Annotated in this window: 210 protein-coding genes, 3 tRNA genes and 2 CRISPR repeat arrays (2 of these 215 only partly in view); of the genes, 112 read left to right on the top strand and 101 right to left on the bottom strand. The window is 69.7% G+C overall.

All coding sequences use genetic code 11. The annotated features are described in order from the left end of the window. On the bottom strand, positions 1-741 hold the 5' portion of the coding sequence (locus tag PGN23_RS13115) for an acyl-CoA dehydrogenase family protein (RefSeq protein ID WP_335303367.1). It extends 327 nt beyond the left edge of the window; the window shows 741 of its 1068 coding nt (coding positions 1-741); the start codon lies at positions 739-741; its stop codon lies beyond the left edge, outside the window. Positions 742-855: 114 nt separating this feature from the next. Then, positions 856-2061, bottom strand: a complete 1206-nt coding sequence (locus tag PGN23_RS13120; RefSeq protein WP_335303368.1) for an acyl-CoA dehydrogenase family protein — start codon at positions 2059-2061, stop codon at positions 856-858. A 128-nt stretch (positions 2062-2189) separates the two neighbouring features. Between PGN23_RS13120 and PGN23_RS13125 the strand changes: the two genes are divergently transcribed. Further along, positions 2190-3410, top strand: a complete 1221-nt coding sequence (locus PGN23_RS13125) for an MFS transporter (RefSeq protein ID WP_335303369.1) — start codon at positions 2190-2192, stop codon at positions 3408-3410. An 8-nt stretch (positions 3411-3418) separates the two neighbouring features. Here the strand turns inward: PGN23_RS13125 and PGN23_RS13130 are convergent, their stop codons facing one another. Continuing rightward, positions 3419-4249, bottom strand: a complete 831-nt coding sequence (locus tag PGN23_RS13130; RefSeq protein ID WP_335303370.1) for an SDR family NAD(P)-dependent oxidoreductase — start codon at positions 4247-4249, stop codon at positions 3419-3421. Between the two features lie 31 nt (positions 4250-4280). Here PGN23_RS13130 and PGN23_RS13135 point away from each other — a divergent pair, with 31 nt between their 5' ends. The 5 genes from PGN23_RS13135 (at position 4281) to PGN23_RS13155 (ending at position 9798) form a co-directional block, all read left to right on the top strand. Next, a complete protein-coding gene (locus PGN23_RS13135; protein ID WP_335303371.1) occupies positions 4281-5816 on the top strand; it encodes a class I adenylate-forming enzyme family protein in 1536 nt (511 codons plus the stop codon). 112 nt (positions 5817-5928) lie between these two features. Further along, complete coding sequence (locus tag PGN23_RS13140; RefSeq protein WP_335303372.1) at positions 5929-6714, top strand: thioesterase family protein; 786 nt, start codon at positions 5929-5931, stop codon at positions 6712-6714. Positions 6715-6830: 116 nt separating this feature from the next. Further along, the gene (locus tag PGN23_RS13145) at positions 6831-7283 is read left to right on the top strand and encodes a ca2+ sensor protein (protein ID WP_335303373.1); all 453 of its coding nucleotides are present in this window, start codon (positions 6831-6833) and stop codon (positions 7281-7283) included. A 467-nt stretch (positions 7284-7750) separates the two neighbouring features. Beyond that, positions 7751-8473: a response regulator gene (locus tag PGN23_RS13150; protein ID WP_335304602.1), complete on the top strand. Its 723-nt coding sequence runs from the start codon at positions 7751-7753 to the stop codon at positions 8471-8473. Between the two features lie 2 nt (positions 8474-8475). After that, positions 8476-9798: a sensor histidine kinase gene (locus PGN23_RS13155; RefSeq protein ID WP_335303374.1), complete on the top strand. Its 1323-nt coding sequence runs from the start codon at positions 8476-8478 to the stop codon at positions 9796-9798. Positions 9799-9864: 66 nt separating this feature from the next. Here the strand turns inward: PGN23_RS13155 and PGN23_RS13160 are convergent, their stop codons facing one another. Beyond that, positions 9865-10335, bottom strand: a complete 471-nt coding sequence (locus PGN23_RS13160) for an NUDIX domain-containing protein (RefSeq protein ID WP_335303375.1) — start codon at positions 10333-10335, stop codon at positions 9865-9867. A gap of 74 nt (positions 10336-10409) precedes the next feature. On the opposite strand from PGN23_RS13160, the gene dcd reads away from it, so the two are divergent. Continuing rightward, positions 10410-10964 carry a dCTP deaminase gene (dcd, locus tag PGN23_RS13165; protein ID WP_335303377.1) on the top strand — a complete coding sequence of 185 codons (555 nt, stop codon included), beginning with the start codon at positions 10410-10412 and terminating at the stop codon, positions 10962-10964. An 812-nt stretch (positions 10965-11776) separates the two neighbouring features. Here dcd and PGN23_RS13170 read toward each other — a convergent pair. The 5 genes from PGN23_RS13170 to PGN23_RS13190 all read right to left on the bottom strand — a co-directional run bounded on the left by PGN23_RS13170 (position 11777) and on the right by PGN23_RS13190 (position 14933). Further along, entirely contained in the window at positions 11777-12124 is a 348-nt protein-coding gene (locus PGN23_RS13170; RefSeq protein WP_335303379.1) for a tetratricopeptide repeat protein, read from the bottom strand. 230 nt (positions 12125-12354) lie between these two features. Then, the gene (locus PGN23_RS13175) at positions 12355-12783 is read right to left on the bottom strand and encodes an ExbD/TolR family protein (protein ID WP_335299723.1); all 429 of its coding nucleotides are present in this window, start codon (positions 12781-12783) and stop codon (positions 12355-12357) included. Between the two features lie 23 nt (positions 12784-12806). Next, positions 12807-13292: an ExbD/TolR family protein gene (locus tag PGN23_RS13180; protein ID WP_335303380.1), complete on the bottom strand. Its 486-nt coding sequence runs from the start codon at positions 13290-13292 to the stop codon at positions 12807-12809. 108 nt (positions 13293-13400) lie between these two features. Beyond that, on the bottom strand, positions 13401-14201 hold the full coding sequence (locus tag PGN23_RS13185) for a MotA/TolQ/ExbB proton channel family protein (protein ID WP_335303381.1): 801 nt from the start codon (positions 14199-14201) through the stop codon (positions 13401-13403). Between the two features lie 63 nt (positions 14202-14264). Next, the gene (locus PGN23_RS13190; protein ID WP_335303382.1) at positions 14265-14933 is read right to left on the bottom strand and encodes an energy transducer TonB; all 669 of its coding nucleotides are present in this window, start codon (positions 14931-14933) and stop codon (positions 14265-14267) included. Between the two features lie 226 nt (positions 14934-15159). Between PGN23_RS13190 and PGN23_RS13195 the strand changes: the two genes are divergently transcribed. Next, a complete protein-coding gene (locus PGN23_RS13195; protein ID WP_335303383.1) occupies positions 15160-16080 on the top strand; it encodes a hypothetical protein in 921 nt (306 codons plus the stop codon). On the opposite strand, the gene PGN23_RS13200 is transcribed toward PGN23_RS13195, so the two are convergent. Together PGN23_RS13200 and PGN23_RS13205 are read right to left on the bottom strand one after the other, a co-directional pair. Then, entirely contained in the window at positions 16055-16429 is a 375-nt protein-coding gene (locus tag PGN23_RS13200) for a dihydroneopterin aldolase (RefSeq protein WP_335303384.1), read from the bottom strand. The two genes, PGN23_RS13195 and PGN23_RS13200, sit on opposite strands and share 26 nt — an antisense overlap. Next, a complete protein-coding gene (locus PGN23_RS13205; protein ID WP_335303385.1) occupies positions 16426-17058 on the bottom strand; it encodes a glutathione S-transferase family protein in 633 nt (210 codons plus the stop codon). Before PGN23_RS13205 ends, PGN23_RS13200 begins: the two co-directional genes overlap by 4 nt. A gap of 193 nt (positions 17059-17251) precedes the next feature. Between PGN23_RS13205 and PGN23_RS13210 the strand changes: the two genes are divergently transcribed. Genes PGN23_RS13210 through PGN23_RS13225 form a run of 4 tightly spaced genes read left to right on the top strand, consistent with a single transcriptional unit; the run spans position 17252 to position 20160 of the window. Continuing rightward, on the top strand, positions 17252-17758 hold the full coding sequence (locus tag PGN23_RS13210) for a GNAT family N-acetyltransferase (RefSeq protein ID WP_335304603.1): 507 nt from the start codon (positions 17252-17254) through the stop codon (positions 17756-17758). 49 nt (positions 17759-17807) lie between these two features. Then, a complete protein-coding gene (locus PGN23_RS13215; protein ID WP_335303387.1) occupies positions 17808-18386 on the top strand; it encodes a DUF1285 domain-containing protein in 579 nt (192 codons plus the stop codon). Continuing rightward, entirely contained in the window at positions 18383-18973 is a 591-nt protein-coding gene (locus tag PGN23_RS13220; protein ID WP_335303388.1) for a CoA pyrophosphatase, read from the top strand. The genes PGN23_RS13215 and PGN23_RS13220 overlap by 4 nt, the downstream gene beginning before the upstream one ends. Next, positions 18961-20160 carry a CCA tRNA nucleotidyltransferase gene (locus tag PGN23_RS13225; RefSeq protein WP_335303389.1) on the top strand — a complete coding sequence of 400 codons (1200 nt, stop codon included), beginning with the start codon at positions 18961-18963 and terminating at the stop codon, positions 20158-20160. The genes PGN23_RS13220 and PGN23_RS13225 overlap by 13 nt, the downstream gene beginning before the upstream one ends. On the opposite strand, the gene PGN23_RS13230 is transcribed toward PGN23_RS13225, so the two are convergent. After that, positions 20130-21803 carry a putative bifunctional diguanylate cyclase/phosphodiesterase gene (locus tag PGN23_RS13230; RefSeq protein ID WP_335303390.1) on the bottom strand — a complete coding sequence of 558 codons (1674 nt, stop codon included), beginning with the start codon at positions 21801-21803 and terminating at the stop codon, positions 20130-20132. The two genes, PGN23_RS13225 and PGN23_RS13230, sit on opposite strands and share 31 nt — an antisense overlap. A gap of 96 nt (positions 21804-21899) precedes the next feature. Continuing rightward, the gene (parC, locus tag PGN23_RS13235; RefSeq protein WP_335303392.1) at positions 21900-24146 is read right to left on the bottom strand and encodes a DNA topoisomerase IV subunit A; all 2247 of its coding nucleotides are present in this window, start codon (positions 24144-24146) and stop codon (positions 21900-21902) included. An 81-nt stretch (positions 24147-24227) separates the two neighbouring features. On the opposite strand from parC, the gene PGN23_RS13240 reads away from it, so the two are divergent. Beyond that, on the top strand, positions 24228-25121 hold the full coding sequence (locus tag PGN23_RS13240) for an alpha/beta hydrolase family protein (RefSeq protein ID WP_335303393.1): 894 nt from the start codon (positions 24228-24230) through the stop codon (positions 25119-25121). 3425 nt (positions 25122-28546) lie between these two features. On the opposite strand, the gene fliF is transcribed toward PGN23_RS13240, so the two are convergent. The 7 genes from fliF to PGN23_RS13280 are packed head-to-tail and all read right to left on the bottom strand — an operon-like array spanning position 28547 to position 32596. Then, positions 28547-29812: a flagellar basal-body MS-ring/collar protein FliF gene (gene fliF, locus PGN23_RS18440; protein ID WP_443019784.1), complete on the bottom strand. Its 1266-nt coding sequence runs from the start codon at positions 29810-29812 to the stop codon at positions 28547-28549. 4 nt (positions 29813-29816) lie between these two features. Further along, entirely contained in the window at positions 29817-30116 is a 300-nt protein-coding gene (locus PGN23_RS13255; RefSeq protein ID WP_335303397.1) for a flagellar hook-basal body complex protein FliE, read from the bottom strand. Then, complete coding sequence (locus PGN23_RS13260) at positions 30116-30544, bottom strand: flagellar basal body rod protein FlgC (RefSeq protein ID WP_335303399.1); 429 nt, start codon at positions 30542-30544, stop codon at positions 30116-30118. Before PGN23_RS13260 ends, PGN23_RS13255 begins: the two co-directional genes overlap by 1 nt. After that, positions 30541-30891, bottom strand: coding sequence for a flagellar basal body rod protein FlgB (locus tag PGN23_RS13265; RefSeq protein WP_335303400.1), 351 nt, complete (start codon positions 30889-30891; stop codon positions 30541-30543). Before PGN23_RS13265 ends, PGN23_RS13260 begins: the two co-directional genes overlap by 4 nt. Next, a complete protein-coding gene (locus tag PGN23_RS13270) occupies positions 30888-31289 on the bottom strand; it encodes a flagella basal body P-ring formation protein FlgA (protein ID WP_335303401.1) in 402 nt (133 codons plus the stop codon). Before PGN23_RS13270 ends, PGN23_RS13265 begins: the two co-directional genes overlap by 4 nt. Positions 31290-31292: 3 nt before the next feature. Further along, positions 31293-32063, bottom strand: coding sequence for a flagellar hook-basal body protein (locus PGN23_RS13275; protein WP_335303402.1), 771 nt, complete (start codon positions 32061-32063; stop codon positions 31293-31295). Continuing rightward, positions 32060-32596, bottom strand: coding sequence for a flagellar basal body rod C-terminal domain-containing protein (locus tag PGN23_RS13280; protein ID WP_335303403.1), 537 nt, complete (start codon positions 32594-32596; stop codon positions 32060-32062). Before PGN23_RS13280 ends, PGN23_RS13275 begins: the two co-directional genes overlap by 4 nt. 306 nt (positions 32597-32902) lie before the next feature. Here PGN23_RS13280 and PGN23_RS13285 point away from each other — a divergent pair, with 306 nt between their 5' ends. Together PGN23_RS13285 and PGN23_RS13290 are read left to right on the top strand one after the other, a co-directional pair. After that, positions 32903-33505, top strand: a complete 603-nt coding sequence (locus PGN23_RS13285) for a flagellar basal body L-ring protein FlgH (RefSeq protein WP_335303405.1) — start codon at positions 32903-32905, stop codon at positions 33503-33505. Continuing rightward, positions 33505-34611 (top strand): flagellar basal body P-ring protein FlgI, encoded by a 1107-nt coding sequence (locus PGN23_RS13290; RefSeq protein ID WP_335303406.1) that lies wholly within the window; start codon positions 33505-33507, stop codon positions 34609-34611. The genes PGN23_RS13285 and PGN23_RS13290 overlap by 1 nt, the downstream gene beginning before the upstream one ends. Positions 34612-34630: 19 nt before the next feature. Here PGN23_RS13290 and PGN23_RS13295 read toward each other — a convergent pair. After that, positions 34631-34707, bottom strand: a tRNA-Arg gene (locus tag PGN23_RS13295). A 59-nt stretch (positions 34708-34766) separates the two neighbouring features. Between PGN23_RS13295 and PGN23_RS13300 the strand changes: the two genes are divergently transcribed. Further along, positions 34767-35525 (top strand): queuosine precursor transporter, encoded by a 759-nt coding sequence (locus PGN23_RS13300; protein ID WP_335303407.1) that lies wholly within the window; start codon positions 34767-34769, stop codon positions 35523-35525. Positions 35526-36065: 540 nt separating this feature from the next. Here the strand turns inward: PGN23_RS13300 and purQ are convergent. From purQ to purC, 3 genes are all read right to left on the bottom strand, one after another. Continuing rightward, the gene (purQ, locus tag PGN23_RS13305) at positions 36066-36734 is read right to left on the bottom strand and encodes a phosphoribosylformylglycinamidine synthase subunit PurQ (protein ID WP_335303409.1); all 669 of its coding nucleotides are present in this window, start codon (positions 36732-36734) and stop codon (positions 36066-36068) included. Continuing rightward, positions 36731-36961: a phosphoribosylformylglycinamidine synthase subunit PurS gene (gene purS, locus PGN23_RS13310; RefSeq protein ID WP_335303410.1), complete on the bottom strand. Its 231-nt coding sequence runs from the start codon at positions 36959-36961 to the stop codon at positions 36731-36733. Before purS ends, purQ begins: the two co-directional genes overlap by 4 nt. 256 nt (positions 36962-37217) lie before the next feature. Beyond that, positions 37218-37997 carry a phosphoribosylaminoimidazolesuccinocarboxamide synthase gene (gene purC, locus PGN23_RS13315; RefSeq protein ID WP_335299746.1) on the bottom strand — a complete coding sequence of 260 codons (780 nt, stop codon included), beginning with the start codon at positions 37995-37997 and terminating at the stop codon, positions 37218-37220. 259 nt (positions 37998-38256) lie between these two features. Between purC and PGN23_RS13320 the strand changes: the two genes are divergently transcribed. From PGN23_RS13320 to PGN23_RS13370, 11 genes are all read left to right on the top strand, one after another. Next, entirely contained in the window at positions 38257-39699 is a 1443-nt protein-coding gene (locus PGN23_RS13320) for a methyl-accepting chemotaxis protein (protein ID WP_335303412.1), read from the top strand. 136 nt (positions 39700-39835) lie between these two features. Next, positions 39836-41353, top strand: coding sequence for a globin-coupled sensor protein (locus tag PGN23_RS13325; protein WP_335303413.1), 1518 nt, complete (start codon positions 39836-39838; stop codon positions 41351-41353). A gap of 127 nt (positions 41354-41480) precedes the next feature. Next, the gene (locus PGN23_RS13330) at positions 41481-41744 is read left to right on the top strand and encodes an STAS domain-containing protein (protein ID WP_335303414.1); all 264 of its coding nucleotides are present in this window, start codon (positions 41481-41483) and stop codon (positions 41742-41744) included. Positions 41745-41763: 19 nt separating this feature from the next. Continuing rightward, positions 41764-44004, top strand: coding sequence for a chemotaxis protein CheA (locus tag PGN23_RS13335; RefSeq protein WP_335303416.1), 2241 nt, complete (start codon positions 41764-41766; stop codon positions 44002-44004). After that, the gene (locus tag PGN23_RS13340) at positions 44001-44876 is read left to right on the top strand and encodes a CheR family methyltransferase (RefSeq protein WP_335303417.1); all 876 of its coding nucleotides are present in this window, start codon (positions 44001-44003) and stop codon (positions 44874-44876) included. Before PGN23_RS13335 ends, PGN23_RS13340 begins: the two co-directional genes overlap by 4 nt. Further along, positions 44873-45895 (top strand): protein-glutamate methylesterase/protein-glutamine glutaminase, encoded by a 1023-nt coding sequence (locus PGN23_RS13345; protein WP_335303418.1) that lies wholly within the window; start codon positions 44873-44875, stop codon positions 45893-45895. Before PGN23_RS13340 ends, PGN23_RS13345 begins: the two co-directional genes overlap by 4 nt. Beyond that, positions 45892-46449 (top strand): chemotaxis protein CheD, encoded by a 558-nt coding sequence (locus PGN23_RS13350; protein WP_335303420.1) that lies wholly within the window; start codon positions 45892-45894, stop codon positions 46447-46449. The genes PGN23_RS13345 and PGN23_RS13350 overlap by 4 nt, the downstream gene beginning before the upstream one ends. Positions 46450-46481: 32 nt before the next feature. Further along, positions 46482-46856 carry a response regulator gene (locus tag PGN23_RS13355; RefSeq protein WP_335303421.1) on the top strand — a complete coding sequence of 125 codons (375 nt, stop codon included), beginning with the start codon at positions 46482-46484 and terminating at the stop codon, positions 46854-46856. 11 nt (positions 46857-46867) lie between these two features. Further along, positions 46868-47323, top strand: a complete 456-nt coding sequence (locus PGN23_RS13360; protein WP_335303422.1) for a chemotaxis protein CheW — start codon at positions 46868-46870, stop codon at positions 47321-47323. A gap of 59 nt (positions 47324-47382) precedes the next feature. Continuing rightward, the gene (locus PGN23_RS13365) at positions 47383-48387 is read left to right on the top strand and encodes a chemotaxis protein CheB (protein WP_335303424.1); all 1005 of its coding nucleotides are present in this window, start codon (positions 47383-47385) and stop codon (positions 48385-48387) included. Beyond that, entirely contained in the window at positions 48384-48680 is a 297-nt protein-coding gene (locus PGN23_RS13370; RefSeq protein WP_335303425.1) for a hypothetical protein, read from the top strand. The genes PGN23_RS13365 and PGN23_RS13370 overlap by 4 nt, the downstream gene beginning before the upstream one ends. A 17-nt stretch (positions 48681-48697) precedes the next feature. Here the strand turns inward: PGN23_RS13370 and PGN23_RS13375 are convergent, their stop codons facing one another. From PGN23_RS13375 to lepA, 4 genes are all read right to left on the bottom strand, one after another. Further along, positions 48698-49312: an ATP-binding cassette domain-containing protein gene (locus PGN23_RS13375; RefSeq protein ID WP_335303426.1), complete on the bottom strand. Its 615-nt coding sequence runs from the start codon at positions 49310-49312 to the stop codon at positions 48698-48700. After that, positions 49302-49988 carry a molybdate ABC transporter permease subunit gene (gene modB / locus PGN23_RS13380; RefSeq protein WP_335303428.1) on the bottom strand — a complete coding sequence of 229 codons (687 nt, stop codon included), beginning with the start codon at positions 49986-49988 and terminating at the stop codon, positions 49302-49304. The genes PGN23_RS13375 and modB overlap by 11 nt, the downstream gene beginning before the upstream one ends. Continuing rightward, a complete protein-coding gene (modA, locus tag PGN23_RS13385; protein WP_335303429.1) occupies positions 49985-50740 on the bottom strand; it encodes a molybdate ABC transporter substrate-binding protein in 756 nt (251 codons plus the stop codon). The genes modB and modA overlap by 4 nt, the downstream gene beginning before the upstream one ends. Positions 50741-50941: 201 nt before the next feature. Continuing rightward, the gene (gene lepA / locus PGN23_RS13390) at positions 50942-52753 is read right to left on the bottom strand and encodes a translation elongation factor 4 (protein WP_335303430.1); all 1812 of its coding nucleotides are present in this window, start codon (positions 52751-52753) and stop codon (positions 50942-50944) included. Positions 52754-52857: 104 nt separating this feature from the next. On the opposite strand from lepA, the gene PGN23_RS13395 reads away from it, so the two are divergent. Continuing rightward, positions 52858-53814, top strand: coding sequence for a CsgG/HfaB family protein (locus tag PGN23_RS13395; protein ID WP_335303431.1), 957 nt, complete (start codon positions 52858-52860; stop codon positions 53812-53814). A 19-nt stretch (positions 53815-53833) separates the two neighbouring features. Here PGN23_RS13395 and PGN23_RS13400 read toward each other — a convergent pair whose 3' ends face one another. Both PGN23_RS13400 and pnuC read right to left on the bottom strand, forming a co-directional pair. Continuing rightward, positions 53834-54352, bottom strand: coding sequence for an ATP-binding protein (locus tag PGN23_RS13400; RefSeq protein WP_335303432.1), 519 nt, complete (start codon positions 54350-54352; stop codon positions 53834-53836). Next, positions 54349-54900 carry a nicotinamide riboside transporter PnuC gene (pnuC, locus tag PGN23_RS13405; protein ID WP_335303433.1) on the bottom strand — a complete coding sequence of 184 codons (552 nt, stop codon included), beginning with the start codon at positions 54898-54900 and terminating at the stop codon, positions 54349-54351. The genes PGN23_RS13400 and pnuC overlap by 4 nt, the downstream gene beginning before the upstream one ends. A gap of 151 nt (positions 54901-55051) precedes the next feature. Between pnuC and PGN23_RS13410 the strand changes: the two genes are divergently transcribed. Further along, a complete protein-coding gene (locus PGN23_RS13410) occupies positions 55052-56359 on the top strand; it encodes an FAD-dependent oxidoreductase (protein ID WP_335303434.1) in 1308 nt (435 codons plus the stop codon). Positions 56360-56443: 84 nt separating this feature from the next. Next, positions 56444-56520: transfer RNA gene (locus PGN23_RS13415), tRNA-Pro, on the top strand. A 418-nt stretch (positions 56521-56938) separates the two neighbouring features. Here PGN23_RS13415 and PGN23_RS13420 read toward each other — a convergent pair. Next, on the bottom strand, positions 56939-57700 hold the full coding sequence (locus PGN23_RS13420; protein ID WP_335303435.1) for a DUF3800 domain-containing protein: 762 nt from the start codon (positions 57698-57700) through the stop codon (positions 56939-56941). Between the two features lie 270 nt (positions 57701-57970). Here PGN23_RS13420 and PGN23_RS13425 point away from each other — a divergent pair, with 270 nt between their 5' ends. From PGN23_RS13425 to PGN23_RS13440, 4 genes are all read left to right on the top strand, one after another. Beyond that, entirely contained in the window at positions 57971-58513 is a 543-nt protein-coding gene (locus PGN23_RS13425) for a recombinase family protein (protein WP_335303437.1), read from the top strand. 1373 nt (positions 58514-59886) lie between these two features. Continuing rightward, a complete protein-coding gene (locus PGN23_RS13430) occupies positions 59887-60228 on the top strand; it encodes a hypothetical protein (protein ID WP_335303438.1) in 342 nt (113 codons plus the stop codon). Between the two features lie 358 nt (positions 60229-60586). Continuing rightward, entirely contained in the window at positions 60587-60796 is a 210-nt protein-coding gene (locus PGN23_RS13435) for a hypothetical protein (RefSeq protein ID WP_335303440.1), read from the top strand. Between the two features lie 60 nt (positions 60797-60856). Next, positions 60857-62137: a hypothetical protein gene (locus PGN23_RS13440; protein ID WP_335303441.1), complete on the top strand. Its 1281-nt coding sequence runs from the start codon at positions 60857-60859 to the stop codon at positions 62135-62137. Positions 62138-62496: 359 nt separating this feature from the next. Here PGN23_RS13440 and PGN23_RS13445 read toward each other — a convergent pair whose 3' ends face one another. From PGN23_RS13445 to PGN23_RS13455, 3 genes are all read right to left on the bottom strand, one after another. Continuing rightward, positions 62497-64290, bottom strand: coding sequence for a hypothetical protein (locus tag PGN23_RS13445; RefSeq protein ID WP_335303442.1), 1794 nt, complete (start codon positions 64288-64290; stop codon positions 62497-62499). 604 nt (positions 64291-64894) lie between these two features. Continuing rightward, on the bottom strand, positions 64895-66661 hold the full coding sequence (locus PGN23_RS13450; RefSeq protein ID WP_335303443.1) for a site-specific integrase: 1767 nt from the start codon (positions 66659-66661) through the stop codon (positions 64895-64897). Positions 66662-67170: 509 nt separating this feature from the next. Next, on the bottom strand, positions 67171-67845 hold the full coding sequence (locus tag PGN23_RS13455; protein ID WP_443019785.1) for an epoxyqueuosine reductase QueH: 675 nt from the start codon (positions 67843-67845) through the stop codon (positions 67171-67173). On the opposite strand from PGN23_RS13455, the gene dinB reads away from it, so the two are divergent. Both dinB and PGN23_RS13465 read left to right on the top strand, forming a co-directional pair. Further along, entirely contained in the window at positions 67844-68941 is a 1098-nt protein-coding gene (gene dinB / locus PGN23_RS13460; RefSeq protein WP_335303444.1) for a DNA polymerase IV, read from the top strand. The two genes, PGN23_RS13455 and dinB, sit on opposite strands and share 2 nt — an antisense overlap. An 11-nt stretch (positions 68942-68952) precedes the next feature. Next, positions 68953-69759, top strand: coding sequence for a shikimate 5-dehydrogenase (locus PGN23_RS13465; protein WP_335303445.1), 807 nt, complete (start codon positions 68953-68955; stop codon positions 69757-69759). Positions 69760-69761: 2 nt separating this feature from the next. Here PGN23_RS13465 and PGN23_RS13470 read toward each other — a convergent pair whose 3' ends face one another. From PGN23_RS13470 to PGN23_RS13485, 4 genes are all read right to left on the bottom strand, one after another. Continuing rightward, positions 69762-71393 carry a sensor histidine kinase gene (locus PGN23_RS13470; RefSeq protein ID WP_335303446.1) on the bottom strand — a complete coding sequence of 544 codons (1632 nt, stop codon included), beginning with the start codon at positions 71391-71393 and terminating at the stop codon, positions 69762-69764. A 2-nt stretch (positions 71394-71395) separates the two neighbouring features. Beyond that, on the bottom strand, positions 71396-73288 hold the full coding sequence (locus PGN23_RS13475) for a putative bifunctional diguanylate cyclase/phosphodiesterase (protein ID WP_335303447.1): 1893 nt from the start codon (positions 73286-73288) through the stop codon (positions 71396-71398). A gap of 67 nt (positions 73289-73355) precedes the next feature. Continuing rightward, positions 73356-74264 (bottom strand): ROK family protein, encoded by a 909-nt coding sequence (locus tag PGN23_RS13480; protein ID WP_335303448.1) that lies wholly within the window; start codon positions 74262-74264, stop codon positions 73356-73358. Next, the gene (locus tag PGN23_RS13485) at positions 74265-74708 is read right to left on the bottom strand and encodes a MarR family winged helix-turn-helix transcriptional regulator (protein ID WP_335303449.1); all 444 of its coding nucleotides are present in this window, start codon (positions 74706-74708) and stop codon (positions 74265-74267) included. 91 nt (positions 74709-74799) lie between these two features. Here PGN23_RS13485 and PGN23_RS13490 point away from each other — a divergent pair, with 91 nt between their 5' ends. The 8 genes from PGN23_RS13490 (at position 74800) to PGN23_RS13525 (ending at position 83174) form a co-directional block, all read left to right on the top strand. Continuing rightward, positions 74800-75702, top strand: coding sequence for an alpha/beta fold hydrolase (locus tag PGN23_RS13490; protein WP_335303450.1), 903 nt, complete (start codon positions 74800-74802; stop codon positions 75700-75702). After that, positions 75699-76361, top strand: a complete 663-nt coding sequence (locus PGN23_RS13495; RefSeq protein ID WP_335303451.1) for a DsbA family oxidoreductase — start codon at positions 75699-75701, stop codon at positions 76359-76361. The genes PGN23_RS13490 and PGN23_RS13495 overlap by 4 nt, the downstream gene beginning before the upstream one ends. A 164-nt stretch (positions 76362-76525) precedes the next feature. Further along, positions 76526-77398: a GNAT family N-acetyltransferase gene (locus tag PGN23_RS13500; protein WP_335303452.1), complete on the top strand. Its 873-nt coding sequence runs from the start codon at positions 76526-76528 to the stop codon at positions 77396-77398. After that, a complete protein-coding gene (locus PGN23_RS13505; protein WP_335303453.1) occupies positions 77395-78867 on the top strand; it encodes an NAD-dependent succinate-semialdehyde dehydrogenase in 1473 nt (490 codons plus the stop codon). The genes PGN23_RS13500 and PGN23_RS13505 overlap by 4 nt, the downstream gene beginning before the upstream one ends. Further along, positions 78864-79943 (top strand): tartrate dehydrogenase, encoded by a 1080-nt coding sequence (locus PGN23_RS13510; protein ID WP_335303454.1) that lies wholly within the window; start codon positions 78864-78866, stop codon positions 79941-79943. The genes PGN23_RS13505 and PGN23_RS13510 overlap by 4 nt, the downstream gene beginning before the upstream one ends. A 164-nt stretch (positions 79944-80107) precedes the next feature. Beyond that, the gene (locus PGN23_RS13515) at positions 80108-81517 is read left to right on the top strand and encodes an aspartate aminotransferase family protein (protein WP_335303455.1); all 1410 of its coding nucleotides are present in this window, start codon (positions 80108-80110) and stop codon (positions 81515-81517) included. A gap of 11 nt (positions 81518-81528) precedes the next feature. Then, positions 81529-82023, top strand: a complete 495-nt coding sequence (locus tag PGN23_RS13520; RefSeq protein WP_335303457.1) for an Lrp/AsnC family transcriptional regulator — start codon at positions 81529-81531, stop codon at positions 82021-82023. Next, on the top strand, positions 82020-83174 hold the full coding sequence (locus tag PGN23_RS13525; RefSeq protein ID WP_335303459.1) for a M20 aminoacylase family protein: 1155 nt from the start codon (positions 82020-82022) through the stop codon (positions 83172-83174). The genes PGN23_RS13520 and PGN23_RS13525 overlap by 4 nt, the downstream gene beginning before the upstream one ends. Positions 83175-83413: 239 nt before the next feature. Here PGN23_RS13525 and PGN23_RS13530 read toward each other — a convergent pair whose 3' ends face one another. From PGN23_RS13530 to PGN23_RS13540, 3 genes are read right to left on the bottom strand one after another with little or no spacing between them, the layout of a single operon-like run. After that, positions 83414-83818 carry a DoxX family protein gene (locus PGN23_RS13530; RefSeq protein ID WP_335303460.1) on the bottom strand — a complete coding sequence of 135 codons (405 nt, stop codon included), beginning with the start codon at positions 83816-83818 and terminating at the stop codon, positions 83414-83416. 2 nt (positions 83819-83820) lie between these two features. Next, a complete protein-coding gene (locus tag PGN23_RS13535; protein WP_335303461.1) occupies positions 83821-84159 on the bottom strand; it encodes a hypothetical protein in 339 nt (112 codons plus the stop codon). Positions 84160-84210: 51 nt separating this feature from the next. After that, positions 84211-86322 carry a prolyl oligopeptidase family serine peptidase gene (locus PGN23_RS13540; RefSeq protein WP_335303462.1) on the bottom strand — a complete coding sequence of 704 codons (2112 nt, stop codon included), beginning with the start codon at positions 86320-86322 and terminating at the stop codon, positions 84211-84213. 81 nt (positions 86323-86403) lie between these two features. Here PGN23_RS13540 and PGN23_RS13545 point away from each other — a divergent pair, with 81 nt between their 5' ends. Beyond that, positions 86404-87831 carry an MFS transporter gene (locus tag PGN23_RS13545; RefSeq protein ID WP_335303464.1) on the top strand — a complete coding sequence of 476 codons (1428 nt, stop codon included), beginning with the start codon at positions 86404-86406 and terminating at the stop codon, positions 87829-87831. Between the two features lie 87 nt (positions 87832-87918). Here PGN23_RS13545 and PGN23_RS13550 read toward each other — a convergent pair whose 3' ends face one another. Genes PGN23_RS13550 through PGN23_RS13565 form a run of 4 tightly spaced genes read right to left on the bottom strand, consistent with a single transcriptional unit; the run spans position 87919 to position 91014 of the window. Further along, the gene (locus PGN23_RS13550; RefSeq protein ID WP_443019812.1) at positions 87919-88245 is read right to left on the bottom strand and encodes a DUF423 domain-containing protein; all 327 of its coding nucleotides are present in this window, start codon (positions 88243-88245) and stop codon (positions 87919-87921) included. Between the two features lie 2 nt (positions 88246-88247). Continuing rightward, positions 88248-90017, bottom strand: coding sequence for a cation:proton antiporter domain-containing protein (locus PGN23_RS13555; protein WP_335303466.1), 1770 nt, complete (start codon positions 90015-90017; stop codon positions 88248-88250). Further along, the gene (locus PGN23_RS13560; protein ID WP_335303468.1) at positions 90017-90451 is read right to left on the bottom strand and encodes an iron-sulfur cluster assembly scaffold protein; all 435 of its coding nucleotides are present in this window, start codon (positions 90449-90451) and stop codon (positions 90017-90019) included. Before PGN23_RS13560 ends, PGN23_RS13555 begins: the two co-directional genes overlap by 1 nt. Further along, positions 90448-91014: a CvpA family protein gene (locus PGN23_RS13565; RefSeq protein WP_335303469.1), complete on the bottom strand. Its 567-nt coding sequence runs from the start codon at positions 91012-91014 to the stop codon at positions 90448-90450. Before PGN23_RS13565 ends, PGN23_RS13560 begins: the two co-directional genes overlap by 4 nt. A gap of 246 nt (positions 91015-91260) precedes the next feature. On the opposite strand from PGN23_RS13565, the gene PGN23_RS13570 reads away from it, so the two are divergent. The 4 genes from PGN23_RS13570 to PGN23_RS13585 all read left to right on the top strand — a co-directional run bounded on the left by PGN23_RS13570 (position 91261) and on the right by PGN23_RS13585 (position 94907). Then, a complete protein-coding gene (locus tag PGN23_RS13570; RefSeq protein ID WP_335303470.1) occupies positions 91261-92580 on the top strand; it encodes a replication-associated recombination protein A in 1320 nt (439 codons plus the stop codon). Then, positions 92564-93952, top strand: coding sequence for a serine hydrolase domain-containing protein (locus PGN23_RS13575; RefSeq protein ID WP_335303471.1), 1389 nt, complete (start codon positions 92564-92566; stop codon positions 93950-93952). Before PGN23_RS13570 ends, PGN23_RS13575 begins: the two co-directional genes overlap by 17 nt. A 5-nt stretch (positions 93953-93957) precedes the next feature. Next, positions 93958-94809 (top strand): hypothetical protein, encoded by an 852-nt coding sequence (locus PGN23_RS13580; protein WP_335303472.1) that lies wholly within the window; start codon positions 93958-93960, stop codon positions 94807-94809. 22 nt (positions 94810-94831) lie between these two features. Continuing rightward, a tRNA-Thr gene (locus PGN23_RS13585) sits at positions 94832-94907 on the top strand. A 9-nt stretch (positions 94908-94916) separates the two neighbouring features. Here the strand turns inward: PGN23_RS13585 and PGN23_RS13590 are convergent. Then, positions 94917-95534, bottom strand: a complete 618-nt coding sequence (locus PGN23_RS13590; RefSeq protein WP_335303474.1) for a YbhB/YbcL family Raf kinase inhibitor-like protein — start codon at positions 95532-95534, stop codon at positions 94917-94919. 203 nt (positions 95535-95737) lie between these two features. Between PGN23_RS13590 and PGN23_RS13595 the strand changes: the two genes are divergently transcribed. The 11 genes from PGN23_RS13595 to PGN23_RS13645 all read left to right on the top strand — a co-directional run bounded on the left by PGN23_RS13595 (position 95738) and on the right by PGN23_RS13645 (position 105920). Further along, positions 95738-95932 carry a hypothetical protein gene (locus PGN23_RS13595; protein ID WP_335303475.1) on the top strand — a complete coding sequence of 65 codons (195 nt, stop codon included), beginning with the start codon at positions 95738-95740 and terminating at the stop codon, positions 95930-95932. Positions 95933-95989: 57 nt separating this feature from the next. Then, positions 95990-96688 carry an endonuclease/exonuclease/phosphatase family protein gene (locus PGN23_RS13600; protein ID WP_335303476.1) on the top strand — a complete coding sequence of 233 codons (699 nt, stop codon included), beginning with the start codon at positions 95990-95992 and terminating at the stop codon, positions 96686-96688. Then, positions 96685-98994 (top strand): patatin-like protein, encoded by a 2310-nt coding sequence (locus PGN23_RS13605; RefSeq protein ID WP_335303477.1) that lies wholly within the window; start codon positions 96685-96687, stop codon positions 98992-98994. Before PGN23_RS13600 ends, PGN23_RS13605 begins: the two co-directional genes overlap by 4 nt. 64 nt (positions 98995-99058) lie before the next feature. Next, positions 99059-99400, top strand: a complete 342-nt coding sequence (locus PGN23_RS13610) for a hypothetical protein (protein WP_335303478.1) — start codon at positions 99059-99061, stop codon at positions 99398-99400. Further along, the gene (pyrF, locus tag PGN23_RS13615) at positions 99401-100075 is read left to right on the top strand and encodes an orotidine-5'-phosphate decarboxylase (RefSeq protein WP_335303479.1); all 675 of its coding nucleotides are present in this window, start codon (positions 99401-99403) and stop codon (positions 100073-100075) included. 178 nt (positions 100076-100253) lie between these two features. Next, complete coding sequence (locus PGN23_RS13620; protein ID WP_335303481.1) at positions 100254-100886, top strand: phosphoribosylanthranilate isomerase; 633 nt, start codon at positions 100254-100256, stop codon at positions 100884-100886. Further along, a complete protein-coding gene (gene trpB / locus PGN23_RS13625) occupies positions 100883-102112 on the top strand; it encodes a tryptophan synthase subunit beta (protein ID WP_335303483.1) in 1230 nt (409 codons plus the stop codon). The genes PGN23_RS13620 and trpB overlap by 4 nt, the downstream gene beginning before the upstream one ends. 124 nt (positions 102113-102236) lie before the next feature. Beyond that, positions 102237-103052 (top strand): tryptophan synthase subunit alpha, encoded by an 816-nt coding sequence (gene trpA, locus PGN23_RS13630; protein WP_335303484.1) that lies wholly within the window; start codon positions 102237-102239, stop codon positions 103050-103052. Continuing rightward, positions 103049-103915, top strand: coding sequence for an acetyl-CoA carboxylase, carboxyltransferase subunit beta (gene accD, locus PGN23_RS13635; protein WP_335303485.1), 867 nt, complete (start codon positions 103049-103051; stop codon positions 103913-103915). Before trpA ends, accD begins: the two co-directional genes overlap by 4 nt. 158 nt (positions 103916-104073) lie before the next feature. Beyond that, positions 104074-105387, top strand: a complete 1314-nt coding sequence (locus tag PGN23_RS13640) for a bifunctional folylpolyglutamate synthase/dihydrofolate synthase (protein ID WP_335303487.1) — start codon at positions 104074-104076, stop codon at positions 105385-105387. A gap of 71 nt (positions 105388-105458) precedes the next feature. Then, positions 105459-105920, top strand: coding sequence for a DUF6628 family protein (locus PGN23_RS13645; RefSeq protein WP_335303489.1), 462 nt, complete (start codon positions 105459-105461; stop codon positions 105918-105920). Here PGN23_RS13645 and PGN23_RS13650 read toward each other — a convergent pair. Together PGN23_RS13650 and PGN23_RS13655 are read right to left on the bottom strand one after the other, a co-directional pair. Beyond that, positions 105910-107247 (bottom strand): AmpG family muropeptide MFS transporter, encoded by a 1338-nt coding sequence (locus PGN23_RS13650; RefSeq protein WP_443019786.1) that lies wholly within the window; start codon positions 107245-107247, stop codon positions 105910-105912. The two genes, PGN23_RS13645 and PGN23_RS13650, sit on opposite strands and share 11 nt — an antisense overlap. A 63-nt stretch (positions 107248-107310) precedes the next feature. Further along, positions 107311-107739 carry a response regulator gene (locus PGN23_RS13655; protein WP_335303491.1) on the bottom strand — a complete coding sequence of 143 codons (429 nt, stop codon included), beginning with the start codon at positions 107737-107739 and terminating at the stop codon, positions 107311-107313. Positions 107740-107839: 100 nt separating this feature from the next. On the opposite strand from PGN23_RS13655, the gene PGN23_RS13660 reads away from it, so the two are divergent. Both PGN23_RS13660 and rsmD read left to right on the top strand, forming a co-directional pair. Then, the gene (locus tag PGN23_RS13660; RefSeq protein ID WP_335303492.1) at positions 107840-109048 is read left to right on the top strand and encodes a pseudouridine synthase; all 1209 of its coding nucleotides are present in this window, start codon (positions 107840-107842) and stop codon (positions 109046-109048) included. Continuing rightward, on the top strand, positions 109045-109587 hold the full coding sequence (gene rsmD / locus PGN23_RS13665) for a 16S rRNA (guanine(966)-N(2))-methyltransferase RsmD (protein WP_335303494.1): 543 nt from the start codon (positions 109045-109047) through the stop codon (positions 109585-109587). Before PGN23_RS13660 ends, rsmD begins: the two co-directional genes overlap by 4 nt. Before the next feature lie 135 nt (positions 109588-109722). On the opposite strand, the gene PGN23_RS13670 is transcribed toward rsmD, so the two are convergent. The 4 genes from PGN23_RS13670 to PGN23_RS13685 all read right to left on the bottom strand — a co-directional run bounded on the left by PGN23_RS13670 (position 109723) and on the right by PGN23_RS13685 (position 114237). Further along, positions 109723-111021: an MFS transporter gene (locus PGN23_RS13670; RefSeq protein ID WP_335303495.1), complete on the bottom strand. Its 1299-nt coding sequence runs from the start codon at positions 111019-111021 to the stop codon at positions 109723-109725. A gap of 515 nt (positions 111022-111536) precedes the next feature. Beyond that, positions 111537-113171 (bottom strand): inorganic phosphate transporter, encoded by a 1635-nt coding sequence (locus PGN23_RS13675; RefSeq protein ID WP_335303496.1) that lies wholly within the window; start codon positions 113169-113171, stop codon positions 111537-111539. A gap of 281 nt (positions 113172-113452) precedes the next feature. After that, the gene (locus PGN23_RS13680) at positions 113453-113836 is read right to left on the bottom strand and encodes a nuclear transport factor 2 family protein (RefSeq protein ID WP_335303497.1); all 384 of its coding nucleotides are present in this window, start codon (positions 113834-113836) and stop codon (positions 113453-113455) included. Next, positions 113833-114237: a GFA family protein gene (locus PGN23_RS13685; RefSeq protein ID WP_335303498.1), complete on the bottom strand. Its 405-nt coding sequence runs from the start codon at positions 114235-114237 to the stop codon at positions 113833-113835. Before PGN23_RS13685 ends, PGN23_RS13680 begins: the two co-directional genes overlap by 4 nt. A gap of 113 nt (positions 114238-114350) precedes the next feature. On the opposite strand from PGN23_RS13685, the gene PGN23_RS13690 reads away from it, so the two are divergent. Next, positions 114351-116660 (top strand): ATP-dependent helicase, encoded by a 2310-nt coding sequence (locus tag PGN23_RS13690; RefSeq protein ID WP_335303499.1) that lies wholly within the window; start codon positions 114351-114353, stop codon positions 116658-116660. Between the two features lie 31 nt (positions 116661-116691). After that, positions 116692-117183, top strand: coding sequence for a hypothetical protein (locus PGN23_RS13695; RefSeq protein ID WP_335303500.1), 492 nt, complete (start codon positions 116692-116694; stop codon positions 117181-117183). Positions 117184-117296: 113 nt separating this feature from the next. On the opposite strand, the gene PGN23_RS13700 is transcribed toward PGN23_RS13695, so the two are convergent. The 7 genes from PGN23_RS13700 to PGN23_RS13730 form a co-directional block, all read right to left on the bottom strand. Continuing rightward, the gene (locus PGN23_RS13700; RefSeq protein WP_335303501.1) at positions 117297-117950 is read right to left on the bottom strand and encodes an IS630 family transposase; all 654 of its coding nucleotides are present in this window, start codon (positions 117948-117950) and stop codon (positions 117297-117299) included. Beyond that, entirely contained in the window at positions 117880-118242 is a 363-nt protein-coding gene (locus PGN23_RS13705) for a helix-turn-helix domain-containing protein (protein WP_335303502.1), read from the bottom strand. The genes PGN23_RS13700 and PGN23_RS13705 overlap by 71 nt, the downstream gene beginning before the upstream one ends. Positions 118243-118570: 328 nt before the next feature. Beyond that, complete coding sequence (locus PGN23_RS13710; protein ID WP_335303504.1) at positions 118571-119452, bottom strand: copper resistance protein B; 882 nt, start codon at positions 119450-119452, stop codon at positions 118571-118573. Then, on the bottom strand, positions 119449-121230 hold the full coding sequence (locus tag PGN23_RS13715; protein ID WP_335303505.1) for a copper resistance system multicopper oxidase: 1782 nt from the start codon (positions 121228-121230) through the stop codon (positions 119449-119451). Before PGN23_RS13715 ends, PGN23_RS13710 begins: the two co-directional genes overlap by 4 nt. Positions 121231-121262: 32 nt before the next feature. Next, positions 121263-121835: an RNA polymerase sigma factor gene (locus tag PGN23_RS13720; protein ID WP_335303506.1), complete on the bottom strand. Its 573-nt coding sequence runs from the start codon at positions 121833-121835 to the stop codon at positions 121263-121265. Between the two features lie 133 nt (positions 121836-121968). Continuing rightward, on the bottom strand, positions 121969-122406 hold the full coding sequence (locus PGN23_RS13725; protein WP_335303507.1) for a periplasmic heavy metal sensor: 438 nt from the start codon (positions 122404-122406) through the stop codon (positions 121969-121971). A gap of 3 nt (positions 122407-122409) precedes the next feature. Further along, the gene (locus PGN23_RS13730) at positions 122410-122670 is read right to left on the bottom strand and encodes a hypothetical protein (protein WP_335303509.1); all 261 of its coding nucleotides are present in this window, start codon (positions 122668-122670) and stop codon (positions 122410-122412) included. A 144-nt stretch (positions 122671-122814) separates the two neighbouring features. On the opposite strand from PGN23_RS13730, the gene copC reads away from it, so the two are divergent. Next, on the top strand, positions 122815-123192 hold the full coding sequence (gene copC / locus PGN23_RS13735; RefSeq protein WP_335303510.1) for a copper homeostasis periplasmic binding protein CopC: 378 nt from the start codon (positions 122815-122817) through the stop codon (positions 123190-123192). Positions 123193-123222: 30 nt separating this feature from the next. Beyond that, a complete protein-coding gene (copD, locus tag PGN23_RS13740) occupies positions 123223-124089 on the top strand; it encodes a copper homeostasis membrane protein CopD (RefSeq protein WP_335303512.1) in 867 nt (288 codons plus the stop codon). A gap of 21 nt (positions 124090-124110) precedes the next feature. Here the strand turns inward: copD and PGN23_RS13745 are convergent, their stop codons facing one another. Both PGN23_RS13745 and PGN23_RS13750 read right to left on the bottom strand, forming a co-directional pair. Beyond that, complete coding sequence (locus PGN23_RS13745; protein WP_335303513.1) at positions 124111-124485, bottom strand: hypothetical protein; 375 nt, start codon at positions 124483-124485, stop codon at positions 124111-124113. Positions 124486-124490: 5 nt separating this feature from the next. After that, complete coding sequence (locus PGN23_RS13750) at positions 124491-125234, bottom strand: DUF4198 domain-containing protein (RefSeq protein WP_335303514.1); 744 nt, start codon at positions 125232-125234, stop codon at positions 124491-124493. A 246-nt stretch (positions 125235-125480) separates the two neighbouring features. Between PGN23_RS13750 and PGN23_RS13755 the strand changes: the two genes are divergently transcribed. From PGN23_RS13755 to mprF, 8 genes are all read left to right on the top strand, one after another. Then, positions 125481-126962, top strand: coding sequence for an ATPase domain-containing protein (locus tag PGN23_RS13755; protein WP_335303515.1), 1482 nt, complete (start codon positions 125481-125483; stop codon positions 126960-126962). Then, a complete protein-coding gene (locus PGN23_RS13760) occupies positions 126952-129021 on the top strand; it encodes a PAS domain-containing protein (RefSeq protein WP_335303516.1) in 2070 nt (689 codons plus the stop codon). The genes PGN23_RS13755 and PGN23_RS13760 overlap by 11 nt, the downstream gene beginning before the upstream one ends. Continuing rightward, entirely contained in the window at positions 129018-129962 is a 945-nt protein-coding gene (locus PGN23_RS13765; RefSeq protein WP_335303517.1) for a LysR family transcriptional regulator, read from the top strand. Before PGN23_RS13760 ends, PGN23_RS13765 begins: the two co-directional genes overlap by 4 nt. Before the next feature lie 89 nt (positions 129963-130051). Continuing rightward, on the top strand, positions 130052-131254 hold the full coding sequence (locus PGN23_RS13770; RefSeq protein WP_443019813.1) for an acyl-CoA dehydrogenase family protein: 1203 nt from the start codon (positions 130052-130054) through the stop codon (positions 131252-131254). A 505-nt stretch (positions 131255-131759) separates the two neighbouring features. Next, positions 131760-132107 (top strand): hypothetical protein, encoded by a 348-nt coding sequence (locus PGN23_RS13775; RefSeq protein WP_335303519.1) that lies wholly within the window; start codon positions 131760-131762, stop codon positions 132105-132107. A 3-nt stretch (positions 132108-132110) separates the two neighbouring features. Next, positions 132111-132830, top strand: coding sequence for an AcvB/VirJ family lysyl-phosphatidylglycerol hydrolase (locus PGN23_RS13780; RefSeq protein ID WP_335303520.1), 720 nt, complete (start codon positions 132111-132113; stop codon positions 132828-132830). A gap of 87 nt (positions 132831-132917) precedes the next feature. Further along, the gene (locus PGN23_RS13785) at positions 132918-133349 is read left to right on the top strand and encodes a DUF2147 domain-containing protein (protein ID WP_335303521.1); all 432 of its coding nucleotides are present in this window, start codon (positions 132918-132920) and stop codon (positions 133347-133349) included. Then, entirely contained in the window at positions 133342-135906 is a 2565-nt protein-coding gene (gene mprF, locus PGN23_RS13790) for a bifunctional lysylphosphatidylglycerol flippase/synthetase MprF (protein WP_335303522.1), read from the top strand. The genes PGN23_RS13785 and mprF overlap by 8 nt, the downstream gene beginning before the upstream one ends. Here mprF and PGN23_RS13795 read toward each other — a convergent pair. Continuing rightward, positions 135903-136676 carry a Crp/Fnr family transcriptional regulator gene (locus PGN23_RS13795; protein ID WP_335303523.1) on the bottom strand — a complete coding sequence of 258 codons (774 nt, stop codon included), beginning with the start codon at positions 136674-136676 and terminating at the stop codon, positions 135903-135905. The two genes, mprF and PGN23_RS13795, sit on opposite strands and share 4 nt — an antisense overlap. A gap of 119 nt (positions 136677-136795) precedes the next feature. On the opposite strand from PGN23_RS13795, the gene PGN23_RS13800 reads away from it, so the two are divergent. Continuing rightward, complete coding sequence (locus tag PGN23_RS13800) at positions 136796-137878, top strand: catalase family protein (RefSeq protein WP_335303524.1); 1083 nt, start codon at positions 136796-136798, stop codon at positions 137876-137878. Between the two features lie 3 nt (positions 137879-137881). On the opposite strand, the gene PGN23_RS13805 is transcribed toward PGN23_RS13800, so the two are convergent. Then, positions 137882-139183, bottom strand: a complete 1302-nt coding sequence (locus tag PGN23_RS13805; RefSeq protein ID WP_335303525.1) for a sensor histidine kinase — start codon at positions 139181-139183, stop codon at positions 137882-137884. Between the two features lie 4 nt (positions 139184-139187). Beyond that, positions 139188-139850: a response regulator transcription factor gene (locus PGN23_RS13810; RefSeq protein WP_335303526.1), complete on the bottom strand. Its 663-nt coding sequence runs from the start codon at positions 139848-139850 to the stop codon at positions 139188-139190. A 118-nt stretch (positions 139851-139968) separates the two neighbouring features. Between PGN23_RS13810 and PGN23_RS13815 the strand changes: the two genes are divergently transcribed. Beyond that, positions 139969-140538, top strand: coding sequence for a hypothetical protein (locus PGN23_RS13815; protein ID WP_335303527.1), 570 nt, complete (start codon positions 139969-139971; stop codon positions 140536-140538). Positions 140539-140619: 81 nt separating this feature from the next. Here the strand turns inward: PGN23_RS13815 and cas3 are convergent, their stop codons facing one another. After that, positions 140620-143139, bottom strand: a complete 2520-nt coding sequence (gene cas3, locus PGN23_RS13820; protein WP_335303528.1) for a CRISPR-associated helicase Cas3' — start codon at positions 143137-143139, stop codon at positions 140620-140622. 133 nt (positions 143140-143272) lie between these two features. Here cas3 and drmD point away from each other — a divergent pair, with 133 nt between their 5' ends. The 11 genes from drmD to cas2e all read left to right on the top strand — a co-directional run bounded on the left by drmD (position 143273) and on the right by cas2e (position 161676). Then, positions 143273-146467: a DISARM system SNF2-like helicase DrmD gene (drmD, locus tag PGN23_RS13825; protein WP_335303529.1), complete on the top strand. Its 3195-nt coding sequence runs from the start codon at positions 143273-143275 to the stop codon at positions 146465-146467. Continuing rightward, on the top strand, positions 146464-150300 hold the full coding sequence (locus PGN23_RS13830; RefSeq protein WP_335303531.1) for an Eco57I restriction-modification methylase domain-containing protein: 3837 nt from the start codon (positions 146464-146466) through the stop codon (positions 150298-150300). The genes drmD and PGN23_RS13830 overlap by 4 nt, the downstream gene beginning before the upstream one ends. After that, positions 150300-153758: a DISARM system helicase DrmA gene (gene drmA, locus PGN23_RS13835; RefSeq protein WP_335303532.1), complete on the top strand. Its 3459-nt coding sequence runs from the start codon at positions 150300-150302 to the stop codon at positions 153756-153758. Before PGN23_RS13830 ends, drmA begins: the two co-directional genes overlap by 1 nt. Continuing rightward, entirely contained in the window at positions 153755-155620 is a 1866-nt protein-coding gene (locus PGN23_RS13840) for a DUF1998 domain-containing protein (protein WP_335303534.1), read from the top strand. The genes drmA and PGN23_RS13840 overlap by 4 nt, the downstream gene beginning before the upstream one ends. Before the next feature lie 72 nt (positions 155621-155692). Beyond that, a complete protein-coding gene (locus PGN23_RS13845) occupies positions 155693-157192 on the top strand; it encodes a hypothetical protein (RefSeq protein WP_335303535.1) in 1500 nt (499 codons plus the stop codon). Further along, on the top strand, positions 157182-157745 hold the full coding sequence (gene casB, locus PGN23_RS13850; protein ID WP_335303537.1) for a type I-E CRISPR-associated protein Cse2/CasB: 564 nt from the start codon (positions 157182-157184) through the stop codon (positions 157743-157745). Before PGN23_RS13845 ends, casB begins: the two co-directional genes overlap by 11 nt. Continuing rightward, a complete protein-coding gene (gene cas7e / locus PGN23_RS13855) occupies positions 157735-158946 on the top strand; it encodes a type I-E CRISPR-associated protein Cas7/Cse4/CasC (protein ID WP_335303539.1) in 1212 nt (403 codons plus the stop codon). The genes casB and cas7e overlap by 11 nt, the downstream gene beginning before the upstream one ends. Further along, positions 158943-159674: a type I-E CRISPR-associated protein Cas5/CasD gene (cas5e, locus tag PGN23_RS13860; RefSeq protein WP_335303541.1), complete on the top strand. Its 732-nt coding sequence runs from the start codon at positions 158943-158945 to the stop codon at positions 159672-159674. Before cas7e ends, cas5e begins: the two co-directional genes overlap by 4 nt. Next, the gene (locus tag PGN23_RS13865; protein WP_335303543.1) at positions 159671-160444 is read left to right on the top strand and encodes a type I-E CRISPR-associated protein Cas6/Cse3/CasE; all 774 of its coding nucleotides are present in this window, start codon (positions 159671-159673) and stop codon (positions 160442-160444) included. The genes cas5e and PGN23_RS13865 overlap by 4 nt, the downstream gene beginning before the upstream one ends. Continuing rightward, entirely contained in the window at positions 160445-161350 is a 906-nt protein-coding gene (gene cas1e, locus PGN23_RS13870; RefSeq protein ID WP_335303545.1) for a type I-E CRISPR-associated endonuclease Cas1e, read from the top strand. After that, entirely contained in the window at positions 161350-161676 is a 327-nt protein-coding gene (cas2e, locus tag PGN23_RS13875) for a type I-E CRISPR-associated endoribonuclease Cas2e (protein WP_335303547.1), read from the top strand. Before cas1e ends, cas2e begins: the two co-directional genes overlap by 1 nt. Positions 161677-161736: 60 nt before the next feature. Next, positions 161737-162071: direct repeats of the CRISPR family, unit length 29 nt; unit sequence GGCTCCCCCGCACCCGCGGGGATCGACCC. 23 nt (positions 162072-162094) lie between these two features. On the opposite strand, the gene PGN23_RS13880 is transcribed toward cas2e, so the two are convergent. From PGN23_RS13880 to asd, 11 genes are all read right to left on the bottom strand, one after another. Further along, on the bottom strand, positions 162095-162748 hold the full coding sequence (locus PGN23_RS13880; protein WP_335303501.1) for an IS630 family transposase: 654 nt from the start codon (positions 162746-162748) through the stop codon (positions 162095-162097). Continuing rightward, positions 162678-163040 (bottom strand): helix-turn-helix domain-containing protein, encoded by a 363-nt coding sequence (locus PGN23_RS13885; RefSeq protein WP_335303502.1) that lies wholly within the window; start codon positions 163038-163040, stop codon positions 162678-162680. Before PGN23_RS13885 ends, PGN23_RS13880 begins: the two co-directional genes overlap by 71 nt. Positions 163041-163153: 113 nt before the next feature. Further along, positions 163154-163999: a CRISPR direct-repeat array (repeat unit 29 nt; unit sequence GGCTCCCCCGCACCCGCGGGGATCGACCC). Positions 164000-164331: 332 nt separating this feature from the next. Beyond that, positions 164332-164718: a 50S ribosomal protein L19 gene (gene rplS, locus PGN23_RS13890; RefSeq protein WP_335303549.1), complete on the bottom strand. Its 387-nt coding sequence runs from the start codon at positions 164716-164718 to the stop codon at positions 164332-164334. Continuing rightward, entirely contained in the window at positions 164715-165452 is a 738-nt protein-coding gene (gene trmD / locus PGN23_RS13895) for a tRNA (guanosine(37)-N1)-methyltransferase TrmD (RefSeq protein ID WP_335303550.1), read from the bottom strand. The genes rplS and trmD overlap by 4 nt, the downstream gene beginning before the upstream one ends. A 150-nt stretch (positions 165453-165602) precedes the next feature. Beyond that, positions 165603-166076, bottom strand: a complete 474-nt coding sequence (gene rimM / locus PGN23_RS13900; RefSeq protein ID WP_335303552.1) for a ribosome maturation factor RimM — start codon at positions 166074-166076, stop codon at positions 165603-165605. Positions 166077-166086: 10 nt separating this feature from the next. Next, a complete protein-coding gene (locus PGN23_RS13905) occupies positions 166087-166218 on the bottom strand; it encodes a hypothetical protein (RefSeq protein WP_335303554.1) in 132 nt (43 codons plus the stop codon). Positions 166219-166277: 59 nt separating this feature from the next. Beyond that, positions 166278-166691 (bottom strand): 30S ribosomal protein S16, encoded by a 414-nt coding sequence (rpsP, locus tag PGN23_RS13910; RefSeq protein ID WP_335303555.1) that lies wholly within the window; start codon positions 166689-166691, stop codon positions 166278-166280. A 51-nt stretch (positions 166692-166742) separates the two neighbouring features. Further along, positions 166743-168284, bottom strand: a complete 1542-nt coding sequence (gene ffh, locus PGN23_RS13915; protein ID WP_335303556.1) for a signal recognition particle protein — start codon at positions 168282-168284, stop codon at positions 166743-166745. A 404-nt stretch (positions 168285-168688) separates the two neighbouring features. After that, positions 168689-169726 (bottom strand): phytase, encoded by a 1038-nt coding sequence (locus PGN23_RS13920; protein ID WP_335303557.1) that lies wholly within the window; start codon positions 169724-169726, stop codon positions 168689-168691. Continuing rightward, a complete protein-coding gene (locus tag PGN23_RS13925) occupies positions 169723-172542 on the bottom strand; it encodes a TonB-dependent receptor (RefSeq protein WP_335303558.1) in 2820 nt (939 codons plus the stop codon). Before PGN23_RS13925 ends, PGN23_RS13920 begins: the two co-directional genes overlap by 4 nt. A gap of 306 nt (positions 172543-172848) precedes the next feature. Next, entirely contained in the window at positions 172849-173727 is an 879-nt protein-coding gene (gene asd / locus PGN23_RS13930; protein ID WP_335303559.1) for an archaetidylserine decarboxylase, read from the bottom strand. Here asd and PGN23_RS13935 point away from each other — a divergent pair. Beyond that, a complete protein-coding gene (locus tag PGN23_RS13935; RefSeq protein ID WP_335303560.1) occupies positions 173726-175411 on the top strand; it encodes an aminotransferase class III-fold pyridoxal phosphate-dependent enzyme in 1686 nt (561 codons plus the stop codon). The genes asd and PGN23_RS13935 overlap by 2 nt on opposite strands. Before the next feature lie 12 nt (positions 175412-175423). Here the strand turns inward: PGN23_RS13935 and PGN23_RS13940 are convergent, their stop codons facing one another. Beyond that, positions 175424-176062 (bottom strand): hypothetical protein, encoded by a 639-nt coding sequence (locus PGN23_RS13940; protein ID WP_335303561.1) that lies wholly within the window; start codon positions 176060-176062, stop codon positions 175424-175426. After that, complete coding sequence (locus PGN23_RS13945; RefSeq protein WP_335303562.1) at positions 176059-176709, bottom strand: class I SAM-dependent methyltransferase; 651 nt, start codon at positions 176707-176709, stop codon at positions 176059-176061. Before PGN23_RS13945 ends, PGN23_RS13940 begins: the two co-directional genes overlap by 4 nt. A 312-nt stretch (positions 176710-177021) precedes the next feature. On the opposite strand from PGN23_RS13945, the gene PGN23_RS13950 reads away from it, so the two are divergent. After that, a complete protein-coding gene (locus PGN23_RS13950; RefSeq protein WP_335303563.1) occupies positions 177022-178140 on the top strand; it encodes a glycosyltransferase in 1119 nt (372 codons plus the stop codon). Then, positions 178137-178790 (top strand): heparin lyase I family protein, encoded by a 654-nt coding sequence (locus tag PGN23_RS13955; protein WP_335303564.1) that lies wholly within the window; start codon positions 178137-178139, stop codon positions 178788-178790. Before PGN23_RS13950 ends, PGN23_RS13955 begins: the two co-directional genes overlap by 4 nt. Here the strand turns inward: PGN23_RS13955 and PGN23_RS13960 are convergent. The 3 genes from PGN23_RS13960 to PGN23_RS13970 are packed head-to-tail and all read right to left on the bottom strand — an operon-like array spanning position 178765 to position 181633. Next, positions 178765-179484 (bottom strand): sugar transferase, encoded by a 720-nt coding sequence (locus PGN23_RS13960; protein WP_335303565.1) that lies wholly within the window; start codon positions 179482-179484, stop codon positions 178765-178767. The genes PGN23_RS13955 and PGN23_RS13960 overlap by 26 nt on opposite strands. Next, positions 179481-180644, bottom strand: a complete 1164-nt coding sequence (locus PGN23_RS13965; protein WP_335303567.1) for a polysaccharide deacetylase family protein — start codon at positions 180642-180644, stop codon at positions 179481-179483. Before PGN23_RS13965 ends, PGN23_RS13960 begins: the two co-directional genes overlap by 4 nt. After that, positions 180641-181633: a GNAT family N-acetyltransferase gene (locus PGN23_RS13970; RefSeq protein WP_335303569.1), complete on the bottom strand. Its 993-nt coding sequence runs from the start codon at positions 181631-181633 to the stop codon at positions 180641-180643. The genes PGN23_RS13965 and PGN23_RS13970 overlap by 4 nt, the downstream gene beginning before the upstream one ends. An 84-nt stretch (positions 181634-181717) precedes the next feature. On the opposite strand from PGN23_RS13970, the gene PGN23_RS13975 reads away from it, so the two are divergent. Genes PGN23_RS13975 through PGN23_RS14005 form a run of 7 tightly spaced genes read left to right on the top strand, consistent with a single transcriptional unit; the run spans position 181718 to position 190476 of the window. After that, complete coding sequence (locus tag PGN23_RS13975) at positions 181718-182797, top strand: lipid II:glycine glycyltransferase FemX (protein ID WP_335303571.1); 1080 nt, start codon at positions 181718-181720, stop codon at positions 182795-182797. Continuing rightward, a complete protein-coding gene (locus tag PGN23_RS13980) occupies positions 182790-184397 on the top strand; it encodes a lipid II flippase MurJ (protein WP_335303572.1) in 1608 nt (535 codons plus the stop codon). Before PGN23_RS13975 ends, PGN23_RS13980 begins: the two co-directional genes overlap by 8 nt. Before the next feature lie 7 nt (positions 184398-184404). Continuing rightward, positions 184405-185439, top strand: coding sequence for a glycosyltransferase (locus tag PGN23_RS13985; RefSeq protein WP_335303574.1), 1035 nt, complete (start codon positions 184405-184407; stop codon positions 185437-185439). Positions 185440-185473: 34 nt separating this feature from the next. After that, entirely contained in the window at positions 185474-186229 is a 756-nt protein-coding gene (locus PGN23_RS13990) for a polysaccharide biosynthesis/export family protein (RefSeq protein ID WP_335303576.1), read from the top strand. Continuing rightward, the gene (locus PGN23_RS13995) at positions 186229-188004 is read left to right on the top strand and encodes a hypothetical protein (protein ID WP_335303577.1); all 1776 of its coding nucleotides are present in this window, start codon (positions 186229-186231) and stop codon (positions 188002-188004) included. Before PGN23_RS13990 ends, PGN23_RS13995 begins: the two co-directional genes overlap by 1 nt. After that, positions 187982-189289: an O-antigen ligase family protein gene (locus PGN23_RS14000; protein ID WP_335303579.1), complete on the top strand. Its 1308-nt coding sequence runs from the start codon at positions 187982-187984 to the stop codon at positions 189287-189289. Before PGN23_RS13995 ends, PGN23_RS14000 begins: the two co-directional genes overlap by 23 nt. Continuing rightward, positions 189286-190476 (top strand): glycosyltransferase family 4 protein, encoded by a 1191-nt coding sequence (locus tag PGN23_RS14005; protein WP_335303581.1) that lies wholly within the window; start codon positions 189286-189288, stop codon positions 190474-190476. Before PGN23_RS14000 ends, PGN23_RS14005 begins: the two co-directional genes overlap by 4 nt. 62 nt (positions 190477-190538) lie before the next feature. Here PGN23_RS14005 and PGN23_RS14010 read toward each other — a convergent pair whose 3' ends face one another. The 8 genes from PGN23_RS14010 to secG all read right to left on the bottom strand — a co-directional run bounded on the left by PGN23_RS14010 (position 190539) and on the right by secG (position 198175). After that, positions 190539-191432 (bottom strand): cupin-like domain-containing protein, encoded by an 894-nt coding sequence (locus tag PGN23_RS14010; RefSeq protein ID WP_335303583.1) that lies wholly within the window; start codon positions 191430-191432, stop codon positions 190539-190541. Continuing rightward, positions 191429-192502, bottom strand: a complete 1074-nt coding sequence (locus PGN23_RS14015) for a GNAT family N-acetyltransferase (protein WP_335303584.1) — start codon at positions 192500-192502, stop codon at positions 191429-191431. The genes PGN23_RS14010 and PGN23_RS14015 overlap by 4 nt, the downstream gene beginning before the upstream one ends. A 518-nt stretch (positions 192503-193020) precedes the next feature. Then, entirely contained in the window at positions 193021-193569 is a 549-nt protein-coding gene (rpsI, locus tag PGN23_RS14020; protein ID WP_335303585.1) for a 30S ribosomal protein S9, read from the bottom strand. Next, positions 193569-194048, bottom strand: coding sequence for a 50S ribosomal protein L13 (rplM, locus tag PGN23_RS14025; protein ID WP_335303587.1), 480 nt, complete (start codon positions 194046-194048; stop codon positions 193569-193571). The genes rpsI and rplM overlap by 1 nt, the downstream gene beginning before the upstream one ends. Positions 194049-194179: 131 nt before the next feature. Beyond that, on the bottom strand, positions 194180-194965 hold the full coding sequence (locus PGN23_RS14030; protein ID WP_335303589.1) for a hypothetical protein: 786 nt from the start codon (positions 194963-194965) through the stop codon (positions 194180-194182). A gap of 41 nt (positions 194966-195006) precedes the next feature. Then, positions 195007-196047 (bottom strand): COX15/CtaA family protein, encoded by a 1041-nt coding sequence (locus PGN23_RS14035; protein WP_335303591.1) that lies wholly within the window; start codon positions 196045-196047, stop codon positions 195007-195009. A gap of 45 nt (positions 196048-196092) precedes the next feature. Beyond that, entirely contained in the window at positions 196093-197727 is a 1635-nt protein-coding gene (locus tag PGN23_RS14040) for a CTP synthase (protein ID WP_335303592.1), read from the bottom strand. An 85-nt stretch (positions 197728-197812) separates the two neighbouring features. Continuing rightward, positions 197813-198175 (bottom strand): preprotein translocase subunit SecG, encoded by a 363-nt coding sequence (secG, locus tag PGN23_RS14045; RefSeq protein WP_335303594.1) that lies wholly within the window; start codon positions 198173-198175, stop codon positions 197813-197815. Positions 198176-198436: 261 nt separating this feature from the next. Here secG and PGN23_RS14050 point away from each other — a divergent pair, with 261 nt between their 5' ends. The 8 genes from PGN23_RS14050 (at position 198437) to eda (ending at position 205893) form a co-directional block, all read left to right on the top strand. After that, positions 198437-198760 carry a MarR family transcriptional regulator gene (locus tag PGN23_RS14050; RefSeq protein ID WP_335300611.1) on the top strand — a complete coding sequence of 108 codons (324 nt, stop codon included), beginning with the start codon at positions 198437-198439 and terminating at the stop codon, positions 198758-198760. Between the two features lie 73 nt (positions 198761-198833). After that, positions 198834-199064, top strand: coding sequence for an SH3 domain-containing protein (locus tag PGN23_RS14055; protein ID WP_335303595.1), 231 nt, complete (start codon positions 198834-198836; stop codon positions 199062-199064). Next, on the top strand, positions 199061-199990 hold the full coding sequence (gene argC, locus PGN23_RS14060) for an N-acetyl-gamma-glutamyl-phosphate reductase (RefSeq protein WP_335303596.1): 930 nt from the start codon (positions 199061-199063) through the stop codon (positions 199988-199990). Before PGN23_RS14055 ends, argC begins: the two co-directional genes overlap by 4 nt. A 37-nt stretch (positions 199991-200027) precedes the next feature. Next, entirely contained in the window at positions 200028-201491 is a 1464-nt protein-coding gene (zwf, locus tag PGN23_RS14065; protein ID WP_335303597.1) for a glucose-6-phosphate dehydrogenase, read from the top strand. A 114-nt stretch (positions 201492-201605) separates the two neighbouring features. Next, on the top strand, positions 201606-202310 hold the full coding sequence (gene pgl / locus PGN23_RS14070; protein ID WP_335303598.1) for a 6-phosphogluconolactonase: 705 nt from the start codon (positions 201606-201608) through the stop codon (positions 202308-202310). A gap of 70 nt (positions 202311-202380) precedes the next feature. Then, on the top strand, positions 202381-204195 hold the full coding sequence (edd, locus tag PGN23_RS14075; RefSeq protein ID WP_335303599.1) for a phosphogluconate dehydratase: 1815 nt from the start codon (positions 202381-202383) through the stop codon (positions 204193-204195). 112 nt (positions 204196-204307) lie between these two features. Next, on the top strand, positions 204308-205291 hold the full coding sequence (gene glk, locus PGN23_RS14080) for a glucokinase (RefSeq protein ID WP_335304606.1): 984 nt from the start codon (positions 204308-204310) through the stop codon (positions 205289-205291). Next, complete coding sequence (eda, locus tag PGN23_RS14085) at positions 205288-205893, top strand: bifunctional 4-hydroxy-2-oxoglutarate aldolase/2-dehydro-3-deoxy-phosphogluconate aldolase (RefSeq protein ID WP_335303600.1); 606 nt, start codon at positions 205288-205290, stop codon at positions 205891-205893. The genes glk and eda overlap by 4 nt, the downstream gene beginning before the upstream one ends. A gap of 262 nt (positions 205894-206155) precedes the next feature. Here the strand turns inward: eda and PGN23_RS14090 are convergent, their stop codons facing one another. Together PGN23_RS14090 and PGN23_RS14095 are read right to left on the bottom strand one after the other, a co-directional pair. Continuing rightward, a complete protein-coding gene (locus PGN23_RS14090; RefSeq protein ID WP_335303601.1) occupies positions 206156-206833 on the bottom strand; it encodes a hypothetical protein in 678 nt (225 codons plus the stop codon). 112 nt (positions 206834-206945) lie between these two features. Next, positions 206946-208241 (bottom strand): hemolysin family protein, encoded by a 1296-nt coding sequence (locus tag PGN23_RS14095; RefSeq protein ID WP_335303602.1) that lies wholly within the window; start codon positions 208239-208241, stop codon positions 206946-206948. A 158-nt stretch (positions 208242-208399) separates the two neighbouring features. Between PGN23_RS14095 and PGN23_RS14100 the strand changes: the two genes are divergently transcribed. Next, on the top strand, positions 208400-209083 hold the full coding sequence (locus PGN23_RS14100; protein ID WP_335303604.1) for an OmpA family protein: 684 nt from the start codon (positions 208400-208402) through the stop codon (positions 209081-209083). A 407-nt stretch (positions 209084-209490) separates the two neighbouring features. On the opposite strand, the gene PGN23_RS14105 is transcribed toward PGN23_RS14100, so the two are convergent. Together PGN23_RS14105 and PGN23_RS14110 are read right to left on the bottom strand one after the other, a co-directional pair. Then, the gene (locus tag PGN23_RS14105; RefSeq protein ID WP_335303605.1) at positions 209491-209919 is read right to left on the bottom strand and encodes a nucleoside deaminase; all 429 of its coding nucleotides are present in this window, start codon (positions 209917-209919) and stop codon (positions 209491-209493) included. Positions 209920-209977: 58 nt separating this feature from the next. Next, positions 209978-210199 carry a hypothetical protein gene (locus tag PGN23_RS14110; RefSeq protein ID WP_335303606.1) on the bottom strand — a complete coding sequence of 74 codons (222 nt, stop codon included), beginning with the start codon at positions 210197-210199 and terminating at the stop codon, positions 209978-209980. Positions 210200-210370: 171 nt separating this feature from the next. Here PGN23_RS14110 and rpmB point away from each other — a divergent pair, with 171 nt between their 5' ends. Then, positions 210371-210673, top strand: a complete 303-nt coding sequence (gene rpmB / locus PGN23_RS14115; protein ID WP_335303607.1) for a 50S ribosomal protein L28 — start codon at positions 210371-210373, stop codon at positions 210671-210673. Between the two features lie 69 nt (positions 210674-210742). Here rpmB and PGN23_RS14120 read toward each other — a convergent pair whose 3' ends face one another. Next, positions 210743-211699: an esterase-like activity of phytase family protein gene (locus PGN23_RS14120; RefSeq protein ID WP_335303608.1), complete on the bottom strand. Its 957-nt coding sequence runs from the start codon at positions 211697-211699 to the stop codon at positions 210743-210745. A 146-nt stretch (positions 211700-211845) separates the two neighbouring features. Between PGN23_RS14120 and PGN23_RS14125 the strand changes: the two genes are divergently transcribed. Further along, on the top strand, positions 211846-212199 hold the full coding sequence (locus tag PGN23_RS14125) for a glycine zipper 2TM domain-containing protein (protein WP_335303609.1): 354 nt from the start codon (positions 211846-211848) through the stop codon (positions 212197-212199). 111 nt (positions 212200-212310) lie between these two features. Here PGN23_RS14125 and PGN23_RS14130 read toward each other — a convergent pair whose 3' ends face one another. Next, on the bottom strand, positions 212311-213045 hold the full coding sequence (locus PGN23_RS14130) for a hypothetical protein (RefSeq protein ID WP_335303610.1): 735 nt from the start codon (positions 213043-213045) through the stop codon (positions 212311-212313). Between the two features lie 8 nt (positions 213046-213053). Continuing rightward, positions 213054-214310, bottom strand: coding sequence for a TIGR04063 family PEP-CTERM/XrtA system glycosyltransferase (locus PGN23_RS14135; RefSeq protein WP_335303611.1), 1257 nt, complete (start codon positions 214308-214310; stop codon positions 213054-213056). Between the two features lie 65 nt (positions 214311-214375). Here PGN23_RS14135 and PGN23_RS14140 point away from each other — a divergent pair, with 65 nt between their 5' ends. Next, on the top strand, positions 214376-214516 hold the full coding sequence (locus PGN23_RS14140; RefSeq protein WP_335303612.1) for a hypothetical protein: 141 nt from the start codon (positions 214376-214378) through the stop codon (positions 214514-214516). Beyond that, positions 214509-215867: a putative O-glycosylation ligase, exosortase A system-associated gene (locus PGN23_RS14145; RefSeq protein WP_335303613.1), complete on the top strand. Its 1359-nt coding sequence runs from the start codon at positions 214509-214511 to the stop codon at positions 215865-215867. The genes PGN23_RS14140 and PGN23_RS14145 overlap by 8 nt, the downstream gene beginning before the upstream one ends. A gap of 59 nt (positions 215868-215926) precedes the next feature. Here the strand turns inward: PGN23_RS14145 and PGN23_RS14150 are convergent, their stop codons facing one another. Beyond that, positions 215927-216850, bottom strand: a complete 924-nt coding sequence (locus PGN23_RS14150) for a right-handed parallel beta-helix repeat-containing protein (RefSeq protein ID WP_335303615.1) — start codon at positions 216848-216850, stop codon at positions 215927-215929. Between the two features lie 67 nt (positions 216851-216917). Further along, positions 216918-218153 carry a polyhydroxyalkanoate depolymerase gene (locus PGN23_RS14155; RefSeq protein WP_335304607.1) on the bottom strand — a complete coding sequence of 412 codons (1236 nt, stop codon included), beginning with the start codon at positions 218151-218153 and terminating at the stop codon, positions 216918-216920. A gap of 190 nt (positions 218154-218343) precedes the next feature. Here PGN23_RS14155 and PGN23_RS14160 point away from each other — a divergent pair, with 190 nt between their 5' ends. Both PGN23_RS14160 and PGN23_RS14165 read left to right on the top strand, forming a co-directional pair. Beyond that, complete coding sequence (locus PGN23_RS14160; protein WP_335303616.1) at positions 218344-220119, top strand: ABC transporter transmembrane domain-containing protein; 1776 nt, start codon at positions 218344-218346, stop codon at positions 220117-220119. Positions 220120-220212: 93 nt separating this feature from the next. Then, entirely contained in the window at positions 220213-221370 is a 1158-nt protein-coding gene (locus PGN23_RS14165; protein ID WP_335303617.1) for a saccharopine dehydrogenase family protein, read from the top strand. Between the two features lie 91 nt (positions 221371-221461). Here the strand turns inward: PGN23_RS14165 and PGN23_RS14170 are convergent, their stop codons facing one another. From PGN23_RS14170 to PGN23_RS14180, 3 genes are all read right to left on the bottom strand, one after another. After that, positions 221462-221767 (bottom strand): hypothetical protein, encoded by a 306-nt coding sequence (locus PGN23_RS14170; RefSeq protein WP_335303618.1) that lies wholly within the window; start codon positions 221765-221767, stop codon positions 221462-221464. A 10-nt stretch (positions 221768-221777) separates the two neighbouring features. Then, on the bottom strand, positions 221778-224051 hold the full coding sequence (locus tag PGN23_RS14175) for a ribonuclease R family protein (protein WP_335304608.1): 2274 nt from the start codon (positions 224049-224051) through the stop codon (positions 221778-221780). A gap of 140 nt (positions 224052-224191) precedes the next feature. Then, positions 224192-224498: the 3' portion of a metallophosphoesterase family protein gene (locus tag PGN23_RS14180; protein ID WP_335303619.1), read on the bottom strand. It continues 485 nt past the right edge of the window; 307 of the gene's 792 nt are visible here — the last part of the coding sequence; its start codon lies off the right edge, out of view — the gene reads right to left on this strand; its stop codon occupies positions 224192-224194.

Raw genomic sequence — 224498 nt, forward strand, 5'->3', positions numbered from 1 at the left:
CCCGAACTGCACGCGCTGCTTCAGATAGTCGTTGGTCTGCGCGAACGCGCTTTCCGCCATGCCCAGCATCTCGGCGCAGGTGATCGCCGCCGCGCGGTCCAGCACCGCCGCGGTCAGCTCCGGCCCGCCCAGCTTTTCTGCGGGAGCGTCCTGGAACGCGACATGCGCATGGCTGCGCTCGTCCGCCATCGATCGGTGGCTGACGGTGACGCCCTCGCCCCTGGCGACCAGATACAGCCCATCCTCCGCCGCGACGACGAACACGTCCGCCGAATCTCCCTCCGCGACGAACGGCTTGGTGCCGGTCAGCTTGCCGTTGCCGACCTTCGTGGTGGTGAAGTTACGGTCGTGGTTCGGCCCTTCGTCGACCGCCAGCGTCGCGATCGCCTCGCCGCCGGCCAGCTTCGCCAGCCAGTCCGTCTTGGCCTTGTCCGAAGACCCCATCACGATCGCGCTGGCCGCGACCGCGGTCGACGAAAGCGGCGATGCGGACAGGTTGCGGCCCAGCTGCTCGACCACCAGCCCCAGCGACAGATAGCCGAACGCCGATCCGCCGAATTCCTCCGGGATGACCACCCCGGCCCAGCCCATCTGACCGATCGCGCCCCATGCGTCGCGATCGAACCCTTCCGCCGGCGCCGCGGCGCGCAGCTTGCGAAAGGCGGCGACCGGGCTCTCGTTGTCGGCCCATTCGCGCGCCATGTCGCGCAGCATCACCTGTTCGTCGTTCAGTACCGCCATGACCGTCCCTCTCATGCTCGCAGGTTCGCCGGGGAGGAGGAGGACACGCCCCTTCTCGACCCGGCCCTCTCCTGACGCGGCGATCCGTCGCCGCCGCGCCTAGCCCTCAATCAATCACTGATGATCCAGCATCCCCAGGATGCGCTTGGCGATGACGTTGTTCTGGATCTCGGTCGAGCCGCCGTAGATCGACACCGCCTTGCCCCACAGCCAGCTGCGCGTCTGCGCCAGTTCGGCCTCGGTGAAGCCCTCGCCTTCCCAGCCCAGGCCCTGCATCCCCATGATCTCGATGTTCAGCTCGGCGCGATCCTGCGTGATGCGCGCGCCGACGTTCTTCATGATGCTGGTCGCCGCGGACGGCCCGGCATTGCCCTTCGCCTCCAGCGCCGCGCGACGCAGCGTCAGCGCGAAGGCGCGCTGGTCCATCTCGTGCTTGATGATCCGCGTGCGCAGGTCGGCATCGGCGATGCGACCCTCGGCATCGGTGCCGCGATACTTCTTCGCGATCTCCGGCACGGTCGTGCCCGCATTCATCCGCCCAGCGGAGCCGCCGCCGCCCGACAGCGAGTTGCGCTCGTGCTGGAGCAGGCGCGTGCCGATCTCCCAGCCCTGCCCCTCGCGCCCGACGAGATTCTCCTTGGGCACCTTCACGTTGGTGAAGAACGTCTCGCAGAACGGCGACTGGCCGCTGATGAGGCGGATCGGGCGCGTCTCGACGCCTTCGGCATCCATGTCGATCAGCAGGAAGCTGATGCCGGCGTGCTTCTGCGACTTGTCGGTGCGCACCAGCGCGAAACACTTGTCCGCCCACTGCCCGCCCGAGGTCCAGGTCTTCTGCCCGTTGACCAGATAGTGATCGCCCTTGTCCTCGGCGAAGGTCTGCAAGGAAGCGAGGTCGGACCCCGCGCCCGGCTCGGAATAGCCCTGGCACCAGCGCACCTCACCGCGGACGATGCCGGGGATATGCTGCTGCTTCTGCGCGTCGTTGCCATATTCCAGCAGCGTCGGGCCGAACATCATCACGCCCATGCCGCCGATCGGGTTCCACGCGCCGATCCGCGCCATCTCCTCCTGCAGGATGCGCGCCTGCGTGCGGTCGAGCCCGCCGCCGCCGAGCTCCTTGGGCCAGGTGGGAACGCCCCAGCCCTTCTCGCCCATCGCCTCGCGCCACTTCTTCTGCTCGGGCGTCTCCTCGGTCGGGCCGTCGACCGCGGACATCGCATTGTCCTTGCCGCGTAGCGAGGGATCGAAGTTCGCCTCCAGCCAGGTGCGGGCCTCCTGACGGAACGGGTGGTCGAGTTCTGCGGCGGCGGTCGCCATGCGCTATTCTCCGCGTAAATGTTTTTCCGAAGATCGGGTATGCCGGCATCTCATCGCACACCTTTCCCCCGATGCAAAGGGACAAGCGCGCGGCGATCCGCTAGATCGTGGTGGAAGGGGGAGTCATCATGCGGTTCGATCATCGCGCGGTGCCGATCGTGTTGGCGGCGGTGGTCGTCGACGTCATCGGCTTCGGCATCGTCATGCCGGTGCTGCCGGGGCTGATCGTCCAGCTCGGCGCGCCGGACCTGCCCGCGGCGACCCGCATCGCCGGGTGGATGCTCGCCGCCTTCGCGATCGCGCAATTCTTCGCTGGCCCGGTGCTGGGCAATCTGGGCGATCGCTTCGGGCGGCGTCCCGTCCTGGTCGTCGCGATGGTCGCCTATGCGATCGACTATGCGCTGATGGCGGGCGCGCCGACGCTCGCGTGGCTGTTCGTCGGGCGCATCGTCGCCGGCGTCGCGGGCGCCAGCTTCGGCCCCGCGGGCGCGGTGATCGCGGATGTCACCCCGCCCGACCGCCGCGCCGCCAGCTTCGGCCTGCTGGGTGCGGCGTTCGGCATCGGCTTCATCATCGGCCCCGCGATCGGCGGGCTGGTGGCCGGCTGGGGACCGCGCGCGCCCTTCGTCGTCGCCGCGGCACTGGCGGCGGGCAACGCGCTGGCGATGCTCCTTTTCCTGCCCGAGACGCTGAAACCGGAGAACCGCCGCGCCTTCCGCTGGCGCGACGCGCACGTCATCGGCGCGTTCAAGCCGCTGTTCGCCGCAGGCAACGCCAGCACGCTCCTGATCGCCTGGTTCCTGTGGCAGCTCGCAGGCGTGGTCTATCCCACCGTCTGGAGCTTCTGGGCGACGATCCGCTTCCACTGGTCCGCGCGCGAGATCGGGTTCAGCCTCGCCTGGGTGGGGCTGCTCCAGCTGCTGGTGCAGCTGTTCCTGACCGCGCGCACCGTCAGACGGCTGGGGGAGCGCGCGACCGCGGTCATCGGCCTGACGTGCGGCGCGGCCACGCTGATCGCCTATGCCTTCACGACGCAGCCGTGGCAGGTCTACGTCTTCTTCCTGGTCGGCGCGTTCGGCGCGCTGGCGTGGCCGGCGATGCAGGGACTGCTGACGCAGCTGGTCGACGCCACGCGACAGGGCGCGCTGCAGGGGGGACTGGGCAGCATGAACTCGGTGGCGGCCGTCATCGGCCCGCTGATCGCATCGCAGTCGCTGGCCTGGGGCGCGGCACGCGGCGTGGACGGCCTCGCCTTCGCGATCGCCGGCGCGCTGATGGCGACCGCTGCGCTGATCGTCGCGATCCTCGTCCCCCCGCTGGTCGCGCCGGGCGAGAGCGTCGCGGGCTAGACGGACGCCTACCCCTCGCGCCCCGGACGGCGGCTGAGGCCGATGTCGAGGTGCCCGCCCGCGTCGAGCAGCAGCACCTCGCCCGTCATCACGCGGCTGGCGGGGTCGAGCAGCATCTCGATCGGCCCGGCGATATCGTCCGGCCCCGCCGCCATCGCCATCGGCGTCGCGCCTGCGATCTTCGCATTCAGCTTTGCAAAACCCTCTTCGCCGAGGCGCTTTTCGAACCAGCCGGTGCCGACATAGCCCGGCGCCACCGCGTTGATGCGGATGGCGGGCGCCAGCACGCGCGCCAGGCTCTTGGTCATTGTGATGAGCGCACCCTTGGAGGCGGCATAGGCGACCGACGACCCGATCCCGAACACGCCCGCCACGCTGGCGACGTTCACCACCGCGCCCATGTCGCTGCGGCGCAGATGCGGCGCACAGGCGCGCACCATCTGGAAGGGCGCGATCGTGTTCAGGCGATAGATGTGGACGAAATCCTCCGCCTCCAGCGCCTCCAGGTCCTCGTGCGCGGCGAATTTGGTGCGGCCCGCATTGTTCACCAGAAAGTCGATCCGGCCGAACGCGTCCACCGCCGCCTGCGCCAGCGCGCGGCATTGCGAATCCTCGGCGATGTCCGCCTGCACCGCGATCGCGCCGCCGCCGACCTCCGCCGCCAGCGCCTCCGCATCGTCGCGGCTGGACGCGTAGTTGATGACGCAGCGCACCCCGCGCGCCGCCAGCCGCCGCACCACCGCCGCGCCGATCCCGGTGCCGCCGCCCGTGACGATCGCTACGCCGTCCTTCATCGTCCGCTCTCCCGATTTCACGTTTTCGAAGATCGCGTATGGCATTCGCGATCCGCTTCGCCTAGCCGTAGCCGCCATGACCACGACGACGTCACCGCACCCCAGCGACCCGTTCGGCACGCTGCCCGACCTCATCCGCGCGCATGCGGGGCGCGATCCGCGCGCACTGGCGGTGGCGGATGACGAGGTGCGGGTCGATTACGGCACGCTGAACCGCCTGATGGACCGCGTCGCAGCGGCGTTGCAGCGCGACGGAACGCGGCAAGGGCAGGCGGTGGCGTCGGTATCCTACCCCTGCGTGGCACAGGCGGTGACGTTTCTGGGCACGTTGCGCGCGGGATCGGTCGCCGCGCCGATCCAGCCGTCGGCCACCCCGGCGCAGATCGCGGGGATGATCGCGGACAGCGGCGCCGACATCGTCTTCCTGGATGCCGCCAATGCCGAGGCGCTGCGCGGGCAGGACATCGCCGCGCGCGTCATCATGCTGGAGGAGCTGGAGGCCTGGCTTGCCCCGGAGGACGCCACCCCCGCCCCGGTCGACATCGCGCCCGAGGACGGCTTCAACATCATCTATTCCTCCGGCACCACCGGCGTGCCCAAGGGGATCGTGCAGAGCCATGCGATGCGCTGGCAGCATCTGTCGCGCAATGCCGCCGCCGGGTTCGACACCGCCGTCACCCTGCTGGCGACGCCGCTCTATTCGAACACCACATTGGTCAGCTTCCTGCCCACGCTCGCCTGGGGCGGGGCGGTGGTGCTGATGAAGAAATTCGACGCGCGCCGCTATCTGGAGCTCGCCGAGAGGTACCGCGCCACCCACACCATGCTGGTCCCGGTACAATATCAGCGGATCATGGCGCTTCCCGATTTCGACCGCTTCGACCTGTCGGCGTTCCGCTTCAAGACCTGCACCTCCGCCCCGTTCAAGCCCGCGCTGAAGGCCGACGTGGTCGCGCGCTGGCCGGGGCTGCTGCTCGAATATTACGGCATGACCGAAGGCGGCGGCAGCTGCGCGCTCAATGCCACGGAATTCCCCGACAAGCTCCACACCGTCGGCCGTCCCCTGCCCGACCATGACATCCGCCTGATCGACGACGACGGCCACGAGGTGGCGCCCGGCGAGACCGGCGAGATCGTCGGGCGATCGGCGGCGATGATGAACGGCTATCACGGCCGCGCGCAGGCGACCGCGGACGCCACCTGGTATTCGCCCGCGGGCGAGCGCTTCATCCGCCACGGCGACGTCGGCCGCTTCGATGCGGACGGCTTCCTGATCCTGATGGATCGCAAGAAGGACATGATTATCTCCGGCGGGTTCAACATCTACCCGTCCGATCTGGAGGCGGTGCTGGCGCAGCACGCGGACGTCGCCGATTGCACCGTCGTGGGCGTCGCCAGCGAGGAATGGGGCGAGACGCCGGTCGGCTTCTACGTCCCGCGCGCCGGTGCCACCGCCGACGCGGAGGCGATCCGCGCGGAGACGAACGCGAAACTGGGCAAGACGCAGCGCCTGTCCGCGCTGTACCTCGCCGAGGAGCTGCCGCGCAGCGCGATCGGCAAGGTATTGAAGCGGGAATTGCGCGACCGGCTTGCAGCCGGGGAATTTGCGTAATTCCTCGCCCCCCCCGGACTTGATCCGGGGTCCCGCTCACTGTTCTCCCGCGCGATTCTAAGCGGGACCCCGGCTCAGGGCCGGGGTGACGATGACTATCAAAGGGGCCAAGATGACATCCAGCCTGAAGGACATACTCGACGGACTGACGCCGAACGACGGCGGCGAATGGTCCGGCCATATCCCCGACGACTGGCTGCAGGGGCGCACCTCCTACGGCGGGCTGTCTGCCGCGATCGCGCTCCATGCCGCCATGCACTCGGAGCCCGACCTGCCGCCGCTGCGCTCCGCCCAGGTCAGCTTCGTCGGACCGCTCGCCGGCCCGGTGACGGTACGGACCGAGCGGCTGCGGCGCGGCAAGAACGCCGCCTTCATCCACGCCGACGTCATCGGCGAGAACGGGCTGGGCACGCGCGCCACGTTCGTCTTCATGCGCGCGATCGACAGCGAGATCGACCGCGAGGACACACCCGCCCCCGACTTCGCGAAGCCCGGTCCGGACGACAAGACCTTCCTCGGCAACCCGCACGTCGCCTTCACGCAGCGGTTCGAATTCCTCGACCGGCGCGAGGGGCCGAACCTGAAACCGGCCGAGTGGCTGCGCTGGACCCGCCTCAACGAGCGCGACGGGCTGGACCCGATGGTCGAGCTGGTCGCGGTCGCCGATTGCCTGCCGCCTGCCGCGCTGCGCATCCTGGGGCGCAACGTGCCGATGAGTTCGCTGACGTGGATCCTCAACGTCCTCGGGCCGCAGCCCACGACGACGGACGGCTGGTGGCTGCTCCGCTCCGACGCGGACTATGCGCGCGCGGGCAGCTCGTCGCAGGTGATGGGGGTGTGGAACGCCGATGGCGTGAAGGTCGCCGAGCAGATGCAGTCGGTCGCGATCTTCGGCTGATACGTTTCGCGACAATTGCGCGCGCGGGCCGACACACGTCCGCGACAGGCGGTCCCTAGATGGCGGGTCATGCGGCGGGAACGCCCCGCCGCCCCCACCACGAAGGACCGTCGCCCATGAAGACCCCGATCATCCTCGCCTCGCTCGCCGCCACCTTGCTGTCGGGCGCGGCGGCCGCGCAGACCCCGCCCCCGTCACGTGACGACGCCGATCGCGTCGTCACGCGACAGGACGCCGCGGCGCAGGCCGACCGCCGCTTCGCCGCGATGGACACCAACCGCGACGGCAAGATCTCGCCCGACGAGCGCCGCGCCTTCCACGAGGCGCGCCGTGCCGAGCGTGAGGCGAAGCGCGGGGCCCACCGCGGCGGCAAGGATCGCGAGTGGACGCAGGCGCAGTTCCGCGAGCGGGCGCTGAAGCGCTTCGACCGGATCGACACCAACCACGACGGTCGCATCGACCCGCAGGAGCGCGAGGCCGCGCGGATGCTGATGCGCGCGCGCCGGGTCGGCCATAACGGCGACCGCCCGATGGCGCCGGTGCCCCCCGCCGCGGACGCGAATCGGTAAGGCGCCCCTCGTCACCCCGGCCTTGTTCGAGACCTCTATGAAACCCGGTTCCTCGTTCCCCGGCGGAGGCCGGGGCGCAGCTGGGGGACGGTGGTAACGAACGGAGAAGCCACGCCAACTGGACCCCGGCCTTCGCGGGACCTTTGCAAAAGGCTACACCGTGCTCCTGCGAAGGCAGGAGCCAGGAGTTGCAGGTCCCATAAGGCGTTGCTCTGCCTGGCCCTGGGCTCCTGCCTGCGCAGGAGCACGGCGTGGGCTGGGTGCCGTTGCACCTGTTTTGCAAAGGTCCCGCCTTCGCCGGGAAACGGCGAAATTATCGGGCGATCCACGACTTTCGCAGAGGACTCGACTTGTTCCGGGGTCCCGCTACCGTCGCAGCAAAGCGGGATCCCGGCGCAGGGTCGACATGCCGCTAGCGCGCCCCCGCCCCTTCACCACAGGTCGAAGCTATGCCAAGCCCCGACGATATGGGCGATATTCCGCATCTCCTGCTGGTCGACGACGAACGCTCGATCCGCGAACCGCTCGCCGCCTATCTCACGCGGCAGGGCTTCCGCGTGACGCAGGCCGCCGATGCCGAGTCGGCGCGTACCCGGATGGCGGCCTATGCCATCGACCTCGTCGTGCTCGACATCATGATGCCGGGCGAGGACGGCCTGTCGCTGTGCCGCCACATCCGCGCGCATGGCGACACGCCCGTCATCCTGCTCACCGCCCGGGCGGAGGAGACCGATCGCATCGTCGGGCTGGAAATGGGCGCGGACGATTATGTCGTGAAGCCCTTCTCCCCGCGCGAGCTGTCGGCGCGGATCAAGACCGTGCTCCGCCGCGTCGCCGGCCCCGGCGGGGTGCGTCAGCACGCACCGGAGGCAAGCGCCTACGCCTTCGCCGGCTGGGTGCTGAAGACCGGCGAACGCGCGCTGGTCGACCGCGAGGGCGTGTCCGTCGCGCTGTCGACCGGCGAATACAATCTGCTGCTCGCGCTGGTGCAGCGCCCGCGACAGGTGCTGACCCGCGACCAGTTGCTCGACCTGACGCAGGGGCGCGAGGCCGCGGCCTTCGACCGCGCGATCGACAATCAGGTCAGCCGCCTTCGCCGCAAGATCGAGGCCGATCCCAAGGCGCCCGAGATCATCAAGACCGTGTGGGGCGGCGGCTACGCCTTCTCCACCGACGTCACCCGGCTGTGAGGATGCCGCGGCCATGGCCGCGCAGCCTGGCCGGTCAGATGGCGTTGCTGGTCGCGCTGGCGCTGTTCGCGGCGCAGGCGATCAATCTCGCGCTGATCCTGCGCGACCGCGCCGCCTTTCGTCTGGCGCAGGCGACGCGCCCGGCCGCGGTGCGGATCGCCGATTCGCTCGATCGCGAGACCGCCGGACGACCGCTGCGGCCCGATCGCGGCCGCGTGCGTGCGATGGCGACCAGTCCGATCACGCCCGCCATGCAATCGCGCGACGATCTCGCCGCGGAACTCGTCACCCAACTGGCCGAGCAGAACGTACCGCAGCGCCGCGTCCAGGTGTCGATCGCCCGCATCGAGCAGCTCCGCCCCCATTTCTCCCGTGCGCGCACGCACGCGCACGGCGAAGTGATCGTCATCGCGGTGCAGCAGCCCGCGGGCCGCTGGCTCGTGATGACCGCGCCGTGGTCGCGCGGCGATGCGCGACTGTTCTGGCGTCTGCTGGCGCAAACGCTGATCCTCTACGTCGTCGTGCTGCTTCCCGTACTGTGGGTCGCGCGCCGCATCTCGCGCCCGTTGCGCGAACTGGCCACCGCCGCGCGCGACTATACGCCGGGTAGCAGCGCCGAACCGCTTCCCCTCCACGGTCCCCCCGACGTGCAGGACGTCACCGCCGCGTTCAACGCGCTGCGCCTGCGCGTCGGCGCGATGCTCGACGAAAAGGACCGGATGCTCGGCGCGATCGGCCACGACCTGCGCACGCCGCTTGCCGCCCTGCGCGTCCGCATCGAGTCGGTCGAGGACGAGCAGGACCGCGCGCGGATGGCCGACACGATCGGCGAGATGAACCGCACGCTCGACGACATCCTCTCGCTCGCGCGGTTGGGCCGCCCCAGTGAACCGGCGACCGAGGTCGACGTCGTCGCGCTGGTCGATGCGGTGGTGGAGGATTTCCGCGACCTTGGCGCGGACGTCCGCTTCGACGACGACGCGCGTGTCACGATGCGCCTGCGTCCGTCGCTGACCCGTCGCGCGGTCCGCAACCTCATCGAAAATGCGGTGAAATACGGCGGCACCGCCGAGGTCCGGATCGTTCCCCAACCCGCCGCGGTCGCGATCACCGTCGCCGATCACGGCCCCGGCATCCCGGCCGAGCGGCTGGAGGACGTCTTCGACCCGTTCACGCGGCTGGAAAGCTCGCGCAACCGCGACACCGGCGGGATCGGGCTGGGCCTCGCGCTCGCCCGCGCGATCGTGCGAGAGGCACGCGGCGACATCACGCTGGCGAACCGCGCGGAGGGCGGGCTGGAGGCGCGGATCCTCCTGCCGCGCTGACGCGACCGGGTCGCTCCGGGCGCCGACTGCGCGTGGAGGGCAGGAAGCGTGCACCGTCGATCGGCGCTACCAGTCGGCCGACCTCGCCCGCTCGCCCCGCCACTCGGCGATCCTCCGCCTGGTCGCCGCGGAAGTCGTCCCGGGCAGGGCGTCCAGCGCTACGAACCGCGCCTCGATGATCTCGCGCCCATCAGGCGTCGGCCGGTCGGCGGTCCGGGCCGAGAACAGATGGACCGTATCGCGCCGTCCCTCGGCGCGGGCGCGATAGGTGGCGATCGGAGTCGGGTCCGTGATCGCGCAGTCCAGTTCCTCCCGGATCTCGCGCACCGCCGCGGCCGCGGGCGATTCGCGCCGCGCCACCCCGCCACCCGGAAGCATGAACAGGTCGCTGCGCCCGTAGCCGTGACGCACCAGCAGCACCCGCCCGTCCGGATCGAATAGCAGCACCTTCACGCCGCGCGTCTTCCAGCGCAGCAGCGCCATCGCGCGGCGGCGCACCGGGTAGAGCAGCGACAGGATCGACCGGACGAGCGTCATGGCGGGCGATCCTATCGCTTGCGTCGCCGCGCGTCGCGGGCGAAAGCGACCGCTCAGTCCCAGAGGGTGTTGCCATGTCGATTCTGTCCGATCGCTGGATCCGCGACCGCGCGCGCGCCGACGGGATGATCGAACCCTTCGTCGAGGCGCAGCGGCGCGACGGCTGCATCAGCTACGGCCTGTCCAGCTACGGCTATGACGCGCGCGTGGCCGACGAGTTCAAGATCTTCACCAATGTCGACAATGCATTGGTCGACCCGAAGGACTTCGCCGCCAACAGCTTCGTCGACCGCAAGACCGACGTCTGCATCATCCCGCCCAACAGCTTCGCGCTGGCGCGGACGGTCGAATATTTCCGCGTGCCGCGTGACGTGCTGGTGATCTGCCTCGGAAAATCGACCTATGCGCGCTGCGGCATCATCGTGAACGTCACCCCGCTCGAACCCGGTTGGGAGGGGCACGTGACGCTCGAATTCTCGAACACCACGCCGCTTCCCGCCAAGATCTACGCGAACGAAGGCGCCTGCCAGTTCCTGTTCCTGCAAGGGAACGAGCCGTGCGAGATCAGCTATTCCGATCGCGCGGGGAAATACATGGGCCAGCGCGGCGTCACCCTGCCGCGGCTCTGACGCCGCGCGGGATCGTCGCGGATAAAGCGTCAGGCAGACGGCGTCCGACGACGACGCACGGGAGCCGCTGGGTCTTTCCCCGGCGGGTGGGAGCGCGCTCAGGCCACGCGCGCGTCGCCATTCGCCCGGCTCAGGGCAGATGCGGTCGTCGTGGCTTCGACAAAAGCCGCCTGGCCTGTCGTCGCACCCGACCTTCGGCGAATCTTGCGCTGTCGAGAGCACGAACCGCGGGTCGGAGCCGCCCCGGCCGGCGCGCATCACTGTACGCCAGGGCTTGAGCTCGATCCGTTTCCGGGGGGTTGTGACACCGGCTGCGTGGTTCCTGTCGCCATGCATCCGACATTTCATCGCCGTACCCGATCACTGCGACGTAACGATACCGTCGCGGGCGCGCCCGGCGAGGAACTAGCTCAGGACGAGCGCTTCGGCTGCCCTCAGGACGTTGATCTGAACGAAATTCAGCCCGAACGGCCTGCAAACGACAGTTCCGCGCGCTTCCGGCGCTCACCTCCCGGGAATACGGCGCACGCCCGGCTATGCGAAACCAGCGCTTTCTGCCCGTCATTTTCTGATGGTCGGCCCTGTCCGGTAGCGATCCGTTCGCCGCTGCCTCGACGACGACGGCGTGCCTCCGCTTCCGGACGACGCATCCGACATTCGCCGACCGTCACATTCCCGCGCCGTTGCGAGCACGCCCGCCCAGGGGTCGCGCACCCACCAGCTGGTACTAACCGGAAAACCCGATCGACCACCGGCATCTGGCTGAACATCGAGGCAACCCCGCCACAGGCGTTGCCTCGATGTCACATCCGTCAGCGCGCGGCGATGGCCGACGTCAGCCGCATGATGCCCCGTTCCGCTACCGCGTGGGACGACGCGACATTGCCATCGGGCAGGTCCAGCGCGACCGCATCGCGCGCCAGCACCTCGCCGTACAGCGCCCGGGCTTCCGCGATCCGGCCCGTCCGCGCGAACACCGCTGCCTGATTGAGCATCAGTTCCGGCCGATGGGGATAGATGGCGCGCTCCTGCGCGAGCGTGGCCTGTGCCTGCGACAGATTGCCCGCGGCGATTGCCTGATAGCCGGTCCGATCCTTTGCCAGCGCCGGCACCGCCACGACGGCGGCCGCTGCCATGGCCGCTCCGATCATCATCCGCATCCCAACCTCCTTGCGCTTCGACCTCCGCCCAACGCTTCGGTTACGCTTTTATGACATCAACGTGTCACTTTCGCGACGGCGGTACAAGCGGTTTCTCGTCATGGAAATGAAACATTCCCGACGGGGCAGCCGGTCGATCGCCGGACCGCACGCACGAAAAAGGGCGGCCCCAGGGGGACCGCCCGTTGTCGCTTCCCATCGGCCGCGCGTCGTGACGACGCGGCGGCGGATCAGAAATCGCGGTAGTATTGCTCGTTGCCGACGAAGCCCAGCTTGGTCACGTTGGACCGCTTGATCTCCGCCAGCGTCTGATCGACGACCTCGTACCGGGTCGCCGGATCGGGCTGGAACTGGAGCTCGGGCTCGGGGTTCATCGCCGCCGACTGGTCCAGATACTGGCGCAGCAGCGTCGGGTTCACCGGCGTGCCGTTCCAGGTCACGTTGCCCGCGACGTCGATCGCGATCTTGTTCTTGATCGGGTCGACCGGGGGCTTGACCGCATTGGGGTCGTTGACCGGCAGATCCACCTTCACCGCGTGCGTCTGGATCGGGATGGTGATGATGAACATGATGAGGAGCACGAGCATGACGTCGATCAACGGCGTCGTGTTCATGTCCATCATCGGCTCGCCGTCGTCGCGGCCTGCACTCATTGCCATGTCAGAATACTCCTAAATGGCCGTCAGAGGCGGACGGCTTCGCCGCCGGGAGGCGGTTCGGAGATGAAGCCCACCTTCGCGAAGCCTGCCATCTGCATGTTGTAGATCGCACCGGCCACGCAGCGCCACGGCACGTTCACGTCCGCACGCACATGCGCCTCGGGCAATTCCAGATCGGGATTGCCCACGCCGCCCTGGCGCTCGATCTCGGTCTTCAGCTTGGCCACCGCGCGGTCCAGCAGTTCCTGGTGCGTCACCTTGGTGAGACCCCAATAGACCTGGCAGGTGCCGTCCGAGGCTGCGTTGATCGAGAGCGAGACGTTCTCGGGCTTGGTCGTCGTGGGGTCGAACCGCACCTGGGGCAGCTTGAGCTGCACCGTCTGCACCACGACCGGCACCGCGATCAGGAAGATGATGAGGAGAACCAGCATGACGTCCACGAGGGGCGTCGTGTTGATGTCCGACATCGGTTTTTCGTCAGTGGCGTCGCCGCCAACGCTCATCGCCATGGATCAGGCTTTCCTATTCCTTCGTCCCGCCGCCGGAGCCCGCGAGGGGCAAGGCGGCGGCAGGTGATCGACGGGGCGGCCGCCGCGACCGCCCCGCATGACCCGGACTTACGAGCGGGTCTGGACGCCGCCCGTCTGGCCCGCGGTGGTGGTCGCCGCCGCCGGCTTCACCGGAGCCTTCGGCGCCGCGCCGCCCGCGATGGTCGGACGTACCTTGCCGTCCGACGCCAGGAAGCCCAGCACGTCGTTCGAGAAGGCCGACAGGTCCTCCGCGATCGCCTTGTTGCGGCGCTGCAGCCAGTTGTAGGCCAGCACCGCGGGAACCGCGACGACCAGGCCGAGCGCGGTCATGATGAGCGCCTCACCGACCGGACCGGCGACCGCGTCGATCGACGCCTGACCGGCCGCGCCGATCTTGATGAGCGCGCGGTAGATGCCGATAACCGTACCGAACAGACCGATGAACGGCGAGGTCGCGCCCACGGTCGCCAGGAAGGCGAGACCGCCGCCCAGCTTCGAGTTGATCGCGGCTTCCGAACGCGCCAGCGAGCCGTGCAGCCAGTCGTGCGCCTCGACCGGATCGGTCAGCTTCGAGTGCTGCTCCTGAGCGGCCAGGCCGTCGTCGACCAGCTGCTTGTAGGCCGAGTTCTTCTCCAGCTTCGCCGAGCCTTCGCGCAGCGAGGTGCTGTTCCAGAACTGGGCGCGGACGCGCTTCGCCTGGTTCATGATCTTCTGCTGCTCGAACAGCTTCGAGAACAGGATGTAGAAGCTGATGATCGACATCAGCACCAGGATCGCGAAGACGGTCTGCGAGATCAGGCCGCCCTCACGGAGCGCCGGGATCAGGCCGTACGGGTTTTCGCCCTTGGCCGCGGCCGGCGCCGCTGCGGCGAGAATGGTGGTGAGCATTACGGTTGAGTCCTCTGACTGGATATTTCGGTTCGTATCGTTCGATTCAGATCACGCAGCGCGTCAGTTCTGCGGCAGCTTCCACACGACACGGCGCGATTGCGTCGTGGCGATCGGATTGCCGGCCGCATCGACCGCCGGAGAGTAGCGCGCCCGGCGCTGGAGCGCCCGGCAGGCTGCCTGGTCGAGAGCGGACGAACCGCTCGACGCGGTCACGCGGCAGTTTTCGACACGACCCTGGGTGTTGATGGTCCAGGTGATCGCGGTGGTGCCTTCCTCCTCCGCACGGATCGAGCTGGGCGGATAATCGTCCTGCGTGATCCAGTCGGCGGGATTGCCCTTCGCACCGGCTGCCTTGCTCACGACCGGCGGGGCCGGAGGAGCCGGCGGCGGCGCGGGCGGTGCGACGACCGGCGACGGCACGAAGACCGGCGGCGGGGTCGGCACCGACTGGATCACGACCGGCGGCGGGTTGGGATTCTGCACGATCGGCGGCGGCGACACGACCGGCGGAGGCGTCATCGGGACGTCCGGCGGCGGGGGCGGCGGCTCATCGGGCGGCGGGGGTGGCGGCTCTTCCACGTCGAACGTGTTCAGCTTCTCGACCTGCTTCTTGACGAAGTTGGTCGCGAGGCCGGTCACGAAGGCATAGCCGAGAGCGACGTGGATCAGCGCGACGATCACCAGCGCGCCGATCTTGCCTCCGCTCATCTTCTGGTCAGAATAGGCCATTCAGCAACGAAACTCCCTCATCCTGCGGCCCTGTGGGTGGTCGGACGAAAAATCCGACCGGGTTGTTTACCTTTCCGCAGCACCCATCTGGGTTGGCCACAGACCGGCGAGTCCTATCGCGCACCCATTGGCGACGCAAACGCTTTGTCGGGCGCAACAAACGTACAATCGAACGGCGACAGATTTATTTCTGTATCGTTCATGTCGGTTGACGTAGGCCGTGACGATGTCCTCACCCGTCCGCCCGACCCCCTGCCGATTTTTCCTATCCGTCGCGGCGGCCGCGCTCGCCGCGCTGCCCGCGACGGCGCAGCAGCCCGCCGCGCAGGCCGCGGCAGCGGCCCCGGCTCCCGATTATGCGGAGACCGCCGATCTGGTGCTGCAAAGCCCGATGGTCGTCGACGCGACGATCCGCTCGGCCGCGAAGATCAAGGGGGCGGAGGCCGCCGGCGTCGCGCCGGGGCATACGCGCTTCTATGTCGAGGGCGACGTGATCGCGCTTGTGCGCGGTACGGGGGCGATCCCGCCGCGGGTGGGCTGGCTGGTCGATGTCGCGCCGGACTGGCGCGGTCGCACCCCGAACCTGAAGAAGCAGCGCGTGCTCGCCTTCGCCCGTCCGGTGGCGGGGCGTCCCGATCAGATACAGCTGGTCACCCCCGAGGCGCAGCGCAGCTGGTCGCCCGCGCTCGAATCGCTGGCGCGCCGCATCGCGCAGGAGGCGGCGGCGGCCGATGCGCCGCCGGTCGTCACGGGCGTCCGCAACGCCTTCCACGTCCCCGGCGCGCTGCCCGGCGAGGGCGAGACGCAGATCTTCCTGACGACGCAGGGCGACCGCCCCGCTGCCTTGTCGATCCTGCGGCGCCCCGGCGAGCAGCCGCGCTGGTCGGTGGCGTTGAGCGAGATCATCGACGATGCCGCCGCCGCGCCCACGCGCGACACGTTGCTATGGTATCGCCTGGCCTGCGCGCTGCCGCCCACGCTGCCCGATCGCAGCACCGCGGCGCTGTCCGACAGCGACGCGCAGGCCGCGCGCGAGGACTATGCGTTCGTCATCGCGGCGCTGGGACCGTGCCGGAATGGGACGATTCCATCCGCGGCGGGCACAATTTCCGGCAGCGCTGTCAGCGGCGGTGGCGGACCAGCGTGATCCCGATCGCCTCGCCCTCCTCGGCGATGGCGAGCTTGACGATCTTCACCTTCACCCGCTGCACGCGCCGGTCCTGCAGGAACAGCGTCTCGGCGATATGATCCGCGACCGCCTCGATCAGTGTGAAATGCCCCGCGGTCGCCAGCGCGGCGGTGGCGGCGTGCTTCAGGTCGAGGTAGTTCTTCGATGCCTCCAGCGGCGTGTCCGGCGCGAAGCGTGCGGGCGCATCGAGCCGCACGGTGAGCGAGATGCGCAGCGGCTGCGGCAGATGCGTCTCTTCGGAATAGATGCCGGTCAGCACCTGTACCACGAGGTCGTGGACCTCCAGCTCCAGCGTATCGGGCGTCATGCCTGCGCACTCGGGCGTGCGGCGGCGCGGTCGTACCAGCGGCGCAGATGCTCCGCCTCGTCGGGGATCGCCAGCCTGGCCCTCGCCGCGAAGTCGATCGTGGTCAGCGCCATGATGTCGGCGAAGGAGAAGGTCGCGCCCGCGATCCATTCGCCGTCCGCCAGCCGCTCGTCCAGCGTCGCCACGAACGAGGTCCAGCGAAGCTGCGCGCGCTCGGCCAGCGCCGGGATCTGCGGCACCGCCCCCGCGGCACCGGGCAGCGCGCGGCCCGCAAAGGCGGGATGGCCGTTGCGGAACGCCTCCACCGCGGCGACATAGCCGCTTTCCTCGACGCGCCGCGTCCACTCCTCGATCCGCGCGACCTCGATCGGGCGGGTGCCGAACAGCGCCGGCTCGGGATGCAGCGCCTCCAGGAAGCGGCAGATGGCGTGCGATTCGGTGACGACCTCGCCATCGTCGAGCACCAGCGCGGGCACGGTCCCGCGCGGGTTGATCGCCAGATATTCGGCGCCCAGCTGCTCGTTGCGACGCAGGTCGACGGCGACGCGGGGCACCTCGATCCGCTTCTCCGCGAGGAAGATGCGCACCCGTCGCGGGCTCGGCGCCCACCCGGCATCGTACAGCTTCATGACGATCGTCCCACCCAATTCCCTGCCGCCCCGGCCAGGCCGGCCTAGGCGACCGACGCTGCACTGGCAACCGCATCGCCGCCACCCGCCGATGCGGGCGTCGCGGGCAGCGCCCATTGTCACACCGCGAGGCTGCCCCTAAAGCGCGCCCGCCGCGGGGGACCGCGCCGGCGTGGAGCATGCGGGGGACGCGATGGACGGACTGGTGCCGATCGACACGGTAGCGCCGGATGCGGTGGAGCGATTGCTCGACCGCGCTTTCGGCCCCGGGCGGCACGCGCGCACCGCCTATCGGCTGCGCGCGGGAACGGCCGCGATCGCATCGCTCAGCTTCGCCGCGCTGGAGGGCGACACGCTGCTCGGCACCATCCAGTGCTGGCCGGTGCAGTTCGCGGGCGACGACGGGCGCCGCGTGCCGCTGGTCATGGTCGGCCCGGTCGCGGTGGAGCCGGAGCGGCAGCAGGGCGGGCTCGGCCGGCGGCTGACCGCGGCGGCGCTGGCGGCGGCGGATGCGCAGGGGCAGTCGCAGATGCTGATCGGCGACCACCAATATTACGGCCGCTTCTTCGGCTTCTCCGCGGCGGCGACCGCGCTGTGGCGGGTGCCCGGCCCGGTCGAGCGCGACCGCCTGCTGGCGCGCGGGCCCGATGTGCCGGCGGGCGCGGGGGACATCCAGCCGCGGGTCGTCGCTCCCGCCTGATCCGTTCGCCGACCTTTACCTGCCGCCCCCGCCTCCCTACCTCGCCGTCATGCCGATGACGCCGCCCCCCGATTTCGACACGCTCACCGTCGCGGACATCGCGCGGCTGGCGGACAGCGACCGACTGCCCCCGGTGGAGCGCTGGCACCCCGACCATTGCGGCGACAGCGAGATGCGGATCGCGCGCGACGGCACCTGGTTCCACCAGGGCTCGCCGATCGGCCGCGCGGCGATGGTGCGCGCGTTCAGCCGCATCCTGCGGCGCGAGCCGGACGGCGGCTATGTCCTGGTCACCCCGGTCGAGAAGCTGGACATCGCGGTGGAGGATGCCCCCTTCGTCGCGGTGGAGATGAAGGTCGAGGGCGAGGGGCGCGACGCCACCCTCGCCTTCCGGCTCAACACCGGGGAGATGGTGACCGCCTCGGCCGAGCACCCGCTCCGCTTCGAGGAGCATGACGACGGCCCGCATCCCTATGTCCATGTCCGCGGGCCGATCGGTGCCGGGCTGGAGGCGCTCATCACGCGCGCGCTCTACTACGAGCTGGCGGAGCGCGCGCTGACGGGCGGTGCCGAACCGCCGGGCGTGTGGAGCGCCGGGGCGTTCTTCCCGCTTGCGCCCGCCGAATGACGACGCTGGCCGAGCGGCTGGCCGCCGCCCTGGTTTCCGATCATGAGACCGCGCTGCTGACCGGCGACAACGACGACCTGCCCGCGCACGACACGCTCGCCGCGGCGGCGGTGCTGGTGCCGATCACCGACCGCGCGCGCCCCGGCGTCATCCTGACGCAGCGGACCGAGACGCTGCGCAAGCACGCCGGCCAGGTCGCCTTTCCCGGCGGTCGGGTCGATCCCGGGGAGGACGCCGTCGCCGCTGCGCTGCGCGAGGCGGACGAGGAGATCGCGCTCCCCCCCGCCGCGGTCGAGGTGATCGGCGCGTCGGATCGCTATCGCACCGGCACCGGGTTCAGCATCACGCCGATCATCGGCGTCGTGCCGCCCGACCTGGTCCTCCACCCCAGCGAGGCCGAGGTCGCGAGCGTGTTCGAGGTGCCGCTCGACTTCCTGCTCGACAGCGCCAATCACCGCCGCGCCTCCGGCATGTGGCAGGGGAAGGAGCGCTTCTGGTACGAGATGCTGTGGGAGGATCGCCGCATCTGGGGCGCGACCGCGGGCATGATCGTCAATCTGTCGCGGCGGCTGCGATGGGCGGCGTGACCATGTTGCCGATGGCCGCGTGGCGCACCCGCCCCGGGCTGGCGGAACTGGCCGGCGCGCTCGACGTCGCGGGCGGTCACGCGCGTTTTGTCGGCGGGGCGGTGCGCGATACGCTGCTCGGGCTCGACGTCGCCGATATCGACCTGGCCACCACGCACCGCCCCGACGAGGTGGTACGCCGGCTGGAGGCGGCCGGGATCAAGGCGATCCCAACCGGCATCGCGCACGGTACCGTCACCGCGGTGAGCGCGGGCACGGTCGTCGAGGTGACGACGCTGCGCCGCGATGTCGAAACCGACGGCCGCCACGCCACCGTCGCCTTCACCGATGAATGGCGCGAGGATGCGGCGCGGCGCGATTTCACGATGAACGCGCTCTATGCCGATCCGCTGACCGGCGAGGTCTTCGACTATTTCGACGGGCTGGCGGATCTGCACGCGGGCCGGGTCCGCTTCATCGGCGACCCGTATCGGCGGATCGCGGAGGATCACCTGCGGATCCTGCGCTTCTTCCGTTTCCACGCGCGCTTCGGCCATGCCATCGATGCCGCGGGGCTGGCCGCCTGCATCGCGCGCGCCAACGACCTGATGGCGCTCAGTCGCGAGCGGATCGCGGCCGAACTGCTCAAGCTGCTGGTGGCGCGGGATGCGGTGCCGGTCGTCCGGCTGATGCAGGAAAACGGCCTGTTCCGCCCCGTCCTGCCGGAGGTGGAGGCGGACGGTGTCGCCCGGCTGGCGACTCTCGCGACGCGCGAGGCCGCCGCGGGCGTCGCGCCCGACGCGATCCGCCGGCTCGCCGCTCTGGTCGCGCCCGGCACCGCGGAGGGGGTCGGCGCGCGGCTGAAGCTGTCCAATCACGACCGCAAGCGGCTGGTCCAGGCGGATGGCGGCGTCGGGGACGAGGGCGCGCGCGCGCTCGCCTACCGTGTCGGGACAAGCGTCGCGCTCGACCGGCTGTTGCTGGCGGGGGCGGACCCGGCCCCGATCATCGGCTGGACGCCGCCGTCACTCCCGCTCGGCGGCGGCGCGCTGGTCGCGCGCGGGATCGCCAGGGGTCCCGACGTCGCGCGCACCTTGCGCCGGGTCGAGGATCGCTGGATCGCGGAGGGCTTCCCCGATGCCACGCGTGTCGGGCAGATCGCCGACGAGCAAGCGGATCAGCTGTTGCGCTCGGCCAGGAACGCGTAGGCCGCCTCGGCATCGAGCGGGCGGGCATAGGCATAGCCCTGCCCGTAGTTGCAGCCCAGCGCCGCCAGCGTCTGCCCGATGTCGAGCGCCTCGATCCCCTCGGCGACCGTTTCCATGCCCAGCGCCTGCGCCAGGCTCAGGATCGCGCGCACGATCGCGACCTTGTCGCGGTCCTGGAGCAGCCCGGTCACGAAGCTGCGGTCGATCTTCAGGATATCGATCGGCAGCCGCTGCAACGACGCCATGTTGGAAAAGCCGGTGCCGAAATCGTCCATCGCGATGCTGGCGCCCAGCTCCTTCAGCCCCATCAGCACGCGGGTGACGCGGTCGGGATCGGCGATGATCGCGCTTTCGGTCAGCTCCAGCTTCAGCCGCTCGCCCGACAGCTTCGCCGCATCGAGCGAATGGCGCACCGCCTGCGGGATATTGTCGCGCTGCAACTGGATCGCGGACAGGTTGACGGCGACCGTTACCCCCGTCCCCTTGGCCCCGAAGCGGGCGTCCCACTGCGCCAGCGTGCGCGTCGCGGTATCGAGCGCCCAGCGCCCCAGCGGCACGATCAGCCCCGATTCCTCCGCCACCTGGATGAAGCGCGTCGGATCGTGGCGCTTGCCGTTCTCGTCGGTCCAGCGCGACAGCGCCTCGAACCCGCTGATCCGCCCGGTCGCCAGGTTGCAGATCGGTTGATAGACCAGGGTGAGCTGATCGTTCTCGATCGCGCGGCGCAGCGCCGTCTCCATCGCGAATTCCTCGCGCGCCGAATCGAGCGAATGGATGTGATACGCCTCCGCCACCTTGGAGGACTTGGACTTCTTCATCGCCACCTGGGCGTGGCGGATCACGTCCTCGCCGTCCTCGATCGTCTCGTCGCCGAAGGCGATGCCGATCGCGCAGGAGATGCGGATCTCGTAATCGCTGAGCCGGAACGGCGTCGACAGCACGTCGCGGATGCGGCGCGCGACATGGTCCGCCTCGTGCGACCCTTCGTCGATCGACAGCAGCACGCCGAATTCGTCGCCCCCGGTGCGCGCCAGCACGTCGCGGGTGCGCAATGCACCCTTGATCCGCCGCGCCACGGTGATGAGCAGTTCGTCCCCGGCCAGCGACCCCAGGCAGGCGTTGAAGCGGCTGAACCGCTCCAGATCGATCATCAGCACGGCCCAGCGATGCGCGCCCTGCGCGATCATCGCCTCCAGCGAATCGGTGAAGCCGCCGCGGTTGGGCAATCCGGTCAGGCTGTCGGTCGCCATCTCGCGGCGCAGCGTGTCCTCGGTGCGGACCTCCGCGGTCTGGTCGACGAACGCCACCATGCACGTCGGCAGGTCGCGTTGCGGCATCCGGGTGAAGACGATGCGGTAATGGCGTCGCTCGACCGCGGCACCCGTCTGCCAGTCACGCTCGCGTCGTGGTTCCCCCGACCGGAGGAACGCCAGCGCGGCATCGGCCAGCCCGGGCTCCCCCTGCAGCGCTGCGCGCGCGAAGGGGCGGTTGGACATCTCCCACACCAGCCGGTCGCCGACGCCGCACGCGACCGCGAGCGGGATCGGGACCAGCTCCAGCGCCCCTTCGCTGGCGGACAGCCCGGGCGCGACCACGATCGGTCGCACGGCGCGCTCCGCCCATATCGTGGATCCGGTCCTCATGCCCGATCCGTCCTAAGCGACAAGCGTTAAGACCGCCTTACGCAAACCTTTTCGGCAGGCTACGCGGCCGCATGCCCCGCAGCGCCGCGGCGGGCGTCAGAAACGGTTGTCGCGCGGGAAGCCGGTCGGCGGCATCCGCCCCGCCGCGCCGCGCGCGGTGCGCCACGGCGTCAGGTCGGCCTCCACCCGGGTCCGCCCGCTGCCGCCGCCCATCGCCCAGCTGATCCCCTCCGCGAAGACCAGGGTCCGCGCATCGGCCAGCCCGCCGTCGCGGTAGCGTTGCAGCTGCACCCCCTGCCCGCGCGTCATTTCCGGCAGTTCGTTCAGCGGGAAGATCGCCAGCTTGCGATTGTCGCCGATCACCGCGACGTAATCGTCGCCGGGCGCGACGGTGCGCACCACGGTCAGCTTCGCGCCGGTGCGCGGCGTCATCACCGTCTTGCCCTTGCGCGTCTCCGCGATCACCTCCGCGGTGGGCACGATGAAGCCGCGCCCGTCGCTCGCCGCGACCAGCAATTTCTCCGCCGCGCCCGCGCGCAACAGCGCGACGACGCCGGTGCCGCCGTCCAGATCGATCGTCGCCCCCACCGGCTCCCCGAAGCCGCGCCCGCCGGGCAGCTTGTCGGCCGCCAGCGTATAGAACCGCCCGTTGGCGGCGGCGAGCAGCAGCTTGTCGGTGGTATGCGCGTGGAATGCGAAGGCGGGGCCGTCGCCCTCCTTGAACTTCAGCGTCTCCGGCGCGGACAGGTCGACATGCCCCTTCATCGCGCGGATCCAGCCGCGCTGCGACAGGATCACGGTGACGGGCTCGCGCTCGATCATCGCCTCCAGCGGGATGTCGCGCGCCGCCGCGCGCTCCTCGATCCGCGTCCGCCGCGCGCCCAGCGCCGTCTCCGGGCCGTAGCGGTCGCGGACCTTGGCGAAATCCTTCTTCAGCCGCGTGCGCTGCTTCTGCTCGGAGGCCAGCAGCGCAGTCAGCGTCGCCTGTTCCTTCTCCAGCGCGTCGCGCTCGCGCGTCAGCTCCATCTCCTCCAGCTTTCGCAGGGAGCGCAGCCGCATGTTCAGGATCGCCTCCGCCTGGCGGTCGGTCAGCTGGAACTCGGCGATCATCACCGCCTTGGGCTCGTCCTCGGTCCGGATGATCTCGATCACGCGGTCCAGGTTCAGGAAGGCGATGATGTAGCCGCCGACCAGCTCCAGCCGGTCCGCGATCCTGCCCAGCCGGTGTCCGGTACGGCGGCGCAGCACCACGAACTGGTGCGCCACCCACGCCGACAGCGCCTCGTGCAGCGACATCACGCGCGGCGTGCGGTCCTTGTCGAGCACGTTGAGGTTCAGCGGCACGCGCGTTTCCAGGTCGGACAGTCGGAACAGCCCGTCCATCAGCACGCCGGCGTCGACCGTGCGGCTGCGCGGCTCCAGCACGATGCGGATATGCTCGTCCGATTCGTCGCGCACGTCGCCCAGGATCGGCAGCTTCTTGTCCTCGATCAGCGCGGCGAGCTGCTCGATCAGCTTGCCCTTGGCGACGCCGTACGGGATCTCGCTGACGATCAGGTGCCAGCCGCCACCTTTCTCGCTCACTTTCTCGATCGCGGCGCGCACCCGGAACGCCCCGCGCCCGGTCGCATAGGCCTCGCGAATGATCGCGGGCGCGTCCACCACCATGCCGCCGGTGGGGAAATCGGGGCCCTTCACATAGGCCAGCGGGTCCGCCTGCGCATCGTCGACCAGCGCGATCGCGGCGTCCAGCAGTTCGGCGGCGTTGTGCGGCGGCACGCTGGTCGCCATGCCGACCGCGATCCCGCTCGCGCCATTGGCCAGCAGGTTCGGGAAGGCGCCGGGGAACAGCTCCGGCTCCTGCTCCTCGCCGTTGTAGGTGGGGCGGAACTCGGTCGCATCCTCGTCCAGCCCGTCCATCAGGTCGATCGCGACCTGCGTCAGCCGCGCCTCGGTATAGCGGTAGGCAGCGGCGTTATCGCCGTCGATATTGCCGAAATTGCCCTGGCCGTCGACCAGCGGATACCGCAGCGAAAACGTCTGCGCCAGACGCACCATCGCATCATAGACCGACTGGTCGCCGTGCGGATGGTACTTGCCGATCACGTCGCCGACGACGCGCGCGCACTTCTTGTACCCCTGCGACGGGTCGAGCCGCAGCAGCCGCATCGCCCACAGCAGCCGGCGATGCACCGGCTTCAGCCCGTCGCGCACGTCCGGCAACGAACGCGCGGTGATCGTCGACAGCGCATAGACGAGGTATCGCTCGCTCAACGCACTGTCGAACGGGGCATCGAACACGCCCACGGGCGGGTTGTCGGGAAAGTCGGTCACGCTGGCCATGGTAATCCCCCCGCGTACCAGCCGCATCGCGGTTCGTTAAGGGGGTGTGGCGCGGATCGGGTCGCGGCTAGAGCGAACGGCATGACGCTACGTGTCCTGACGCTCTCGTTCGCGCTTGCGGCCCTGCTGCCCGCTGCACCATCGTGCGCGGCGATGACCGCCCCCACGCTGCTGACCTGGGCCGACCTGACCAGGCGGCCGCGCCCGCAACCCGACGCCACGCTGGATTACGGCGACGACCGGATGCAGAAGGTCGACCTGTGGCTGCCCCGCGGCAAGGGCCCGCACCGCGTCGTGGTGATGGTCCACGGCGGCTGCTGGCAGACGGAGATCGCCGACCGCCGCCTGATGGACTGGATCGCGGACGATCTGCGTCGCAGCGGCGTGGCGGTGTGGAATATCGACTATCGCGGCGTCGACCGCTCCGGCGGCGGCTATCCCGGCACCTTCGCGGATGTCGCCGCGGCGGCGGACCTGCTGACGGTCTCGGCGCAGCGATACGGGCTCGATCTGCGGCACGTCGCCGCCGTCGGCCATTCGGCGGGCGGGCATCTGGCGTTGTGGCTCGCCGCGCGCCCACGGCTCCCGGTGGACAGTCCGCTGCATACGCCCCGTCCCCTGCGCCTCGCCCGCGTGGTCAGCCTGGGCGGCCTCCCCGATCTGGAGGCCACCGCCGCCAGCCCCGACAACGGCTGCGGCACCGACGTCGTCGCGAAGCTCGTCGGCACCGGCCGCCGCGACCCTTATGCCGATACCTCGATCCCCCGCCTGCTGCCGCTCGGCGTGCCGCAGGCGCTGGTCAACGGGCGTGAGGATCGCATCATCCCCTACCGCATGGCGACCGACTATGTCGCCCGCGCCACCGCCGCCGGGGACCCGGTGACGCTCACCACCGTCCCCATGACCGGCCATGTCGAGCTGATCGCGCCGGAAACCGCGGCCTGGGCCGCCGCAAAGGCCCTTTTGGCGAAGTGACCGCGCCCGCGCCGCGAAAGTCCTAAACTTCTCCCGCGCCCGCCTGATGGTGGATCGAGGCGGGGGGTTCCGCCCCGTTTCAGACGGACAGGGTGGCGGGCATGGTGGGGATTTTCACGGGGGCGGACTTCGGGCTGGGTCGCGGATCGGCGTCGACGCTGGGGGCGCCGGGCCTGCTGGGGGACGCGAGCCAGGGCGGCGCGCGCGACCAGATTTCCGTCAACGCCGCGACCGGCAATCTGCTGATCCAGAAGCAGGACGAGTTCCTGGTCGGGCGCGGCCCCGACGCGTCGGTATCGCGGTCGTACAACAGCCTGACCACGCTTCAGGACGACAACAACGACCGCTGGCGGCAAAGCACCGATCGCCGCGTCACGAACCTGACCGGGACGGTCAATGCCGCGGGCAGCACGGTCGCGCGCGTCTCCGGCGACGGCAGCTATCTGACCTATGTCTGGGACGCGGGCCGGTCCGCCTACCTCAACCAGGATGGCGGCGGGGCGTACGACACGATCACCCGCAACGGGAACGAATGGGTCTGGACCGACGGCGACACGCGCACGGTCGAGCGGTACGCCGACGACGCCGCCGGCCGGATCAAGAGCGTCACCGACCATGTCGGCACGACGATGGCCTTCGCCTATGACGCCGGCGGGCGGCTATACACCGTCACCACCAGCGACGGCTCGTGGATCCGCTACGACTGGGTCGGCTCGACCCAGAACGTCGCGCAGATCGTCAACGGCTTCACCGACTTCTCGAACAATGTGGCGCGCACGATCACGCGCACCCGGTACGGTTACGACGCTGCGAACCGCCTGACCACGGTCACGGTCGACCTGTCGCCTCAGAACAACTCGATCAGCGACGGCAAGACCTATGTCACCACCTACGGCTACGACGCCGGCGGCCGGGTCAGCAGCATCGCCCAGTCCGACGGCTCGGCCATGTCGGTCGCCTACGATGCGTCGGGCCGGGTCGTCACGCTCGTGCAGACGGCGTCGTCGAGCATCACGCGGACCACCTCGCTCGCCTACAACAGCGGCTATACGCTGGTCACCGACGCCACTGGGCAGGTCACGCGGCTGGATTACAACGGCACCGGCGACCTGACGAAGATCACCGCTCCGCCCGCCGCCGGCGGCGTCGCGGCACAGGTCTGGCAATTCGCCTATAACGCGGCCGGCGACGTCACGAGCACGACCGATCCGCTGGGCCAGGCCACGACCTATGCCGACTTCACCGCCAACGGCGTCGCGCAGACCGTCACCGACCGTACCGGCGCGACGACGACGCGTACGTTCGATGCCGCCAACCATCTGTTGAGCGAGACGCGCAGCGGGATCGATGCGACGGGGGCGTCGGTGCAGCAGACGACGCGCTACGTCTACAACGCCGCCGGGGACCTCCGCTTCGTCATCACGCCCGCCGGGCTGGTCACCGAATATGTCCGCAACGGTTACGGCGCGATCACGTCGGAAATCCGGTACAGCGAGGGCGTCTACGACACCGCCGGCACCCCGACGGAGGCCGTGATGGCCGGCTGGGCGGCGGGCGCGTGGGACAAGTCCGGCGTCCAGCGCACCGACCATATGTACGACGCGCGGCTGCAGCGCATCAGGTCGACCAGCTATGCGACCGCCTCCGCCGACGGTGCGGGGCAGACCACCGACATCGCCGGCGAGGTCAACTACATCTACGACCAGGCCGGCAACCTGCTGTGGACGCAGGCCCCCGGTCGGGGGCAGACGACCTACGTCTACGACGGACTGGGCCGCATGACCGCGACCAGCGACGCCGCGGGCCAATGGACGTCGCTGTCCATCAACGATGCCGCCAATCGTACCGCGGTCATGGTCGCGGACGGCACGACCACGATCAGAACCTACAACAGGGCCGGCGACCTGCTTCAGGAGGCGGCGAGCGGCGCGAACGCGACGACGACGACCACCTATTACGCCGTCGACAAGCTCGGCCGGCGACGGATCACGTCCTTCTCCGCGGTTCCGCGCCCCAGCGTCAGCAGGCCGTCGATCGCCCGAATGCCCGTGGCAAAGGGGTGCGCGGGCGTCACCCGGTCGAGCACGCGCGGCGCCTCCACCGGCGCGCCGTCGTGCCCGGCAATGTCGCCACCGCCATCCAGCGGTCGCCCGAGCGCATCGATCGCGCGCCCCGCAAAGCCGTCGCCGACCATCGCATCGCGACCGGCCCCGCACGCCTCGACCCGATCCCCCACGCAGAGCCGCTCCACCGACGCGAACGGCGACAGCAGCACGCGACCCTCGGCGATACTCACCACCTGCGCGCGCACGCGCCGCGCCGGATCGTCGCCGATCCAGCAATGCGCCCCCACCGGCGCATCGGGACCGTCGGCCTCGACCTCGCCGGAGCGCAGGCGCCGCACCCGCCCGTGCACCGGAAACGGTTCGAAGCGCGCGATGACGGCGGGCAGGTCACGCATCGGCCGCCTCCCCGATCAGGAGCGCGCGCAACCGTGCGTATCCGGCGGCCGGGTCGATCGCGACACCCCCCAGCCGAAGCTGGACGAGCGCGGTCCCGGCCCGCATGGCGCCGTCCGCCACGATCCGCGTGCCCGGTGTCAGGCCGTCGAGCGCCGCCCCGGCCGCATCCTCGGGCGACACCCGCAGTTCCACGACAGCCTCGCGGTCGACGCCGGACAGCCGCCGCGCCACGACATCGGCCAGGAATCGCTCGTCCTCGGCGCGCACGGCGAACAGTTTCCCCATCGCCAGCGCCGCCATCTGCCGCGCGCATCGATCGACCTGCGCGCTCCACCCCGTCGCAAAGGCGGCGCAGGCAGCCTCCAGCGCATCCTTCAGCAGGGCATCGCGGCGCGCGTCATCGGCGACATGGTCGCGTGCGGCATCCTCGCGCGCGCGCCGCTCGGCCGTCGCCAGTTCCTCCCCCCAGCGCGCGCGCATCGCGTCGCGCTCGCCGCGCAAGGCGGCGACCTCCTGCATCAGCCGCGCGATGGTGCGCTCCTCCTCGCTCGGCGGCGCGGCGACGGGCGGCACCACGGCCGGCGGGACCACGGGGGGCGCCGGCACGGGAAAGCGCGCCTCCCGCGCTACGGCGGAGCCATGTTTGATGAGCATGGTCACGCGCGTCCCCACACCGCGCCCGTCAGGCGCTGCCACAGGGACATGCCGGGGGGCGCCGGATCGGGCACCACCGCCGTCTGCGACAGGGCCGCCGCGCGGATCGCCGCGGCGGCGCGCGGGGTCACGCCTTCGCCTCCCTCCGCCAGCACGGCGCGCAGCGGCTGCGACAGCTCGCCCGCGGTCAGCGCCCTGACCAGCCGGCCGACCTCCGTCGCCTCCGCGTCGTCCAGCGCCGCCAGCACGACCGCCCGATCACCCTCCGGCATCGCCGCGAGCTGTCGAACCATCTCCGCCAGGGTGGCGTCATCCGCCATGCGTCTCGCCCTCCTGTGCCGCCAGGCGGGCGCGCAGCGTGTCCGCGAAGCCGGAAAGCGCAACCCGACGCCGGCGATCGGCCCGGCGGCGATCACGCCACCACGCGCCCGCCAGCGCGATTCCGGCCACGGCGACCGCCAGCGGCCAGTACGGCGTCCACGATACCGGCGTCGCCGGCGTCATCGGCCGATCGGTCCGCGCGACCACCCGGTCGCGCGCGATCGGCGGGGGCGTCGGGCTCGCCGACCGCGGCAGAACCCCGACGAGGAAGACGATACGATCGCCACGCTCCGCGTCGAAGCCGATCACGTCGCGGATCAGCGCGAGCAATTCGGACCGAAGCTCGTCGTCCAGCGGCGTCGCCGTGACGAAGCGGACGTCGACCGCCATGTCCGGCCCGGCCCCCGGCGTCACCGGGGGCGATGCGTCGGTCATGTCGTCGGATGACGCCGCGATGGCGGCGGGGTTAAGGCTGACGACCAGCTGGTAGCGCAGCGTGGGGCGCCGCCGCCCGATCGCCGCGGCGATCCGACTGCGATAGCTCGCGATCAGGGCGTCGTTCGCCGCCGGTGCGCCCGCGTCGTCCGCCGGCGCGCCATCGCTGATGACCCGGCCCGCGCCGTCCAGCACCGCGACATTGCCGGTCGCCATGTCGGGCACCGCCCCCGCCACCAGCTGCTGGATGCCCGCGACCGTCCCCTCGGTCAGCGCCGCGCCCGGCTTCAGGATCAGCGTCACCGACGCCTTGGGCTGCGCCTGGAGATCGCGGAAGACGCCGCGCTCGGGCAGTCCCAGATGGACCCGCACCGCATCCATCCCCCTCATCAGCAGGATGGTGCGCGCCAACTCGCCCTGCAACGCGCGCTGGTAATTGATCTTCTGCGCGAATTCGGTGAGCCCCATGTCCGACTGGTTGAACAGCTCGAACCCGACCTGCCCGCGCATCGGCAGTTCGGAGCCGACCAGGTCGATCCGCGCGCCATCCGCCGCGTCCCGCGCGACGGTGATGGTGCGCCCCTCGTCCTGCAGCCGATAGTCGACCTTGCGCTCGTCGAGCACCTTCACGATCGCGGCGGCGTCCTGCGGCGCGACGTCGGTCAGCAGCGGCACGTAGCTGGTGCGGACGAAGAGCCAATAGACGGCGAACAGCGCCACCACGACGCCGCCCGCGATCAGCCACAGCGACCACCCCGTCGGGGCGAGCCGGCGCGGGACGACCACGTCGCGGTCGTGATCCTGAACGATCGAGGCCATCAGCTCAGACCTGCATCTTCATGAAATCGCGATACGCGTCCAGCATCCGCGTCCGCACCTCGGCCGCGATCTCGACCGAGAGACGGGCCTGTTCAAGCGCGAGCGCGACATCGTGCATCGGCACCGTCTCGCCCCGCGCCACCGCCGCGACCAGCGCGTCCGCCCGCGCCACCCGCGCGTCGACCGCCGCCAGCCCGGACGACAGCAACGCACCGAAGCCCTGCGCCGGCGCGCTGGCGGATGCCACCTGCACCGCGGGCCCCGGCGCCGGCGCGACCGGCGCCACCGGGACGATCACCGCCATCACCTCTTACCCAGATCGAGCGCGCGCATCGCCATCTGCTGCGCCAGCGCCATCACCGTCAGATTGGATTCGTAGACGCGCGCGGTCCTGACCAGCAGCGCCATCTCCCCCGCATGATCGATGTCGCCGTAGCTGACGAAGCCCGCGCCATCCGCGTCGGGATGCCCCGGCTCATACACCCGGCGCACGCCCCCGGAGGGCTCGACCCCCAGCACCGCGACACCGCGCGGCTGCGCGATGGCATTTCCACGATCGAGCATCGTCGCGAACCCGCCCCCCGGCCCGGACACCAGCCGCATGGGCCGATAGGGACCGCCCCCGGCCACGCGCGTGGTGTTCTCGTTCGCCAGATTCTGCGCGACCACCTGCATCCGCTGCCACTCGACATCCAGCGCGGAACGGCTGATCGCGACCGGATCGATCGTCATCGCCCACCTCCCAGGATCGCGCTGCGCAAGGCGAGCCGGCGGCCGAGCATGTCGACGAGCGCCGAGTAGCGCATCGCCGTCTGCGACGCGTCGGCGATCAACAGGTCGACGCGGCGATCGTCGTTGGGGCGCAGCGCTGCACCCGCGGTCGCATCGAAACGCAGTCGGTCGAGCGCGTCGCCGCCCCGCGCCTCCGCCGCGCGCAATCGTTCCTCGAAGCGGACCTCCAGCGGGCGAAAGCGCGGCGTGCTGACGTTCGCCATATTGTGCGCCAGCGCCGCCATCCGCATCGACAAGCCGTCGAGCGCCCGTGCGCCGAGCGTCACCACATGCGGCTCGCCGCTCATCGCCGCGCCCCCGCCGCCAGCCGGGGCGCCAGCACAACGCGCCCGTCCCCGTCACGAACGAAGAGGCGCTGGGTCGCCTCGGCGGGCTGGAGCGCCACCACCTCCTGCGACACCGCGACATGGCCGACCCGTGACACCATCGTGATCCGGTCGCCCGCCATCACCGCCGACCGCGCCGGGACGTACACCCGCCCCAACGCCTCGCCCCGGGTCATCGCCGCGCGCGCGACCGCCACATGCCGCCGCGCATCGTAGCGCAGCTTCGCCGGTACGGGCCGATCGGGACAGGCACCCCGCTCGACATCGTCCGCCGCCACGACGGCGCCCGCGTCGACCGCCGTGCGCAGGAAGACGCAATCACCCGCCGTGGCCAGCATCAGGAAAATCATCGCCACCATCGCTCACCGCCGCAGCCCGTTGGCGAGGCTCAGGAATTCGTCGATCGCGCGGACCACCTGCGCATTCGCGGCATAGGCGCGCTGCGTGACCAGCATCCCGACCATCTCGTCGTTCAGATCGACGTTCGACCGCTCCAGCGCGCCCTGGACCAGATGGCCCATGCCGCCTTCATCCGCCGCCGCGTCGCTCAGTTCGACGTCATCCCCCACGGCATAGACGCCGTCGTCCAGCCGCTCCACCGCGCTTCCACCATCGAGCGTCACCAGCGCGATCTGCCCGATCTCGCTCCCGCCCCGATCCTCACCCGTCAGGGCATGGACCTTGCCGTCGCGGTCGATCCGGATGCCCGCCGCATCACGCGGCACCGTGATCCCGGCCTTCAGCACCAGGCCGGAGGACGCCGCCAGCTGACCGTCGTCCAGGACGCGCAACGTTCCCCCGCGCCACAACAACGTCCGCCCCGCCGGCCCCATCAGTTCGATGAATCCGCGCCCGTCGATGGCGAGATCCAGGCTGCCGCCGGTGCGCTCCACCTGCCCCTGCTGATCGATCATCGGTTGCGCCCATTGCGCCACCCCCGATACCGCCGCGCCATCGACCGGATCGCCGCCGTGCGCCCGATCCACCGCCGACGCCCCCACCAGCGCCGCGAACCGCATTCCCGAACGCTTGAAGGCGGGGGTGTTGATGTTCGAGATATTGCCCGCGATCGCCTCCAGCGCGCGCTGCTGCGCACGCAGCCCGATCGCGGCGATCTCCATCGCGCCGCTCATCGCCCGATCTCCCCGAGCCGTGCAGCCACGCGCCCCGCCAGATCGTCGTAGATCTGGAACACCTTGGCCCCGGTTTCGGCCAGCCGTCCGGCCCTGGTCAGCTCGACCATCTCGGTCGCCGTGTCGACCTGCGACGGAACCACGTAGCCCTGACGCACGACGGGGTCGGCGATCTCGTCGGGAACGCCGCCCCGCATCACGCCCGCGGCATCGTCCGACGCCGCGAACACGCCGATCCGCCCGACCGCCTGCCCCGCGATCACGATGGTGCCGTCGCTCAGGATCGTCGGCGCGCCCGCGCCGATCACGATGTCGCCGCCGCCTGCCGCCTGGATCGCGCCGCCGCCCGCATCCACCAGCCGCCCGTCGCCATCGCGGCGCAGCTGCGCGGAGGTCGCCGCATGAAAGCCGTCGTCGGTCCGGAACATCAGGACGCCCGCGCCTCCGGTCGCGACGTCCCAGGCGTTGCCCGTCTGCGTCACCGCGCCCGCCGCCCGTGGCGATACCGGCTTCACCTGCTCCGACGGCATCATGTCACGCACCTCCACGACACGCGCAAATACCCGCATGGATCGGTACGACGGCGTTGAAATATTGCTCAGGTTTCCGGCAGTAACCGTCAGTCTTCGTTGAGCATTGACCATCATGCCCGATGCTATCTCTGCTATCCCGCTCATGTCCCGCCCCATCGATCGACTGGCTGATGCCTGTCGGTATTCGGGTCCGCAATGGTTCCCATCCGGAATGGACCAATCGACGGGAAGCGGTGAGGCGATCCTGCGCTATCGCCGGCCGGGGAATCGTCAACGAGCGGGATCGGCCGGGGGGCCGGTGGGGAGATGATCGACGTGGTGGGGAGAATATGGGGTCATGCCGCGTGGGCGTTGCTCGCGACCGGCGTCATCGTTCCGGTCGCGGCGGCGCGTGCGACCGATCTCTATCGCCCCGGCGTCACGCAATCGCTCGCCGGCGACCGACGCGCGATGATGCCCGGCGACCTCATCACCATCGTCATCGTCCAGGCGGCGGAGGCGAGTTCGACCGTGCAGAGCGGGACGCAGCGTTCATCCTCCGTCACGGGCCGGATCGACCTCGGCGGGGTGGACGAGTCGGGCGACCTGTCGCTCGGCGGCGCGTACAGGGGGCGCGGCGAAACCCGCCGGTCGGAGCGTTTCGTGACGCAGATGACCGCGACCATCGCGCAGGTGCTGCCCAATGGCGACCTCGTGATCGGCGGCGGTCAGCATTTCGACGTCAACGGCGAGGCGACGTTCGTCGCGGTCCGCGGCCGCGTCCGCGCCGCCGACATCGATGGCGAGAACCGCGTCCCCTCCAACCGCATCGCCGATGCGCGGATCGATTACGACGGCAAGGGCTTCGTCTCGCGCGGCGCACGGCCGGGGCTGATCCAGCGGCTATTCGCGCTGCTGGGGCTCGGCTGATGCGCCGGCTTCTGGGCGCGGTCGCGCTTCTGCTGCTGCCGTCCCCGCTGGTCGCGCAGACGGTGCCGATCAAGGCGCTGGGACGGTTCGACGGATGGCGCGACAATGCGCTGGTCGGATACGGGCTGGTGACGGGCCTGTCCGGCTCCGGCGACTCGCGCAACAGCGCGCTCACGCGACAGGCGCTGCGCAACGTCCTCTCGCGGCTGGGCAGCAACGTCGCGCCGGAGGACATCAGCAGCCGCAACGTCGCCGCGGTCGTCGTCACCGCGCGGCTGCCCGCCTCCGCCAATGTCGGCGACCAGATCGACGTCACCGTGTCCTCGATCGCCGATGCGCGCAGCATCGCGGGCGGCACGCTGCTGATGACCTCGCTCGTCGGCCCCGACCAGCATGTCTATGCGCTCGCGCAGGGGCCGCTGGTCGTCGGCGGCCACCAGTTCGAGGCGCAGCTGAACAGCCACCAGCGCAACTATCCCACGACCGGCCGCATCGCGATGGGGGCGACGATCGAACAGGCGGTCGACGCCCGCCTCGTCGGCCCGGGCGGCACGATGGCCTTTTTGCTGGCCGAGCCCGACTTCGAGACCGCGCGCAACGTCGCTGCGGCGATCGTCGCCCGCTTCGGCGTGGGCGCCGCGCGGGTCGACAATGCGGATCGCGTCACCATCGTCCCGCCGTCCGATCCCGCCGCCGTCGCCGATCGCATCGCCGCGATCGAGGCGCTGACGGTGCAGCCCGCGCGCCAGTTCCGCGTCGTCGTCAACGAGCGTACCGGCACCGTCGTCGCGGGCGCCGACGTCACCATCTCCCCCGCGGTCATTTCGCAGGGCGACATCCGCGTGCAGGTGGAGACGCGCAGCGACGCGTCGCAGCCCAGCTTCATCTCGGGCCTGTCGAACGACATCGCCAGCCTCGTCATCACCAACACCCGACTCGATGTCGACGACGGGGGCGACGATGCCGCGATCCGGCTGGGATCGACCACGGTCGGCGACCTGGTCCAGGGGCTGCACCAGCTCCACGTCGGGACCCGGCGGATGATCGGCATCCTCCAGGCGCTCCGCTCCGCCGGCGCGCTCCACGCCGAACTGGTCGTCGAATGATCGTGGAACAGCCAGGGGTTGGCGCGCCCGGAGGGAGTCGAACCCCCGACCGAGGAGGTAGAAGCTCCTTGCTCTATCCAACTGAGCTACGGGCGCGCGCCGGGGCGGCTTAGCGCGGATTGCCGCCGCGCGAAACAGGCGGCATGATCGTCGGCATGGGGGACCGACCGATCAATGCGACGCCCGCGGTCGAAGCGGTGGAGGCCGGCGCCATCGCCGGCGGGCAGCTGCGCTATTACGACATGGTCATGGCCGCGTTCGTCGCGATCCTGCTGCTCTCGAACGTGCTGGGCGCGGGCAAGGTGGCGCAGGTCGTGCTGCCCGGCATCGGCCCATGGCCGTTCGGTGCGGGCATCCTGTTCTTTCCCGTCAGCTACATCATCGGCGACGTCCTGACCGAGGTCTATGGCTATGCGCGCGCGCGCCGCGTCATCTGGGTCGGTTTCGCGGCGACCGTCTTCATGGCGCTGATGTCCTGGGTGGTGGTCGCGCTGCCGCCCGCGCCGGACTGGACCAACCAGGCCGCCTACGAGACGATCTTCGGCCAGGTGCCGCGCATCGTCTTCGCCAGCATGTGCGCCTTCTGGGCCGGCGAGTTCGTCAATTCCTACGTCCTCGCCCGGATGAAGGTCGCGACCGGCGGGCGGCATCTCTGGATGCGCACCATCGGCTCGACCATCGCGGGGCAGGCGGTCGACAGCGTGATCTTCTATCCGCTCGCCTTCTGGGGCGCGCAGGGCTGGACGCACGATCTGGTGATCCAGGTCCTCTTCACGCAATGGGCGCTGAAGGTCGGCTGGGAAGTGCTGCTGACGCCGCTGACCTATGTCGTCATCGGCGGCCTGAAGCGCGCCGAGGGGCTGGACGTCTACGACCGCGCGACGAATTTCACGCCGTTTCGCGCGAAGGTGTGACGCGTGGACGCTTTCGAGCAGCTCGTGGCCGAATTCTTCTGGCAGGAGGGATATTGGGTTCAGACGTCGGTTCGCGTGAAGCTGACCAAGGCTCAGAAGGTCGAGATTGGGCGTTTCAGCACCCCCGACTGGGAGGTCGACGTCGTGGCCTACCGCGGTGCAACCAATGAACTGCTCGCGATTGAATGCAAGAGCTTCTTCGACTCTACGGGGGTCCAGGCAGCCGAGATATGCAACTCGGAAGGTGCGACGAAGGGCAAGTATAAGCTTTTCTGCGAGCGAACGCTGCCCGGCGTCGTCCTGACGCGCCTGCGTGAACAAATGGTCGAGCAAGGCTTATGCCCGCCAGGCCCACCGGCACGACTGGGGATGGTCGCTGGAAAGATAAAGAAGGGCGATGAGGAGATTCTGGCTTCTGTCTTCGAACAGAATGGGTGGCTTCTGCTCGGCGGAACATGGCTGCGGGACGGGCTGCTTTCGCTGTCGAGGGGAGGCGATCGCGCCCGCCCCGCCGCCGTCGCCGAAGATTTTGCTTCGCGGCTAGGCCCCCACCAGCGCCATCAGCCCCTCGAACATCCGCCGCCCGTCGTCGCCGCCATGCGCCGCCTCGATCTTGCGCTCGGGGTGCGGCATCATGCCCAGCACGTTGCCGCCGTCGTTCAGCACGCCGGCGATGTCGCGCGCGCTGCCGTTGAGCGGCTCGGCGTAGCGGAACGCGACGCGCCCCTCCCCCTCCAGCCGGTCGAGCGTCTCGCCGTCGGCGACGTAATTGCCGTCATGATGCGCCACCGGGAAATGGACCCGCTCGCCCGCGCGGTACAGCCGCGTGAACGCGCTGTCGGCATTCTCGACGGTCAGCGCGACGTCGCGGCAGACGAAGTTCAGCCCGGCATTGCGCATCAGCGCGCCCGGCAGCAGCCCCGCCTCGGTCAATACCTGGAAGCCGTTGCAGACCCCCAGTACCGGCCGCCCCTCGCCCGCCGCCGCCGCCACCGCGGCCATGATCGGGGAGCGCGCCGCCATCGCACCCGCGCGCAGATAGTCGCCGTAGGAGAAGCCGCCGGGAACGGCGACCAGACCGACGCCGTCGGGCAGCGCCGTCTCGCGGTGCCACACCATCGCCGGCGCGGTCCCCGTCACCTGCTCCAGCGCGACCGCGATGTCGCGATCGCAATTGGAGCCGGGGAAGACGATGACCGCGGTCTTCACGCGCGTTCGACCCGGTAGTTCTCAATCACCGTGTTGGCGAGCAGCTGGCGGCACATCCGGTCGACGTCCGCGTCGCCGGTGCCGTCCGCCACGTCGAGCTCGATCAGCTTGCCGACGCGAGCCCCCTCCACCCCGGCGAAGCCGAGGCCGGCGAGAGCGTGTTCGATGGCCTTGCCCTGGGGGTCCAGGACGCCGGGCTTGAGCGTGACGTGGATGCGCAGTTTCATGGACGCGCGCTATGCCGCGGGAGCGGCGACGGGGCAATATCCTTCCCGCCCTTCGACGTCACCCCTTACGTGAGCGGGACCTTTGAAAAACGGCTGGAACGGCGCCGCATGCCGGCCGTGCTCCTGCGCAGGCAGGAGCCCAGTATTGCCGGTCGCATCAGGCGTTGTTCTGCCTGACCCCGGGCTCCTGCCTGCGCAGGAGCACGGTGGAAACCTTCTCCAAGGTCTCGACGTGATCCGAGACGACGCTCGGCGCTTACTTCCCCCGGCGCTTGCGATGGCTTTCCATGTCGAGCACCGCCGTCTCGCCGCCCTCGGGCAGCAGGCCCAGCCGGCGCGCGACCTCCTGATACGCCTCTACCTCGCCGCCCAGGTCCTGGCGGAAGCGGTCCTTGTCCAGCTTCTCGTTGGTGTCCATGTCCCACAGCCGGCAGCCGTCCGGGCTGATCTCGTCCGCCAGGATGATGCGGCCGTAGTCGTTGTCCCAGATGCGGCCGAATTCCAGCTTGAAGTCGACCAGCCTGATGCCGACGCCCGCGAACAGCCCCGACAGGAAATCGTTCACCCGGATCGCCAGATCGGCGATGTCGTGCATCTCCTCCTGGCTGGCCCAGCCGAAGGCGGCGATATGCTCGTCGGAGATCATCGGATCGCCGAGCGCATCGTCCTTGTAATAATATTCGATGATCGTCCGCGGCAGCTTCGTGCCTTCCTCGATTCCCAGCCGCTTCGACAGCGATCCCGCCGCGACGTTGCGGACCACCACCTCGATCGGCACGATCTCCACCTGGCGGATCAGCTGCTCGCGCATGTTCAGCCGTCGGATGAAGTGCGTCGGCACGCCGATATGGTCCAGCAGCGTGAAGACATGCTCGCTGATGCGGTTGTTCAGCACGCCCTTGCCGTTGATGGTGCCCTTCTTCTGCGCGTTGAAGGCAGTGGCGTCGTCCTTGAAATACTGGATCAGCGTGCCCGGTTCGGGCCCTTCGTACAGGATCTTCGCCTTGCCCTCGTAGATCTGCCGCCTGCGCGCCATGGATGTGCCTTTGTCAAAACGGAACGCCCCGGCAGCGGTGGACGCAGTGCCGGGGCGCGAGAATCGCGAAGCGCTATACGGGATGGGCGCAAACCGCGCAAACCCGACGACAGCGCAACAAGAAAGTGCTTCCGATTCAATATATTACCCATTCCGACAGCAAATTCCGCACCAGGTTAGCGGAGTTAACCGCCAATTAGGGGATAATCCCTATGGTGCCGTAGGTTAGCCGTCCCCCCCGGTGCCTTAGGAGATGACCATGATCCGGTGGTTCAAGGCGCATGCGCCGATCCGTCGCAAGTTCGACACCATGACCATCGTCTATGCGACGCTGGCCGCCATTCCCCTCGCGGCGACCGTGGCGACTTACGCCGGGGTGCTGACGGGGGTCGTGCCGGTGGCGATCGCCGGCGCAGCCTTCGCGCTGACGGTGGCCTTCGCGCTGGCGACGAAGAAGGCCGTCTGCGATCCCTATGTCACGACGGTCGTGCGGATGGAGGCGCTCGCGCGGGGCGACCTGGCCGCGCCGGTCCTGTTCACCGACCACCACGATTGCGTCGGCCGCATGACGAAGGCGATGAGCATCTTCCGCGAGAACGCCGTGAAGGTCGCCGCCGCTGGCGAGGCGCAGCAGACGGTGGTCGCCGCGCTGGGCACCGCGCTGGGCCGGGTCGCCGACCGCGACCTCAGCTTCCGGATCGAGACGCCGTTTCCGCCCGACTATGAGCAGCTTCGCGTCGACTATCACCGTGCGATGGACAGCGTCGGCAGCGCGCTCGACAACGTGTCGAACGTCAGCAGCGGCATCAACAGCGGCGCCAGCGACATCCGCCAGGCGTCCGACGAACTGTCGCAACGGACCGAGCAGCAGGCCGCCAGCCTGGAGGAAACCGCCGCCGCGATGGACGAGATCACCTCGATCGTGCGCGAATCCGCGGCCGGTGCGGCCCGCGCGGACGAGGCGGTCGGCGACGCCCGGCGCGAGGCCGAGCGGTCGGGCGAGGTGGTCCGCCGCGCCGTCGCCGCGATGGACGGGATCGAGCGGTCGTCGAACGAGATTTCCGAGATCATCAGCGTCATCGACGGCATCGCTTTCCAGACCAACCTGCTGGCGCTCAACGCTGGTGTCGAGGCGGCGCGCGCCGGTGACGCGGGCAAGGGCTTCGCGGTGGTGGCGAGCGAAGTGCGCGCGCTGGCGCAGCGCTCCGCCGACGCGGCAAAGGACGTGAAGGTCAAGATCATGGCCTCGTCCAGCCAGGTGCAGACCGGGGTCGAGATGGTCAGCGAAGCCGGCAAGGCGCTGGAGCGCATCATCTCGCGCATCGCGGAAATCAGCACGTTGGTCTCGACCATCGCCATCTCGGCGCAGCAGCAGGCGGGCAGCCTTCAGCAGGTCAATACCGCCGTGTCCGAAATGGACGGCGTGACGCAGCAGAATGCCGCCATGGTGGAGCAGGCGACCGCCGCCGCGCGCAGTCTGGCGGACGAGGCCGACTCGCTCGCCGTGGAGGTCGCGCGCTTCCAGATGCGCGGCGCCTCGGCACGCGCCGCCACCGTCGTCCACGAATTGCAGGCGCGCGCCGCCAGCGCCGGGCGCGCCATCGCCCGCTCACACCAGGCGCGCCGCGTGGCGGGCGGCGGCGGCGGCAGCGCCGCGGTGGCGGTCAGCACGGATGCGCAGGACGACTGGACCGAATTCTAAGCGCCCTCGCCGCGGCGGCCCCGGTGCCGTTTCCCCCCGGACACCGGGAGCCGCTGCGGTAACGACTTGGCTTAACTCGATATTCGCTGTTTCCGGCCCATTAAGGATCCCGTTCACGTACAGGGGGATCCTTTCCGTGCCGTCGACGTCCAAGAATCTCGCGCAGAAGCTTGCGCATTTCGGCTTTTCGACCGCCGATTACCGGCTGTTCCCGACGATTCGTCGCGCCATCCAGCGCTTCGCGCCGGACGCGCTGCGCCATCTCTACGACCATATCCGCAGCCAGCCGGACGCCAGCGCCTTCTTCGGCTCGTCGCAGGCGATGGATCACGCCCGCGACAAGCAGCTGGAGCATTGGCTCGCGCTGTTCGCCGGCACGCCCGACGACCGATATGAGGCGCGCGCGCAGCAGATCGGCAACGTCCATGCCCGCATCGGCCTTTCCCCCAGCTGGTATATCAGCAGCTACGCGCGCATCCTCTCCGACATCCTGCCGCGGATGCTGCGCTGGTCGCCGACGCGCCCCTTCGCGCGGCGCGAGGCGGCGGCGACCTTGCTGGTGCGCACCGCGCTGATGGACATGGAAATCGCGCTGTCCGCCTATTTCACCGCCGAGCAGGCCGCGCGCCGCGACGTGACCGACCGGCTCAGCCGCGCGCTGACCGCGCTGGCGCAGGGCGATTTCAGCCGTCCGCTGGAGGATGTGCCCGCCGATTACGCGCAGATCGCGACCGATTTCGAGGAAATGCGCACCCGCGTCTGCGCCACGCTCACCGAGGTGACGGGCGCCGCGACCCGAATCACCGCCTCGTCCGGCGAGATCAACCAGGCGTCGAGCGATCTGTCGATGCGCACCGAGCAGCAGGCCGCCACGCTGGAGCAGACCGCCGCGGCGATGCAGGAAATCACCGCCACGGTCGACGATACCGCCACCTCCAGCGCGCGCGCCAATCAGGCGGTCGCCACGATGCGCGGCCAGATCGAGGCATCGGGCGCGCTGGTCGGCGACGCGATCGGCGCGATGCGACGGATCGAGGCGTCGTCGGGCGAAATCTCGGAGATCATCGCGGTCATCGACGGCATCGCCTTCCAGACCAACCTGCTGGCGCTCAACGCGGGCGTCGAGGCGGCACGCGCAGGCGACGCGGGCAAGGGCTTTGCGGTGGTGGCGAGCGAAGTCCGCGCGCTCGCGCAACGCTCCGCGGACGCCGCCCGGGACGTGAAGGCGCGCATCACCGGCAGCGGCGAACAGGTGGAGGAAGGCGTCCGACTCGTCACCCGCACCGCCGACGCGCTGGGCCAGATCGTGACGCACATCACCGAGGTGAGCGGGCTGGTCTCCGGCATCGCGCAGGCGGCCGAGGCGCAGGCCGGCAGCCTGCGGCAGGTCAACACCGCGGTCGGCGAAATGGACGGCGTGACGCAGCAGAATGCCGCCATGGTGGAGGAAGCCACCGCCGCCGCGCGCAGCCTGGCCGGCGAAGCGCAGGAACTGTCGCAACGCGTCTCCACCTTCCGCCTGGGGACCGGCGGTTCGGCGGCGCGACGCGTCGCGCCCGCCCCGGCCCCCGCGCCGGCCGCCCCCGTCGTCCACCGCATGCGCGCCGCGATCGTCGGCAGCACCGCGGTGCAGGAGGACTGGTCCTCCTTCTGACGGAGCGGTCCGCCGCGCCCATGAAGACGACATCGACACGATTAACGGCATCTTAGCTGATGCCGGTCACTATGGGCCTCGCGGTGACATGGTTCCACCGCGGACGAACTCTTGCGGCAGGAATGCGATGGCCTTCGCTCTCTCGACCCGACTCGACACCAACGCGGCAGGACCGCTGCGCCAGTCGCTGCGCCAGCTGGTGGAGGCGGCGCAGCCGCTGACCATCGACGGCGGCGACGTGGAGCAGATCGGGCAGGCCTGCCTTCAGGTGCTGGTCGCCGCGCGCCGCGCCGCCACCGAGCAGGGCCTGGCCTATGCGGTCGAGCGCCCCAGCCCCGCGCTGACCGAGGCCGCGACGCTGGCCGCGCTCGACGTCCTCGACCCCGCCTGAGCGACAGGAGACATCGACCATGGACCTGGACGCCATTCAGCAGATCTTCTTCCAGGAATGCGAGGAAGGCCTGGCCGGCATGGAGGGCGCGTTCGCCGCGATCCGTGCAGAGGCCTATGATGCGGAGACGATCAACGGCATCTTCCGCGCGGTCCACTCGATCAAGGGGGGCGCGGGCGCCTTCGGGCACGAGCGGTTGCAGGCCTATACCCATCAGTACGAGACGCTGCTCGACCTGCTGCGCAACGGCTCGCTCGCGCTGACCCCGCCGCTGGTCGACGTCATCGTCGCCGCGTTCGACATGCTCTCCGACCACGTCACCGCCGCGCGCGACGGTGGCGCCGCCCCCGACGATGCGGCGATGCTCGCGCGCCTGATCGCGGCGGCGAGCGGCGAAGCGGCGGCGCCCGAGTCGGCCCCCGCCCCCGCCCCCGCCCCCGCCGACGCGGTGGTCGCGGATGCCGCGCCCGCGGGCGTCGCGGACGATTTCGACGACCTGATGGCGCTGCTCGACGACATGGGCGGCGCCGTGCCGCCGAGCGCCGACGATGCCGACGCCGATGCCGACCTGCCGGGGGCGGATCCGGCCACGCCCGACTGGCACGTCCACTTCCGCCCCACCGCCAGCGCCTTCGACAACGGTGCCGAACCGCTGCTGCTGCTGCGCGAACTGGCGCGGATGGGCGGACGGGTCATGTCCTGCGACACGTCTTCGGTGCCGTCGCTGGCGGCGATGGACCCCAACTCCGGCTATCTCGCGTGGAACGTGGCGCTGCCCGGCACGGTCGACGGCGAGGACATCCGCGCGGTCTTCGAGTTCAGCGACAGCGGCACGATCACGCTGACACAGGGCACCCCGGAGCCCGCGCCCGAGCCGATCACGATCGCAACTCCGGCGCCCGCGCCCGTCCCGGCACCCGTCGCTGCCGCCGCACCGGCACCTGAACCTGCGCCGGCACCGGCGCCGGTGGCCCCGCCCGCGCCTGCCGCCGCCGCCGCCGCGCCGGCTCCCCGCCCCGCCCCCGCGGCTACCCCGGCCCCCGCGCCGGTCGCGGCGCCCGCCGCGGTGGCATCGCAGACGATCCGCGTCGACCTCGACAAGCTCGACCGCCTCGTGAACCTGGTCGGCGAGCTGGTCATCACCCAGGCGATGCTGGCGCAGCGGCTGTCGGGCAACGACATGGGCGGCTGCCCCGAGCTGACCGACCTCGATCACCTGACGCGCGAGTTGCAGGAATCGACCATGGCGATCCGCGCGCAGCCGATGAAGACGGTCTTCAGCCGCGTACCCCGCATCATCCGCGAGCTGGAGGGCGAGACCGGCAAGCGCGTCCGCCTCGATATCGAGGGCGAGATGACCGAGGTCGACAAGACCGTCGTCGAGCGTATAGGCGAGCCGCTGACGCACCTGATCCGCAACGCGGTCGACCACGGTCTGGAGACGACCGAGGAGCGCATCGCCGCGGGCAAGTCCGCGGAAGGCGTCGTCCGCCTGTCGGCCGCGCACCAGTCGGGCCGGATCGTCATCACCGTCGCCGACGACGGCCGCGGCATCGATCGCACGCGCGTCCGCGCCAAGGCGGTCGAGCGCGGCATCATCCCCGCCGACGCGACGCTCAGCGACGAGGAGATCGACAACCTGATCTTCGCGCCCGGCTTCTCCACCGCAGCGACCGTGTCCAACATCTCCGGCCGCGGCGTCGGCATGGACGTGGTGCGCAAGAACGTGCAGGCGCTGGGCGGCCGCATCGGCATCCAGTCGCGCATGGGCCACGGCTCCAGCTTCTCGCTCAGCCTGCCGCTGACGCTTGCGGTGGTGGACGGCATGATCGTCACGGTCGGCGACCAGACCTACGTCATCCCGCTCAGCCATATCGTCGAGAGCCTGCGCCCCAGCGACCGCGCAGTCACCGCGATCGGCCCGGATGGCGCTGTCCTCGACGTGCGCGGCTCGTACGTGCCGATCTACCCCGTCGCCGAGCAGCTGAGCCTGCGCGGGGGCGAGCGCGATCCGGGCAAGGCGGTGCTGATCGTGGTCGAGGGCGCGAACGGCCAGGCCGCGCTGCTCGTCGACACGATCCAGGACCAGCGCCAGGTCGTCGTCAAGAGCCTGGAGGCGAACTATCAGGCGATCGAGGGGCTGGCCGGCGCCACCATCCTGGGCGACGGGCGCGTGGCGCTCATCATCGACGTCGACGCGCTCACCGCGCGCCGCATCCGCCCGACCCGCGGCATGCTCCAGCTGGCGCACGCCGCATGACCGCCGCCGCCCTCCCTCGCGCGCCCCTTTCGCGCGAACCCGCCCGCGAGTTCGGGTTCGAGCCGGCGGACCACCGCGCCATCTCGCGCATGGTCTACGAGGAGCTCGGCATCCTGCTGCCCGACGGCAAGGCGCAGCTGGTCTACGGCCGGGTCGCCCCGCGCGTGCGCGCCTGCGGGCTGACCAGCGTCGGCGACTACGTCAAGCTGATCGAGCGCGACGCGGAGGAGCGCGCCCGCGTCTTCGACGCTCTGACCACGAACCACACCAGCTTCTTTCGCGAAAGCCATCATTTCGACGACTTCTGCGAGCGGATGTGGCCGAAGCTGGCCGACCGCCTCAACCAGGGCGGGCGCGTGCGGCTGTGGTCCGCGGCCTGCTCCAGCGGCGAGGAGCCCTACACCTGGCTCATGGCCGCGCTCGGCACCGATCGCGCCGCGGCGCAGCGGCTGCTGAAGCGCGACATCAAGCTGCTGGCGACCGACGTGTCGCCCAGCGTGCTGACCACCGCGCGCGCCGGCCGGTATTCGGCACAGACGCTGCGCACCGTTCCGGCGCCGCTGCACAAGACGTGGGTCCAGGGTCAGGGCGACGATCTGTCGGTCGACCCGATGCTGCGCGAGGCGATCTCGTTCCTGCCGCTCAACCTGCTCGGCGACTGGCCGATCAAGACGCAGTTCGACACGATCTTCTGCCGCAACGTCATGATCTATTTCGATGAACCGACAAAGGCACGGCTGCAGGCACGGCTGGCCGATCGACTGGAGGTGGGGGGGATGTTCTACATCGGCCATTCAGAGCGGCTGGTCGCCGACGTGGCGAAACGGTTCGAGTGCGTCGGGCGCACCGCTTACCTGAAGGTGAGCGCATGAGCGTCCGTACCCTGATCGTCGACGATTCGATCACGATGCAGGCGCTGATCCGCCGCACGCTCGCCGCCGACCCCGCGATCGAGGTCGTCGGCACCGCGTGCAGCGCGGACGAGGCGCGCGCGCAGATCAAGGCGCTCGACCCCGACGTCGTCACGCTCGACATCGAGATGCCGGGCCTGTCGGGGCTGGAGTTCCTGGAGCGGCTGATGCGGCTGCGCCCCACCCCCGTCGTCATGCTGTCCACGCTGACGTCCGAGGGGGCCGAGGCGAGCATCACCGCGCTCGAGCTGGGCGCCTTCGACTGTTTCGACAAGCTGACGCTGCGCAACCCGGACGACGCGATCCGCCTCCCCGGGCTGGTCCGCGCCGCCTCCGCCACGCGCAACCGCATGGCGCCCACGCCCGTGCGCGCGCCGGTGCCGTCGCAGGACGATTACGTCCCGCGTGACGGCGCGATGATCGCGGTCGGCGCATCGACCGGCGGCGTGGAGGCGCTGATCGAGCTGCTGTCCGGCTTCCCGGCCACCTGCCCGCCGACCGTCATCGTTCAGCACATGCCCGCCAGCTTCACCGCCAGCTTCGCGGCGCGGCTGAACCGGCTGTGCCGTCCGACCGTGGAGGAGGCGCGCCCCGGTGCGCCGCTCGCCGTGGGCAAGGTCTATCTCGCGCCTGGCGGCGACCGCCATCTGGAGATCACCGGCAGCGGTACGAAGCGGATGTGCCGCCTGTCGCCCGGCCCGCGCGTCAGCGGGCACCAGCCCTCGGTCGACCAGCTGTTCCACTCGGTCGCGCGGGTCGCGGGCGCCGATGCGGTGGCCGCGATCCTGACCGGCATGGGCGGCGACGGCGCGGAGGGGATGCTCGCGATGCGCAAGGCCGGTTCGGTCACGATCGGTCAGGACGAGGCGACCAGCGTCGTCTACGGCATGCCCGCGGTCGCGTTCCGCACCGGCGCGGTCGTGCAGCAGCTGCCGCTGCGCAAGATCGCCGCGCGCCTGCTCCAGGAGTGTCGCGCATGAACGCGCTGACCAGACAGGACGGCTTTCGCCGTGTGACCGTGGCGCAAGGCGAGACGAAGGTCAGCCGCGAGGAGGACGTGGTGCTCACCACCGTTCTCGGCAGCTGCATCGCGGCCTGCTTCTACGATCCGATCGTGCGCGTCGGCGGGATCAACCATTATCTCCTCGCCGAGGGGCAGGCCGCCGATCCGGCCTCCATGCAGCGCTACGGCCTGTACGCGATGGAAGTCCTCATCAACGAAATGTTGAAGATGGGCGCGGTACGGCACCGCATGAAGGCACGCATTTTCGGAGGCGCCACGATGCACCGCGGGTTCCGCGACATCGGCGGTGCCAACATCGCCTTCGCCCGACGCTTCCTCCAGGACGAGCGGATTCCGCTCGTGGGCGAGGATGTGGGGGGTACGTGTGCGCGGCGGGTGGAGTTTCGTGCCGCGCTCGGACTGGCGCGATGCCGCAGCGTGACCGACGCCCCGCCGCCGGTGGTGCAGCGTCCGGTCAGGCCCGTGGCCGTCAAGCCGCCGGAGACGACCGGCGACGTCGAATTCTTCTGATGATTGCCCAGAGCCCCAGGGAGCCTCGCAAAGTGACAAAGACGATCATGACCGTCGACGACTCGCCCAGCATGCGGATGCTGCTGCGCGCGGCGCTGACCGACCTCGGCTACCACGTGGTGGAAGCGGAGGACGGCGTTCACGCGATCGAGACGCTGAACGACTTCGAACCGGGCGAGGAGCCCGACCTGCTCATCACCGACATCAACATGCCGCGGATGGACGGGTTCGGGTTGATCGAGCGCCTGCGCGACGAGGGCAATCGGCGCATGCCGATCCTGGTGCTGACCACCGAAAGCTCCGACGAGAAGAAGCAGCGCGCGCGCCTGGCCGGCGCCACCGGCTGGATCGTCAAGCCCTTCCACCCCGAAAAGCTCGCCGCCGCCATCCGGCGCGTGCTGCACTGAGGACCGTTGCGATGGACACCAACACCGGCTCGCGCCAGCTCATCACCTTCCAGCTCGGCGATCAGTATCTCGGCGTCGACATCATGGCGATCCGCGAGATCCGCGCCTGGTCGCCCGCGACCCCGCTGCCCAACGTGCCCGAATATGTGCGCGGCGTGGTGAACCTGCGCGGCGTGGTGCTGCCGGTGCTCGACCTGCGCTACCGCCTGGGCTGGGGCATGACCGAGCCGAGCGCGCGCCACGTCATCATCGTCGTGCGCATCGGCGACCAGTTGCAGGGCATCATCGTCGATGCGGTCAACGACATCGTATCGGTGTCGGCCGACAACATGCAGCCGCTGCCCGACATGGGCGATGCGGATGCGGCGCACTTCCTGGATGGCCTGGCCACGATCGACCAGCGGCTGATCCTGGTGCTGGCGCTGGATCGCCTGGTCGAGCGCGTCGCGATGGCCGACGCTGCCTGATCGTTAACCGTTCGAACGCTATAATTCTCGCATAACCCCTCTAGGAGCTTAGCCCCGTCATGGCCGGAACGAAGGTATTGGTGGTCGATGATTCGCTGACGATGCGAGCGCTGATCTCCGGCGCGCTGGAGCGGATTCCGGGCGTGGAGGTAGTCGGCATGGCCGATGGCGCGGCCGAGGCGCGCGAGCTGGTCGCCTCCGCCCGCCCCGACGTGATGACGCTGGACGTCGAGATGCCCGGGATGAGCGGGCTCGAATATCTGGCGGAGATCATGGAGACCAAGCCCATGCCCGTCATCATGTTCTCGACCCGGACGCAGGAGGGGGCGGCCGAGTCGATCGAGGCATTGCGGCTCGGCGCGATCGACTGTTTCCCGAAGCCGCGCGTGGCCGCGCCGGCGGAGCTGGACGTCATCATCAAGAAGCTGGCCAAGCGGCTGAAGGCGGCGAAGAAGGCCGAGCTGAAGGGGCCGAAGTCGGCGAAGTCGGGCGCGCAGCATCCGCCGATCGACTGGAACGGGCGCCTGCTGCTGGTCGGCGGCGACGCATCGAACACCAAGACGCTGTTCGACATGTTCGCCACCTTCCCCGCCAACTGCCCGCCGACCGTCGTCGTCCAGCACCTGGGCGTCGGCATGGTCGAAAGCATGGCGGAGAAGCTGGCCGAGCAGGTCGCGCCCAGGGTCGTGATCGCGGCGGACGGCATGAAGCTGGAACAGGGCACGATCTACCTGGCGCCCCCGGGCGACGCGCATGTCGTCGTCGATCAATGGCCGGAGGGCAGTCTGCGCCTCCTTCCGCGCGAGCCGGTGGCGGGCGAGCGCCCCTCGATCTCGCTGCTGTTCGCCTCCGCGGCGAAGGCGGCGGCCGCCAATGCGGTCGGCGTGCTGATGCTCGATGCGAACGAGGACGGCGCCGGCGGGCTGAAGGCGCTGTCCGCGGCCGGCGGCTATGCCTTCACCCCGGCGGAAGAGGGCGGCTTCACGCTCCAGCGCGGCATGGTGTCGCAGGCGGTGGCCACCGACGCGCTGACCGCGGGCGTCATGAAGCTGTGCGCGAAATGACCGCCCCGACCGGCCCCCTGACCGCAGAAGCCGCCGTGCCCCGCGCGCTCACGCAGGCGCTGGCGGCGGAGCTGGTCCAGGCGTCGAACATGCTGGCCGACCTCGCCTATGATCTGGGCAGCGACCAGGATACGCTGCGGCGCCATATGGCGAGCCTGCAACGCATCGACCACGTGACGCAGATGCAGCTCGCCATCGCCGACCTGCTCCGCGTCCCCGACGACATGGCCGCCAACGTCGCGCATGTGACGCTGGAGGACATGGCCGTCCGGCTGAAGGGCGCGCTGTCGTAATCCCCCGTCACCCCGGATCACGTCCGGGATGACGGCCCGATATCGATCACCCGGTCTCCCAGCCGCTCCGCCTCTGCGCGGTCGTGCGTCACCATCAGGATCGGGCGGCGCTCGCTGTCGCGCACCCGCTCGATCGCGCGCATCGCCTCCTCGCGTCGCGCCGGATCGAGCGACGACAGCGGCTCGTCGAGCAGCAGGAACGCCGGCTCGCTCAGCAGCGCCCGCGCGATCGCCACCCGCCGCGCCTCGCCGCCCGACAGCGTCCGCGGCCAGCGATCCAGCAGATGCGCGATGTCCAGCGTCGCCGCCACCTCCGCCAGCCGGCCTGCGTCGCGCGCGCCGTAGAGCATGTTCGCACGAACGCGGCGATGCGGGAACAAACGCGCATCCTGAAAGACATAGCCGGCGCTCCTGCGATCGGGCGGCACGTTGGTCGCCGCGTCGAACAGCGTCCGCCCCGCCACCCGCACATGCCCGCGATCGGGCGTCAGCAGCCCCGCGATCATATGCAGCAGCGTCGTCTTGCCGATCCCCGAGGGCCCCGCCAGCACCGTCAGCCCGTCGCCGGCGACGAACCGCGCCGCGACGGTCGCATCCCCCCGGCGCAGCGCGACATCGACGTCAAAGGACACGCACGCCCCTCCCCGCCCGCCGCACCAGCGCCTCCGACACGATCAGCGCGACCAGCGACAGCGCGACCGACATTCCCGCCAGCCGCCACACCTCCGCCTCGCCGCCGGGCCGCTGGAGCGCGGCGTAGATCGCGAGCGGCAGCGTCTGAGTCTCGCCCGGCACGTTCGAGACGAAGGTGATCGTCGCGCCGAACTCGCCGATCGACCGTGCGAAGCCCAGCACCGCGCCCGCCGCGACGCCGGGCGCGGCGAGCGGCAGCGTGATCGTCGCGAAGGTGCGCCAGCGCCCCGCCCCCAGCGTGCGCGCGGCTTCCTCCAGCCGCCGGTCGACCGCCTCGATCGACAGCCGCATCGCGCGCACCATCAGCGGCAGCGCCATGACCCCGGCGGCGATCGCCGCGCCGGTCCAGCGGAACAGCACGCTGACCCCGAACCAGCGCTCCAGCACCGATCCCACCGGCCCGTTCGGCGCAAAGGCCAGCAGCAGCAGCCAGCCGGTCACCACCGGCGGCACCACCAGCGGCAGATGGATCATCCCGTCGAGCAGGACCTTGCCGGGAAACCGCCCGCGCGCGAGCAGCCAGGCCAGTGCGAACGCGACCGGCAGCATCGCCAGCGTCGCGCTCCCCCCGATCAACAGGGTCAGCCGCACGATCGCGGCAAGATCGTCGCTCAAGGCCGCGCGAAGCCGTGGCGCGCCAGGATCGCCTGCCCCGCCGCCGACAGCAGGAAGCGGCGGAACGCCTCCGCCTCCGGTGTCGCCGCGGTGGTCAGCCGCGCGATCGGATAGACGATCGCCGGATGGCTGCGCGGCGGAAAGATACCCGCCACCCGCACACCGCTCGCCGCGCGCGCATCGGTGGCATAGACCACGCCGTAGGGTGCCGCCCCGCGCTCCACGAGCGCCAGCGCCGCACGAACATTCTCCGCGCGCACCACGCGCGGCGCGACCGCGTCCCACGCGCCCAGATGCCTGAGCGCCGCCTCGCCATATTTGCCCGCCGGCACCGACGCCGGATCCGCCATCGCCAGCGGCCCCGCGCCCAGCACCCGCGCCAGCGCCGCGCCGCGCATCGCCACCACCGATTTTCCCCCGGCCTGCGCGACGACGACCAGCCGGTTGCGCGCCAGCACCGCGCGCGTCCCCCGCACCACAAGACCGCGCCGCGCCACCGCGTCCATCCAGTCGCTGTCGGCGGAGACGAACAGGTCCGCCTTCGCCCCCGCCGTCACCTGCCGCGCCAGCGCCGACGACGCGGCGAACGACAGCACCGGACGCGGATGCCCCGCCCTCGCCCAGGCCGTCGCCGCATCGCTCAGCGCCTCCTGCATGCTCGCCGCCGCCAGCACCAGCGGGGCGCGCGGCTGTGCCGCGGCGGGTACGACGACGATCAGAAACAGGCAGAGCAGGCGAGCCAGAAAACGCATCCCCGCGTTCTCGCACCGTATCCGCCCGGATACAAGGAAGCGTCGCCTCCAAACAACCGTTCCCCGGCGCAGGCCGGGGTCCAGTTGGGTGACGTCTCCGCATCGTTCGAGCCGGACGTAGCTGGACCCCGGCCTGCGCCGGGGTACAGATAGAGGCGGAGGCTAGCCGAAGCCGTGGACACCCGGAACGACGGGACGGCCCTACCCCTCATCCCCCATCCTGAGCGCCGCGATGAACGCCTCCTGCGGGATGCTGACGCTGCCGTACTCGCGCATCTTCAGCTTCCCCTTCTTCTGCTTCTCCAGCAGCTTGCGCTTGCGCGTCGCGTCGCCGCCATAGCATTTGGCGGTCACGTCCTTGCGCATCGCGCTGATCGTCTCGCGCGCGATCACCTTGCCGCCGATCGCCGCCTGGATCGGGATCTTGAACAGATGGCGCGGGATCAGCTCCTTCAGCCGCTCGCACATCCCGCGGCCGCGCGTCTCCGCGGTGCCGCGGTGGACGATCATCGACAGCGCGTCGACCGGCTCCTCGTTGACCAGGATGCTCATCTTGACCAGGTCGCCCTCGCGGTAGCCGACCTGGTGGTAGTCGAAGCTGGCATAGCCCTTCGACAGCGACTTCAGCCGGTCGTAGAAGTCGAAGACGACCTCGTTGAGCGGCAGCTCGTAGGTCGCCTGCGCGCGCCCGCCGACATAGGTCAGGTTCTTCTGGATGCCGCGGCGGTCCTGACACAGCTTCAGGATGCTGCCGAGATATTCGTCGGGGACGTAGATCGTCGCCTCGATCCACGGCTCGGCGATGCTCTCGATCTTGTTGGGATCGGGCATGTCGGCGGGATTGTGCAGCTCGACATGCCCGCCGCCGTGCGTCAGCTCGATCTGATAGACCACCGACGGCGCGGTGGTGATGAGGTCGAGGTCGTATTCGCGCGTCAGCCGCTCCTGGATGATCTCCAGATGCAGCAGCCCCAGGAATCCGCAGCGGAAGCCGAAGCCGAGCGCCGCCGACGTCTCCATCTCGAAGCTGAACGACGCATCGTTCAGCCGCAGCCGCGAAATGCTCTCGCGCAGCTTCTCGAAGTCGTTGGCGTCGACCGGGAACAGCCCGCAGAACACGACCGGCTGGACTTCCTTGAACCCCGGCAGCGCCTCGGCGGCGGGCTTCTTCGCGTCGGTCAGCGTGTCGCCGACGCGCGCCTGCGCCACGTCCTTGATCTGCGCGGTGATGAAGCCGATCTCGCCCGGGCCCAGGTCGTTCAGCTGCTCGATCTTGGGGCGGAAGCAGCCGACGCGGTCGATCAGGTGCGTCGTCCCGGCCTGCATGAAGGTGACCTGCTGCCCCTTCCTCAGCACGCCGTCGATCACGCGCACCAGGATCATGACGCCCAGATACGGGTCGTACCAGCTGTCGACCAGCATCGCCTTCAGCGGCGCGTTCGCGTCGCCCCGGGGCGCCGGGATCTTGCGGACGATCGCCTCCAGGATGTCGGGGATGCCGATCCCCGACTTCGCGCTCGCCAGCACCGCCTCGGACGCGTCGATGCCGATCACGTCCTCGATCTCGGTCCGGACCTTCTCGGGCTCGGCGGCGGGCAGGTCGATCTTGTTGATGACGGGCACGATCTCGTGGTCGTGCTCGATCGACTGATAGACGTTGGCCAGCGTCTGCGCCTCGACGCCCTGCGCCGCGTCGACCACCAGCAGCGCGCCCTCGCACGCCGCCAGGCTCCGCGACACCTCATAGGCGAAATCGACGTGCCCGGGCGTATCCATCAGGTTCAGCGTATAGGTCTCGCCGTCCGACGCCTTGTAGGACAGGCGCACGGTCTGCGCCTTGATGGTGATCCCGCGCTCCTTCTCGATCTCCATATTGTCGAGCACCTGCTCGCTCATCTCGCGGTCGGAGAGGCCTCCCGTGGCCTGGATCAGCCGGTCGGCGAGCGTCGACTTGCCGTGGTCGATATGCGCGATGATGGAGAAGTTGCGGATCGTGTCGAGCGAAGTGGCCATGATCCCCGCGCGCCTAGCGCAGCCGGCGCCCCGGTGCTAGGCCTTTGGCAGGACAGGCCGCGCGGGGGCGTGCGCATCGGTCCGATCGATATGGGGGAATGCCAATGAATGCACGTATCGTCGTCGCTGCGCTGCTGGGCGCCGGGCTCGTCGCCGCCGCTCCGGCGCGCGCGCAGAAGCTGGCCAAGGCGTCCAGCGGCCAGCGCCTGCAGGAACAGACCGCCGCCGACGTGCCGCACTGCCTGCGCAAGCTGGGCTCGCTGTCGATCGTCGACGGCGACGATCCGCGGCCGTGGACGCAGTACAGCCTGGCGCCGCCGTCGAAGCTGCTGAAGGTGCTGGTGCAGCGCTCGGGCTGTTTCAACCTGGTCGATCGCGGATCGGGCCTACAGGCGGCGCAACGCGAGCGCGACATCGGCGGCGGGCTGGGCCTCCAGCGCGGCTCCAACGTCGGGCAGGGGCAGATCAAGGCGGCGGATTACGTGCTGGTCGCGGAGATCCAGGGCGCGAATTCCAACGTCAGCGGCGGCGGCGCCGCGGCGGGGATCGGCGGGCTGCTGGGCGGGCGGGTCGGCGGCCTGCTGGGCGGCATCGGCAGCAAGAAGATGGAGGCGAACACCGTCCTGTCGCTCACGAACGTCCGCACGACCGAGACGATCGCGACCGAGGACGGCTATGCCGCGAAGAACAACCTGACCTTCGGCGGCGGCGGCTTCCTGGCGGTGGGCGGCGCGGTCGGCGGCGGCTACGACAATACCGACATCGGTCGCATCGTGACGCTGTCGTTCATCCAGGCGTATTCGCGCATGGTCACCAGCCTGGGCCTCGTCACGCCGGGCGACGCAGGGACGGCGCAGGCCGCACCGGCGAAGACCTTCACCGCACAGGCGCCCGTCGCGATGCGCGCCAGCGCGCTCGCCACCGCGAAGGCGATCCGCACCCTTCCCGTGGGCGCGATCGTCTATCCCACCGGCAACAGGAACGGCCTGTGGTGGGAAGTCGCCGATGAGAACGACAATGTCGGCTGGGTGCTGAACACGAAGCTGGCCCCCTCCAACTGATGCACCGCTTCGGGCGGCGTCAGCGCGCCGCCCGAAGCGCCTCCAGCGTGCGACGATAGCGGCACGCGCCCGCGCCGCTCACCGGCGCCCAGCGCACGCCGCGCCGCTCCAGCTCGCAACGCGACAGGTCGAAGAAGCGCCGCCGTTCCTCCGCACGACCGAACATCCGCGTCCCGTCCTCCACCCACGGCAGGTCGATGTCGAACAGCAGGTAGAGGTCCGCCGTCCCCTGCCAGCGGTCGAACCACGGATCGCGCGTGCCGAACATCATGTCGGCCCACACCGCGGTCATCAGCGGATCGGTGTCGAGCAGCACCGGCGCGCCACCCGACCGCGCCACCGCGGCACGGGTCTGCGCATCATGCTCCTGCGCGATGTGCACCAGGTCCGCCATCGTCATGTCGGTGCCATGCGCCTCGGCCCAGGTGCGGCCGTATTCGTCGACCACCTCCGCGCCCAGCCGGCGCGCCAGTCGCGGCGCGATCGTCGACTTGCCCGTGCTCTCCGGCCCGTGGAGGCAGATCGTCCGCCAGCTCATGCCGCGCGCCGCCACGCCAGCAGCCCCGCGACCGCCAGTCCCAGATAAACGAGGTAGAGGAGCGCGAAGAGCATCAGCCCCTTGGTGACGTAGAGCGGGATCGAGGCCAGGTCGACCGCGATCCACAACCACCAGTTTTCGACCCGGCGCTGCGCCATCAGGATCTGCGCCGCGACGCTGGCGGTCGCGATCCCGGCGTCCCACCACGGATAGGACGCGTCGGTGAAGCGGTGCATCCCCGCGCCCCACAGCACCGCCGCGATGACGATCCCGCCCAGCCACATCGCCCGCGCGCCCGGCGTCAGATACGCTACCGCCACGACGCCGGTCGTCTGCCGCGCGCTCGCCCAGTTCGCCCAGCCATACAGGTTCGCGGCGATGAAGAAGAGCTGGAGCAGCGCGTCGGAATACAGCCGCGCCTCGAACACCACGACGCCCAGCAGCGCGACCGCGACGATGCCGGTCGGGAAGGTCCACACGCTGCGCCACGCGGCCAACGCGACACAGGCGATCCCCAGCAGGGTTGCAATCCATTCCAATACCGACATGACCGCGTCCGTAGAGCCAGACGGCGGGCAAGGGAAACGCCATTGCGCGCGCCGCGTGGCAATTCGCGCCCGCACGCGGGATGACGGGCGGCGCCACCCGCTTGCCTCCTGCCCGCAACCGCTTACGATGGCAGGCAAAGGAGATGAGAGGATGCGTCACGTCGCGGTCATCGGCTCCGGGCCGGCGGGCTATTATACCGCGGAGGCCTGCCAGAAGGCGTTCGGCGATGCGGTGCGCGTCGACATCATCGACAAGCTGCCGGTCCCGTTCGGGCTGATCCGCTCCGGCGTCGCCCCCGATCACCAGTCGATCAAGGGCGTCAGCCGCCGGTACGAGGCGACCGCGCTCAGCGACAACGTCCGCTTCGTCGGCCATGTCAGCGTCGGGACCGACGTGACGATCCCCGAACTGCTCGATCGCTACGACGCGGTCGTGCTCGCCACCGGCGCGCCGCAGGACCGCCCGCTCGGCATCCCCGGCGCCGACCTCCCTGGGGTCGTCGGATCGGCGGCGTTCGTCGGATGGTACAACGGCCATCCCGATCATGCCGCGCTCGCCCCAGCCCTGTCGGGGCCGGGTGCGGTGGTGATCGGTGCGGGCAACGTCGCGCTCGACGTGGCGCGCATCCTCGCAAAGACCGCCGACGAGTTCGCCGGCTCGGACATCGTCACACACGCGCTCGATGCGCTGTCGATCCAGTCGAGCGAGGCGATCACCATCGTCGCGCGCCGCGGCCCGCACCAGATCGCGATGACGCCGAAGGAACTCGCCGAACTGGCGCATCTGTCGCGCGCGCTGCCCGTCGTCGATCCCGCCGATCTGCCGCCGGGCGCGGACGATGCGGTGCTGGACCCCGGCACGCGCAAAGCGGTGGCGCATCTGCGCGCCTTCGCCGATCACCCGCGCGCCGGCGACGATGCGAAGACCGTGCCGATCGTCTTCGACTTCTTCGCGCAGCCGGTCGCGATCGAGGGCGACGGGCGCGTCGAGCGCGTCATCGTCGAGCGCACCCGCCTCGACGAGCAGGGCCGCGCGATCGCCACCGGCGAGACCTACGCCATCCCGGCGCAGCTGGTGGTCAGCTGCATCGGCTATCAGACGCCGCGGGTCGACGGCGTCCCCTATGACGAGAAGCTCGGCCGCTTCGCCAATGACGAGGGGCGGATCGCGCCCGGGCTCTACGCGGTCGGCTGGGCGCGCCGGGGCCCGACCGGCACGATCGGCACCAACCGCCCCGACGGCTTCCTCATCGCCGATCACATCGCCGCCGACACCACCGGCGACAGCGGCAAGCAGGGCCGCCCGGCACTCGACGCGCTGCTCGCCGCGCGCGGAGTCGATGTCGTCACCTTCCGCGACTGGCAGAATATCGAGAAGGCCGAGATCGCGAATGCGCGTGACGGTGCCCCGCGTGAGAAATTCACCGGGGTCGATGCGATGCTGGAGGCACGAAAATAGCCGCAGATGATGGCTTGCGCGTCCGCGAACCGCTGATATAAGCCGCGCCCTGTCCACGGCCGATCGGCCGCGCGGCACCCTGGTCGGGGAATAGCTCAGCCTGGTAGAGCACTGCCTTCGGGAGGCAGGGGCCGGAGGTTCGAATCCTCTTTCCCCGACCAACTTCATTTTTTCGTTGTAATGCAATGATTTAGGCGGCCAAGTGAGACTGCCTATGTAGCATAAGAACGTAGCAGTCTCCGGGGAAAAATTTTTCCAGCTTCATCCGTGTCGCGTCGTTGAAGCCTCGCTCCCGACTCACCTATGCGGGTCGCCGCTGTCGGCATCGATCCGCCAAAACGGTAAGGTGGTTACCCCCCTCCCCTAACGAATAGGAAGCGGGTATCGTCTTCGCGGGACGACCTGCGACTTCAAAGCGACGATGGCTTCCGACCGGCACCCGCTGCCGCTAGCCTCTTTTAATGGCAAGCCGGCCCGCTGATCATTGCGATCGGCACAAGCGTGGTCACTTCAAGATTGCTATCGGTTGATTAGTCAAATACCAAAAGCATAACAATGTATCGTCCCAAGAAGCTACTTCTATTTTATAAATTTGAACTTTTCTTTTATCATGTTTACCACAATCTCCATACGCACTGCATCGGGATTTTCCATGGTTCTACGCAGGTCGTGTAAATATTCTCGGTGACACCATTGTCTAAACACAGGAAAGCGCTCCGTTTTCATTATGTCATACGGCATGGGATCGGGCTTTGCTGTTATTCTTTCAACCATAAGCCGACGTTCACGCCACGCTAGAAAATCTGCGGCCTGTAAAGGCTCGCAATTGGCGTCGCTCAAAAAAATTGGCTCACGTCGAATTCTCTGTTGATGAACAATTGGAGATTGGGCAACAAACTCCGACCAAACCTCCTTTATCTTACCAGACAGACTGTGTTCATCGAAAACAAACTGTATTTCTTGAGAAAAATCCGTATTATTACATGTAAGAATTACAAGCTGGTATAGCAAAAATCCATATGAGGTTCTGTATATAGGGTGATCAGTCTCCGTAATAACTTCGTCTAATTCAGATTTAGAAACTATAACCGAAACTCCACAATCAACATTCTCCCCTATCAGCCTTCTAAAATATCCAATTACCTCCCTCCTTCGACTCTCATCTTCCGAAAACCGGATAAACAGTTCTGCCGTATGAAAAGTGTCAAGCCTGTATCCCTTTAGGGCATTTTTCCATTCAGCGGTGAACCTTTTCCATCGCTTTCTTGATCCAATCACACCGCTAAGAACTAGAATGTCGGGGTTAGCATTTTCACTCTCGTCAACGTAGACATAAAGCATGGGCAATCCTCAACGTTGTTATGCGAAACTAGCTTAGCCTAGCTCGGCATCAGTTTGCACGCGAGTCTATGCCATGGTCGAAAAGCCGCCTAAGTTCGCCTTTGTCGAAGTGAGCCAATCCGAACAAAACTTGCAAGTTTCGCGCTCCGCTAGCGTATACCCTTCCGGGACGTTCTCATGAGACGCTCTTAATGTCCCATTAGGGTTGACTCCGAACCATTGAGACGTATGACTCGCATCTTCTAGAGTCTATTGAGACGGGATGCGGTCATGCTGGTAGGTTACGCGAGGGTGTCGTCGGCAGGGCAATCGCTGGACGTGCAGTTTGATGCCCTCAAGGCTGCTGGCTGCGAGAAGCTGTTTGCCGAAAAGGAAAGCGGGACCAGCACCGACAACCGCAAGGCGCTAGCCGACGCGTTGGATTTCATCCGTGAGAATGACACCCTTCTTGTTAGCCGGATCGACAGGCTGGCGAGATCGGTTGGCGACTTGGAGACGATCGTCGCCACCATCAAGCGCAAGGGTGCCTTCCTCAAGGCCATCGAACAGCCAATCGATACGTCGTCGCCCGCCGGTGTCGCGTTCCTACAGATGCTGGGCGTCTTTGCGCAGTTCGAGACTGCTATTCGTAAAGAGCGTCAGGCGGAAGGCATCGCCAAGGCCAAGGCGGAAGGACGCTACAAGGGCCGCAAGCCGACTGTGGACGTGAACGAGGTTCGGTCGCTTAGGGCAGAGGGCGTCCGCCCGGTGGATATTGCAGCCAAGCTGGGGATCGCACGGGCGAGCGTCTATCGGGCGTTGGCAGACGCATAATTGATGGCAGGTTGTCCTCGCCCGATCCATTGAACCGCGTTCGCCGTATGTTCTACGAGCCGCTCCATGGTCGGTGGGATTCGCAATCTACGGAAGCTTGCCCATCAAGGGGGGACGATCCAAGCGACCTGCCGCGCCTGTAAGAAGGTCGCCCTCTTCTCTCCCTTCGAGCTATTCACGTTCTTCCGGCAACGAGGTTGGCCAGATTCATGGCCCGACTTCGCCCAACGCTTACGATGCGCTGGTAGCGACGGATGCGGGGCCAGGAACCCGAAGGTGGCATGGCTTTCGAGCGATCCACCACCCCCGACGCCAGCGCCCCCACGTCCGAGGTTGGTGAGAACGACGGAGACGAAGGTCGATACTTCGGAGTGGGAGAAGGCCCGGCGTAGAAGGGGGCGGTGATCGACGGCGCTGAAATCGCTGCGTGCGTCCGTGAATAACGAACTGTCAGTTGCGATCCACGCTGATCCACGTCATCACACCCATGCAGTCCCGCAGATTCGGGCTGCGGGGCCTAGAAACCCCAAAAGCTCTCGGCCGGTCGCATCAGTTGCGGCCGGGTGGTCGCGTTATGTCCAAGGCTTCGCCCAAAAGCGCGGCGCCTTGGCGAGAGCTTAGGTTTCTAGCACCCGGCTCAATGCCGGGGCGCCCCTAGATCAAAGGGGGGCACATGATACTCTTTTCTTTCGCTGCTTTATATCTCGCGCAAGCGGGCCATGCCGCAGATTACGCGCCCGCCCAAATGCTTGTAGCCAAATCCGAAAAGAAGACGAGCGTGTCTGATTGGCGCTCAATCGCGTTTGATAATTTGACAGCGTTCGCTGAAACGTCGGGTATGCAGTATGTTTCGGAGATACGATGCCGAACGAATAGAGAAATTGGGATACGCGAGAAGGTGCAGGTTCAGGCCCGAAGAATAATCATACCTCATAAGCTCAATGATTACATGGCTCGAACATTCGAAAAACGGATCAAAAGCATATCGCTAAATCCGTATGAAGAGCCATGCGACCTATCTAACCTGAATGAATATAGAAGGCTGACGTCATCGTTTGAGACTAAGTATGAACATGCTTTGAAAATGGCTAATATAGAATGACCCTTCGCCAAGCGCCGCGCAAGAGCATCCGGCTTTTAAGTATCTGTGCACTCCTGTCCGTCATCATAGCGGCGACTTCGCTCGCGCTTTGGGCATACGAGCGATACCAGACCCAGCAAATCTTGAACCGCAACGTTACCGCAGCCGCTGATGAGTATGCAGACGCAATGCGGAACCTCAATGACGAGTTAGAGCGATTCCGACATTCACCGTGAGGATAACAAGGCAACGCTCGAACATCGCTCCGTGACAACCATCATGAGGCTCGCTTATGCTATCCGTTCTTGTTGCGGCACTCATTGTTCAGCCAGAGATTGCCAAGATTGATGATGCTACCCCAACGATTGAGCAGAAGGGAGAGAAGAACGGTAAAAGGGTATACCGCGTTCTCTACAAGGGCGACAAATTCAAAGTCGAGATTGATGATCGGTCGATCAAGGTGGATCGAAAAGAGAAGGCGTTCAAAAGCAACACCGGTCCCGAAAAGCGCGACCTGATGCGGGAGGTTGCCCGGTTTATGACTCCGTGCAAGTTGCAGAACGAGTATTTCAATATATGGGAATACGCCTTGGAGGCTAACCTCGATTGTACCGATCAGCGCGAGGGCAAGTAGGTGCTACGGCCCACGCGCAAGCATCGCCCCTCACCCTCGCATCCATGATCCTCACCGCGCCGGGTTGCGGCCCGCTCAAATAGGCTACAACCTCCGGTGATGACAAAGCAGGAGCGGCTATGGTCCCGGTATTGGGGCATCCGGGATAATCACAAGAACGGCTTTGCATTCCCGATCCTCCGCCACCTTGCCCTTCGTCGCGATCCGTTGGCAATGGTGGAGCTTGGCACCACACTCGACAAGCGGGGCCGAATAGCTGATCCGTATAGCCAAGAGGGGCTTGCCTATCGGGCGTTCCGGCGCGGCCATCTAATTGCTGCACAGCACCTTGCCATGAACGCGTTTAACAGGTCCGACCTTGCCGGATATCGGCACTGGCTGGCTCGCGCCGCTCGATCAGGTGATGGGGATGCGGCTAAGGAGCTACGCCGGTTTGAAGTGCGATTGCCCCATGAAGACGCGGGCCGCATCCGGCGAAAGCGTCCGCTTCGGCGCTCCGATTTCCTTTGATCTAGCGACGGTGATCGTGGCTGGTATGAACAAGCCGACGATGACGGTACCGGACTGACAGATGGCTTTGCCACTGTAAGTGCTATGATCTACCTAAGCCTTGTCGACGACGTGGGGCATGATTGCGGTGACGAACAACGAGGGGCCGATCGTTCAGGCCGAAAAGGTAGCGACAGAAGAAAATAAGCGCGTTTGGAGCAAGGGATTCCATGTAGCACTTGATGTTTTTTCTATAATCTTTTGGTCATATGCAATAATCAAGGTTTTTATCTTCGATATTGATACAGCGATAGTAAGTTATTTGCCACCAGTCTTTTCATTGGCGTTAAAATATAAGATACTCATCATTTTACTGTCACTTAGTGCCACTATGCTTATAACAAAAAGCCTGTCCCTTTTGGCTGCGGTAGCTTATGTTTCTTTATTTCCCTTGATTCTAATATTTTGGAAGGGGCCGAAAACGATATGGCGGAAAGGTGGGTGGTTGCTAGTATTTGCTTCGCTCAATGCGATATTCAGTACTTTCTCATCGTTTAAGTCTAAGTTCATATCTGTTACCGTTGCTGTATTATCTATTGTTGCCATTATAGTATCGTCTAACGTATTAGTTCTGCGGGTTTTTAGTATTCTTTTATTTATAATTCTTGTTCACTCCTACACGATTGCCTGCGTTAAGGCATTCAAACCGTCAGCCATATTCAAGGCATATAAATCTGCCTTTCCCGCTGTAAGAAATTCGGAATTCCTCAAGATGGATGAAAAAATAACGCTTATTCCTGTTCCGCAAATGTCAGAAGGTGAGATCAAGTTAAGAAATAGTGCGATGCAGAATGTTGTTATCTACAATCGTATTTGCTTGTTTCTAGCAAAGCGCCTTAGAGATTATCAGAGAAGTGGTCTGAATAAACTTGCGAATATTGGCGGAGTTGTCCGTCTTCTCATGCTTACCATTATTGTATTCTCAATTATAAACTTTGCGGCTTATAAGGTCGATGCATATTCATTTCAGTTTAGCTATAGTAGACCAACCTTCTTCTCGTTCATATACTATGCCACCGGAAGCATGTTCTACGCATCAAACGGCATGGCGCCGACGGCAGTCGTGTCGCAAGCTATCCAAATTGCTCAATTTGGCTTTAGTGTTGGATTGCTTGTAATCTTTATTACAATCGTATTGGCTACGCGTGACGAAAAGTATGGCGCGGAAGTGGCCGAAGTGATCCGCTCGGCGGAGCAAGAAAGTGAGGCAATGGATAGATTAGTTCGGTCAAGCTTTAATATGAATAGCATTGATGCGGCGATAGAGGCTTTGCAGTCTGCCAAGTCAGAACTCATTGGCATGATAATAGCTATTACTAAAAGTATCGATAGTAACGAAGATTTTAAGAGTCGGGATTAATTATCGGCCAACAATTCGATCGGGCACGGCGTCCGCAATGCCCCCTCGTTTCGCCCAAGAGGCTTGTACAGCGCGATTATGGGACATTAGCCAGCTACCCGCGTCAAAGCCACCGATGCCCTCTGGCGGGCTTCTACGCGGCAAATTCCGATAGATGCGATTTGGTAGTCTCACCCCCTGTGTCGCGTTCTTCGCTGCTAATAATCACTACCCCTATGGTTGAGGGCAAGTCGATGTCCTACCAGTTTTCACTTACCCTTTTACCTGTGCCTTTCCAGCCGACCAAGGCCTAAACCCTAACCTCACACTGCAACAACAGGAAAAGAAGAAGGGGGCATCATGTCCCCTCTTTCGTCATATCAAGCCGCCTTCTTCAATCCGTGGCTCATAACGAACTCATTGTTTCTCATGACAATGCCAAGTGCCTTAATGCCATCCTTGAACCGTTGGTCCCTTAAGATTGGCGTTAGGTAGGATTTGGAATTGCCTCCGCACGCTTCACGAAGCTCCTTCTTGCTGACCACTAGCCGCCCTTCGATCAGTGATGCTAGTATCCGTAGCACCCGATCAACCTTCTTTTCCTTCTTCTTTGGTATTGGAAGCCAAGCGTCAATCTGTGCGCCGGGGAAGGTTTCCTTGATCGCTTCCCGCCGCCAGTCTCCGTCTGGCATAATGAGGTAGGCGTTGGCGGCACCGCACATAGCCCCGTCTCTCTGGCGTACCGCTACACGGCAAATCGCCTGATAGACGTTGTGTTTGAACGCCTCGCGGGCCTGTAGCGCGCGTTGTGCAAGGCTAACCGATCCACCTTCGATACCGCTGGCAGCAAGCGCAAGCGCATCGCACGCTTCATTCGGATACCGGTGGTCCCCGACGATGACGATGTTGGGGAATTCACGGAACTCGTTCGTCCCCTTGTGCCGACCCCAATTGACGACCCGCACCCGGTCAGGATCATCGATCATCGCAGCCAGATCGTCCGGTAGACCAACGCGCTCATCGCTTAGCGCCTTGCAGAACTCCTTGGCCATGCAGATCAAGAAGCCCTCACCCGGCTTCGATTTCGCCAGATCGGCAATGGCCGTGAAGATGGTGGTGCGCTTGGCTCTGTTGTGCATCACCGTCTTGCCCGCCGGTTGATCCCACCAGTGGATGGATAGCCGGTCATAGGCCACCAGAGCGGGTTCCAGATGCACCACCGTCATCCCGTGTGCCGGTAGCTGGTTGTAGCGCTCTGTAAGGCGCGCAGACGCATCTAGGACGAAGAGCGGCCCCATGTCGGCGGGAAGGGATCGCCCCTTACCGATGTAGCCCCATTCCTCCGCACCTTCCGTCTTATCGCTGCTGGTGTTCCGCATATAGGCAACAGACCCCGCCAGCTTCACCAGTTCGGCAAGGGTGCGCTTGGCCGCATCGGGAACGATGGCCTTGGACCTGTATAGCGCATCCGATACGTCGATGACCGATAGAGGGATTTGCAGCATGGCGCCGGAACGACGCTCGACCGACTGAACCAGATCGTCAAAAACCCGCCAATGGGAACCACCAAGCTTCTTGATCGGTGCAACAACCTGATAAAGTTCGGGTAGGGTAAAGGTGCCGCCTTCGGAGGCAAGAAACTCTTCATCCCAAATCCGCAACGCCCTTGATTGCCCGCGATAGAAGAAGCAGGGGGTATTTTCAAAGCTACCCGTTGCTAGTACCCTCTTCCGGGCCATAGAATGGGTTGTAAAGAGAACCGGAACCCGACCGGCGGCATCTAGACCGCTACCATATCTCTTATACTTCTCATCAGCGGTATAGACGGCATAGTCCTCCTTTTCTAAACCAGCATCGGAGATATATGCATCAACCTCTTCTAAGGTGGATAGAATGATGATTGCTCCCCTTCCAAGAAAACCATCAGATTTCCACTTTCTTAGACTTCTTTGAACCGTCCTTGTTTTGTTAGTTCCGCAATCTCCACTGAAGATATGAATATCTTCTTTTAAAATTTCGGTAATAGCCTTCTTCATCGTGTTTTCTAGGATTGAAAAAGCCCTTTCAATCTTCAACACCGGAGTAAGGTGGTTTGAAATTGGGGCAACACCCATCTTCAAAATATACTTCTTCTTTTCTAATATTTTAGCGTATTCTACGTAGCTATTAAACAAGTTGATTCCTTCTATGATTGATGTATAGGTAGTCCATCTTTTCTATATATATGAGAATGGACTACTTGGACAGAGAATGTCCATCTTCTGCTTAAAAATTCAAGGCGTTGTCATGTCCTTGGATGAATCCCGCACACCAAAATTCCCTGCGGTCTTGGCGAAGCCAATGCCGAAGGCAGTAGTCAGATGAGCGGGAGGATTTGACGGCTTAGGGTCCGTCACCCCGGATGAAGCTGCGGTGCAGCCCCATGCCGGTGACAAGGCGGAATTTAGCCGGATGATCGGCGAACGCAATGGCGATTATATAGCCACCTGTTTAGGCTTCTTAAGATTTGTTATAGATATATTTATTCGCGTCCTTGATTTGATGTTAAAAGCCAAGAGCATGACGTTAAGACCGAGCCGGAATTAACACGGACCATTTTCATGATCCAAGAACGCCCCTCGTAAGGACCGCGCATGGGTTCGTCGGAAAGAATCGTTGGAGCCAATTACGCGCGGAAATCCCGATCCTCACTACAGCGCCCGTAGAAGCGCCGCAGGAGGGCAAAAGGGTTAGGGGGTGGTTGAGATAGGCAAAGGGGTCCGGTGGCGTCCTACGGGGCTAGGATCGCCCTTCTACGGCTATCGGCCCGCCATGGCGCCGGTTCGCACGCTCGATCAATGGTGCAAAGTTGACGCCCTCAAATTTCGCACCTTCGATCAACGCGGCAAGTCGCGCGGCGCTTCCCTGACGAATCCTACCATAGCCGCTTGTCACCGTCTTCTGTTTGTGACCGATGGCAACGGCGACTTCATTATCAAGGCACCCAGCCTGTCGTAGTTGATCGGCTAGACCATGACGGAATGAGTGGCTACCAAATCCATCGGCACCTTCCTTGATCCCAATTCGGGTTAGGTAAGTACGCCAGAAGCGCGATGGTGCAGCCATTTGACCCCGATTATTTCGAGTGAGTTCAGGAAATAGCGCTCCCGGCCCACCTTTCAACTCGGACCTACGTTGCTCAACAAACAATAGAAATCCTATTCTTTGCAATATAGAATGAATGGGAGCAATTCTATCTTGCCCGTTTTTCGTACCTTGCTCGCGATCATCATCGTTGCGGATGATCAAAAAGCTATGACCGTCCTCCTGTTGAACATCGTCCACAAACAGTTGCGCTACTTCGCCGATCCTCGCGCCGGTAAACATGGCTACCAATGGAATCCAATACCGCCAGTCGTCCGCCATACAGTCGCCGCGCTTAAACTCCTTTCCTTTCCTCTCGAATCCTGTGAATAGCGGCGACGATAGCATTGCATTTAGCTGATCCGCGCTAAACGGCGGACGAGCGTTTTTGCCTTTCTCAAGGTCGTAGAATAATCCGTCGCAGGGATTACGCTCGGCATAGCCTTCTCGCGTAGCCCACACAAAAAGTGCGGACACGGCAGAAAGGTATTTGTTTACGGTACTTAGTGAAACACCTTCGTCACCTCGCTCGCGCGCAACCTTAACAGCCTCCCGCATCGACAATCCATCATAAAGCTTTCTTTTTTTGTATCCTGACGGAAGAGAGCGAACTGCATTGCGCCAGTCGCGGACTTCTTTTTGTTCGAGCGACTTTAGTATCCGATCACCGCCTACGAATTCGCTGAATAGCTCGATAATCTTACGGTCCTGTTCCAAGCTATCGCGCTTTTTTCGGCCCTCCAATAGCCTTTGGGCGGCATATTGATCGAAAAGGTCGAGAATCCCCTCGCCCGCCTTGGCGCGCTTCTGTCGGTTCTGCTGAACAGTTCGGACGTAATTCGATGGCGATCCGCCATCATCGCCCGCAATCTTCGAACGCGCGCTGGCAAACAGGTCAATACCGCAACGTTGGATCGCGCCAACAAAAAGGCGAAATTCCTCGCCATCCTCCGGCAATAGCCAACTGCGCTTTGCTACCTGTCGACGCGCGATATCGATCCAGAAGCCTTGCTCGCCAGCGTGGAGGTTGCGAACGGCTTCCTTGTGACGGCGGTCAAATGCGTCGGCCAAGGCGGTGTACGCCTTCTCCCCGAAGCGTGCCTTGCGTTTGATCAACGCATCGAGCTTTTCGCCGGCATTTTCGTAACCAACCAAGAGTGCCGCTTCTTCAATCTCGGCGCGCGAGGGTCGGTAAATTTGCGTGTAGTCTGTAGCGCCAGAGCAGGTCGCTGCGGCGATCATCCGCTTCCACTCGGCAAGGATCGGGTAGGCGTTAGCTTCGGCGGCACGTCGATCAGGGGTGCGCAGGGAACGTGTGAGTTCGGCACGACCCATGACCGCGCGAGCGCTGACCGGGATCATCATACGCAGTTGCCAAGACTGCGAGTTTGGCCGCTTGTGGAGGTAGGTCGACAGGCTCATCGCGAGCCTCGTAGGGTGTGAAAACGTAGCATAGGCGCGTAGCATTGCGCAGTCGAGCCAAAATTAAAAGCCTTAGTCCCCAACGTATTAGTCACTTAGACCGCGTTCTTAATTCAATACTTTCTGATCCTCTTTCCCCGACCAACTTACCTTTTCGGCACCGCATGACGACGGTTGACGTGAACCACCTCGTCACCCCGGGCTCGGCCGAGACCTCTGCGAAAGTCGTGGATCGCTCGACAATTTCGCGGTTCCCCGGCGAAGGCCGGGGCCTTTGCAAAACTGGTGCAACGACGCCGGGTCCCACGCCGTGCTCCTGCGCAGGCAGGAGCACAGGGTCAGGCAGAACAACGCCTGTATGGGCCGGTAACCCTGGGCTCCTGCCTGCGCAGGGGCACGGTGGAGACTTTTGCAAAGGCCCCGGCCTTCGCCGGGGAACAAGGAACTGAGGTTGGCAGAGGTCTCGGCTTGACCCGGGGTGACGAAGTCGGTCACTCTCACCCGCGCCCTCACTCCTCCCCGTAATACATCTCGCCGATGCGGATTTCTTCACGCCCCTGGGCGACGCGGTGCGCGTTGGTGTCGCGCAGCGAATAGACGCAGCCGCAATATTCCTGCTGGTAGAAATGCTCGCGCTTGCTGATCTCGATCATCCGCGCCGCGCCGCCGCCCTTGCGCCAGTTGAACGTCCAGTACGAAATGCCCGGATAATGCGCCGCCGCGCGCTCGCCGCTGCCGTTGATCTGCGTCATGTTCTTCCAGCGCGAGATGCCCAGCGACGACGTGATGACGGGAAAGCCGTTCTCGTGCGCGTACAGCGCGGTGCGCTCGAACCGCATGTCGAAACACATCGTGCAGCGCAGCCCCCGCTCGGGCTCGAACTCCATTCCCCTGGCGCGCCTGAACCAGTTCACCGTGTCGTAATCGGCATCGACGAAGGGGACGCCGTGCTTTTCGGCGAAGCGGATATTCTCCTCCTTGCGGAGGATATATTCCTCCTTGGGGTGGATGTTGGGATTGTAGAAGAAGATCGTATAGTCGATCCCGCTCGCGGTCATCGCCTCCATCACTTCGCCCGAACACGGCGCGCAGCAGGAGTGGAGCAGCACCTTCGTCTGGCCGTCGGGCGGGGTGAGCACGGGTCGTTGCAGGTTCTCGGTCATGCCGCCGCCGTAGCCGATCATGGCCGCGAAGTCACCGATCGCCTATATCGCCCGCGTGCCGCGCAAGATCATCCATATCGACATGGACGCCTTCTACGCCAGCGTCGAGCAGCGCGACGCGCCGGAACTGCGCGGGCGCCCGGTCGCGGTCGGGGGCAGCCGCGCGCGCGGCGTGGTGGCGGCGGCCAGCTACGAGGCGCGGGTGTTCGGGGTACGCTCCGCCATGCCCTCGGTCACCGCGATCCGGCGCTGCCCCGACCTGGTCTTCGTCAAGCCGCGGTTCGAAGTGTATAGCGCGATCAGCCGCCAGATCCGCGCGATCTTCGCCGATTACACCGACCTGATCGAGCCGCTGTCGCTCGACGAGGCGTATCTGGACGTTACCGAAGATCGCCACGGGCTCGGCTCCGCACAGGCCATCGCCGAGCAGATCCGTGCCCGCATCAGGGAAGAGACGCAGCTGACCGCATCGGCCGGCGTCAGCTACAACAAGTTCATCGCAAAGCTCGCCTCCGACCAGAACAAGCCCGACGGCATCTGCGTCATCCCGCCCGCGAAGGGCGCCGCCTTCGTCGCGTCGCTGCCGGTCAAGCGCTTCCACGGCGTCGGCCCCGTCACCACCGGGAAGATGGCGCGGCTGGGGATCGAGACCGGGGCGGACCTGCGCGCGCGCAGCATCGACATGCTCCGCCGGCATTTCGGCAGCTACGCCGATTACCTCTACGCCGCGGCGCGCGGAGAGGACGAGCGCCCGGTCCGCGCGCACCGCGTCGCCAAGTCGATCGGCGCCGAGCGCACCTTCTCGACCAACCTCGGCGATCCCGCCGCGATCGACGAGGGGCTGGCGCTGGTCGCCGATGCCGCCTGGACCCGGATCGAGCGCGGGCAGGCGCGCGGGCGCACCGTCACGCTGAAGGTCCGCCGCGCCGACTTCCACACCATCACCCGCGCGCGCTCGGTCCCCGCGGGCATCGCGGACAAGGCGCATTTCCTCGCCACCGGCGCAGGCCTGCTCGCGCCGCTGCTTCCCGTCGCCGGCGGGATCCGGCTGCTCGGGCTCACGCTGTCGGGCATGATCCGCGACGAGGAGGATGCGCAGCCCGCGCTGCCGCTGTAGAGGCGGCGGGCATGAAACCACCGATCGGCCCCGCCACCCGCCTGTGCATGTCGCTCGCCGCCCGCCCCGGCACCTTCGGCTCGCGCTTCCACAACCATCTCTACGCCGCGCTGGGGCTGGATTACGTCTACAAGGCGTTCACGACCACCGACCTGGCGGGCGCGATCGCCGGCATCCGCGCGCTGGGCATCCGCGGCTGCGCGGTATCGATGCCGTTCAAGGAGGACGTGATCCCGCTACTCGACGCGCTGCGCAGCTCCGCCGCCGCGATCGAGAGCGTCAACACCATCGTCAACGACGACGGGCATCTGTCCGGCTACAACACCGACTATAGCGCGGTCGCCGCGTTGGTGCAGCCGCTCGCCCGCCGCCCCTTCCTGCTGCGCGGCAGCGGCGGCATGGCGAAGGCGGTGGCGACCGCGATGGTCGACGCAGGCTTCGCCGGCGGCACGATCGTCGCGCGCAACGCCGCCAGGGGGCCGGCGCTCGCGACGAAGCTCGGTTGCGACTGGGTCGCCGATGCCGACGAGCGGACCGCGCCGATCCTGGTCAACGTCACGCCGCTCGGCATGACCGGCGCCGATCAGGACGCGCTCGCCTTCACCCCGGCGCAGATCGCCGCGGCGGAGGTCGTGATCGATGCCGTGGCCAGGCCGGTCGACACCCCGCTGCTGCGCGCGGCGCGATCCGCGGGCAAGCGCGTGGTGACCGGCGCCGCGATCGCCAAGCTGCAGGCGCTGGAGCAGTTCGTGCTCTATACCGGCGTCACCCCCACCGACGAACAGGTCGCGGCGGCGGAGGCCTTCGCGCTGGCCTGACGTCACGCGGCGACCGCCATCGCCTCCGTCGCCGCGAGCAGGGTGACGGTCGCGGTGGCCCCGCCCCCTCTCCCCGCGCTCTCCAGCCGCAACGTGCCGTCCATCGCGACCAGCGTGTTCGCGCACCAATGCAGCCCCAGCCCCCCGGACTTGTGCGCGCGGGTCGAAAAACCGCGCCGGAACAGCAGCGCCGCCTCCGCGGGATCGAAGCCTTCGCCGTCATCCGCGATGCGCAGGCTCACCTGATCGTCGCCCCGCGCGACCGAAACGGTCACCCGCCCCCGCGTTCGCCCGGTCGCGGCGATCGCTTCGGCCGCATTGGCGAACAGATTGCCGATCACCTGGCTGAGCAGGACCGCATTCGCGCGCACCATGACCGGCGCGTCCGGCAGCACGAAGGCCGCGATCGCACCCCCCGCATGCCCCGCGATCGCCGCCTGTTGCGTCAGGATCAGCGTCAGATCGCACGCCGCCAGCCGCGGCCGCTCGTGTGCCGTCGCCTGCTGCTGCCCGATGATGTCGAGCACATGCGCCAGCGCGCGCCGCGCCATCGCGTCCTGCGCGACGCGTTCCGCCATCGCCGCGGTCCCCGCATCCAGCGCCCTCATGACGAAGGCGATCAGCCGCCTGCGACGATCCTCCTCCAGTTCCGGCCCGGCGAGCTCGTCCAGCGCGCGGCGCACCAGCGCCACGTCGAACGGCGGCTGCACCACGGCATGGCTCAGCATCGTGCCGATCGGCGACAGCGCGTTGCGGACGTTGTGCATCACCGCCACCGCGCTTTCCGAGCGCCCCAGCGCGAAGGTCTGCACCGCATTCTGCTCGCGCAGCCGCCGCAGCTGCGCCAGCATCGCGTTGAAGCTGCGCCCCAGCGCGCCGATCTCGTCCACGCGCGCCTCGTTCGGGAACGGATTCAGCACGCCCGACGAGCGCACCCCCTCCATATGGAGCTGCAACCGCGCCAGCGGCGTCAGCACCTGCTCCCCGATCATCCGCCGCAGCATCGTCAGCACCAGCAGCAGGAGCAGCACCGATCCCGCGATCGCCAGCAGTAAAAGCCGCCGCCCCAGCGTCGACACCTCGCGCGGCACCATGAAGCGGATGCTCGCCACCCCGCGCCCGTCGGCCCCGGGAAGCGGCATCGCGACCGCCAGATGGTGCCGTTCCGGCTGGACCGACGTCGCGTCGACCGGCGTCCGATCGATCGCGATGCTCGGCTCGATCCGCGACAACATCGCCCCCGTGACCGGCCGCACCGCCACGATGGTGCCGCCACGGGCGTCCGGCGCGACGCCGATCGCCGCGACACCCGCCCCCCGGCGCATGAAATAGCCGCCCACCGCCCGCCGGCCGGGCACGGCATACACCAGCGCCGCCCGCGAGCGACCCTTCACCCCGTCGGCATGATCGCGCGCCATCTCCTGCACCTCGGTCGTCATTGCGCGCAGCGCGCCCTCTATCCGCACGACATGGACGTCGGCGGAGCGGCGTTCCAGCACGGAGAAACTGGGCACCAGCACGCTCGCCAGCAGCACCGTCGCGCCCAGCGCGCCCGCGATCCCCACCGCGGTCAGCATGAGCACGAGCCGCGCCCCCAGCGACGGGGTGCGCAACGCGCGAAGGACCTCGCGCATCGTCAGCCGTCGGTGCCGGTCCGCGCCAGCGGCGTGGGTCGCATCCCCGTCCCCGCGAGCCAGCGCCGGTGCGCCAGCCCGATCGCCTGCGCCGCCGTCACCGGGCAGCTGAAGAACGCGCCCTGCAGATGGCTGGCCCCCGCGGCGCGCAGCAGGTCGACATGCGCCTGCGTCTCGACCCCCTCGGCCACGACGTTCAGCCCCAGCGAATGCGCCAGGTGGATGATCGAGCGCACGATCGCGAGCGATTCGCGTTCCCGCGGCATGCCCTCGATGAAGCTGCGGTCGATCTTCAGCGTATCGAGCGCGAAGGTGCGGATGTTGTAGAGCGAGGAATAGCCGGTCCCGAAATCGTCGAGCGCGATGCGGAAGCCGAGCGCGCGCAGCTGGTCCAGCGTCCGCGCCGCCCCTTCGGCATCGTCGAAGATCGCGGTCTCGGTGATCTCGATCTGGATGCGGGCCGGGTCGACGCCCGCGCGCTCCACGCGCGCGCGGATGTCGGCCACGAAATTCTGGCGACGGAACTGGCGCGGGCTGACGTTGACGGAGACATACTGGCCCGGGAAACGCTTCACCGCCATCAGGCTGCGCTCCAGCACCCAGTCGCCCAGCTCGTGGATCAGGTTCGATTCCTCCGCGATCGGGATGAAGATCGCGGGGCTCACCGGCCCATGCTCGCGCGTGTTCCAGCGCAACAGCGTCTCGAAGCCGACGATCTCGTGCGCCGCGCCGCTGACGATCGGCTGGAACGCCAGCGACAGCTCGCAGCGCTCGATCGCGCGGCTCAGCCCCTTCTCGATCCGCTGGCGCAGCCGCACGTTCTCGTCCAGCTCGCGGTCGAACAGCCGCGCGCAGTTCCGCCCGTGCCGCTTGGCATCGTTGAGCGCCAGATCGGCGCGGCGCAGCAGGTGGACCGCGTCGTTGCCGCCCGCCGGATCGGCCACGATCAGCCCCATCGATGCAGCGCCGCGCACCGACTGGCCGAAGATCGTCACCGTCGTGGAGCACGCCGCGACCAGCGCATCGGCGGTGGCGAGCCCCGACGCCTGGTCCTGCGTGTCGTAGAGCAGGCCGAACTCGTCGCCGCCCAGCCGCGCGACCATGCCGCCCTCGGGCAGCGCATCCTGCAACTGGCGGCACACCGCGCGCAGCAACGCGTCGCCCGCCAGATGCCCCATCGTGTCGTTGACCTGCTTGAAACGGTCGAGGTCGAGCATCGCCACCGCGAAGGCGCCGGGGCGGCGGACGCGCTCGTGCAGCGCGCGCTGGAAGGCGACGCGATTGGGCGCCTCGGTCAGGGAGTCGTGGCTGGCGACGTGGAGCGCGCGGCGCTCGTTCGCGGCGAGCTCCGCTGCCTGCTGCTCCAGCTGCACCAGCTGCCGCGCGAGCGTCGCATGCGCGTCGCGCAGCGCGCGGTCCATGCCCCAGCGCTTGCCGAGCGACGCGGCCAGCTGCGCGACCTCGCCCACCTCGAACGGCTTGGCGATGTAGAACAGCTTGTCGACCGGCCCTGCGACGCGCGCGATGTCGACCAGCGAGAAGTCGGAATAACCCGTGACGATCACGATCTGGATATCGGGGTCGAGCGCGCGGATACGGCGTGCGGTGTCGCGCCCGTCGATCCCGGCCGGCATCCGAACGTCGATGAAGGCGATGCGGAACGGGTCGCCCGCGGCCAGCGCGCGCTCCACCTCCGCCACGGCATCCAGCCCCTGGAGATGGTGGACGGTGTCGAAGACCGGCGCGTCGTCGTTGTGCGGCGGTGCGTCGGGCAGGTCGCCGAACAGCTCGCCCGCCATCGCCGACAGCGCCGCGGCGGATGCCGGCGGCGGCGACAGCGCCAGACGATAGCCGTCGTGTACTGTCGGTTCGTCGTCGACGATCAGGATCCGCATCGGTCTTCCCTCCCCCCCGGGATCGCCGGCACGTCCGGCGCGTGGATGGTGGGGTAAGCGCGGAGGGTTAAGCAGCCGTAAACCGTGTCTCCAGCGCTATCTCGCCCAGCACCACCGCACCCAGCGGACCGGCGTTGCCGCCCAGCGCCGCGGGGACGATGAACGTGTCCATGGCCTGCACCTGCGGCAGCGCGACATAGCCGTTCAGATGCGCCGCGGTGGCGCGCCGCAACCGCGGCAGCAGGTCCGGATTGCCCACCATGACGCCGCCGCCCAGCACGATGCGGCGCGGCACCCCCGTCAGCGTCAGCGTCGCGAAGAGGTGCGACAGCGCATCGACCACCGTATCCCAGGCGGGATCGTCGAGCGACAGCGCCTCGCCCTTCACCCCCGTCCGCGCCGCGATCGCCGGCCCCGCGGCCAGCCCCTCGACGCAGGCGCCGTGGAACGGGCAGGCCCCGCCCCAATCGTCGCCCAGCAGCCGCGGCGGGCGGATATGCCCCAGTTCCGAATGGGTCATGCCGTCGACCGGCCGGCCGTGCGCGATCATCCCCGCGCCCACGCCGGTGCCGACCGTGACATAGGCCAGGTCGCCCAGCCCCTGCCCGGCGCCCCAGCGCGCCTCGCCCATCGCCGCGCCCACGACATCGCTGTGAAAGCCGACCGGCACGCCGTAGCGCGCCTTCAGCCGCTTCGCGATATCGGTATTGGCCCAGTGCGGCTTGGGCGTTGAGGTGATGTGCCCATAGTCGCCCGCCGCCGGATCGATCGAGACGGGCCCGAAGCTGGCGACGCCGATCGCGGCGAACTCGCGCCAGCCATCGAGGGCGGCCTCCAGCGCGGGCAGCGTCTCGTCCGGGTGCGTGGTCGGGACGCGCACTTCCTCCAGGATATGATCCGGGCCGCTCGCCAGGATCGCGATGCACTTCGTGCCCCCCAGCTCCACTCCGGCGATCAGTCGCTCCGACGTCGGCATTCAGTCGTCCTCCTGGGCCGCGGCGTCGATCCGGCGCAGCATGTCGGTGAATTGTCGCAGCTCATGCGCGTCGAACCGGCCGAAGATGCGACGTTCCCACTCCATCGCCTTGGGCGCGATCTCGGCATAGAGCGCGCGGCCGGCATCGGTCAGCGTCAAATGGTGCGAGCGGCGGTCGCCCGGATTGGGCGCGCGCGCCAGCAGCCCCCGCGCGGTCAGCGCGATCGCGGCGCGGCTGACCGTCACCTTGTCCATCCGGCTGAGCTCGCCCAGCTGCGCCTGCGTGATCGGGGCATGTTCCGCGATCAGCGCGATCAGCCGCCACTCCGGGATCGATAACCCGAACAGCGCGTCATACGCCTGTGCGATCCGGTCGCTCACGCGATTGGACGTCACCGACAGCAGGTACGGCAGGAAACGGTCGAGATGAAGGCGTTCGGCCATGGGACAGTCGCGCTACCACGGGACGCGGCGCAGCGGAACCGGGCGGCGCAATGTTGCATTATCGTGACGACAGGCTGATGGTGTCGACACGATGACCGTGATACGCGCGAACGGAATAGAGATCGATTACGAGGACCACGGCCCCGCCGACGGTCCCGCGGTGCTGCTCGTCATGGGGCTGGGCGCGCAGCTGGTGCGCTGGCCGATGGCGATGGTCGACGGGCTGGTGGCGCATGGCTACCGCGTCATCCGTTTCGACAATCGCGACGTCGGCCTGTCGACGAAGTTCGATCACGCCGGCGTCCCCGGCATCGTATGGACCGCGATCCAGAAGCGGTGCGGGCTCACCCCCGTCGTGCCCTATACGCTGACCGACATGGCGCAGGACGCGGTCGGGCTGCTCGACGCGCTGTCGATCCCGCGCGCGCATGTCGTCGGCGCCTCGATGGGGGGCATGATCGCGCAGCTGATGGCGGCACGCTGGCCAGATCGGGTGGAGACGCTCACCTCGATCATGTCCACCACCGGCCGCGCCGATTGCTCGCGTCCGACGATGCGCACCACGGCGCTGCTGCTGCGCCACCCGCGCAGCGACGATGTGGAGGCGATCGTCGCGCATGGCACGATGGCCGGGCGCGCGGTCGGCGGGCGTTTCCCGATGGAGGATGCCTTCATGGCGGAGCGCATCCGCAGCGAAACGCTGCGCAACCGCTGCCCCACCGGCTTCCTGCGCCAGATGGCGGCGATCATCGCCGATGGCGACCGCACCGAACGGCTGCGCCGTATCACCGCCCCGACGCTGGTGATCCACGGCAGCGACGATCCGCTGGTGCCCGTCGCCGGCGGTCGTGAGACGGCACGCGCCATACCCGGCGCGCGCCTGCTCGAGATCGAGGGCATGGGGCACACGCTGCCGCCGCAGGTCATTCCTCAGATCGTCGACGCCATCGCCGCGCACGCCCGCGCCCTCCCCCCGGTGGCCCGCGCCGCGTGAGCTCCCCGCGCCCCGCGGTGCGGATCGACATGGTGTCGGACATCGTGTGTCCGTGGTGCGCGATCGGCCTTGCCGAACTGGAACGCGCGATCGCCAGGGTGGGCGATACGGTCGACGTCGAGCTCGTCTTCCACCCCCTTCAGCTCAATCCCGGCCTCCCGCCCGAGGGCGAGGCGGTGCGCGACAATCTCGCGCGCAAATACGGCGCCGGCCCCGATCAGGCCCGCGCCGCCGGCCAGCGCATCCGCGCCGCGGCGGACGAAGCGGGGATCGATCTCGGCGGGCGCCCCGACCGTTTGTACGACACCTTCGATGCGCATCGCCTGCTCCATTGGGCGGCGCAGCGGCAACGCCAGTTGCCCCTCAAGCGCGCGTTGCTCGACAGCTATTTCATGTGCGGCGAGAATATCTCAGACTCCGAGGTACTGGTCGCCGCCGCGACCCGCGCCGGGCTCGACCCCGACGCGGCACGCCATGTCCTGACCGCGGGCGACCATGCCGGCGATGTGCGTGCGGCGGAGGGATATTGGCGCGGCGAAGGCGTCATGTCGGTGCCGACGATGGTGCTCGACGGGCGCTACGTCATTCCCGGCGCGCAGTCCGCCGCGCGGCTGGAGAAGGCGCTGCGCCGCCGCGCTGCCGAGGCAACCGCGCCATAGCCGCCGCCCCGCCACGGCAGCATATGCCGGGAGCGGACGCGCAACGCGCGCCATAATCTTCGGGAAAGCGTCGGCAGTGCGGCAGCCAATGCTTGCCGCGCCTGCGTAGTTTTCCCCCATCGCCGCGTGGCGATGCGACTCATGGCGCGCGAAGGAGACGATCGATGGCCACCGGCATACAGGTGAAGGCGACGCTACGCCGGATGACCCCGGCCGATCTTCCCGCCGCGCACGATCTGTCGCGCGAGGTCAAATGGCCCCACCGGATCGAGGATTGGGAGATGATGCTCGCGCTGGGCGAGGGGCAGGTGGCGGAGATCGACGACCGCATCGTCGGATCGGCCCTCACCTGGCAATTCGGCGCGGACGGCGATGCGTCGCGCGCCGCCACGATCGGCATGGTCATCGTCACCCCCGATGCGCAGGGCATGGGCATCGGCCGCCGCCTGATGGAGGCGCTGCTGGAGCGGCATCCCGGCCGCAGCGTCATGCTGAATGCGACCGAGGAAGGGCTGCCGCTCTACGAGAAGCTCGGCTTCGAGCGGCTCGGCACCATCGTCCAGCATCAGGGCGCGGCGTTCCGCGTGCCGGTTGCCGAGCTGATCCCCGGCGAGCGCGTCCGCCCGCTCGGCACCAAGGATGACGAGACGCTGTTCGCGCTCGCCCGCGCCGCGACCGGCATGGACCGGCGCGCGCTGCTGGAGGCGATCCTGCCCGGCGCGCAGGGCGTGATGCTGACGCGCGAGAACGAGCCGGTCGGCTTCGCGCTCTTCCGCCGCTTCGGTCGCGGCTATCTGATCGGCCCGGTCGTCGCCCCCGACGTCGGCGGTGCGAAGGTGCTGATCTCGCACTGGCTCGGCTCCAACGCGGGCGCCTTCTGCCGGATGGACGTGCCCGAGACCAGCGGGCTGGCGGAGTGGCTGGAGGATCTGGGCCTGCCGCAGGTCGGCCGCGTGGTCACGATGGTCCGCGGGCCGGCGCCGGCGACCGATCCCGCCACCCGTCTCTTCTCCCTCACCACACAGGCGCTCGGATGACCCTTCAGCTTTCCAACCCGTCGCTGTTCGTCCAGCAGGCGCTGATCGCGGGCGAATGGCGTGACGCCGGCGGCGGCGCGACGATCGCGGTCGAGGACCCCGCCACTGGCGCGACGATCGGCACCGTCCCCGATTGCACCGCGCAGGATACCCAGGCCGCCATCGCCGCGGCCGAGGCCGCGTGGCCGGCGTGGCGCGCGCGCACCGCGGGGGACCGCGCCGCGCTGATCGAACGCTGGTACGCGCTCGTCATGGAGAATGTCGCCGACTTGGGCCGCATCATGACCGCGGAGCAGGGCAAGCCGATCGCCGAGGCCGAGGGCGAGATCCGCTACGCCGCCACCTTCATCAAGTGGTTCGCGGAGGAAGGTCGCCGTATCGACGGCTCGATCGTCCCGGGACCCGAGGCGAGCCGCCGCATCCTGGTGATGAAGCAGCCGGTGGGCGTCTCCGCGGCGATCACGCCGTGGAATTTCCCGGCGGCGATGATTACCCGCAAGTGCTCGCCCGCCCTGGCGGCGGGCTGCCCCGTGGTGGTCAAGCCGTCCGACCTGACTCCCTTCACCGCGCTGGCGCTGGCGAAGCTGGCGCAGGATGCCGGCATCCCCGCCGGCGTCATCAACGTCCTGACCGGCCGGCCCGAGGCGATCGGCGCGGCGCTGACCGCCAGCCCGGTCGTGCGCAAGCTATCCTTCACCGGGTCGACCCGCGTCGGCGCGCTGCTGATGCGCCAGTCGGCCGACACCATCAAGCGGCTGAGCCTGGAGCTGGGGGGCAACGCCCCGCTCATCGTCTTCGACGACGCCGATGTCGATCTGGCGGTGGCGAGCACCATGGCCAGCAAGTTCCGCAACGCCGGCCAGACCTGCGTCTGCGCCAACCGCATCCTGGTGCAGGACGGCGTGTTCGACACCTTCGCGGCGAAGCTGGCGGCGGCCGTCTCCGCGCTCAAGGTCGCGCCCGGCGACCGCGACGGCGCCACGATCGGCCCGCTCATCAACCACGCCGCGATCGATAAGGTCCGCGCCCACGTCGACGATGCACTGTCGCACGGCGCGACGATCTACGCGCAGGCGGGCGAGGTCGCGTCCGATGCCGGCGCCGACCGCTTCGCCACCCCCGTGGTGCTGACCGGCGCGACCCGCGACATGCGGCTGGCGGACGAGGAGACGTTCGGCCCGGTCGCCCCGCTGTTCCGCTTCACCCACGAGGCGGAGGCGATCGAACTGGCCAATGCCACCAGCTACGGCCTCGCCAGCTATTTCTATACCGAAAACCTGCACCGCGCGTTCCGCGTCGCGGAGGCGCTGGAGACGGGCATGGTCGCGCTCAACACCGGCGGCATCGCGATGGAGATGGCGCCGTTCGGCGGCATCAAGCAGTCCGGGCTGGGCCGCGAGGGCGCGCATGCCGGGATCGAGGAATATCTGGAAACCAAGGCGTTCCACATCGGGGGACTGAAGGCGTGAGCGAGACCAACCGTCGTTATTCCATCGCCGTCATCCCCGGCGACGGCATCGGCAAGGAAGTGATGCCGGAGGGCATCCGCGTGCTGGAGCGCGCCGCCGCGCTCTACGGGTTCGAGGTCGAGCAGACGTGGCACGATTTCGCCTGCTGCGACTATTATGCGGCGCACGGCAAGATGCTGCCCGACGACTGGAAGGAGCGGATCGGCAACCCGTCCGCGATCTTCTTCGGCGCGGTGGGCTGGCCCGACACGGTGCCCGACCACATCTCGCTGTGGGGCTCGCTGCTCCAGTTCCGCCGCGAATACGATCAATACGTCAACCTGCGCCCGGTGCGGCTGATGCCGGGCGTCCCCTGCCCGCTGGTCGGGCGCGAACCCGGCGACATCGATTTCTGGGTGGTGCGCGAGAATACCGAGGGCGAGTATAGTGCGGTCGGCGGGCGCATGTTCCCCGGCACCGAGCGCGAGGTCGTGATCCAGGAAACGGTCATGACCCGCCACGGCACCGACCGGGTGCTGCGCTATGCCTTCGATCTGGCCGCCACGCGCGAGCGCCGCCACGTCACCTCCGCCACGAAGTCCAACGGCATCGCCATCACCATGCCGTGGTGGGACGAGCGCGTGGAGGAGATGGCGAAGAACTATCCCACCGTCACCCACGACAAATATCATATCGACATCCTGACCGCGCAGTTCGTGCTGAACCCGGACCGTTTCGATGTCGTGGTCGCCTCCAACCTGTTCGGCGACATCCTGTCCGATCTGGGGCCTGCCTGCACCGGCACGATCGGCGTCGCGCCGTCGGGCAACATCAACCCGGACGGCACATTCCCCTCGCTGTTCGAGCCGGTCCACGGCTCCGCCCCCGATATCGCGGGCAAGGGCATCGCCAACCCGGTCGGCCAGATCTGGTCCGCGGCGATGATGCTGGAGCATCTGGGCGAGGCGGAGGCCGCCGCCGCGATCATGCGCGCGGTCGAAACGGTACTGGCCGAGCCGGGCCTGCGCACCGGCGACCTGAAGGGTACCGCGAACACCATCGAATGCGGCAGGGCGATCGCCGAGGCGCTGGCCTGACAAGCGCGTGCGGGACCCCGGATCAAGCCCGGGGTCCCGCATCTTACGCTCCGAAACACCACGGCACGATCTGCCGCCCTTCCCCCGCAAAACCCCATCGCGCACCCGCCGCGGCCGCCACAAACGCGCTTCCACTCCGCCCCGCCGGGCGTACGCTCCGCAGCATGAGCACGAACCACACCCCCGGCATGCTGCCCAACCGCTCGCTGCTGGACATCGACCGCGACCACCTGATCCACCCGGTCACGTCCTTCCGCGGGCATGAGGCGCGCGGCGCCACGCTGCTGGAATCGGGTCAGGGCATGTGGCTGACCGATATGGCGGGCAACCGCCTGCTCGACGCCTTCGCCGGACTGTGGTGCGTCAACGTCGGCTACGGGCACGAGAGCATCGTCGAGGTCGCCGCGGAGCAGATGCGCCGCCTTCCCTATGCCACCGGCTATTTCCACTTCGGTAGCGAACCCGCCGTCCGCCTCGCCGAAAAGCTGGTCGAGATTACCCCGGAGGGCCTCGACCACGTCTATTTCACGCTGGGCGGCTCCGACGCGGTCGACAGCGCGATCCGCTATATCACGCATTACTGGAACGCGGTCGGCCGCCCGACGAAGAAGCAGTTCATCGCGCTGGAACGCGGCTATCACGGCTCCAGCACCACCGGCGCCGGGCTGACCGCGCTCGCCAATTTCCACCGCCAGTTCGACCTGCCGCGCGCATGGCAGCATCATCTGCCGTCGCCCTACCCCTATCGCAGCGATACGCCGGGCGACGATGCCGCGATCATCGCCGCCTCGGTCGCGCAGCTCCACGCCAGGGTCGCGGCGCTGGGCGCGGACAATGTCGCCGCCTTCTTCTGCGAGCCCATTCAGGGATCGGGCGGCGTCGTCGTGCCCCCGCGCGGCTGGCTGAAGGCGATGCGCGACGCCTGTACCGCGCTCGACATCCTGTTCGTCACCGACGAGGTCATCACCGGCTTCGGTCGTACCGGCCCGATGTTCGCCTGCGACGACGAGGGCGTCTCGCCCGACCTGATGACGCTCGCGAAGGGCCTGACCGCGGGCTACGTGCCGATGGGCGCGGTGATGATGTCGGAGAAGGTCTATCGGGGCATCGCCGATGGCGCCGCGCCGGAGCTGCCGATCGGCCACGGCATGACCTATTCGGGCCATCCGGTCAGCGCCGCGGTCGGGCTGGAGGTGATCCGCCTCTATCAGGAGGGCGGCATCCTCGCCAACGGACAGCGGGTCGCCGCCCGCTTCGACGCCGGTATGGCGAGGCTGGCGGAGCATCCGATGGTGGGCGAGACGCGCGGTCGCGGGCTGCTCGGCGCGATCGAGCTGGTCGCGGACAAGTCGACGAAGGCGCGCTTCGACCCCACGCTCAAGATCCCCGACCGGCTCTTCGCCGCGGGCTATGCCAACGGCGTGATCTTCCGCTCCTTCCCCGACAATATCATCGGCCTCGCGCCCGCGCTGTGCGCGAGCGATGCGGAGATGGACGAGATCTTCGCCCGCATCGCCAAGACGCTGGACGGATTGCTCGACGAGCGCGATATCCGCGCCGCACTCGCAGCATAGGGGACGCGGCCATGGTGAGTGGGATCAAGCTGGACCGGATCGACCTGAAGATCCTGACGCAGCTGCAACAGGCGGGGCGAATCACCAACGTGGAGCTGGCCGACGCGATCGGCCTCTCGCCCAGCCCCTGCCTCACCCGCGTCAAGCGGCTGGAGAAGGCGGGCTACATCACCGGCTATGGCGCGCATGTCGATCTCGCCAGGCTCGGCGAATTCCTGACCGTCTTCACCGAGGTCACGCTGACGGAGCATCGCTCCGGCGACTTCTCCCGCTTCGAGACGCGCATCCGCAAGCTGGACGAGATCGTCGAATGCCACCTCGTCAGCGGCGGCTACGACTATCTGCTGAAGTTCGTCACCCGTGGCGTCGCGCATTACCAGTCGATCATCGAGGATATGCTGGAAAGCGACTACGGGATCGAGAAATACTTCAGCTACGTCGTCATCAAATCTCCCTTCATCAAGCATCACTACCCCCTCCAGCACCTGTTCGGGGAGCAGAAGTGAGCGCGGTCGACGACCTCGTCCCCGCGCTGGTCGCGCTGCGCCGCGACATCCACGCGCATCCCGAGCTCGGCTATCGGGAGCATCGCACCGCTGCGCTGATCGCGGCGCAGCTGCGGGCGATCGGCGTGGAGGTGCACGAGGGGATCGGCGGTACCGGCGTCGTCGGCGTGCTGCACCACGGCACCTCGCCCCGTACGATCGGGCTGCGCGCCGACATGGACGCGCTGCCGATCGAGGAGCAGAACGATCACGCCTGGCGCAGCACCATGCCCGGCGCGTTCCACGGCTGCGGCCATGACGGGCATGTCGCGATGCTGCTGGGCGCGGCGCAGCATCTGGCGCGCACCCGCGAGTTCGACGGCACGATCCACTTCATCTTCCAGCCGGCCGAGGAGGGTCTCGGCGGCGCGCGCGCGATGGTGCGCGACGGGCTCTTCACGCGGTTCCCGTGCGATCGCGTGTTCGCGCTCCACAACTGGCCCGACCTGCCGATGGGCACGATCGCGACGCGTCCGGGCCCGATCATGGGGGCGGCCGACAAGTTCGAGATCGTCGTGACCGGGCGCGGCGGTCATGCCGCCATCCCGCACGATACGCCCGACGCGATCCTGGCGGCGGCGCAGCTGGCAACGCAGCTCAACACTGTCGTCTCGCGCCGGATCGCGCCGACCGCCAGCGCGGTGCTGTCGATCACGCGCATCAACGGCGGCCACACCCACAACGTCCTGCCCGCCAGCGTCGTGTTGGGCGGCACGATCCGCACCTTCGACCCCGCGGTGCAGGACGTGATCGAGGACGCGGTGCGCGGCATCGCGGCGGGCGTGGCGCTATCCTTCGATGTGACGGTCGAGGTGGAGTACGACCGCTATTACCCCGCGACGATCAACCACGCCGATGCCGCCGCCGAGGCGATGGCCGCCGCCGCGACCGTGGGCGAGGCGCAACTGGCGCCCGAGCCCGCGTTCACGTCGGAAGATTTCTCCTTCATGCTACAGGTGTGCCCCGGCGCCTACGTCTGGCTCGGCCAGGCGCGCCCCGAGTTGCCGTCGATGCCGCTCCACAATCCGCGCTACGACTTCAACGACGCCGTCCTGCCGCTCGGCATCCGCCTCCACGTCGCGCTGGCGGAGCGGCATCTGGCGAAGGCCTGACACGAATGCCACCGCCACCCCGGCCTTGAGTCGCGGTCCCGCTGTTACCAGCCGTCGACAGAAGCGAGCCCCCGGCTCAAGGCGAGACCTTTGCAAAAGGCCACTCCGTGCTCCTGCGCAGGCAGGAGCCCAGGGTTGCGGGTCCCAAAAGGCGTTGATCTGCCTGGCCCTGGGCTCCTGCCTGCGCAGGAGCACGGCAAGGACCCGGCGCCGTTGCACCCGTTTTGCAAAGGTCCCGCTCAAGGCCGGGGTGACGAACGACGCGGGGCGACGATGCCGGACGCCCACAAGGCCCACCAGACAATCACCGGCTGCAGCAACAGTCGCGGCGCATGGTACCAGATCGGCAGCCCGGTCCCGCGGGACAGGTCCATCACCGCATGCTGGAGGTTCGCGGGCCAGACGCACAGCGCATAGGCCGCCAGCGCCCAGCCCGCGGCACGCCGCCAGCGCGGCAGCATCAGCCCGAGGGCGCCAACCAGTTCGCACAGCCCCGTCACCAGCACGACCATACGCGGCGCGGGTACGAACGGAGGCACGATCCGTACCACCGCATCGACGAAGACCAGATGCCCGATCCCCGCGATCGCATAGAAGGCCGCCAGCAACCCGCGCGCGACGCGGCCCGCGCGGGTGTCCGCCATCGTCAGGCCTCGACCGCCAGCAACGTCACGCCCGCATATTTCTCGTCACCGGCATCGAACAATTCGCTCGGCTTGAAGCGCCGCGGCGTGATGCGCAGCGCGGCCAGCCCCGACAGCTTGAACGCGCCGATCTTCGGCTCCTTGGGCGGCTGGCCGTCGCGCTCGATCGTCAGCGCGTCGAGATAGATCTCGCCATGCTTCGTGTACAGAACGTGCGGCGCCAGCGTCACCGCGCCACGATTGTACGTGGCGGCGATCGCCTGCTGCTTCACGATCGCCTCGAAGACGACCGGCACGGTATCGGGCACGGGGGACGGCTGGGGCGCGGTTTCGTCACTCATCGCGCGCTCCTTACTCCATCACGCTGCGTTGCAGCAACAACGCGCATGCCCTCATTCGTCCATCAGCCGCTGCGCGAAATAGGTCATCTGCAACGCCTGCAACCGTGCCGCCTGCGCCACGTCGGCATCGCCCGAGTGACCGCCCGCGGTATCCTCGAAGAAGAGATACGGCAGCCCGTATTCCTTCATCCGCGCCGCGAACTTGCGCGCATGCTGCGGCCCGACGCGATCGTCCTTCGTCGTGGTCCAGATATAGGTCTCCGGATACGCCACCCCGCGCTTCAGATTGTGATAGGGCGAGATCCGCTCCAGGAACGCGCGCTCCTCCGGCACCGACACCGACCCATATTCGTCGACCCACGACGCGCCGGCCGCGATCCTTTCATAGCGCAGCATGTCGAGCAGCGGCACCTGGATGGTGACGGCGCGCCACATGTCGGGATGCTGGTTCAGCTCCACCCCCATCAGCAGCCCGCCGTTGGAGCCGCCGTAGATGCCCAGCTTCGCCGGGCTGGTCAGCCGCCGCGCGAACAGGTCCTTCGCCACCGCCGCGAAGTCGTCGTAGATCACCTGCCGCTTCGTCTTGCGCCCGGCATCGTGCCACGCCGGGCCGAACTCGCCCCCGCCGCGGATGTTGGCCAGCACATAGGCGCCGCCGCGCTCCAGCCACAGCTTGCCGGTCGTCGCGGCATAGGAGGGCAGCATCGGCACCTCGAATCCGCCATACGCCGTCATCAGCGTCGGGGTGCGGCCGTCGCGCGGCGCATCGGCGCGGTGGACGACGAAATAGGGCACCTTCGTCCCGTCCGTAGAGGTCGCCTCGAACTGCTCGGCGACCAGCCCTGCAGCGTCGAACCGCGCCGGCAGCGCCTTCAGCAGCGTCGGCGCGGCGGTACTTCCGGCATCGAACACCGCCAACGTCGTGGGCGTCAGGAAGGCGTTGGCGACGAGGAACGCGCGGTTGTTCGCGTCCGACGTGCCCGTCACGGTGAAGATCGCATTGTCCGGCAGCGCGAGCGTCCGCGCGGTCCAGCCCTTCGCACCCGGCGTCAGCACCGCGACCCGCCCGCGGACATTGTCGGTATAATCGACGATCAGGTGATCGCGCGTCGCATCCACCCCCGACACCGCCTGCCGCGCGGTCGGCACGAACACCGCCTCGGGCTGCGGCTTGGCGCCCTCCAGCGCGGCGAGCGGCAGCGCGGCCACCGCACCCGCGGGCAGCGTGCCCCAGGGCTCGCTCGTCTCGAACACCAGGCGTCCGTCGACCATCGCCGCGGCGCGCACCCGTGCCGGGATCGCCAGCGGCTTCACCCCCGCGGGGGTCCACAACGACTTCTGGCTACCGAAGAAGGTGCTCTGCCGCTCGATCACGACCGCGCGGTGCCCCTTCGCATCGGTGAAGGTGGTCGCATAGGTGCCGAGCTGATCCTCGGGGCGCCCACGAAACACCTCGGTCGCCGTCGATAGCGGCGCGCCGCGCTTCACCATCTTCACGACATAGGGATAGCTCGACACCGTCATCGTGCCCGCGCCCCAGTCGCGGCTCACCAGCAGCGTGTCCCGGTCGATCCAGGTCGCGCCCTGCTTCGACGTCGGCAGCACGAATCCGCCCGCGACGAACGTGCCCGCCGCCACGTCGAACTCGCGATAGGTGATCGCGTCCTCGCCCCCTTCCGACAGCGCGACCAGGCACAGCCGCTCCTCGGGCGAGAGACAGACCGCGCCTTTCCAGACCCATTTCTTCCCCTCGGCGCGGCTGAGCGCGTCGAGATCGAGCAGCGTGCGCCATTGCGGCGTGGCGGCGGCGTAATCCTCCGCCGTGGTCCACCGCCACAGCCCCTGCGGATGATCGGCATCGCGCCAGAAATTGACGATCCGCCCCATCAGCTGCCCCGGCATCGGGATGCGATCGGTCGCGGATGCGATCGCCAGCGCCTCGCGGTGGAACGCCGCGTAGCGCGGATCGCCCTCCAGCCGCGCCAGCGTGCGCCTGTTCTCCGCCTCGACCCAGGCGAGCGCCTTCGCGCCGTCCTTGTCCTCCAGCCAGATATAGGGGTCGGCCTGGGTCGCCGCGCGCGTCGCCTGTGTCATTCCCGCCGTCTGCGCGTCCGCGCCGCTTCCCGCAAGCAGCGCCGCCGCCGCCATCCATCCCGACCGCATACCGTCACTCCACTTCCTCGCCCATCGGTGCGACAGATGCCGCGCGGGAACAACCCCGCGCGTTCCGAGTCCCCCCTTGCGATGCCACGAACCCGACCGCTCGCCCTCCCCGCCTCCGCCGACGGCCTGCCCACGCCGCGTCGCTATGCCGCGGTGGCGGCTTTGTGTTTCGGCACCGCCCTGGTCATCATCGACGGCGGCGTCGCGAACGTGGCGCTGCCGACGATCGCGCGCGACCTGGGGGTCAGCTCGTCGTCGGTGGTGGCGATCGTCACCGTCTACCAGCTGATGCTGGTCATGCTGATGCTGCCCTTCGCCGGGCTGGGCGAGCGGATCGGGTTGAAGCGGATGTATCAGGTCGGGCAGCTGATCTTCACCGTCGCGACCCTGCTGTGCTTCTTCGCCAAGAGCCTGCCGTTCCTGCTCGTCGTCCGCGCCGCGCAGGCGGTGGGCGCCGCCGGCGCGCTGGCGGTCGCCTCGGCACTGATCCGGCAGACCTATCCCGCGCAGCAGCTGGGCCGCGGGCTTGGCATCAATTCGGTGATCGTCTCCAGCTCCGCTGCCGCCGCACCGACGATCGGCGGGCTGGTGCTGTCCGTCGCGCCCTGGCCATGGGTATTCGCCAGCGCGATCCCCTTCGCGATCGCCTCGTTGCTGCTGGGACGCGCGCTGCCGGACACGCCACGCCGCGACCGCAAGTTCGACGTGCTGGGCGCGGTGATGTGCGCCGCGATGTTCGGGCTGGTCATCGGCGGCGCGGAAAGCGCGGTCCACGGCGACAGCCCCGTCGTATCGGCGGCGATCGTGGCGATCGGCATCGCCATCGGCGTGGTCTACGTCCGCCGCGAGCGCTCCACGCCCAGCCCGATCCTGCCCGTCGACCTGCTCGGCCGCCCGGTCATCGCGCTGTCGACGCTGGGCGGGTTCACCGCCTTCGTCGCCTCGATGACGCTGCTGCTGTCGACGCCGTTCCGACTGACGCACGAATTCGGCTTCACCGCCGCCGCGGTGGGGGCAGCGATCGCCCCCTGGCCGCTCACCAACATGATCGTCGCCCCGCTCACGGGCTGGCTGTCCGACCGGATTCCCGCCGGGCTGCTCGGCGGGATCGGCATGGCGATCTCGATCACCGCGCTGCTGCTGATCGCGTTCATGCCCGCGGACCCCAGCTATTTCGACATTGCGTGGCGTATGGCGCTGTGCGGGTCGGGGTTCGGCACCTTTCTGCCCCCCAACGCCCGCCTCATCATCGGCTCCGCCCCGCGCGCGCGCGCCGCCGCGGCAGGAGGCCTCGTCAGTACGGTGCGGCTGGTGGGGCAGACGACGGGCGCGACGCTGGTCGCGGCGCTGCTCGCCGCGGGGGTCGGCGCCGGCATGGCCCCGCCGCTGGTCGCCGCCGGGCTGGCGCTGGTCGCGGGGCTGTGCAGCCTCGCGCGCCTTCGCCCCTCGATCCGCGAGCCCAAAGCGGGCGAGGCGGACGACGCGCAACCCGCAGCGTCGGTGCGCTGAGCGTGTTCCGGCGAACGCCGGAACCCAGGGCCACGAGCGCTGCGCCCTGTTACTCTGGGCTCCTGCCTGCGCAGGAGCACGGCGAGGTCACCCCCGCCACCCCACGGCCGCCAGCCACAACCACCCGACGATCAGCAACGCCCCCCCGATCGGCGTGATCGCCCCCAGCCAGCGCGGCAGGCCCAGCGCCATCAGATAGAGCGTCCCGGCGAACACCCCCGCGCCGATCACGAACAGCCACGCCGGCCCGCGCGCCTCCATCCGCAGCGCGATCAGCGACGCCAGCACGTGGATCAGCTGATAATGCGCGCCCGTCTTCAGCCATTCGACCGCCGCGCCGCTCGCGCCATGCGCGCCGAACGCCCCCGCCGCGACCGCCAGCGCGCCCGACAGCGCCGCCAATACCAGGATCAGGTTCACGGTCGCTCTCCCCCGCCCCACGGCGCCTGCGCCGCCACCATCGCGCGCGCCGCGCGGATGTCCCCCGCCTCGATCTGGATCCGCAGCCGCTCCTTGTCGCGGGCGCGGTACATGTCCTCCGCGCGGTCGATGTCGGCGCGCGCGATGCCGGCATCCGCCATCGCCAGCCGCGCCATCTTGACCGCCGACTCCATCACCTCGCGCACGACATAGCGCGCCGGCCCCGGCTTCAGCTTCACCAGCGCGCGGCGATCATAGGCGCGCACGTACAGCGCGGCGTTCGGGAACGCCTCCTGTATGCTCTCCAGCGTGTCGGGCTGGATTTGGTCGCCGTCCATGCAGAACAGGATCATCTCCGCCTCCGCCGCGCCCGCCTGCCGCAGCAGGTCCAGCCGCGTTCCGTCGCCGTAATAGACCTTCGACCCGAACTCTCCGGCGATGTCGATCATCTCGATATCGGTGTCGATCAGCGTGACGGGGATGTCCTGCGTCATCAGCATCTGTCCGACCGTCTGGCCGAACCGGCCATAGCCCACGATGATCGCATTCGCCCCGTCCGCCATCGGCCCGTCGCGCTCCTGCTCCTGCGTCAGCGGCTGCTCGCGGAACGCTCGCGTCGCCGCCATCAGGAACGGCGTGGTCGCCATCGACAGCGTGATGATCGCCCCGAACAGGCTCGCCGCCTCCGGCGCGATCAGATACGCGTTCTGCGCCTGCGCCAGCAGCACGAAGCCGAACTCGCCCCCCTGGCTCAGCAACAGGCCGAGCGCGAGCGCGGGGCGCCACTCCATCCGGAACGCACGCCCGATCAGCGTGATGACCCCCGCCTTCGTCACCACCAGCGCGGCGGCGATCGCGACGACGAACAGCGGGCGGTCCGCGATCGCCTGCAGGTTCAGCATCATGCCGACCGCCAGGAAGAACAGCCCGAGCAGGATCGAACGGAACGGCTCGACATCGGTTTCCAGCTCGTGCCGGTACGGGCTGTCCGCCAGCATCACGCCCGCCACGAACGCGCCCAGCGCGGGCGACAGCCCCAGCGCCTGCATCAGCGCCGCGGCGGCGATGACCGTGAACAGCGCGGCGAACACGAACATCTCGCGCTCGCCCAGCCGCCCGATCAGCCGGAACAGCGGCCGCAGCACGAACCGCCCTGCCGCGATCAGCCCGCTGATGGCGAGCACGGTATAGATCACCAGCAGCCACCCCGGCGGTCCGCCCAGGTCGGCCGGATTGCGGCTCATCGCGGCGATGATCGTAATCATCGGGATGATCGACAGGTCCTGGAACAGCAGGATCGAAAACGCGCGTTCGCCGAACGGCGTCCGCAGCCGCCCGGAGGATTGCAGCATCGGCAGCACCTGCGCGGTCGACGACAGCGCCAGCGGCATCCCCACCGCCAGCGCCGCCGCGAGCGAGAAATGCGCAAGGCCGAGCAGGATCGCGGAAATCGCGATTCCGCACGCCACCACCTGCACCAGCCCCAGCCCGAGGATGTCCTGTTTCAGCCGCCACAGCCGCGTCGGGCTCAGCTCCAGCCCGACGATGAACAGCAGCAGCGTGATGCCGAGCTCGGCGAACCCCAGCTTCGTCTCCGCATCGCCGACCAGCCCCAGCAGGTGCGGCCCGACCAGCGCGCCCGCGACCAGGAAGCCCAGCGTCGCACCCAGCCCCAGCCGCCGGAACACCAGCACGAAGACCAGCCCCGCACCGAGCAGGATCGTCCCGTCGCGGACCAGCGACGCCCCATCCGCGGCATGTTCCATCAGGCCGGGGCCTTTTCACGCGCGCGCTCGGCCGCCTCCGCCGCCGCCTCGAACGCCAGACGGATCGACGGATGCCGCGCGGTCAGCTTCAGTCCCGGCGTGAAGATGTCGAGGCCGGGCCAGTCCGGCACCGCGCCCTCCCCCGCCAGCCACGCGGTCAGTGCGTCGCGCGCCGCGGCGATCTCCTCGGGCGAGCGGCCGACGACGTGCCGCGCCATCAGCGTGGAGGACGCCTGCCCCAGCAGGCAGGCGCGCACCACCGTCCCCACGCGCGCCACCCGCCCGTCGTCGCCCAGGTCGACGTCGACCGTCACCCGGCTGCCGCAGATCGGCGAACGCTTCTCCGCGCTGCCCGCGGCGTCCGCCAGCCGCTCCGGAAAGGGGTTGCCGATCGCCAGCGCGCTGATCTCGGGGGTGTAGAGGTCCATGCTCATGATTCTTGTCCGTTGTCCGCCGCCGATGACGGGCGCTTCACCCGCGGCGCGAAGACCGGCTCGCCCTTGCGGCGACGGTCGACGAAGTCCGCGATGCCCGCGCTGGTGGCACTCAGCAAGGGGTAGCTGCGCGCCTGCACCAGCCATCCCGGTCGCCGCGTCGGCCCGCCCCCCATCACATCCAGCACCAGCACCACGAACAGATAGGCGAGGCTCGCCAGGATCACACCCTTCAGCGCACCGAAACCGAAGCCGAGCGCGCGATCGATCGGCCCCAGCACCGAGGTGCGCGTCCGCCGGGAAACCGCCCCCACGACGAGCTTGCCCACCAGATAGCTGCCCCCCGCCAGGATGACGAACGCCAGCACCGCCGCGCCCGACGCGGTCCCGACCATTCCCGCCAGCGCCCGCGCGAACGGCAGGTGAAAGATCTTGAGCGCGAACACGATCGCCACCCAGGCGAACAGCGCCAGCACCTCGCCCACGAACCCGCGCCGCGCGCCGTACAGCGCGGTCAGTGCGACGAGGACGAGGACGATGATGTCGAGACCGTGCAGACCCATGCGCGCATCCTTATGGCGCGCGCGCCGCGGCGGCTAGGCAGGAGATGCCGAACCTTTGCGAAACGGCTGGAACAGCGCCGCGTCGACGCCGTACTCCTGCGCAGGCAGGAGTTCAGGGCCCAGCACAGCAACACCTGATGGGACCCGTAACCCTGGGCTCCTGCCTGCGCAGGAGCACGCTGAAACTGTCAAACGCGCGCGAGCACCGGCATGACGAACCGCTCCCTACACCCTATGTTCGCGCTCATGGCCGATCTGTTCGCCGGGTTCGAACCCGCCACCCCCGCCCCCGAACTGTCGGCCGACGCACCGCTCGCCGACCGGCTGCGCCCGACGACGCTGGATTCGGTCGTCGGGCAGGAGCATCTGACCGGCGCGGACGGCGCGATCGGGCGGATGGTCGCGGCGGGGCGGCTGTCGTCGATGATCCTGTGGGGACCGCCCGGCACGGGCAAGACCACGATCGCGCGGCTGCTGGCGGATGCCGTGGGGCTGCGGTTCGCGCCGATCTCCGCGGTATTCTCGGGCGTGGCGGACCTCAAGAAGGTCTTCGCCGCCGCGCGCGACCATGCCCGGCTGGGGCAGCGCACGCTGCTTTTCGTGGACGAGATCCACCGCTTCAACCGCGCGCAGCAGGACGGCTTCCTCCCCTATGTCGAGGACGGCACCGTCACGCTGGTGGGCGCGACGACCGAGAATCCGTCGTTCGAACTCAACGCCGCCCTGCTCAGCCGCGCGCAGGTGCTGATCCTGCGCCGCCTGGGCGATACCGCGCTGCGCCAGCTGCTGGCGCGCGCCGAGGAGGAGATGGCGCGCCCGCTCCCGCTCGACGAGGCCGCGCGCGACGCGCTGATCGCGAGCGCAGACGGCGACGGACGCTTCCTCCTCAACCAGGCGGAGACGCTGTTCTCGGTCTCGCTCGACGCGCCGCTCGATCCCGCCGGCCTGTCGTCGTTCCTCCAGCGCCGCGTCGCGGTCTACGACAAGGACCGCGAGGGGCATTACAACCTCATCAGCGCGCTCCACAAATCGATCCGCGGTTCGGACCCGCAGGCCGCGCTCTATTATCTCGCGCGGATGCTCACCGCCGGGGAGGAGCCGCTCTTCCTCCTGCGCCGGCTGGTCCGCGCGGCGGTCGAGGATATCGGCATGGCCGATCCGCAGGCGCTGGTGCAGTGCCTCGCGGCGAAGGACGCCTACGACTTCCTCGGCAGCCCGGAGGGCGAGCTGGCGATCGTCCAGGCGTGCCTCTATCTCGCCACCGCGCCCAAATCGAACGCGGCGTACAAGGCGCAGAAGGCGGCGTGGCGCTCCGCGAAGGAAACGGGCTCGCTGATGCCACCCGCGAACATCCTGAACGCGCCCACGAAGCTGATGAAGCAGATCGGTTACGGCAAGGATTACGCCTACGATCACGACGCGGAAGATGGCTTTTCCGGCGCGAACTACTGGCCCGACGAGCTGCCGCCGCAGCGCTTCTACGAGCCGACGGCACGCGGCTTCGAAAAGCGCGTTGCCGAACGGCTCGCATGGTGGGATGAACGCCGCCATGCCGACCGCGACTAGCCGCCTCCGTCCCGTTTCCTTCCTTTTCATCGCCTTGGCCGCTGCCCCCGCGGCGCAGGGCCAGTCGCCGCAATCGGTGCGGCAGGAGGATCGCGGCAGCTATGCCCGCGCGATCGCTGCGGGATACAAGGCGGCGTTCATGTGCTCGGGCACGTTCAACGCCGGCCGTACCGAGCGAGAGATCGACGCGCTGGAACTGAAGGGCATCTATCCCGAATACGACCGCATCGTGCCGACGCTGCCGGTGCGGTTCGACCGGCGCACCGCCAGCGTCACCGTCGCCTTCGACACGCAGCTGCCGCCGCGCCGCGCGACATGGCGTCCCGGGCGGGGGTGCACGCTCCACCCGATCGGCGACACCTCCGCGACCAACGTCAGCTATCCGACGCCGCCCGCGCCCGCGGGCGCCGACCCCCGCCCCTGGCCGATGGGCGACGCCGACATCGCGCCGCGCCCGTCGGAGGCGCTGGCGCGTGTCGTCGAGCGCGCGTTCGACGGCAATTACGGCCGCGGCAGCGAGACGGTCGGCGTCGTGATCCTCCACGAAGGCCGGATCGTCGCGGAGCGCTACCGCCCGGGCTTCGGCCCCTTTACCAGCAACCGGACATGGTCGGTGGCGAAGAGCATCGCCGGAACGCTGGTCGGCCTGTCGGGCGTGGACCCGCGCCGCCCCGCCACCATTCCGGAGTGGAAGAGCCCGTACGGCCCCGACCCGCGCGCGCGCATCACGCTCGATCAACTGATGCGCATGTCGTCGGGGCTGCACAGCGACACCGCGGGCAACCGCACCGACGCGATCTATTTCGGCGGCACCACCGTCACCGAACAGGCGGTATCCTGGCCGCTGTCGTCGCGTCCGGGCGAGCGGTTCCGCTATGCCAACAACGACATCATGCTCGCCATACGCTCGCTGCGCGCGTCGCTGGGAGAGGCGAAGTATCGCGCGCTGCCCGCCCGGCTGTTCGATGCGCTGGGGATGCGTCACACCGTCGCGGGCACCGACTGGCAGGGCAATTACATCCTCTCCAGCGACGTCTATACCACCGCGCGCGACCTCGCCCGGCTGGGGCAGTTCTGGTTGCAGGACGGCGTGTGGCAGGGCCGCCGCCTGCTGCCCGCCGGCTGGATGCGCTACATGACCACTCCCGCCGGGCCGCAACCCGATCGCAGCGAAGGCTATGGTGCGACCATCTGGCTGTTCGGCGAGAAGCAGGGCCTCCCCGCCGGCAGCTATTCGGCGCAGGGCAATCGCGGGCAATATGTCATGGTCGTGCCGTCGCACCGCCTCGTGGTCGTCCGCCGCGGCGAGGATCCGACCGACACCCGCTTCGACGTGGCGAAGTTCACCGCGGACGTGATGGCCGCGCGCTGAGGCCGATGCGCGCGTTCGACACCTTCGTCGCGATCGACTGGTCGGGGGCGAAGGGCGCGCGCCACAGGGGCATCGCGGTCGCGCTGTGCCACGGCGGCACGGCCGCGGCGCCCGCTTTGGTGGCGCCGCCGGGCGGCATCTGGTCGCGCACGGCGGTGCTGGGCTGGCTGCTGGAGCGATGCGACGAATCGATGCTGGTCGGCTTCGACTTCAGCTTCTCCGCCCCGTTCGTGGCGCGCGGCGCGCATTTGCCGGGCGACGTTCCCACGCCCGACGCCCGCGCGCTCTGGCGCCTTGTCGATGCGACGAGCGACGACCCCGATCTGGGCGCGGCCTCGTTCCTGGAGGCGCGGCGCGGGCGGCATTTCTATATGGGCGCGGCGGACGGAGCGAAGCGCGACTTCCTCCACTGGCGCGCGTGCGAGGTCGCCGGCGACGGCTCGACCAAGCCGTCCACCGTCTATGACGCGATCGGCGCGGCGCAGGTGGCGAAGGCGAGCTTCGCCGGAATGCGCCTTCTTCGCCGGCTGGACGGCCATGTGCCGATATGGCCGTTCGACGCCGCCCCGTCGCGCGGGGCGTTGGTGGTCGAGATCTACACCGCGATCGCCGCGCGCGCGGCGGGGCTGCGCAAGGGCCGCAGCAAGATCCGCGACGCCGCCGCGCTCGACGCCGCCCTCGCGCACATCGGCAGTGCGCCGCACGACCCGCTGGCGCGCTACGACGACCACGCCACCGATGCGATCCTGACCGCCGCCTGGCTGCGCGCGCACGCGACGGAGACGGCGCTCTGGCACCCCGCGGGCCTGACGCCCCAGATCGCCGCGACCGAGGGCTGGACCTTCGGCGTCGCCTGACGCATGGAGACGCACGGACGGCGCCGGTTTAGCTCAGCTGGTAGAGCAGCGGTTTTGTAAACCGAAGGTCGCGGGTTCGATCCCTGCAACCGGCACCATATGTCCCCTCACGCGGGCTGGACCGCTCCGACCGGGACATCCGCTTCCTCGCCGCGCGAATAGGTGCCGGTCAGCAGCCCCGCCGCCAGTACGCGGCCGCGGATCGCCGCCACCACGTCGCGGCGCCCGGGGTCGGGCGCCAGGTCGGGCAGCTCGCCGAGCGCGAACAGCTGGAAGACGTAATCGTGCGTGCCGTGCCCGGTCGGGGGATCGGGCGGCAGCCATCCTTCGCGACGATAGCTGTTCAGGCCCACGTCGCGCCCGTCGGCCTCGCCGCTGCCGTCCGGCGTCAGCGCGCCTTCGGCCAGCATCGTCTCGTCCGCCGGGATGCCCCACAGGATCGCATGGACCAGCGGATTGGGCGCAGGTGCGTCGGGATCCTCGACGATCAGCGCCAGCCCCGCCGTGCCGGCCGGCACGCCGCGCCAGTGCAGCGGCGGCGACACCCCCTCGCCATCGGCGGTGAACCGGATCGGCAGCCGGTCGCCGTCGCCGAACGCCATGCTGGAAAGGTCCAGCCGCGCGTCGCCCGTCACCACGCCGTCCTGCGCCGCGACGAGGCGCGAGTGGCCCGCACGCACGTTGCGCAGCAGCCCGCCCAGCCAATGGGGAACATGTTCCAGCATCCGCCGATCCTTTCGTTTTCCGGGCAACGCCGCGCCGGCCGCGGTGGTTGCGCCGCCCCCGGACACCGCCCGGCGCCCACGGCCCGTCGCGCCGCTGCGTCGCAGCAAAAACATGTCACATTGCGTTGATGGAAGGGTAGGATCGATCGCCTACCTGATTGGCTCGGGTTCGCGACATCGTCGCGGCAACAAGGAGACGACAGATGCAGCCTACCGACCAGAATGACGGCAAGGCCGGCGGCATCCCGCAGTCGCTGCGCGCATCGCTGATGATGCTGACGTTCGGGCTGGTGATCCTGGCCTATCTGGTGGCGATCGACCACCCCGAGTGGTTCCACATCCGCCCGGTCAGCGGCGCCGCCGCGGCGATGTTCGACGCGTCGACCAACCGCGTCTGACGCGACCCGGTCCGGAGGGTGCAACCAGCGGCCGGGGACGGTCGTTACGCTCCCTCCATGAGACTGAAGGTCGCCAGCTACAACATGCGCAAGGCGATCGGCACCGATCGCCGCCGCAACCCGGAGCGCGTGCTCCAGGTACTGCGAGAGATCGACGCCGACATCGTCGCCCTGCAGGAGGCGGACCGCCGCTTCGGCACGCGCGCGGCGGTGCTGACGCCCCATTTGCTGGAGGAGCATAGCGACTGGCGCGCGGTCACCGTGGCGGTGCGCGCCGCCAGCATGGGATGGCACGGCAATGCGATCCTGATCCGCAAATCGGCCGAACTGATCGCGTGTGCGCCGCTGCACCTGCCCGCGCTGGAGCCCCGCGGGGCGGTAATGGCGGACGTGGCGATCGGCGGCGACGTCGTCCGCGTGGTCGGCATGCATCTCGACCTGTCGGGGCTGTGGCGGCGGCGGCAGGCGGCGGCGGTCATGACACAGGCCATGGAGGGGGCCGAAGGGCGCCCGATCGTCATGATGGGCGACCTCAACGAATGGAGCCGCCAGTCCGGCTGCCTGCGCGATTTCGCGGGCGGCTTCCGACTGGCGCCGACCGGCCCCAGCTTCCACGCGCGCCGCCCCGTCGCGCGGCTCGACCGGATCATGGTGTCGCCCGATCTGGATGTCGTGGACAGCGGCGTCCACAGCAGCCCGGCGTCGCGCGTCGCATCGGACCACCTCCCGATCTGGGCCGAGATCGCGCGGGCATGAGCGATCCCGCCGCCACGCCGCGCGAGCGCGAGTTGCGGCTGGCGCTGGTCTGCTACGGCGGGATCAGCCTGGCGGTTTATATGCACGGTATCACCAAGGAGGTGTGGCACCTGGCGCGCGCCAGCCGCGCGCTCCACGATGGCGAGCCGTGCGTCGGCGCCAGCGCGCAGGTCTATCGCGCGTTGCTGGCCGAGATCGTGGAGCAGAGCAATCTGCGGCTGCGCATCCTGCCCGATATCGTCGCGGGCGCGAGCGCGGGCGGGATCAACGGCGTCTTCCTGGCGCAGGCGATCGCCAGCGGCCATTCGCTCGACTCGCTGACCGACCTGTGGCTGGAGGGGGCCGACGTCGAGCGGCTGATCGACCGCGACGCCGCCCCCGCGACCCGCTTTTCGAAAGTATGGGCGCTGCCGCTCGCCTGGATGGCCGCGGGACGCAGCGCGGGGCAGCTCGACACGCTGGACGAGGGCACCCGCGACGAGGTGAAGGCGAAGCTGTCGCACTTCGTCCGCTCGCGCTGGTTCGAGCCGCCGTTCAGCGGCACGGGGTTCACCGCGATGCTGCTCGACGCGTTCGACGCCATGGCTGCCGCGCCACGCGGGCCGCGTCTCCTGCCCGACGGGCAGCCACTTGACCTGTTCGTCACCGTCACCGACTTCGGCGGCCATCCCGAGCGGCTCCAGCTTCATTCGCCGCCGGAGGTGATGGAGACCGAGCATCGGCTGGTCGTCCCCTTTACCGATCACGGCCACGCGGTCGACACGCTCGCCGCGCCTGCCGAGCTGACCTTCGCCGCGCGCGCGACGTCGAGCTTCCCCGGTGCCTTCCCGCCCTTCACCGTGGGCGAGCTCGACGCCGTGCTGCGAGAGCGGAAGCGCGGCTGGCCGGGACGGCGCGCGTTCCTGTCGCGCGTCCTGCCCCGCCATTTCGCGGCGCGCGCGGCGGACAAGGCGGTGCTGATCGACGGCTCCGTCCTCGCCAATGCGCCGTTCCGCCCGGCCATCGACGCGCTCGCCGGACGCCCCGCGCGTCGCCGGATCGACCGCCGCTTCGTCTATGTCGACCCCTCGCCGGGGCACAAATTCGGTCTGGGCGGGCATGTCGACGGCGTCCCCGGCTTCTTCCAGACGATCCTGGGCGCGATCAGCGAATTGCCGCGACAGCAGCCGATCCGCGACAATCTGGAGGCGCTGGCCGGCCGCTCGCGCCGGATCGAGCGGATGCGCGCGATCGTGGAGGGCGTGCGTGCGCACGTCGAAACCGAGATCGAGGGGCTGTTCGGCCGCACGCTGTTCCTCGACCGCCCCACCCCCGCACGCCTGGTCGCCTGGCGCCGCCGCGCGCAGGAGGCGGCGGCGGATCGCGCGGGCTACAGCTATGCCGGATACGGCCAGCTGAAGGCCGCGGGCGTGGCGGAGTTCGTCACCACCTTGCTCCACGCGATCGGTGGCGAGCCCGGCGGCCAGCGCGGCAACCGCATCCGGCTGCGCATCGACGAGGCGCTCGCGGCACGCGGGCTGGGGCCGGAGGCGGTATTCTCGGGCGGCGCGAGCGCGGACATGATCGCGTTCCTGCGCACCTTCGACCTTCCCTTCCGGGTCCGCCGCCTGCGCATGATGGCGCGGCGGCTGGGCGAGGTGGAGGGCGATGCGGACGAGGCGACGCTCGCACCCTTGCGTGACGCGATCTACGATTCGCTCGACGCCTATCTGGAAGTGCGCCAGCCCGCCCGCCATGCCGCGCTCCACCGCGAGGTGCGGGCGCTGCGCGACGATGCCGGCCCGCTGCTCGATTCGCTCGGTCGCGCGCTCGACCTGCCCGCGCTCGATGCGGCGACCGACGAACGGATGGCCGCCGCGCTCGCCGAACTCCCCCGCGAGATTCGGCGCCCGATGCTGCTCAACTACCTCGGCTTTCCCTATTTCGACATCGCCACGATGCCGCTGCTCCAGGGCGAGGGGGTCGACGAATACGATCCCATCAAGGTCGATCGCGTATCCCCCGACGATGCCCGCTCGATCCGCGAGGGCGGCGCGGAAGCGACGTTGAAGGGGATACAATTCAACAGCTTCGGCGCGTTCTTCAGCCGTACCTATCGCGAAAACGACTATCTCTGGGGACGGCTGCACGGGGCCGAGCGGATGATCGACATCACCGTCTCCGCCCTGCCGCGCGACGCACGCCTGCGCGCGGGGCGCATCGCCGCGATCAAGCGCGCCGCCTTCCTCGCGATCCTGGACGAGGAGGAGGGGAAGCTCCCCACCGCGGCCACGCTGATCGCGTCGCTGCGCAAGGAGATCGGCTAACCGGAACAGCGCGTTGGCCGCGCGGACTGGAAATATCCGCAGCACCCGCCTAGCCTGCGCGGCGATGCAGTTTCTGAAAATCCTGTTCTGGTGCCTGCTGGCATTCGTCGCCGCGGTGTTCACCTTCGGCAATTGGACGACGGTGTCGATACAGCTGTTCGGCGGGCTGGTGGCGGAGGTGAACCTGCCGCTGCTGCTGCTGGCCACCTTCCTGCTCGGCGCGGTCCCGACGTTCGTCTATCAGCGCTGGGTCCGCTTCCGCCTGCGCCAGCGCCTGCTCGCGACCGAGCGCGCGCTGGAGACGGAGCGGGCGCTGGCCGCCGCCCCTCCCCCGCCTGCCCCGCCTCCGCCAGCCGCTCCCCCGCCTGCTCCGGTGGCGCCCGTCTCCGCGTCAGAGGTCGCGTAAATGCCCAATCGTATCTTCGTCGCGCTCGACACCCCCGATCTGGCGCGCGCGCATGCGCTGGCGACGCGGGTGCGTCATCATATCGGCGGGCTGAAGCTGGGGCTGGAGTTCTTCTGCGCCAACGGTCCCGCCGGCGTCCGCACGATGGAAGAGATCGGGCTCCCGGTCTTCCTCGACCTCAAGCTGCACGACATTCCCAATACCGTGGCGAAGGCGGTGCAATCGCTCGCTCCGCTCAAGCCCGCGGTGCTGACGGTTCATGCCGCGGGCGGTCGCGCGATGCTGGAGGATGCCAAGGCCGCAGCCCACCCGGAGACGAAGGTGGTGGCGGTGACGATGCTTACCAGCCTGGACGAGGACGACCTGCGCGCCACCGGCGTCGGCGGCAGCGCGCACGATCACGTGCTGCGCCTGGCCGATCTGGCGCGCGCGGCGGGACTCGACGGCATCGTCTGCTCCGGTGCCGAGGTGAAGGAGGCGCGCCGTGCCTGGCGCGACGGCTATTTCGTGGTCCCCGGCGTCCGCCCGGCGGACGGTCATGCCGGCGACCAGAAGCGTGTGGTGACCCCGCGTCAGGCGCTGGACGACGGCGCGTCGATCCTGGTGATCGGCCGACCCATCACCCAGGCGGAGGACCCCGACGCCGCCGCCCGCGCGATCGGCGCTACTCTCTGATCCGCGTCCGTCACCCCGGCCTTGAGCGGGGCGTTTGCAAAACTCGTGCAACGACGCCGGGTCCACGCCGTAGCCTTTTGCAAACGTTCCGCCTTGAGCCGGCCCACGGACAGAAAGCGGTACCCCGGGGCCGTGTCCGGGGTGACGTGGAAGGGGCAACACCCCTATATCCCTCCCCATGCCCGCCACCGCCAAGATCTGCGGCCTGTCCACCGCCCCCACGCTCGACGCCGCGATCGCGGGCCGGGCAAGCCATGTCGGCTTCAACTTCTTCGCCCCCTCCCCCCGCTACGTCTCCCCCGAACAGGCCCGCGCGCTGGCGCAGCGGATGCCGGGGCACGTCCGCCGCGTCGGCGTCTACGTCGATCCCGACGACTCGCTGCTCGATGCCACCGCGGGCACGCTGGACGCGATCCAGCTGCACAAGACCGCACCGGACCGCATCGCCGCGATCCGCGCGCGGTTCGGGCGCGCCGTCTGGGCGGCGGTCGCGATCAAGACCCGCGCCGATCTCGACGAGACGCGCCGCGTCGCCGGAGCCGCGGACCTGATCCTGTACGATGCCAAGACGCCCGACGATGCGAAGCTGCCCGGCGGCATGGGCGTGCGCTTCGACTGGTCGTTGCTCGACGGCTTTCGCCATCCTCTGCCCTGGGCGCTGTCGGGCGGGCTGGACGACGGCAACGTCGCCGAGGCGATCCGCCGCACCGGCGCTCCCATCGTCGACGTATCCTCCGGCGTGGAAAGCGCGCCGGGCATCAAGGATGTGGACAGGATCGCCACCTTCCTGCAACGGGTCGCCGCATCATGAACGCTCCCAATTCCTTCCGCGCCCAGCCCGACGAGCGCGGCCATTTCGGCCAGTTCGGCGGTCGTTACGTCGCCGAGACGCTGATGCCGCTGATCCTCGACCTGGAGCGCGAGTATCGCGCCGCCAGGGGGGACCCGGCCTTCGCGGCGCAGTTCGACGACCTGCTCGAACATTATGTCGGCCGCCCCAGCCCGCTCTATTACGCCGAGCGGCTGACCGAGGCGCTGCGCGACAGCGCGCCCGACGGCAAGGGTGCGCAGGTGTGGTTCAAGCGCGACGAGCTGAACCACACCGGCGCGCACAAGATCAACAATTGCATCGGCCAGATCCTGCTCGCGATCCGCATGGGCAAGACGCGGATCATCGCGGAGACGGGCGCGGGCCAGCACGGCGTCGCGACCGCGACCGTCTGCGCGCGCTTCGGGCTGCCCTGCGTGATCTACATGGGCGCGAAGGACGTCGAGCGGCAGCAGCCCAACGTCTTCCGCATGAAGCTGCTCGGCGCGGAGGTGCGCGCGGTGGAAAGCGGTGCGCGGACGCTGAAGGATGCGATGAACGAGGCGCTGCGCGACTGGGTCGCCAACGTCCACGACACCTTCTACATCATCGGCACCGCCGCCGGCCCGCACCCCTATCCCGAGCTGGTACGCGATTTCCAGAGCGTGATCGGGCGCGAGGCGCGGGCGCAGCTGATGGAGCGCACCGGGCGTCTGCCCGACCTGCTGGTCGCCGCGATCGGCGGAGGGTCGAACGCGATCGGGCTGTTCCATCCGTTTCTGGACGATGCCGACGTCAGGATGCTGGGCGTCGAGGCCGCGGGCGAGGGTCTGGAGGGCAGGCACGCCGCCAGCCTGGCGGGCGGCTTTCCCGGCGTCCTCCATGGCAACAAGACCTATCTGCTCCAGGACGAGGACGGGCAGATCGCGGAGGCGCACTCCATCTCCGCCGGGCTCGACTATCCCGGCATCGGCCCGGAACATTCCTGGCTGAAGGATATCGGCCGCGTCGACTATACGTCGGTGACGGATACCGAGGCGCTCGACGCCTTCCAGCTGCTGTGCCGGACCGAGGGGATCATCCCCGCGCTGGAGCCCGCACACGCGATCGCCGCCGTGGCGAAGGTGGCCAAGGACATGCCGCGCGACGCGATCGTCCTGGCGAACCTGTGCGGGCGCGGCGACAAGGACATCTTCACCGTCGCCGATGCGCTCGGCGTTGCGATATGATCCGGTCTACTCCAAATCGTCACCCCGGACTTGTTCCGGGGTCCACGGATTCACATGAATCACCGCTCTCGGGTGCGCGGCACCGTGGATGCCGGAACACGTCCGGCATGACGGAGATACCATCATGACCCGCCTCTCCGACGCCTTCCGCAGGGACCGCCCTGCGCTCGTCTGCTTCGTCACCGCGGGCGACCCCTCGCCCGCCGCGACGCCCGCCATCCTCGACGCGCTGGTCGCGGGCGGCGCGGACGTGATCGAACTCGGCATGCCCTTCACCGACCCGATGGCGGACGGCCCCGCGATCCAGGCGGCGAACATCCGCTCGCTGGCCATCGGCACGACCACCGCCGATATCCTGAGTATCGCCAGGGGCTTTCGCGCGCGTCACCCGCACGTTCCGCTGGTGCTGATGGGCTATGCCAACCCGATGCTGCGGCGCGGGGCGGAGTGGTTCGCTACCGCGGCGCAGGGTGCGGGCGTCGACGGCGTGATCTGCGTCGACGTGCCGCCCGAGGAGGACGATGCGCTCGGCCCGGCGCTGCGCACCGCCGGCATCGCGTCGATCCGCCTCGCCACCCCGACCACCGACGCGGCCCGGCTGGGCGACGTCCTCGCGGGCGCAGACGGCTTCCTCTATTACGTCTCCGTCGCCGGGATCACCGGCAAGCAGCAGGCGGTACAGGCCTCGATCGAGGAAGCGGTCGCCCGGCTGAAGGCGGCGACCGACCTGCCGGTCGCGGTCGGCTTCGGCGTGCGCACCCCCGATCAGGCCCGCGCGATCGGCGCCGTCGCGGACGGCGTCGTCGTCGGCTCCGCGATCGTCGAGATCGTGGCCGAGCACGGCACCGCCGCCGCGGCCCCCGTCACCGCCTATATCCAGTCCCTCTCGGCCGCGCTGGCCGATGCACGCAAGGTGTCCGCCATGGAGGTCCGGCAATGAGCTGGCTCAGCAACGTCCGCAACGCGCTGTCGGGGATCGTCCCCGGCGCGAAGCAGCAGACCCCCGACAACCTCTGGCACAAGTGCAAGGGCTGCGGAACGATGGTCTTCACGCGCGAGCTGGAGGAGAATCTCTACGTCTGCCCGACGTGCGAGCATCATGAGCGCATCGGGCCGACGGAGCGGTTCGCGCATCTGTTCGACGCCGGCACCGCCGCGGTCCTCGCCGCCCCCAGGGCCGCCGAAGACCCGCTGAAGTTCCGCGATTCGAAGCGTTATGCCGACCGGCTGAAGGCGGCGCGGACCGGCACCGGCGAGCAGGACGCCTTCGTCAACGCGCGCGGCCAGATCCACGGCAGGCGCGTGGTGATCGGCGTGCAGGACTTCGCCTTCATGGGCGGATCGATGGGCCAGGCCGTGGGCGAGGCGTTCATCCAGGGTGTCGAGGCCGCAATCAAGGACCGCGCGCCCTATGTCGTCTTCACCGCATCGGGGGGCGCGCGGATGCAGGAGGGCATCCTGAGCCTGATGCAGATGCCGCGCAGCACGGTCGCGATCCAGATGCTGCACGACGCCGGGCTGCCGTATATCGTCGTGCTGACCGATCCCACCTCGGGCGGGGTCATGGCGGCCTATGCGATGCTGGGCGACGTCCAGATCGCCGAACCCAAGGCGACGCTGGCGTTCACCGGCCGCCGCGTGATCGAGAACACGATCCGCGAGAAACTGCCGGAGGATTTCCAGACCAGCGAATATTACCTGGAGCACGGCATGATCGACATGGTCGTCGACCGCCGCGAACTGCGCGACCGGCTGGCGACCGTGATCGGCTACCTGACCGCAGGCGAACGGCGCGCGGCGTAAGGGTTCGAGGGAAACGCGGAACGCTGCCACCGCATTACGTCACCCCGGACCTGTTCCGGGGTCCAGGGTTCCGCGCACCGTCAAGCGTGGGGCCCGGCGCCCTGGATGCCGGAACAGGTCCGGCATGACGGGACGGTCTGTCATTCTGAAGGCCCACCATGCCCGACCACGCCACCTCCTCCGACGTCGCGGTGCAGGCGCAGCTCGATCGGCTGTGGTCGCTCTCACCGGGCGCGGATGTGCTCGGGCTCGCCCGCATCACGCGCCTGCTCGCCCGCCTCGGCGACCCGCACCTCGCGCTCCCGCCGGTGTTCCACGTAGCCGGCACCAACGGCAAGGGCTCGACCTGCGCCTGTCTGCGCGCCGCGCTGGAGGCGGCGGGGCTTCGCGTCCACGCCTATACCAGCCCGCATCTCGTCCGCTTCAACGAGCGGATCCGTCTCGCCGGTCGCCTGATCGAGGATGCCGCGCTGGCGACGCTTTTGGCGGAGGTGCTCGATGCCGGCGGCGACATCGGCGCCAGCTTCTTCGAGGTGACGACCGCCGCCGCCTTCCTCGCCTTCGCACGAACCCCGGCCGACGCCTGCGTGATCGAGGTCGGGCTCGGCGGGCGGCTGGACGCGACCAACGTGATCGCGAGCCCTGCGGCGTGCGGCATCGCCGCGCTGGGGATCGATCATCAGGCCTTTTTGGGCAACACGCTGGCGCAGATCGCGGTCGAGAAGGCCGGGATCGCCAAGCCCGGCGTCCCGTTGCTGACGATGCGCTACGCCCCCGACATCGCCGCGCGCGTCAGCGACGCCGCCACTCGCGCAGGCGCGCGCATCCTCGCCGAGGGCACCGCGTGGCACGTCGCCGAAGGTGACGGCCGCGTGCGCTACCATGACGCCGCCGGCGCGCTCGACCTGCCGCTGCCCGCGCTGCCCGGCGCGCATCAGGCGGAAAATCTGGGGCTCGCCGTCGCGATGCTGCGCCACCAGCGGGCGGTGCGCGTCCCCGACAGCGCCCTCGCCGCCGCCACGACGGCGCGCTGGCCGGCGCGACTCCAGCGATTGCGTCCCGGACCGCTGACCGCTCCCCTGGGCGCGCGGCCGGTCTGGCTCGACGGCGGGCACAACCCGTCCGCGGGCGAGGCGATCGCGCGGTCGCTGGGTCGGCTGCTGCCCGACGACACGCCCCTCGACGTCATCCTGGGGATGCTCGCCAACAAGGATCCCGCCGGCCTCCTCGCCCCCTTTGCCCCGCGCATCGCGACGTTGACCGCCATCCCCGTCCCCGGCCACGACCATCACGCGCCCGACGATCTCGCCGCGCTCGCCGCCGCGCTGGGCATCGCCGCCACGACCACCGCCGCCGATGCCGCCGCGGCGATCGACGCGCTGTCGCGGGGGCCTTCGCATCCGGTGCTCGTCCTGGGTTCGCTCTACCTTGCCGGACGCGTGCTGGCGGCGAACGACGAGCTGCCCGACTGACCCGCTAATCTGCGATTGACTTGCAATAGCGCGTCGGTGATCTTGGCGGCTCCACGAGGAGTCGCTTGTCCATGAACCACATTCCCGCGCCGGCCCCCGCCCCCACCGGCCCCGCCTCCGCGACCTTGACCGCCTTGCCCTACGAGGTGCCGGAGTGCGCCAACGCGCGCATCGCGCTCTTCGCGATGCGGCGGATGGGGGCGAACGGCCTCGCCGATGCGCGCGCCGCGCACGCGCTGTTCACCGCCTTCGGAGAGGCGTTTCGCCGCCCGCTGACGTTGTTGCGCTCGCTCATGGCCGACATGGCGGCGAATGCGGCGCAACCGATCGCGATCGCGCCGTGCTGCTGCGCGCGGATGACGCCGTCGGAGCGCGCGCTGGTGACGATCCTGTCGCGGGTCGAAACACGCAGCGATCACGCCCGGCTGCTGATGCAGGACCTGCTCGGCCAGCGGCGCATCGACGGCGTGCTGGCCAGCGCCGCGGCGGTCGCCGTCGCCTTCGCCGACGAGGGGCGCCCGATCACGGTGTAGAAGCGTCGCGGGCGTCCCCCTCCCCCTCGACGCCCGCGCTGCCGACCGATCGATCGACGAGGCCCGACCGTCCCATCCACCAGAACAGCAGCACACCCGGCATCGCGATCGCGCCGGTCATCAGGTAATAATTCACGAACCCCATCGCCTCCACCATCGCGCCCGCGGTCGTGCCGGTCAGCACGCGTCCGACGATGCTGGTGGCGGCGGAGATCAGCGCATATTGCGCCGCGGTGAAGCGCAGGTCGCACAGCGCGGACAGATAGGCGACGATCGTCACCCCGCCGATGCCCGACGCGATGTTCTCGAACAGCATGGCGCCCCCCAGCCCGACGTTGCTGTGTCCCGCCGCGGCGAGCAGCGCGAAGCTCAGGTTCGACACCGCCATCAGGATCAGGCTGGCCAGCACCGATCGCTTAAGCCCCATCCGCGCGTACATCGCGCCGCCGATGAAGATGCCGACCAGATACGCCCAGAAGCCGATGCCGACATCCCACAGCGCGATCTCGTCATTGGTATAGCGCAGGTCGTCGAGCAGCAGCCGCAGCACCAGCTGCCCCAGCGTGTCGCCGATCTTGTGGATCAGGATGAACAGCAGGATCACGACCGCGCCGGGCCGCGCGAAGAATTCGAGGAACGGGCGCCAGATCGCCGCCGCCGCCTGCGCCACCCCGCGCCGCTCGGTCGGCGGACGATAGCGCGCCGGCTCGCCCAGCCACAGCGCCACCAGCATCGCCGGAAGCGCCAGCAGCGCGCAGGCGAGATACGCCGCCTCCCACCCGTGGCGCGCCGCGATCACCAGCGCCAGCGCCCCCGCGCCCGCGGAGCCGATCCGCCAGCCATACTGGTTCATCCCCGTGCCCACGCCCAGCTGGCGCGGCTCCAGTATCTCGATGCGATAGGCGTCGATCACGATGTCGAACGTCGCCCCCGCCGCACCGACCAGGATCGCGGCGGTCGCGGTCGCGCCGATGCTGGCCACCGGATCGACCAGCGCCAGATTGGCCACCGCCGCGATCACCAGCACGCCCGCCAGCAGCATCCACGACACGCGCTGTCCCAGCCGCGACAGCAGCGGCAGCCGCACCCCGTCGACCATCCACGCCCAGAGGAACTTGATGTTATAGACCAGGAACGCGAGGCTGAACGCGGTCACCGTCTTCTTGTCGATCCCGCTCTGCGCCAGCCGCGAGGTCAGCGTGGCGGCGATCATCGAATAGGGAAAGCCCGACGATATCCCCAGCGCCAGCGCGGCCAGCGGCGCGCGCTCGACATAGGGCCTGATGCCGTCCACCCAGGTGCGGCCCCGCACATCGCCGTCGATCAACTACCTGCTCCCGCCATAAGCCGGCGACTGTAGAAGCGCCGCGAAGGGGGAGCAACGCCGCGATCAGGTGCCCGCGAACAGCCTGAACCCGCTCGGCATCCGGCGCGGCGGCTTGCCCGCGATCGCCTGCTCCACCGCGACGATCGCGTTGAGCAGGTCGCGCTGCGCATAGGGCTTGGCGAGGCAACCGATCGCCAGCGCCTGCGCGTCCGCCGGGCAGGCGCTGGTGACGAACATCACCGGCGTGCCCCGCTCGTGCGCTGCGCGCGCCACCTCGACGCCGCTGCCGTCGGCCAGGTTCACGTCGACCAGGATCAGGTCCAGCACCGCGCCGTCCGCCAGCACCGCGACCGCATCCGCCACGCGGTCGACCGTCGCGATCACCTGATACCCCTGCTCGGTCAGCAGGTGCTCGGTATCGAACGCGACCAGCGGCTCGTCCTCCACCACCAGCAGTCGCTCGATCGTCCGTTCCCTGCGCCCGAACATCATGCCCGCCTGTCTGTCCCGTTACGCGGTCATAACGCGAACACGGCCGTTCGGTCGCAAATAATTCCTCACGCGTGCGAAGCGAGTCGGCTAAGTGGCGCGGATGGCCGAAACTCCCCCCCAGCACCGGATCGCCAAACTTCTCGCCCGCGCCGGCGTCGCCTCGCGTCGCGAGGTCGAGCGGATGATCGTCGACGGGCGCGTCGCGAAGGACGGCGTGGTCCTCGACACCCCCGCGACGGTCCTCCCCTCGCTCGACGGCGTCACCGTCGACGGCGATCCGGTCGCCGCCGCGGAGCCGACGCGGCTGTTCCTGTTCCACAAGCCCGCCGGCGTCCTGACCGCGGAGCGCGACTTTTCCGGGCGCCCGACGATCTACGACCGCCTGCCCAAGGACCTGCCGCGGCTGGTCCCGGTCGGCCGGCTCGACCTGAATACGGAGGGGTTGCTGCTGCTGACCACCGACGGTGCGTTCAAGCGTCAGCTGGAGCTGCCCTCGACCGGGGTCGAGCGCACCTATCGCGCACGCGCCTATGGCCATGTGACGCAGGCACATCTGGAGGAATTGATCCACGGCGTGGAGGTGGAGGGCGTTCGCTACGGCCAGATCGACGCCAATCTGGAGCGGCGCACCGGCACCAACGTCTGGATCGAGATGACGCTGCGCGAGGGCAAGAACCGCGAAGTGCGGCGCGTGCTGGAATATCTCGGCCTGCGCGTCAGCCGGCTGATCCGCACGCGCTACGGCCCGTTCGTGCTCGGCGACCTGCCGGTGGGCGGGATCGGCGAGGTCCGCGACGGTGATGTCGCGGCGTTCCGCCAGACGCTGAAGACCGCGCCCGCTGTCCGGGAGCGCACCCCCGACGTCGACGTCGCCGCCACGACGCGGCGTCAGCGCAGCACGATGCCCTCGGCAACGCGCCCCGCCGGATCGTCGCGCGGTGCGGCGACACCCGCGCGCGCCATGCCGCCGCGTGATCCGGCACGGCAGACGCGCGACACGCCGCGGCCCGCGCGTGACCCGGCACGGCCCGTTCGCGCTCCCGAACGGCCCGCCCGCAGCGGCGCGCCATCGGCCCGTGCCGACGTGCGACCGATGCGCGGGCCGGCAGGCACCGCCGCCCCGGCGCGCGACGGCAACGCGCGAAACGATGCGCGCCGGTCCGCCGCGCCGCAACCGCCGCGCAAGACGCTCACCCCGGCGACCGAACCGGAAGCGCCCACCCGGCGGGAGCCGATCAAGCGCAAGGCCGGCTGGGCCAAGCCCAAGCCGCGCACCGGCCCTGCCCCGCGCGGAGGGAAGCGCAAGTGAGGATCATCGCCGGCCAGTGGCGCGGTCGACCGCTCGCCGCGCCGAAGGGCGACACCACCCGCCCCACCGCCGACCGCACGCGCGAGGCGCTGTTCTCGATGCTGACCAGCCGGCTGGGCACCTTCGACGAACTGGCGGTGGCGGATCTCTTCGCGGGCTCCGGCGCGCTGGGGCTGGAGGCGCTGTCGCGCGGCGCCGCGACCTGCCTGTTCGTGGAGCAGGACAAGGCAGCGCTCGACGTGCTGCGCGCCAATGTCGCCAGGCTGGGCGCGGGTGGCTGCGACGTGCGCGCCATTTCCGCACTGTCGCTCGGGCCGGCGCGCGCACCGCTCGACCTCGTCATGATGGACCCGCCCTATGGCACCGGCGCGGGCGCGGTGGCGGCGGACAAGCTCGCGCGGCTCGGCTGGATCGGACCCGCCACCTGGGTGTCGATCGAGACGGCGTGGAACGAGGATGTCGCGGTCGACGGCTTCGTCGTCGACGCCGACCGGGTCTATGGGCGAGCGCGGATCACGCTGCTGCGGAAGGAAGAATGATTCACGCGAAGCCGCGAAGGCGCGAAGGCGCCACCCCCCGAGGATGGCGATCGGAAGACATCAACGGTCGGCCATCGTCTTCCGACCGCAACGTCGCGCGAAACCTCTTCGCGTCTTCGCGTCTTCGCGTGAAATCTACGACCCCTCCACCGGCACCGCGTCGGCGACCGGCCGCGTCTTCATCAGCAGCAGCGCCCCCAGGCTGGTGAGCGACATCACCGCCAGATAGCCCCCCACCAGCGTCAATCCGCCACGCTCCGCCAGCGCCTGCGCCGCGACCGGGGTCAGCCCGCCGCCGATGATCCCCGCCATGTTGAACGCCAGACTGACGCCGGTGTAGCGCACCCGCGCCGGGAACAGCCCCGGCAGCCACGCGCCCAGCGGACCGTAGACGAACCCCATCACGAACAGCGCGAACGCCAGCGCGGCGAAGATCACCGGAATCGATCCCGATCCCAGCCCCGGCGCCAGCGCGAACCCCGCGACCACGGCACCGGCGCAGCCCCATTTCAGCACATGCGCCGCGCTCGTCCGGTCCGCCCACACGCCCGACAGCGCGATGCCGACCGCCATGAACAGGATCGCCCCCAGTTGCAGCGCCAGCATCGTCTGCCGCCCGATCCCCAGGTTGGTGACCGCATATCCCAGCGCGAACGCGGTCGCGAGATAATAGACCGCGAAGCACGCCACCGCGCCCAGCGTCCCACCGATCGCGGCGCGCCAGTGGTGGCGCAGCAGCTCGCCCATCGGCACCGCCGGCGGCGGCCCCTCCTCCAGCACCTGCGCGAAGGCGGGCGTCTCCGCGATCTTCAGCCGCACCCACAACCCCAGCCCGACGAGCACCACCGACAGCAGGAACGGGATGCGCCAGCCCCAGGCCATGAAATCGCCCGGCGACATCGCGCTGCCCAGGATCAGGAACAGGCCGTTCGCCGCGATGAACCCCACCGGAGCGCCCAACTGCGGCACCATCCCATAGCGTCCGCGATAGCCCGGCGGCGCATTCTCCACCGCCAGCAGCGCCGCGCCGCCCCATTCGCCGCCCAGCCCGAACCCCTGACCGAAGCGCAACAGGCACAAAAGCAGCGGCGCCAGATAGCCCGCCGTGGCGAAGGTCGGCAGGAACGCGATGGCGAGCGTCGATCCGCCCATCAGCATCAGGCTGGCGACCAGCGTCGACTTCCGCCCGATGCGGTCGCCGTAATGGCCGAACGCCCACGCCCCCACCGGCCGCGCGAGGAAGGCCACCGCCAGGCTGGCGTAGGACGCCAGCAACTGCGTCGACGGCGTATCCGCCGGAAAGAACAGCGGCCCGAACACCAGCGATGCCGCGGTGGCGTAGATGTAGAAATCGTAGAACTCGACCGACGTCCCCACCAGGCTGGCGAGCAGGATACGGCGATGGGAGGCGGGCAGCGCGGCAGTCGTCGACATAGGCGGGGTCATCGGCGCGCAACGGCGATCCGGTCAAGCCACGATCGCGATGCGGCCCGGGTTACGAAAATGTCTGCGCCCGACATATTCCAGCAACGAAGGCCGGGTAGAGCCCTTCTCGCGGTGCCCTCCCCCCTGTCGGGCACCGTGACGATCGGGCGCCCCCCGCCCGATCCTTCCCTGAACTACGGGGCGGTTCGTCTGACGAGCCGCCCCTTTTTTTGCCGGGCGCCGGGGCAGGATTCGCCCTCCGGCGGCGCCGCTTCCCCGGGATGGCGAAAGGCGAGACCATCGAAAAGGTGTCACCGTGCTCCTGCGCGGGCAGGAGCCCAGGGTTGCACGTCCCACAAGGCGGTGTTCTGCCTGGCCCTGGGCTCCTGCCTCCGCAGGAGCACGGCATGGGCCCGGCGCCGTTGCCGCCGTTTTGCTAAGGTCCCGCGAAGCCGGGCCCAGTGGGCAAAAGGCCGATGACGGGCAGCGCCTGCCGTTCCATCACCCAGCCGACGGTTTCGGCCTCAGAACCCGCCGGCGCGCACCAGCGTCAGCAGCGCCCAGTAAAGCAGCCCGGACAGCAGCATCGCCACCGGCAGCGTCATGATCCACGCCGCCGCCAGCTGGACGATGGTGCGGCGCTGCAAGCCGTGCCCGCTCGCCACCGACGCGCCCGCCACGCCCGACGACAGGATATGCGTCGTCGACACCGGCAGGCCGAAGCGGTCCGCGGCCAGGATCGTGCCCGCCGCCACCAGTTCGGCGGAGGCGCCCATGGCATAGGTCATGTGCTGCTTGCCGATCTTCTCGCCCACGGTGACGACGATCCGCTTCCAGCCGACCATCGTTCCCAGCCCCAGCGCCAGCGCGACCGCGACCTTGACCCACAGCGGAATGAACCGCGTGCCGGCCTCCAGCTTGCCGCGATAGGCCTGTAGCGTCGACTGCTCGGCATCGCTCAGGTGCGCCGACGGTGCCTTGGCGATCGCGCGGGTCGCCTCCAGCACCAGATACATGTCGTTGCGGATGTTGGGCGCGGCCGCCGCCGGCACCCGGCTGAACGCGCCATAGCCCGCGACCTGTCGCGACACCTCGCCCGATACCGCCACCACCGCGCTATAGGCGGCGGGCGTCGTCGTGGCGCGCTGCTCCAACGCCTTCGCCAGCGTGTCGCGCGCCGCGGGCAGCGGCATGTCGATCGCCCCGTGGCGGCGCAGCACGCCCGCCGCCGCCTCCGCGCTCGCGACGAAGGCGGGCGTCTGGCTGGCCGGCAGCGTGCGGTTGAGCGCATAGGCGGTGGGCGCGCAGCCGATCAGGATCAGCATGATGAGGCCCATGCCCTTCTGCCCGTCGTTCGACCCGTGGCTGAACGACACCGCGGTGCACGTGAAGATCAGCAGCGCCCGGATACCCCTGGGCGGCGGCGTATCGCCCTTCGGCGCCTGCGTCAGCCTGGGATTGCGGGTGACGATACGCAGCACGACCAGCAGCAGCGCGGCGGCGCAGAAACCGATCACCGGCGCCATCAGCAGCCCCGACAGCACCTTCGTCGCCTGGCTCCAGTCGACGCCCGCCGCACCGCCGCTCGCGCTGTTGATGAGCTGGTTGGCGAGGCCGACGCCCAGCACCGATCCGATCAGCGTGTGGCTGGAGCTGTTGGGCAGCCCGACGTACCAGGTGGCCAGGTTCCACAGCACCGCCGCCAGCAGCAGCGCGAAGATCATCGCGAAGCCCGCGCCCGATCCGACGTTCAGGATCAGGTTCACCGGCAGCAGCGTGACGATCGAATAGGCGACCGCGCCCGACGACAGCATCACGCCCAGGAAGTTGAAGAACCCCGACCACACGACCGCGAAATGCGCGGGCATGGCGTTGGTGTAGATCACCGTCGCCACCGCATTGGCGGTATCGTGAAAGCCGTTCACGAACTCGAAGCCGAGCGCAATCACCAGCGCGAGCGCGAGGAACAGGAACACCCCGCCCGCCATCTGCTCGCCCACCTGGCGCACGTCGCTGATGACGCTGCCCACCGCGAAGCCGAAGCCGAGCGCGACCACGGCGATGAAGACCCAGCGCGCCACCGGATTCGGGGGCGAATCGAACCGGCGGGCGGCGGCGGACGGCTCCGAAGGAATCGCCGCAAGGACATCAGCTGTCATGATGATCGCCCATTGCCGCTACGCGTGACGCTTTCATGACATATGTTACCAGTCCGCCGCCTCGCGCTTGTCAACACGGCACGCGACGATCGGCTCCCCGGCCGCGGCGGAGCGGTGTCGCGCAACGCGCCCGCCGGGTGCCGCGACCGCCATCGCCGTCCCGCGCGCGCGCCCGGACCGCGCGATCCTGCGACGATCGCGCGAAACAATCCGGGCCCGTGGCCATGTCCGAAGGGGCGCGGGCGGCGCTTGCGCCGGATACCCGCCGGCGCCCGCCCGCGTCAGCGCGCCAGCGCCGCCGCCATCAGCGGCACGACCGTGTTCAGCGCCTTCATCGGACGGATCATCACCTTGAACGAGACGATCCGTCCGTCCTCGTCCCAGCCGATGATGTCCACGCCGTCCACCTTGATCGCGTCGCCGATCGTGCAGGTGAACTCCAGCACCGCCGAGCGCTCCGCGCGCCATTCGCCGACGTAGGTGAAATCGTCGCCGCCCAGCACTTCGGCCGCGGCGGAGAGATATTTCATCGTCACGGCCTTGCCGACCTGCGGCGTATGGACCGCCGGGCTGTGGAAGACGACGTCCTCGGCCAGCAGCGCCGCGAGCGTGTCGGCGGACGGCGCGTGCATGTAATCGTGCCACGCGGCGATCGGATCGGTCACGCCTCCATCCCCGGATAGGTCGCGAATTCCGGCAGGGTGGCGATGTCCCGCATCCACGGCAACCGCTCCTTCACCATGATATGCGCGCCCGGCGCATGATCCTGCGGCGCGTCGAGCGTGCCGGACTGGATATCGATCAGCCCCGGCAGCACCTGCTCGTTGCGATAGAACAGCCCCGTTCCGCACGCCGCGCAGAAATGCCGCGTCGCGCCCGGGGACGAAGCGTAGGCCGCGGGCTCGCCCTCGATCGTCACGTCCGCCTCGCGGAACGCGATCCACCCCGCCAGCGGCGCTCCCGACCAGCGTCGGCAGTCGCCGCAATGGCACAGCGCATGATGCTCCGCGGTACCCTGCGCGGTGTAGCGCACCGCCCCGCAATGGCACCCGCCCGTGATCGCCATCCTGAATCCTCCCTGCCGTTGCCGGAATGTTCCCACGCCCGCGCCGTTCTGGCAACCCTCGTCGTGTACGCACGGGGTTGCCGCCCCGGTCGCCGTTCCCTACCTGTTCGGTGGTGAACGACGTTATCGACCCGCCCTATCTCGCCAGCCTGAACCCGCCGCAGCGCCAGGCGGTGCTGACCACCGACGGCCCCGTCCTCGTGCTCGCCGGCGCCGGCACCGGCAAGACCGCGGCGCTGACCGCGCGCCTCGCGCACCTGCTCTACACCCGCAAGGCCTATCCGTCGGAGATCCTGAGCGTCACCTTCACCAACAAGGCCGCGCGCGAGATGCGCGAGCGGGTCGGGCGGCTGGTCGGCGACATGGTGGAGGGGATGCCGTGGCTCGGCACCTTCCACGCCATCGGGGCGAAGATGCTGCGCCGCCATGCCGAGCTGGTGGGTTTGCAGAGCAATTTCACGATCCTCGACACCGACGATCAGCTGCGCCTGCTCAAGCAGCTGGTGATCGCCGCGGACATCGACGAGAAGCGCTTCCCCGCGCGCAGCCTCGCCGGGCTGATCGACGAGTGGAAGAACAAGGGGCTGACCCCGCGCGAGATCGATGCGGGCGAGAGCGAGCGCTACGCCAACGGCCGCGGCGGCGAGCTGTACCAGCTTTATCAGGAGCGGTTGAGGGCGGTGAACGCCTGCGACTTCGGCGACCTGCTGCTCCACATGCTCACCATCCTGAAGACCGAGCGCGCGGTGCTGGAGCAGTATCAGCAGCGCTTCCGCTACATCATGGTCGACGAGTATCAGGACACCAATTCGGTCCAGTACCTGTGGCTGCGGCTGCTGGCGCAGGAGCGGCGCAACATCTGCTGCGTCGGCGACGACGACCAGTCGATCTATTCCTGGCGCGGCGCGCAGGTCGAGAATATCCTGAAGTTCGAGAAGGACTTCCCCGGCGCCACCGTCATCCGGCTGGAGCAGAACTACCGCTCCACCCCGCACATCCTCGCCGCCGCCTCGGGCGTGATCGCGAACAACGGCGGGCGGCTGGGCAAGGAATTGTGGACCGAGCTCGACGCGGGCGAGAAGGTGCGCGTGCTCGGCGTCTGGGACGGGCCCGAGGAGGCGCGGCGCGTCGGCGACGAGATCGAGGCGGCGCAGCGCAGCGGCACCAGCCTCGACGACGTCGCCATCCTCGTCCGCGCGCAACACCAGACCCGCGAGTTCGAGGATCGCTTCATCGCGATCGGCCTGCCCTACAAGATCGTCGGCGGTTTCCGCTTCTACGAACGCGCCGAGATCCGCGATGCGCTGGCGTACCTTCGCGTCGTCAACCAGCCCGCCGACGACCTCGCGTTCGAGCGCATCGTCAATACGCCCAAGCGCGGGCTCGGCGACAAGGCGATCGCGCGGCTGCACCAGCTGGCGCGTGGACAGGATATGCCGATGTCGATCGCCGCGGCGCGCATCCTCGACACCGACGAACTGACGCCGCAGGCGCGCAAGTCGCTCGGTCGCTTCGTCGGCGACATCGCGCGCTGGCGCGACATGGCGCGTGACCTGCCGCATGCCGAGCTGGCGCGGCAGATCCTCGACGAGAGCGGCTATACCGCGATGTGGCAGGCGGAGAAGTCGGCCGAGGCCGCGGGGCGGCTGGAGAACCTCTCCGAGCTGGTGCGCGCGATGGAGGAATATGACAGCCTCGGCGCATTCCTGGAACATGTCAGCCTCGTCATGGACAATGACGCCACGCGCGAGGATCCGAAGGTCACGATCATGACGATCCATGCCGCCAAGGGGCTGGAATTCGGCACCGTGTTCCTGGTCGGATGGGAGGAAGGCATCTTCCCGTCGCAGCGCGCGATCGATGAGGGGGGCACGCGCGCGCTGGAGGAGGAACGCCGCCTCGCCTATGTCGCGATCACCCGCGCCCGCCGCCGCGCGACGATCCTCCACGCCGCCAACCGCCGCATCTACGGCCAGTGGACCTCCTCGATCCCGTCGCGCTTCGTCGGCGAATTGCCGCCCGCCCATGTCGAGAGCGAGACGAGCATGTCGGGCGGCGAGAGCCTGTGGCGCGCCAACTGGTCGGAGCATGCCGATCCCTTCGCCAATGTCGCGCGCGGCGCGGGGCGCGGGCCCGGGTGGCAGCGCGCCGCGGGGACGCTCGGCAGCGCGGGGGGCAGCAAGCCCGGCGGCGAATGGACCAGCCGCACCTTCACGAAGGAGCCTGTCCGTGTGGTCGAGAGCCGCGCCTCCGCGGTCAGCCTGGGCAACAAGGGGCGCAGCGACCTGTCGACCGGCCAACGCGTGTTCCACCAGAAGTTCGGCTACGGCACGATCGCGGAGATCGAGGGCAACAAGCTCGAGATCGACTTCGAACAGGCCGGGCGCAAGCGCGTGATGGACAGTTTCGTCACCACCCCGTGAGGCGTTCCGCGAATACGCGCGTTGCCGCTGCATGTCCGAGACAGCCGAAAAATCCGATCCCCCGCTGTGGGAAAAGGTGAAGGAAGAGGTCACCGCCGGCACCAAAGGCGGCAGGAAGGGCCAATGGTCCGCGCGCAAGGCGCAGCTGGCGGTGGCGGAATACAAGAAGCGCGGCGGCGGCTATGTGGGCGGCAAGGACGACGATAACTCCCTCCACCAGTGGACCGAGGAGGAGTGGGGCACGAAGTCGGGCAGGGAGAGCGGCAAGACCGGCGAACGCTACCTGCCGAAGAAGGCGCGCGAGGCGCTGTCCGACGACGAATACCGCCGCACCACGAAGAAGAAGCGCGCCGATACGAGGAAGGGCAAGCAGTTCAGCGCGCAACCCGACGACGTGGCGAAGAAGACCGCCCGCCACCGCGACCACCGCACGAAGGCGGAATTGTATGCGGAGGCGAAGAAGCGCGACGTGCCGGGCCGGTCGACGATGACCAGGGACGAACTGATCGACGCGCTGGGCTAGGGCGCCCGGGCCCCCTCCCATTATCGTCATGCCGGACGTGTTCCGGCATCCAGGGTTCCGCGCACCTCACCATCGTGGGGCGCGCGACACCCTACGTCTAGAGTCAGTTTCGATCATGTTTGCACGTAGCCTGAGTGTCGGAGGTAGTTTGCGCATTCGGCGGGTCTGAAGCGTTTGAGGATGTGCTTGAGGGCTGTGACGATGGCGTCGAAGGAGCGCGGGGCGGCCTTTCGGAGCAGCGCCTTGATCTTGGCGAAGGCCTGCTCGATCGGGTTGAAGTCGGGGCTGTAGGCTGGAAGGTAGAGCAGGCCCATGCCTGCATCCTCGAGACACTGCCGGACGCCGTCGACCTTGTGGGCCGCCAGGTTGTCGCAGACCACGATGCTGCCGGGCGGCAGTTCGGGGATGAGGTGATCGGTCAGCCATTGCTGGAAGATGCGGCCGGTCATCGGCGTGTCGATCAGCATCGGCGCGGCGATGCCGTCGTGGCGCAGGCCGGCGACGAAGGTCGAGGTCATCCAGTGCCCGTGGGGTGCCTTGCCGAGCAGCGGCTTGCCCTTCCGGCCCCAGCCGCGCAGCCGGGTCATGCTGGTGGTCGTCCCTGTCTCGTCGACGAAGACCAGCGACGTGAAGTCCAGTCCGGCCTGTGCGGCACGCCAGACCTCGCGCGCGACCGCGACGTCCGGCCGGTCCTGCTCAGCCGCGAAGATGGTCCTTTTTTTTGTGCCGCAGCCCCAGCCTGCGCACCGTCCGCCAGACGCTCGCATAACTGACCTCGATCCCGCGCCCGGCCAGCTCGCTCCTGACTTCGCCCAGCGTCAACTCCGGCACCTCGGCCAGCCGCTCGCCGATCCAGCCCGCCTGATCCAGCAGCTTCGAGCGCCGATCGCCGCCCATCGGCCGCGCCGCGTGGCTGCTCTCGCGCCGGTAGCGCCGCCACCAGTTCCCCGCCGTGCTCGGCGCCACGTCGAACGCCGCACCCACCTCCCGACAGCTCCGCCCCGTCGCCATCGCCGCTACCACCCGCTTGCGAAGGTCATCCGAATACGCCTTGCCCATCCACGCCAGCCTCCCATCCGGCCAGCACCTTGAATCACCAAATCACCCCTACGTGAATCCCCCTTGATTCAACTCGGTCGCAGACGACTCTAACCCTCCACAAAGGTCATCTGTCGCTCGCCAATCTCGCCGTTCCCGGCGAAGGCGGGACCTTTGCAAAACGGGCGCAACGGCACCGAGCGCATGCCGTGCTCCTGCGCAGGCAGGAGCCCGGGGCTAGGCAGAACAACGCCTTATCGGAGCTGCAACCCTGGGCTCCCGCCTACGCAGGAGCACGGGGGAGCCTTTTGCAAAGGTCCCGCCTTCGCCGCGGAGGTGGGCGCCGCGGCTAGAACCACATCCGCACCCCCGCCACGAAGGTGGTGGCCGAAGCCCCCTCCCCCTCCGCCCGCAGGAACCGCGCCGTCCGCCCGAACGACTTCTCCCGGTTCACCCCGATATACGGCGCGAACTCGCGCGCGAATTCGTAGCGCAGCCGCAGTCCCGCCTCGATATTGGTCAGCCCCGCCCCGACAGGCGCCTCCGGCACGTCCTGCGCCGCCAGGTTCACCTCGACCGCGGGCTGCAGGATCAGCCGCTGCGTGATGCGCTGGTCGTAGCTCGCCTCCAGCCGCGCCGACACGTCGCCGCGATCCGACAGGAACGCCTGCGCGCTCACCTCGAACCAGTATGGAGCGAGCCCATCGACGCCGACGACCGCATAGGTCCGCCCGCCGCGCTGGAGATCCTGCCGCACCCCGGCCTCCAGGTTGAACCACGGGTCGAGCGCGCGCCAGTAGAGCGCCTGCACCTCGGCCTGCTCGGCACGCTCGCCGAACCTCCCCTCGCCCTCGGTCTTGATCGCGAAGCGGTTCAGGTCGCCGCCGACCCAGCCCTCGCCCTCCCAATGATAGCCGTCGCGTCCCTTGCCGGCGCGATATTCGGCGCGGTCGAGCATCCAGCGCGAGAAGATCATCCCCCCGCTCTCCTGCTCCATCGTCTTGCGCGCGCGCGCGACGGCAGCCGGATCGTAGAAGGCGTCGGCGGCATGGTCGCGCGGCACCGCAGGCGGCGTGCCCTGCGGGATGTCGGCCGCCTCCGGCGCGGGCGCGGCCATGTCGTGCTCCGCATGATCCTGCGCCGGAGCGGGAGCGGGGGTGCCGTGCCCCATCGCCGCATGGTCCATCTGCGGCGCGGCGAGCAGCAGCGCGAGCGTGGCGAGCCCGCTCATGCCGCGTCGCCTTCGTGGCGCACGGTGACGACGCGCATCATCCCCGTGTGCATGTGCATCAGCATGTGACAGTGGAACGCCCAGTCGCCGATCGCATCCGCGGTCAGGTCGAAGCTGGCCTTGCCGCCGGGCAGGACGTTGACCGTATGCTTGCGCGGATCGCTCAGCCCGGCGCCGGTGACAAGGTCGAAGAAATGGCCGTGGATGTGGATCGGATGCGGCATCATCGTGTCGTTGATGAGCGTCACGCGCACCCGCTCGTTATGGCGGAACGGGATGCGCTCCGCGCCCTCCGACAGCTTCACGCCGTCGAACGACCACATGTACCGCTCCATGTTGGCGGTCAGGTGGATGTCGAGCCGGCGCGTCGGGGTCCGCGTGTCGGTGCGCGGCGTCAGCGACTTCAGGTCGGCATAGGTCAGCACGCGATGATCGACATCCTCCAGCCCGGTGGGCTTGTCCGCGACGCGATCCGCGGGCATCGCGGACACGGTCGCCACGCCCGGCCCCGCCTTCACCGTGGGTGGCAGCAGCGCGGTGTCGCGCATCTTCATCGAATGACCCGCCATGCTGTCGTTCGCCGGCTGGCTCAGGTCGATGACGCCGCCCTGCCCCATGTCCATGCCGGACATGTCCATCCCCATGTCCTTCATCGTCAGCAGCGGGCGCCGGCGCAGCGGCGGGATCGCCGCGACCATCCCCATCCGGGGCGCGAGCGTCGCGCGCACCAGCCCGGATCGGTCGATCGCCTCCGCCACCAGCGCATAGGCCTGCGCCTCGGTCGGGCGGACGACCACGTCATAGGTTTCCGCGATGCCGATCTGGAACTCGTCGGTCTCGACCGGCTGGACATGCTGGCCGTCGCACTGGACAACCGTCATCGCCAGGCCGGGCACGCGCACGTTGAAATTGGTCATCGCGGAGGCGTTGACGATCCGCAGCCGCACCCGCTCGCCCGGCGCGAACAGCCCGGTCCAGTTCTCCGGCGTGCCATGCCCGTTGACCAGGAAACTGTAGGTCGAGCCGGTCACGTCGGAGATGTCGGTCGGGTCCATCCGCATCTTGCCCCAGTCGATACGCTCCTTCAGCGGCTGGTCCCGCCCCGCGAGCAGCCCCGCCAGCGTCTGCTTCTGGAAATTGTGATAGCCGCCCATCTGCTTCAGCCGCCTGAGCAGGACATGCGGGTGCACCGGGCTCCAGTCCGACAGCACGATGACATGCTCGCGCTCCGCCTGGACGGGGTCGGTGCCGGCGGGATCGATCACGATCGGGCCGTAATGCCCCATCGCCTCCTGCATTCCCGAATGGCTGTGATACCAGTAGGTGCCCGACTGCCGGATGGGAAACTCGTAGGTGAAGGTCTCGCCGGGACGGATACCGGGGAAGCTGACGCCGGGTACCCCGTCCATCTGGAACGGCAGGATCAGCCCGTGCCAGTGGATCGACGTATCCTCCTTCAGCCGATTGGTCACCGCGAGGCGGACGTTCTGCCCCTCCTTCAGCCGGATCAGCGGCGCAGGCACCGTGCCGTTGATCGTCACCGCATGCGCCGAACGTCCGCCGGTGCCGAAGCGCGATTCCGCGACCGTCAGCGCGATCTCCTCGCCCGACAGCGTCGCACCGATGCCCCGCCCCGCGTCATGCCCCGCCCTATGCCCCGCCGACCCGCTCTGCGCCCAGGCGGGAAACGCGCCGGCGACCGCCGCACCGCCCGCAAGACGGGCAGCGCCACGGATCAGCGTGCGGCGGTCGATGGCCGCGGGACGGTCGATCGGCATGGTAAGGGCAACTCCGGGGGGATCGTCACCGTCTATACGCGCGGCTCGACCTCATCCCTCAACATCGCGGACAGTTTCTGGCGCGCGCGGTAGAGCCGCGTCTCCACCGCCTTTTCGCTGATGACCAGCACCTGCGCGGTATCGGCCTGCGACAATTCCTCGATCGTGCGCAGCAGCAGCACCTCCTTCAGCGTGTCGGGCAGCGCCGCGACCGCACGCTCGATCCGCCGCACCTCCTGCCCGGAGCGCGCCGAGGCCTCCGGATCGGGCGCGGCATCGGGCGCCTCCACGCCGTCCTCCAGCGGCCGTGCGAAGGAAAAGAACCGCCGCACCGCCGCGCGCCGCGCGCGATCGCGGCATTTGTTGATCGCGATCCGCGACAGCCACGCGCGGAACGGTCGCGCCGCGTCGTAGCGATGCAGCGCGGCGAAGGCGGCGACGAACGTCTCCTGCACCACGTCCAGCGCCGCATCGGCATCCCCCCCGACATGCGCGCGCGCCAGCCGATAGATCGCGTCGCGATGCCGGCGCATCAGCACGGAATAGGCCGCCTGCTCCCCCTTGAGCGCGCGTGCCACAAGCCCCGCATCGTCGTCCTCCGTCATGCGATCACTTGACGTGTACCGGCGCAGGCCGGAACCCTGGGCAGCGCAAACAGACCAGTGTGGCGCTCGACCACGCAAGGCTCCGGCCTTCGCCGGAGCACCGTCGTCCGCGTGGAAGACGCAACCCCGTCCCTCACTTGCCCGGATCGGTCAGCGCCTTGCCCACCGCCGCGTCGAACTGCGCCGCCTGATCGGGACGCAGGACGCCGCGCATCGCGAAGACGTGTTTCAGCGTCTCCTTCTGCAACTGCCCCATCGCCATATGCGAGCGATCGACCGCGGCGGCGACGCCCGGGCCATAGCCATGCTCCCGCGCGATCGCCTGCGCCAGCCGGGCGTTGTCGGCGCGCATCTCCGCCTCCAGGACCGCGCGACGCGTGGCGAACCCCTGCTCCAGCGCGTGGATGCGCTGCTCCTGCGCCGCGTCGAGCGTCAGCTTCTCGTGCAGGATCGCATGGATCTGGCTCTCAGCGCGCGGTGCCGGCGCCAGCCACGTCCGCGCCACCCATACGCCCGCCAGCGCCGCGGCGAAGGCGACGATCGCCACCAGCAGATAACGCCCCGCGGTCATCCCCTAGCGGTCCAGCAGCCGCGACGGCGCGAAATCCGACATGCCCAGCACCGCGGGGCTGGCCGCGGCGGGGGTACCCGGCACGGTCGTGCCCACCACCCCGACGCCCAGCGCCACCACCGCCGCCAGCATCACGCTGCGCCGCGCATGGACCGCCGCCCGCCGCGCCGCGACGCCGGTCATCACCGTCGCCTCCATCTCCGCCAGTCGCGGATCGCCCGGCGCCTCGCGCATCGCCTCCAGCATCCGATCGATATCGCTCATCGCGCACCTCCCATCTCATCGCGATTACGCCGCGGCCGGCGTCACCCCTTGTCTCCCGCCGAAAAAATCGCGCGGGGGTGAGGGGCGCGCCGGATCGCTGCGTATCGCTTCGGATCGCAACCCTGTCGACCTCGGAGAATGTCCATGCGCCACGTCCTCATCGCCGCCGCCGCTCTGGCCGCCATCCTGCCGGGTGCCGCGCTCGCCCATCCCAAGCTGCTGAGCGCCACCCCCGCCGCCAACGCCACGGTGGCGAAGCCGACGAAGCTGTCGCTGACCTTTTCCGAGAAGCTGCTCGCGCCGATGAGCAACGTCGAGCTGGTGATGACCGGGATGCCCGGCATGGCCAATCACGCGCCGATGCCGATCAAGGGCTTCAGGACCGCGGTCGAGGGCGACGGCAAGACGCTGGCCGTCACGCTGCCGCGCGCGCTGCCCGCGGGCACCTACGACCTGACCTGGCACGTCGTCGCCGCCGACCAGCACAAGGTCGAGGGGCAGTACAGCTTCACCGTCAAGTAAGCCGCGACCGCAAGGGGGGCCGGAAGGGGCATGGACGCGATCCTCATCGCCGCGCGCCTCGCGCTGTACGTCGATCTCGCCGCGCTCGCCGGCCTCCCCATGTTCTGGTGGAGCATGGCGGACCTTACGATGACGCCGGCCCGCCGCATCGCGCTGGCGGGGCTGGCGCTCGGGGGGCTGGCGCTGTCCGCGTTCTGGCTGATCGCCAGCGCCGCGGCGATGGCGGGGACGCCGCCGTTTCCCGCCGATGCGGACCTCATCGCCACGCTGCTGCGCGACACCCCGATCGGCAGCGTGATGGCGTGGCGTGCCGCGGCGCTCGCCATCGTGCTCCTGCTGCTCGCGGTGGTGCCGCGCGCCCCCGCGGTGGCGATCGCCGCGGCCGGCGCGGCGGCGACCCTCGCCGGTGTCGGCCATGCCGGCGCCGGAGAGGGCGCGGCCGGCTGGCTGCACTGCGTTGCCGACGGCTTGCACGCCGTCGCCGCCGCGGGGTGGTTCGGCGCGCTGCTCGCGCTCACCGGCGGCGTGCTCGGGCGCGCGTCGTCCTACCGCTCGACCTACGCGCTCCATCGCTTCTCGCTCTTCGGCACCGTCTTCGTCGCGACGCTGGTGGTCACCGGCGCGATCAACACCGTGATGATCGCCGGCATCGCCGAGCTGCCGAGGCTCGCGTCCACGCTCTACGGCCGGTTGCTGATCGCGAAGCTCGCGCTGTTCGGCGCCATGCTGCTGCTCGCCGCGACGAACCGCTGGCGCCTCACGCCGCGGCTGGTGCGAGAGGGGGCCGCGGCGATCCCCGCCCTGCGGCGCTCGCTGGCGGTGGAAACCGCGCTCGCGCTGGCGATCATGATCCTCGTCGCCGCGCTCGGCACGCTGGACCCGACCGCCGCGCCGTAGCGCACGCGGCCGGGCCGCCGCTCACTTCGCCTCGAACGTCCCGAAGGTGCGCATCCCCGTCGCCCTGTCGGACAGCGTCACCAGCACCTTCGATCCCGCCGGGGCGACCAGACCCGCCGCGGTCAGGTGATTGCCCTCGACCGCGACCAGCGGCGCCTCGGTCCTCGCGCCGTTCGCGGCCGTGACCGTCACCTTGCCGCCATAGCCCGACGCCGCCAGCGGCGTATCGTCGTCGGTCAGGTAGACGTCGACGCCGGTCGCGCCGGTGACGAGTTCCACCCCCGTCTCGCTCACTTCCTGGATCTGCCCGCCGTGGCGCGCATTCAGCGCACCATGCGCCTGAAGCGCCGCGGGGGCGGTCGCGACCAGCACCGCCAGCATCATCGTCGTCTTCATGACGCTCACTCCGGCTTGTGCGGCAGGACGAACGACAGCGACGCGCTGTGCTCGACGCGATCGACCTTGGTCCTGTCGTCGGCCGGACCGTCATAGATCGCCATCAGGACGTTCAGCCCCTGGTTGCGCACCTTGATCGTCGCGGTACCGTCCGCGGCGGTCTTCACCCCGACCGCATCGGGATCGTTGATATAGTCGGACAGGATCGTCACCCCCGCGACCGGCTTGCCCATGTACAACGCGCGCACGCGCATCGGCGCGCCCATCTGCTGCGGGATGGCGATGTCGACCGGCACCAGCTGGAGCGAGTGGCCCGGCAGCAGCGGCACCGGCTTCGTCGGCGGCTGCGTCAGGTGGACGGCATATTTGATCGTCCGCTCGGAAAAGGTCGCGCCCGGCGCCTCGTCGCGTCCCTTGTTGACGAAATGGCCGTCGGGCATCCTGCTCCACATGCCATAGTTCATCACCGCCGCCACCGCGGCGACCGGCGCCTCGCTGTCGACCAGCGGGATCGGCCCCGCGATCCGCAGCGACGTCTTCACCGGCGCCCAGTCCGCGTCATAGCCGGTGATCGAATTGACCAGCGGCACGCGCTTCACCGCGTCAAGGTCGTCCGCGCCAACGCCGTAGATGAAGGCGAGCTGCCTGGCGCGCTGTGCGAACCAGATCGCGTGCGCGTCGAGCGGCATCGACGCCGCCAAGGTCACGGCCGCCGCCGCCCCCGACAGAACCACGTGACGAAGCTTCATTCCACCCTCCCTGGCCGTAGCTGACGACGCCGATGCTACCGGCCGCTCCGACAGGATCATGCCGTATCGGACGACCCCGAGGCATTATATTGCAAATCCTGCGCCGGATCAGGCATCCCGTCGTGTCGGTTGCGCGGCCGCCTGCGCGCACGATATGGCGATGTCACTGCGTTGTTTCCCAAGACTCCTCAAGCGCGGCGCCCAGGACGCTCTCACTTGATGCCAGCCACCACGCCGATGCCCCCCATGACCGTCTCGACCGGCACCCCTGGCCTCGACCGCATCCTGCGCGGCGGGTTGCCGCGTCACCGGCTCTACCTGCTGGAAGGCTCGCCGGGGTCGGGCAAGACGACGATGGCGCTCCAGTTCCTGCGGGCGGGCGTCGCGGCGGGGGAGCGGGTCCTCTACATCACCCTGTCGGAAACGCGCGAGGAGCTGGATCAGGTCGCCGCGTCGCACGGCTGGACGCTCGCCGCGTTCGACGTCGTCGAACTGAACGCGGTCGACGGCATCTTCGGCAGCGGACGCGAGCAATCGATCCTCCACGCCTGGGAAACCGAGCTGGGGGAGACGATCCGCCTGATCGAGGGCGAGGTCGATCGCGTCCGCCCCACCCGCGTCGTGTTCGACAGCCTGTCGGAAATGCGCCTGCTGGCGCAGGACCCGCTGCGCTACCGGCGGCAGGTGCTCGCGCTGAAGCAATTCTTCGCCACGCGCGCGATCACCGTGATGCTGATCGACGACATGACCGCGGGCGACGCCAGCGACACGCATCTGCACAGCCTGTGCCACGGCGTCATCACGCTGGAGCGGCTGACGCTCGACTTCGGCGCGGCGCGGCGACGGTTGCAGGTGCAGAAGCTGCGCGGCGTGAATTTCGGAGCGGGCTTCCACGACCTGACCATCCATACCGGCGGGATCGACGTTCACCCGCGGCTGATCGCGGCGGATCATCACAAGACCTTCGTGGGCGAGGCGGTGTCGAGCGGCGTGCCCGCGCTGGATGCGCTGCTCGGCGGTGGCCCGCTGCGCGGCACCTCGACGTTGGTGACGGGGCCGAGCGGGACGGGCAAGACCACGATCGCGCTGCAATATCTTCACGCCGCCTGTCATCGCGGCGAGCGGGCGACCATGTATCAGCTCGACGAGCGGATCGGGACGCTGCTGACCCGTGCGCAAGCCTTCGCCCTCGACCTGGAACCGCTGATCGACGCCGGCTGCCTCAGGATCGAGCAGATCGATCCTGCCGAAATGTCGCCCGGCGAGTTCGCCGGGCGCGTCCGGCGCGAGGTGGAGGAGCGCGGCGCCGGGATGATCGTGATCGACAGCCTGTACGGCTATCTGGCGGCGATGCCGCAGGAACAGCAATTGATCCTGCAGCTGCACGAACTGCTGTCCTATCTGAACCAGCAGGGCGTCGCCACGATCCTCGTCAACCCGCAACAGGGGTTGATCGGGTCGATGCAGAACACGCTCAACGTGTCCTACGTGGCCGATGCGGTCGTGCTGCTGCGCTTCTTCGAGGCGGACGGGCGCATCCGCAAGGCGGTCTCCGTGCTGAAGAACCGCGCCGGCGCGCACGAGGATACGATCCGCGAGTTCCGCATCGACGGCGGGGGCGTTCGCGTCGGCGCGCCGTTGAGCGACTTCATCGGCGTGTTGAGCGGCACGCCGCGCTACACGGGGGACCGGGCACCGCTGCTGGAAGATCGACCGCATGGGGCATAGGACCGCGAGCGAAGGCCACCGCGTCCTGATCTGCACCCCGTTCGGGCGCGATGCCGACAGCGTCGTCGCGCTGCTGTCGTCGCGCGGATATGACGCGCTCGCGTTCCGCGACCTGGATGCGATGGCGGGCGCCATCGACGAACGGGTCGGCGTCGTGCTCCTGAGCGAGGAAGCGCTGCGCGATACGCCCGCGGCACTGGCCCACGCGCTGTCGCGGCAGCCCGACTGGTCCGAAATCCCGTTCGTGCTGCTCGCCACGCCGCACGCCGGATCGGCCGGACAGGAGGCGCTGCGCCGCATGGCGTCGACGCTGACCGGCAACGCCCTCGTGCTGGAACGCCCGCTCGGCGCGGACTCGCTGGTCAGCACCATCGCCTCGACGATGCGGTCGCGGCAGCGTCAATTCGTCCTGCGCGACCGGCTGCGCGAGCTGGAGACCAGCCGCCAGCAGCTGGCGCAGAGCGAGGCCGAACTGCGCACCGTCGCGGATGCGCTGCCGGTGCTCATCTCGTTCCTCGACCGCGACCTCCACTACCGTTTTGCCAACCGCGCGTATGAGGACTGGTTCGGCAAGTCCCCGGCCGAGATCGTCGGGCGCCACGTCCGCGAGGTGGTGAGCGACGAGGGGTTCCTCCTGCGCGAGCAGGACATGCGCCGCGCGCTGGCGGGCGAGACGGTGCGGCTGGAACTGCCGATGCCGCGCCACGACGGGGAACGGCGCGATGCGGAGATCCGCTACCTGCCACGCCGCGACGCCAGCGGCGCGGTCGACGGCTTCCACGTGTTCGCGATCGACGTCACCGAGCGCAAGCTGACCGAGGAGGAGCTCGCCGGCCGCGTCCAGGATCGCACCGCCGCGCTGGAACGCGAGATGGCCAATCGCACCAGGGCGGAGGCGGCGCTGCGCCAGAGCCAGAAGATGGAGGCGGTCGGCCAGCTGACCGGCGGCATCGCGCACGACTTCAACAACATGCTGACGGGCATCATCGGTGCGCTCGACATCATGCGACGCCGTATCGACAGCGGGCGGCTCGGCGATCTCGACCGCTTCATGGACGCGGCCTCCACCTCGGCACAGCGCGCCGCGGGGCTGACCGCGCGGCTGCTCGCCTTCTCGCGGCGCCAGTCGCTCGACCTGCGCCCGACCGCGATCAACGCGCTGGTCCATTCGCTCGAGGAACTGCTGCGCCGCACGGTGAACGAGAATATCGCGCTCGCGATCCGCACGGCGGACGACGTCACCGGCGCGATGGTGGACGCCAATCAGCTGGAGAACGCGATCCTCAACCTCGCGATCAACGCGCGCGACGCCATGCCCGACGGCGGACAGCTGACCGTGGAAACGCGCGCGGTCGAGCTGTCCGACCGCGATGTCGCCGCGCATCCCGACGTCGAGCCCGGCCATTATGTCGTCGTCGCGGTCAGCGACACCGGCGTCGGCATCGCGCCCGACGTGCTGGAGAAGGTGTTCGACCCCTTCTTCACCACCAAGCCGATCGGTCAGGGCACCGGGCTGGGGCTGTCGATGGTCTATGGCCTGGCGCGGCAGTCGGGCGGGCAGGCGCGCATCCACAGCAAGCCGGGCGTCGGCACCACCGTCTCGCTCTACCTTCGCGCGGTCGATCCGGTCGACGATCGTGCCGGCACCTCCCCCGCCCCGGCCGCGCCGCAGGGTGCCGGGCAGACCGTGCTGCTGGTCGAGGACGACGATTCGGTGCGTCTGCTGGTCCACGAGGTGCTGGCCGAGCTGTCCTATCACGCGGTCGAGGCGCAGGAGGCGCAGGCCGCGATCGCGGTGCTGCAATCGGACCGGGCGATCGACCTGATGATCTCCGACGTCGGCCTGCCGGGAATGAACGGCCGCCAGCTGGCCGACATCGCGCGGCTCCACCGCCCCGACCTGCCGATCCTGTTCATCACCGGCTATGCCGAAAATGCCGCGATCCGCTCCGGCTTCCTCGGCACGAACATGGCGATGATTACCAAGCCCTTCGCGCTCGATGCCCTGGCGCAGAAGATCGCGGAGATGCTGCCCGACGGCCGATCGCGCCCGCGATGAAGCTGAAGTCGCGCATCGACCTCAACCTGCTCGCGGTCTTCGACGCGATCTTCACCCGCGCCAGCGTGACGCAGGCGGCGCGCCACCTGCACCTGACGCAATCCGCGATCAGCCACGCGCTCAATCGCCTGCGCCGCGAGTTCGACGACCCGCTCTTCGTGCGCAGCGGCAACGCCCTCGTCCCGACGGCGCTGGCGCGGGCGCTGGCGCAGCCGGTGCAACAGGCGCTGCGCGGGATCGACGTCGCGCTGGCGAGCGCGCTGCAATTCGATCCGGCCACCTCGACCCGGCTGTTCCGCATCGGGCTGCGTCCCACCGCGGAGGCGCATCTCTTCGCCACGCTCGTGCGACGCATCGCGCGGGCCGCGCCCCACGTCCGGCTCGCCAGCCTCAACTTCCGCCGGTCAGAGCTGGCGCGCACGCTCGCCGCCGGCGGACTGGACGTGGCGCTCGACATTCCGGGAGAGCATAGCGCCACGCTGCGCACCGATACGCTCGCCGCCGAGGAGCTGATCGTCATCGCGCGCCGCGACCATCCCCGGGTGCGCGGCGCGATCGACCTGCCGGCCTATCTGGCGCTGGACCATGTCATCGCCTCCCCGCGCCCGTCGGGTGGCGGTACCGAGGACGAGGCGCTGGCCGCGCTCGGCGAGGAACGCCGCATCCGCATCCGCTGCCAGCATATCGGCACCGCGTGGCGCATCGTCGCGGGCACCGACATGCTGCTGACCCTGTCGCGCAGCCACGCCGCCGGCGCGGGCGATCCCGCCGCGATCCAGATCCTGCCGCTCCCCTTTCACGTCGCCCCCCGCCCGCGCCAGCTGCTGTGGCACGAAGCGGTCGAGCGCGACCCCGGCGTGTCGTGGCTGCGCGCGATGATCCACGACGCGGTCATGAACCGGCTTCATGAAGAGGATGCGCCTTCGTCATTTTCCGAATGACCCGCGCGCCGCTACACTCGCTGGGAATTGGAAAAAGGATCACGCGCGTGGACGACATCTTCAACGTTCCCGAACTCAACGACCTGCGCATGTCGGAGGGCGCGCGCCCGCTGTTCGATGCGGTCAAGGCGTTCATCCGCGACGTGGTCGACCCGATGGCGGAGCAATTCCACCGCGCGGGCGAGAACCGCCCCGACCGCTGGAGCTACACCGACGAGCAGCTCGCGCTGCTGGACGGCGCCAAGCAGAAGGCGCGCGCGGCGGGACTTTGGAACTTCTTCCTCCCCAACGCCGAAACCGGCGAGGGGCTCAGCAACCTCGACTATGCCTATATCGCCGCCGAGCTGGGCAAGTCGCCGCTCGCGTCGCAGTCGCTCAACTGCTCCGCGCCCGACACCGGCAACATGGAGGTGCTGGAGCGCGTCGGCACGCCCGAGCAGAAGAAGCAGTGGCTGGAGCCGCTGCTGGAGGGCAAGATCCGCTCCGCCTATGCGATGACCGAGCCCAACGTCGCCTCGTCCGACGCGAAGAACATCAGCACCAGCGCGGTGCTGGACGGTGACGAATGGGTCATCAACGGCGAGAAATTCTACATCTCCGGCGCGGGCGATCCACGCTGCAAGATCCTCATCACCATGGTCCGCACGTCGCAGGACGGCCCGGTATCGCAGCAGCAGTCGCAGATCCTGATCCCCACCGACACGCCCGGGGTCGAGATCGTAGGCCCGATGCTCGTCTTCGGGCAGGACCATGCGCCCGGCGGCCACATGCACATCCGCTTCAACGACGTACGCGTGCCGAAGGAGAACGTGCTGCTGGGCGTCGGCCGCGGCTTCGAGATCTCGCAGGTCCGCCTGGGGCCGGGCCGCATCCACCATTGCATGCGCACGATCGGCAAGGCCGAAGTGGCGCTCGACCTGATGGTCAGGCGCGGCAATTCGCGCACCGCCTTCGGCCAGCCGCTCATCAAGCTGGGCAAGAACATGGAGGTCGTGTCGCGCGCGCGGATCGAGATCGAGGCGATGCGGCTGATGGTGCTGAAGGCCGCCAAGGCGATGGACGTGCTCGGCAACCGCGAGGCGCGCGTCTGGGTCAGCATGGTGAAGGCGATGGTGCCGGAGAAGACCTGCCGGATCATCGACCAGGCGATCCAGATCCACGGCGCGGCCGGCATCTCGCAATGGACGCCGCTGGCGGAACTCTATCAGGACGTGCGCCACCTGCGCTTCGCCGATGGCCCGGACGAGGTGCACCACATGGTGGTCGGCCGCAACGAGATCGCGCTGCACTAACACGCTGTGAACTTCCGTTCGTGCTGAGCGAAGTCGAAGCACAGCCACCATGGCTTTCGCTCGGGCCCTGATCCATCCCAGCTGAAGCACTTCCCCGGCGAAGGCCGGGGCCCAGTTGGGAAGGCGTCGGTGAGGAAGCGAGCGCTCGATCACCAGCGCTGCCCAACTGGACCCCGGCCTTCGCGGGACCTTTGCAAAAGGCTACACCGTGCTCCTGCGCAGGCAGGAGCCCGGAGTTGCAGGTCCCATCGGGCGCTGTTCTGCTGGGCCCGGGGCTCCTGCCTGCGCAGGAGCACGGCGTGGGCTGGGTGCCGTTGCAACCTGTTTTGCAATGGCCCCGCCTTCGCCGGGGGGCGATTGTGGCCGGTTCAAGCCGCGTGGATCAAACATCTTACTTCCGACTTCGTTCAGGCCGAACGGAGGGATGACGCGGCACTCCCCAACATGACCGATCGCTCATGATCCGGTCAGCCGCGGGTGATCCGCCCGCCGCCACAAGGCGCCTATGCAGCGCCGCCCCTCCCCGACCTCCCGCGCGCGCGAGGCACTCGACGCGCGGATCTGCCGGCTGATCTGCCCGATCGCGGCGGCGATGGTCGGCATCTGCCTGACCGGGATCGGCCTCCTCCACGTCACGCTCGCGATCGGGCGCAAGGCGGGGTTCGCCGACGATCTGCTCGCGGTCGATTCGCTGCTGTTCCTGGTGGCGACCCTGTCGTCCTATGTCGCGGTACGCCGGCTGGAGCATCGCCGCGTCCACACCCTGGAGCGGATCGCGGATGCGACGTTCATGACCGCGATGCTGCTCCTCACCGTGGCTTGCTTCGTCATCACCTATGCGCTGAATGCCTGACCCATGCGCCGCCCCCTTCCCTCTCGCTGGCCGCTGCGGATCGCCGCCGCCGTCGCGCTCGTCCTCGCGGCGCTGCTCGCCTTCACCGCCTGGCTCGGCTGGTTCGGCGGTCCCGTCTATCGCATCGTCCCCGCCACCGCGCCGCAGCGGCGCCTCGCCGCGGTGTTCCTCTCCGGCGATACCGGGCTGAAGATGGGAATGGGGCCGCAGGTGATCGACGGGCTCGCCGCGCACGGCGTGCCGGTGGTGGGGATCAACACCCTCACCGCCTTCGCGACCCGCCGGACGCCTGCACAGACCACCGCGCTGATCGCCGATGCCACCCGGCGCGCGCTGTCGATCGGCGGGGTGAAGCGCGTCGTCCTGATCGGCCAGTCGGCCGGTGCCGACATGCTCCAGGCGGGCGTGTCGGATCTGCCCGCCGGCCTGCGCGCGCGCGTCGCGATGGTCATCCTGACCGTGCCGGGCGACACGCTGCTGTGGAAGGCGACACCCGGCGGCGTGCTGGATGGCGCGCCCGTCGCCCCCGCGCTGCCCAGCGCGGCGCGGATCGACTGGGCACCGCTGCTGTGCATCCACGGCGCGACCGAGGACGACAGCCTGTGCCCCCTGCTGCGCCAGCGCAACGCGCGCACCGTCGTGTTGCCCGGCGATCATTACCTGAACCACGACGCGACGCGCCTGACGCAGGCGCTGTGGACCGCCATCGCGCCGTTCGCCTGACCGCGCGCGCATGACCGATTGTTCAGGGTTCGGCGATAGCGCGGCCATCCGCCGATCCGTACCCATCCTCTCATGAAGACCTACCGCATGATCCCTTTCCGACGCGCCGCCGCTGCCGTTCTGGCGATGACCCTTGCGACCGGCGCGGCTCAGGCGCAGCCCGCGCCGTCGATCTACGGCACCTGGATGAACCCGCGCGGCAGCGTCGCCGTGCGCACCGGCCAGTGCGCGCAGGAGCGGCTGTGCGGCGTGATCGTATGGGCCAATGACGAGGCGCAGTCGGATGCGCGCGACGGCGGCGTGACGCGGCTGGTCGGCACCGCGCTGCTGGAGGATTACCGCGCCGACGGCAGCGGTGGCTGGCAGGGCACCGTCTTCATTCCCGACATGAACCGGCGCTTCTATTCGAAGATCGAGCAGGTCGACGCCAACACGATGAAGCTGAAGGGCTGCATCCTGGGCGGGCTGATCTGCAAGGCGCAGCTGTGGAAGCGGATCGAGCGCCTGCCGCATGAGTGACCTGACGGGGTTGATGCGCCGGCATCGCCGCCTGCTGTCGGCGGCGGTGATGCTGCTGCTGGTCGCGCTCGGCTTCGCGGCGATGGAAGCGGTCACGCGGGAACTGACCTTCCACCAGGTGCGCGATGCCGTCCGCGCGCTGCCGAACGGGCGGCTCGCGGCGGCGATCGCGTTCACCACGCTCAGCTATCTGACGCTGACGCTGTACGACTTTCTGGCGCTGCGCGTCATCGGGCGACCGCTGCCGTGGCGGACCGCCGCGCTTGCGTCCTTCACCAGCTACACGCTCAGCCACAATCTGGGGCTGTCGCTGCTCACCGGCGGGTCGGCGCGCTACCGCGTCTATTCGCGCGCAGGGCTGGACGGGCCCGATGTGGCGCGCGTCATCGCCATCGCCAGCGCGACGTTCTGGATCGGGATCGTCACCGTCGCGGGCGTGGCGCTGGCGATGCGCGACGGCGCGATCGACCTCGCCGGCGTGTCGCTGCCGCAGGGGTTGGCGCGCACCCTCGGCGTGGTCGTCGCCGCGCTGGCCGTGGCCTTGGTGATCGCCTGCGGTCGCGCGCGCCGGCCGCTGCGCCTCTGGCGGCTGACGCTGCCGCTGCCGACCGGGCGGCAGGCGCTGGCGCAGATCGGCATCGCGGTGCTCGACACCAGCACCGCCGCCGCCGCGCTCTTCGTGCTGATGCCCGACGCCGCGCCGTCGCTGCTGCCCGCCTTCGTCCTCGCCTATGCGCTCGGCATCGTCGCCGCGGTGGTGACGCACGTCCCCGGCGGGCTGGGCGTGTTCGAGGCGGTGGTGCTGGCCGTCATCCCCGGCGACCGCGTGACGGTGCTCGCGGCGCTGATCGCCTACCGCCTGGTCTATTACCTCCTTCCGCTGGCGGTTGCGGTCGCGATCCTCGCCTGGCGCGAGGGGGCGGCGCGCCGCGCGCTGCCTGCGCGCCTGCTGCGCGAGGGGCGCGACGCCGCCGGGGGTATCGCCCCGCTCGCGCTGTCGGCGGCGACCTTGGTCGGCGGCGCGATGCTGCTGCTGTCGGGGTCGCTGCCCGCGCTCCACGCGCGCATGGGCCTGCTGTCGCGGATCGTACCCCTCCCCTTCATCGAGGCGAGCCATATCGCCGCCAGCCTGGTCGGCACCGGGCTGCTGCTGCTCGCCCCCGGCCTCTACCGCCGGCTCGACGGCGCGTTCGTCGCGACGCGCGCATTGCTGCTGGGGGGCGCCATCTTCTCGCTGGCGAAGGGGATCGATTACGAGGAAGCGATCGTCTGCCTCACCCTCGCCGCGCTGCTGCAATGGACGCGCGACGCCTTCTACCGCCGCACCGCCTTGGTGCGCACGCCGCTGTCGGGGGCGTGGCTGGCGACGGTGGCGGTGCTGCTGGCGGCGGCGACCTGGGCCGGGTTCTTCGCCTATCGCCGCGTTCCGTACCAGGACGATCTGTGGTGGGACTTCGCCTGGCGCGGCGATGCCCCGCGTTTCCTGCGCGCGACGCTCGCCGCGGCGGTGCTGCTCTCCGGCGTCGCGGTGTGGCGCTGGCTCGGCCCGGCGCGGATTCCCCCGCAACAGCCCGCCGATCCCGCCGCGGTCGACCGCGTTCTGGCGCAGGCCGAGCGCACCGACGCGATGCTCGCGCTCACCGGCGACAAGCGCTTCCTGCTGGCCGACGACGGCGACGCGATGCTGATGTACCAGCGCCGCGGGACCAGCTGGATCGTGATGGGCGATCCCGTCGGCGACCCCGCCGCCTGGCCATCGCTGCTGTGGCGCATCCGCGAACTGGCGGACGAGGCGCAGGGGCGCCTGCTGCTGTATCAGATCACCCCGCCGACGCTCGACCTGGCGATCGGCATGGGGTTGCAGATCATCAAATATGGCGAGGAAGCCGTGCTCGACCTCGCGACCTTCACGCTGGAGACGCCCGCGCTGCGCTCCCTGCGCAAGTCGGAGCGTGCCGCCGCGCGCAAGGGGCTGACGTTCGAGATCGTCGTCGCCGCCGCCGTCCCCGCGATGATGGACGACCTCGCCGCGATCTCCGACGAGTGGATGCGCGCGAAGGGCCATGCGGAGAAGGGGTTCAGCCTCGGCCGGTTCGACGCCGCGTATCTGTCGCATTTCGACATGGCGGTGGCGCGCGTCGACGGTCGCGTCATGGCCTTCGCCAACATCTGGCGCACCGCGGGGGGGCAGGAGGCGTCGGTCGATCTGATGCGCCACCGCGACGACGCGCCGTCGGGCACGATGGACTTCCTGTTCGTCAACATCCTCCGCTGGGCGCAGGCGGAGCGGTTCGCCCGCTTTTCGCTCGGCATCGCGCCACTGTCGGGGATCGAGGGCCGCCGCCTCGCCCCCGCGTGGGCGCGCGCCGCCGCCCTGATCTTCCACCACGGAGAGCGCCTGTACGGCTTCCGCGGCCTGCGCACCTACAAGGAGAAGTTCGGCCCCGATTGGGAACCGCGCTACATCGCGGGTCCCAACGGCATCGGCATGCTGCGCGCGCTCCGCGACCTCTCCCGCCTGATCGGGCGGTCGCCCCCCGACGACAACGGGTGTTAGGTGGCGTTGCCGATGATGAGGCGGCGATATTCCCGCTCCGCCCGGCCATAGGTATCCCCCGCCAGGTCGATCAGGCGCGCACGATCCTGAACGATCACCTTGCCACGCCCGGTGCGCACCGCGCCGTCCTCTTCCAGCTTGTGCAGCGCCTCGGTCACGGTCGAGCGGCGGACGCCCAGCATCAGGCGGAATTCCTCGTGCGTCATGCAGATTTCGTCGGCGCGCACGCGGTCGTGGTACAGCAGGATCCAGCGCGCCATCCGCCGCTCGACCGGATGCGCCAGCGACGACACGATCGTCCGCCCCATCTGGAGCATGAAGACGTTGACGAAGCGCAGCAGCGTCTGGCGCAGCGTGTCGCTGCGCGTCGTCGCCTCGACCAGCACCGCCGCGGGCAGCCGCATCGCATGCCCCTGCTCCGCGCGCATCACGCCGTCGTGCGGCCAGGTATCGTCGCCCAGCAGCAGCGGCCAGCCCAGGAACCCCTCCTGCCCGACCAGCCCGATCGCGAGGCGGTGATCGCCCTCCAGCGCGTCCAGCACGCCGGCGATCGCGCCTTCGGGAAACCACACCGCCTCGATCGGCGTGCCGGCTCGCGCCAGCGCATCGCCGACCTCGAACGGCACGCGTTCCAGATGCGGCGCGATCAGCGCGAAATCGGCCGCGGACAGATTCTGCAGCAGGAAATTGTCGGTCTGTTGCGCGCGCCGGCCCCGCGCCCCGTCCGCCGGCGTCCGGTCCGCGGGCGTCGCTTGCAAGAGGTTCTCCATCCCCTCCGTCCTATGAAGCTTCACGCCTGCCTCCAAGTCGAACGCTATGACCGCTACCGTACCGAAACCCCGGCGGAGCGGGTCGGTTGCCTGAACGCATCAACGTCACCGGAGCGCGCATGACCCGTCCCCCGATCCGCTATACCCCGGACGTCGAAACTCCGACGCCCGGCGAGGACGAGACCATCGCCGGCCTGAACGACGCGTTCGACACCATCCTGGAGCGGACGGCCGGGGACGGGGACCGCGCTGTGCGTGCGGTACATGCCAAGGCGCACGGCGTGCTGGCGGGCGTGCTGGAGGTCGACGGCGGCCTTCCCGCCGAACTCGCGCAGGGCGTGTTCGCAACGCCCGGCCGGCACGACGTGCTGATGCGACTGTCGACCAATGCCGGCGACATCCTGCCCGACGTCATCAGCCTGCCGCGCGGGCTGGCGATCAAGGTGCTGGACGTGGCGGGCGAGCGCCTCCCCGGTGCGGAGGGCACGACGCAGGACTTCATCCTCAACAACGGCACCGTCTTCCAGGCGAAGGATGCCGACGCGTTTCTGTCGAACCTGAAGCTGCTGGCGAAGACGACCGACCGGCTGGAGGGGACGAAGAAGGTGCTCTCCGCGGTGCTGCGCGGCGTCCACCACGCGCTCGACGCGGTCGGTACGCAGAGCCCCGCGGTCGACACGCTGGGCGGTGCGCCCAACGTCGACCCGCTCGGCGAGACCTACCATTCGATCACCCCGTTCCGCTGGGGCGACCACATCGCCAAGTTCCGCGTCGTGCCCATCGCGCCCGCGCTGCGCGAGCTGTCGGGCCGGATCGTCGATGCGCACGGGCGCGAGAACGCGATCCGCGAGGATGTCCGCACCGAAATGCAGCGGATCGACGCGCAATGGGCGTTCGAGGTGCAGCTGTGCCGCGACCTCGACCGCCAGCCGATCGAGGATCCGACCGTGGTGTGGGACGAGGCGGAGGCGCCGTTCCAGCGCGTCGGCACGATCACCGCGCACGCGCAGGACAGCTGGCACGACGCCCGCGTGCAGCAGGTCGACGAGGAAATGCGCTTCAGCGTGTGGACCGGACTCGCGGCGCATCGTCCGCTCGGCAACATCAACCGCGCGCGCAACGCGACCTACCGCCACTCCGCGGACTTCCGCGCGCGCGTCAACGGCTGCCCCTATCGCGAGCCGGCGTCGCAACCGGGCTGACCGTCACGCCGCGGGCAGCACCATCCGCACCGAGAGGCCGCCGCCCGGTGCTTCGTCCAGCTGCATCGCGCCGCCATAGAGCGCCGCCAGTTCCGCGACGATCCACAGACCGAAGCCGTGACCGTCGCCGGCTTCGTCCAGCCGGGTCCCGGCCCGGGCGACCAGCGCGCGTTCGTCCGCCGGGATGCCGGGGCCGTCGTCCGCGATCGTCAGCACCACCGAACGCCCCTCCCGGCTCGCCCTCACCGCCACCCGCGAGCGCGCATGCCGTGCCGCATTGTCGAGCAGGTTGCCGAGCAGTTCGTCCAGATCCTGCGCATCCATCGCCACCCCCAGCTCGGTCGATACGGACACCTCCAGCAACCGCCCGGATCGCAGCGCCGGGATCGCGCCGGCGATCCCCTCGACCGCCGGGCGCAGCGGCGTCGCGCTGCGGCGGTCGATCGCCGCCGCCCGCGCACGGGTCAGATGATGCCGGATCGTACGGTCGATCCGCCCGACCAGCGCCGCCGCCCGCGGCTGATCGCGCAGATCGAGCGCCAGCGTCGCGACCGGGGTCTTGAGCGCGTGCGCCAGATTGGCCGCGCTCGCACGCGCGGTCGCCAGTGCCGCCGCATTGTCCGCCGCCAGCGCGTTCAGCTCGATCGTCAGCGGCAGCAGTTCCGCCGGCTGGTCCTCGTCAATGCGGTCGCGCCGCCCCGCCCGCATCGCCGCCACCTGATCGCGCACGCGGCGCAGCGGGCGCAGCCCGACGCGCAACTGCACCAGCATCGCGACCGTCAGCAGCAGCGCGACCGCAGCCAGCGCGACGAGCAGCGGCAGCAACGCCCCCCTGATCGGGCGCTGCACCACCTCGCGCGGCGCCGCCGCGGTCAGCACAACCGGCCCGCGCCGCGTCGGCAGCGTCACGGTGCGCGCATGCACGCCCCCCGCGCCCTCCAGCACCTGCGCCCCGCCCGGTCCGCCCGGCGAGGGCGGGGGCGGGGGCGGCGGTGGCGACGGCGCACCGTGCAGCGGCGGAAAGTCCGCCGAAGCGACCGCGCCATCGGGTCCGACGATCCGCCAGCGCCACGCCGGCCCGCCCTCCAGCGCCGCGACCCGCTCGCCCAGCCGCGCGCGGTCGACGCGCCCGTCGCGATCGACCGCGCTCGCCAGCACCAGCAACGTCGCGTCCAGCCGCCGGTCCAGCCCCTCGGTCACGAACCGTCCCAGCACCCCGGCGATGACCACGCCCGCGATGACGAGCGCCAGCGTCGTCGACGCGATCGCGATCGCCAGCATCCGCGCATAGAGCGACCGCGGCATCGCCCTACCCCGCGCAGACCAGGCGGTAGCCGCGCCCGCGCACCGTCTCGATCAGCGTCGCGCCGATCTTCTTGCGCAGCCGCCCGACGATCACCTCCAGACTGTTGGAATCGGTATCCGCATCGCCCTCATACACCCGTTCCAGCAGGTCGAGCCGCTCGATCACCACATCCTTGCGCAGCATCAGCTGCGACAGCACGCGCCATTCGAATGCGGTCAGCCGCAGCGGCAGGCCATCGAGTTCGAACATCCCCGTCTGCGTATCGAACGTCAGCGGCCCGCAGGTCAGCAGCGGCTGCCCGTGCCCGGCCGACCGCCGTACCAGCGCGCGCAACCGCATCACCAGCTCGTCGAGCCGGAAGGGCTTGACCATATAGTCGTCCGCCCCCGCCTTGAACCCGGCGACCTTGTCCGACCATGCCTCGCGCGCGGTCAGCACCAGCACGGGCAGGTCGCGCCCCGCCGCCCGCCACGCCTTCAGCACGCCGACCCCGTCCAGCTGCGGCAGGCCCAGATCCAGCACCGCGGCATCGTAGCGCTCGGTCTCGCCCAGATGCGCGGCGTCGACCCCGTCGGTCACGAGGTCGACCGCGAAATGCTCGCTCCGCAACGCGGCGGCGACGCTCGGGCCCAGATCGCGGTCGTCCTCGACCAGCAGGATGCGCATGTCGGTCTCCTATGCCGACCGCTTAAACCGAAACTGAACGTGCTGGTTCAGCGCGGGTGGTGCGGGCCGCGCGTACATTCCGGTCATCGTTGGACATAAGGAGTCGATGGTGATGAGAATGTCGAAAGCGCAGAAGGTCGGGCTGGGCGCGGTGGCGCTGCTCGCGCTCGGCGCCGCGGGCGGCGCAGGCGCGGTGTCGCTGACGCGGCCCGGCGTGGAGATGGCGCCGGTCGTGGCCACCCCGGTCGCGAAACTGGGCGATGCCCGCGGGATCGTGAGCGTGCGCGGGCGCGTGGCGGAGGTCTATGGCAACCGCTTCGTGGTGCAGGACGCCAGCGGCCGCACGCTGGTCGACGCCGGTCGCGGCGACAGCGGGCTGCGTACCGGCGCGCCGGTGCTGGTGCAGGGCCGCTACGACGACGGCCAGCTGCGCGCCCGCTTCCTGGTCGATCGGGCCAGCGGCGTTCGCGAGGTCGGCGCCCCGCCCCCGCCCCCGCCCCCGCCGCCCCCTCCGCCGGGTGCCGGTGCCCCTCCCCCGCCCCCGGGAGCAGGCGCGCCCCCTCCGCCCGGCGCTGGCGCCCCTCCGCCGCCGCCCGGCGCAGGCGCTCCCCCGCCCCCCGCTGGTTCGGGGACCCCGCCCGCGCCGCCACCAGGAGCGGTCGCCCCGCCGCCCGCCCGTCCGCGGTAACGGACCCGATCCGCGCCGTGCCGGCCCCGATACGGCGCGGCGCGGACGCCCTCACACCCTGACCGCGCGCCTCTCAGGCCGTCACGTGCGATCACCCGCGTCATCCCGCCGCAGTCCCCACTGGTCGTAGACGAAGGTCCAGTCGCCCAGGGTGAAGCGCCGCTCGTCGACGCGGGCGACCGCGTCGCCGCTGATCCGATGTGACATCCATCCCGGGATCGTCACCTGCGTGACCGGCGAGCCGAACGGCCCCGCCAACGGCGCCGGCAGGTCGATCAGCAGGTCCCGCGCGCCCAGCCGGGTCAGCGCGTCCCTGTCGTCGCGAAAGTCCAGCCGGGTGAACGGCAGCGACAGGTCCAGCGCGGCGATTTTCGCGCCATCGCCCTTCGCCGACTCGCCCCCGCGATCGGCGTTCAGCCGGTTGACCCACGCTGCGCCCCGCTCGCGCGCCACCGTCTTCAGCGCCTCGCGGTGCAGCGCCTGCTCGACCAGCCGCCGATTGTCCTGCGGAATCGTGATGCAGGCATCCCGCTCCAGCAGCGCCAGCGTCGCCTCCAGCTGCGTGACGCTGGGATAGACGTATCCGCCCAGCCCGTGGCGCGTGCCTTTCCCCTCCAGCAGCAGCCCCAGGTCGCGAACCGCCGGGCGCAGGACGACCACCCGCGCTTCCGAAAAAGCGCCCCGGTCGTCGCGATCATGCCGGTGCAGCCGCCCGATCCGCTGCAACAGCACGTCCATCGGCGCCAGATCGGCGATCAGCAGGTCGGCATCGATGTCGAGCGACTGTTCCAGCGTCTGCGTCCCCACCAGGACGCGCCCGCCAGCCCCCCGCCCCTTGCCGAAGGTGTCCGAAACGGCCTCGTCGAGACGCTTCCGGTCCTCCGCCGCAAAGCGCCCGTGATGGACCGTCGCGACGCCATCGATCGCAAACGCCAGTTCCCCCGCCATCGCCGCCACCGCGCGCGCGACCGCCACCGCGCCGTCCACCGTATTGCGCACCACCAGCACCGCCGCGCCCGCCCGCGCCGCCGCCACCGCCCGTGCGGCGATCGCCGGCGCATCGGCGATCAGTCCCGCCGTCTCCACCGTCACGCGCTTGCTGCGCGCGCTCCCCACCGCCGCGCGCGGCGCCACACCCTGCCCCGACAGCGCCGGATACGGCTGCGCCACCGCCTCCTCCAACGACGGCGACCGTGCCTTCAGCAGGCGCGCGCGGGCTTCGCCGCCCAGCGTGGCCGACAGCAACAGCGCCCGTCCGCCGACCGCGGCATGATGCGTCAGCAACCGCTCCAGCAGCCCGGTCATATACGCGTCGGAGGCATGGACCTCGTCCACCACCAGCAGGCTGCGCGCCAGCACGCTCGCGCGGAACAGCGCATGCTTCACCGGCAGCGCCGCCAGCAGCGCCTGGTCGATCGTCCCCACCGCGACCCGCGCCGCCAGAAAGCGATTGGCGCGCTCCGCCGCCCAGCGCGCATCAGGCGGTGCGGCATCGTCGCCCGCATCCCATCGCACCGCGAACCCGGGCAGCGCCTGCCCCTTCGCATCGCCCGCGCGCAGATAGCCCGGCACCGCGAGGATCGCCGGCGGCGCATCGTCCCCCCAGACGCGCCCGATCACCGTGTTGACGCGCGCGTGGAGCTGCACCGCCGCCGCCCGCGTCGGCAGCGCGAAGAACAGCCCGTCCACCTCGCCCCGGCGGCGCATCTCCAGCCAGCGCCACAGCGCCGCCTCGGTCTTCCCCGACCCCGTTTCCGCCTCGATCAGCGCGACCGCACCCCAGTCGGGCGCCGCCGCTGCCGCCTGAAAGCCATAGGCGGGGTTGCCGAACGCATCCAGGAAGTCCCCCGGCGGCGTCTCCAGCGGTGCCAGTCCGCGCGCCACGACCGCGTCGGCCGCCGCCGCCACACGCAACGCCTCCCGCTCCGCCCCGTGCGGCGCTGCCACCGGAAAGCGTGTCGTGTCCGAGCCGACCCAGTCGGCCAGCGTGACCAGCCCGGCGAACAGGGCGACGAAGCGCGCCGCATCCGGCAGCGGCGGCCCCTGCTCCCATGCCAGCGGCCACCGCGCCCGCACCAACTCGATCAGCCGCATCACCTCCGCCGCGGGATCGCCATCGTCTCCCGTCACCCATTGCGGGTAGTGACGCGACCACCGATCCGACGGCGCCTCGGCGTAAAACTCCTCCAGCGGTCGCCCGTGATGCGCCAGCGCCGCGGCGAAATGTTGATAGCTGCCCCACGCCACGAACATGTCGCGCAGCGCCGTCCCCGCCGCGGTGCCGATCAACGCCGAGTGCTTCACCAGCGCCGCGACCGCGCCGGTATGCCCCACGATCGGCCGCACGCGCGCATCGCGGCGCGCCTGAAACCCGCGATTGGCCTTCCCCAGATCGTGCAGCGCCGCCAGCACCGTCAGCCGCGCGATGTCCTGCGCGGTCGGCACCCGCCCCGCCGCGGCCGTCAGTGCATCCATCCATGCCGGCAGGATCGCCGCAAACGCCGCCGCCACGTCCAGGCAATGGTCGATCAGCGGCAATGCCGCGACCACCCGACCCTCGCCGTCCCGCTCCAGCTTCGCCCACGTCACCGGCTCGCGCATCGCACCTCTCCCCCGCTCTCCCTGTAGCATCCCGCGATCCACTCGGAAGCGAAGATGACACCAAAGCGGACGCGCCTTCCGTTGGCGCACCCCCGCCCTGCCGCCACGGTCGCGTGCGCAGGGAGGGCTTGTCATGATCGATCCGGCGACACGTCCCGCATCCTCCTCCCGCCCGCCCGGCGTCGGGCAGTTCGTGTCGCTGCGCGGGCGGCTGTGGATGGTCGAGGGGGCGCCCGACGGCGCGCTCGACGGCCACCGCCTGGCCTGTATCGACGACGATGCCAGCGGCGAGGAAGCGCAGGTGCTGTGGGCGGCCGAGGTCGACGCGCGCCTTCACGACGAGGAAGCATGGGCCTCGCTCGGCGCGGCGGGCGGCGATGCCGCGACCTTCTCCGCCTATCTGCGCACCGTTTGCTGGCGCACCGCGACCGCCGCCGAGCGCGATCTGTTCCAGGCACCGTTCCGCGCCGGCATCCGGCTCGATCCGTACCAGCTGCTGCCGCTGCGCAAGGCGCTGCGCCTGCCGCGCGTCAATCTGCTGATCGCGGACGACGTCGGGCTCGGCAAGACGGTGGAGGCGGGGCTCGTCCTGCGCGAGCTGCTGCTGCGCCGCCGCGTCGACTATACCGTCGTCGTCGCACCGCCCGCGATGACGATCCAGTGGCGCGACGAGCTTCAGGCGAAGTTCGGCCTCGCGTTCGAGATCGTCGACGCGCGCCATCTGGAGGCGCTGCGCCGCCGCCGCGGCTACGGCGCAAACCCCTGGGCGGCGGGCTCGCGCTTCATCCTGTCGCACCGGCTACTGGGCGAGGAAGCCTATGTCGCGGGGCTGCGCGACGTGCTGGAGGATTTCCGCGCCCGCTCGCTCCTGATCCTGGACGAGGCGCACCACGCGGCGCCGTCGGGCAGCGGCCGCTACGCGATCGAAAGCCAGTTCACCCGCGCGCTGCGCGACCTGTCCGATCGCTTCGAGCATCGCCTGTTCCTCTCCGCCACGCCGCACAACGGCCACGCCAACAGCTTCGCGACGCTGCTGGAGCTGCTCGATCCCCAGCGCTTCACCCGCGGCGTGCCCGTGCGACCCGCGGATCTGGAGCCGGTGATGGTCCGCCGGCTGAAAAGCGACCTGCGCGCCCTGGGAGAGGCCTTTCCCGAGCGGATCGTCGCGCCGGTCGTGATCGACGACCTTCCGCCCGACGCCCCCGAACTGACGCTCGCGGCGATGCTCGCCGATTACCGCACTCTGCGCGAACGCCGTATCGCCGGGCTGACCGGCGCACCGGCCGCGCGCGCCAGGCTCGCCTTCGTCGGCCTGCAACAGCGGCTCCTGTCCTCGATTCCCGCCTTCGCGCGCACCCTGCGCGTCCACCTCGCCGGGCTCGACCGCGCGCTGGCCGGCGCGACGGCCGCCCCGCCGACCGACATGCCCGTCGAGGCACCCGACGATGCGCAGGACGAGGACACCGCCCTCGACCTGCTCGACCGCGCCGATGCCGCCGCGGTCGAGTCTGCGGCGATCGCCGCCGCCGCGGGGGCACCGCATGACCTGCTCGCGGCGGAACGCGCGCATGTCGCCACGATGCTCGCCGCGGCGGAGGCGGTACGCGGCGCACCCGATGCGCGCGTCGTCTGGCTGCTCGACTGGGCGCGCACCCACCTGCTCGACGACGCCGGCGCATGGCGCGATCGCCGGCTGATCCTGTTCACGGAATATGAGGATACGCGTCGCTGGTTGCAGCGCCAGCTGCGCGTCCTGATCGACCCCGCCGACCCGCACGAGGCGCGCCGGATCGATACCTTTACCGGCATCACCGCGGCCGAGCGGCGCGAGACGATCAAGCGCGCGTTCAACGATCCGGCCGATCCGCTGCGCATCCTGATCTGCACCGATGCCGCGCGCGAGGGGATCAACCTGCAGGCGCAATGCCACGACCTGATCCACGTCGACCTGCCGTGGAACCCGTCGCGGCTGGAGCAGCGCAACGGCCGCATCGACCGCAAGCTCCAGCCCAGCCCGACCGTCACCTGCCGCTACTTCGTCTATGCGCAGCGCCCCGAGGACGTCGTGCTCGACGCCCTGGTACGAAAGACCGAGCTGATCCGCCAGCAGCTCGGCTCCGCGGGGGAGGTGCTCGGCGCGCGGATCGCGGACCGGCTGGGCGGCGGCATCGACCGGCAGGCGGCGCGCGCCCTCGCCGATCGCATCCGCGACGAGGCGGCGGACGAGCGTGTCCGCGCCGCGATCCACGACCTGGACGACGGCGCGGTCGCGCGGCGCGCGCGGCTGCTGCGCGAACAGGCGGATCTGGCGGCGATGCTGGAGGCATCGCGTGCGCGCGTCGGGGTCGACGCCGGCGAACTGGAGTCCGTGGCGGCGCTGGCGCTGGCGCGCGCGGGCGGGGCGTGGGGCAACGGGGAGCGGATCGGCGACACCCCCGTCTTCACGCTGAATCAGGCGCGATTGGCGGACGACCCCACCTGGCAACCCCTGCTCGACGATCTCCGCGCGCGCCCGCTCCGCCCGGGCGAGCGTCCCGCCGAGTGGCGCGCCAGCCCCGATGCCGCCGTGCGCCGAATCAGCTTCGCGCCTGCGATCCTTCCCGACGGGCGCGACGCGGGCGACGTGGTGCAGCTCCACCTCGAACATCGGCTCGTCCGTCGGCTGCTCGGCCGGTTCCTGTCGGCAGGGTTCCGGCAGGGGCTGGAGCGCGCCTGCGTCATCCGCACCCCGATGACGCCCAGCCCGCGCGTGATCCTGCTCGGCCGACTCGCGCTCTTCGGCGATGGCGCCGCGCGGCTGCACGAGGAGGTGCTCGGCGTCACCGCCGACTGGCGCGACGCGGGCGCGCTGCGCCCGCTGGCAGAAGGGCGTGAAGCGGAGACGCGCGTGCTCGAGGAACTCATCGCCGCGCTGCGCTCCGCGGCCGACGCGGATGCGGCGGTCGCCGCGCGCGCCACCGCCACCGCAGCGCGCGATGTCGGCCACCTGCGCCCCGCATTGGAGGCGCGTGCCACCGCCCGCGCCGAACGCGTCGCCGCCGAACTCGACCGCCGCGCCGCGGCGGAGGCGCGCAGCCTGGAGACATTGCTGGAGCAACGCATCGCGCGCATCCTGCGCGAGCGCGGCACCGACGACGGACAATTGTCCTTGCTGCTCGACCCCGCCGAAGCGCGCCAGCGCGCCGCCGACCGGCGCTCGTGGGAGCGCGCCGCCACCCGACTGGACGACGAACTGATCCGCGAGCCGGAGCGCCTCCGCGCTGCCGCGCGCGTCCGCGCCACCCGGCTGGAGCCGGTCGGTCTTGTCTACCTCTGGCCCGATACATGAGCGGGCCGCTCCCCGCCGGTCGCCACGACTGGATCGGCTATCTCCAGCCCGTCGGGCTCGTCGTCGCCCCTGCGGCACTCGCCCGCATCGGGCTCTGGCCCTCACCACAAGGGGCCGCCGACGGTCAGGCGGTCGCGGACGCCCTCGCCACCGTCGACACCGACGCCTGGCCCTTCTTCCGCGATATCCTGGGCTGGGACGCCACGCGCGTCGCGGGCGCTCCCGGCGGCCCACTCCTTCCCGACACGCTGCGCATCGCGCTGCGCGAGCAGGGGACCGTATTGGAGCCGCATTGGGCGGTGATGGCGGCGGACGGCACCCCACAGCTGCTGGTCCGCATCGAGGCACCCGATCTCCTTCTCGACCAGCGGGGCACGTCGGACGGCTGGGAAGCGACCGCGCAGCAGCGGTTCGAGCGATTGCTGCGCGAAACCGGCGTCATGGCGGGCGTCATCATCGGCGCGCGCGACACCGGCCGCCGCGACGCCGCCGCCGTCGGCGAGGTCGTGCTGCGGCTGGTCGTCGCGCCGCGCGGCGAGGTGTCGGGGCACATGACCTGGCCGCTCGCCGCTCTGGCGCAGACCAGCGGACGCGGCATGCTCGCCGGGCTGAAGCTTCTGCTCGACGCGCACGCGCTGTTCACGGGCCCGCCGTCGCACCGCCTGCCGGCGATGCTCGCGGAAAGCCGCGCCGCGCAGGCCGACGTCTCGACCCGCCTCGCGGGACAGGTGCTCGCCAGCCTCCACGAGCTGCTGCGCGGGCTGGACGCCGCCGATCCGGCGCGCACCCGTGCCCTCGCCCGCGACCGGCCGCAGCATCTGTACGAGGGGCTGCTGACGGTCCTGTTGCGGCTGATCTTCATCCTCTATGCGGAGGATCGCGGGCTCATGCCCTCGGCCGCGGGCACGTCGGCGGCGACGTTGTACGAACGGGGCTATGCGCTGGGCGGGCTGCACCTGCGGCTGCGCGACGACGCGGCGCTCTACCCCGATACGATGGACGAGCGGCGCGGCGCCTGGGGACGGCTGATCGCGCTGTTCCGGCTGGTCGATCGCGGCGATCCGTCCGGCTTCATGCAGGCGCGCGGCGGCAAGCTGTTCAGCGAGCGCGCCTTCCCGTTCCTGCTGGGGCAGGATACGCCGGACGATGCCGAACGCGTGCTGCCGGTCGGTGACGGCTGCGTGCTGCGTATCCTCGACAACCTGCTGATGCTGGCGGGCGAGCGGATCGCCTATCGCTCGCTCAGCGTCGAACAGATCGGCTCGGTCTACGAAACCGTGATGGGCTTCACGGTCGAATGCGCACCCGCGCCGATGCTCGCGATCCGCGCCGGCAAGGCACACCGCGTGCCGGTGTGGGTCGATCTCGCGCGGCTCGACGCGGCTGCGGAGCGCGACCGGCTGCTGCGCGACGACACCGGCCGCACCACCCTCCCCACCGCCGTCGCGCGCGCGCTTCGGTCCGCCCGGGGCACCGAGGCCCTCGCCGCCGCGCTGGCCCCCGTTGCGGACGCCCGCGCCAGCCCGCGTGGCGAGCCGGTCGCACCCGGCACCCCGATCCTCCAGCCGACCGACGAGCGACGCCGCACCGGCAGCCATTACACCCCGCCCTCGCTCACCCGCCCGATCGTTGCGCATGCGCTCGCCCCGGCCTTCGCGCGGATCGGCCCCGACGCGCGCCCGGCGGACGTGCTCGACCTCAAGGTATGCGACCCCGCCGCCGGCTCGGGCGCGTTCCTGGTGGAGGCATGTCGCCAGCTGGGCGAACGGCTGGTGACGGCGTGGCTGCGCTGGCCCGAGCAGCGCCCGACCATCCCGGCGGACGAGGACGATCTGTTGCATGCCAAGCGTCTCGTCGCGCAGCATTGCCTGCGCGGCGTCGATCGCAATCCGCTCGCGATCGATCTCGCCAAACTGTCGCTGTGGCTGGAAACGCTCGCCAGCGCGCACGAATTCACCTTCCTCGATGCGGTCCTGCGCCACGGCGACAGCCTGGTCGGCCTTCCCAATCCGAAGATCGTCGCCGTCACCTGGGGCAAGGTGTCGGGGCAGCACAGCTTCGTCGAGGCGATCGTGCGCGAGGGCATCGACGCCGCCGCGAACCTGCGCCAGCTGATGCGCAGCGAGGCGGAGATCGCGTCCTACGCCGCGCAGGAACGCCGCCACCGCGCCGCGATCGTCGCGCTGGAACGCGCGCATCTGGTCGCCGACGCGATCCTGTGGTCGTTCTTCGCGGGCACCGGCGCGCGCGATCGCGACGCGCGGCTGGCGGAGGTGCAGCAATGCGTCCTCGCCCCCGGCGCCGCCAGCTGGGACCGGCTCACCGCATGGCGCGCAGAGCTGCGCGCCTCGCCGATCGGCATCACCAGCTTTCACTGGGAGCTGGAGTTCGAGGATGTCTTCACCCGCGCCAACCCGGGTTTCGACGCGATCATCGGCAACCCGCCGTTCGCGGGCAAGAACACGATCGCCGCCGGTCACGCCCGCGCCTATCCCGACTGGCTGAAGGCGCTGCATCCGGGCGCCCACGGCAACGCCGATCTGGTCGCGCACTTCTTCCGCCGCGCGTTCAGCCTGCTGCGGCGCGGCGGTGCGTTCGGACTGATCGCGACCAATACCATCCGCCAGGGTGACACGCGCGAAAGCGGGCTGACCCGCATCCTGGGCGAGGGCGGCACCATCTACCGCGCGGTCAGCCGCCACCGCTGGGAGGGCGAGGCGGCGGTCGTCGTGGCGCAGGTCTTCGTCTGCCGCGGCGACGGCGCCGTGCCGCCCACGCTCGACGACCGCCCAGTACGCCGCATCTCCGCCTATCTGATGGAAGGCGACCTCGACGCCTCCCCCGCGACCCTGCGCGAGAATGCGGGCAAGGTGTTCGAGGGGACGAAGGTGTACGGCGCGGGCTTCCTCTTCCGCGACGACAAGCCGTCGACCGCGGCGCACACCCTCGACGCGATGCGGCGTCTTCTGGAACGCGCTCCCCCTGCGCACGCCGTCATCCGGCCGTTCCTGGGTGGGGAGGAGGTCTACAACGATCCGCGCCATCGACCCTTCCGACATGCGATCGACCTGACGGGCTATGCGCTGGAGGAGGCGACCCGCCTGTTCCCCGACGTGGTGGAGGTATTGCGCACCTCGGTAAAGCCGTATCGGGACACCGTATCCCGCTCGCGCACGCGCGACCGCTGGTGGCTGTTCGAGGAAGCCCGCCCCGGCCTTTATGCCGCGATCGGCGCGATGCCTCAGGTCCTCGTCACCAGTTGCGCCGCGACACCGCACTGGGCGCTCGCGCGCGTGCCGAACGATGGCATTTTCGGGAATACGCTGGCGGTGATGGCGCTCGCCTCGCACGCGACGTTCGCCGTCCTCCAGTCTCGCGTTCACGAGGTCTGGACGCGCTTCTTCTCATCGACGCTGGAAGATCGCCTGCGCTACACACCCTCGGACTGTTTCGAGACCTTCCCCCGCCCGGCCGAGCCGCTGTCCTTCCTGCTGGAAGAGCCCGGCCAGGCCTGTCACGACCACCGCGCTGCGCTGATGATCGCGCGTGGCGAGGGGATGACGCCGACCTACAACCGCTTCCACCGCGCCACCGATACCGCCGACGACATCGAGCGGCTGCGCGACCTGCATCATGCGATGGACCGCGCGGTCCTCACCGCCTTCGGCTGGGACGATCTCGCCTCGCGCGCCGAAGCGGTCTTCCTCGATGACACGAACGAGGACGATCACCGCTACCGCGGCCGGCTGTTCTGGCCCGCCGCCTTCCGCGACGCGGTGCTGGAGCGGTTGCTGCGGTTGAACGAGGAACGCGCCACGAGGGAGCGGATGTGATGGAAGCGGGTGTCGTGCGCGCGGAGATGGTGCGGCGGTTGCGCCGCAACCTGATCGGTCCCACCGAGGCGGAGGATGCGGACCTCGCGCGTGAGCGCCTGCCCGCCGGCGAGAGCCCGTCGCGCTGGTATCTCTCCGGCTTCATCGCGCCATCGGGCGAACTCGCCACCGATCCGCCGGACAGCGCCGAGGCGGAGATGGGCGAGCTGGATGGCATCGTGCCGGACGAGGACGGCTTCGGTGCGGGCGGCGCGGCGGGCGACCAAGACGAGGAGGGCGACGCCCCGCCCGCCCGCCGCCGCTTCCTGCCGAGCGCGATCGGCCTGTCGACGATGGTCGACGCCGGCGTCCGCACGCTGGAGGCGACGATCACCTGGGGCGATTATGTCCCCGAACCGCCGCTGCCGCCCGAGGTGCTGGAGAGCGGCACCGAGCAGCGCGGCATGCCGCTCACCTGGCGACGCGTCCCCCGCACGCACCATGTCGTCATCGACCTGCCGCGCGACGACGACGGCATCGTCCACCTGCCGCTGCCCGGCACCGCCGCCACCGCGCGCGCGGGCGGTGCGCTGGAACTGGCGGTCCGCATGCGTCCCTTCGCGCTGACCCGCGCCGACGGCACCGCCGCCGCGGTGCAGGTCGTCTCCGTCTTCCTGGTCAACAAGCGGCTGGAGGCACCCGCGGCGTATCGCGACCTCGCCTACGCCTATCAGGTGCGGCTGGAACTGGCCTGCGCGCAGGGGTTCGTGGCGCAGCACGATCTGTCGCGCATCACCCGCGACGATTGGGACGACCAGCTCGCCGACCTCCATTACCGCGACAGTGCCGCATTCGCCGCCGGGCTCGGCTGCGCGGCCGGGCATGTCGCCGACCCGGACGGCACCGTCCGGTGCATCCACACCACGCACCTGCCGCGCGCCGCGGTGGAGCGGACCGTCGCCGCGGCCGTGCCCGGCGTCGTCTTCGCGATGGACCGTCTGGCGGCGCTCGCCCACGACGACGGCGATTTGCTCGCGCAGGCGCTGGCGCCGCTTGCCGACACCTATGCGGAATGGTCGACCGCGCAACGCGATGCCGCAACCGCGCCCGACATCGCCGACGCCCCCCAGCGCGCCCGCACCGCCGCCGCGCTGATCGCCGCGCAGCAGGAAGCGCGGGGACGCATCGCCGCGGGCATCGCGCTGCTGCGCGACGATGCGCAGGTGCGCTCCGCCTTCGCGATCGCCAACCGCGCGGTCGCGGATGCCACCCGCGCCCGCCGTCCGGGCGAGACAATGCCCGCGTGGCGACCGTTCCAGCTCGCCTTCATCCTGCTGAACCTGTCGGGCATGTCGGATCCGCGTCACCCGGATCGCGACACGGCCGACCTGCTCTTCTTCCCCACCGGCGGTGGCAAGACCGAGGCGTATCTGGGGCTCGCCGCGCTCACCATCGCGCTGCGGCGGCTGCGCGGCGACGGGTTGCTGGGCGCGGGCGTGGCGGTCATCATGCGCTACACCTTGCGGCTGCTGACGCTGGATCAGCTGGGCCGCGCCGCCGGCCTGGTCTGCGCGCTGGAGTTGCTGCGCACCGGCCCGGACTATCTCGATACGGCGGGTCGCCCGCGGCTGGGCGACTGGCCGATCGAGATCGGTCTGTGGGTCGGTTCCGACGCCAGCCCCAACCGGCTCGGCGGCAAGGGCGACCGCAGCGACGGCACCGCGGTCAAGCGCGTCCGCGCCTATACCAGCGGTCGCGACACCCGCGCCCCCGCCCCGATCAAGGCGTGCCCGTGGTGCGGCACCGCCTTCACCCCGCAGAGCTTCCGCTGCGTGCCGAATGCCGATGCCCCCACCAACCTGGAGTTGCGCTGCACCAGCCTCGCCTGCCCCTTCACCGGCGACCGCGCCCTGCCGGTGGTGACCGTCGACCAGGCGATCTACCGCCGCCTCCCCGCGTTCCTGATCGCCACGGTCGACAAGTTCGCCGCGCTGCCGTGGAACGGCGAGGCGGGTGCCTTCTTCGCGCATGTCGACCGCGCCGACGACGCCGGCTTCTACGGCGCGGCGGAGCCGGGACGCGGGCGCGCGCTCCACGGCGGCCACCGGCTCGCACCGCCCGACCTGGTCGTGCAGGACGAGCTCCACCTGATCTCGGGTCCGCTCGGCACCGTCGCCGGCCTGTACGAAGCCGCGATCGACCGCCTCGCCACCCGCATGCTCGACGGCCACCGCGTCCGGCCGAAGATCGTCGCCTCCACCGCCACCGTCCGTCGCGCCCGCGACCAGATCCGCGCGCTCTTCGACCGGCACGAGACGCGCATCTTTCCGCCCCCCGGCCTCGACCGCCGCGACAGCTTCTTCGCGCTGACGCGGCCCGAAAGCGCCGCCGACCCGGCACGCTGGTACGTCGGCATCGCCGCAGCCGGGCGCGGGCCCAAGCTCGTCTTCCTCCAGGCGCTGGTGACGCTGCTCGGCGCGGCGCAGGGACTGGCCGACGAAGGCGCCGGTGACGCCGCGGACGCCTATCTGACCGCGCTGTGCTACTTCAACGCGCTGCGCGAGCTGGGCGGCGCCCGCCGCATCGTCGAGGACGAGGTCGCCGCCCGCCTCTCCCGCTACGGCGAGCGGCGCCGGCGCCTCGAACCCGTCGACCGCCCGTTCGGCGACCGTCACTTGCGCGAGCCGGTCGAGCTGACCTCGCGCGTCTCCACCGATCAGGTCGCCGCGGCCAAGCGGCGGCTGGAAACGCATTTCGGTGCGCAGGACGCGGTCGACGTCGCGCTGGCGACCAACATGATCTCGGTCGGACTCGATATCGAGCGGCTCGGACTCATGCTGGTGCAGGGCCAGCCCAAGACCGCGGCCGAATATATCCAGGCGACCAGCCGCGTCGGCCGCAACCCCGCGCGCCCCGGCCTCGTCGTCGCGATCCTGAACGTCCACCGTGCGCGCGACCGGATGCATTTCGAGCAGTTCGGCCACTTCCACGACACCTTCTACCGCGCGGTGGAGGCGACCAGCGTCACCCCCTGGTCGCCGCGCGCGCTCGACCGCTCGCTCGCGGCGGTGGTGGTGGCGATCGCACGCCATCTCGATCCCGCGCTGACCCCGTCCGCCGCCGTCACCGCGCTGGCCACGGTGCCGGAGACGCGCGCCGCGGTGATCCGTCACCTCGTCGAGCGCGCGCCCGCGGACGTGGAGGGCGGCCGCGACCGCTTCGCCGCCACGATCGGGGCGCTGCTCGACGACTGGATCGCGATCGCCGCCGATCAGACCGCGGCCGGCGCGCGCTTCAGCTACGCCGATCGTCCGCAGCGGCTGCTCCACCCCCCGCTCGACCCCGCGCTCGACAATCTGCCCGCCGCGCACCGCCGTTTTCAGGCGGCGTGGAGCATGCGCGACGTCGAACCCGGCGTCCTGGTGAGGCCGCGCGGCCCCGATGGCGAACGCGTCGCCGGTGCAGGAGACATGCTGTGACGAAGCGCATCACGCTACGCCAATCGCAACTCGTCATCGGCTTCGGCCCCGGCGCGATGGTCGACCTGCCGACGCGCTCGGTGGTGATCGGCGGGCTCGACCTGTGGAACATGCGTGAGCGCGACACGTGGCGCATCGTGCCCGAGCCGCGCGCTGTCGCGGTGCTGGAGGCGCTGCTGCGCGCCAACGGCCGCCTGGCGGAGGACAAGCGCCTGACGCTGCGCACCCCGCCCGCGCACGACGAGGCGCGCACCGGGACCGGAGAGCCGGCGGGCGTGGAGGCGCGCATCTTCCCCGCCTGGTTCGTCGCGCGCGAGGCGGATGAGCTGGGCGAGGTCCGTCGCCGCCGGCTGGTGCGCTGGCGCGATCTCGACCCGCGCGGCCGCACCGACCTGATCGACGACGACGGTCGCCGCATCGCGGTGACGCCGATCCGCTTCGTCGCGGGCTGCCGCAAGGGGCACCTGCAGGACATCGACTGGAGTTATGCCGTCCATGTCGGCAGCGGCACCACCGAACGCTGCACCCAGCCGCTGTGGATGGAGGAACGCGGCACCTCCGGCGACCCGTCCGCCACGCGGATCGTGTGCGGGTGCGGCGCGGCGCTGTCTTTGCGCGACGCGCAGGCCGACGGGCGGTTCGGCAAGTGCGGCGGTCGCCGCCCCTGGCTGCGCACGCCCGAGCCTACCGAATGCGGCGAGAACCTCCGCTTCCTCAACCGCACCGCCACCAACGCCTATTTCCCGCAGGTGCTGACCGTCATCTCGCTCCCCGCGGCGGAGGACGATCTGACCCGCCTGATCGAGGCGCATTGGGACGCGATCGACTGGGTCGCGACCGCAGCGGAGATGACGATCGCCCGCCGCGCCAATCCCGGCCTGCGCGCCGCGCTCGACGGCTGGAGCGATGCCGATGTCGTCGCACGCATCGCGCAGGTCCGCGCCGCCGGGCAACAGACGCTGGCCAGGGCGCCCAAGGTGGCGGAGTTCGACCTGCTCGCCTCCGGGCTGGCGGAGATCGGCGTGGACGCCCCCGACGCGCGCCTCCACGCCCGCACCCTTGCGCGCGCGGCCTGGGACGGCGACCGCCCCCGCCTCGCCCCCGTCGCGTCGGCCGTCGCGGTGCATCGCCTGTGCGAGGTCGCGTGCCTCTACGGCTTCACCCGGTTCGAGGCGGCGCCCACCGCGATCGACGGCGATCTGGAGGACCTGCACATCGCGGTGGAGGGCGCCGCGCTCGCGTCCGATCTTGAATGGCTCCCCGCGGTCGAACAGCGCGGCGAGGGCATCTTCCTGCGCTTCGACCCTGCCGCGATCCGCGCCTGGCTCGCCCGCCCGGCGGTGGCGGCGCGCGGGGAGCTTCTCTATCGCGGCTGGGAGCGGTGGCGCGGCAATCAGGCCTATGCCGACCGGCTCCACTTTCCCCGCCTCGCCTATTACGCCATCCACGGCTTCGCCCACGCGCTGATGACGGAGATCGCGCTCGACTGCGGCTATCCCGCCACCGCATTAAAGGAGCGGCTGTACGCGATCGTCGACGAGGAGGGAGAGCGCTACGGCCTGCTTCTCTACACCGCCTCGACAGGATCGCAGGGGACGCTGGGCGGGCTGGTCGCGGTGCTGCCCCGGCTGGGCGCGATCGCCGAACGCGCGCTCGACCGCCTCGCACTCTGCTCGGGCGACCCGATCTGCGCCGAACACGACCCCGACACCCACGCCGACGAGCGCGCCCTCAGCGGCGCCGCCTGCCACAGCTGCCTGCTGGTGGCCGAAACCTCCTGCGAGGCCCGCAACCTCTACCTCGACCGCGCGCTCACCGTACCGACGATCGCGGTCGCGGGCACGGCGCTGTTCGCGGAATGATCCGAAACGGATGACGCGGTCGCTTGACCCGCCGCGGCAAGGCGGCTTCCTTGCGGATCGAGGGGGAAGGGCATGATCGGCTGGCGTGACGCTGATGACCGTGCGCATCGCGGTTCGCTGTTCGCGGCCTTCGCCGCGCTGGCGCGGGGCGAGGCGTGGAGCTTCCCCGCGCTGCGCCCGCACCAGCGCGAGCCATGGCACGCCTTCACCGTACAGGTCGCCGCGCTCGCGATGATCCATGCGGGGGAGACCGGGCTACCGACGGGCGAAGAGGCGTGGCGCGACCTGCTGCACGGCCTGACCCCGGACCAGCCGGAGGCGTGGGAACTGGTCGTCGAGGACTGGAGCAAACCGGCGCTGCTCCAGCCGCCGCTGGTTCCCGGGAATGATCCTGCCGCATACAAGAAGATATTTTCGACGCCAGACTTGCTTGACATGCTTGTCACCTCCAGAAATCACGATGTAAAACAGCAACAAGTTTCCTCCGCAACAGATGAGGATTGGCTATTTTCTCTTGTGACGTTGCAGACGACGGAAGGCTTTCTTGGAGCTGGAAATTACGGAATCTCGAGGATGAATGGCGGTTTCGCCAGCCGCATGACGCTGGGCATCAGACCCACCGGCGGAGCTGGAAGTGCGTTTCACCGCGACGTCGATCGGCTCGTCGCTCACGCTAACCTTCGCCTCAACCGCCGTATAGGCACCCAATTGTTGTGGACCGTCCCGTGGGACGGGATGACATCTCTCAATTATGAAGAACTTGACGAACTCTATGTCGAAGTTTGCCGCCGTATTCGCCTACGCCGTAACGGCATTGGCAATCTTGTTGCAGTCGGCGCTGGATCAAAAACTGCCCGCGTCGCTTCTGGTCAGAGAAAGGGTCTGACCGACGATCCATGGGCGCCTGTCAAAGCGGACGGCACGGCTAGCCACTCCCCAACCGCAGCGGGCTTCGGCTACCGTGAAATGGCGAGGTTGCTCGATAGCAAACGTATCAAAAGACCGTTGTTGGCCGAACGGTTCGAGCAAGACGACGTAAGCGGATTGTCGATCGTTGCCGCTGCGCTTGTTCGCGGCGAAGGCAAGACCGAGGGCCTCCACCGTCGCGCTGTCCGCATCAGCCGCATATCGGAGCTCCCTACCGGCGACAAGGGCGCGCTCGACCGTATCGGCGAGGTCGCGAACACCCGCGCGAACGAGGCTGGCGAGGCTGGCGCGAACCTCCGCCGTGCGCTCATATCGCTCGTTCAAGGTGGCACCGAGAAGATGCGGCTCGATGACGACGCTGCAAAGAAGAAGGTCAAGTCGTGGATCGATCAATTCGACCAAACGGTCGATGCCGAGTTTTTCGATCGGCCCTTTTGGGATGAAATATCGATGGCGACCGCTGGTCAAAACCATCGGCTGCTATGGCGACACAGACTCCGCGCGATTGCGACAGACATATTCGAACGCGCAGCGCGTTGGGCACCGGGAACGGAAGTGACGCGGGTCAGGGCGTACGCACAAGCGCGCTCCTATCTCGCCGGCCAGATGCGCAAATGGGTAGAGAAGGCAGAGCATGGAGATTGACGATGATGCCCCGGCACCCTCGCCGCAGGATACAGAATCGCCTGTCGAGGTCTTTACCAGAGCCATTTCACGCCTGACGAACGGCAGACGGGCACAGTTGCGGCGCGCCTATCTGACGAACAGCCTTGAGGCAGATGGGATCGTGATCGGTCTGCTCCATCAGGCCGCGGTCAACGTTCGCCCGGACGCCGAAGCGCAACGCCCATGGAAACTGATCGCCCATTGCGCGGCTCTGCTCGCGGGTACCGGAAACGTCGGTGCGCCGGCGCACGTACGAGGCAAGTCGCTCGGCCGCGCCCTACAGGCCGCGAACGTCTCTGAACACCGGATGCTGCGCCTCACCTCGGCCCGCGGTCGCGTGCAGGAATCGCTGATCGTTCAGGCGATGCGGCGGATCGAACGCGAGGGAAAGGGACCGATCGACATGCGGGTTCTCTTCCATCTCATACGATATGCCGACGACGGTCGCGGTCGCGACGCCCGCCTGCGCATCGCCCAGGACTATTACGCCGCGCAGGCGCGGTCGCAGAAGGACAATTCGAATGACGACTGACCCGGCTTCCGCCGTCCTGCCCAAATTCCTCCAGATCCACTTCCTCGCCGCCTATCCCGGCGCGCTGCTCAACCGCGACGACGCCGGGCTGGCGAAGCGCCTGCCCTTCGGCAGCGCGGTGCGCACGCGCGTGTCGTCGCAATGCCTCAAGCGACATTGGCGCGTCACCGACGACCGCCACGGCCTGCGCGAGCTGGCGAAGAAGGAAGGCGTCGAGGGCGTCCGCTCGAAAATCGCGATCGAGCGCGAGGTGACCGGCCCGCTGCGCGACCGCACCTTCGCCAAGGAAGCGGTCGACGCGGTCGAGCACGCCTTCCTCACCAAATTCTACGGCAAGAATGCCAAGGACAAGCAGCAGCGCCAGGCCCTGCTCTTCGGCCGCCCCGAGCTGACGTGGATGCGCCAACAGGCCGAGCGCCTGCTGAGCGAGAACCCGGATGCCAAGGCCGCCGGCGCCGCGGCAGAGGCGTGGTTGAAGGAGGAGAAAGCCAACCTGAACCAGCTGCGCGACCAGAACGTCCTCGCCGCCTCGCTGGAAGCGGCATTGTTCGGCCGCATGGTCACCAGCGACACCCGCGCCAATCGCGACGCCGCGATCCACGTCGCGCACGCCTTCACCGTCCATGCCGAACAGGCCGAACTCGACTATTTCACCGTCGTCGACGATCTGCGCGATCGCGAGCAGGGCGACGACGCGGGCGCCGCGGGCGTCTTCGATACCGAGCTCACCTCGGGCCTCTATTATGGCTATGTCGTCGTCGACGTCCCCCTGCTCGTCTCCAACCTCACCGGGTGCGACCGCCGCGACTGGCGCGGCGAGCACGACCGCGCGCTCGCCGCACAGGTGGTCGAGCATCTGATCCACCTCGTCGCAGAGGTCTCTCCCGGCGCGAAGCTGGGCTCCACCGCCCCCTATGGCCGTGCCGAGCTGATGCTGGTGGAGGCGGGCGACCGCCAGCCGCGCACCCTCGCCAATGCCTTCCGCGAGGCGGTGCCGACGCTGGACCGCGATTCGAACCGCTCGCTCGCGCAGCGCACCGCCCGCGCGCTCACCGACCATCTGGCCGAGATGGACCGGGTGTACGATACCGGCGAGGCGCGCTTCCAGGCCGCCGTCGCCGAGCTGAGGATCGACGGTATTCCCGACGGTAGCCTGCGCGAGCTGGCGGCATGGGCGGGCGATCTGGTGCGCCATCCGTGAGGCACCTGATCCTGGACCTCGACGCCCCGCTGATGAGCTTCGGCGGCGATCTGGTCGATGCTTACGGCGTGGTGCGCGACTTCCCGGCGAAGTCGATGTTGGCGGGTCTGTTCGCCAACGCGCTCGGTTGGGAGCGGTATGACGCGCCCGCGCACGCGGCGTTGCAGGACCGGCTCGTCATGGGGTCGGCCCGCGTCGCGGAGGGGCAGCGCCAGCGCGAGTTTCAGACCGCGAAGCTGGAGGCGAACGATCGCGGCTGGACCACGCGCGGCCGCGTCAAGGGGCGCGCGGGCGGCGCCGATACCTACAAATCCCCGCATATCCGCTACCGCGACATGGACGCCGACGCGCGCGTTCTGATCGCCTGCCGCCTCGACCCCGCCGGGGAGGCCCCCACGCTCGACGCGCTGGCCGCCGCGCTCAACCGCCCGGAGCGGCCGCTGTTCCTGGGTCGCAAGCCCTTCATTCCCTCCCGCAGGCTGGTCCTGGGCGTCGTGGAGGCGGCCTCCATCCCCGAGGCGCTGGTCGCTGCCTTGGCTGGCATCGACGCGCCGCACCGCGCGCAGGTCCGCGCGCAATGGCCGCTGCGCGAGGCGATCGGCACCGCCATCGCGACCGGCGCGCAGGAGGAGGAACTGACCGACGAACGCCATTGGCCCGCCGGTGTCCATGCCGGGCTGCGCCGCGTGATGGTCGGTCGCCTCGCCTGGCCGGAGGCGGCGGCGTGACGCTTCACCTCGTCCGTATCGGCGTGAACCCGCTCGCCCTCGCGCAATATGCGGTCGGGCGTCGCATCGGCGACGACGACGACGGTTATGCCCTCCACTGCGCGCTCGTCGCCCGCTTCGGCGATGCCGCGCCGCGCCCGTTCCGCTACTGGCGCGACCACGCCCGCGGCCCGCACCTGCTCGGCTATGTGGCGGACTGGCCCGCGATGCAGGATGCCGGCGCCCTTCCCCCTGCCGACGACCGGCTGGCGGCGCTGTTCGATACCCCGCAGGCACAGCCCATGCCCGCCGCATGGCGTGCCGCGGCGCGCTACGCGTTCGAGGTCCGCGTCCGCCCGACCGTCCGCTTCGGCAAGCAGGTCCGTGCCGCCCGCGGCGACCGTGCCGGCGCCTGGCAACCCGGGGCGGGCGAAATCGACGCCTATGTCGCGGCCTGCGAGCGCGCCGTCCTCGCCGGGGAGAGCACCGACACCGTCGACCGCGCCGCCGTCTACGTCCGCTGGCTCGCCCGCCGGCTGGACGGCGTCGCCACGCTGGAGGACGCCACGCTGCGCCTCTTCCAGCGCGCCCGGTCGCGCCGCAGCACGCATCGCAGCGGCGGCAGCGGCGCGCGCACCCACGCGGTCGAAGGTCCCGACGCGGTGGTCGCCGGCACGCTGACGATCACCGATCCCGCCGCCTTCGCCGACATCCTCGCGCGCGGCGTCGGGCGCCACGCCGCCTTCGGCCATGGCATGCTGCTGCTCTCCCCCGCAGGCCGGGCGGCATAGATGCTGTCCGGCCGCCTCGGACTGGAACGCGCGCGCATTCCGCACGCCGATCGTCAGGGGCTGGTCTGGCTCGACCGCGGCCGGCTGGAGGTGGAGGACGGCTGCCTGCGCTTCGTCACCGCGGGCGGCGGCGGGCTGGCCGCGGGCGATTACCAGATCCCCTATCACGCCATCTCCATCGTGCTGCTGGGGCCGGGCAGCAGCGTCACGCACGACGCGCTGCGGCTGCTAGCCCGCCACGGCTGCGCGCTGGCCGCGATCGGCGACGGCGCAGTGCGCTTCTACACCGCGCCCCCGCTGATGCCGGACACGTCGGCGCTGGCGCGCGCGCAGGTGCGTCGCTGGGCCGATCCGAAGCTGCGGATGGAAACCGCGCGGGCGATGTACGCGATGCGCTTCGGCGAGATCGTCCGCACCCGCGACATCGCCGTCCTGCGCGGGCAGGAAGGCGCCCGCATCAAGCGTGCCTATGTCCTCGCCGCGGAACGCCACGGCATCGTCTGGAACGGCCGCCGCTACGACCGCGAGAACCCCGAGGCCGGCGACCTCGCCAACCAGGCGATCAACCACGCCGGCTCCGCCATGACCGCCGCGGCATGCGTGGCGGTGGCGGCGACCGGCGCGATTCCGCAACTGGGCTTCGTCCACGAGGATTCGGGGCAGAGCTTCGTCCTCGACATCGCCGATCTCTACCGCCACGACGTGCTGCTCGACATCGCCTTCGGCGCGGTACGAGAGGCGCGCGCCCGCGGCGCCGCCCCGATCGAGCGGCTGGTGCGCCGGCGCGCCGCGCTCCTCTTCCGCCAGCGCGCCGTCATCCCCGGCATGATCGACCGCATCAAGACGCTGCTGCTTCCGGGCGAACCCGCCCCGGCGGATGCGCCGTCGGCGGCGGGTGCCGACTGATGCCGCTGACCGTCGTCATCACCCGCGACGTCGAGGACCGCTACCGCGGCTTCCTCGGCTCCGCGATGCTCGAACTGGCGCCGGGCGTCTATGCGCAACCGCGGATGAGCGCGGGCGTGCGCGGCCGCATCTGGGCCGTGGTGGAGGAATGGCACACCCGCCTGCGCCGCGGCAGCATCGTGATGTGCTGGGCCGAACCCGCCTCCGCCGGCGGCCTGGGCCTCTGCGTCCTCGGCGAGCCGCCCAAGGACGTCGTCACCCACGAAAGCATCCTCCTCGTCCGCCGCGCCTTGTCCTCGCGACAGGCGTCCACGCAGCCGCCATGAGAGAGCCGCTGCAAGCCGCTCTTTGACATCGTGGACGAAATCAAGCACTTCCCCCCAAGAGGCTCCCCCGCACCCGCGGGGATCGACCCGATCTTGCCACCGCCGACCTGCTGTCGCGCACGGCTCCCCCGCACCCGCGGGGATCGACCCCGGACAGGAACGTCACGATGCCGGGGGTGAATGGCTCCCCCGCACCCGCGGGGATCGACCCATCTACACGCAGATGACGGGGCAGCAGCTGACGGCTCCCCCGCACCCGCGGGGATCGACCCGGCGTCTACGAATACGTGGGAGGCGCCGCCCGGGCTCCCCCGCACCCGCGGGGATCGACCCCAGTATTCAACCAGCCGCGAATTTGCTCCACGGGCTCCCCCGCACCCGCGGGGATCGACCCGACCCGAATTAGAGTCAGTTTCGATCATGTTTGCACGTAGCCTGAGTGTCGGAGGTAGTTTGCGCATTCGGCGGGTCTGAAGCGTTTGAGGATGTGCTTGAGGGCTGTGACGATGGCGTCGAAGGAGCGCGGGGCGGCCTTTCGGAGCAGCGCCTTGATCTTGGCGAAGGCCTGCTCGATCGGGTTGAAGTCGGGGCTGTAGGCTGGAAGGTAGAGCAGGCCCATGCCTGCATCCTCGAGACACTGCCGGACGCCGTCGACCTTGTGGGCCGCCAGGTTGTCGCAGACCACGATGCTGCCGGGCGGCAGTTCGGGGATGAGGTGATCGGTCAGCCATTGCTGGAAGATGCGGCCGGTCATCGGCGTGTCGATCAGCATCGGCGCGGCGATGCCGTCGTGGCGCAGGCCGGCGACGAAGGTCGAGGTCATCCAGTGCCCGTGGGGTGCCTTGCCGAGCAGCGGCTTGCCCTTCCGGCCCCAGCCGCGCAGCCGGGTCATGCTGGTGGTCGTCCCTGTCTCGTCGACGAAGACCAGCGACGTGAAGTCCAGTCCGGCCTGTGCGGCACGCCAGACCTCGCGCGCGACCGCGACGTCCGGCCGGTCCTGCTCAGCCGCGAAGATGGTCCTTTTTTTTGTGCCGCAGCCCCAGCCTGCGCACCGTCCGCCAGACGCTCGCATAACTGACCTCGATCCCGCGCCCGGCCAGCTCGCTCCTGACTTCGCCCAGCGTCAACTCCGGCACCTCGGCCAGCCGCTCGCCGATCCAGCCCGCCTGATCCAGCAGCTTCGAGCGCCGATCGCCGCCCATCGGCCGCGCCGCGTGGCTGCTCTCGCGCCGGTAGCGCCGCCACCAGTTCCCCGCCGTGCTCGGCGCCACGTCGAACGCCGCACCCACCTCCCGACAGCTCCGCCCCGTCGCCATCGCCGCTACCACCCGCTTGCGAAGGTCATCCGAATACGCCTTGCCCATCCACGCCAGCCTCCCATCCGGCCAGCACCTTGAATCACCAAATCACCCCTACGTGAATCCCCCTTGATTCAACTCGGTCGCAGACGACTCTAGCAATCGACCAACGCCGCACAGGCTCCCCCGCACCCGCGGGGATCGACCCCGACAATCCCGATGCTGCGGTTGTGACAGGCGGGCTCCCCCGCACCCGCGGGGATCGACCCACGCGACGATAATCGAGCGCGCGCCATTCGTCGGCTCCCCCGCACCCGCGGGGATCGACCCCCAAGCGGCACGACGCCCTGACCATCGAGCGAGGCTCCCCCGCACCCGCGGGGATCGACCCCGCGTTGAAGGTTTCTCCCCCCGTCAGCGCAAGGCTCCCCCGCACCCGCGGGGATCGACCCCCAAGCGGCACGACGCCCTGACCATCGAGCGAGGCTCCCCCGCACCCGCGGGGATCGACCCCGCGTTGAAGGTTTCTCCCCCCGTCAGCGCAAGGCTCCCCCGCACCCGCGGGGATCGACCCTCGTACTGCTCGACCGTGCTGCGGAGGAAGGAGGCTCCCCCGCACCCGCGGGGATCGACCCGGCCGCTACGAGGTCGACCCGGCGAAGTTCAGGGCTCCCCCGCACCCGCGGGGATCGACCCATGACGGCGATCATCGCCGCGCTGCGCGCCGCGGCTCCCCCGCACCCGCGGGGATCGACCCTACGTCGACCGCCGGTTGGTTTACACCTTCCCGGCTCCCCCGCACCCGCGGGGATCGACCCGATCGACGGACAGCGATGCCGGACCAACGCAGGGCTCCCCCGCACCCGCGGGGATCGACCCGCGATCTTCGCGAAGGCCAGTACCGGCACCGCGGCTCCCCCGCACCCGCGGGGATCGACCCTTGAACGGGCCGCGGGGATCGACCCCTCGCGGTGACCGCGATCGGTCAGAACGCCGAGGTCCCCCGCACCCGCGGGGATCGACCCCGCCACCTTAACCCGGACGGCCGGTCAGGACCGGCCGTCCGGGCGACACCAAGGGAGCGCCGACGCAAGCAATCAGCGCCACACGCGCCGCACGCCCATTCAATATCGCCGGCCAACGATGGACAGCGCCCGTCATTCCGGCTCATCGACACGCCACCGACGCGCGCCAGCATCCTGCAACCAGCAGCCCTACAGCACCGCCGACTCGGGGGCAGCAACGACCTCGTCCCTACCCGCCCACCCCCGCGTCCCCGCACCCCTCGCATCGCAAGCAAAAAGGGGCGCGGCAGTCGCCTGCCACGCCCCTTGTCACATCGCATCGCGGCAAAGGCTTACTCCGCGGCGGTCGCCGTCTGGCGGTTGTCGCGGCGCTCGGCGATACGCGCCGACTTGCCGGTGCGGCCGCGCAGGTAATACAGCTTGGCGCGGCGCACCGCACCCTTGCGCACGACGTCGATCGAATCGATGTTCGGCGAATACAGCGGGAAGACGCGCTCCACGCCCTCGCCGAAGCTGATCTTGCGCACGGTGAACGACGAGCCCATGCCCTTGTTCGAACGCGCGATGCACACGCCCTCGTAATTCTGGACGCGGGTGCGCTCGCCCTCGACCACCTTTACGCCGACCTTCAGCGTGTCGCCGGGGCGGAATTCGGGAATCTTCTTCGTCTCGTTGAACTTGGCGATCTGCTCGGCTTCGAGCGTCTGGATCAGGTTCATACCGTATCGTCCTCAGTCCGTTGCCGCGCGCCAGAGGGCGAGCCGACCCGAGCACCGATATGGCGCTCCCACAGGTCCGGCCGCCGTAGCCGTGTGTCGATCTCCGAGCGTGACTGGCGCCACGCCGCGATCCTCGCATGATCCCCCGATCGCAGCACTTCGGGAATCGTGCGCCCTTCCCATTCAACAGGTCGGGTATAATGCGGATATTCGAGCAGGCCGCTTTCGAAGCTTTCCTCGACTCCACTGGAAGGCGCGCCCATTACGCCGGGAAGCAGCCGGACGCAAGCGTCCAGCAGCACCAGCGCCGCCATTTCGCCGCCCGACAGGATATAGTCGCCGATCGACACCTCCTCGATCGTGCGCGCCTCGAACAGGCGTTCGTCGAACCCTTCGAACCGGCCGCACAGCACCACGGCGCCGGGGCCGTCCGCCAGGTCGCGCACCCGCGCCTGCGTCAGCGGACGACCGCGCGGCGTCATCGCCAGCACCGGGCGGGCGTCGAGATGCGGGTCGAGCGCGCGGGCGACGATGTCCGCGCGCAGCACCATCCCCGCGCCCCCGCCCGCGGGCGTGTCATCGACGGTGCGATGCCGGTCGGTCGCCGCGTCGCGGATATTCACCGCATCGAGCGACCAGCGCTCCTCGCGCAGCGCCCTGCCCGCCAGCGCGCTGCCGAGCGGACCGGGGAACATCTCCGGATAGAGGGTCAGGACGGTGGCACGGAAGGTCATGACACGGACCACCCGTCATGCCGGGCCCGTCCCGGCATCCAGGGTCCAGCGCGCCTCACCGGGGCTTGACGAGCGGAACCCCGGACCCCGGAACAAGTCCGCGGTGACGAAGGGGTATCGCGAGCGGCGCATCCGAACGCGACGCCCGTCTCACTCCACAAACGCCGCATCCACCACCAGCCGCTCGCGATCCCATTCCGGCACCGCATGGATCGGCACCATGAAGGTCCGTCCGGTGTCGCGGCGGATCTCCACCACGTCGCCGGCGCCGAAATTCTCGACCGCCACCACCGTGCCGACCGCCTCGCCGTCGGTCGACACCGCCGCGAGCCCCAGAAGGTCGGCGTGATAATATTCGCCGTCCTCCAGCGGCGGCAGCGCGTCGCGCGGCACCGTCAGATAGGTACCGCGCAGCGCCTCGGCCGCGTTGCGATCGGTCACTTCGGCGAAACGCGCGATCGTGCCGTCGCGCAGCTTCGCAAGCGTCAGCGCGCCGCCGTTGAACGCACGGTGCGCGCCCACGTCCTCGCCGAAGACCTTCAGCCGCACCTCCCCCGCGATGCCGTGCGCGCCGGTGACGACCGCCAGCACGATCGTGTCGCGGTCGGGCGTATCGCGATCCACCGGCAGCGCCTCAGTCGGGGGAGCCGTCGTCCCCTGCGGGGGTGTCGTCGGCGCCTTCGGCCGGCGCCTCGCTCGAGACACCGGCGTTGGTGGCGTCTTCGTCATCGTCGGGGGCGGTCCGCGGATCGGGATCCTGGGTCATCGTGGCGCTCCTGTCCTCGTGAAGAGGTCAGCCAACGCACGATGACCGGGATCGGCTGCTTACTCGGCGGTCGCGTCGGCCGTCTCGGCCTCGGCTGCTGCCGGCTTGTTCGCCTCGGCGGCGGCTTCCTCGGCGGCCTTGGCCTTCTCGGCGCGCTCCTCGGCGCGCTCCTTGGCCTTCTCGCCCGGCTCGGCCTTCTTGGGGTTGTTGCGCGCGGGGCGCTCCTTCACGCCGGCCACGTCGAGGAAGCGGGCGACGCGGTCGGTCGGCTGCGCGCCGACGCCCAGCCAGTGCTTCGCCCGCTCGGCGTCCAGCACCACGCGCTTCTCGTCGTCCTTGGCGAGCAGCGGGTTGTAGTTGCCGATCTTCTCGATGAACTTGCCGTCGCGGGGCGAACGCGCGTCGGCCACCACGATGCGGTAATACGGACGCTTCTTCGAGCCACCACGCGACAGGCGAATGCTCAGTGCCATTGTACTTCTCTTCCTTCTTCCGATTTTCGATCCGGCCGACGCCGGACACCGTTACTTCTTGAACCTGAAACCGCCGGGCAGGCCGCCGCCCGGCAGACCGCCGGGAAGCCCCGGCAGCCCGGGACCGCCGCCCGGACCGCCATTGGGTCCGCCCAGCTTGCCCATCATGTCGCCCATCTCGGCGCCGCCGATGGCATTGCCCAGGCCGCCCAGGCCGCCCTTGCCCAGCATCGCCATCATGCCCTTGATCCCGCCCATCTTCTTGATCTTCTTCATGGCGGTGGACATTTCCTGATGCATCTTCAGGAGCTTGTTGACTTCCTGCACCGTGGTGCCGGAGCCCTTGGCGATACGGATCTTGCGCTTGGCGTTGATGAGCTCGGGCCTGGCGCGCTCCTTGACGGTCATCGATCCGATGATCGCGTCCAGATGCACCAGCATCTTGTCGCTGCCCGGCGTCGCGTCCATCGCGGCCTGCGCCTTCTTCATCCCCGGCAGCATGCCGGCGAGCGCGCCCAGACCACCCATGCGACGCATCTGCCCCAGTTGCGCCCGCAGGTCGTTGAGGTCGAACTGGCCCTTGGCCAGCCGCGACGCCATCCGCTCGGCGTCCTCCTGCTGGATCGATTCCGCGGCGCGCTCGACCAGGCTGACGACGTCGCCCATGCCCAGGATGCGCCCCGCGACGCGACCGGGATGGAACGCCTCCAGCGCATCCATCTTCTCGCCGGTGCCCGCGAACTTGATCGGCTTGCCGGTGACCGCGCGCATCGACAGCGCCGCGCCGCCGCGCGCATCGCCGTCCATCCGGGTCAGCACGACGCCGGTCAGCGGCACCTGTTCGGAAAAGTTCTGCGCGACGTTGACCGCGTCCTGCCCGGTCAGGCTGTCGACGACGAGCAGGATCTCCTGCGGGCGGGCGACCTCGGCCACCGCCTTCATCTCGTCCATCAGCGCCTGATCGACGTGCAGGCGGCCCGCGGTGTCGAGCATCAGCACGTCGAAGCCCTGCAGCTTCGCGGCCTGCACCGCGCGCCGCGCGATGTCGACCGGCTGCTGCCCCGGCACGATCGGCAGCGTCGCCACCTCGACCTGCGCACCCAGCGTCGCCAGCTGCTCCTGCGCCGCCGGGCGATTGACGTCGAGCGACGCCATCAGCACCTTCTTGCGCTCGCGGTTCTGCGACAGCGCGCCACCCAGCGTGCCGTTGGCCAGCTTCTTCGCAATCTTCGCGGTCGTCGTCGTCTTGCCCGAGCCCTGCAGGCCGACCATCATGACGATCGCCGGCGGGGCGACGTTCAACTCGAGCGCAGCGCCCTCGGCATCCTCGCCGCCCAGCATCCGGACGAGCGCGTCGTTGACGATCTTGACGACCTGCTGCCCCGGCGTGACCGAGCGCAGGACGTTCTGCCCGATCGCCTCCTCGGTCGCCTCGTCGACGAACCGGCGCGCAACGGGCAGCGCCACGTCCGCCTCCAGCAGCGCGACGCGCACCTCGCGCATCGCCTGACGCACGTCCGCCTCGGTCAGCGCGCCACGGCCGCGCAGCCGGTCGAACACTCCACCCAGACGATCGCTCAGGCTATCGAACATGCAAATTCCTCATGGTTCCCGCCAAACGCAAAAGCGCCGGCGGGCGAAACCTCGCCGGCCAGCGTGCGCCACGTGGGGCGCGTGTCTTCGGCGTTCGCGATGGAACGTGGGTGGCCGTGTAGCGGGGTGTGGGGCGAAAGGCAACCCTCGCCCCATCGGTAGCGTGTTCCGGCGAACGCCGGAACCCAGGGCCAAGCGACACGACAGATGCGCGTGGACCGCAACCCCGGGCCCCTGCGTACGCAGGAGCACGACGTTCATTTCGACCCCAGAGCCTCAACCACCCCACCCGTCACCCCGGACCTGTTCCGGGGTCCAGGGTTGCGCGCACCAAAGCCACGTGGCGCCCGCGAAACCCTGGATGCCGGAACAAGTCCGGCATGACGGAGTGGATGAGGCCGACCTCACTTCAACCCCAGCGCCTTCACCACCGCACCCCACGACACCAGCTTGAAGTTCTGCGTTGCCGGCGCATTGTCGCCGTCCTGCGCCACCATCACGCCGTCCGGGAATGCCGGACCAAAGTCGCCCACCGCCACCTCGATCCCGTCCGTCTCGCTGGTGCCGTCGATCGCACCCCCCGCGATACGGAACCGCCCCATCAGCCGGTCGTCGCCCAGCCGATAGACGTTGTAGGTGCTGTCCCCCTGGCTCGACGCGATCAGATAGCCGCCGCGCGCGCCCTGCGGCGCCAGCGCCAGACCCTCGGCATCCGCGACCAGGTTCACCCCGTCGACCTTCGCGATCGCGGTCGGCGCGCTGCTCCCCGCGGCGTCGGCATCGAACCGCCAGATGCCGACATCCTCCTCCGCGACATAGAGGACGCCGGTACGGTCATCGACCACGCATCCCTCGGACTGCGTACCCAGCTTCAGGCTGCGCACCAGCGACACCTTCGGCGCCGCCCCCGATACGTCGATCGCCACCTGGTCGATCCGCCCGTCCTTCAGCACCACGAAGCCGAACAGCGCGCGATCGCGGGCGCGCTGCCACAGGCACATGCCGTAGGCCTCGCCCGCGCCCACCGGATAGCGCCCCAGCGGCACCAGCCGCGCCGCCGCGGTATCGAGCCGGAAGAGCGAGACATGCGCCTGCGCCACATCGGCGCGGTCGCTCGCCGCGGCGACGACGTTGCCGCCGCCCAGATCGCGCAGGTCGACGTTGTTCAGCCGCGCCGCGGGCGTGAAGCTCAGCCGCTTGCCCGACAGGTCGTGGACGTGGATGCCCGCCTTCTTGTCGGTCCCGATCACCAGGCTCTTCGCCGGATCGGCCGCGTTGCGCCAGATGGCGGGATCGTCCGCGGCATCGTCGGCGGTGTCGACCGGATCGGTTTCCGCCACCGCCGGCACGCTCGCGACCGCGACCGGCCCGTCGGCGGCGGGCGGTGCCACCGGCGCGCACGCCGCCACCGCCAGCGCGGCCGGGAGGAGCGCGCGCCTCACAGCTTCACCCTCACGCCGCCGAACAGCGTGAAGCCGAACTTCTCATACTCATAGACCCGCTGCCGATCGCCGAAATAGCGCACGCCCGCGGAGTTGGTCAGGTTCTTGCCCTCGACGAACAGATTGACCTCCTTCGTCAGTTGCAGGCTGCCGGTCGCGTCCAGCTGCCCGCGGCCCTCCCAATACAGGTCCAGCGTGCGGTCGCCGGTGTTGATCTCGTCCAGATAGTCGCTGCGCTTCGTATAGGCGACGCGCAGGTTCACCGGCCCCCGTTCGTAGAACAGCGACGCATTCCACATATGCTTCGACTGCCCCGGCAGCCTGAACACGCTGCGCCCGGTCAGGTCCGCCTGCGCCAGCCGCGCATCGCCCTGCGTATAGGTGTAGTTGGCGAACACGCCGAACCCGCCGAGCATCCCCGGCAGGAAGCCGAACTGCTGCTGCCAGTTGAGCTCGACGCCGTACAGCTTGCCGTCGGGCGCGTTGATCGGCTGCGTCAGCCGCGCGATCCGCCCGTCGAACGTGCCGTTGCGCGTCACGGTGTAGCGATAGTCGGTCAGGTCCTTGTAGAAGGCGTTGACCGCGATGATGCCCAGCGGCCGGATGTAATATTCCAGCCCCGCATCGACGTTGTTCGACAGCGTCGGGCGCAGGTCGGCATTGCCCTGTCGCACGATCAGCACGCCGTCGTCCTCGACCAACGTACGGGGTACGAGATCGACGAAATTGGGCCGGTTGATCCCGCGCGTCAGGGCGAAGCGGCCGATCAGGTCAGGGGAGAATTCCTGCCGCAGCGTCAGGTTGGGGAAGAATTCCAGATACCCGGTCTTCGACGTGCGCGCGCCGTACACGTTGGTCGCGGCGTTGAAGGTCGCGGTGTCGCCGCGGAAGTCGGTGCTCTCGACGCGCAGGCCCGCGATCAGCGTCGTCGCGCCGAACTCGAACTTGCCCATGCCGAAGATGCCGAGCACCTTCTCCTTCACCCGGTAATCCGCGATCCGCGAGTCCGACACGCGGCGCGGGGAATCGGGCCGCGCGGCGGCGAAATACGCGTCCGCCTTCGCCGGATCGATCCGCTCGCCCAGATCATAGTCGAAGTTGCGCGATTCCTGATCGCTCAGCACCCCCGCCAGCGTCCGCCCCAGCGCGGCCGAGGCGTCGCGATTGCGGAACCGCTCCTCGTCGGCATCGACGGTGCGCTCGCGGTAGCGCCCGCCGACGCTCAGCGTCGCGTCGCCGCTGCCCAGCTCCGCGGGCACGTCGCCGCGGATCTGCGCGCTGAACGTATCGTTCTTCGTCGTGTTCGACCGGAACGTGTTCTCGTAGAAGCCGTAATTGGCGACCTGCAGATGCTCGCCGGTGGCGAACAGCGAATAGGTCGGCAGGTCGGCGTTGTTCGCGAAATCGTAGCTCAGCGTCGGGCGCAGCGTCGATCGGAACAGCAGCTCGTTGCGGTTGGGATAGGTCTGCTGCGAGCGCGTGTACGACACGTCGTAGCTCAGCTTGCCCTCGCCCAGCCGGTTCTCGCCGCCGCCGACCACCGACCAGATCTCGTTGCGCTGGGTGCGGTGGCGCACCTGCTTGTTGATGCGCGTCCGGTCATAGGTCGCCGCGGTATCGGTCGCGCCCGCGCGGACCGTGCCGTCGCTCCACACGATGCCCAGCCGGTCGCGATATTCGTCATCCTCGAACTGCGCATAGGAACCGCGCAGGTACAGCCGGTGGCCGTCCGCCGGGCGCCATTCCAGCGCGCCGGTGCCCGCGATCCGCTCGCGCTTGGTGTCGTAATCCTTGAAGAAGGTCTCCGCGACCAGATACCGGCCCGCGGCGTTGCGGACCCAGCCGTTCTCGACATTGTCGGGGCGGCGGTGGGTCATCGAATAGCTGCCCGACAGCAGCACGCCGAACTGCCGGTCCGGGCCGAAGCGGTCGCTGATCGCCCCCGATGCGCGATAGTCGCTGGTCTTGCCGAACTGGTTGTAGCTGGCACCCGCCATGCCGGTCAGCGCGAAGCCGCGGCGGTCGAAGGGCGAGCGCGTGCTGATGTCGATCGCGCCGGAGATCGAATCCGCGTCCTGGCTCGGCACCAGCGTCTTCGTCACCGCGATATTGGCGACGATGTCGGACGGCAGCGTGTCCAGATCGACCGCCCGGGTGCTAGGGTCGACCGATGCGATCTGCACGCCGTCGACCGACACCGCCGACCATTCGCTCGGCGCGCCGCGCACGTTGATGTAGCGGCCCTCGCCCTGGTCGCGCTCGATGCCGACGCCGGGCACGCGCTGCAACGCCTCGGCGATGTTGGGATCGGGGAAGCGCCCGATCGCGTCCGCCGACAGGATCGTCACGGTATTGTCCGCCTGCCGCTGCTGGTTGAGCGCCCGCGCGGTATTGTCGAGCAGCGACGCGCCGGTCACGACGATATCGCCCGGCTGCCCCGCGGCGGGCAGGGTGATGTCGACCGGCGCGTCGCGGTCCGCCACGTCGACCGTGCGCGTGGTGTGCGGTCGGCCCAGATAGTCGATCGCCAGCGTCACCGGGCGCCCGGCCTCCGGCACCGCGACGGTGAAGCCGCCCTGCGCGTCGGTGCTCGCCTCGAACGGCGTGCCCTCGACGGCGATCCGCGCACCGGGGAGCGCCGCCCCGGTTTCGTCATAGACGTGGCCCGAGATCGTCGGACGCGCCGACACCTGCCCGGCCGCCCCCGCCGGCGCGTCGGCCGGCCCGGTATCCGCCGCATGCGCGGGCGCGCCCAGCGCGAGCGCCAGACCGAGGATGGACGCGCCGGCACCGGCGCGCGCACGTAGAGTGAGCACGATCGTTTCCCCCGAGAGATGTTCCTCGCCCCGCCCCGGCGATCCGCCGCGCCGCGATGACGTTGTGGCGTCCGTATGAAACGATGATTTCAGTAGCGCGTCGTCACGATGGCAGTTTCGTTGCAGCCGGCACCCGCCGTCCCCCCGGTATCTCTTCCCCGGCGCAGGCGGGGCGTTTGCATAAGGCGATATCGTGCTCCCGCGCAGGCAGGAGCCCAGGGTTTGCACGCCCCATCAGGCGTTGTTGTGCCTGGCCCCGGCTCCTGCCTGCGCAGGAGCACGGTAGAAATTTTGCAGAGGCCCCGGCTACTTCCGCGGCGACGCCGCACCCTGCCGATGCGCCACCACCTCCCCCGCCCGGATCACCCGCCCCTCGCGCAAGTCCGGATCCAGTCGCACCCCGGCGGGCAGGAACATCAGGATCGTCGAGCCGTGCTCGAACCACCCCATCTCCGCGCCGCGCGCCACCGCCGCGTCGCACGCCACGCGGTCGCTGCCCTGCTCGCGCAGCGACCGCTCGGTATCCAGGAACGCCAGCCGGATGCTCGCCACCAGGATCGCGGCGACCGGCACCAGCAGCATCGGGGTGCCGTCCGCCAGCCGCGCCTCGATCACCGCGCGCTCGTTGCGGCAGAACAGCCGCTCCACCCGCCGCAACGCGATGGGGTTCACGTTCCAGCAGTCGCCCGACAGATACGTCACCCCCTCCACCGTCAGGTCGGCGGGCGCGTGGAAGCGGTGATACATCGCCGCGGTCAGCCGCAGCGTCACGAAACGGCCGTCGCGGAATCGCTCGACCAGCGCGGCGTCGGGCACCAGCTCCTCCAGCCGATACGGAAACCCCTTCACCTGCCACACCGCGGTGCCGTCGATCCGCCCATGTGCCCCGACGATGGCGTCGCACGGCGCGCAGATCGCGCCCGCACCCCCCTCGAACCGCCGCGCCCCCGCGCGCAACCGCCGCACGAACCCCTCGCGCAGCGAGCGGAAGTGCGTCGTCTCCGCCTCCGACAGGTCGACGTCGCCGAAGAATCGCCACGCCGCCAGCGCCGGGCGCGCCACCAGCGGGTGCTCGCTCGCCGCGATCCGCCCCACCATCTGCGTCGCCCAGCGCCGCGGCAGGCGGTTGGTCAGCAGGAAATTCAGGTCCTCCTGCATCAGCAGGCGTAGGAAAGCACCGCGCATGTCACACCTGCGTCATCGGGAGGGAGTGTGGAAGGCCATGGTCAACCGCACGAAGCTCGCCGTCCTCGCCGCCGCCGGGGCCATCGCTGCCACGAAACTGCGCACCCGCCTGCGCCTGTCGGCGGCGAAACACCCCTCGCTCGGCGGTCATGTCCGCCTGGCGAAGCGGATCGCCGGGCAGATCGCGGGCTATACCCATCCGGAGGCGCGCTTCTTCACCGCCGATGGCGCGGACGCGACGGTGGCGCAGCGCCGCCGCGACGGCCTGCGCGCGCTGTCCGAACTCTACGCCGCGCGCTTTCCGAAGACGCTCGCGCTCACCGCGCAGACCCGCCGGGGCCTCTCCGACCTGCAATTCACCGGCCGCTACCGCGTCCCCTTCGCGTTCAGCGCGGTGGTGCGCGAGAAGCTGCCCGTCGGCGCCTTCCTGCAATCCTCCGACGGCGCGTGGCTGACCGACCTCGACGGCAACCGCCTGATCGACCTGACCGGCTCCTACGGCGTCAATCTGTTCGGCAACGATCTCTACAGGGCGACGATGCGCGAGGCGCTGGAGACCGCCGAGCCGCTGGGCGGCGTGCTCGGCAGCTACCACCCCGTCGTCGCGTCGAACGTCGAGCGGCTGCGCGCACTGTCCGGGCTCGACGAAATCTCCTTCCACATGTCGGGGACGGAGGCGGTGATGCAGGCGGTTCGCCTCGCGCGCTACCACACCGGCCGCCGCCGGCTGGTGCGCTTCGCCGGCGCCTATCACGGCTGGTGGGGCGACGTGCAGCCCGGCATCGGCAACCCCGTCCCCGCCGACCACACGCTGACGCTGGCCGATATGTCGGAAAGGACGCTCGCGGTGCTCGCCACGCGCACGGACATCGCCTGCGTGCTGGTCAATCCGCTCCAGGCGCTCCACCCCAACCGCGGCGCGCCGTCGGACGGCCAGCTGGTCGACAGCGCGCGCACCGCGGGCGCCGACTGGGACGCCTATGCCGCGTGGCTGCGCCGTCTGGCACAGGTATGCCGCGACGCCGGCATCGTCCTCATCATGGACGAGGTGTTCATGGGCTTCCGCCTGTCGCCCGGCAGCGTCGCCCGGACGATCGGTGTCGATGCCGACATGATCGTCTGGGGCAAGACGCTGGGCGGCGGCTTGCCGATCGGCGTGCTGGCGGGCCGCGCCGCGCTGATGAAGCGCTTTCGCGAGGAACGCCCGGTCGACATCTGCTTCGCGCGCGGCACGTTCAACGCGCACCCCTATGTCATGGCCGCGACCGACGCCTTCCTGCGCCGGCTGGAGACGCCCGCGATACGCGCGCTGTACGATGGCCTCGACGATCGCTGGAACGCGCGCGCGGCGCGGCTCAACGCCCGGCTGGCGGCGGCACGACTGCCGGTGCAGGCGGCGCACCTGTCGACCGTCTGGACCGTCCTCTACACGCGCCCGTCGCGCTACAACTGGATGCTGCAATATTATCTCCGTGCGGAGGGACTCGCGCTCAGCTGGGTGGGCACCGGGCGGCTGATCTTCAGCCTCGACATCGACGACGCGCTGTTCGACGCGATCGTCGACCGCTTCGTGGCGGCGGCCGCGGCGATGCAGCGCGACGGCTGGTGGGACGGCCCCGCGGTCAGCGACAAGGCGCTGCGGCGGCAGGCGCTGAAGGAAACGGTGCGGGCGCGGTTCTTCTGACGGTGAATTGCCTTACGCCCGCACCCCGTCCATCCGCTCGCCCTTCAGCAGCCGCGCCGGCGCGCTGCGGTACAGGCGGAAGTCGCTGAACGGATCGGTCACGATCTTCGTCGCCCACACGATCCCCGTCTCCAGGCCGCGCTGCACCCACAATTGCAGCACGCGCACCGTGATCGCCCCCACGCCCAGGATCAGCCAGCCCCAGCCGACGTGCCGCAGCCACCCGGCCACCCCGGCGGGGGCCTCCAGCACGCCGAACAGCGTCGGCTCGACCGCCAGTACCACCGGGATCGCCAGCCACGTCCCCATCAGCACATATTTGCGCATCAGGTTGTAGCCGACCTTCACCTCCTCCTTGTGCTCGTGCGTCACACCATTCTCATGGTCGTAGCCCTTGGGCTCGAAGAAGAAATGCCCCGCCTGCCGGCTGGTCATCGCCACGCCCCACGCCAGCAGGCTGGCCAGCGCGACATCGACGAACAGCAGCAGGTACGCGCTCAGGAAGGTGCATGCGCTCACGAAGTGCAGGCTCTGGTTGACCAGGCTGTGATGATAGAAGCGGTGGTCGTCCCAGCGCTGTTCGGCCAGTTGCGCCCGAAAGCCGGGATTGCCCTGCTCGTCCTCGAAGCGCAGCTTGCGGATCGCGTTCATTGCATCCCTCCCAGCTTGGCGATGCGCACCAGCGAGAAATGCCCCAGCGGCGGCAGGACGCGCTGCTCGACCAGCTCCACGTCGCCGCGCGTCGCGATCCAGTCGGTATAGAGCGCGAACGGGAAGTCGGTGCGGAAACCCAGCCGGCTGGTCACCGGCATCAGCGTCTTCTCGATCGCGCCGCGCAGCCCCTGCTCGGCGCCGACGCGCGTGGTGATGACGATCTCGCCACCCGGGCGGCACACCCGCGCGAACTCGTCCAGCGCCCGCGCCGGATCGGCCACCGCGCTGACCACATATTGCGCCACCACCACGTCGAAACTGTCGTCCGCGAAGTCGAGCGCCTCGGCATCGCCGATGCGGATCGCCTCGACGTTGGACAGGCCGTGCCGGCGCACCCGCGCGCGCGCCTTGTCGAGCATGTCGTCGGAGATGTCGACGCCCGTCACCCGGCTGGTCGCGGCGTAGCCCGGCAGCGAGATGCCGGTCCCCACCCCCACCTCCAGGATGCGTCCGCCGATGCGATCGGCGGCGCGGATCGCGCTGGCGCGCCCCTGCCGGAATACGGGGCCGAAGACGAGATCGTAGATCGGCGCCCATCGGTCATACGCCTGCGCAACGCCCGCGGTGGTCATCGTCGCTGTCATGGAAGGCTCACCTGCCGTCTGCTGGTGCGACAGGATGTGTCGCGCTTTCGTGTCATGCGTGCGACGTCGCGGTGACAGGCGCTGTCACGGTGGCGCCACGGGAGTGACACATCGACCGCCACCGTCACCCCGGCCCTGAGCGGGACCTTTGCAAAGGGCTACACCGTGGGCTTCGATGCCGTTGCACCTGTTTTGCAAAGCCCCCGCCCTGAGCCGGGGTCCCGCTTTCTCCCGACGGTTCGGCGGGACCCGGGTCAAGCCCGGGGGACGGTCGACGGAAGGTCATTAACCCCCATCCGATATATCGCCGCCATGCAGCTTGCGGCATGGCTCCTCCTCCTGATCCCGGTGGCGACCTTTCTCGCCTATCCGCTGGTCGTCCTGTTCGCCGCCGCGCTCGCCCCGCGCCGGCGCGTGCCGGTGCCGGCAGCCACCCCATCGATCACGATCCTGATCGGCGCGCACAACGAGGAAACGACCATCGGCCTCAAGCTCGCCTCGGTCGCGCAGGCGCTCGCCGCCTGGCCCGGCACCGCGCAGGTGCTGGTGGCGGACGACGGCTCCACCGACGCCACCGCCGCGATCGCGCGCGGCGCCGGCGCGGCCGTCATCGCCTGCCCGCGCGGCGGCAAGGCGGCGGCGCTCAACCGCGCCGTCCCGCAGGCGACCGGCGAGGTGATCGTCATGACCGACGCCGATCCCCTGTTCGACGCGCGGACGCTCCCCGCGCTCCTCGCCCCCTTCGCCGACCCGCGCGTCGGCGCGGTCGCGGGGCGGGTCGATACGATCCGCACCCCCGGCCGCACCCGCTTCGCCGCCGCCGATCGCGCGTTCCGCCGCTATGAATCCGCGCTGCGCTCGGCGGAGGATCGCCTGTTCGGCTGCGTGTCCGCCGATGGCGGCCTCTACGCCATCCGCCGCGCGCTGGTGCCGACCGTCGTCGCCGACGTGACCGACGATTTCTACGTCAGCACCGCCGCCGTCGCCGCGGGCCACCGCATCGCCTATGCCGATGCCGCGCGGGTGTGGGAGCACAGCATCACCGGCGCGCGGCGGCAATGGCGCCGCCGCGTGCGCATCACCGTGCGCGGGCTGACCGGGCTGTGGCGCCGCCGCGCGCTGATGAACCCCGTTCGCACCGGCTGGTATGCGGTCGCGCTGGTACTTCACAAGGTCGCGCGCCGCCTCGCCCCGCTGGCGATCCTGCCGCTGTGGCTGGTATCGGCGCTCGCCGGCGGCGCATGGTGGATCGTCTTCGCCGCGATCACCGCCGCCGCGCTCGTCGCGCTCGCGGGCACGCTCGGCGCGCGGCTGCCGGGGCCGCTGCGGATCGTCCACGGCATCGTGCTCCACCTCGCGGGGCTGGCGGCCGGAACATTGCTGTTCGTCGCAGGTCGCCGCTACGCGCAATGGACCCCGCAAAAGGCATGATCGCGCTCCTCGCCCTGCAAGCCGCGCTCGCCGACGACTTCGAGCACGGCCTGTACCGCTGGTCGCTGACGCAGCAGATCGGCGGCACCGTTACCACCGCCGCCGCACCCGATCGCCGCGGCCATGCCCTGCGCGCCGACGCCGGCGCGAAAGCCGGCGATGTCGTCGCCAAGGCGGACGTCGTCGCGCGCATCGCCCCCGTCACCCGCGGCGGGACGATCCGCGTCGCGTTCGACCTGCGCATCCCCGCCGGCTTTCCGCGCGATTCGATTCAGCTCGTCGATCTGGAATGCGCCACCTGCGGCGAGGGCGGCAACCCCGGCATCCGCCTCTACCTGCGCCGCGGCCGGCTGCGGATCGATCGCTCCAAGCTGGGGATCCGGCACGCCTGGACGCGCGACGACGCCCCCGTCCTCGCCCCCGATCGCTGGTACCGCGTCGCGTGGGACCTGACCGTCTCCGACCGCGACACCGGCCGCACGCGCGTCACGCTCGACGGTCGCGCGGTGCTCGCCGCGCGCGGCGTCACCGCCCGCGCGCATGTCGATCGCGTCCAGATCGGCATCACCGCCAATTCGAACGCCTTCCCCGCGCGCGTCTTCGTCGACGACGTCGCCGTCCGGGTCAGCAGGCCCCGTCCCCCTTCGTAACCGCACCGATGGTGCGCACGATCAGGTCCAGGTCCTGCCGCGCCGACAGCGTGCGAATGTAGCGCATGTCCATCTCCGAGCGTTCGTCGAAATCCACGTTGGCGCGCCCCGATACCTGCCACAGCCCGGTCAGCCCGGGCCGTACCGCCAGCCGCGGCAGATGCGCCATGCGATAGGTGCTGGCGTCGAACGACGTCGGGCGCGGCCCCACCAGCGCCATGTCGCCCAGCACCACGTTCCACAGGTTGGGCAGCTCGTCGACACTGCTCTTGCGCAGCCACCGCCCGACGCGCGTGATCCGCGGATCGTCCGCCAGCTTGAAATCGGGCGAATCGGCGGCATGGATGTTGTGGACGCGCAGCGCCTCCTTCAGCGCCTCGGCATCGACCACCATCGTGCGGAACTTGAACAGCCGGAACCGCCGCCCGAGGTAGCCGGTGCGCGGCTGGACGAACATCACCGGCCCGCCGTCGTCCAGCTTGATCGCGATCGCCACCGCGACGAACACCGGCAGCAGCATGATCGCCGCGGCCAGCGCCAGCGCGCCGTCGAGCAGCGGCTTCACGCGCCGCGCATAGATGCCGCGATGCACCTCCAGCGGCAGCGGCACGCCGCGCATGTCGGCCTCGAACCGCACCCGCCGCGGCAGGTCGCGGCGGCGCTCGGGCGGTGGGGGTGCTGGCGGCGGCGTCATGCGAACGGATCCCGCCGCAGCGCGAAGACGACGCGGCGCAGCGCGTTCATCGGCGCCAGCACCAGATACCAGTAATGATTGCCCTGCATCAGCCGCACCTGCGCCCGGAACGCCAGCGCCTCCGCCGCCTGCCACCGCACGCCGATCGCCCGGTCGCCGACATGCACGCGGGAGATCACGTCCGCAGGCTCGTCGGCGGTGTTGCGCCCGCGCCCCGCGGTGGTGCCCCGGTAGCCCAGCCGCCGCGCGATCGCGCGCCCCTCCACCCCCACCACATTCTCGGGCCAGCAGAAGATCTGCGGCATCCGCTTCAGCCGCGCCGCGAACGCCATCTGGCAGGCCGCCAGATCCTCCTCGATCCGCCGCGACAGCACCTCCGCCGTCTCGTGCGCGCCGTCGCGCCACGCCCGCGCCGCCAGCGCCAGCCCCGACCGCGGCACCGGCGCGCCCAGCGGCACCGCGACGGGCACGTCGCGCGCGTACCAGTCGTGCTTGGGGCCGGGCGTCGCGTCCCATTGCAGCCAGGCATGGCGGCGCCAGTTGGTCGCGGTCAGCACGTCCTCCGCCGCGTCCGACACGGGCACGCGCGCATGTGCGACGCCGTGCGGCTCCACCTCGATGCCCTGCGCCTCCAGATCGGCCAGTTCGTCCCACGTCATATAGCCGTGGTCGACACCGTCCGAGCGCACGCCGCCGGCCGGATCGACGAAGTCGAGTGAGGCGAACACCGTCGCCGTCATCCCGGCGGCGCGCAGCAGCGGCGCGGCATGGACGTGATTGTCGCGGTAGCCGTCGTCGAAATGCAGCACGACCGCGCGCTCCGGCATCGCCTCGCCGTTCGCGCGCCGCCGCACCCATTCGCGCGTACCGATCACCGTCGCGCCGATCCGCGCCAGCACCCCCAGATGCGTCGCCAGCGTGTCGGGATGCACCGTGATCTCGCGCGACCATGGCAGCCAGCGTGCATCGGTGCTGACCGAATGATAGGTCAGCACCGCCACCCCCGGCGCCGCGATCATCGCGCGGTGCCCGATCGCCAGCCCCAGTACGGCGGGCACCAGCCCCCACCAGCCGCCCGTCAGCACGCCCGCAGCGCCCCCCGCGGCCACGCACCCCGCCCAGCGCAGCAGCCGCGCGCGCCGTTCCTGCCGCCGCGTCATGCCGCCGCCTTGCGGGCGTCGCGCCACGCCTTGGCGCGCGCGCGCAGGTGGTCCGCCGTCGCCCACGCCGCCCCGACCGGGCCGCGCGGGTACAGCGTGACGCGGTACAGCGTGTCGCATCCGTCCGCGAAGCGCAGCTTGTACGGCGCCGGGGTCAGCCCGTTGCCCAGTTTGTCGTACCAGTCGATCGCCGGATCCGCGCACGCCGCCGCGATATGCAGCCCCGCCAGTACGTAGCCGGGCGAGAAATCGGCCAGCGCCTCGTCGTAGCCGACCTTCATCAGCGCCAGCCGCCGCCCGCACAGGATGCCGAATTCGAACGCCACCAGCCGCACGCCGTCCCACAGCAGCGCCACCCGCAGCGCGCCCGCCGCCGCGGCCCGCGTCGCCAGCAGCGTGTAGAAGGTCGCGGTCGCCGTATCGTCCGCGATGGCCGTGCCCGCCCGCCCCTTCCACCCCGATCGCTCGACCGCGAACAGCTGCGTCAGCAACTCGGGCCCGACATCGCGCCGCACCTCGAACCGCATCCCCCGCGCCTCCACCAGCGCGGCATGTCCGATCCGCAGTCGCTGCCGGATGCGCTTGCTGCGCGCCGCCAGCCACGCCGAATAGCCCGCGCGACAGTCGGTCACCGGCGACAGCGCATGCGCCCGGATCGCGACGCGGTGCCGCGGGCTCCAGCCGCGCGCCGCCGCCAGCAGCCGCGCCTCTTCCTCCAGATAGTCGATCTGCACCGCCCCGCCGCGCGCCGCGCGCAACAACCGGCGGGGCAGGTCGTCGTCCACCGCCACGTCGGGCGAGATATCGAAGCGGATGCTGTGCGGGTTCGTCGCGCTGCGCAGCCGCGGCCAGCGCACCGGGCCGATCGCCAGCGCATCGCGCACCACCATCACGCCGCCGACATCCTCAATGGCGCCGAACGCCGCCGACCAGCTGTCGAACCAGCCGTGCTGGAGGTGGAAGGGTGCGCCCGGCGCGACGGTCAGCATTTAACCACTCTGCAAGTCGTCCCCGATTACCAGCCGGCTTCCGGTCACCCGCGGACTAGGCGCATGCTTCCCAAGAATTCGTGAATGGACCTCTCCTCCTCCCCCCTCGACGGCGCCGTATCCGGCAGTGCCCTGACCACCCTCGCCACGCCCGAGGAGGCGGCGGCGTTCGACGCGTTCCTGCGCGACGCCCCCTTTGCCGCCTATCAGCAGACGCGCGCCTGGGCCGCGGCGGCGCCGGCGTCGGCCAGGCGCGGATGGCGCTGGTTCTTCCATCATGACGCGCACGGACCGATCGGCGCGGCGGTGATCCGCACCACCCGGCTCGGCTTCGGCCGGTGGCTGGCCACGATCCAGCGCGGGCCGGTCGTCCACGATCCCGCGCGCTTCGCGGAAACGCTGTCCGCGCTGCTCGACGCGCTGCGCGATGCCGGCTGCTGCACCGTGCAGCTGGCCCCGCGCGTCCGCGGTCGCGCGCTGCCCGTCATGACCGAGGCGCTGCGCGGCTACGGCTTCGCCCCGCTTCCGCACGACCAGCAATCGCTGCATCAGGCGACCGGCATCGTCTGGCTCGACAAGCCCGAGGAGGATGTGCTCGCCGGCTTCCGCCAGCGCGCGCGCCGTGCACTGCGCAGCGCGCAGAGGGCCGGCATCACGGTGCGCACCGCCACAGGCGCGCGCGATCTCGCCGCCTACCAGCGCGTCCTCGACGACTTCGCCGCCGCGCGCCCCGGCTACGACATCAGCGGGCAACCCGACGCGCACGGACAGGCGGCGCTGGTCGCGGCATGCGGCGGCGACCTGCTGCTCGCCGAGCGCGACGGGGTGGCGATCGGGGCGCACGGCTTCGTGCGACAGGCGGACGAGGCGATCTGGCTGTCGCTCGCCACCAGCGATCGCGACGGCGTATCGCCCGGCTATCCGCTGTTGTGGGAGGCGATGCGCCGCGCCCGCGCGCAGGGGTGCGCCGGCTACGACCTCGCGGGACTGCCGCTCGACGAACCGCAGGACGCGGGCGAGGCCGGGCGCGCGCAGTTCAAATCGGCCTTCGCTCCCCATCGCCGCGTGATGCCCCCGATGCAGATGGCGGTGCTCGATCCGCTCGCGCACCATCTGCTGTTCGGCGCGCGACAGGCGTATCGCGCCTGGCGCCGCCGTGGCTGACGCCGCGGTCGCCCCGCCGCGCACGCGCAGCTCGCTCGCCACGCTGGCGCGCTCCGCCGGGCTGGTGGCGGCGATCCGCGGGGTCGACACATTGCTGTCGTTTCTCGTCTCGGTGCTGCTCGCCAACCGCTTCGGCGCGTCGGGGCAGCTCGACGCCTTCTTCCTCGCGCGGCGCACCACGGTCGGGTTCGCGGATACGATCCGCAAGCTGGTGGGCCAGGTGGCGCTCCCCCCGGTCATCGCCGCCGCCGATCGGGGCGCGCCGCTGACGCTCGCCATCCTGCCACGCCGGCTGACGTGGTTCTTCGCCGCGTTCGGCATGGTGATGCTCGCGGGCATCCTGATCCCCGGCGTCCTGGTCCACCTGTTCGCGCCGGGCTTCCGCGGCGCGCAGCATGCGCTGACCGCACGGATGATGGCGATCATGATGCCGCTTCTCCCGCTCGCGGTCATCGCCTCGCTGCTCGCCGCGGTGCTTCAGGCACGCCGCCGCTACGGCCTCAGCGAGGGCACGAACCTGCTCCAGCGCGCGCTGCTGGTGCTGGTGCTCGCGCTGCTGGTCCCGCCGCTCGGCATCGTCGCGGGTGCCTGGACGATGCTGGCGAGCGGTGTCGTCGGCTTCGCGATCCTGCTCGCGGGCGCCTGGTCGATCGTGTGCCCTGCGCGGTCGGCGCCGGATGCCCCCGCCGCCGCCCTGCCGACCCCGGCCGTCGGCGGCGGGCTGCTCGCCGCGGTCGTCCTCAACGGCTATTTCCAGGCGTCGTCGCTCATCGACTTCGCCTTCGCCTCCACGACCGCGGATGGCGGCGTCGCCGCGCTCGAATATGGCGCGCGGCTCGTGTCGCTGATCCCTGGCCTCGTCATGTCGAGCCTCGCGACCGTGCTCGCGCCCGAGCTGATCCACGCCGTGCAGCAGCGTGACCGCGCCGCCGCCGCCGCGGGGATCGAGCGGTTCCAGCGCCTCGTCCTCTTCGCGCAGGCGCCGGTATCGGTCGGCATGATCCTGGGCGCGCCGCTGATGGTGGCGGCGCTGTTCGGCCACGGCAAGTTCGACGCCGCCGCCATCGCCTCCGCCGCCGCCTGCACCGCCGGCTATGCCGCCGCCGCGGTGTTCCTGGCGCCGATGAGCGCGATCACCTCCGCCATCTACGCCGATCCGCACCGTCCGTGCCTGCGCGACCTGACCGTCATCGCGGTGCTGGGCCTTGCGCTCCGCGCCGGTCTGGTCGGCATCGCCGCGCCGGTCTGGGGCGCGGGCGGCATCGCCTGGGCCGCGGCGGGTGCGACCGCGCTCACCTTCGTCGTCGCGGAAGCGGTCGCGGTGCGCCGCTTCCACCATTTCCACCTCGCGCGCCAGTTGCTCGAACTCGCCCGCTGCCTCCTCTGTGCCGCGGTCGCCGCGCTGGCAGGGTCTGCGCTGCTGGCGCTGCTCCCCGCACCACGCAGCACGGTCGCCGAACTGGCGCTGCTCGGCCTCCTCGGCGCCATCGTCGTCGCCGGCTACGCCGCCGCGGCCCTCGCGCTGCGCGTACCGGAGGTCGCCCAGCTGCGCGCGCTCGCCCCCGCGCTGCTCGCCCGCCACAAGCGCCGCCGCGCATGATCCGCCCATGATCCGTATCGCCTTCCTGCTGCCGCACCTGCGCGCGGGCGGCGCGGAGCGGGTCGTCGTCAACTGGGCCAACGCGCTCGACCGCGCCGACTTCGCCCCCGTCGTCATGCTGGGCCGGGTCGAGGGCGACTTCCTCCCGCTGCTCGCTCCCGACGTGCCGGTGATCGCATTGGGCGGGCGGCGCGCGCTGACCCGCCCGTGGCGCATCGCGCGCGCGCTCGCCGCGCACCGCATCGACCTCGCCTATTCCGCCACCAGCGCGATGAACCTCGCTTCGCTCGCCGCGCCGACGCGCGTGCCGCGGATCGTCTCCGAACACACGCCCCCCGACGCCTTCGCGCGCGAGGCGAAGTGGCCGCTCGCGCGCCGCATCGCCACCGCCGCGCTCCATCGCCACGCCGTCGCGATCGCCGTGCCCACCCCTGCCATCGCGCAGGCGATCCGCCACGCCCGCGTCGCGGTCATTCCCAACCCCGTCCTCGCCGACGCCCCCGCCCCGCTCCCCCCCGCGACACACGGCCGGCGCCTCGTCGCCGCCGGCCGCCTCGTCCCCGCCAAAGGGTTCGACACCCTCATCGACGCCATGGCGCTGGTCCCGGGCGCCACGCTGACGATCCACGGCGACGGCCCGCTGCGACGCGACCTCGCCCGCCGCATCGCCGACCGGCAGTCCCCCGTGACCCTCGCCGGCCACACCGCGCACCTCGCCCCCGCGCTCGCCGACGCCGACCTGTTCGTCTCATCCTCCCGTCGCGAGGGCTTCGGCAACGTCCTGATCGAGGCGATGGCGCAGGGTACCCCCGTCCTCGCCACCCGCGCCGGCGGGCCCGAGACGTTCATCGATGACGGCGTGAACGGCTTCCTCGCCGACCCCGATGACGCAGCCGCACTCGCCGCGCGCATCGCCGCGCTCCTGGCCGACGCCCCGCGCCGCCACGCGGTGCGCGCGGCCGCGCGCGTCACCGCCGCGCGCTACACTATCGGCACCTCGACCGCACAGTTCGCCGCGCTGGCACGGGCCATCGCGGGTTAAGGGTAAAGTTACGCGCGGCTGCGATAGCCGGCGCATGCGTCGCCTCCTTCCCTGCTCTCTCCTTCTGGCGCCGGCCCTCGCTCTTGCCGCCTGCGCCGGCCCGGTCCGCTACGCCCCCGCGCCGCAGGTCGCGTTGACGGCCCCCTCGCTCGATCTCGCCCGCGCCGCCTCGCGCATGGTGGAGGCACGGCTCGATCAGGACGGCGATTTCCACGCCGGCGACCTCGTCCGCCTCACCTTCCCCTACACGCCCGCGCTCAACACCGATCAGCGCGTGGCGCTGTCGGGTGCGATCAGCCCGCCGCTGCTCGATCCCCTGCCGATCCGCGGGCTGACCACCGCCATGCTCCAGACCCGCCTGCGCGCCGCCTATGCCGCGAAGCTCGCACGGCCGGAGGTCTCGGTCGCGCTCCTCGAATACAATCGCCCCCCGCCCCCGCAGGAGATCTTCGTGCTGGGCGAGGTCGCGAAGCCCGGCAATTTCCCCTACCGCGACGGCACCACCCCGTTCGAGGGGATCGCGCGGGCTGGCGGCGGCAACCGCGACGCCGACCTGTCGCGCGTCGTCGCGCTCACCCCGATCGGCGACCGGCTGGAGGCGCGGATGCTCGACCTGTCCGCCACGCTTCACGGCGCGACCACGCCGGTCGACTTCCTGCCGCCCTATACCGTCCTGATCGTGCCTCCCACCGCGATCGCGCGCGACGTCGACCGCGCGCGCCAGATCCGCCAGATCATCGGCTTCAACGGCGTCAACATCGGCTCCGCGATCCAGATCGTGCAGCCCTGATGGGGATCGGCGCGACCTATCTGCGCATCGTGCTCTCGCGCTGGCGGCTGCTGAGCGCGATCGTCGTCGCCTGCACGCTCGCCGCCTGGGGCGTCAGCACCTTCTACCTCGCGGCCAGGCCGAAGTTCCAGGCCGCGGCGCGGCTCAACATCACCCCCACCGCGGAGGAGCTGGGCTATGCGACGCACTTCGTGCGCGGCAGCACCTTCGACGGCGGCGGCGTGCTGCTCGGCACCTACGGCGAATTCGCGCACACCCGCCCGGTCGTGGCGCCGCTGGTCGACCACTGGATGGCGGATCAGGCACGCGCCGCGAGCAAGGACCTGCCCACCTGGATCGCCGCCAATTCACAGCCCAATCCCCTCTCCCCGTCGCGCATCTGGGCGATCCTCAACTACGGCGAGGCGCCGATCGTACCATTGCGCGAACAGCTGATCGCCGCGCTGGTGAAGGGCACCACGATCGAGACGGTCGAGGGCACGTACCTGCTGCGCCTGTCGGTCGAATGGGACGACGCCGCCTCCGCCGCCTGGTTCGCCAACGCGCTGTCGGACGCGATCATCGCGCGCGCGGTCCGCGAATCGCGCAGCAGCGGGCAGCAGCTCGCCGGCTCGCTCGAACAGCGCCTCGATGCGAAGCGCGCCGCGCTCGCCGCTACCTTGCGCCAGTCGCGCGATCTCAAATCCTCGATCGGCGTCGTCGATGTCGATCGCCAGAAACAGTCGCTGTTGGAGGCGCGGCTGACCGAACAGGCGCAGCTCACCACCGACCGCGCCACGCTCGACTCGGCGAAGAGCCAGGTCGCCGCACTGCGCCGCCAGGCCGGCGGCAAGCTGTCCTCCGCGCAATCGGTGCTGGAACAGACGCTGGCGGTCGAGGCGCCCCGCGCCGCCGGGCTCGAACGCTCGGTCGCGATCCGTCAGGCGCGCATCGGCCAGCTCGACCGCCAGATCGCATCGCTCGGCGGCTACGAGGATCGCATCAAGGCGCTCGACGATCAGGCCGCGGCCCTCCAGCAGGAGGTGACCGCGCTCACCGAACGCGTCAGCTTCAGCCAGACCGACAATCTGTCCAACGGCCCGCGTATCCAGCTGATCGAGCGCGCCGTCCCGCCGCTGACGCGCAGCAGCCCGAAGGTCTTCCTCAACACCGCGCTCGGCTTCGTCGCGGGCTGCGCGCTGGCGGCCTGTGCGCTCTTGCTGCTCGGCCCCGCCATTCCCCGTGAAGCCACGGTGGAGGTGGAGGTGGAGGCGGAGGTGGAGCCGGAGACGCGCGCTTCCGCCGACGTCCACCCGATCAGGCCGCCCGCGCCCGCCATGGGTCGCCCCATCGTCGCGGGCAACACCGCGCTCGCCCGCGCCCCCGCGACCGTCCACCACCTCTTCCCGCACCCGCTTCCCGCGCCCGTCGACGGCGCCACCTATGCCGCCGCGGAACTCGCCGCGGTCATCGCGCTCGTCGAACCCTGGCTCGGCGCGCTGCCGACGCAGGGGACGATCGCGGTCGGCGCGCTGGACGACGCGCAGGCGGCACAGTGGCTGGCGCAAATCGCCTATGCGATGGTCCGCGACCGCGCACCGAACCTGCGCGTCGTCGATGCCACCCGTCCCGACGCGGACCGCCCCGGCGGCGGTCCCGCCTTCCTGTATCTGGGCGCGACCGACCGCGACGCGCTGGATCGGCTACCGCGCGACACGTATCTGCTGCTCGCCGCAGACGGGCCGGTATCCGACGAACTGCCGATCGCGGCCCATGTCGTCCGCTTCCACGGTTGACGCGCACGGCGGCGTGACGGGCAGCGCGACCGCGCAGGTCCGTGCGCTCGCACTCGTGCCGCTGCTGGTCTATGCCGTCCTCACCCAGCTCGATGCGCTCGGCAACCGCCTCTCCGCCTATTCGCCGATCGGCACCACCCCGCTGCTGCTCGGCGCTTTGGTCGCGGCGACCGGCGCGATGCTGCTGCTGCCCGGCGCATCGCGTCGCCTGGGCGAGACGATGGGCGCGCGGCTGGTCGCCGCCCTGTTCTGCTGGGCCGTGTTCTGCTGGGCGCTGTCGCGCCACCAGTCGGAGGGGCTGACCTATCTCGGCAAGCTCGCCGCCGCGCTGCTGCCGGCTTTCTGCCTCTTCATCATCGCCGACACGCCCGTACGCCTGCGCGCCGTGCTCTGCGCGATCGTCGCCGCGGGTGCCGTCTCCGCCGCGATCGTGCTGGTCGAGCATCACACCCACGCGCGCCTCCTTTCCACCTCGGTCGCCGCCACCACCGCGGGGTTCGAGGGCGTGGCCCGCTCCGCCGGCGGTTCGGACGAGAATCCCACCACCGCGGCGCAGATGCTGCTGGTGTCGATCCTGATCGCCGCCGCCTGGCTTTTCTCCGGCGAGCGGCGCTGGCGCTGGCCCCTCGCCGCGCTCGTCGCGGCCGGTGCGCTGGCGCTCGTCTTCATGTCCGCCCGCAGCGCGCTGATCGGACTCGCCGCGGGCGCCGCGCTGATCGCGCTGGGTTTCCGCCGCCGCGGCTTCTTCCCGCTGCTGGTCGTCGGCGGCATCGTCGCGCTGCTCGGCGCCGTCCCCTTCCTGCCCCCCACGCTCGTCGACCGCTTCACCGCGATCGGCGACTTCGGACAGGATCCGACGCTCTACCGCCGCATCAGCTACCTGCGCATCGGCTGGGACCTGTTCCAGCAATCGCCCGTATGGGGGGTCGGCCCCGGCAACTTCCCGCTCTATTACGTCACCGACGCCTATCGCTGGATGCCCGGGCGCGAGCCGTTCCCGCGCGAGCTTCACAACACCTATCTCGACGCCGCGACGGAGCTGGGCGCGATCGGCTTCCTGCTGTTCGCCGCGACGCTCGGCCATGCGCTGCGCGCCGCCTGGCGCGGCGCGGGCAGCATCGACCCCGTCCTGCGCCGCACCGCGCGCGCCGCCGGCATCGCGCTCGCCGGGCTGATGGTCGCGTGCTTCTTCATGCCGCACAAGGACCTGCGCTATCTGTGGCTGATCGCCGGAATCGCGATCCAGTCCGGGCGGCTCTCATCCCGTCCAGGAGAAGCCGCGTGAAGCTGGCCGTCATCGTCACCGAATTTCCGAAGTCGACCGAAACCTTCATCTACCGCGATCTCACCGCCTTCCTCGCCGCCGGGGTGGAGGTGCGGCTGTACCACATCGCCCCCTGGCGCCATGGTCAGCCGCTCCACGGCTTCGCCGCGCCGCTCAGGGAACGCGTGCGCGACATCGGCTTCTGGCAACCGGGCGCGATGCTGCGCGCGCTGCGCCCCGCGGTCCTGGCGGGGGTCGCGCAGATGCTGTGGGCCTATCGCCGCCACCCGAAGATCGCCGCCAAGTCGCTCGCGATGCTCCCCAAGGCGCTGGCGATCGCCGCCGATGCGCGCGCCTGGGGTGCGACGCATGTCCATGCCGAGTTCGCGGGCCATCCCGCCACCGCCGCCTGGCTCGGCCGCCGCGCGGGCGGGCTGCCCTATTCGGTCAGCTGCCGCGCGCACGACATCTTCCGCACCCAGGCGCTGTTGCCGCAGAAGCTGGGCGAGGCCGCCGCGGTCCGCACCGTCAGCGACTTCGGCCGCGATTTCCTGCGCCGCACCGTCCCGGTCCTCGCCGACCGCGCGGTCCACGTCATCCATTCCAGCGTCGACGTCGCCCGCATCGCGCCCGTGGAGACACCCCCGTCGCGCGATCCCTTCCGCATCCTCTACGTCGGCGCGCTGGAGCCAAAGAAGGGCGTCGCGCACCTGCTCGACGCGCTCGCGCTCGTCGGCCCCGCGCTCGGCGACTGGCGCTGCGAATTGATCGGCCACGGCCCCGATGCCGACGCGCTACAGCGCCGCGCCGCCGCCCTGGGCCTGTCCGAGCGCGTCCGTTTCCGCGACGCACAGCCGTTCGAGGTGGTGGCACAGGCCTATGCCGACGCCAGCGTCTGCGTCGCCCCCAGCGTGATCGGCCCGAACGGTCGGCAGGAGGGCATCCCGAACGTCATGATCGAGGCGCTGGCCTATCAGCGCCCCGCGATCACCACCGCGATTTCCGGCATCCCCGAGCTGATTCGCGACGGCGACACCGGCCTGCTGATCCCCCCCGGCGATCCGCGCGCGCTCGCCGACGCCCTCCTGCGGGTCCACCGCGATCCGCACGCCGCGCTCGCCATGGCCCGCCGCGGCCGCGCGCATGTCGAGCGGGAATTCGACCTGGCGAAGAACGCCCGCCGCCAGCTCGACCTGTTCTTCGGCTGACGTGCTCCTGCGAACGCAGGAGCCCAGGGTTGGGGAGTGCCCTCGGGCGTTGATCCGCAAATCTAGTAGGCGCTCCGCTCACGCTCCCGCCCCAGCAGCCGCCGCGCGGTCGCGGTCGCGCTCTTGGCCACGCGGTGCGCGGTCACCTTCGCCGCATCCGCGGCGCGATTCTCGCCCGGCGCTGCCGGCGTCCAGCCCACCCGGCGCAGTCGCTGGTTGACGCGGTGTAGCCGCGCCTCGCCGTCGCTCTCGTCCGATCGCCACGTGATGCTGAACGATACCGACCGCGTCGGCCCGTTCTGCACCCAGTGCGGCGCCTTCACCGGCACGTACACCGCGTCGCCCGGCGCCAGCCGGTGATCCTGCGCCTTCGCGTCGAACGCGGGGTCGTGCCGCATGTTGCGATGCCGCCCGCCGCGGTGGAACGCCTCGTGCACCTCCGCGGGCACGATCGACAGGTCGCCGGCGGGATAGACGCGCATCGTCTTCGTACCCGCGATCTGGAGCAGGATATTATGCTCCGGGTCCATGTGGAACGGCGTCACCGAGTTCGGCGACGACAGGAAGATGAACGCCTCGCGCCGGCGACAGGCGCCCGTCCGCGGCTCCGTCACCGGCGCCAATTCTCCCAGGCACGCATCGATGAGCGCGGCATAGGCCGGATCGACGTCGACCTTCTTCAGCACCATCCAGCAGCCGTTGTCGTCGATCGTCCGCACGATCTCCCCCACCGGCATCGCCGCGCGGCGGACCCCGGCCGGGTCCTGATCGACCGCCAGATTGCCGAAGCTGTGCTCGACATGGCTCTCGGGCAGCCGCTCCGCCAGCTGTGCGAGCGCCTCCTGCGCGAACAGCGGATGGTCGTGGAGGCGGTGCCGCACGGCAGCCGGCCCGCCGGGATACGCGGCCGCGAACGCCTCCAGCCCGCGCGGCGCGAAGCAGCGGTGATCGGTCATGCCTGTTCCCTCCTGTTCGCGCGACGCCGCCGCCACGCCTCGATCCCGCGGCACATCAGCCGCGACCGCACGTTGTCGAACGGGACCGCGAGCGAGACGATCGTGCGCCGCGCCGGCCACAGCCGGTCGATCATCGGATGGCCCGCGCGCGCGCAGCTATCGGCCCGCGCCAGCCCCCGCACGTCCAGCGCGTGCTCCAGATACGCCATCTCGATCAGCACGCCGGGCGAGAAGGCCGCCCATTCCTCGTCATAGGCGATCTTGAGCTGGAACGACTCGTCCCCGCTTTCCACATTGGCCAGCATCGCGATCGTCGCATCGCCCACCGTCATCCGGTGGAAATCGAGCGCACCGCGCGCGTGCGCGTCCGTCAGGATCGCGCGGAAGCATCGCTCCGTCGCCGGATCGGCTGCCGCCGCCACCCCTTCGCGCCCCTTCCAGCCAGAGGTTTCGAGCGCGAACAGGGTGTCGATCCACGCGCCCGCGGCCTCTTCCGGCGCCAGTCGCTCGAACCGGAGCGCGCCCCGCTCCGCCAGTCGCGCGCGCAGGCGGCGATGTTCCTTCAACACCTTGCCGCGAACGTGTCGCGCCGCGTGTTCCGCACTCGACAAACCACGCTCCAGCACCGCGCGTTCATAGCGCCGCGTCACGGTGCAGCGCGTCATCGCCATCAGTGCTCGCGTCGACGCGCTGTCCGCATCCAGCGCCGACAGCCGCAGGAAATGCCCCGGCCCCCGCGCCAGCACCGGCAGCGCGGCGCCCCAGAACGCCTGCTCCCGTCCGCCACGTACCAGCGGCTCGCCCAGCGCCCGGACGCGCTGGTCCCAATTCTCGACGCTGAGCGCGATACCGCCCTTCCGCCGCGTCGCGATCGGCAGGACACCCAGCAGCGCATCGCCGTCACGCACCGCCAGCAGACGGGGCGTCCCGGCCTCGCGAAGGCCGCGACATGCCGCCACCACGTCGCGGCGATAGAAGGGATTGGCCACCACCGCCTCGTCGGCCAGCGAATCCCACGCCCCTGCGATCGTGTCCCACCCGCCTTCATCGATGATCGCAGCCGTCACCATGCTGGCCGCACTAGGCGCGAAAGCTCACCAATCGGTTCACGCGCCCTTGGTTGCCCGGCGAAGGCGAGACCCTTGCAAGAGTGTCAACCGTGCTCCTGCGCAGGCAGGAGCCCAGGGTTGCAGATCTCACAAGGCGTTGCTCTGCGTGGCCCCGGGCTCCTGCCTCCGCAGGAGCACGGCGTGGCTCGGCGCCGCTGCACTCCTATCGCCAACGTTCCGCGAAGGCCGGGGTACAGGCCGCGGCCCATCCCCAGACCGCCCCGTACCTTGAGCCTCTCGCCAGCCACCCGACACCCCCCCTTCACCCCGGACCTGTTCCGGGGCCCCGCTTCGTCCGCGCCATCGCCCGGAATAGCCCCTCACCAGCGACATCAACGAAAAGGGCGGCCCGTCGCCGGACCGCCCCTTCGTACCATCGGCCGGACCGACACGCCGTCGGACATCGTCGGCCATGCCGACGCTGCCGCCCGCCGTGGCGACCTCGTGGATTGGGTGGGCAATCCACGAGCGCCCACACCTTAGCGCTTCGAGAACTGGAAGCTGCGACGTGCCTTCGCGCGGCCGTACTTCTTGCGCTCGACGACGCGCGGATCGCGGGTCAGGAAGCCCGCGGCCTTCACCGGCGCGCGCAACGTCGGCTCGTACTTGGTGATCGCCTGGCTGATGCCGTGCTTCACCGCGCCGGCCTGACCCGACAGACCGCCACCCTTGACGGTGCAGATCACGTCATACTGACCCTCGCGCTCGGTGATGCCGAACACCTGGTTGATGACCAGACGCAGCGTCGGACGCGCGAAATAGATCTCCTGATCGCGACCGTTGATCGTGATCTTGCCCGAGCCCGGCTTCAGCCAGACGCGCGCGACCGCATCCTTGCGGCGGCCGGTGGCATAGGCGCGACCGTATTTGTCGAGCTCCTGCGCGCGCAGCGGTGCGCGCTGCACCGGCTCGTCGGTCTGGCCCGACAGATACGCCTCGGCGGAGGTGTCGGCCTGCTCGACCGCGGTCTCGCGCTGCTGCTGGAGCGCCGCGCCCAGATCGGAGAGGGACTGGCGGTTGTCGGACATTATGCGCCCACCTTGTTCTTGCGGCTCATGGCCGCGATGTCGAGGACTTCGGGGTTCTGCGCCTCGTGCGGATGCTCCGCACCGGCGAAGATGCGCAGGTTGCGCATCTGCTGGCGGCCCAGCGGACCGCGCGGGATCATGCGCTCGACGGCCTTCTCGAGCACGCGCTCGGGGAAGCGGCCCTCCAGCACCTTGGCAGCGGTGATGCCCTTGATGCCGCCGGCATAGCCGGTGTGCTTGTAATAGACCTTCTGGCCCAGCTTGTTGCCGGTGAAGCGCACCTTGTCCGCGTTGATGACGATGACGTTGTCACCGCAATCGACGTGCGGGGTGAAGCTGGGCTTGTGCTTGCCGCGCAGCACGTTGGCGATCACGACCGCCGCACGCCCGACCACCAGGTCGGTCGCGTCGACGATGTGCCACTTCTTCTCCACCTCGTGCGGCTTGGCCGCCTTGGTGGTCTTCATCAGCGCCTTCATGGGGCCAGTGACCTTATATCCGCGTTCAAAACGAAAAGACGCGCCATCCCGCCGGACGTGCGCGCCGCTGCGGCTGCCAATGCCGATGGACGGCTGCGAAGTCAAGATTCCCGGCGCATTCCTGACGGGTATTATGATACCGCAGGCTTGATCGTCACCGTCACCTCGTTGCGCAGCACCCCGCCGTCCGACGCCGTGGAGGTGCGCTTCTCGACCGTCTCCAGCGACAATCCGGTACCGCGGTCGATCGTGCGACGGCGGAACAGCGTCACCTCGGAGGCGCCCTGCGCGGTGTCGATCGTGCCGCTGGCATCGATCTCCAGCACGGTACGCGCGCCCTGCCGCGCAGTCCGCTCGGTGCCCGCAAGCGTCCCCGTGCCCGTCGCCCCGGCCGGCAGCGCCACCGCGCGCACGCCCGGCGCGCGATCGGCATCGCCTGCCCCCAGCACCGCCAGCAGCGGACCCGCCAGCGCGGCGTCCCGCTCCGCCGCGCCGGTCGCGTCATGCACCCGCAGCGCCGCCGCCCGTGCCGCATCCGGCGACGGCCCCGCGATCACGCCGCGCAGCCGCGCCCAGGCCGCGTCCGCTTCGCGTACGCGCACCATCTGCCCCGCCGCATCCAGCTCGACCGCGATCGGCGCGGCCAGCGTTCGCACCAGCGCGACATAGGGGGAATGATCGCCGCGGCTGTCCTCCACCCGCGCCGGGTCGACCGCCATCACCGCCACATAGCCCTTGCCCGCGCGCTCGAACCGCACGCGCCGCGCCGCGCGCAACGTGCGCACGCCGCGGCCGTCGTCCCGCACCTCGACACGGTCGAGCCACAGGTCGCGCCCCACCGGCGGCGCGAAATGCGCGGCGGCGGGCGCGGCGACCAGCAGCGTCGCCGGCAACAGCCATACCGCCGCCCGCCTCACCGCCCCCGGCCTCACCGCCCCCGGCCTCACCGCCCCCCGCCTCACCGACGCGGTGCACCCACCGCATGCGCCGCCGTCACCGCCGCGATCAGCAGCAGCGCGGCATTCGCCTGATGCGCGACCGCGATGACGATCTGCACGCCGCTGAGCAGCGTCGCGATCCCCAGCAGGATCTGCACGCCCACCAGCGCCACCAGTACCCCGGCCACCCCGCCGGCTCGCGCCGCGCGCGCGCGCAGCGCCAGCCACACCAGCGCGCCCGCCGCGACGAAGGCGAGCCAGCGGTGGATGAACTGCACCACGATCGGATTGTCGACCGCGTTGCTCCACGCCGGCGACAGCATCGGCACGCCCGCGGGGAAGAGCGCGTCGCCCATCAGCGGCCAGCTGGAAAAGGCATAGCCCGCGTCCAGCCCCGCGGTGAACGCGCCGAAGACGATCTGCACCGCCAGCGCCGCCAGCGCGAGCGCCGGTCCGCCGCGCAACGCCGCGGGCCGCGCCAGCGGATTGACCGCCAGCAGCCGCAGGTCGCGCGCGGTCCACACGATCCCGCCCAGGATGAACAGCGCGGTCGACAGATGCACCGCCAGCCGGATGTGGCTGACGTCGGTGCGCACCGACAGGCCCGATGCGACCATCCACCAGCCGATCGCGCCCTGCAGCCCGCCCAGCGCCAGCAGCGCGCTCAACCGCCAGCCATAGCCGCGCGGGATACGCCGCGTGACCGCGAACCCGATCAGCGGGATCGCGAACGCCAGCCCGATCACGCGGCCCAGCAGGCGGTGGACATATTCCCAGAAGAAGATCGCCTTGAACCCGGCCAGCGTCATGCCGCGGTTCAGCTCCTGATACTCCGGGATGCGCTGGTAGTTGGCAAACTCGGCCTGCCACTGCGCCTCGTTCAGCGGGGGGACGATCCCGCTGATCGGCTTCCACTGCGTGATCGACAGCCCCGATTCGGTCAGCCGCGTGATGCCCCCGACCACCACCATCGCGACGATCAGCGCCGCGACGAGGTGCAGCCAGCGCGCGATCGCGGCGGGGCGGGTGGACACAGAAAATCCGGGGCTGGCCTGAAGCATGGCCCCCCTTACGCCTCCCGCAACCGATTGCCTACCGCGACGTCGTCAGACGAGGCGGCTCTGCTTGACCGCGGCGGCGATGAAGCTGGCGAACAGCGGATGCGGCTCGAACGGCTTGCTCTTCAGCTCCGGGTGGAACTGGACGCCCACGAACCACGGATGATCCGGCCGCTCGACGATCTCGGGCAGCGTGCCGTCGGGCGACATGCCGGAGAAGACGAGCCCGCCCTCCTCCAGCGCGTCGCGATACTTCGTATTCACCTCGTAGCGGTGGCGATGCCGCTCGCTGATCGTGTCGCTGCCGTAGATCGAGGAGACGACGCTGTTGCCGGTCAGCTTCGCCTCATAGGCGCCCAGCCGCATCGTGCCGCCCAGGTCGCCGTTCTCCGCGCGCTGCTCCAGCCCGCGCTCGGTCATCCATTCGGTGATGAGGCCGACGACCGGCTCCTCGGTCGGCCCGAATTCGGTCGACGACGCCGCCGCGATCCCCGCCAGATCGCGCGCGCCCTCGACGCAGGCCATCTGCATCCCGAAGCAGATGCCGAAATACGGCACCCGCCGCTCGCGCGCGAAGCGGACCGAGGCGATCTTGCCCTCCGCGCCGCGCGATCCGAAGGCGCCGGGGACCAGGATCGCGTGGAGCGGCTCCAGATGCGCCGCGATCTCCGCGTCGTCGCCCTCGAACAGCTCGGCGTCGATCCAGCGGATGTTGACCTTCACCCGATTGGCGATGCCGCCGTGGACCAGCGCCTCGTTCAGCGACTTGTACGCGTCCTGCAGGCCCACATACTTGCCGACGACGCCGACCGTCACCTCGCCCTCGGGATGCATCAGCCGCTCGACGATCTCGTCCCAGCGGGTCAGGTCCGGTGCGGACGAGGGCGTGATTCCGAACGCGCGCAGCACCTCCGAATCGAGGCCCTCGCCATGATATTGCAGCGGCACCGCATAGATGCTCTTGGCATCCAGCGCGGGGATGACCGCGCTCTCGGGCACGTTGCAGAACAGCGCGATCTTCGCGCGCTCCGACTCGGGCAGCGGCTGTTCGCAGCGGCAGACGATCACGTCCGGCTGCACGCCCAGCGCCGCGATCTCGCGCACCGAATGCTGCGTCGGCTTCGTCTTCAGCTCGCCGGCCGCGGCGATGTACGGCACCAGCGTGACGTGGACGCTGATCGCATTGCCGCGCCCGACCTCGTTCTTCAGCTGGCGGATCGCCTCGATGAAGGGCAGCGACTCGATGTCGCCGACCGTCCCGCCGATCTCGCACAGCACGAAGTCGAGGTCGTCGGTCTCCGCCCGGGCGAACGCCTTGATCGCGTCCGTCACGTGCGGGATCACCTGCACCGTCGCGCCCAGATAGTCGCCGCGCCGCTCGCGCTCGATGATCGTCTTGTAGATCCGGCCCGAGGTGACGTTGTCCGACTGGCGCGCTGACACGCCGGTGAAGCGCTCGTAATGGCCCAGGTCCAGGTCGGTCTCCGCGCCGTCGTCGGTCACGTACACCTCGCCGTGCTGATACGGGCTCATCGTGCCCGGATCGACGTTCAGATACGGATCGAACTTGCGGATACGAACGCGATAGCCGCGCGCCTGGAGCAGCGCCGCGAGGCTCGCCGCCATGAGACCCTTGCCGAGCGAGGAAACCACGCCGCCGGTGATGAAGATATACCGCGCCATGGGACGCAACCCCTAACCGTTGAACACGAACAAGCGCAAGCGCGCGCGGTGCACCGCGCGCGACGAAGCGCCGATAAAACGAGGATCAGTTGGCGAGCGGGACGCCGTTGTCCGCCGGCGAGGGCGCCGGTGCGGCCGGTGCGCCCGGCTGCGGCTGGGCCTGCACCGGCTGCGTCTGCGCGGCGGGCGCGCGGCGCTGGAGCGAGGTGTCGACCGTGGTCCCGCTGCGGCTGGCGGCGATGAAGGCGAGCAGCACGCTCATCGCGATGAACAGCCCGGCCAGCACGCCGGTCGCGCGCGTCAGGAAGTCCGCCGCGCCGCGCGCCGACATCAGCCCCGACGGGCTGCCCGACGAGGTCAGCCCGCCGCCCTCCGACCGCTGCATCAGGATCACGGTGACGAGGGCAGCCGCGATGATGGCCTGAACGACGAGCAGGAAGGTGAACATGACGCGCGCGGAATCCCACAGGTGAAGAAGCGGCGCACGCGATGACGGCCATGCCCCGGACCGGCGCCACATAGGCGGACCCGGCAGAAGGATCAACCGCGCGCACCGCCGGGCACCCGTCGTAAAATCATGACAGGGCTGAAACCACTGGTTCGACACGGCGTTATCCATCGCGTCGAGCCGGAACGGACCGGCAACCCTTTCAGCACAAGGCGGGACGAGGACGTGTCAGCTTTCGCTCAGCCGGAATTGAATTCGTGGATGAAGGCGCTGGTGGACTACGTGCGGTCGGGCGAACCCGATCTCACGAACCGCCAGATGGCGCTTCTTCTGGTGGTCTATCTGCGCCCCGGCCCGCACACCGTGCGCGGTCTGGCGCGGATACTGAACGTCTCGAAACCCGTCGTGACGCGCGCCTTGAACAGGCTGGGCGCTCTCGGCTATCTGCGCCGCCAACGCGACGACAGCGACAAGCGCAACATCTTCGTCGCCCGCACATCCGAAGGGGCAGATTTTCTTGAGGAGTTCGGCCAGTTCATCGGCGACGGAGACGCGTCGCCACCGGCCCGCGCCGTCAACGCGTAACGGATACGCGCTGACCGGACGGTCGCGCGCGCTCGACCCCCGCATCCACGCCGTACGCCCCGACATCGCCGACGTGCGGCTGGCGGACCAGGTGTTCGCGCCGCATTATGCCGCCCCCGTCCGCCGCACGCTGCGCGCCGACGCGGCCTTGCGCGAGGGGCGCGACGCCGCCTCGCCGGTCGTCGCGCGGTTGCGCGCAGGCGACCCGTTCGAGCTGCTCGACATCACCGGCGGCGTGGCCTGGGGCATCGCCACCGGCGCCGGCCTGGTCGGCTATCTCGATGCGGAGGTGGTGGCGGTATGAGCATCCGGGTCTTCATCGACGGCGCCGTCGGCACTACCGGGCTCGAAATCCGCGAGCGGCTGTCCGACCGGCCCGAGATCGCGCTCGTCACGCTGGACGATGCGCAGCGCAAGGATGCCGCGGCGCGCGCGCAGGCGCTCAACGCCGCCGATATCGTCATCCTATGCCTGCCCGACGATGCCGCGCGCGACGCGGTGGCGATGATCGCCAACGACCGTACCCGCGTGATCGACGCCTCCACCGCGCACCGCGTCGCGGACGGCTGGACCTATGGTTTCGCCGAGCTCGACCCCGCGAACGCGAACCGCATCGCGACCGCGCGCTTCGTCAGCAATCCGGGCTGCTATCCGACCGGCTTCCTGGCGCTGGTCGCACCGCTGGTGCGCGACGCGCTGATCCCCGCCGACTGGCCGCTGACCGTCAACGCCGTCTCCGGCTATTCGGGCGGCGGCAAGGCGCTGATCGAGCGGTTCGAGCAGGATGCGGGGCTCGCCTTCCGCGACTATGGCTTCACCCTCGCGCACAAGCATATCCCGGAAATGCAGAAGCATGCCGGCCTCGCCTACGCGCCCGTCTTCGCGCCGATGGTGACGCGCGCCTATCGCGGCATGATCGTGGAGGTGCCGCTGCCCCTCGCCGCCATGCCGGGCCGCCCGTCGCGCGCGGCACTGCTCGATTCGCTTCACCGCGCCTATGCCGGCAGCGCGCTGGTGCGCGTCCACGACGATGCCCCGGACGAGCTGCTGATCGGCACCCACGATGCCGGCACCGACCGGCTCGACCTGCGCGTCTTCGCCGCGGCGGACGGGTCGCAGGCGCGCCTCGTCGCCACGCTGGACAATCTGGGCAAGGGCGCGGCGGGGGCTGCGGTGCAGAATCTGAACATCATGGCCGGGCTCGATCCCGTCGCCGGCCTGACCTGCTAATTCCGTCCCTTCTGATCCTCCCAGCTAGGAGATTCCGGTGAAGCGCGATCCTGTCGGCAAGCTGCTCTTATTCGGCGCCACGGGCGATCTCGCCCGGCGCATGCTGTTGCCGTCGCTGTTCGGGCTGCACGCCGATGGCCTGCTGCCCGAGGGGCTGACGATCACCGGCTCCGCGCGCGCCGACCTCGACGACGACGGCTTCCGCGCGGAAGCGTCGAAGGCGCTCGACGAATTCCTGCCGGACGATCGCAAGGATGCCGACAAGATCGCCTCCTTCCTCCAGCGGCTGCAGTTCCAGTCCGCGGACCTGTCGAACGAGGCCACCTTCGCCCCGCTCGCGGAAAAGATCGGCGACGTGTCCGGCGGCCTGTCGATCTTCCTCTCGACCGCACCGTCGCTGTTCGAGGCCGCGGTGAAGGGGTTGCAGAAGGTGGGCCTCGCCGGTCCCACCGTCCGCATCGGGCTGGAAAAGCCGCTCGGCTACGATCTGGCCTCCTCGAAGGAGATCAACGACACCGTCGCCGCGGCCTTTACCGAGGAGCGGATCTTCCGCATCGACCATTATCTCGGCAAGGAGACGGTGCAGAACATCCTCGCCCTGCGCTTCGGCAATTCCTTCTTCGAGCCGGTGTGGAACGCACAGGGCATCGACAACGTGCAGATCACCGTGTCGGAGACGGTCGGGCTGGAGGATCGCGCAGGCTATTACGACGGCGCCGGCGCGCTGCGCGACATGGTCACCAACCATATCCTCCAGCTCGTCGCGCTGATCGCGATGGAGCCGCCGGCGCGCTTCGACCCCACCGACATCCGCGACGAGAAGGCGAAGGTCTTCCGCTCGCTGCGCCGGATCGCGCCGGAGGAGGTGGCGCACAGCACCGTCACCGGCCAGTATGTCGGCGGCGCGTCGAAGGGGGAGATCGTCAAGGGTTACGACGAGGAGCTCGGCCGCGACAGCAACACCGAGACGTTCGTCGCGATCAAGGCGCATATCGACAACTGGCGCTGGCAGGGCGTCCCCTTCTACCTGCGCACGGGCAAGCGCATGCCGGTGCGCCGCAGCGAGATCGCGATCCAGTTCAAGCCGGTGCCGCACTCGATGTTCGCCGGGCGCGGCGGGCTGCTCCAGCCCAACATGCTCGTCATCCGCCTCCAGCCGGAGGAATATATCGAGCTGCTGGTGATGGCCAAGGAGCCCGGCCTCGACCGCGAGGGCGTGCGCCTGCGCGAGGTGCCGCTCAAGCTCAGCCTCGACGCCGAATTCGCCGGCACCCGCCGCCGCATCGCCTACGAACGCCTGCTGCTGGACCTGATCGAGGGCGACCAGACGCTGTTCGTCCGCCGCGACGAGGTGGAGGCGCAGTGGATCTGGACCGACGCGATCCGCGCCGGCTGGAAGGCGAACAACACCAAGCCGAAGCATTACCCCTCCGGCACCTGGGGCCCCTCCGCCGCGATCGCGCTGACCGAGCGCGACGGCGTCACCTGGGTCGACGATTGATAGCAACTCAATGACCTGACCCCCGTTCGGGCTGAGCGAAGTCGAAGCCCAAGCGCCGCGCGTGCCCTTCGACTTCGCTCAGGGCGAACGGGTGGCGTTCCACAGGAAGAAGACATGACCGAAATCGAATGGTGGGAATATGACGACGCCGCCGAGCTGGCGGACGCGGTCGCGGGCGACATCCAGTTCGTCATCGAAAGCGCGATCGACGCGCGCGGCTCGGCGGTGATCGCGCTGGCGGGCGGCAAGACCCCGCTGCCGGCCTATGAGAAGCTCGCCAAAGCGAAGCTCGACTGGAAGCGCGTGACGATCATCCCCGGCGACGAGCGGATCGTGCCGCTGGGCGATGCGCTGTCGAACGTCACCGCGCTCGGCAAGACCTTCATCCCCAAGGGCGCGCGCGTCATCCCGATCGTTCCCAAGGCGACCCCGGACTACAAGGCCGCGGGCCGATCCGCCGATGCATTGTTGCAGGACCTGCACTGGCCGCTCGACCTGTGCGTGCTGGGCGTCGGCGGCGACGGCCACACCGCGTCGATCTTCCCCGGCCCCGATTACGACGAAGCGCTGAACGGGCCCAAGGAGCGCCGCGCGCTGGGCGTCATGCCCGATCCGCTGCCGCCCGAGGCGCCGGTGGCGCGCGTCACGCTCAGCCGTCAGGGCATCGTCACCGCGCGCGCGCTGCTGCTCGCGGTCACGGGTGCGGCCAAGCGCAAGGTGATCGAGGATGCGATCAAGGAGGGCGCCGGCTCGCCCTATCCGATCGGTCGCGTGCTGGCCGACGTCGAGCTGCCGGTCGACATCCACTGGGCGCCCTGACGCGGCCGAATACGCATGTTGCCGCGGGCGGCACCTTCGCGCCCGCGTCGCTCCTCGCTAAAGGGCTCGCATGAACCCCGCCGTCAGCGCCGTCACCGACCGCATCATCGAACGCTCGCGTCCGTCCCGCCAGGCCTATCTCGCGCTGATCGAGCGCGAGCGGGAGACCTGGGTCGGGCGGCCCCGGCTGGGCTGCGCCAATCTGGCGCACGCCTATGCCGGTACGCCCGAGGATCGCGACACGCTGACGTCGCAGCATCAGGCGATGAACATCGGCATAGTCACCGCCTATAACGACATGCTGTCGGCGCATGCGGTCTATTACCGCTACCCGGAGCTGATGAAGGTCTGGGCGCGCGAGGTCGGTGCGACGGCGCAGGTCGCGGGCGGCGTGCCCGCGATGTGCGACGGCGTGACGCAGGGCTATCCCGGCATGGAGCTGTCGCTGTTCAGCCGCGACACGATCGCGCTGTCGACCGCGATCGCGCTCTCCCACGGCACGTTCGAGGGTGCGGCGCTGCTCGGCATCTGCGACAAGATCGTGCCGGGCCTGCTGATGGGCGCGCTGCGCTTCGGCCATCTGCCGATGGTGTTGATCCCCGGCGGCCCGATGCCCTCGGGCCTGCCCAACAAGGCGAAGGCCGCGGTGCGCGAGCGCTTCGCCGAGGGACAGGCGACGCGCGACGAACTGCTCGACGCGGAGATCCAGGCCTATCACTCGCAGGGCACCTGCACCTTCTACGGCACCGCCAACACCAATCAGATGATGATGGAGGTCATGGGCCTCCACATGCCCGGCGCCGCCTTCGTCAATCCGGGCACGAAGCTGCGGCAGGAGCTGACCCGCGCCGCGGTCCACCGGCTCGCCGCGATCGGCACGCACGGCGGGGATTATCGCCCGCTCGGCCACTGCGTCGATGAAAGGGCGATCGTCAACGCCGCGGTCGGGCTGCTCGCGACCGGCGGGTCGACCAACCACCTGCTCCACGTGCCCGCGATCGCGCGCGCGGCCGGGATCGTCATCGACTGGGAGGATTTCGACCGCCTGTCGGCCGCGGTGCCGCTGCTGGCGCGCGTCTATCCCAACGGCTCGGCCGACGTGAACGGGTTCGAGGCGGCGGGGGGCATGCCCTTCGTCATCCGCGAACTGCTGGATGCGGGCTATCTCCACCGCGACATCCTGACGGTCGCGGGCGGCGATCTGACCGACTATGGCCGCAAGCCCGCGATCGAAGGGGACACGCTCACGTGGGCCGATCCCGGCGCGAGCGGCGACGACACGATCCTGCGCCCCGCCGCGCAGCCCTTTTCGCCCGACGGCGGGATGCGCATCCTCCAGGGCAATATCGGCCGCGCCTGTATCAAGGTGTCGGCGGTCGAGCGCGAGCGCTGGGTGATCGAGGCGCCCGCGCGCGTCTTCTCCGACCAGCTCGACGTGCTGGAGGCCTTCCGGAACGGCGAGCTGGAGCGCGACGTCGTCGTGGTGGTCCGGTTCCAGGGCCCGCGCGCCAACGGCATGCCCGAACTCCACAAGCTGACCCCGCCGCTGGGCGTGCTCCAGAACCGCGGGTTCAGGGTCGCGCTGGTCACCGACGGTCGCATGTCGGGGGCGAGCGGCAAGGTGCCGTGTGCGATCCACTGCTCGCCGGAAGCGCTCGGGAACGGCGCCATCGCGTTGATCCGCGACGGCGACCTCATCCGCGTCGATGCGGAAACGGGCACGCTGACCGCGCTGGTCGACGCCGCCGAATGGCGCGCGCGCACGCCCGCGACGCCGCCCGCCGCGGCGACGGGCATGGGCCGCGAGCTGTTCGGCCTGTTCCGCGGCCTGGCCGACGAGGCGGAAAAGGGCGCCAGCGCGATCCTCGCGGGCGCGGGGCTTTAGCGAGGAGGGTCACCCCGGACTTGTTCCGGGGTCCACCCAATCGCACACCTAAACGGATCGGACTCGCGGCACGGTGGATGCCGGAACAAGTCCGGCATGACGGAGAATGCTGATGCAGGTCGTATCGGTTGACATCGGGGGCACCCACGCCCGCTTCGCCATTGCGGAGGTAGCGGACGGCCGCGTCGTGTCGCTGGGCGAGCCGACCACGCTCAAGGTCGCCGAGCATGCCAGCCTGCAAACCGCGTGGGAGGCGTATCGCGACCAGCAGGGCGGCACCCTGCCCTCCGCCGCCGCGCTGTCGGTCGCCTCGCCGATCACCGGCGACGTCATCCGCCTGACCAACAACCCCTGGGTCATCCGCCCCTCGCTCATCCCCGAGCGCCTCGGTGCCGACACCTATAGCATCGTCAACGATTTCGCCGCCGTCGGCCATGCCGTCGCGCAGCTGCCGGCGGCGGATTTCGAGCATCTGTGCGGCCCCGACGTCGCGCTGCCGGCGCGGGGCGTGACCACCGTCTGCGGCCCCGGCACCGGGCTGGGCGTGGCGCAGGTGTTCAAGCAGGACGGCCATTACTGGGTGCTCCCCACCGAGGGCGGGCATCAGGACTATGCCCCGCTCGACGGGATCGAGGATGCGATCCTGAAGCGCCTTCGCAAGACCTACACGCGCGTTTCCGCCGAGCGGATCGTCGCGGGCCCCGGCATCGTCGCCATCTACGAGACGCTGGCCGAGCTGGAAGGCCGCGCGGTGCGGCATCAGGACGACAAGGCGATCTGGACCGAGGCGCTCGACGGCTCCGATTCGCTCGCGCTCGCCGCGCTCGACCGCTTCTGCCTCGCGCTCGGCGCGGTGGCGGGCGACCTGGCGCTGGCGCACGGCGCGCAGGGCGTCGTCATCGCCGGCGGCCTGGGGCTGCGCATCAAGGACAAGCTGCTTCGCTCGGGCTTCGACCAGCGCTTCGTCGCGAAGGGGCGCTTCCAGCAGATGATGGCGAAGCTGCCGGTCAAGCTCATCACCCACCCCCAGCCCGGCCTCTTCGGCGCGGCTGCCGCCTTCGCACAGGAACACCGGAACGTGGAGCACGCACAGTGACCGACATCGCCACCATCATGCTGACCAGCCCGGTCATCCCGGTGCTGGTCATCAAGGACGCGGCCCAGGCGCGCCCGCTCGCCGAGGCGTTGGTCGCGGGCGGTCTGAAGGTGCTGGAGGTGACGCTGCGCACCCCCGCCGCGCTCGATGCCATCCGCGAGATGAAGCAGGTCCCCGGCGCGATCGTCGGCGCGGGCACCGTCGTGACGAAGGAGCAGGTCGCCGAGGTGAAGGCGGCGGGCGCGGAGTTCATCGTCTCCCCCGGGCTGTCGCAGCCGTTGGGCGAGACGATCGCCGCGACGGGCATCCCCTGGCTGCCCGGCGTCGCGACCGCCGGCGACATCATGCGCGGGCTCGACATGGGGCTCACCCACTTCAAGTTCTTTCCCGCCGAGACAAGCGGCGGGGTGAAGGCGCTCAAGGCGCTCGCCGCCCCCTTCTACCAGTGCCGCTTCTGCCCGACCGGCGGCATCACCGAGGCGACCGCGCGCGACTGGCTGTCGCTCGATCCGGTCCTGTGCGTCGGCGGCAGCTGGGTGACGGAGGGCACGCTGCCCGAAATCGAGGCGCGGGCACGCGCAGCGGTGGCGCTGAAGGGGTGAGCGCGCGCCCGCGTCACGCGCGGCGATGATCCGGCCTGTCCTGTTCCCCGGCGGGGGCGGGACCTTTGCAAAAGGCTGTACCGTGCTCCTGCCTGCGGAGGAGCACGGCATAGCGTCTTGCGAGAGTCTCGCCTTCGCCGGGGAACGGCAAAATTGTCGAGCGATCCACGACTTTCGCCGAGGTCTCGAAAAAGTCAGGGGTGACGGCAGGCTCTGCGCGAATGGATGACACACCGCCCCTTTCAGAAGGCGGGACGTATCGTCAGAAGCGATAGCCGATCGACATCTGCAGGATCGGATAGACCTTGTAGTCATCGATGTCGTCCTGCAACCGCCGGCGCTCCGTCTCCAGGCTGGCGCGGAAGTCCGGATCGTTGCGGGCTTCACCGCTTGCGGTGAACTCGCGCAGCCGCACGCTACCCTGGAACAGCACGCCGGCATCGAAGCTGTACATGAAGCCGCGACGGCGCGTGCCGCTCCAGCCGAGCGTCAGCGCCGGCGTCAGATTCTTCACGTCGGCTCGCCCGCTCAACGTGCCCACGTCCCGGAAATCGTAGCTTTCACCGCCGACGTCTACCGAGCCGCTGGTCGGCGTCGCCTCGACACGCGCGCGATTCTTGTTGATGCGTGCGCCTGCCGAAACGCGAAAATGGCCACCGAACGGATAGACATCGGCCATCAGACCATAGGACTCCAGGTTCAACCGACCCTTGTAGGTGATGTCGTCGGGATCGAAGTCGGCGCTGATCTTGAGGAAACTCGCACTGCCGCGCACGCCGAGATGGTCGCTGAAGCGCGCCCCGACCTCGGGTCCGACGCCCAGCGTTCCCCCCGTCAGCGCGGCGCTGAAAACCGTTCCCGCATCGTCCGCTGCCTGCGCCAAGGCAGGCGCGCTCGCCAGGGCCGCCGCCACGGCGACCAGTCCACCCAATACCTTCATGTTTCGTTTCCCGACGTTGATAGTGCTGCCGGTCCCCCCGGCGCCGCCCCTATCTCCGCGTTCGCGCGCGCCAGCGCCCTCCATTTGGCGTAAGCGCGCGAATAAAGTGCCGTCAGGCCTCGCTCACCAGCAGCTTGTCGATGCGCCGTCCGTCGAGGTCGACCACCTCGAACTTCCAGCCCTGCTCCTCGAAGCTCTCGCCCTCGCTCGGCAGCTTGCGGAACGCCGCCAGCGCCAGTCCGGCGACGGTCGCATAGTCGCGGTCCTCGGGCAGGTCGATGCCGAGCCGGTCCGCCAGCGCATCCGCCGACATCGTCCCCGCCACCAGCAGGCTGCCGTCGTCGCGCTCGACCACGTTGGGGCCCTCGTCCGGCCCGGCATCCGACGCGAACTCGCCCGCGATCGCCGCCAGCAGGTCGGCCGGGGTGACGATCCCCTCGAAATGCCCGTATTCGTCGTGGATCAGCGCCATCGGCACCTCCGCGCGGCGCAGCGCGTCGAGCGCGTCCATCGCATCGATCTGGTCCACCACCACCGGCGCCTTGCGCATCAGCCGCGCCAGATCCAGCGTCTCGCCGCGGAACAGCGCCATCGCCACGTCGCGCGCCTGCACCACGCCCACCACCGCGTCGATCGACCCCTGCGCCACCGGCAGCCGGCTGTGCCCGGTCTCCAGCAGCTTGGTACGGATCGCGGCATCGTCCAGCGCGACGTCCAGCCACTCCACCTCGGTGCGCGGCGTCATCACCTCGCGCACCGGACGATCAGCCAGCCGCACCACGCCCGAGATGATCGAGCGCTCATGCTCCTCGATCACGCCCGACTTGCTCGCCTCCGCGACGATCAGGTGCAGTTCCTCGGCGGTCACCTGATCCTCGTTCTCGCGGTTGAGGCCCAGCAGGCGGAACGCCAGCCCGCTGGTCGAATCGAGTACCCAGACCAGCGGCTTGGTGAACCGCGCCAGCCACGTCATCGGCACCGCGACCAGCGCCGCGACCGGCTCGGGCTTGCGCAGCGCGAACTGCTTGGGCACCAGCTCGCCCACCACGAGCGAGGCATAGGTCGTCAGCGCGATCACCAGCGCATAGCCCAGCGTCGCCGCCGTCGCCTGATCCAGCCCCAGCCGCTCCAGCCGCGCCGCGGTCGGCGTGCCCAGGCTCGCCCCCGAATAGGCGCCGCTGACGATCCCGATCAGCGTGATGCCGATCTGCACGGTGGACAGGAACTTGCCCGGATCCGCCGCCAGCCGCAGCGCCGCGGTCGCGCCGCGCTTGCCGGTGCGCGCCATCGCCTCCAGCCGCGCCTTGCGCGCCGATACGATGGCCAGTTCGCTCATCGCGAACACGCCGTTCAACGCGACGAGGGCGAGGATGATGAGGACGTCGATCCAGGGGAACGGCGGTAGCATGGTCGCCCGTGCTCTTGGCGGGAAAGCGGGCGTGGGACAATCCACAAATGTGACGATGGCTTGCCGGCGCGGACAGCATCCATTCAGTCCGCAGGTGGAACAATTCCGATCCGGTCCGGGTTTTTCCGGGCCTACGGGTCAGAAAAGGGCGTTCGAAGATGGTGTCATCCAAGTTGGTCGCGGCGGTCGCGTCGGTGTCGCTGCTGTCGGTATCGGCCTGCACCACCGATCCGGACACGGGTCAGCGGACCATCTCCAAGACCGCGATCGGCGGCATCGGCGGCGCGCTGGGCGGGTATCTGCTCGGCGATCTGGTCGGCGGGCGGCGCGACCGGACGGAGAAGATCGTCGGTGCGGGCATCGGCGGCATCGCGGGTGCGGCGATCGGCGCCTATATGGACAAGCAGGAGCGCGAGATGCGCGCGCGTACCGCGGGCACCGACGTGCAGGTGGTGCGCCAGGGCGACGACCTGCTGCTCAACATCCCCTCGGGGATCAACTTCGCGTACAATTCGGCGAATGTGGAGCCGCAGTTCCGCGCGACGCTGGACCGGGTGGCGAGCGTGCTGGCCGACTACAACCAGACCTATATCGACGTGTACGGCCACACCGATTCGACCGGCAGCGACAGCTACAACCAGGGCCTGTCGGAGCGCCGCGCAATATCCGTCGCGGATTATCTGTCCAGCCACGGGGTCGCCCCCGCCCGCATCGCCACCCGCGGCTTCGGCGAAACGCAGCCGATCGCCTCGAACGAGACCGAGGAAGGCCGCGCCGCCAACCGCCGGGTCGAGATCAAGATCGTGCCGGTGTCGCAGAACGACGTGCCGCCGCGCTATTGAGGAAACGTCATCCGGCGGGGGCCCCTCTTGGCTAGGCGCCCCCGCCACAAGGCCCGTCACCCCGGGCTTGACGAAGACCTCTGCGAAAGGCGTGGATCGCTAGACAATTTCGCCGTTCCCCGGCGAAGGCCGGGGCCCAGCTGGGGGACGGTGGTAACAGACCGAAAAGCCACACCAACTGGGCCCCGGCCTTCGCCGGGGAACAAGGAACTGAGGTTCGCAGAGGTCTCGACTGTTTCCGGGGTCCACCGCGCCGAGCAGCAAAGGGCCGGTGAATTCATGGTTCGGTGGATGCCGGAACGAGTCCGGCATGACGGCGAAGACGCGACCTTTGCGAACGCTTCCACGGCGCTGTGCCAGCCGTTCGCAAACGTCCCGCGAAAACCGGCTCCATCAATAGCAGCCCCCTATCGCCGCGCGGCAAAGAAATCGCGCAACAGCGCCGACCCCTCGCCCGCGCCGATGCCACCGAACACCTCGGGGCGATGATGGCAGGTCGGCTGCGCGAAGAACCGCGGCCCATGCTCCACCGCCCCGCCCTTCGGGTCATCCGCGCCGTAATAGACCCGCGCGATCCGCGCATGCGCGATCGCCCCCGCGCACATCGCGCACGGCTCCAGCGTCACCCACAAATCGCATTCGCCCAGCCGATCGCCGCCCAGCAGGCGCGCCGCCTCGCGGATCGCCAGCATCTCGGCATGCGCCGTGGGATCGCATAGCGTGCGCGGCGCGTTCGCCGCGACCGCGATCACCTCGCCACCGCGCACGATCACCGCGCCGACCGGCACCTCGCCCGCCTCCGCCGCGGCTCGCGCGGCATCCAGGGCGGCTCGCATCGGCGCAGGCAGCGGGAACATTGCCGCCGCCTAGCGCCGCGCCCTCACGCCGGCAACGTCACTTCGCCGGCTTGTCGACCGAGATCGCGGGCACCTCGACCGTCTTGTTCTGGGTGCCCACCGACACCTTGGCCACGTCGGCCTGGAACTTGGGCGCCTGCCCGCCCTCCAGCCGCGGCAGCTGGGCCGTCTGCGTCTGATCGAAACGAACGAAGCCCAGCATCATCGCCGCCAGCACCACCAGCGCCACGATCCCGATCAGAACGAGTAGAGTGCGCACGCTTCGGTCTCCCCAATGTCTCGATTCGCTGTCGCAACAACGCCGCGGTCCGCACGGAGGTTGCACGCCGCGCCCGATGGCGCGTCGCAGGGGGCCGCGGCGGGTTGACGATCGGGGCGATGCAGGCTATCCGCGCCACCTTTCCGGGCAACCGCATTCAGGAACGATCACATGTCGCGCATCTGCGAGCTGACCGGCAAGGGCCGGCAGGTGGGTAACAACGTCTCCCACGCCAACAACAAGACCAAGCGCACCTTTCTGCCGAACCTGCAGAACGTGACCCTGCTGTCCGACGCGCTGGAGCGTTCGATCAAGCTGCGCGTGTCGACCCACGGCCTGCGCTCGGTCGAGCACAACGGCGGGCTCGACAACTGGCTGGTCAAGACCACCGACGACAAGCTGTCGCTGAAGGCCCGCCGCCTGAAGCGCGACGTCGTGAAGAAGCGCGCGGCCACCACCACCGCCGCCGCCTGAGCCCCCGGCTCACGCGCGCCACATGCGGCCCGCCGTTCGACGTGACGGCGGGCCGCAGTGCGTTGTGCCTCAATCGATCAGCCGGAACTTGGCCAGGATCGTGCGGCGATAGAAGGCCAGGTCGTTGTCGGTCACCAGCCACACCATCGTGGCGCCGCGTTCGCGCGTGATCGCGATCCCCTCGACATTCTCGCCCCCCATCTGCCGCGTCGGGCGCGCCACGACCGGCCCTTCCATCACCGCGCCCGCACGGATCAGCGTCGCCGGCACCCGCACGATCGCGCAGTCGAAGCGAAACGGGAACCGCCAGCGCCGGTTGACCACCAGCAGGTCGCCGTCCGGCAGCATCGCGCCGTCGGTCGGGACGTAGCCGGGCGGCGGCCGATAGAAGAGCCGCGCCGCACGCGTCCCCGTCGCGACCGGATCGCCATCGAACAGTACCGCGGGGCGCGGCCGGCGCGCGTCCATCACGCCTTCGCGAAGGGTCAGGAAGCGCCCGTCGTCCATCCGCACCAGCGTCTCCGGTCCGCTGTTGCGGCCCCAATCGCGCATCAGTGGCGGCGCGACATGCCCGTCGCCGCGGGCCAGGTCGGGGGTGTAGCGCCAGATCGCGTTGGCGCGCTCGTAACCGATCCAGAGGCGCCCGCTCGCCGGGTCGATCGCCAGCGACTCGGTGTCGCGCGACCTCTTGTCCCACCCCGTTCCCGGCCCGTCCGCCAGATCGGCGCCCGCGGCGGCGATGCGACCCCGGCGGATCGTCAGCCGCACGACATTGCCCCCGTCGCTCAGCAGCACCGCAGCGCCGCGGTGGATCGCCAGCGAGGAGAAGCCGCCGAACGCCGGATCGCTCGACCGCAGCGACAGCGCACCCACCGGCACCAGCACGCCCGCCCGCCGCGCGCCGCCGGCCGGCACGAACCCGCGCGCCTCGACCGACAGGTCGCGCCGCACCACCGGCAGGCGCGCCTCCCCGGTCCAGTCGGGGACCAGCACCAGCACCAGCAACAGGACGACGAACCACCGCATCGCCCCCGCTCTAGCGGCGAACGCTCCGCGCGAAAGGTGAACCGCGGATAACGGGCACATTCAGCATCGGCTCAACGCGAATCACCCATAAGCCTCCCATCGACGGGAAGACCCGCCGACCGGACACAGCAAACGGGAGATAGAAGATGTTCAAGAATCTCGTCCTTGCCAGCGCCGCGCTCGCGATGGGCACCGCGGCCATGGCGCCGACCGCCGCACAGGCGCAGCGCTATTACGGCGACCGATACGAGCGCGGCTATTACGACCAGCGCGACTATCGCAACTACGATCGCCGCGGCTACGACCGCCGCTACAATTACAACCGTCGCTGCTCGAGCGGCACCACCGGCACCATCGTCGGCGCGATCGCGGGCGGCCTGCTGGGTCGCACGATCGACACCCGCGGCGACCGGACGCTCGGCACGGTGCTCGGCGGCGTGGGCGGCGCAGTGGCGGGCAACGCGATCGAGAAGTCGAACAACTCGCGCTTCTGCCGCTGATCTTCCGGGGGTCGGACGACCGGCCCCCTCCCCTCTTCAGGGTTCCCTCGCGTAGCGTATGAGGGCGCGAGCCCGGTGCCGAAAGGTGCCGGGCTCGTTGTTGTCCGCGCGTCAGCCGCTCGCGAGTCGGCGCAGCCGCTGCAGCGTCTCGTCCAGGCTGACCGGCGCCGGCTCGGGTGCGGCGACCCGCGCCTGACGCCGCGCGGCGCCGCGCTCCAGCCGCTCCAGCAGCGATGCGATCGTCGCCTCGCCCGCGGGCTGCGGCGGCAGGGCGATCGATTCGAACCGCTCGCCGGGGTCGATCAGCGTCGGTCGCGGCGGCGCCGGGGGCGGCGTCGGCACCGTCAACGAGGGCAGCGGACGCACCGGCTCCATCGGAGCGGCCGGCACGGCGCCCGGATCGAACACGCTCATCGGCAGATCCAGATCGCGCGGCAGGCGGCGCTCGGGCGGAGGCGACATCCACGGCAGCGGCGGCTCGGGCGCGTCGGCGACGGGGGCCTCGACGATCGGCAGCGGCTGGCCCAGATCCTCGCTCGCGCGGATCGGGCGGCGCGGGGGCGCATCGGGATGCGCATCGGCGCGCCGGATCATCGGGATGTCACGCGCCGCGCCCACCGGCATCCACCGCGTCCGCCAGTGCGCCGCGCATCCGATCGTCGCGACCAGCAGCCCCATCGCCAGCGCCAGCAGCGTGCGCCCCGTCGCCCCCACCGGCGGCGCGGCGGCGGGCACGACCGCGGCCAGGTCGAGCCGCGCGACGACGGCATCCAGCGTCTCCGCCGGAGCCGTGACGATCCCCGCGGCCACGCCGATGCCGGCCAGCACCGCCGCGGCGGGCAGCATCCAATCGCTCAGCGGTGAGGCAAGGTCCCCGACGAGCGGGCGGGAAAGAAGATTCGCGGCCATGAGCGATGGTGATACGCACCATCCGTAAGCCGTTGGTAAACGGCATCGTAGCGATGAACGTTCGTCGCCCAGTCACGCTCCGCCGCGACGAACGCCCGCGCTCGCGCCCGCCGCGCCGGCCAGCCGGATCGGTCCGCCAGCAGCCCCGCCAGCGCCGCGGCGACGCCGCGCGGATCGTCGGCGGGGAACAGCGTTCCCGTATCGCCGTCGCGGATCAGCTCGCGGTGCCCGCCCACGTCCGACGCCGCCACCAGCCGCCCCTGCGCCATCGCCTCCAGCGGCTTGAGCGGCGTGACCAGATCGGTCAGCCGCATCCGCTTGCGCGGATAGGCCAGCACATCGACCAGCCCGTAATATCGCTCCACCTCGTGATGGGCCACGCGCCCGACGAAGTGGATCCGCGACGCGACCGGCGACGCCGCCGCCTGTGCCGCCAGCGCCTGCGCCATCGGCCCGCCGCCGACCAGCAGCAGGCGCGCCGTCGGGCGCGCCGCCACCAGCATCGGCATCGCCGCGATCAGATCGTCCAGCCCCTCGTAATCGTAGAAGCTGCCGATGAATCCCACGACGTCGTCGCCCGGCTGCACGCCGAGCGCCGCGGCCAGCGCGTCGTCGCGCGGCGGCGGCGCACCGAACAGCGTCAGGTCGACTCCGTTGGGCGACACCATGATCTTTTCCGGCGCGACGCCCCGCGCGATCAGGTCGCCGCGCAGCCCGTCGCAGATGACCGCGAGCGCATCCGCGCGCGCCATCGCCCAGTTCTCCAGCGCGCGCGTCGCTTTGTAGCGCGCCGCGCCCTCGCGCGCGCTGCCGTTGCCGACCGCCGCATCCTCCCAAAAGGCGCGAATCTCGTACAATAGCGGGGCGCCGCGACGCCGCGCCGGCCACCAGGCCGCCACCGCATCCAGCGCGGGCGAGTGCGCGTGGATCACATCCGGCCGGAAACGATCCGCCACCGCCCCGATCCGGCGCGCGAATGCCGCCACTTCCCCCGCGACGCCGCCGCGACGGGCGGGCGCGGTGCGATGGAAATCGATCCCGTCGACCGTTTCACACCCCGCGACGGCGGCATTGTAGCGCGGCCCCGTCACCCCCGCGACGGCGTGCCCCGCCGCGATCTGCGCCTTCAGGATCGCGCGCGTGCGGAACGTATAGCCGCTCTGCACCGGCAAACCGTGGTCGAGGACATGCAGGATGCGCATCGCGCCCTCTTGCCGCACCGGGCTTAACGCCGCGTCAACCGCCCCCGCGCTAGGCGTTAGCCGGGATGATCGACAATTTCTCGCTGGGGCTGTGCCATGCGCTGATGCTGCTCGCGGCGTGGCGGATGCTGCGCGCGCCCTTGCTCGACCGCGAACCCTCCCCCCACGATGCCCCGCCAGCGCGGAAGCGCCGCCCGCGTGCGTGATCTCGCCTTCATCGCCTTCCTGCTCGCGCTGTGGGGCTTCGGCTTCCGGCGGCCGTTCGTGTTCATCTGCTCCTATGTCTATATCGACATCGTCTCGCCGCAGCGGCTGACCTATTACCTGCTCAACAGCGTGCCGATCTCGCTCATCGCGGTCGCGCTGGCGATCGGCGGGTGGATGATCGCCGACGACAAGCGCGACTCGCGCGTCACCGCGCGGCAGGGACTGATCCTGCTGCTGCTGCTCTATTGCTTCGCCACGACGCAGACGGCCGATTTCCCGATCGAGGCGGCGGACAAATGGCAGTGGGTGTGGAAGAATCTGGCCTTCGCCGCCTTCCTTCCGCTGACGTTGCGCACGCGCCTGCGCATCGAGTCGCTGCTGGTGTTCCTGACGCTGTCAGCCGCGACGATCATCATCGTCGGCGGGATCAAGACGCTCGCCTCCGGCGGCGGATACGGCGAGCTGAACCTGATGGTCGACAACAATTCGGGCCTGTACGAGGGGAGCATCATCTCGACGGTGGCGATCGCGCTCATCCCGATCGTCCTGTGGCTGATCCGCGACGGGACGCTGTTTCCGGCCGACTGGCGCGTGAAGGCGTTCGGCGATGCCTTGTGCTTCGCGTGCATCCTGATGCCGATCGGCACGTCGGCGCGCACCGGGCTGCTGTGCATCGCGCTGCTCGCCGTCCTGATGCTGCGCACGGTCAAGCGGCGGATGCTCTACATCGGCGCGATGGCGCTGGCGGGGGCGGCGGCGATCCCGCTGCTGCCCTCCTCGTTCAGCGAGCGGATGGGGACGATCAAGACCTATCAGGCCGACGAGAGCGCCTCGACCCGCATCGCGGTGTGGCAGTGGACGTGGGATTACGCGAAGACGCACCCCTTCGGCGGCGGGTTCGACGCCTATCGCCAGAACAGCATCCGCTACGACACGGTCGCGGTACAGGGGACCGGCGCGTCGACCACCGTCAAGCGCGAGCTGACCGTGGACAAGAGCCGCGCCTATCACAGCAGCTATTTCGAGATGCTGGGCGAGCAGGGCTATCCCGGCCTCGCGCTGTGGCTGCTGCTTCAGGCGATCGGACTGTGGCGGATGGAGGTGATCCGCCGCCGCCACCGCGCCCCCGACGACGAACTCGCCTGGGCCGGACGGCTGGCCGGCGCGCTCCAGCACGCGCACCTCATCTACCTGTTGGGGGGCGCCTTCGTCGGCATCGCCTTCCAGTCGTTCCTGTACCTGCTGATGGGCGCGCAGATCGGCGTCGATACCTATTCCACCCGCAGGCGCCGCGAGGAGATCGCCGCGGCCCGCCTCGTGCGGCGCAGCGCGAGGGTGGCGCTGGCGTAGCCGCCTGCCCACTACGTCATTGCTTCGCTACGCCCGCAATGACGGCTCCGCCGGAAACGTCACCACTTGCGCGCCGTCGCCTCGATCCCCTCGCCCAGCGCATTGTCGCGGATCGTCAGCGCCTCGCCCGACCAATTGCCGACGAACACCGGCTGCCACGTCACCCCCGGCGCCAGCGTCGCGCGGTTGCGCTCCACCACCAGCCCGGTCGAATCGTTGTTCGCCCCCTCCGGCGCGACCGAGATCATCACCGAATGATTGTCCTTGTCGCGTCCCATCACGAAGACATTCTCCGCGATCCGCCCGCGCGCGCCGTTCGACAGGTCGATCATGTAGTTGGTCATGTGCCCGCGCGTGTCGTCGAAGCTGTTGCCGACCACCTCGACACGGGGACTGCGCGTCTTCACGTAATGCCCACCCGCCCCGCGCTCGAAGCGACAGGCGGTGACGCGCAGCGCGCCATACGCACCGACATAGATCGAATGCGCCCCGTTCCCGGTTGGGTCGTTCCCCAGCCCGGCGAAGGTCGAATGGTCCACGGTGATCGTGCTCGCCGGATCCTCCGCCGACAGGATCCCCGACTGGCTATCGAGGAACATCGACCGGCCGACGCTCAGATCGCCCTTTTCGATGCGGATGCCCGCACCGTTGCCGTCCTCCACCTCGAGATGGGAGAAGACGATCCCCTCCACCCGCGCCGCGCGTCCGCGCAGCACCAGCGCCGCCTTGTCCTCGCACGCGACGCGCTGGAAGGTGACGCTGCCGGGGCGGTCCGCGACATAGGCGATCCGCCCCGCCTCCTGCACCGCACATTCGCGGTAGGTGCCCGGCGCGATATGGATCGTCCCTTCGCCATCGCCGATCGCGCTTACCGCGTCCTGGAGCGTCGCGAACCCCTGGTTTCCGATCACGAACCGCGCGGCCGGCGCCTGCGCGGTCGCGCCCCCCGCGGTCAGGGTGAGCAACAGGGCAGCGAAACGCATGGCAACCTCCGGCAGGACACGCGCCGGCTGTGCCATATCGCGGGTTACCGAATGGTGGCGACCGGGCTCAGCCGGCGTTCGCCGCCATCCATTCCTCGACCACCGGCGCGATCCGCGTGCGCCACTTGGACCCGTTGAAGATGCCGTAATGCCCGACGCCCTCGGCCATGTAATAGCGCTTCTTGTCCTCGGGCAGGCTGGTCGACAGCGTCAGCGCCGCCTTCGTCTGACCCAGACCGGAGATGTCGTCGCGCTCGCCCTCGATCGCCAGCAAGGCGACGTCGGTGATCGCACCCAGATCGACCTTGCGCCCGCGATGCGTCATCTCGCCGCGCGGCAGCTTGTGCTCCTGAAAGACCACGTCGATCGTCTGCAGGTAGAATTCCGCGGTCATGTCGCAGACCGAGCGATATTCGTCGTAGAAGCTCTTGGTCGCGTCCGCGCTCTCGCCATCGCCGGTGACGAGATGCTTGAACATCTCGTAATGGCTCATCATGTGATTGCCCAGGTTCATGGTCATGAACCCGGAGAGTTGCAGGAAGCCGGGATACACCTTGCGCCCCGCACCCGGATACAGCGCGGGGACGGTCGCGATCACATTCTGCTCGAACCACGCGAACGGCCGCTCGGTCGCCAGCGTGTTGACCGCGGTCGGCGCCTCGCGCGTGTCGACCGGCCCGCCCATCATCGTCAGCGTCCTGGGGCGGCACGGATGCCGGTCCGCGCTCATCACCGCGACCGCCGCCAGGCTCGGCACCGAGGGCTGGCAGACGGCGAGCATATGCGTGCCGCCCTCCCCTTCGTTCGGCCCGATCGCCTCCAGGAACGCGATCAGATAGTCGAGATAATCCTCCAGGTCGAAGCGCCCGTCGCTCAGCGGCACCAGCTTCGCATCGCGCCAGTCGGTGATATAGACGTCGGCGACCGGCAGCATCCGCTCCACCGTGCCACGAAGCAGCGTCGCGAAATGCCCCGACATCGGCGCCACGATCAGCAGCTTCGGCCCGCCCGTCACGCCCTCGCGCGCGAAGCGCTTCAGCTGGCCGAACGGCTTCTGCACGACGATCTCCTCGGTGATCGCCACCTCGCGCCCGTCGATGATCGTGCGATCCAGCCCGAACGCCGGCTTGCCGCGCGAGGCGGACGCGTGCGCGAACACCTCCAGCGCGGACGCCATCATCGGACCGCCGCCCAGATAGCCGAACGGGTTGGACGGGTTCTTCAGCCAGTTGGCGCCGAAGGTCGCCATCGCACTGGCAGAGGCCAGCCACGACCGCTGAAACTCATAGGCATCGTACAGCATCGCCATCCTTCCCGACCGACGGGCCGGTTGTAATCCAAAACGCTTACGCTGCAACGCAGCATCACCGCAAAGGTTACGATATATGTCTTAACGTGATCCATCCGCCACAGCGAGCGCCCCGGATCGGACGGCACCGGCCCCGTTTTCGGGCCATTGAGCCCCCCGCCCCCCGCCTGCTAGGGCGCCGCTTATGGCCAGCGCTCCCGACGTCGCCCCTTCCCGCCGCATCGGCAATCTCGCGATGGTGTGGCATCATGCGCGGCGCTACCCGGCGCAGGTCGCGGCCTCCGCGCTCGCCTTGCTGGTCACGTCGACCGCGACCCTGGGCATCCCCTACAGCTTCAACCGCATCATCGACCGCGGCTTCATCCGCGGCGGCGCGAGTCCCGAGGCGGTGGCGGCCACGTTCCATTACATGCTGATGATCGTCGTCGTGCTGGCGCTCGGCACCGCGGTGCGCTTCTACTTCGTGTCCTGGCTCGGCGAGCGCGTCGTGGCCGACATCCGCGCCAGCGTCCAGCGCCACCTGATGACGCTCGACCCCGCCTTCTACGAGGAAAACCGCCCCTCCGAGATCGCCTCGCGCCTGACCGCCGATACCGCGCAGATCGAGACGGTCGTCGGCAGCACGGTGTCGATCGCGCTGCGCAACACCGTCACCGGCGTGGGCGGGCTCATCTATCTGTTCGCGATCTCGCCCAAGCTCGCGGGATCGCTGCTGCTCGGGATCCCCCTCATCATCGCGCCGATCGCCTTGCTCGGAAAGCGCGTGCGCAGCCATTCGCGCGCCTCGCAGGACCGGATCGCGGACATCGGCTCGATCGCCACCGAGACGCTCGGCGCGATGAAGATCGTCCAGGCCTTCGGGCAGGAGCGGCGCGAGACGGCACGGTTCCGCGCGGCGGTGGAGGCCACCATGGCCGCGGCGCAGCGCCGTATCGCGCTGCGGGCGGTGATGACCGCGATCGCCATCGGGCTGATCTTCGGGTCGATCACGATGGTCTTGTGGGAAGGGGCGATCGACGTCGCGGCCGGGCGCCTGTCCGGCGGCGCGATCGCCGCCTTCGTCATCACCGGCGGGATCGTCGCGGGGGCGTTCGGCGCCCTGACGGAGGTCTATGGCGACCTGTTGCGCGGTGCGGGCGCGGCGGGAAGGCTGTCGGAGCTGTTGGCCGAGCGGCCGTCGATCGCGGTCCCCGCCCGCCCCGTCGCGCTGCCCCAGCCGCCGCAGGGCCGCGTCGCGTTCGAAGAGGTCGAGTTCCGCTATCCGACCCGCCCCGACGTCGCCGCGCTCCGCGACTTCTCGCTATCGGTCGCGCCGGGCGAGACGCTCGCGGTGGTCGGGCCGTCGGGCGCGGGCAAGTCGACGCTGTTCCAGCTGCTCCAGCATTTCTACCGGCCCGCCGCGGGCCGCGTGACCGTCGACGGCGTCGATCTGCGCGATGCCGATCCGACGGAGGTGCGTGCGCGGATCGCGATGGTGCCGCAGGAAACCGTGATCTTCGGCACCAGCGCACGCGACAATCTGCGCTACGGCCGCTGGGACGCCGACGATGCCGCGATCTGGGCAGCGGCGGAGGCCGCCAACGCCGCCGATTTCCTGCGCGCGCTGCCGGACGGGCTCGACACGTTCCTGGGCGAGGGCGGCGCACGGCTGTCGGGGGGCCAGCGTCAGCGCGTCGCGATCGCACGCGCGCTGCTGCGCGATGCGCCCATCCTGCTGCTCGACGAGGCGACCAGCGCGCTGGATGCCGAAAGCGAGCGGCTGGTGCAGGACGCGCTCGACCGGCTGATGACCGACCGCACCACCATCGTCATCGCGCACCGGCTGGCGACGGTCCGCGCCGCCGACCGCATCGTCGTGATGGATGCGGGTCAGGTGGTCGAGGAAGGCCGCCACGCCGATCTGATCGCGCGCGGCGGCCTCTACGCGCGGCTGGCGAGCCTCCAGTTCCACGACGCCTGAGCCGTCACCCCGGGCTTGACCCGGGGTGACGCGCGCTTGCCCGCCCGCTCCCGATCCCCCACACTCCTCCGCAAAACCACACAGGAGAGCGCCATGTCCCGCGAGTTCGACGTCATCGTCTATGGCGCATCCGGCTTCACCGGGCGGCTGGTCGCCGAATATCTCGCCCTCACCTACCCGCAGGGATTGCGGTGGGCGATGGCGGGCCGCTCGTTGACGAAGCTGCAGGAGGTGCGCGCGGAGATGGGCGTGCCCGGCGACGTCGCGCTCGTCACCGCCAATGCCGACGATCCCGCCTCCTTGCGCGCGATGTGCGAGCGCGCGACCGTCGTCATCACCACGGTCGGCCCGTACCAGCTCTACGGCAGCGATCTGGTCGCCGCCTGCGTCGCCACCGGCACCGCCTATGTCGACCTGTGCGGCGAGCCGGCGTGGATGCGTGAGATGATCGACCGCCATCATGCGGAGGCGCAGCGCAGCGGCGCGCGGATCGTCTTCTCCTGCGGCTTCGACTCGATCCCCTTCGACCTCGGCGTGCTCACCCTTCAGGAGGCGGCGCAGAAGCAGTTCGGCCAGCCCGCCCCGCGCGTGAAGTGTCGCGTGCGCCAGATGAAGGGCGGCTTCTCCGGTGGCACCGCCGCCAGCCTGAAGGCGACGCTCGCCGCCGCCGCGCGCAAGCCGTCGCTGGTGATGCTGCTCACCGATCCGTTCGCGCTGGCGCCCGGTCACGCGGGGCCGCACCAGCCCGCCGGACTGATCCCGGAGTTCGATCCCACGATCAACGCCTGGGTCGCGCCCTTCATCATGGCGCCGATCAATACCAAGAACGTCCACCGCACCAACTTCCTGCTGGGGCAGCCGTGGGGCGACATGGTCTATGACGAGATGGTCGTCGCCGGACTGGGCGACATGGGCAAGGCCGCGGCGGAGGCGCTCGCGAAGATGAACCCGCTGGCCAGCGACAAGGGCCCCAGGCCCGGCGAGGGCCCCTCTAAGGAAGAGCGCGAGTCGGGCCATTTCGACATCCTGTTCGCCGGGCTGATGCCCGACGGCACCCGCATCGACGCGGTCGTCACCGGCGACAAGGACCCCGGCTATGGCTGCACGTCGAAGATGCTGGCCGAGAGCGCGCTGTGCCTGCTGCGCGACGTGGAGGGCGCCGGCGGCGTCTGGACCCCCGGCGCGCTGATGGGCGCGAAGCTGCGCGACCGGCTGGTGGCGAAGGCGGGGATGACGTTCACCGCGGGGTGATCGACCACTTCCGTTCGTGCTGAGCGAAGTCGAAGCACAGCCACCAGTGCGTGGCCTTCGACTTCGCTCAGGCTGAACGGCAGCGGCGCGACTACCCCCCGATCACCATCGCGCCCGCCGCGGCGAACCCTGCGACCGCCAGCATCCCCAGCACCCGCGCCAGCGATTCCTTGCGGAAGTCGCCGACCCGCTTCTCCACCAGCCAGAATTTTCCCTCCGGCGTCTTCTCGACCACGCCGAACGCCAGCATCCGGTCGAACACACGCCGCTCGATCCGCCCCTCGGGCCGCGCGAACGCGATCGCCGCGTCCTTTCGCGTCGCCCCGGCGGAGACGAAATGCCACTCGATCCGCTTGCGCGCGCGCGCCGCCAGCGTCGCCATCACCGTTCCCGACATGCTCCAACCCCTACCGCTTGCGGCCCTGATGCCTGATGTTCGCCGGACGCCCGCGCCGCTTGAGCACGCGCGGCGCCTCGCGTCGGCTGGTATCGCGCGCCGCGCCGCCGTAGCGCCCCTCGGGCAGCTCGAAGCGGAGCGCGCCCGACACCGGGTTCGCCTCCGCCAGCCGCAGTTCCACCCGCTGTCCCTGCGCATAGACCTCGCCGCTGTGCTCGCCGACCAGTCGCCGCGCGCCCTCTTCGTAGCGGAAATACTCGCCGCCCAGGTCGCGCACCGGCATCAATCCGTCGCCTCCGATCCCGTCGACCGTCGCGAAGAAGCCGAAATTGGTCACGCCGGTGATCCGCGCCCCGACGATCTCGCCGACGCGCTCCGCCAGGAACGCCGCGACATAGCGGTCGATCGTCTCGCGCTCCGCCTCCATCGCGCGGCGCTCCAGCTGGCTGATGACCTGGCCTGCGCGCTCGAAATCCTCGTTCCCCGCCAGCCCGCCCGGCCCCAGCGCATAGGCGGAGACCAGCGCGCGGTGCACCACCAGGTCGGCATAGCGGCGGATCGGCGAGGTGAAATGCGCATAGCTGCCCAGCGCCAGCCCGAAATGGCCGTGGTTGAGCGGCGCATAATAGGCCTGCGTCTGCGTGCGCAGCACCTGTTCCATGATCTCCGGGCGGTACGGCACGTCGCCGACACGCTCGAGGATGTGGTTGAAGGTCGCCGGCTTGACGACCTGCCCCAGCGCGAAGGCCACCTCGAACGTCGCCAGATAGTCCTTGAGCGCCACCAGCTTCTCGCGCGCGGGCGGCTCGTGGACGCGGTACATCACCGGCGCCTTCTTCGCCTCCAGCGCCTTCGCCGCGGCGACGTTGGCCGCGATCATATAATCCTCGATCAGCCGGTGCGCATCCAGCCGCTCGCGTGGGCTCACCGACATGATCCGCCCCTTCTCGTCCAGCACCACCCGCCGCTCGGGCAGGTCGAGGTCGAGCGGCTCGCGCCTGTCGCGCGCCGTCGCCAGCGCGCGCCAGCAGTCCCACAGCGGCACCAGCACATCCTCCCCGAGCTTGTCTCGGGGAGGGGGACCGCCGGCGAAGCCGGCGGTGGAGGGGTCGCCCCGCACCTGCCCCTCCACCACGGCCTCCGGCCGCGGTCCCCCTCCCCGAGCAAGCTCGGGGAGGAGCGCATCGATCGCCGCCTGCGCATCCTCATAGGCGATGTTCGCCGCCAGCCGCACGACCGCGCGCGTGAAGCGCCACGACGTCAGCGCCCCCGCCTTCGTCACCTGCAGGTGGCACGCCAGCGCCGCACGATCCTCGCCCTGCTTGAGCGAGCACACGTCCGCCGACAGGATTTCCGGCAGCATCGGCACGACCCGATCGGGGAAATAGACCGAATTGCCGCGCGCGCGCGCCTCGCGGTCGAGCGCCGAGCCGGGGCGGACGTAGAAACTGACGTCCGCGATCGCGACGATCGCCTTCCACCCGCCCGCGTTCGCCGGGTCGTCATCGGGCGCGGCCCACACCGCATCGTCGTGATCGCGCGCATCCGCAGGGTCGATCGCGACGATCGGCAGGTGCGTCAGGTCCTCGCGCCCCTCCCCCAGCGGCTGGCGCGCCACCTGCGCGGCCTCGTCCAGCGTCTCCTGCGCGAAGGTGTCGGGGATCCCCAGCTTGTGGATCGCGATCAGCGAGAAGCTGCGCGGCGCGAACGGATCGCCCAGCCGCTGCACCACGCGCGCGGTCACGCGCGGCGGCCGTCCGGCCTTCTCGGCGAGCACCAGATCGCCCGCCTCCGCATCGCCGGCGTCCGATACGGGAAACTCACGCCGCTCCTTCTTGTCGACCGCCTGCAGCCACAGCCGCTCCCCCTCGCGCCGCAGCACGCCGATCATCTGCTCGGATGCGGGCGCCAGCACCTTCATCGGATGCGCGGTCCAGCCGTGGCCAGTCTCCTCGGTCCGCGCCAGCACACGCTCGCCGACACCCAGCGCGCCGCGCTTCCGCTCGCGCACGCGCAGGCGCGGCGCGGGCACGTCCGCCTCCCACCGCTCCGGCGTGGCCCAGACGTTGCCGCCCTCGTCCACGTCGACGATGCGCAGCACCGTCACCTTGGGCACACCCCCCGCCGCGTGGAAGGCGCGACCGGGCGCGCTGTCGATCAGCCCCTCGTCGCCCATGTCCTTCAGCAACGCCTTCAGCGCGATCTTCTCCTGTGCGCTCAGCCCGAAGGCGCGCGCGATCTCGCGCTTGCCCGCCGGTTTGTCGGACGAGGCGATGAAGTCCATGATCTGCTGGCGCGTGGGCAGGCCGGGCGTTGGTTTCTTGGGCACGGGGTGCAGATAGGATGTCCCGCCCCTCCCGTCACCCCGGCCTTGACCCGGGGTCCCGCTTCTTCACCACCGCTGCGCGAAAGCGGGGCCCCGGATCAGGTCCGGGGTGACGGCATGGCGGCCGTCGTCTCGCTGATCCGATGCTTCGGTTCGTCCGACAGCGTTCGCACCAGCGTCTCGAACGTGCGGTCGGGGTTCACCCGGATCTCGTTGAACGCCGGCGGCGAATGGCGCGTCCGCTTCGACAGCGTCCCCGCGCCGATCAGCCGGATCTGCCAGTCGTCGCGCGCCACCGGGATGTCGAAGGGATCGTGGACATGTCCCGACAGCACCGCATGCGCCCCCGCCCGCGCCAGCGCGGCGAGGGCCGTATCGCCGTTACGCGTCCGCGCGGTGCCCTTC

The sequence above is a fragment of the Sphingomonas adhaesiva genome, assembly GCF_036946125.1.
GTDB classification, from domain to species: domain Bacteria; phylum Pseudomonadota; class Alphaproteobacteria; order Sphingomonadales; family Sphingomonadaceae; genus Sphingomonas; species Sphingomonas adhaesiva_A.

Excerpts from the sequence above, each read along its gene's own strand:
- PGN23_RS13120 (WP_335303368.1), bottom strand. The coding sequence starts at position 2,061 with ATGGCGACCGCCGCCGCAGAACTCGACCACCCGTTCCGTCAGGAGGCC.
- PGN23_RS13125 (WP_335303369.1), top strand. The coding sequence starts at position 2,190 with ATGCGGTTCGATCATCGCGCGGTGCCGATCGTGTTGGCGGCGGTGGTC.
- PGN23_RS13130 (WP_335303370.1), bottom strand. The coding sequence starts at position 4,249 with ATGCCATACGCGATCTTCGAAAACGTGAAATCGGGAGAGCGGACGATG.
- PGN23_RS13135 (WP_335303371.1), top strand. The coding sequence starts at position 4,281 with ATGACCACGACGACGTCACCGCACCCCAGCGACCCGTTCGGCACGCTG.
- PGN23_RS13140 (WP_335303372.1), top strand. The coding sequence starts at position 5,929 with ATGACATCCAGCCTGAAGGACATACTCGACGGACTGACGCCGAACGAC.
- PGN23_RS13145 (WP_335303373.1), top strand. The coding sequence starts at position 6,831 with ATGAAGACCCCGATCATCCTCGCCTCGCTCGCCGCCACCTTGCTGTCG.
- PGN23_RS13150 (WP_335304602.1), top strand. The coding sequence starts at position 7,751 with ATGGGCGATATTCCGCATCTCCTGCTGGTCGACGACGAACGCTCGATC.
- PGN23_RS13155 (WP_335303374.1), top strand. The coding sequence starts at position 8,476 with ATGCCGCGGCCATGGCCGCGCAGCCTGGCCGGTCAGATGGCGTTGCTG.
- PGN23_RS13160 (WP_335303375.1), bottom strand. The coding sequence starts at position 10,335 with ATGACGCTCGTCCGGTCGATCCTGTCGCTGCTCTACCCGGTGCGCCGC.
- dcd (WP_335303377.1), top strand. The coding sequence starts at position 10,410 with ATGTCGATTCTGTCCGATCGCTGGATCCGCGACCGCGCGCGCGCCGAC.
- PGN23_RS13170 (WP_335303379.1), bottom strand. The coding sequence starts at position 12,124 with ATGCGGATGATGATCGGAGCGGCCATGGCAGCGGCCGCCGTCGTGGCG.
- PGN23_RS13175 (WP_335299723.1), bottom strand. The coding sequence starts at position 12,783 with ATGGCAATGAGTGCAGGCCGCGACGACGGCGAGCCGATGATGGACATG.
- PGN23_RS13180 (WP_335303380.1), bottom strand. The coding sequence starts at position 13,292 with ATGGCGATGAGCGTTGGCGGCGACGCCACTGACGAAAAACCGATGTCG.
- PGN23_RS13185 (WP_335303381.1), bottom strand. The coding sequence starts at position 14,201 with ATGCTCACCACCATTCTCGCCGCAGCGGCGCCGGCCGCGGCCAAGGGC.
- PGN23_RS13190 (WP_335303382.1), bottom strand. The coding sequence starts at position 14,933 with ATGGCCTATTCTGACCAGAAGATGAGCGGAGGCAAGATCGGCGCGCTG.
- PGN23_RS13195 (WP_335303383.1), top strand. The coding sequence starts at position 15,160 with ATGTCCTCACCCGTCCGCCCGACCCCCTGCCGATTTTTCCTATCCGTC.
- PGN23_RS13200 (WP_335303384.1), bottom strand. The coding sequence starts at position 16,429 with ATGACGCCCGATACGCTGGAGCTGGAGGTCCACGACCTCGTGGTACAG.
- PGN23_RS13205 (WP_335303385.1), bottom strand. The coding sequence starts at position 17,058 with ATGAAGCTGTACGATGCCGGGTGGGCGCCGAGCCCGCGACGGGTGCGC.
- PGN23_RS13210 (WP_335304603.1), top strand. The coding sequence starts at position 17,252 with ATGGACGGACTGGTGCCGATCGACACGGTAGCGCCGGATGCGGTGGAG.
- PGN23_RS13215 (WP_335303387.1), top strand. The coding sequence starts at position 17,808 with ATGCCGATGACGCCGCCCCCCGATTTCGACACGCTCACCGTCGCGGAC.
- PGN23_RS13220 (WP_335303388.1), top strand. The coding sequence starts at position 18,383 with ATGACGACGCTGGCCGAGCGGCTGGCCGCCGCCCTGGTTTCCGATCAT.
- PGN23_RS13225 (WP_335303389.1), top strand. The coding sequence starts at position 18,961 with ATGGGCGGCGTGACCATGTTGCCGATGGCCGCGTGGCGCACCCGCCCC.
- PGN23_RS13230 (WP_335303390.1), bottom strand. The coding sequence starts at position 21,803 with ATGAGGACCGGATCCACGATATGGGCGGAGCGCGCCGTGCGACCGATC.
- parC (WP_335303392.1), bottom strand. The coding sequence starts at position 24,146 with ATGGCCAGCGTGACCGACTTTCCCGACAACCCGCCCGTGGGCGTGTTC.
- PGN23_RS13240 (WP_335303393.1), top strand. The coding sequence starts at position 24,228 with ATGACGCTACGTGTCCTGACGCTCTCGTTCGCGCTTGCGGCCCTGCTG.
- fliF (WP_443019784.1), bottom strand. The coding sequence starts at position 29,812 with ATGGCCTCGATCGTTCAGGATCACGACCGCGACGTGGTCGTCCCGCGC.
- PGN23_RS13255 (WP_335303397.1), bottom strand. The coding sequence starts at position 30,116 with ATGGCGGTGATCGTCCCGGTGGCGCCGGTCGCGCCGGCGCCGGGGCCC.
- PGN23_RS13260 (WP_335303399.1), bottom strand. The coding sequence starts at position 30,544 with ATGACGATCGATCCGGTCGCGATCAGCCGTTCCGCGCTGGATGTCGAG.
- PGN23_RS13265 (WP_335303400.1), bottom strand. The coding sequence starts at position 30,891 with ATGAGCGGCGAGCCGCATGTGGTGACGCTCGGCGCACGGGCGCTCGAC.
- PGN23_RS13270 (WP_335303401.1), bottom strand. The coding sequence starts at position 31,289 with ATGGTGGCGATGATTTTCCTGATGCTGGCCACGGCGGGTGATTGCGTC.
- PGN23_RS13275 (WP_335303402.1), bottom strand. The coding sequence starts at position 32,063 with ATGAGCGGCGCGATGGAGATCGCCGCGATCGGGCTGCGTGCGCAGCAG.
- PGN23_RS13280 (WP_335303403.1), bottom strand. The coding sequence starts at position 32,596 with ATGATGCCGTCGGAGCAGGTGAAGCCGGTATCGCCACGGGCGGCGGGC.
- PGN23_RS13285 (WP_335303405.1), top strand. The coding sequence starts at position 32,903 with ATGATCGACGTGGTGGGGAGAATATGGGGTCATGCCGCGTGGGCGTTG.
- PGN23_RS13290 (WP_335303406.1), top strand. The coding sequence starts at position 33,505 with ATGCGCCGGCTTCTGGGCGCGGTCGCGCTTCTGCTGCTGCCGTCCCCG.
- PGN23_RS13300 (WP_335303407.1), top strand. The coding sequence starts at position 34,767 with ATGGGGGACCGACCGATCAATGCGACGCCCGCGGTCGAAGCGGTGGAG.
- purS (WP_335303410.1), bottom strand. The coding sequence starts at position 36,961 with ATGAAACTGCGCATCCACGTCACGCTCAAGCCCGGCGTCCTGGACCCC.
- purC (WP_335299746.1), bottom strand. The coding sequence starts at position 37,997 with ATGGCGCGCAGGCGGCAGATCTACGAGGGCAAGGCGAAGATCCTGTAC.
- PGN23_RS13320 (WP_335303412.1), top strand. The coding sequence starts at position 38,257 with ATGATCCGGTGGTTCAAGGCGCATGCGCCGATCCGTCGCAAGTTCGAC.
- PGN23_RS13330 (WP_335303414.1), top strand. The coding sequence starts at position 41,481 with ATGGCCTTCGCTCTCTCGACCCGACTCGACACCAACGCGGCAGGACCG.
- PGN23_RS13335 (WP_335303416.1), top strand. The coding sequence starts at position 41,764 with ATGGACCTGGACGCCATTCAGCAGATCTTCTTCCAGGAATGCGAGGAA.
- PGN23_RS13340 (WP_335303417.1), top strand. The coding sequence starts at position 44,001 with ATGACCGCCGCCGCCCTCCCTCGCGCGCCCCTTTCGCGCGAACCCGCC.
- PGN23_RS13345 (WP_335303418.1), top strand. The coding sequence starts at position 44,873 with ATGAGCGTCCGTACCCTGATCGTCGACGATTCGATCACGATGCAGGCG.
- PGN23_RS13350 (WP_335303420.1), top strand. The coding sequence starts at position 45,892 with ATGAACGCGCTGACCAGACAGGACGGCTTTCGCCGTGTGACCGTGGCG.
- PGN23_RS13360 (WP_335303422.1), top strand. The coding sequence starts at position 46,868 with ATGGACACCAACACCGGCTCGCGCCAGCTCATCACCTTCCAGCTCGGC.
- PGN23_RS13365 (WP_335303424.1), top strand. The coding sequence starts at position 47,383 with ATGGCCGGAACGAAGGTATTGGTGGTCGATGATTCGCTGACGATGCGA.
- PGN23_RS13370 (WP_335303425.1), top strand. The coding sequence starts at position 48,384 with ATGACCGCCCCGACCGGCCCCCTGACCGCAGAAGCCGCCGTGCCCCGC.
- modA (WP_335303429.1), bottom strand. The coding sequence starts at position 50,740 with ATGCGTTTTCTGGCTCGCCTGCTCTGCCTGTTTCTGATCGTCGTCGTA.
- lepA (WP_335303430.1), bottom strand. The coding sequence starts at position 52,753 with ATGGCCACTTCGCTCGACACGATCCGCAACTTCTCCATCATCGCGCAT.
- PGN23_RS13395 (WP_335303431.1), top strand. The coding sequence starts at position 52,858 with ATGAATGCACGTATCGTCGTCGCTGCGCTGCTGGGCGCCGGGCTCGTC.
- PGN23_RS13400 (WP_335303432.1), bottom strand. The coding sequence starts at position 54,352 with ATGAGCTGGCGGACGATCTGCCTCCACGGGCCGGAGAGCACGGGCAAG.
- pnuC (WP_335303433.1), bottom strand. The coding sequence starts at position 54,900 with ATGTCGGTATTGGAATGGATTGCAACCCTGCTGGGGATCGCCTGTGTC.
- PGN23_RS13410 (WP_335303434.1), top strand. The coding sequence starts at position 55,052 with ATGCGTCACGTCGCGGTCATCGGCTCCGGGCCGGCGGGCTATTATACC.
- PGN23_RS13420 (WP_335303435.1), bottom strand. The coding sequence starts at position 57,700 with ATGCTTTATGTCTACGTTGACGAGAGTGAAAATGCTAACCCCGACATT.
- PGN23_RS13425 (WP_335303437.1), top strand. The coding sequence starts at position 57,971 with ATGCTGGTAGGTTACGCGAGGGTGTCGTCGGCAGGGCAATCGCTGGAC.
- PGN23_RS13430 (WP_335303438.1), top strand. The coding sequence starts at position 59,887 with ATGCTATCCGTTCTTGTTGCGGCACTCATTGTTCAGCCAGAGATTGCC.
- PGN23_RS13440 (WP_335303441.1), top strand. The coding sequence starts at position 60,857 with ATGATTGCGGTGACGAACAACGAGGGGCCGATCGTTCAGGCCGAAAAG.
- PGN23_RS13450 (WP_335303443.1), bottom strand. The coding sequence starts at position 66,661 with ATGAGCCTGTCGACCTACCTCCACAAGCGGCCAAACTCGCAGTCTTGG.
- dinB (WP_335303444.1), top strand. The coding sequence starts at position 67,844 with ATGGCCGCGAAGTCACCGATCGCCTATATCGCCCGCGTGCCGCGCAAG.
- PGN23_RS13455 (WP_443019785.1), bottom strand. The coding sequence starts at position 67,845 with ATGATCGGCTACGGCGGCGGCATGACCGAGAACCTGCAACGACCCGTG.
- PGN23_RS13465 (WP_335303445.1), top strand. The coding sequence starts at position 68,953 with ATGAAACCACCGATCGGCCCCGCCACCCGCCTGTGCATGTCGCTCGCC.
- PGN23_RS13470 (WP_335303446.1), bottom strand. The coding sequence starts at position 71,393 with ATGCGCGAGGTCCTTCGCGCGTTGCGCACCCCGTCGCTGGGGGCGCGG.
- PGN23_RS13475 (WP_335303447.1), bottom strand. The coding sequence starts at position 73,288 with ATGCGGATCCTGATCGTCGACGACGAACCGACAGTACACGACGGCTAT.
- PGN23_RS13480 (WP_335303448.1), bottom strand. The coding sequence starts at position 74,264 with ATGCCGACGTCGGAGCGACTGATCGCCGGAGTGGAGCTGGGGGGCACG.
- PGN23_RS13485 (WP_335303449.1), bottom strand. The coding sequence starts at position 74,708 with ATGGCCGAACGCCTTCATCTCGACCGTTTCCTGCCGTACCTGCTGTCG.
- PGN23_RS13490 (WP_335303450.1), top strand. The coding sequence starts at position 74,800 with ATGACCGTGATACGCGCGAACGGAATAGAGATCGATTACGAGGACCAC.
- PGN23_RS13500 (WP_335303452.1), top strand. The coding sequence starts at position 76,526 with ATGGCCACCGGCATACAGGTGAAGGCGACGCTACGCCGGATGACCCCG.
- PGN23_RS13505 (WP_335303453.1), top strand. The coding sequence starts at position 77,395 with ATGACCCTTCAGCTTTCCAACCCGTCGCTGTTCGTCCAGCAGGCGCTG.
- PGN23_RS13515 (WP_335303455.1), top strand. The coding sequence starts at position 80,108 with ATGAGCACGAACCACACCCCCGGCATGCTGCCCAACCGCTCGCTGCTG.
- PGN23_RS13520 (WP_335303457.1), top strand. The coding sequence starts at position 81,529 with ATGGTGAGTGGGATCAAGCTGGACCGGATCGACCTGAAGATCCTGACG.
- PGN23_RS13530 (WP_335303460.1), bottom strand. The coding sequence starts at position 83,818 with ATGGCGGACACCCGCGCGGGCCGCGTCGCGCGCGGGTTGCTGGCGGCC.
- PGN23_RS13535 (WP_335303461.1), bottom strand. The coding sequence starts at position 84,159 with ATGAGTGACGAAACCGCGCCCCAGCCGTCCCCCGTGCCCGATACCGTG.
- PGN23_RS13540 (WP_335303462.1), bottom strand. The coding sequence starts at position 86,322 with ATGCGGTCGGGATGGATGGCGGCGGCGGCGCTGCTTGCGGGAAGCGGC.
- PGN23_RS13545 (WP_335303464.1), top strand. The coding sequence starts at position 86,404 with ATGCCACGAACCCGACCGCTCGCCCTCCCCGCCTCCGCCGACGGCCTG.
- PGN23_RS13555 (WP_335303466.1), bottom strand. The coding sequence starts at position 90,017 with ATGGAACATGCCGCGGATGGGGCGTCGCTGGTCCGCGACGGGACGATC.
- PGN23_RS13560 (WP_335303468.1), bottom strand. The coding sequence starts at position 90,451 with ATGAGCATGGACCTCTACACCCCCGAGATCAGCGCGCTGGCGATCGGC.
- PGN23_RS13565 (WP_335303469.1), bottom strand. The coding sequence starts at position 91,014 with ATGGGTCTGCACGGTCTCGACATCATCGTCCTCGTCCTCGTCGCACTG.
- PGN23_RS13570 (WP_335303470.1), top strand. The coding sequence starts at position 91,261 with ATGGCCGATCTGTTCGCCGGGTTCGAACCCGCCACCCCCGCCCCCGAA.
- PGN23_RS13575 (WP_335303471.1), top strand. The coding sequence starts at position 92,564 with ATGCCGACCGCGACTAGCCGCCTCCGTCCCGTTTCCTTCCTTTTCATC.
- PGN23_RS13580 (WP_335303472.1), top strand. The coding sequence starts at position 93,958 with ATGCGCGCGTTCGACACCTTCGTCGCGATCGACTGGTCGGGGGCGAAG.
- PGN23_RS13590 (WP_335303474.1), bottom strand. The coding sequence starts at position 95,534 with ATGCTGGAACATGTTCCCCATTGGCTGGGCGGGCTGCTGCGCAACGTG.
- PGN23_RS13595 (WP_335303475.1), top strand. The coding sequence starts at position 95,738 with ATGCAGCCTACCGACCAGAATGACGGCAAGGCCGGCGGCATCCCGCAG.
- PGN23_RS13600 (WP_335303476.1), top strand. The coding sequence starts at position 95,990 with ATGAGACTGAAGGTCGCCAGCTACAACATGCGCAAGGCGATCGGCACC.
- PGN23_RS13605 (WP_335303477.1), top strand. The coding sequence starts at position 96,685 with ATGAGCGATCCCGCCGCCACGCCGCGCGAGCGCGAGTTGCGGCTGGCG.
- PGN23_RS13610 (WP_335303478.1), top strand. The coding sequence starts at position 99,059 with ATGCAGTTTCTGAAAATCCTGTTCTGGTGCCTGCTGGCATTCGTCGCC.
- pyrF (WP_335303479.1), top strand. The coding sequence starts at position 99,401 with ATGCCCAATCGTATCTTCGTCGCGCTCGACACCCCCGATCTGGCGCGC.
- PGN23_RS13620 (WP_335303481.1), top strand. The coding sequence starts at position 100,254 with ATGCCCGCCACCGCCAAGATCTGCGGCCTGTCCACCGCCCCCACGCTC.
- trpB (WP_335303483.1), top strand. The coding sequence starts at position 100,883 with ATGAACGCTCCCAATTCCTTCCGCGCCCAGCCCGACGAGCGCGGCCAT.
- trpA (WP_335303484.1), top strand. The coding sequence starts at position 102,237 with ATGACCCGCCTCTCCGACGCCTTCCGCAGGGACCGCCCTGCGCTCGTC.
- accD (WP_335303485.1), top strand. The coding sequence starts at position 103,049 with ATGAGCTGGCTCAGCAACGTCCGCAACGCGCTGTCGGGGATCGTCCCC.
- PGN23_RS13640 (WP_335303487.1), top strand. The coding sequence starts at position 104,074 with ATGCCCGACCACGCCACCTCCTCCGACGTCGCGGTGCAGGCGCAGCTC.
- PGN23_RS13645 (WP_335303489.1), top strand. The coding sequence starts at position 105,459 with ATGAACCACATTCCCGCGCCGGCCCCCGCCCCCACCGGCCCCGCCTCC.
- PGN23_RS13655 (WP_335303491.1), bottom strand. The coding sequence starts at position 107,739 with ATGATGTTCGGGCGCAGGGAACGGACGATCGAGCGACTGCTGGTGGTG.
- PGN23_RS13660 (WP_335303492.1), top strand. The coding sequence starts at position 107,840 with ATGGCCGAAACTCCCCCCCAGCACCGGATCGCCAAACTTCTCGCCCGC.
- PGN23_RS13670 (WP_335303495.1), bottom strand. The coding sequence starts at position 111,021 with ATGTCGACGACTGCCGCGCTGCCCGCCTCCCATCGCCGTATCCTGCTC.
- PGN23_RS13675 (WP_335303496.1), bottom strand. The coding sequence starts at position 113,171 with ATGACAGCTGATGTCCTTGCGGCGATTCCTTCGGAGCCGTCCGCCGCC.
- PGN23_RS13685 (WP_335303498.1), bottom strand. The coding sequence starts at position 114,237 with ATGGCGATCACGGGCGGGTGCCATTGCGGGGCGGTGCGCTACACCGCG.
- PGN23_RS13695 (WP_335303500.1), top strand. The coding sequence starts at position 116,692 with ATGTCCGAGACAGCCGAAAAATCCGATCCCCCGCTGTGGGAAAAGGTG.
- PGN23_RS13700 (WP_335303501.1), bottom strand. The coding sequence starts at position 117,950 with ATGCGAGCGTCTGGCGGACGGTGCGCAGGCTGGGGCTGCGGCACAAAA.
- PGN23_RS13705 (WP_335303502.1), bottom strand. The coding sequence starts at position 118,242 with ATGGGCAAGGCGTATTCGGATGACCTTCGCAAGCGGGTGGTAGCGGCG.
- PGN23_RS13710 (WP_335303504.1), bottom strand. The coding sequence starts at position 119,452 with ATGAGCGGGCTCGCCACGCTCGCGCTGCTGCTCGCCGCGCCGCAGATG.
- PGN23_RS13715 (WP_335303505.1), bottom strand. The coding sequence starts at position 121,230 with ATGCCGATCGACCGTCCCGCGGCCATCGACCGCCGCACGCTGATCCGT.
- PGN23_RS13720 (WP_335303506.1), bottom strand. The coding sequence starts at position 121,835 with ATGACGGAGGACGACGATGCGGGGCTTGTGGCACGCGCGCTCAAGGGG.
- PGN23_RS13725 (WP_335303507.1), bottom strand. The coding sequence starts at position 122,406 with ATGACCGCGGGGCGTTATCTGCTGGTGGCGATCGTCGCCTTCGCCGCG.
- PGN23_RS13730 (WP_335303509.1), bottom strand. The coding sequence starts at position 122,670 with ATGAGCGATATCGATCGGATGCTGGAGGCGATGCGCGAGGCGCCGGGC.
- copC (WP_335303510.1), top strand. The coding sequence starts at position 122,815 with ATGCGCCACGTCCTCATCGCCGCCGCCGCTCTGGCCGCCATCCTGCCG.
- copD (WP_335303512.1), top strand. The coding sequence starts at position 123,223 with ATGGACGCGATCCTCATCGCCGCGCGCCTCGCGCTGTACGTCGATCTC.
- PGN23_RS13745 (WP_335303513.1), bottom strand. The coding sequence starts at position 124,485 with ATGAAGACGACGATGATGCTGGCGGTGCTGGTCGCGACCGCCCCCGCG.
- PGN23_RS13750 (WP_335303514.1), bottom strand. The coding sequence starts at position 125,234 with ATGAAGCTTCGTCACGTGGTTCTGTCGGGGGCGGCGGCGGCCGTGACC.
- PGN23_RS13755 (WP_335303515.1), top strand. The coding sequence starts at position 125,481 with ATGACCGTCTCGACCGGCACCCCTGGCCTCGACCGCATCCTGCGCGGC.
- PGN23_RS13760 (WP_335303516.1), top strand. The coding sequence starts at position 126,952 with ATGGGGCATAGGACCGCGAGCGAAGGCCACCGCGTCCTGATCTGCACC.
- PGN23_RS13765 (WP_335303517.1), top strand. The coding sequence starts at position 129,018 with ATGAAGCTGAAGTCGCGCATCGACCTCAACCTGCTCGCGGTCTTCGAC.
- PGN23_RS13770 (WP_443019813.1), top strand. The coding sequence starts at position 130,052 with ATGTCGGAGGGCGCGCGCCCGCTGTTCGATGCGGTCAAGGCGTTCATC.
- PGN23_RS13775 (WP_335303519.1), top strand. The coding sequence starts at position 131,760 with ATGCAGCGCCGCCCCTCCCCGACCTCCCGCGCGCGCGAGGCACTCGAC.
- PGN23_RS13780 (WP_335303520.1), top strand. The coding sequence starts at position 132,111 with ATGCGCCGCCCCCTTCCCTCTCGCTGGCCGCTGCGGATCGCCGCCGCC.
- PGN23_RS13785 (WP_335303521.1), top strand. The coding sequence starts at position 132,918 with ATGATCCCTTTCCGACGCGCCGCCGCTGCCGTTCTGGCGATGACCCTT.
- mprF (WP_335303522.1), top strand. The coding sequence starts at position 133,342 with ATGAGTGACCTGACGGGGTTGATGCGCCGGCATCGCCGCCTGCTGTCG.
- PGN23_RS13795 (WP_335303523.1), bottom strand. The coding sequence starts at position 136,676 with ATGGAGAACCTCTTGCAAGCGACGCCCGCGGACCGGACGCCGGCGGAC.
- PGN23_RS13800 (WP_335303524.1), top strand. The coding sequence starts at position 136,796 with ATGACCCGTCCCCCGATCCGCTATACCCCGGACGTCGAAACTCCGACG.
- PGN23_RS13805 (WP_335303525.1), bottom strand. The coding sequence starts at position 139,183 with ATGCCGCGGTCGCTCTATGCGCGGATGCTGGCGATCGCGATCGCGTCG.
- PGN23_RS13810 (WP_335303526.1), bottom strand. The coding sequence starts at position 139,850 with ATGCGCATCCTGCTGGTCGAGGACGACCGCGATCTGGGCCCGAGCGTC.
- PGN23_RS13815 (WP_335303527.1), top strand. The coding sequence starts at position 139,969 with ATGTCGAAAGCGCAGAAGGTCGGGCTGGGCGCGGTGGCGCTGCTCGCG.
- cas3 (WP_335303528.1), bottom strand. The coding sequence starts at position 143,139 with ATGCGCGAGCCGGTGACGTGGGCGAAGCTGGAGCGGGACGGCGAGGGT.
- drmD (WP_335303529.1), top strand. The coding sequence starts at position 143,273 with ATGATCGATCCGGCGACACGTCCCGCATCCTCCTCCCGCCCGCCCGGC.
- PGN23_RS13830 (WP_335303531.1), top strand. The coding sequence starts at position 146,464 with ATGAGCGGGCCGCTCCCCGCCGGTCGCCACGACTGGATCGGCTATCTC.
- drmA (WP_335303532.1), top strand. The coding sequence starts at position 150,300 with ATGGAAGCGGGTGTCGTGCGCGCGGAGATGGTGCGGCGGTTGCGCCGC.
- PGN23_RS13845 (WP_335303535.1), top strand. The coding sequence starts at position 155,693 with ATGATCGGCTGGCGTGACGCTGATGACCGTGCGCATCGCGGTTCGCTG.
- casB (WP_335303537.1), top strand. The coding sequence starts at position 157,182 with ATGGAGATTGACGATGATGCCCCGGCACCCTCGCCGCAGGATACAGAA.
- cas7e (WP_335303539.1), top strand. The coding sequence starts at position 157,735 with ATGACGACTGACCCGGCTTCCGCCGTCCTGCCCAAATTCCTCCAGATC.
- cas1e (WP_335303545.1), top strand. The coding sequence starts at position 160,445 with ATGCTGTCCGGCCGCCTCGGACTGGAACGCGCGCGCATTCCGCACGCC.
- cas2e (WP_335303547.1), top strand. The coding sequence starts at position 161,350 with ATGCCGCTGACCGTCGTCATCACCCGCGACGTCGAGGACCGCTACCGC.
- PGN23_RS13880 (WP_335303501.1), bottom strand. The coding sequence starts at position 162,748 with ATGCGAGCGTCTGGCGGACGGTGCGCAGGCTGGGGCTGCGGCACAAAA.
- PGN23_RS13885 (WP_335303502.1), bottom strand. The coding sequence starts at position 163,040 with ATGGGCAAGGCGTATTCGGATGACCTTCGCAAGCGGGTGGTAGCGGCG.
- rplS (WP_335303549.1), bottom strand. The coding sequence starts at position 164,718 with ATGAACCTGATCCAGACGCTCGAAGCCGAGCAGATCGCCAAGTTCAAC.
- trmD (WP_335303550.1), bottom strand. The coding sequence starts at position 165,452 with ATGACCTTCCGTGCCACCGTCCTGACCCTCTATCCGGAGATGTTCCCC.
- PGN23_RS13905 (WP_335303554.1), bottom strand. The coding sequence starts at position 166,218 with ATGACCCAGGATCCCGATCCGCGGACCGCCCCCGACGATGACGAAGAC.
- rpsP (WP_335303555.1), bottom strand. The coding sequence starts at position 166,691 with ATGGCACTGAGCATTCGCCTGTCGCGTGGTGGCTCGAAGAAGCGTCCG.
- ffh (WP_335303556.1), bottom strand. The coding sequence starts at position 168,284 with ATGTTCGATAGCCTGAGCGATCGTCTGGGTGGAGTGTTCGACCGGCTG.
- PGN23_RS13935 (WP_335303560.1), top strand. The coding sequence starts at position 173,726 with ATGTCACACCTGCGTCATCGGGAGGGAGTGTGGAAGGCCATGGTCAAC.
- asd (WP_335303559.1), bottom strand. The coding sequence starts at position 173,727 with ATGCGCGGTGCTTTCCTACGCCTGCTGATGCAGGAGGACCTGAATTTC.
- PGN23_RS13940 (WP_335303561.1), bottom strand. The coding sequence starts at position 176,062 with ATGAACGCGATCCGCAAGCTGCGCTTCGAGGACGAGCAGGGCAATCCC.
- PGN23_RS13945 (WP_335303562.1), bottom strand. The coding sequence starts at position 176,709 with ATGACAGCGACGATGACCACCGCGGGCGTTGCGCAGGCGTATGACCGA.
- PGN23_RS13950 (WP_335303563.1), top strand. The coding sequence starts at position 177,022 with ATGCAGCTTGCGGCATGGCTCCTCCTCCTGATCCCGGTGGCGACCTTT.
- PGN23_RS13955 (WP_335303564.1), top strand. The coding sequence starts at position 178,137 with ATGATCGCGCTCCTCGCCCTGCAAGCCGCGCTCGCCGACGACTTCGAG.
- PGN23_RS13960 (WP_335303565.1), bottom strand. The coding sequence starts at position 179,484 with ATGACGCCGCCGCCAGCACCCCCACCGCCCGAGCGCCGCCGCGACCTG.
- PGN23_RS13965 (WP_335303567.1), bottom strand. The coding sequence starts at position 180,644 with ATGACGCGGCGGCAGGAACGGCGCGCGCGGCTGCTGCGCTGGGCGGGG.
- PGN23_RS13970 (WP_335303569.1), bottom strand. The coding sequence starts at position 181,633 with ATGCTGACCGTCGCGCCGGGCGCACCCTTCCACCTCCAGCACGGCTGG.
- PGN23_RS13975 (WP_335303571.1), top strand. The coding sequence starts at position 181,718 with ATGGACCTCTCCTCCTCCCCCCTCGACGGCGCCGTATCCGGCAGTGCC.
- PGN23_RS13985 (WP_335303574.1), top strand. The coding sequence starts at position 184,405 with ATGATCCGTATCGCCTTCCTGCTGCCGCACCTGCGCGCGGGCGGCGCG.
- PGN23_RS13990 (WP_335303576.1), top strand. The coding sequence starts at position 185,474 with ATGCGTCGCCTCCTTCCCTGCTCTCTCCTTCTGGCGCCGGCCCTCGCT.
- PGN23_RS13995 (WP_335303577.1), top strand. The coding sequence starts at position 186,229 with ATGGGGATCGGCGCGACCTATCTGCGCATCGTGCTCTCGCGCTGGCGG.
- PGN23_RS14000 (WP_335303579.1), top strand. The coding sequence starts at position 187,982 with ATGTCGTCCGCTTCCACGGTTGACGCGCACGGCGGCGTGACGGGCAGC.
- PGN23_RS14010 (WP_335303583.1), bottom strand. The coding sequence starts at position 191,432 with ATGACCGATCACCGCTGCTTCGCGCCGCGCGGGCTGGAGGCGTTCGCG.
- PGN23_RS14015 (WP_335303584.1), bottom strand. The coding sequence starts at position 192,502 with ATGGTGACGGCTGCGATCATCGATGAAGGCGGGTGGGACACGATCGCA.
- rpsI (WP_335303585.1), bottom strand. The coding sequence starts at position 193,569 with ATGTCCGACAACCGCCAGTCCCTCTCCGATCTGGGCGCGGCGCTCCAG.
- rplM (WP_335303587.1), bottom strand. The coding sequence starts at position 194,048 with ATGAAGGCGCTGATGAAGACCACCAAGGCGGCCAAGCCGCACGAGGTG.
- PGN23_RS14035 (WP_335303591.1), bottom strand. The coding sequence starts at position 196,047 with ATGCTTCAGGCCAGCCCCGGATTTTCTGTGTCCACCCGCCCCGCCGCG.
- PGN23_RS14040 (WP_335303592.1), bottom strand. The coding sequence starts at position 197,727 with ATGGCGCGGTATATCTTCATCACCGGCGGCGTGGTTTCCTCGCTCGGC.
- secG (WP_335303594.1), bottom strand. The coding sequence starts at position 198,175 with ATGTTCACCTTCCTGCTCGTCGTTCAGGCCATCATCGCGGCTGCCCTC.
- PGN23_RS14050 (WP_335300611.1), top strand. The coding sequence starts at position 198,437 with ATGAAGGCGCTGGTGGACTACGTGCGGTCGGGCGAACCCGATCTCACG.
- argC (WP_335303596.1), top strand. The coding sequence starts at position 199,061 with ATGAGCATCCGGGTCTTCATCGACGGCGCCGTCGGCACTACCGGGCTC.
- pgl (WP_335303598.1), top strand. The coding sequence starts at position 201,606 with ATGACCGAAATCGAATGGTGGGAATATGACGACGCCGCCGAGCTGGCG.
- edd (WP_335303599.1), top strand. The coding sequence starts at position 202,381 with ATGAACCCCGCCGTCAGCGCCGTCACCGACCGCATCATCGAACGCTCG.
- glk (WP_335304606.1), top strand. The coding sequence starts at position 204,308 with ATGCAGGTCGTATCGGTTGACATCGGGGGCACCCACGCCCGCTTCGCC.
- PGN23_RS14090 (WP_335303601.1), bottom strand. The coding sequence starts at position 206,833 with ATGAAGGTATTGGGTGGACTGGTCGCCGTGGCGGCGGCCCTGGCGAGC.
- PGN23_RS14095 (WP_335303602.1), bottom strand. The coding sequence starts at position 208,241 with ATGCTACCGCCGTTCCCCTGGATCGACGTCCTCATCATCCTCGCCCTC.
- PGN23_RS14100 (WP_335303604.1), top strand. The coding sequence starts at position 208,400 with ATGGTGTCATCCAAGTTGGTCGCGGCGGTCGCGTCGGTGTCGCTGCTG.
- PGN23_RS14105 (WP_335303605.1), bottom strand. The coding sequence starts at position 209,919 with ATGCGAGCCGCCCTGGATGCCGCGCGAGCCGCGGCGGAGGCGGGCGAG.
- rpmB (WP_335303607.1), top strand. The coding sequence starts at position 210,371 with ATGTCGCGCATCTGCGAGCTGACCGGCAAGGGCCGGCAGGTGGGTAAC.
- PGN23_RS14120 (WP_335303608.1), bottom strand. The coding sequence starts at position 211,699 with ATGCGGTGGTTCGTCGTCCTGTTGCTGGTGCTGGTGCTGGTCCCCGAC.
- PGN23_RS14125 (WP_335303609.1), top strand. The coding sequence starts at position 211,846 with ATGTTCAAGAATCTCGTCCTTGCCAGCGCCGCGCTCGCGATGGGCACC.
- PGN23_RS14130 (WP_335303610.1), bottom strand. The coding sequence starts at position 213,045 with ATGCTGCCCGCCGCGGCGGTGCTGGCCGGCATCGGCGTGGCCGCGGGG.
- PGN23_RS14135 (WP_335303611.1), bottom strand. The coding sequence starts at position 214,310 with ATGCGCATCCTGCATGTCCTCGACCACGGTTTGCCGGTGCAGAGCGGC.
- PGN23_RS14140 (WP_335303612.1), top strand. The coding sequence starts at position 214,376 with ATGATCGACAATTTCTCGCTGGGGCTGTGCCATGCGCTGATGCTGCTC.
- PGN23_RS14150 (WP_335303615.1), bottom strand. The coding sequence starts at position 216,850 with ATGCGTTTCGCTGCCCTGTTGCTCACCCTGACCGCGGGGGGCGCGACC.
- PGN23_RS14155 (WP_335304607.1), bottom strand. The coding sequence starts at position 218,153 with ATGCTGTACGATGCCTATGAGTTTCAGCGGTCGTGGCTGGCCTCTGCC.
- PGN23_RS14160 (WP_335303616.1), top strand. The coding sequence starts at position 218,344 with ATGGCCAGCGCTCCCGACGTCGCCCCTTCCCGCCGCATCGGCAATCTC.
- PGN23_RS14165 (WP_335303617.1), top strand. The coding sequence starts at position 220,213 with ATGTCCCGCGAGTTCGACGTCATCGTCTATGGCGCATCCGGCTTCACC.
- PGN23_RS14170 (WP_335303618.1), bottom strand. The coding sequence starts at position 221,767 with ATGTCGGGAACGGTGATGGCGACGCTGGCGGCGCGCGCGCGCAAGCGG.
- PGN23_RS14175 (WP_335304608.1), bottom strand. The coding sequence starts at position 224,051 with ATGGACTTCATCGCCTCGTCCGACAAACCGGCGGGCAAGCGCGAGATC.